Genomic DNA, 185000 nt, shown 5'->3' on the forward strand with positions numbered 1-185000 from the left:
CGGCAAACTGGCCGTGGTCGTCATCGGGTTTTTGAAGGCCGGAGAAGCACAAACGATCGTTCGTGCCAGCGGAGGGTCAATCTAGCGCTTACGGCAGAGAGCGTCAAGCCCTTTGTTTCGTATTCACCGAACCGCCTAGACCGCCTGGGGCGGAAAACGGATCGGCCAGCGCCCTGACCTCCACCCCTCCAGTCTTTCGGGGCGCCTCCTCCGGACCGCGTCCGGCGAGGGAGGCGCTGTATAGGGCAGCGTCCGCAGCCGATCCAGCGAAAAGACTCGTTCAACAACAGATTCGATTCTGAGCCGGGAGACAACAAAAGAGCGCGGCGGCTGGACAGGCCCCGGGCCGCGCCTTTATGGTTTTATCTCGAAACCGCAGGCACAGGGGAGCCGGCATGCGCCCAAGCGCGCGCGCGACCGCCGAGGTCATGGCGCAGGTTCTGCGGACGACCGCCAGCCTTGCCTTTGCCGATGGGCTGAACCCGGCCCAGTGGGCGGCGCTGCGTTACTTCGCCCAGGCGAACGCGAGCGCCCGGAACGTCGTGGCCTTCGCCCGCCATCACGGGACGACCAAGGGTACGGCCAGCCAGACCATCGCGGCCCTTCTGAAAAAGGATTTGCTGGAGCGCCACCCCAGCGAGACCGACCGCCGTTCCATCCGTTTGACCCTCACGACGCGGGGGCGGACCATGCTCGCCAACGATCCGCTGAACGAGCTGGTTGCGGCGATCGACGGTTTGGCGCCGGCCCAGCACGGCGCGCTGGCCGCGGGACTGGACGAGCTGTTGCGCACGCTGCTGTCCCGCCGCACCGAGAGCGGGGGGCGCGATAGCGGCGCGCTGGGGGCCTCTGGTCATGCCGACCGCAACGGCGCCGCGGCGGACTGAACCGTCCGCGCCATCCGCACTTCACGCCATCGCATTGGGAGCGACGGAGCCATGGCCCGAATTCTGGTGATCGACGACGTTCCGGCCTTCACGGCGCTGCTGCGCATGACGCTGGAGACGCAGGGCCACCATGTGGAGGAGGCCCATGATGGCCTGTCCGGCCTGTCCATGCTGGAGCGCGAGCCCTTCGATCTCGCCATCGTCGACATGATGATGCCCGGCCTGGACGGGATCGAGCTGATCCGCCGCCTGCGCGCCCGCGACGCCTCCCATGCCCCAAGCGTCATCGCCCCGGCCATCATCGCCATGTCCGGCAGCACGGACGACTTCCCGGCGGCCTTCTCGCTGACTCTGTCGGCCATGCACGGCGCCAACCGCGTGCTCTACAAACCCTTCGACAACAGCGAGTTGACCGCCGCCGTGGACGAGTTGCTGGCCGCCCGCGCCGCCTGACGCCGCGGCATCGCCGCCACAGCGCGATCATTTTTGGCCGGTACGGGACTTCTTTTGCGCGTTCCGATCTTTCGCACACCCGCTGCGCTTGCGGTGGCCCTGTTTGCGCCGCATACAGACGCCGTCCCGGACGGACGGCGTCCGGCCCGACCCAGCCAGCGCGCGGACCATGCACGACCCCAAACTGCTTTTCGACGTCCTGTTCCTGCTGCTGGCGGCGGTGGTGATCGTCCCCTTGTTCCAGGCGCTGCGCATCCCGGCGGTGCTCGGCTATCTGGTGGGCGGGGCGCTGCTGGGTCCGCACACACCGGGACCGGTGGTGGACATGGAGCTTCCCCAGGTCCTGTCCGAATTCGGGGTGGTCTTCCTCCTCTTCGCCATCGGGCTGGAGCTGCCTCTGTCGCGCCTGCGGGCGATGCGGCGCTACATCTTCGGGTTGGGGCTGATGCAGGTCGTCCTGACCAGCGCCGCCATCGCCGCCGTCGCCTACGCGCTGGGCGAGAACGTGGCGGCGGCGCTGGTGATCGGCGGCATGCTGGCCTTCTCCTCCACCGCCACGGTGCTGAAGCTGCTGGTCGAGCGCGGGGAGACGGTGGCGCGCTTCGGGCGCGTGTCGGTCGCCGTGCTGATCTTCCAGGATCTGGCCGTCGTGCCGCTGCTGACCCTGCTGCCGCTGCTGGCCGGCGGCGACACCAGCATCCCCTGGGCGCTCGCCCTCGCCGGGGTCAAGGCCGTTGCGGCGATCGGCGCCATCATGCTGCTGGGCCGCTTCGTGGTACGACCGGTCTATCACTTCGTGGCCTCGGCGAAGAGTCCGGAGGTCTTCACGGCGACCAACCTGCTGGTCGTCCTGGCGGTCGCCTGGCTGACGGCGGAGGCCGGCATGTCGATGGCGCTGGGCGCCTTCCTGGCCGGCATGCTGATGGCCGACACCGCCTACCGCCATCAGGTGGAGGCCGACATCGAGCCGTTCCGCGGCCTGCTGCTCGGCCTGTTCTTCATGACGGTGGGAATGACGCTGGACCTGCCGGCTATGCTCCGGCGCGCCGACGACATCCTGATGGTGACCGCGGCGCTGCTGGTCGGGAAGAGCATCCTGCTGTTCCTGCTCTGCCGCCTGTCGGGGCTCGGGCTGGCGACGTCGCTGCGCATCGGGCTGCTGCTGTCGCAGGGCGGCGAGTTCGCCTTCGTGCTGATCGGCAAGGCGACGCGGCTCGCGGTGCTGGAGGGCGAGACGGGGCTGCTGCTGTCCTCCTGCGTGGCGCTCAGCATGGCGGTGACGCCGCTGGTCGGCGCCATCGCCCAGCGGCTGGCTCAGAGGGTCGAGGCCCACTACGGCGCCGAGGCCTTCGGGGTGGAGACCAGCGACATCACCGGCCATGTGCTGATCGCCGGCTATGGCCGGGTCGGGCGCGCCGTCGCCCGGCTGCTGCGCACCCACGACATTCCCTATGTCGCGCTGGACCTCGACCCGCAGCGGGTGGCGGCGGCGCGGGCCGAGGGGCTGCCGGTCTATTACGGCGATTCCAGCCAGATCGGCGTGCTGCGCGCCGCCGGGATCGAGCGGGCGCGGGCCGCGGTCATCACCGTCAACCGCCCTGACATGGCGGAGCGCGCCGTGGAGGCCATCCGCCGGGCCGCCCCGCGCTTGGCCATCGCCGCCCGCGCCCATGATCTCGACCGCGGCGCGCGGCTGAAAATGGCCGGGGCCAGCTCCGTGGTGCCGGAGACGCTGGAAGCCAGCCTGCAACTGGCCAGCCTCGTGCTGCGCACCGCCGGGGTGGACGCCGAGACCATCGACCAGAGCCTGAAGAGCGTCCGCGACCGCGGCTACGACGCGCTCAGCGAACCCGCCGAGCAGAACGACTGAGCGGTTGCGTCAGCGCTCCACCCGCCACAGGTCGAACACGGTGCCGCGGTAAACCTCCTCCGCGCCCGGCGGCGGTTTCAGCCCGGCCGCGTGGAAGACGTTGGAGAACATCACCAGCACGTAATCGTACTTGTCCCGCCAGCCGATGTAGTGCGGGCAGGGCTCGACATGATCGCGCAGGGTCGCCTCTTCGGGACGGGAGAGCAGGCGGACATCCACCGGAACCCCCTCGTAGATCGCCATGCAGCGGTCGCGGTAGGGCTGGGTCACCGTCAGCGGCTGCTTGCCGGGGTGGCTGAACAGGGTCGGGACGAAGGCGCGCCGCTCCACGGTGATCAGCGACGGCAGATGGATGAGGCTGGGCAAAGCGACCAGCGCATGCCGCCAGGGCGGCTGGGTGAGCAGGAACTCCCGCGTGTTGCAGCAGCCGGCCTCCTGCCCCGCCCAGGCGATCAGGACGGACCGTCCGGGCTCGATCCGCTCCATGGCGCGGCGCAGGTCGGCCACATCGTCCTCATAGGCCAGCCAGTTGAGCGTCAGCACGCCGGTCCGCACCGTCAGCAGAGCGAGCAGCCCGGCGGCGAAGGCCGCCGCGGCGCGGGCGCTGGGAAAACGGATGTCGGTGCCGGCCACCAGCAGGAAGGCCGCCAGAATCCAGAAGCGGATCGACACGAAATAGGTGCCGAAGAAGGGGTCGGGCACGACGAAGAAGGCCAAAACGAACAGCCCCACCGCCAGCATCATCGCCGGCGCGGCGCGCAGCCAGCCCGCCAGACGCGCCGCCACCATGCCGCCGAGGATCAGCAGCAGGGTCGCCACATCAAGCAGCGTGTTGTAGTTCAGGACCGGAGCCAGCATGTCGTGCAGCCGATAACGCCACTGCTTCAGCTCGGTCAGCTTCTTCAGCCGCCAGTAGATTTCCTTCAGCAGCAGGACCGGCGTGCTGTCCCGCGCGCCCACCGCCGCCGCGTCGGACTGGAGGAGGTGCGTTCCCACCGTGCCGGCGAACAGCGCCACGGGAAGGGCGAGCAGCGCGGTGAAGCGCAGGGCGTCGCGCCCGAGATTGGCGAGCGTCAGCGGCTTTCGCCCCTGCCCCACGTATTTCACCGCCTCCACCGCGAACAGGCAGAGCAGGAAGGAGCCGAGCACGATGGCGTGGGCGAAATAGAGGAACAAGGCGCAGCCCATGCCCACAGGCACCTGCCAACGCCGCCCCGCCAGCGCGATCCACAGCGACAGCCCGACCAGCAGGAAGCCGAAGCCGAGCGAAAAGCTCATGAAGCCGCCGATCAGCGTGGCGTTGTGGATGAACAGCGCGCCGCACAGCGGCCACAGGCTCCACCGCCCGAACAGCGTGCGGTTCAGCAGCATCGCCCCGAACAGGGTGAGCAGCCCGGCCAGCGCCATGTAGACGCGCCCGGCGACATACAGAGGCAGCACGCTGGCGAGCGGCAGCATCACCGCCTCCATCAGCAGGTTCGGGACCGGCGTCAGGGAGGCCGTGTAATGGTCGGCCAGGAAGGGGTCTGACCGGACATGCAGCAGCACGTCCACCCGCGCCAGATGGTTCGGGTAGTCGAGCAGCGGCGGCATCTCCACCAGGATGAGCGGCAGCAGAAGCAGCGCCAGGATCACCGGCAGCGTGAGCGCCAGCGGCGGCGACCAGGCTCCAGCCCCGGCGTCCGTCCGCAGGGCGGCGGAGCCGGTGGCCTGCGACAGTCCTGAATGGTCCACCGGTGCCTCCTGCATTGGGTGCAATGCGGAAGGCTCAACACATCCACCGTCCGCATCGCCAGAAGGCAATGGCGTTACGATTCGGCGTTGGACTTAGTCCATGGCCCCGACGGGGCAGGCCCCATGGCCCGCCGGGACTCCATCGGCATGAGGGCGGGAGCCCTCCCCGCCCCTTTTCGAGGATAGGCCGGGCTTCGTCAGGCTGCCGTCACGGCTGCGGGAAGACACGGGCGCGGGCGATGTGGACGGCGCACTGGTCGCCGGGGCGCAGGCCCAGGGCGGACAGGCGCTCGCGGTCCATCTCGGCTTCCAGCGGCAGGCCGGCGAGGTCGATCTCGATCCGCGCGTCCGGTCCCACCACATGAATGCCCGACACCCGGCCCGGTCCCGCGGCGCTGGGGCTCAGCCCCAGATCGTGCGGGCGCACATAGGCGATGGCCGGGCCGCGGACCGTGCCGTCGGCGGGGATGGACAAAGCCCCGTTGGCCGTCCGCGCCACCCCGTCCGCCACCACGCAGTCGAAGCGGTTCACCTGCCCGAGGAACTCGTAGACGAAGGCGGAGGCCGGACGGTCGTAGACCTCCGCCGGGCTGCCCACCTGCTCGATCCGTCCCTGGCTCATCACCACCACGCGGTCTGCCAACTCCAGCGCCTCCTCCTGGTCGTGGGTGACGAAGACGGAGGTGATGTGGATGTCCTCGTGCAGCTTGCGCAGCCAGCGCCGCAACTCCTTGCGCACCTTGGCGTCGAGCGCACCGAACGGTTCGTCGAGCAGCAGCACCTTCGGCTCAATGGCCAGCGCGCGGGCCAGCGCCACGCGCTGCCGCTGCCCGCCGGAGAGCTGAGCCGGGTAGCGGTCGGCGAAATGGGCGAGCTGGACCAGCTCCAGCAGCTCCATGACCCGCCGCTTGATCTCGGTCGAGGCCGGGCGCTGGCCGCGCGGCCGCACCTTCATCCCGAAGGCCACATTCTCGAAGACGGTCATGTGGCGGAACAGCGCATAGTGCTGGAAGACGAAGCCGACCTGCCGCTCGCGCGGGGTGAGGCTCAGCGCCTCTTCCCCGTTGAGCAGGAGGCTGCCGGAATCGGCGAACTCCAGCCCCGCCATGATGCGCAGCAGGGTCGTCTTGCCCGAGCCCGACGGGCCGAGCAGGGCCAGAAGCTCGCCGGAACGGACTTCGAGGTCCACCGCATCGAGCGCGCGGAAACTGCCGAATTGCTTGGTGATGCCGGAAACCTGGATCGCCATGACGTGCGTCGCCTCAATGCCGGGTGGCCGCCAGCTCAGCCCCGAAGCGCCATTCCAGCACCGTCTTCACGACCAGCGTGACGAGGGCGAGCATGGCCAGCACCGAGGCCACCGCGAAGGCAGCGACCAAATTGTATTCGTTGTAGAGAATCTCGACATGCAGGGGCATCGTGTTGGTCTCGCCCCGGATGTGGCCGGACACCACCGACACCGCGCCGAACTCGCCCATCGCGCGGGCGTTGCACAGCAGGACGCCGTACAGCAGACCCCATTTGATGTTGGGCAGGGTGACGCGCCAGAAGGTCTGCCAGCCGGACGCGCCCAGCACCAGCGCCGCCTCCTCCTCCTCGTTGCCCTGCTCCTGCATCAGCGGGATCAGCTCGCGGGCGACGAATGGGAAGGTGACGAAGACGGTGGCGAGCACCAGACCCGGCACGGCGAAGATGATCTGGATGCCCTGCGACTTCAGGAACGGCCCCATCAGCCCGTGCAGACCGAACAGCAGCACGTAGATCAGGCCGGAGATCACCGGCGACACCGAAAACGGCAGGTCGATCAGCGTGATCAGCACGTCCTTGCCGCGGAAGTCGAACTTGGCGATGCACCAGGACGCCGCCACCCCGAAGAGGAGGTTCATCGGCACGGCGATGGCCGCGACGATCAGCGTCAGCTTGATCGCCGCCACCGCGTCCGGCTCCACCAGCGCCGCCCAGTAGGCGTCCGTGCCGCGGCGCAGCGCCTCGACGAAGACCGCGACCAGCGGCAGGACCAGGAACAGCAGCAGGAAGGCCAGCGCCGTGGCGATCAGAAGCCCCTTCACCCAGCGGCTGTCGGCCAGCGCCGGGGTGAAGCCAACGGCTTTCTTAGCGAGCATGGCGGGACCTCATCCAGGCTTGCAGCAGGTTCAGGGCCAGCAGCAGCACGAAGGACGCCATCAGCATCAGCACGCCGACCGCGGCGGCGCCGGCATAGTCGTACTGCTCCAGCTTGATGACGATCAGCAGCGGAATGATTTCCGACAGGCCGGGGATGTTGCCAGCGATGAAGATCACCGAGCCGTATTCCCCCACCCCGCGGGCGAAGGCCAGCGCGAAGCCGGTCAGCAGAGCCGGCAGAAGCGCCGGGAACACCACCCGCCGGAAGGACTGCCAGCGCGTGGCGCCCAGCGCTGCGGCGGCCTCCTCCTCCTCCGGCGGCAGATCCTGGAGGATCGGCTGGTGCGCACCACGAAGGGCAGGCCGATGAAGGTCAGGGCGATGGCGATGCCCAGCGGCGTGAAGGCCACCCTCAGCCCGAACCACTCCATCAGCAGGGAGCCGATCCAGCCGTTGGGCGCGTAGAGCGCGCTGAGCGCGATGCCGGCCACCGCGGTGGGCAGAGCGAAGGGCAGGTCCACCAGCGCGTCGACGATCCGGTCGCCGGGGAAGCGGTAGCGCACCAGCACCCAGGCGACGATGAAGCCGAAGACGGCGTTGATCGCGGCGGCGGCCAGCGACAGCCCGAAGCTGACCTTGAAGGCGGCCAGGACGCGCGGCGTCAGCACCGCGTCCCAGAAGCCGGACCAGCCCAGCCCCGCCGCCTTCAGCGCCAGCGCGGCCAGCGGCAGCAGGACGATCAGGGACAGATAGGTCAGCGTGAATCCCAGCGTCAGCCCGAAGCCGGGCAGGACACTGGGTTTTCGAAGAACGCTCAACACCGTGCCCCCCGTATTGGGAAGCACGGCGTCGCTGGTGGTTGCCGCGACCACGGGTCAGCGGCCCTTCTGATAGATCTGGTCGAAGACGCCGCCATCCGCGAAATGCTTCTCCTGCGCCGTACGCCAGCCCCCGAAGGAACCGTCGATGGTCACAAGCTTAACATTCGGGAAGCGATCCGCATACCGCGCAGCGACCTCCGGCAGGCGCGGGCGGTAGAAGTTCTTCGCCGCGATCTCCTGCGCTTCGGGGGTATAGAGGAAGTTCAGGTAGGCTTCCGCCGCCTTGCGGGTTCCCTTGCGGTCGACCACCGAATCGACGACCGTAACCGGCGGCTCCGCCAGGATCGACAGCGACGGCACGACGATGTCGAACTTGTCGGCGCCGAACTCCTGAAGCGACAGGAAGGCCTCGTTCTCCCAGGCCAGCAGGACGTCGCCGAGCTGCCGCTGGGTGAAGGTGACGGTGGAGCCGCGGGCGCCGCTGTCCAGCACCGGCACGTTCTTGAACAGGTCGGCGACGAACTGCTTGGCCTTGGCTTCGTCGTTGCCGTTCTTCTCCAGCGAATAGGCCCAGGCGGCCAAATAGTTCCAGCGCGCCCCGCCCGAGGTCTTCGGATTCGGCGTGATGACCTGGACGCCCGGCTTCAGCAGGTCGTCCCAGTCCTTGATCTGCTTCGGGTTGCCCTTGCGAACCAGGAAGACGATGGTCGAGGTGTAGGGAGAACTGTTGTTCGGCAGGCGCGTCTGCCACGTCTTCGGCAGGGCGCCGGAGTCGGCGATGGCGTCGATGTCGTAGGCCAGCGCCAGCGTCACCACGTCGGCGTCCAGCCCGTCGATGACCGAGCGCGCCTGCTTGCCCGACCCGCCGTGCGACTGCTTGACGGTCACCGTCTGGCCGTTTTCCGCCTGCCATTTCTTGGCGAACGCCTTGTTGAACTCCACATAGAACTCACGGGTGGGGTCGTAGGAGACGTTCAGCAGCGTGGTCTGCGCCTTGGCAGGCGCGATGGTCAGCATGGCGAGGGCGACACCCGCGGCCATTGCGGACAGCCGGCCTACGGAGAGCCGGTTCGCGCGGAGCGCGGAGAGCCGATCACGAAACGACATGGCACACTCCCTCGGTATGGTTCATTGAGGCACCGGCCCTGGAGGCCACGCACCGCACCGTTGTTTACAAAGCCGGCCATTGCACCGGATCGACTGGGCCGTATTCACATACTTTATAATGTATATGCAATATCCATTTGCCTCCTAGAGTTTGCATGATTCCGGGAAGGCTGCAAGGCTGTTTTTTGTCATTCTCCACATCACAGCGAGACAATTTCACATAATTTTGTGAAATGTGATGCGTTGGATCAGGCTGGAAGCGATGCGTCGGATCGCTATCATGCGCGCCCTCTCCGCCTCCTGTCCCGAACGGCCATGTCCGAACCACTCCAGCCCCCCTCCCCCGCACTGCTGACCGCCCTTCTGGAGGCCGAGCGCGCGCTCGGCCGGTTGGCGGAGGTGGTTCAGGACCCGGCGCGCCGACGGCGGCTGTGGGCCGACGCGGCGCGCCGGGAGTCCTGCGCGGCGGCGCGTCTCGACGGGGTGGCGGTGGACCCGGCGGAGTTCCTGGTGGCGACCATCGGCACCGACCTCGTCCCCACCGCCGGTCGGGGAGCGGCGCAATCGGTCCGCGCGCTGTGGCAAGGCGCCCTGTTCACGCAAGGCGTGATCGCCGCCCCCGCCCGCCATAGGGAAAACAACCGTGCACTGCCGCCGTCCAGCGGTGCCGCGGCCGATGCCTGGCGCGCGGTGGCGGAACTGGAGGCCGGGCCGGACGACCGTTTTTCCTTCCCGTCCGACGACGAGGATGGCGACACCGCGCCCGTCACGGACGACGCGCCCCCAGCCTGGTCTCTGGGTTGGTCGGAAGCGCTGTGGCGCTGCCTTCAGGCGGAAGTGTCGGGCCGCGATCCCGGGCGGCTGGCCTTCTCCGCGGACCGCGAGGCAGAGGCGGCGACGCTGCTCAAGCGGCTGGACCATGCCGGCGACTCGCCGGCCCTGCTCGGCGGCGTGGGGATACTGGCCGAACTGCTCCGCCCGGCGCCCGACTTGCGCATTCCCGGCTGGGCGGTGCCCTCGGCCCGGCTGATGGGGGCGCTGGCGGTGGCGCGCTGCTGCCGAGTGCCGAACGTCTGGCTGCCGATGTCCGTTTCGCTGCACGCCGACCGCACGACCGCCGGCCTCGCCGCCCGCGGGCGGGAGGAGGGATGGCGGCTGTGGCTGGCCGACACGGTGGCGGAGACGGCGCGGCGGGAGCGGGAGCGCGCCCTGTCGCTGGACCGCAAGGCGGAAGGCTGGCAACAGCGGGTGGGGGCCAAGCGCCGCAACTCCCGCATTCCGGACCTTTTGGAGCTTCTGTTCGAGGAACCCGCCCTGACCGTACGGCGGGTGCAGAAGCGGTTGGGCAGCACCTTCCGCGGCGCCCAGCTTCTGGTCGACGAGTTACTGGAGAACGGAATCCTGCGCGAGGCGACGAACCGCGCGCTGGACCGCGTGTTCATCGCCGTGGATCTGGTACCCTGACACCCGCCCGGACCGGTGCGATCCGGTTCAGGCGATTCCCGGCGCCCGCGGGAAGGCCACCACTTTTTCATAGTCCAGCGGGTTGAAAAGCCGTTCGGGAGTAAACGGACCCTCGAACCGCCCTTCGATCAGATCGTTGCGGACGTAGAAGCCATTGGCTCCATACAGCGCGCAACCCACCAGGGTGTATCCCTTTCTTGCCGCGAGTTGCACCATCGATGTCAGCGATGCGCCGAAATCCGTCCGTCCGGCGCCCCACCGGTAGTTCGGGTCATAGGACATGATGTACTCGGCGCCCGGCGCATGGCAGTGATTGTGCTCCAGGCACACGACCCTGGGATTGACGACGTTGATGGCCTCGAAAACGTGATAATCGTTTCCATCAATGTCGATCGACAGGAAATCGATCTCCCCCCGTATGCCGGCGCCGCCCCAGAATTTCGGTCGGCCGATCAGGCCGTTGATGTTTTCCCGCGTCACGTAGCGATCAACGAACCTCAGGGTGCCCTTCCTGATGCGATCCCGGAAATTCCATTTGATGCTGCCGACGTAATCGGGGTTGCCCTCAATCCACAGACCGGTCCAGCCGGCTTCGAGCAACGCGCGTGTGTTGTTCTCGGTGCCAATTTCCGCGCCGAATTCGACGAACACCCGGTTGGTCGTGCCAATCCTTCGAAAGATTTCGGCGATGATGCCGTCCTCATCGGATTGACTGAACAGCTTCGCCCCGTACCATTCCAGGCGCGCCCGGTCCCCGCCCGTACGCCGCATCCGGTCCTGCTCTAGCGACATCGTTTCCTTCCCAAAGCATCCCAGGGGCGCCAGACCGGACGCCGGATGCTCGGAAGCATAAAAGACCTTGCCCTTCGGCGACATTCCCGCTTTCGGATGATCGGCCGGCCGAATTATGGCGGCTCCGATGCAGCCAAGCGCAGGGTGCTCAGATGTCGAAGTTGACGGGCAGGCCGCCGGTCGCCTGACGGTGGCGCAGGGCGTCGGACAGGGTCTGGTTGTCGAGCACCTGCGCGGTGGCGTCGCGCACCTGCACCATCAGCCAGCGCACCGAACAGGTCGGCGGGTCGATGCAGTCCTCGCAGGGACGGAAGGAATTCTTGCTGGCGCAGGGGATCGGCGCCAGATGCCCGTCGATCAGCCGGATCACCTCGCCGAAGGAAATCTCCTCCGCCGGGCGCGCCAGACGGTAGCCGCCGCTCTTGCCGCGCTTGGCGAACAGCAGGCCGTGCTTGCGCAGTTCCACCAGAATGGCTTCCAGGAACTTGCGCGGAATGTTCTCCCGCTCGGCGATTTCGGCGATCAGGACGAGTTCGTCGTCCGTCCGTTCGGCCAGCATGATCAGCGCACGCAGGGCGTATTTGGCTTTTTGCGACAGCATTCGGTCCGGCACCGCCCCCCGCGGCGGAATGGGATAAAGATAAAGTGCACTCCATATAGCCGTGTTGCCCAGGAATTGGTACCGGTTCTTGCCCTGGAAAACGGTGGCGCGTAAGGTCGAACACGAATCGATCCCTGACCATTGATCATTGACCGGCGAAGGACGCGGCATGCAGACCATCATCGTTCCCGTCACTCCGTTCCAGCAGAACTGCACGGTGCTCTGGTGCCCGGAGACGATGAAGGGCGCCGCCGTCGATCCCGGCGGCGATCTGCCGCGCGTCCTGCGCGCCGCCCAGTCGAAGGGCGTGACGCTGGAGAAGATCCTGGTCACCCACGGCCACATCGACCACGCCGGCGCCGTCGCCGACCTCGCCGACGAGCTGAAACTGCCCATCGAGGGGCCGCACCGCGAGGACCAGTTCTGGATCGACGGCATGCCGATGCAGAGCCAGATGTTCGGCTTCCCGCCGGTCCGCTCCTTCACGCCGGACCGCTGGCTGGAGGAGGGCGACACGGTGACGGTCGGCAACCTGACGCTGGACGTCCACCACTGCCCGGGCCACACACCGGGCCATGTGGTCTTCGTTCACAAGCCGAGCAAGATCGCCATCGTCGGCGACGTGCTGTTCCAGGGCTCCATCGGCCGTACCGACTTCCCCAAGGGCAACCACGGCGACCTGATCGAGTCGATCCGCAGCAAGCTGTTCCCGCTGGGCGACGACGTGACCTTCATCCCCGGCCACGGCCCGACCTCGACCATCGGGGAGGAGAGGCTGTACAATCCTTTCCTCAACGACTGAGCATCGCCACTCCCATAAGAGACATCGGCGCATACGCTCTCCGCAAGCCTAGCGGGGGATGACGGGCGCCGATGTCCTTTCTAGCTGTGTCTGCGACAGTTCAGTTATGAACGGGGAAATCCGCTTCGGCTACCCCCGTTGTTTTCCTGGTAGCCCTTCATCTGTCACGAAGGCACATAGGATAACTATGTATACAAACTCACCTATAATTCAAATGATTTCCGTCGCAGCAATTCTCTCCATACTTTCAGCCCCTGCGATGATAATTTATTCATACAAATCAAGATTTCCTCGATGGCTGCAGGTTATCGCCAAAGTTCTGCTTGCGCCTTACCTGCTGATAGTCTCAACAGTCGGGGCGATTGGAACGCTTCCGGCGCTTCCGGCATTAGTCGACGTTCTTAGAGACGATGGCTGCTTGCAGCGATACTTTGACGATGAATTGGTCGTCACGTCACCCACCGGGCTGCGCAAAGCAGTAGTCAATACAGGCGTCTGCGTGAGCGGCCCACTCGCGATCAACTCTGATGACGGGACTGATATCGAGATCACTACGCCCGGAACCGGCAAGCGAGTGACGGTTTTCAAGGGTTACGCCCGCTCGGACAAGTCCGTTGACTTGGAGTGGAAGGAGGACGGACGACTGCTTGTCCGCTTGCACAAAGTGATCCCCGTCGGCAAGAGCCTGCACAATGTTGACGGAGTTATCATTGAATATCGCGTTTCTCAGAAAGCTATGGGGTCATTGCCGACCTCTTCGGAATCGGCGGCGCAGTTCAGGGCTTGGGCAACCGGCAACGCCGTGATCGATTGACCCACTGTCAAATCTTAACGCCCTAATCGCCCAAGGCCGGTAAGGGCGGCCCTTCGGAACCGCCCCATTCGGAGAACCGTCACCCCTGACCCGTCTCGATAGCCAGCGACATCGGCGGCGGGTTGGCCAGGGTCTGGTAGACGACGCAATAACGCTCGGTCAGCTTGGTCAGGGTGGCGATGCGCTCCGCCGGTTCGTCGGTGTCCAGATCGAAGCGCAGGCGGATGGCGCGGAAGCCGACCGGCGCGTCCTTCGCCACGCCCAGCGTGCCGCGGAAATCCAGGTCGCCTTCTGCCGACACGGTGCCGCCACGCAGCTTGAATTCCAGCGCCGTGGCGACCGCCTTCAGCGTCACGCCCGCGCAGGCCACCAGCGCCTCAAGCAGCATGTCGCCCGAACAGGCCTGCGTACCCGGCCCGCCGGTCGCCGGGTGGAGGCCGGCTTCCACCAGCGCCCGGCCCGTCTCGACCTTGCAGGCGATGCCGGAATCATCCAGCGCCCCACGGGCCTTCAGCGTCACCACCGCCGACTCCGGGGCGTCCTTGTACTTGTCCTTCAGCGGCGCCTGGAGCGCGCGCAGATCCTGTGCATCCATGCCCGTGCGTTTCCTCTTCGCGGTTCGGATTCTTTATTGTGCGGCCGGCGGATGATGGACTGCAAACACCATCCCGGCAATGCCCAAAGCGAAGCCCAGCTCCGCAGCCGGCCCCCCTGGCCCGCCTCGATGTTTTCCGCTAAGACCGGTGGTATAAGCATAATGAATGGGAAGGGAGATTCCCCCGCCATGAAACGTCGTTCCTTCCTCGCCAGCGCCGGTGTCGGTCTGGCCGCCAGCACCGTCGTCGCCGCACCGGCCATCGCGCAGAGCCAGCCCGAGATCAAGTGGCGCATGGCGTCGAGCTATCCCAAGAGCCTCGACACCATCTTCGGCGGGGCGGAGCTGATCGCGCGCCGGGTCGCCGCCGCCACCGACAACAAGTTCCAGATCCGCACCTTCGCGGCGGGCGAGATCGTGCCGGCGCTCCAGGTGCTGGACGCGGTGCAGAACGGCACGATCGAGTGCGGCCAGTCCGCCGCCTATTTCTACATCGGCAAGGACCCGACCTTCTGCTTCGACACGGCCATGCCCTTCGGCCTGAACACGCGCCAGCACATCTCCTGGATGATGCACGGCGGCGGGCTGGAGCTGATGCGGGAGCTGTTCCGGGAACACAACATCTACAACATCCCCGCCGGCAACACGACGGCCCAGATGGGCGGCTGGTTCCGCAAGGAAATCAAGACGGTGGAGGATCTCAGCGGCCTCAAGATGCGGGTCGGCGGGCTGGCCGGGCAGATTATGGGCAAGCTGGGCCTCGTCCCGCAGCAGATCGGCGGCGGCGACATCTACCCGGCGCTGGAGCGCGGCACCATCGACGCGGCGGAGTTCGTCGGCCCCTACGACGACGAGAAGCTGGGCTTCCACAAGGTCGCCAAATACTACTACTCGCCGGGCTGGTGGGAGGGCTCCGCCCAGATCCCGCTGATGATCAACATCTCCGCCTGGGAGCAGCTTCCCGAGTCCTACAAGACGATCCTGGAGCAGGCCTGCTGGGAGGCCAACACCTGGATGATCGCCAAGTACGACGCCGTCAACGCCGCGGCGCTGAAGCGTCTGGTCGCCGGCGGTGCCCAGCTCCGCGCCTTCCCGCGCGAGGTCATGATGGCCTGCGAGAAGATCGCCAACGAGCTGAACGACGAGCTGTCGGCCAAGAATCCGCGCTTCAAGAAGGTCTACGAGGCGTGGAAGCCCTTCCGCGACGAGGAGCGGCTGTGGTTCCGCGTCGCCGAGAACAGCTTCGACTCCTACGTCTATTCCCAGTCGGCGCAGCGCCGCTGAGGAAAGCACGGTCTTGAAAGAGGCACGGCCCCTCCCCTTCCTGGCGAAGGAGAGGGGCCGTTTTCTTCACGCCGTCAGTGCGAAACCGCGCCGGCCGCGCCCAGGCCGGTTTCCGAGCGGATGTACTGGTACTCGTAGGCCTTCGCCTCCGCTGCCGCCCGTGCGCTGCGGTCGGTGACCGAGAAGAGCCAGGTCGACGCGAAGGCGATGACCATCGAGAACAGCGCCGGATGCTCGTAGGGGAAGATCGGCGCCGGGAACTTGAAGACGCTGACCCACACGGTCGGCCCCAGCACCACGAAGGCGACGCAGCTCACCAGACCGGCGAAGCCGCCGATGAAGGCGCCGCGCGTGGTCAGGCCCTTCCAGAAGATCGACAGGATCAGCACCGGGAAGTTGACCGACGCCGCCAGACCGAAGGCCAGACCGACCATGAAGGCGATGTTCTGGTTCTCGAACAGCAGGCCCAGCGTGATGGCGATGACGCCCAGCGCCAGCGTGGCGAGGCGTGACACGCGCATCTCCGACGCCTCGGTGGCGTTGCCCTTCTTGATGACGCGGGCGTAGAGGTCGTGGCTGACCGCCGACGCGCCGGCCAGCGTCAGGCCGGCGACCACCGCCAGGATGGTGGCGAAGGCGACCGCCGAGATGAAGCCCAGGAAAATGTTGCCGCCGATGGCCTTGGACAGGTGGATGGCCGCCATGTTGCCGCCGCCCAGGATCTTGCCCGCCGCGTCCAGATAGGCCGGGTTGGTGCCGACGATCACGATGGCGAGGAAGCCGATGGTCACCGTCAGGATGAAGAAGTAGCCGATGAAGCCGGTGGCGTAGACGACCGACTTGCGCGCCTCCTTCGCGTCGGGAACGGTGAAGAAGCGCATCAGGATGTGCGGCAGCCCCGCCGGTCCGCACATCAGCGCGAGGCTGAGCGACACCGCGGCAATGGGGTCGGCCATGGCGGCGCTGGGCCGCAGGATGGCGGCGTTCGCGGCGTGGGCGGCGACGGCCTGCTGGAGCAGCCGCTCCGGGTTGAAGCCGAACTGCGCCAGCGCCAATCCGACCAGCACGGTGCAGCCGCCGAGCAGCATCACCGCCTTGATGATCTGCACCCAGGTGGTCGCCAGCATGCCGCCGAAGGTCACGTACAGGATCATCAGCACGCCGACCATGACCACGGCGTAGGTGTAGTCCAGGCCGAACAGCAACTGGATCAGCTTGCCCGCCCCGACCATCTGCGCGATCAGGTAGAAGCAGACCACCGTCAGCGACCCGACCGCCGCCAGCGAGCGGATCGGCGTCTGGCCCAGCCGGTAGGAGGCGACGTCGGCGAAGGTGAAGCGGCCGAGGTTGCGCAGCCGCTCGGCGATCAGGAACAGCATCAGCGGCCAGCCGACCAGGAAGCCGATGGTGTAGATGACCCCGTCGAAGCCCTTGGCGAAGACCATGCCCGACAGGCCGAGGAAGGCCGCCGCCGACATGTAGTCGCCCGCGATGGCCAGCCCGTTCTGGAAGCCGCTGATGCCGCCGCCCGCGGTGTAGAAGTCCGACGCCGAGCGGGTGCGCTTCGACGCCCAGTAGGTGATGCCCAACGTTCCGGCGACGAACAGCAGGAACATGGCGATGGCCGTCACATTGACCGGCTGGCGCTCCACCGCGCCGTCGATGGCGGCGGCGAAAGCGGACCCGGCCGCCAGCGCCGGCAGCAGCGCGGCGGAGGCGGAAGCAAGACGACGCGCGGCGCTCATCGGCCCACCTCATTCAGCAGATCGCGGTTCATCGCGTCGTAGCGGCTGTTGGCGCGCAGCACGTAGACGCCGGTCATCAGCGAGCAGAAGACGGTGATGACGATGCCGGCGGCCAGCCCGACCGGAAAGGTCATGCCCTCGGCCAGCGGACGCGCCATCAGTTCGGGCGCCAGCGCCGAGGCGAACACGAAGGCGTAGTAGACCGCCAGGACGATCAGCGCCAGCCGCCAGCTGAAGCGCGCGCGGCTCGCCGTCATCGCGGCGAACTTCGGGTTGGACAGCACCCGCTCGTAAATCTCGTCGGACATGGTTTTTATCGCTTTTTTCTTGGAACCCAGGCATTGCGCATCGCAGCAATACCTTGGGTGCATGGCAGCAAAAAGCGAAATTAAATTTCTTATAGCACAAAATGACGAAAGATTCGCTCGAATCCGTTCTCATTTAACCAGATAACAGTTAATCATTAGCCGGAAGACGGTTGATCCTGGCGTGCAGAATGCGACAACGGGTCGCGCTGCGATGCAACATGAGTCAACACTGTTATCCCGCCGTCCGCCCCTTCAGCCGGACATCCTTCAGCCGGACATGGATCAACCCGCTGCCGGTGGGATCGGAGCGATCGGGCTTGACCATAGCCTCCAGCAGCTTCTCGTCGCTCGACCAGTAGGGCACGTACCACAGCCGGTCCACATCCATGACCAGCACCCGGTGGGTTTCCGCATCGTAAGCGCCGAGCGGCGCGATGTGGCCCACCGTGGCGTCGCCGGTCAGCGTGCCCTGGTCGTAGGCCAGCAGGATGATGTCGCTGTCGTCGCGCTCGTTCTCATCGAGGATGCGCCGCAGCTCGCCCAGCGTTTCCGGCGAGGTGTCCTTCGGGCGGAAGACCTCCACCGTGGCATCCAACCCGAAGGCGTCCACCGACCTCTGGACCAGCCCGGCGAAGTCGGCGAAGGACACGCCGTCCCCGTTCTCCGCGGTGGCCGCCTTCCACACGTCATCGTCCACCTCGTTCAGCACCCGCGCCTGGGTGACCAGCCGGTTGGACGAGAGCGGCGGCAGGCCGCGCAGCGCGTTGATCATCATTGCCACGCTGGCGACCGAACAGGCGCTGCCCGTCTGCTGGGCAGTGTAGTAGGGCATCATCGCCCAGAAGTCCGGCGCCCCGGCCCGGCGCAGATAGTCGCGGTCCTGGGTCATCGGCACGGCGTCCGGTCCGAACTTCGGCTTCGTCTCGCTCTGCGCGTCCTGCGCCGCGGCGGGAGGACCGGCCAGACACGCGACGGCGCACAGGGCCAGCAGAACCGAGCGGAACGGTGCCTTCATCACCGGCGTTTTCCTCGATGGTGTCACGGTGGATGCCTCTGCCGGCTCTAGCCGGACGGGGTGGGCCTTGGCGGAAGGCTCTGCGGCACGAGCGCCATGCAGTTCTGCACGACCGCGGCGCAGGCGCCCAACGATGGCGCCCGGTAGACCAGCTGCTCGACGGCCCCGTTCCTCAAGGTGAAAGTCGCTTCGCACCGGTTGTCCACCACGTCGCCAGCCCGTGGAGGATAGTAGTCCCACGGGTCGTAGTCGAGCCCGCGATGACGCCAGCCGGGATAGCCCCATGGATATCCCCATCCATAGCCGATCGGCGGCGGTGGCGGGGCGTAGTAATCGATGGAGCCCGCGCGGTAGGTGAAGAATTCCAGGGCGCCGCTGGTCGCCTGCCGATGCGGCACGCCCGCGCAGGACAGCAGCGTTCCCTTGGGCATGCCGACCAGCGCGCTTTGGGCGGCCAGCGCGACGTCGGCTCGGGGATCGGCGCACCCCGCCAGTCCCCCGGCCACCGCGAGCAGAAGGACGGCGGTGAACCGCCGTAAGGCGTGTGGACGCGGGAGCACGGGCGGAGCCTCCTTCCCCGGGGACCTGTCCCGGAAGAACAAGCCTCCGCCCGCTTTTGATCCCGCTTTCGCCCCGTCCGGGCCGGGGATCAGGCGTCCCAGAAATGCGGCATGCCGTCCGACGCCGTGTAGCCGCTGTGGCCGACCATTGCCCAGTCCAGGTCATGGATGCCCATGGCCAGCGCCGGGGAGTTCGCCTGCAGCGAGTAGTCGCCCCAATAGGGGTTGTTGAACAGCGGCTTGCCCGTCACGTCGTTGTCGCCATAGCGCGGCACGTTGTGGACGAGGTTGCCGTCGATCACCGGGTTTCCGGCGGTCAACAGCTCCATGTAGTCGTCCAGCGGCAGCGTTCCGCTGATGACGTTGCCGGTGATGGTGTTGTTGCGCGGCAGGCCAGGATCGCCGTGCTTGGGCGCCCAGCCGACGCGGATGAATTCCTCCGCGTTGCTGGCGATGATCGAGAAGTTGTTGGTGACGAGGTTGTTGTCGCCGCCGTGGATGTGCACCCCGGCCAGCCCGGTGTCCTTCAGGAAGTTGCCGGTCACCGTGACGCCGCCGGCCATGTCGTCCAGATAGATGCCGAAGCCCTTGTGGTTGGTCAGCCACTGGTCGGTGTTGCTGGTCGCCAGCCCGCCCACGCTCTCCACCCAGTTGCCGCGGATGATCGTGCCGGTGTCGACGCTGGACCGGCCCAGCACCTCGATGCCGCCGCCGTCCGCCGTTTCCAGGTTGGAATTGGTGACGCGGTTGTATTCGATGACGTTGTTGCGGTTGATGTTGGTGGAGTCCCAGTTCTTCAGCGAGATGCCGTAGCGCGCGCTGGAGTCCACGTCGTTGTGGGCGATCAGGTTGTTGTCGACCCCGGTGCCGATAATGCCGGCGACGCCCTTGCGCACCTCGCCGACGTGGGAGATGTCGTTGGCGTAGACGGTGTTGCCGTTGCTGCGCCCGTCCAGCTCGATGCCGTTGACCGCCAGATGCTCCAGCGTGTTGCCGCCCACCAAGTTGTTGGAGGAGGCCGCGGTCAGCTTGATCGCCGTGCCGACGTTGAGGAAGCTGTTGTTGCCGATGCTGTTGCCCGACGCCCCCTTCAGCTCCACCGCGTAGCCCCAGGTGGTGGTGTTGGTGAAGCCAAGCCCCTCGATGGTCACGTCGCTGCTGCCGTTCAGGCGGATCAGCGTGCCCAGCCGCGCCACCTCGACGCCGTCCTGCGCCAGGGTGGCCGGGTTTTCCGGCTTGAACACCAGCGACTTGTCCGACGCGCGCCACGCGAACTCGCCCGCCTGATCGACGAAGGACGGGTTGTTCAGCAGCTTGTAGGTCGTCCCCTCGGCGAAGGGCAGCGAGGTGCCGTTCTTCAGCGTGATGGTGCGGGTGGCGTCGTTGACTCCGGCGATCTCGGTCAGCGTGTCGGACAGCCGCTCGGCGTCCATGAGCTGGATCTTCATGCCGGCGACGATGTCGCCCGACGACATGTCGCCGGTGTGGTAGCGAACCGACCAGCCGCTGGGGCCGCCGTTGGCCGCGTCGGCGAAGTACCAGCCGGTGGTGGTGGGGTTGTCGGCGTCGACGATGCCCTTGCTGGCCAGCGTCTGGCGCACCCCGCCGATGGTCAGGTCGAGATCGGTGGCCTGCGACAGCTTCGCGGAGTAGATCCCGTTGCCCTCGCTGACGACGTTCGTGACCTTCTCCGCCCCGTTCAGCACCGGCGTCTCGCCGGGATAGTTGCGGAAGCTGTGGCCGTTGTCGGCACCGGTCAGCTCCAGCGTCTTGGTCAGGCGGTAGGTGCCTTCGCGCACATAGGTCGTGTCGACGTCGCTGTCGCGCATGGCGTCGCGGGCGCGCTCCAGCGAGGCGAAGGGACCGTCGGTGCCATCGGCGTTCGGAGCGGACAGTTTGCCCGACCAGCTGTCCTTGCCGTTGGCCGCCACGTAGAAGGCCGGGCCGATCGGCGGCGGCGGGGGCGGCTCGGCCGCGGGCTGGAACAGCGAGGCCGGGGCGTCCACGTTCAGAGCGCCGCCCCAGAACAGCCCTTCCTGGCCCTTCACCACGTCCTTTCCGTCCACCACGCCCTTGTCATAGGTGACGATGGAGTCGGTCGCCGCGACGGTGTGGCCGTTGATGGAGACCGACTTGACGTACAGGTTGCGGTCCTGGCCGTTGACCATGGAATCGTTGTCGTAGTGGATCTGGATCTTGTGGGCTTCCTTGGCGTCCAGATCGACCGTGAAGCGGAAGGGTTGCGGGTCGCTGGAGGTGGCGCGGCCCTCGCCGACCACCTTGCCGTCCACCAGCAGCTTGAAGTGCGGCGCCACCCCGCCGGCCGACTGGCCCCAGGCGGTGACGACGATGTCGGTCGGCGTCAGCGTGACCGGCGGCGGCGGGGGCGGCGGCGGGACGTAGGGGCCGTCGAAATACTCCTCCGGCACGCCGAAGGTCAGGGCACCGCCCCAGAACAGCCCTTCCTGGCCCGCGACCACGAACTTGCCGTCCACCGGCCCCTTGTCGTAGGAGGCCAGCGGGTCGGTCGATTTGATCTCCTGCCCGTCGATGGTGATGCCCTGGACGAACAGGTTGCGGTCCTGGCCGTTGACGGTGGCGTCGTTGTCGTAATGGATCTGGATCTTATGGGCCTCGTTGGGGTCCACATCGACCTTGAAGGTGTAGCCGGTCGGGCTGGTCGCGCTGACCCAGGCGTCGCCGACCACCTTGTCGTCCACCAGCAGCTTGAAATGCGGCGGCGTGCCGTTGGCGGCGGCGCCCCAGGCCTTCACGACGATCTCGGTCGTCATGGTGGCGGGCGCTTCGGGCTCGGGCTCCTGCGCGCTGGCGAACATGGTCTTGGGCAGATCGACGTTCAGCGCGCCGCGCCAGTACATCTCGGTCTGCCCGGCGATGACGTTCTTTCCGTCGATGTCGCCGGTGTCGTAGGTCACCAGCGGGTCGATGCTGAGGATCGGTTTCCCGTTCACCTCGAACGATTTGACGAAGAGGTTGCGGTCCTCCCCATTCACGGAGCCGTCGTTGTCGTACTGAAGCTGAAGCTTGTGGGCCTTGTCGGCCGGAACGCGGGCGTTGAAGGTGTAGCGGCCCAGCGACGCCGACGCGACGGTCGCCTGCCCGATTTCAACCCCATCCAGCCGCAGCACGAAATGCGGCCACTTTCCGCCTGCGGGAGCGCCCCAGGCGTTCACCGTGAAGGTGACGTCCATCAGTTCGGTAGTTTCGGCAGCCATCTCGGACCTCATTGAACTCTAGACCAACGTCTTAGCCCAGAGGTTGAGGTGGCTCGCTTAACGGAAAAATAAGAATCTTGGTAAAGATTTCACTAACGACCGTGATTCCTGTGACATAAACAGGCCATTTTCAGTCGAGCAAAAATGCGTCCGCATTAAAAAGAAAGTCTTCGCATCGACAAAATATGCCCTCTTCTGGTTCAGCTTGAGCTTGGACTCATTCCTTCCGCACTCATTTCCTCCGTCGTCTGCTTCACCCTCCCAGCGATGAAAGCGCAAGACGCCCCCCGAACTGACACGGTTCACTCCAGGGCATGGTTCAGGTGCTGTGGAGAACCCGCCCGCCGGAGCGCCGTTGGAACTGTCGGTAAGCCGATGGTCATAGTAAGGTGGCTGCCATGCCGACCGTTCAGTAGGGCAGCCGCTGACCGTCCCATGCGAACAGTCCGCCGCTGTCCATCGGCGTCAACTCACCAAGGACGCCGAGCAAGTGCGCGGCGGCAATCGCAGGTGTGAACAGCCGGTCCCGGGCCATGGCGGCTTGGAACGGTTGCGATAGGGGGGTGTCGACGGTGCCCGGATGCAGCGCGACGCAGAGCGCGTCCGGTCGCGAACGCGCCAGTTCGATAGCTGTGGTACGAATGATCTGATTGAGCGCCGCCTTGGACGCCCGGTAGCCATACCAACCGCCAAGCCGGTTGTCGGTAATGCTGCCGACTTTTGCGGAGAGAACCGCGAAGACCGCCCGTCCGTGCCGCGGCATCCGTGGCAGGAAGTGCTTGGCGACCAGCGCCGGGCCGATGGCGTTGACCTGGAACAGCCGCGCCATGGCGATCGGATCCAGCGTGCGCCAACTCTTTTCCGGTTGCACCGCATCCTGGTGAAGCAGGCCGCTGGCGATGAAAACGAGATCGACCGCTTCGGCCAAAGCCGCCGCATCGATGATGGAGGACTCATCGGCAAGGTCGAGGAAGCCGGTGCGCAGCTTGCCCGCCGGCGCGACCGGGCGGCGGGACAAGGCCAACACCTCCGTCACCTCGGGATCGGCGAGCAACCGGCGCGTCACGGCGGCGCCAATGCCGCCGCTCGCCCCGATCACAACCGCCCGGACCGAGCCGGCGAAGCCTGCAATGCCACTCATGACCCACCCTTCCTGCGGAGAGTGACAACGAACCGGTCTGGAGACCGGTCTGGCGGTCGGTTCGCTCGTGTTGCCCGGGGAGGGGGCCGCAGTTCCACAACGGGAACCGCGGCCGCGTCCTACGCCGCCCGGAAGGCACGCATGTTGATGTCGCCCTCGGCGAGTTGGTTGAGTTTCTGATCGGTTGCCTTTTCCTCTTCGAGGGTCTGTTCGAGCAGACGGGCGATGTCGGTCATGCCGCAGGTCTCGGCCAATGTCCTCAGCGAGCCGTAGCTGGCGATCTCATAATGCTCGACCTTTTGCGCCGCCATGATGAGCGCGACATCGAGCACTTCCGCCGGTAGGCCCTCGCCGATGATCTCCTCGGCTTCCTCGATCAGGCCCTGTGTCGCCTCGCATGTGTTCCCGCCCGGTTCGGCCTGGAGGATCTGGAAGATCTGCTCCAGGCGTCTGACCTGACCGTCGGTCTCGCGCAGATGGGTTTCGAAAGCCTGCTTGAGCTGGGGGGACGAGGCGGCCTCGACCATGGCCGGCAGGGCTTCGATGATCTGCGTTTCCGAGCTGTAGGTGTCCTGCAACTCCTTGATGAAGAGTTCCTTCAGTGCTTGTTCCGACATGAACGCCTTCCCCGTGGGATGATGGTGCCGCCGATGGCTGGAATAGCTCGGCCACCATCCTGCAACAGGAGTCGGAGGCGGTTCTCGCGACGCAAAGAGTCACCCATCAAGGATTCTGTTGCCGCTGAAGCCAAAGGGAAACGAGGCGACACCTTCGCCCCGCAATTGGACGACGTCGGAGCGGAAGCGTATCCTGCCCTCGTCAGCCCGCCGAGGTTGATCCGCCGCCCTGGAGAGACGCTGTAATGGCTGACCACGACCAAGCCCGTGCTGCTTTCGCCGACCTTCACCAGGTCGGCTGCTTCGTCATTCCCAATCCGTGGGATGTCGGAAGCGCCGTGATGCTGAAGCATCTGGGATTCCGCGCCTTGGCCACCACCTCGGCGGGCTTCGCCTTCGCGCGGGGGCTTCCCGACACCGATTGGGCGGTGCCGCGCGGCGACATGCTGGCCCACATCGCCGACATGGTCCGGGCGACCGACCTGCCGGTGAACGCCGACTTCGAGTCCGGCTACGCCCATGACTGCGAGGGGCTGGCAACGCAACGTGCGCCTGTGTGCCGACACCGGCGTGGCGGGCCTGTCGGTCGAGGACGCCACGGGCGACCCGGCGAAGCCGCTGTACGAGCTTCATCACGCCGTCGAGCGGGTGGCCGCGGCGGCGGAGGCGTTGCGGGGAACCGGTGTCCTCCTGACCGCACGTTGCGAGTCCCTGCTGGTGGATCATCCGGCGGCCGTCGAGGAGGCGTTGCGTCGCTTGCCGGCTTACGCCGCGGCGGGAGCCGATGTCCTCTACGCGCCGGGCTTACGGACCCTGGACGTCATCAGGGCGGCGGTCGACGCCGTCCATCCGAAGCCGCTCAACCTGCTGGTCTCGTCCCCCATCGGCCTGTCGGTGGAGCAGATCGCCGCCCTGGGCGTCCGGCGCATCAGCCTGGGCAGCGGCCTCAACCGCGCCGCCTGGGGCGGCTTCCTGCGGGCGGCCCGCATGCTGGCCGACCACGGGCGCTTCGACGCCCTCGGCGAGGCCGAACCGTTCGATGCGCTCAACGGGTTCTTCCGGACGCACGGCCGGCGAACACCCTGAACGACCGAGCTATGGCGCGGATGACCGGCGTCGCGGGTTTTCGAGGAAGAATCGCAGCATCTCCCGCGAAGCGTCCGGCCCCCGCGGGTCGGTGTAGGAACCGGCTGGGCTGCCTCCCGCCCAGGCGTGTCCGGCGCCCCGGATCGTCCACTGCTCGCACAGCGCATGACCGGAGGCGTCCATGTGGAGGCGACGGGTGTAGCCGTGCCCGCCCGGCACCCGGCCGTGCTCCACCGTCGCCCGCGCCCCCGTAGCGCTCGCCCCGGATTGCGCGATCACGTCGTCGGCGTTGCGCGGATGAACCGTGCTGTCGCGGTCGCCGTGAAAGACTATGGTCGGCACCGGCCGGGCGAACGGCCGTCCCGCCGCTCCTCCGCCCTGACGCATGGCGGCAAAAGCGGAGGGAAGGTCATGAGCGGCGCCCTGGGGAAGGCCGGAATGCACCCCGATGGCGGCGTAGAGATCGGGATAGGCCGCTCCAAGGATGACCGCCGCCGCACCGCCGGCCGAGAGCCCGGCGACGAACACGCGGTCGGCGTCGACGGCATGGTCGCTCATGACCCGTCTGGTGATCCCCGCGATCAGCGAGGGCTCGCCGTCGCCGCGCCGCTGGTCGGCGGGGTTGAACCAGTTCCAGCACCGTTGGGCGTTGGCCGAGGACGGCTGCTCCGGGTAGACGACCAGACAGCCATGCTCTTCCGCCAGTTGGTTCATCCGGGTGCCCGCGGCGAAATCGTCCGGCGACTGGGTGCAGCCATGCAGCATCACCACCAGCGGAAGCGGCTGCCCGTCGCGGCGGTTGGCTGGAACGTATAGCTTGTAGGAGCGCGTCCCGGCCGCGTTGCCATGGGACGCCGCGGTGAAGGAGGCGCCGTCCGGCAACGGATCGGCGGCCGGACGGGCAACGCCGCCCATCCCAAGGTCGAGTCCCCCCGGCATGGCGCGGGCGGCGAGGCCGCGCAGCGTCTCGCCCAGGCCAACCCGCGGTCCGGGATGGAGCCGCCCGGTAAAGGCGTCGGCGGGCTTGAAGGCCGCGGCGTGGAGCGGCGGCTCGTCCGGATGGTCCGGCGAGGTGTCCACCCGCAGCGGCTCGACGTCGATGACGGTCGGGCCGGTACCGGGAGGCGCGTCGGACGTCCCGGACGTCCCACGCAGCAGGCGTTGAATGAGGGCGGTTGCGCCGGTGAGGTCGCCGGCCCGGGTGAGGCGCAACGCCTCGGCCATTCCGGCAGGGACGCGGTCGGTCATGTCGGGTGCTTTCTGTGCTCGGACGGGGGCGTGTGGGGCAGCCCCGCCCGTCGTCTTTCGGAAATCGTCTTTCGGAAATGCGGCCTTGCGCCTTCAGCGCATGCGGTCCGCAAGAGCCGCCTTAACGGCGCTGCTGGCGTGCAGCGCCCCCAGCACGGCGATCGAAGCGATGGTGGCGCGGGCGAGGTCCGGGGTGACGTCCTGGGCGATCGTGGCCAGCCCGAGGACACGGATGTCGAGCATCTCCCCGGCATCCCGTGCCGCCTCCAGATCGCCGCGGCTGTAATGGCGCAGGCCGAGATCGACGCGTTTGCGCGTCACCGCCTGCCGCAAGGCGTCGCCATGTCGGTCGATCTGGTTGCGGATGGCGGTGCGGATGAGGTCCGTGCGGTTCGCGTAGAATCCCTCCTGCACCAGCAGATCGATGTGGCCGAGGTCGACATAGCCGAGATTGATCGTGATCTTCTCGCTGTCCCCGGCCTTCGGCTTCTGATCGCGGGCGTTCTCAGACATCCCATCACCATCCTATGACCATCCACTGGGATGGTATATGGAGAGGACGACGCACCGAACAAGGGGAGAGCGTCGTCATGATGAAGAAGTGTCCACGGCACGTCGGCCGCGACGATCCCGGCCGCAGCTTTGATGCGCATTCATTCAGCGCACATATCTCGAACAATTGATCGCACGGGTTGTTGACAACTCCTCATTGTGAAATACTGCCATGCCCATCCGTTGAGGCGTGCCCTGCGGCGGACAGACCAGAACTGGCGGGCCATCGTCTTCAGGACCACGGAAAGGCAGGCAGGATGCGCTCTGGACGACCGAACGGCGGCGGGTCGGACGCCGCTCTCGATCTGAACACGGCGTTCGATCGGCGCGACACGCTGTTCACCCGGGCCGCGGAGCGGATGTCCGACATCGTCGCCAACCCGCCGAGCGGCCCCCACGCCTTCGACCTCCTGAACGGCGGCATCCGCGAATTGTCGAGCCTGATGATCCGGCAGCTCCCCTTGACGACGGCGCGCGAGGCGCGCCTTGCCCACGCCCTCTGCCAGGAGGGAATCGTCGAGGACACCAAGGCCCTGGCCCTCGGGGAGGGTGTGGCCTTGTTCCTCGACCGGCTTCAATCCGCCGCCGATCATGCGGGCATCGGCCCAGCCGCGCCCCCCGCGCCCGACCGCGATCACGCGTTGATCCGCCTGGAGCGGCATGTGCAAACGATGGCGCAGGACCGCGCCGCGCGGGACGCGGACCTCTATCAAGCCCTGGACGCCATGGCGGCGACCCCCGCGCAAGGCTTGGAGGGTGTTCTCGCCAAACTGCGGGCGTGCCGCACCGCGATGGCCGACCAGGGGAACCGCGCCGACAGGGTGGCCCCTCTGCTGAACGATGCCGTGGCGGTCCTGGAGCGTATGGCGCTGCGGGAAGCCGTCGCCCGCTTCGACAGCGCGGCCGACGCCTTCGAGGCGGCGATGCCGAAGGCCCTGCCGAGCAAGCCGACCGAGCGGATGCTCGCCGCCGGGGCCAAGGCGGGAAGCGTGGCCCTGGACGCGGCGCGGCGGATCTATCAGGCGATGGCGTCGGAATTTCTGTCGCCGAGGAAAGGGGTCGGGGAGTGACGGACGCCTTGCCCATCACGCCGTCACTGACCGCTTCCTTGAAGGATCGCACCGGCAGGGACCGCAGGTCCTGGCCGCTTGCCCGTGGCTTGGTGAACATCCTGCGCGGCGGCCACGGCGCCCCGCCGCCCCGGCAACCGGCGGAAACCCATGTCGACATCCACCGCCAGCCCTTGCGAACGGCGCTGGACTGGCACCAGGACATGGTCGCCTTGTGGAAGCGGCACCCAACCTTCGGCCCGGGCCTGCACGACGACCTGAAAAGCACGGGTCTGCTGCCGCGCTGCGTCATCCTGACGGCGCGGGACGGCGGACCGCTGTGCTTCCGCTACATCGGGGAGCCGACCCGCCGGGTCTTCGGCGACCGCTGGGCCGACCAGAACATCGGCAAGCCCCACCTCGAAGACGTGCACGGCGCCTACGCCCAGGCCATCGACGCGCAATACCGGGAGGCGGTGGAGGGCGGGGAGCCGGTGTACAACCATCTGGTGATCACCGGACTTCCCCGGCCGCCCGTCAATTACCGGCACCTCCTGTTCGGCTGGTCACTGGGCCATCGCCGTCAGGCCCTGCTGGCGCTGATCGATTCCTGAGCCGGATGAACCGGTCCTTCAGGCCGCCTGGGCGAGGTCCGCGGCGAGCTGCGCCAGATCGCCCAGGAACTGCGCGCGGCTGAAGCGCACGAGGTGCATCGGCAGCGTCTTCAGGCCGATCTGGTTGTAGGTGATGGCCGGCTCGTCGTCGATGTGGCGCGGCCCCATCTTCCGCTCCGCCCAGACCGGGACGATGTCCGGATCGACGACCGAGATGAACCAGGTCGGCGACCACAGCAGCCACGCCGCCAGCTTGTTCACCCGCTGGCAAATCGGGAACAGGCCACGGCCCTGGAAATCGGGTCGCGTCCATCCCGCGTTCGTCCACACCACCTGCCCCCGCGTACCATTGGCGGTGTCGGACGTGCAGGTGCACCATTCGCCCTCCGGAGCCTGCACGGCGGGCTCGTCGTAGAACACCGTCATGGCGTTGAAGCGGTCGCCGATGGACTGCGTCGTGCAATCGTAGAGCAGCCCGGCCTGGGCGGTAACCACGTCGCCGGAGGAGGCTCTCCCGCAGATCCAGAAGGCGTTGGCCGGCGTCAGGGAACGGCAGGCCGGATGGGCCGCCGGAAGCATCGGCTCCCAGGAGCCCGCGGCCACCGCCGCCTCGTTGACGCGCACCAGCGCCGGCATGTCGAATTCGACGGAGAGCGCCACCCCCCGGCCGGCCGCCAAGCCGACGAGTTCGTCGCGGGCGGCATGAAGCAGGCCGGACAAAGGTCCCGACGGGACGGGGAGAGCGGAAAGGGAGATGGAGGCCGGTTGCGTGCCGATAAACTGCGTGCTGGCAAACATGGATGTCTCTTCCGTAGGTTGGAAAGGATTGGCGTCAACCGCCAAGCGGGGCGCGATCCACCCCGCACATCCACATCATCGTCGTTGCCCAGCCGGTATTACTACTTTTGCGGATGCCCTCGCCCGGAAACGCACGGGGCGCCCGATCCGCCGGATCGGACGCCCCGCCTTTTTCGTCTGCCCGTGAAACGGGCGTCTTACTGGCCCTTGCCGTCCGAGGACACCGCGGCCGCCTCGCTGGAGGAGGCCGGAGTGGAGCCCCCGGCCCCCTTCGCCGGGCTGCCGGGCACCCACCAGCGGCGGGCCTCGCCGTCCGCGGCACCCAGCGCCGATTCGGCGCGGGTCTTCAGCATCGAGAAGACGATGGAGCCACCGACCAGGAAGGCCGTGATGCCCAGCGCCACCGCCGTCGGCATTTTGTAGATGTCCACCATCATCATCTTGGCGCCGACCACCACCAGAACCAGCGACAGGCCGTATTTCAGGTAATGGAAGCGGTGGATGATCGAGGCCAACGCGAAATAGAGGGCACGCAGGCCGAGGATGGCGAAGACGTTGGAGGTCCAGACGATGAACGGGTCGGTGGTCACCGAGAAGACCGCCGGGATGGAGTCCACGGCGAAGACCAGATCGGTGAACTCGATCAGAATCAGCACGAGGAACAGCGGCGTCATCATCCGCACGCCGTCGCGCATTACGAAGAACTTCTGCCCCTCGTAGCCGTCGGTCATGCGGAAGCGGGAGCGGACGAATTTGACGATCCGGTTGTTCTCCATGTCCGGCTCGTCGTCCACCGACATCAGCATCTTGATACCGCTGAAGATCAGGAAGGCGCCGAAGATGTAGATGATCCAGTGGAATTCCTGGATCAGCGCCGTGCCCGCCACGATCAGCACGCCGCGCATCACCAGCGCGCCCAGGATGCCCCAGAACAGCACCCGGTGCTGGTACTGCGGCGGCACCGCGAAATGGGTGAAGATCAGCGCGATGACGAAGATGTTGTCGACGCTCAGGCTGTATTCGATCAGGTAGCCGGTCAGGAACTCCAGCCCTTTCTCGGAGCCCTGGAAATGAAAGACGCCGGCCGCGAAAATCATTGCCAGCGTGGAATAGGCCGCGCAGCGCATCAGCGCCTCGCGGCCGGAGATCACATGGGATTTCTTGGAAAATACACCAAGATCAAAGGCCAAAAGCACGCCAACGAAGACGGCGAAGCCGGCCCACATTAAAACGATCTGGTCCATGGAACTGTCCCTTGCTTCATGCCCTCCGCTCCCGCAAGCGGAGACTTCGATCGTCACATGAGCAGTCCGACATCACCGATGCGCCACGGCGGGACGCATCGGCCAGAGGGGCCCGGACTGGAAACGCGGCCGCGGATCTGCGGCCAACGCAAAGACGCGCGCAACGGCTCGGCCGTGGCGCGTCGGAACACCCGCCTCCATCGTTTGCCGTGGAGACGTGGCGGTCGGTCAGGATGTTGGTTCGGTGCGGTCCATGTCGATGTCTCCCAAAGGCCCGTCGGGTGCCGTCGTCCGGCGGTGGACCTTGTGGGGGAGCGGGACCCAGGGGGAAGAACAGGGCCAGCTTCCGCAAGGCCGCGCCAAGGCAACGGCTCTATGGGAAGTCCGACATCACAGCGCCGGGCGACGCTGCCAGAGGGGCCCGGACCTCAACCGTCATGTAGTCAGGCCCCCGCCCGCCGACAAGAGGGGGAAGCGGCCTTTGCGGGCCGCGATCGATGCGAAGGCCGCAGGCGACGACACCGCCCGGTTGATCGTCCACGGGTTGTCGGCTTTCCGGCCGGGAGCCAGCTTTGCGAATTCCGTGTCGCCCATGGATGATTCCGCACCGGTGGGTTGTTCGTAGCGATTGACGGTAATTCACGGCAGGACACCCACAATGATGCGGCGTTCCATTTTGCTCGGCTGCCTGCTGGCGGCCGGATTGGCCGGTTGCGGCCCGCGTTTCGAGACGGTCGCAAGCTATTTTCCACCCGTCAGCGAGGCGGGAAAGCTCTGTGTCGCCCAGTGCAAGCAGGCACAGACGATCTGCCAATCCGCAAAGGAACTGGCCGTTCAGACCTGCCGGGCCGAGGCGACGGCCCGCGCCCAGGGCGAATATCAGTCCTATCTCCGTTCCTTGCCCAAGGATGCGGACAAGAAGAAGATCAAGACGTTCAGCGATTTCGACCGGGACCCCAGCTGCTACAGTAACCTCACCTGCTCCTCCGATTACAACGATTGCTACAAATCCTGCGGCGGCCGGATCGAGGCCCAGACCTATTGCGTCGGCAATTGCAAGGAAATGGTGCCGCCCATGCCGGATGGGGCGGCGGTCGGGCCGAGAACCACGCTCTGACGCCAGTCGGGCGAGGACGGGCGGAATGCGGCTTGACCGAAGCCGTTCCGCCCGCGTAGCTTCACACCCGACGGTTGCCCGAAAGGGCTGAAAATGGGAACACGGTGCGGACCCCACGGCGATTGGTCGTGCGAGGGTCCTACGCCGGGGCTGCCCCCGCAACTGTAAGCGGCGAGTCGTCCATCGGAATGCCACTGGGATCGCGATCCTGGGAAGGCGATGGGCCGACGATAACCCGCGAGCCAGGAGACCTGCCGTCAGTCGTGGTCACACGCGAACACGTTCGGGCGGGGTGCACCGAAGGTCGTCGAACCGGGAGTCCGTTCGCGGAGCTTCCGGTGGGACTTCGTTCGCGGTGACGTGCCACCGGCGTCCCGCCCGAGGTCTCAATGAGTGTCCGCGTTCCCCGTCTTCACCGGACGGCGTCCTTCGCCGCCCTTCTGGGAAGCCTTGCCCTTCCCGTGTCGGCTCTCCCCGGATCGGCCTTCGCCGACTCCACCACCGTCACGACGCTTCCGCCGGTCTCGGTGACCGCCAACCGCGTCCCCACCGCCGCCGAGGAAACCGGCAGCGCCCTGACCGTCATCACCCGCGAGGAATTGGAGCAGCGCCAGACCCAAGTGCTGTCCGACGCGCTGCGCGAGGTGCCCGGCGTCGCGGTCAACCGCACCGGCCCGATGGGCACCCTGACCCAGCTCCGCATCCGCGGGTCGGAGGGCAACCAGACGCTCGTCCTGATCGACGGGATCGAGGTGAACGACCCGGCGTCCGGCTCCGAATACGATTTCGCCAACCTGCTGGCCGGAGACGTGGAGCGCGTCGAGGTGCTGCGCGGCCCGCAGAGCGCGCTCTACGGCTCCGACGCGGTCGGCGGCATCATCAACATCGTGAGCCGCCGCGGCGCCGGCGCCCCCCGGTTCCGCGCCGCCGTCGAGGGTGGATCCTTCGGCACCGCCGCCGGGCGGGCCTCCTTCGGCACCGGGACCGACCGCTACGACCTGTTCCTCAGCGGCCAGGGCGTCACCAGCGACGGCGTGTCGGTTGCCGACAAGCGGCTCGGCAACCCGGAGAAGGACGGCTACCGCAACGGCACGCTGACCGGAAACGCCGCCGTCCGCCCGACCGAGCGCAGCGAGATCGCCGTGACCGGCCGCTACACCCGCTTCCGCACCGACACCGACGGCTTCATCGGCGGGCGCGGCGCCGTCGATGACGGGACCAGCACCGCCGGGGAGCAGTATTTCGGGCGCCTCCAGGGCAAGATCGCCCTTCTCGACGGAAAGTGGGAGCACATCGTCGGCCTGACCCATGGCCGCCAGCGGCGCGACTACCGCGACGACGCCCACACGGTGACCAGCCGCTACGACGGGCGCAAGACCAAGGCCGACTACCAGACCAACCTGACGCTGAAGAGCGGCTCCGCCGACCATGTGCTGACCGCCGCTGTGGAGCATGAGGAGGATAAGGCGATCAGCCGCAGCAGCTTCTCCAGCTTCGACCGTTCCATCGGCTCCACCGGGCTGGTGGGACAGTACAAACTGGGGCTGTTCGACCGGCTGACCCTGACCGGCAGCGTCCGCCACGACGGGAACGACCTGTTCCGCGACGCCACCACATGGCGCACCACGGCGGCCTATCTGATCGAAGAGAGCGGGACGAAGCTGCGCGCCTCCTACGGCACCGGCGTCAAGAATCCCACCCTGTTCGAGCTGTACGGCTACACCGCCACCTACGCCGGCAACCCGAACCTGAAGCCGGAACGGGCGCGCGGCTGGGACGCCGGCTTCGATCAGTCGCTGTGGGGCACGCGGGCCTCTGTGGACGGCACGTGGTTCGACCAGCGCATCCGCGACCTCATCACCGGCACCGGGCGGACCTCCGTCAACATGCCGGGCGAGTCCCACATCCGCGGCTTCGAGCTTGGTCTGTCGGTGGAGCCGGTGGACCGGCTGACCGTCCGCGGCTCCTACAGCTGGACCGACGGCGAAGACTCCACGGGGGCGGAGCTGGTGCGCCGGCCCAAGCAGCTCGCCAGCCTGACCGTCAATTACCGCTTCCTGGAGGACCGGGCGAACGCCAACCTCGGCGTCGTCTACAACGGGCGGTCCAGCGACTGGGCCTACGATCCCTTCTACAACCGGCAGGTCGTGAGCCTCGCCCCCTACACGCTGGTCAACATGGCCGGGTCCTACGCGCTGTCCGAGGGGGTCGAACTCTTCGGGCGCGTGGAGAACCTGTTCGACCGCCGGTATCAGGAGGTCTGGACCTACGGCGCGCCGGGCCGGGCCGGGTATCTCGGGTTGCGGCTGTCGCTGTGAAGCCCACCTTTCTCGGGCTGGCCGCCGCCCTCCTGCTGATCGCGGGAGGGCCGGCGGCGGCGTGGGAGGCGCCGCCCGCAAAGCCGCCCGGCAAACCGCAGCGCATCGTCTCCCTGAATCTCTGCGCCGACGAGCTGCTGTTGCGGCTCGTCGGGCCGGAGCGCCTCGCCGCGGTGACGTGGCTGGCGCGCGATCCCCGCGCCTCCACCGTCGCGGCGCTGGCGTCGCAGGTGCCGGTCAACCATGGGACGGCGGAGGAAATCCTGCCGCTCAACCCCGACCTGATCGTCGCCGGGCGCTACACCACGCGGGTCGCGGTCGGGCTGCTGACGCGGCTGGACGCCCCGCTGCTGGAGCTGGACGTCCCGCAGAGCGTGGCGGGGGTGGCGGATCAGATCCGCGGCCTCGCCCGCGCCGTCGGCGAGCCGGAACGGGGGGAGGCGCTGGTCGACGACCTGTTCTCCCGCCTCGACGCCCTGCCCCCCGCCGCGCCCGGACCGCGTCCGACCGCGGTGGTGCTGCGCCCCAACGGTTTCATCGCCGGGTCCGGGTCGCTGGTCGATGAACTCCTGAGCCGCGCCGGGCTGGAGAACATGGCCGACCGCCTGCCGCTGGGCAGCCAGGGCGCCCTGCCGCTGGAGGCCATCATTCTGGGCGGTGCGGATGTGCTGATCGTCGACGCCGCACCCGACGCGCCGCCGTCGCTGGCCGGCGCCCTGCTGCACCACCCCGCCTTGAAGACTTTGAAGCCTCAGGTCCGCACGCTGTCGCTGCCCACCCGCCTGTGGACCTGCCCCGGTCCGCAGATCGCTGAGGCCGCGGAACGGCTGACCGCCGCGCGGAAGGCCTTGCCATGAGTTGGGAGTCCCGCATCCCCTACCCCGCCCTGGTCGCCGGGCTGACGGGTCTGGCGCTGGCGCTCTGCGCGGTGTCGGCGGCGGTCGGCTATGTGCCGTTCGACCTGGGTGCCGCTTTGTCCGACTGGCTTGCCGGGCGCCCCACCCTGGGCGCGCTGGTGCTGGCCGAGCTGCGTCTGCCGCGCGCCCTGCTCGGCCTGCTGGTCGGCTTCAGCCTGGGGCTGACCGGGGCGGCGATGCAGGGCTGGCTGCGCAACCCGCTGGCCGAGCCGGGACTGGTCGGCGTGTCGAGCGCCGCGGCGCTGGGCGCGGTGATCGTCTTCTACAGCGGCCTGTCCGCCGCGCTGTCGCCGGCCCTGCCGCTCGGCGGCATGGCCGGAGCGGCCACCGCCGCGGTGCTGCTGAACCTGATGGCCGCGCGGGGGGCCGGAACGACGGCGCTGGTCATCGGCGGCATCGCCATCAACAGCCTCGCCGGGTCGCTGACCGCGCTGGCCCTCAACCTCGCCCCCAACCCCTACGCGGCGCTGGAGATCGTGTTCTGGCTGATGGGGTCGCTGGCCGACCGCGGCACTGACCAGCTCTGGCTCGTCCTGCCGCCAATGCTGGCGGGCTGGGCGCTCTGCCTGTCCGGCGCCCGCGCGCTCGACGCGCTGACCCTGGGGGAGGACGCGGCGCGCAGCCTGGGCTTCGACCTCACCGGGCTGCGCGTCCGGCTGATCGCCGGGGCGGCGCTGGCGGTGGGCAGCGCGGTGTCGGTCACCGGCGCCGTGGGCTTCGTCGGGCTGGTGGCGCCGCACCTGATGCGCCCGCTGGCCGGGGCGCGGCCCGGACGGCTGCTGCTGCTGGCGGGCCTCGCCGGGGCGTGCCTGACGCTCGCCGCGGACATTGCGGTCCGGCTGCTGCCGACGCGACCGGAACTGAAGCTGGGTGTGGTCACCGCCCTGATCGGGGCGCCCTTCCTGATCATCCTGATCGCCCGGCTGCGGCGGGAGGAGGCCTGATGCGGATCGAAACCCACGCCCTGTCCGCCAAAGCCGGCGGGCGCACCATCCTGACGGACGTCACGCTCACCATCGAGCCCGGCGCCTTCACCGGGCTGATCGGCCCGAACGGCGCCGGCAAGACCACCCTGCTGCGCCTCCTCGCCGGTCTCGCCGAGCCGGCGGCGGGCCGCGTCACCTTCGACGGGCGGACCGCCGCGCAGACCGGACGACGGGCGCTCGCCCGCGCCATCGCCTATCTGCCGCAGAGCGGCCCGGTGCACTGGCCGCTGCGCGCCGAGGCACTGGTCCTGCTGGGCCGCCTGCCCCACCGCGGGCCTTTGGGCGGAATCACCGCGGCGGACCGCGCGGCGGTGGAGCGGGCGCTGTCCACCGCCGACGCCGCCCACCTGCGCGGGCGGATCGTCGGCACCCTGTCAGGGGGCGAGCGGATGCGCGTCCTGCTCGCCCGCGCCCTGGCGACCGAGGCCCCCGTGCTACTCGCCGACGAGCCGGTCGCCGCCCTCGACCCCGGCCACCAGCTCGCCTGCATGGCGCTGCTGCGCGGCGCCGCCCGCCGGGGCAGCGGCGTGGTGGCCGTGCTGCACGACCTGACCTTGGCCGCCCGCTTTTGCGACCGGCTGATTTTGCTGTCGGGCGGCGGCGTGCTGGCCGACGGCCCGCCCGCGCGGGTGCTGACCGACGACACCCTGCGCGCCGCCTACGGCATCGCCGTCCACCGGGGCGAGGCCGGCGGCGAATCCTTCCTGCTTCCCTGGCACGCCCTGCCATCCCCAACTTGCCAACCGGAGACGCCTTGATGAGCAACCTGTCTTCCCTGCTGCGCGACGCGCTGAACGATCCGGCCACCGGCTGGAGCCTCGGCGCGTTCGGTGCCATCGCGGAGTTCATCCGCGACCCGGACGAACCCGCCACCCTGCGCGACGACGGCCCGGAGCTGGAGGCGCGGACCGCCCGCGGCGGGCTGCGCCTGCGCCCCACGCCGGCCATCCGCCCGGTGCCCTACCGGACGCGCAACGGCGGCCTCGCCGTGGCCCTCTGCCTGCCCCGGCACGTCGGCGCGATGAACCGGCGCCGCGTGGTGACCGAGCTGGGCCCCGACCACGAGGCCATCGCCGGGGCGGACCGCGGCGCCCTGTTGTTCGACCTCGGGCTCGGCGTCTTCCAGACCGACGTCTGCGTCCGCAGCGCCGATCCCGCCACCATCGCCCGCCTGCGCGCGGTCGCCGGGACGGAGCTTCTGGCTCCGGGCAACCCCTTGCCGCCCGACCTGCCGGCGCTCAGCCCCGATCGCGTCTTCATCGGCCCCTTCGGGCGGATCGAGGTCAGCCAGCCGATCCCGCCGCCCGACGGCCGCAGCCCGGAGGGTCCGCACACCCACGTCCTGCCGAAGCTGCTGGCCCACGGTCGGACCCACGCAGCGACCGTCCCGATCCCGGACGGCTGGGTGCCCAGCCTCTACCTGTCGCCGCCCGCGGAGTCCTTCGCCGCGTGGGAGGGACTGCGGCACTGAGGACCGTTTGCTTACAAATCCGGCGGGGTGCGGACGGGCAGGTGCAGGGTCGCCAGGGTGCCACCGCCGGTGCGCGAGGCGATGGTGAAGGACCCGCCCAGCCGGTCCGACGCCAGATTGTCCACGATGTTCAGGCCAAGCCCGACCGAGCCGGTGCCGCGGCGGGTGGTGAAGAAGGGCTCCAGGATGCGCCCGGCGGTCCCCTCCGCGATGCCGGCCCCATCGTCGGCGACGGACAGCAAAACCGTCTCCGGTCCCGACGCCGCGGCCCCAATCGTCACCAGCCCATGCCGCCCCGCCGGAAAGGCGTGTTCCAGGGCGTTGCGAACAAGCTGCTCCAGAACCGCGGACAGGATCGCCGGGTTGCTGACCATGCGCAGGTCGGCGGGGCAGTCCACGGCCATGCGGTGCCCCAGCGGCTCCCACTGCGGGCGCAGGCTTTCCGTCACCTGCTCCAGGAAGGACCGCAGCGCGACGGTCTGGCGCAGCCCGCCATGGTCCGCCGCCACCCCCTTGAAGCAGCGCACGATCTCCCCGGCGCGGGCGATGGTGCCGGACAGCAGGGCGGCCAGTTCCCCGGCGCTCGCCAGGAAGCGTTCCAGCTCGGCGCGGCGGAGCTGGTTGGCGGTCAGCCGTTCCGTCATCGCGGCAACCCGGTCGCCGAGGTGGGACGCGCTGCCCAGCGCCACGCCGATGGGCGTGTTGATCTCGTGGGCCACGCCGGCGACCATCTGGCGCAGCGCCGCCATCTTCTCGCGCTGGGCCTGGGCCAGCTTGCGCGTGCGCTCGCGGACCAGCGCCTCCAGATGCTCATTCTCGTCCTTCAGGCTGCGGTTGGCCCGGCGCAGCGACAGGTGGGTGGCGACGCGGGCGCGCACGATGGCCGGGCTGAAGGGCTTCGTCACGTAATCGACGGCCCCGGTTTCCAGTCCGAAGGCCTCCTCCTCCGGGCTGGACAGGGAGGTGATGAAGATCACCGGGACGTCGCCGGTGGCCGGGTCGGTCTTCAGCAGCCGGCACACCGCGTAGCCGTCCAGCCCCGGCATCATCACGTCGAGCAGCACCAGCTCCGGCGGGTCCGCGGAAGCCAGCTCCAGCGCGCGGCGGCCGGAGGTCGCGAAGCGCACCTCGTGCCGGTCCTCCAGCACGCTGGCGAGCGCGCGGATGTTGGCCGTGTCGTCATCGACGATCAGAATGTGACCACCGCTCACGGCGTCGTCTCCCGGTCCCGTTCCCTGTTGCATACGGCGGCAAGCCGTTCCAGCGCCGCGCGGGCGGCGGCGAAGTCCAACTCCTCCACAGCCCGCCCCACCTTGTCCATCGCCTCGTCGTGACCGCGCCCGGCCAGCAGGCCGCGCAGAGCGGCGAAGCGGGCCGCCGCCGACAGGCTGCCGCTGCGCAGCGCCTCTTCCAGCGCGCGCAATGCCTCTTCCAGCTTGCCCGGGTCGCCGAGAGGAACCACCGGGATTTCCGGCACGACCTCCAAGGGCACCTCCACGCTGCGCAGCGTTTCCGCCGAAGCCAGCGCGGGACCAAGGGCGGCGGACAGGTCGGCCACGAGCCCCGGCATCGCTTCCCACCGCTCCTCGCGCGCCGCCAGCTCCAGCGCCGCGGCGGCGGCGCTGGCGGCCATCGCGCCGACCGTCCCGGCGCTGCCGCGCAGCCCATGGGCGAAGCGTTCCAGCGCCGGCCCGTCTCCCGCGCTGCGCAGATGCTCCAGCCGGACCGGCGCGTCGCCGTAGCGGTCGAGAAAATCCAGGATCGCCCGGCGCAGCGTGCCCGCCCGCCCGTTCATCCGCGCCAGCGCCGGGGCGAGGTCGAACCCCTCCAAGCCGTCAGGAAGCACAGCATCCATCTCCGCGCCCTTGGCAACCGGCAGAGCCTCCCGCCGCCCGAATGGCTTCAGCCAGCGGTTCAGCACGGCGACGAGGCGGTGCGGCTCCACCGGCTTGGCGATGTGGTCGTCCATGCCCGCGTCCAGACAGCGCCGCCGCTCCTCCTCCAGGGCGTGGGCGGTCATGGCGATGATCGGCAGGCGGTCGGGACCGCACTGACGACGGATCGCCCGCGCCACCGCGAAGCCGTCCATGTCCGGCATCTGGACGTCCGTCAGCAGCGCGGCGTAGCCCGCACCCGGCTCCAGCGCCAGCCGCACCGCCTCCCCGCCGCTGCCGACCGCGGTGACGGCCAGCCCGGCGTCCTCCAGCAGTTCCCGCGCGACCAGACGGTTCACGGCGTTGTCATCGGCGACCAGCACGCGCAGGCCGCGCAGCGGCTCGTCCACCTGCAGGCCCACAGCAAGCCCTGGATCGGCCAAAGCGGCGGGCAGCGCCGTCACGGCGCCGTCCTGCACGCCGACCGTGACCGTGAAGCGGAAGGTGCTGCCCAGGCCGGGGGCGCTGTCCACGGCGATGCCGCCGCCCATCATGACGGCCAGCCGCCGGCTGATCGCCAGCCCCAGCCCGGTCCCGCCGTAGCGGCGGGTGGTCGAGCTGTCGGCTTGAGCGAAGGGCTGGAACAGGCGGGCCACCTGCTCCGCCGTCATGCCGATGCCGGTGTCGCGCACGGCGAAGCGCATTTCGGTCTCCGCATCCTCCGTCCCTCGCGGCGCGGCGGCCACGCTGAGAACCACGCTGCCGCTCCCAGTGAACTTCACCGCGTTGTTGACGAGGTTGAGGAGCACCTGCCCCAGCCGCAGCGGGTCGCCCAGCAGGGCGGTAGGCACGTCCGGGGCGACCTCCAGCCGCAAGGCCAGCCCCTTCTCCTCGGCGGACAGGGCGGCGGTGCCGGCCACCATGTCGAGCACGGCGGACAGGTCGAAGGGCACGCGCTCCAGCGTCAGCATACCCGCCTCGATCTTCGAGACGTCGAGGATGTCGTTGATGATCCCCAGCAGTGCCGTGGCCGAAGCGCGGATCCGCGTCAGGTAGCCGCGCTGGCGCGGCGGCGGCCCGGCGCGCAGGGCGAGGTGGCTGAGGCCGAGGATGGCGTTCATTGGCGTGCGGATCTCGTGGCTCATGTTCGCCAGGAAATCGCCCTTGGCGCGCGACGCCTCCTCGGCGCGGCGGCGGGCCTCCTCCACCTGCTGCTGGCGGCGCGCGATCTCGTCGAGGAAGTGGCGGATCGAGCGGGAGATGGTGGCGATCTCGTCGGTGCCGCCGTCGGGCAGCGGCGTCTCCCGCCCCTCGACCCGGTCGAGCACCGCGTCGTTCAGCCGGACCAGACGCAGGGTCAGGAAGCGGCGCAGGTACAGATACACACCCAGCGCCACCAGGAAGCCCAGCGCCCCCAGCCCGACCAGGATGCGGTTCTGCGTCGCGGCCAGTTCGGACAGGCCGTCCGCCTCGTCCGCCGCCGCCGCGTTGATCCGTTCGAACAGCGCGTGGGCGATCTTCACGACCTCCTCCACCATCACCAGCACCTGATTGGTCAGCGCCTTGCTGCGGGCGATGGCCGCCTGCCGCTCCATCAGGCTGGGCAGCAGGCCGGAGGGGCCGAGCAGCGCCACCTCCAGCCGCCGGTGCAGGGCGGCGAAGCGTTCCGCCTGCTCCGGCGGCAGCCCGGCGTGGAGCGCCGGCAGGGCCGACAGCGCCGCCGCCGCGTCCCGCTGGGCGCGCGCGATCTCGCGCTGGAAGCGGCTGTTGCCGGCGTGGGTGCTCTCGTTCAGCACGCGGTTGACCGTGTTGGTCCAGGCGGTCAGCGGCCCCAGCCGGTCCGCCGGCAGGGTCGGCAGCACGGCGGCGACCAGCGCGCCGGCCTCCGCCGACAGGCGACGGGTCTCGTCCAGCGCGTCGTCGGTGCGCGCCGCCGCGTCGATGCGCTCGGCGACCAGCCGGTCGAGGTCCGCCAGCGTCGGGACGAGGGTCCCCAGCACGCCGGCCAGCGTGGCGCCGCCCTCGATGTCGGACAGGGCCTGGGCCGACCGGGTGACCGCCGTCAGGTTGGCCGTCAGCTCGGCCAGGGTGACCCGCCGTTCGGGATGGCTCGTCGCCCCGCCCAGCCGGGTCGCCTGCGACAGCACCTGCTGCAGGCCGCCGTTCAGCACCGCCCCGGTGGTGATGCGCGGCAGCGCCCCGTTGGACAGGTCCGACAGGGCGTGGCGGAACTGCGCGAGGTCGTAGAGCGCCGCACCCGACACGCCGAGCAGCACGCCCACCATGACCAGCAACCCCAGCCCGACGCGCCGCCCGACGCCGCCCCGGAGGGGGGTGCGCGGGACCGGCATGGTCGAGGCTGGCTCCGTCGTCATCAACGCTCGGTGATGCGGCCGTCGATGCGGGGCGACACCGTCCCGCGGTCGGCCAGGTGCTGGGCCATGATCTCCCACAGCAGCTTGCCACCGGCCCCGGAGGAGGAGGCGCCCGGCGACTTGAGCATGCCGTAGCCGTCGCCGCCCTGGGCCAGATAGTTGGGCAGGGCCACCGAATAGGTCGCGTTCGGGTCGAGCGGCTTGCCGCCCACCGTGACGGAGACGACGCGGCCGCCCGCCGGCTGCTTCAGGTCGTAGACCACCGCCATGTTGGACGGGTGGAGGAAGCTGCCCTTCTGGTTGTCCACCCCGGCGGCGCTGACCTCCAGCGCGTCGCGCAGGGCTTTGCCGGGCAGGGTCACGGCGATGATGGTGTCGCGGAAGGGCAACTCGCGCTGGATGTCGCGGCGCGTCAGCACCGTCCCCGCCTCGTACTGGCGGTTGCCGCGGATGTTGCCGCCGTTGATGAAGGCCGCGTCGGTGTTGAAATGGCCGCGCATGGCGTCGGCGATCAGCGAGGCGAAGGCGTTCTCGCCGGTGCGCACGGCGGCGCGGCGGGTGTCGAGCGGGGTCGCCGTGGTCCCGACGGTGATGTCCAGCAGTTCCGACAGCCGGGCCAGATAGACGCCGACCCGCTTTTCCATCGCCGGGTCCGGCGGCAGCCCGGCGAGCGGCACGATGTCGGCGCCGGCCAGCGCGGGCGGTGCCTTGCCGTCGCCGTCCAGCCGCAGGACGAAGGCCGATCCCTTCACGTTGACATGGACGCCGAAGAGCTTGCCCTTGTCGGCCTCCAGCACGTCCTTGCCGGTGGCGGAGAGCTGGAGCAGCGCGTCGATGGCGGATTCGCCGCGCAGCGCCTCCACCGCCTCCGGGGAATTGTCCAGGATGGCGACCACATACTCCGCCCCCTGGGCGCGGAGCGCGCGGGCCTCCGCCGCGATCGTGGCGGGCGGGCGCACCTCGATGTCCGGCACGATGTACTGGACGGTCAGTTCCGGCGAGACCGCCGAGACCACGCCGATCTTCCCCACCGGCGTGTCGAGCAGCACCGACGGCTCCAGCCCCTCCATCACCTTGCCGGTGTTGCGGTCGATGGTGGTGGCGCTGACGAAGGGGAAGCGCGCCTCGTAGCTGCGCAGGGTCAGCTCGTCCTTGCCGAAGCCGAGGTCGCGCTTGGTCACCGCCATCATGTCGGGCTGAAGCTCGTTCAGCAGGTCGATCATGTGGGCGCCGCGGTCGAAGGTGGACAGGACGCCCGCGGTCAGCGACGCGCCGCCGTGCAGGAACAGCGTGTTGCCCTCCGCCCGCTTGGTGCGCAGCAGCGTGGCGAGGTTGGCGAGGCCGCCCTCGCCCTCCACCGGCTCGATGTCCGCCATCGTCGAGGTGAAGACGATCGACAGCTCCGCCGCCGACACGGCCGGCGCGAAGGCGCCGAGCGCCGCGACGGCGCAGGCGGCCGCAACGGCCCGCCAGCCGGAAAAACGTCCCGTCTCCCCATTGCCGCGCTTCGGCATGGTTACCCCCTCCTGCCATCCCTGTTCCTTCAGGATGGTTCTTCCCGTATTCGGGCGGGGGAGTTCAAGGCATATCCATACATGCCGGGGAACATTCCGGTGACAAAATCCCCTGCCGCAACAAGGACAAAGGAGAACGGCCGGATCAGACCGGCTCGTCCTGCCAGGGGTAGGCCAGCGGAACCTCGCGGAAGGCGAAGCGGTCGAGGTGGCGTTCCAGCGCCCCCTTGAGGGCGGCCAGATGCTCGGCGGAGCTGGCGTCCAGCCGGCAGTCCAGCGCGTCCGGCCGGGCCTGGAGCGTCAGGGTGGCGTCGCCCGGCCAATCGGCGCCGCGGGCGTTGTGCGGGAAGACGACGCTCCCCGCCTCCGGCGTGTACTCCACCGTCAGATTGTGCGCCCAGTGTTTGCAGAGCTGCTGGAGGTAGCGGCTGCCGTTCGGGGTCGGAACGCGGACGCTGCTGGTGTGTCTCATGATGATCCTTCTGTCTGGTACCGGTGATTCAGGCCGGTGATTCAGGCCGGTGATTCAGGGAAGACGTTCGATGCGCTGGGCCGCCTCGTCGAGGATGGAAACGGCGGCGTGCACCGTGTCCGCATCAACGCCCTCGCGCCCCAGCCGGTGCATCAGCACGGCCTTCAGATTCTCCATGGCGCGGCGGATCGGGGCGCCGTCGGTGTGGGCCCGCCGGGTCGCCAGGGCGGCGAGGCGGGCGAACAGGGCCTCGACGGTGGCCGCGTCCTGGGCGAGCTGGGCGGTGCCCTCCGGTGTCACGGCGAAGGGCTTGCGCGCGCCTTCGGCGTCCGCCTTGGCGATGTGGCCCATCTCCTCCAGCAGCGACAGGGTCGGGTAGATCACGCCGGGGCTGGGCACATAGCCGCCGCCGGTCAGCTCCTCGACGGCGCGGATCAGGTCGTAGCCGTGCCGCGGCTCGTCGGCGATCAGCCGCAGCAGGACCAGCCGCAGTTCCGACGCCTCGAAGACGCCGCGCCGGCCGCCCCGCCCACCGCGCCGCTCGTGATGCTCATGGCCCCAGCCGCCCTCCGCGGCGTGACGGCCACCGCCGTGACGGGGACCGCCGCCATGGGGTCCATCACCGTGCGGGCCGGGATGATGGCGGCGCATCCGGCCGCAGAAGGGATTCGGGAAAAACCTCATGACAGGGGCTCCACTGTGTTTCGATAGGTCTAAGATATATCGTGACATGTCGAGACACAAGTCCCCAAGACGCTTTTCCCCTCTCCCCGGATGGGAAAGGGAACGCACCAGTCCTCAGCCACGCCCAGCCAACATACTGCGAATGCGAGGAATTCGCATTGACGTTCCGCAGGAATCCGGACCACAGTGCGCCCGCCCTTCCGGCATAGGCCGTCCCCGCAAAGTTGAAGGAGAGTCAAGGATGAAGCTGACCCGACGCCACGCCCTCGCCATGACCGCCGCCGTGGTCGGCCTCGCCGCCCTGGCTCCCATCCGGGGTTACGCCCAGGACATGACGGTGCGGCACGCGCAGGGCGAGACCCGGCTTCCCTCCAAGCTCGTCCCCGTCCTGGTCTTCGACATGACCGCGCTGGACACGCTCGACGCGCTGGGCGTCGCGATCGCCGGGGTGCCCACGGGGCTGAAGCCGCCGCATCTCGCCAAGTATGACGGGCCGTCCTACGCGAAGATCGGCACGCTGTTCGAGCCGGATTACGAGGCGGTGAACGCCGCCAAGCCCGGCCTGATCATCGCCGGCGGCCGGTCGGCCCCGAAATACGCCGAGCTGTCGCGCATCGCGCCGACGCTCGACATGACGACCGACCAGACCGACTTCCTGGCCAGCTCCATCGCCAACATCGAGACGCTGGGCCGCATCTTCGGCAAGACCACCCTGGTCAAGCAGAAGGTGGACCGGCTGCGCGCCTCCATCGCCGAACTGAAGGCGGTGGCGGCCAAGTCCGGAAAGGGCCTGCTGGTCCTGACCACCGGCGGCAAGATGAGCGCCTACGGGCCGGGGTCGCGCTTCGGCATCCTGCACACGGAGTTCGGCATCCAGCCCGCCGCCCCCGACCTGAAGGTCGCCAACCACGGGCAGGCCATCTCCTTCGAATTCATCCTGGAGACCAACCCGGACTGGCTGTTCGTGATTGACCGCGACGTCGCCATCGGGCAGGACGGCAAGCCGGCCCGGCAATTCCTCGACAACGACATCGTCCGCCGCACCACCGCCTGGCAGAAGAATCAGGTCGTCTATCTGAACGGCGGCAACTGGTACATCGTCGGTGGCGGGCTGGCGGCGCTCCAGCAGGATGTGGACGATCTCCTGGCGGCGCTGTCCAAGAAGTCCTGATCCGTGAAGACCCTGCCAATCGCCACACTCCCGCTGGCGACCGTGGGCATCGGCCTGCTGGCCGTCTGGAGCCTGTTCGTCGGCGTCAGCGACGTGAGCCTCGCGACGCTGTTCGGTGGCACTCCGGGTGGCGCCCCGGACCAGGCCACCCAGGTCCTGCTGGTCAGCCGGCTGCCCCGGACGCTGGCCCTGATCCTGGCCGGCGCCGCCATGGCGGTGTCCGGCCTGCTCCTCCAGATGCTGGTGCGCAACCGCTTCGTGGAGCCGTCCACCGCCGGCACCGCGGAGTCGGCCATCTTCGGCATGATGATGGTCTCGCTGCTGGCGCCGGAGATGCCGGTGTTCGGGCGCATGGCCGTTGCCAGCCTGTGCGCGCTGGCCGGGACGGGGCTGTTCCTGGCGATCCTGCGGCAGGTGCCGCTGCGCTCGCCGCTGGTGGTGCCGCTGGTCGGCATCATGCTGGGCGGGGTCATCACGGCGATGACGGAGTTCATCGCCTACCGCCAGGACCTGATCCAGTCGGTGCGCGGCTGGGAGACCGGGGACTTCTCCGCCATCCTGCTCGGCCGCTACGAGTTGCTGTGGCTGAGCGCCGCCCTGACCGGCGTCGCGTATCTGGCAGCGGACCGCTTCACCGTCGCCGGGATGGGGCGGGACGTCGCCACCAATCTGGGCATCGACCACCGCAAGGTGATGGCGCTGGGGCTGGTCATCGTGTCGATGACCACCGCGGCGGTGATCGCCACCTGCGGCATGATCCCCTTCCTCGGGCTGATCGTTCCCAACATCGTCAGCCTCGTCCGCGGCGACAACATGCGCGGGTCCTTGCCCTGGGTCGCGCTGATGGGGGCCGGGCTGGTGCTGGCCTGCGACATCGCCGGGCGGTTGGTGATCCACCCCTACGAGATCCCGATCGGGACGATGATGGGGGTCATCGGCAGCGCCCTGTTCCTCTATCTCCTGCTGCGGAGGAACGGCCATGCCGGCTGACCGCCGCCTCCTCTCGCCGACGGTCGTCCTGGGCGGCCTGTCGGCGCTGACCCTGCTGTCGATCGCGCTGTTCATGACGCTGGGCGCGCGCGGCAAGTGGGACTTCATCCTGGCCTTCCGCGGCACCAAGATTGCCGCGATGGTGCTGGTCGGCTACGCCGTCGCCGTGTCGACCGTCCTGTTCCAGACGATCACCAACAACCGCATCCTCACCCCCTCGGTGATGGGCTTCGACCATCTCTACCGGATGATCCAGACGGTGCTGGTCTTCCAGTTCGGCAGCGGGCTGGTGGCGTCGCTCGACCCGCGGCTGCGCTTCGGGGTGGAGGTGGCGTCGATGGTTGTCTTCTCCGGCCTGCTCTACTGGTGGCTGTTCAACGGGGCGGGGCGCGGCGACAACCGGCGCAGCCTGCATCTGCTGCTTCTGGTCGGCATCGTGTTCGGCGTGCTCTTCCGCAGCGTGACCAACTTCCTTCAGCGCATCATCGACCCCAACGCCTTCCTGACCGTGCAGGACCGGCTGTTCGCCAACTTCAACCGGGTGGACGTCGAGCTGCTGACCGTGTCGGCGCTGGTCGTGCTGGCGGTGTCGCTGGCCGGCTGGCGGTGGCGGCGCACCTTCGACGTGCTGGCGCTGGGGCGGGACGCCGCGGTCAACCTCGGCGTGGAGCACCGGCGCGCGGTGATGGCGGTGCTGGTGATGGTCTCCATCCTGGTGTCGGTGTCCACGGCGCTGGTCGGGCCGGTCACCTTCTTCGGGCTGCTGGTCGCCAACCTCGCCTATCTGGTGATCCGCTCGCACCGGCACGCGCTGATCCTGCCCGCCGCGGTGCTGCTCGCCGTGCTGACGCTGGTCGCCGGCCAGCTCGTGCTGGAGCGGGTGTTCGGCTACAACGCAGCACTCAGCATCGTCATCGAGTTCGTGGGCGGTCTCGCCTTCCTGTTCATCCTGGTGCGGGGTTCGGCCCGATGATCGACGTCAAGAACATCACGAAACGCTACAACGGCACCGTCGTCGTCGACGGGGTGTCCCTGTCCCTGCCGGCGGGCGGGGTGATCTCGCTGATCGGGCCGAACGGGGCCGGAAAATCGACGCTGCTGTCGATCGTCAGCCGCCTGCTGCCGATGTCCTCGGGCACGGTGGCGATCGACGGACTGGACGTGACCACCACGCCGGGCGAGGTGTTGGCCCGCCGCCTGTCCATCCTGCGCCAGGACAACCAGATCATGTCCCGCCTGACGGTGGAGGACCTCGTCGCCTTCGGCCGCTACCCGCACAGCAAGGGCCGCCTGACCGACGTCGACCGCGGGCACATCCGCAACGCGCTGCGCTATCTGGACCTGGAGCCGCTGGCCGGCCGCTTCCTGGACGAGCTGTCGGGCGGCCAGCGCCAGCGCGCCTTCATCGCCATGGTGCTGTGCCAGGACACCGAATACATCCTGCTCGACGAGCCGCTGAACAACCTCGACGTCAAGCACGCCGTGGCGATGATGAAGCTGTTCCGCCGCACCGCCGACGAGTTCGGCAAGACCATCGTGCTGGTGCTGCACGACATCAACTTCGCCTCCTGCTACTCCGACCGCATCGTCGCGATGCGCGAGGGCCGGGTGGTGCACCAGGGGCCGCCGGAGGTCATCATCACGCCCGAGGTGATCCGCGACGTCTACGGCGTCGAGGCCCAGGTGATGGAGAACGCCGGCCAGCGCATCGCGCTGTATTACCAGTAAGTTCTTTTCAAATGCGCGGCGGGTCGAAGATCACCGAACGGTCGATGTCGGCCAGCCGCGCCCGCCCGCTCAGCGCCATGGCGACCTCCAGCTCGGTCTGAAGAATGGTCAGCATGTGGGCCACCCCCGCCATGCCGCCGACCGCCAGGGCGTGCAGCACCGGCTGGCCCACCAGCACCGCATCGGCGCCCAGCGCAACAGCCTTCAGGATGTCGGTGCCGCGCCGGATGCCGCCGTCCGCCAGGATGGGCAGGCGGCCCGCCGCGCGGGCGGAGACCAGCGGCAGCACCTCCGCCACGGCGGGCAGCGTGTCGAGCGTCCGCCCGCCATGGTTCGACACGATGATCCCCGCCACACCCGCCTCGATGGCGGGGTCGACGTCGTCGGGGTTCATGATCCCCTTCAGCAGCACGGGCAGGCGCGTCTCGGCGCACAGCCAGCGCACCGTGTCCCAGGTGGCCGCGGCGTGCAGCATGCCCTGAAAGACCGGGCTTCCGGGGCGCGACGGGGTGAAATCGTCCGGCGCCAGACCGGCCAGATTGACCGGGGCGATGCCGTCCGGCAGGCGGAAGCCGGCGCGCTGTTCGATGTTGCGCAGGCCGCTGACCGGCGCGTCCACCGTCAGCACCAGCGCGCGGTAGCCCGCGGCCTCCGCCCGCCGCACCAGGGCCAGCGTGTCCTCCGGCCGGGGCTGGGTGTAGATCTGGAACCACAGCGGCCCACCGGCCGCCGCCGCGACCTCCTCCAGCGTCACGCTGGACTGGGTGCTGACGGTCATCCAGGTGCCGGTGAGGCCCGCCGCCTGGGCGGTCGCCCGCTCCCCGTCGCGATGGACCAGCCGGTGGAAGGCCATCGGCGCGATCAGGATGGGATAGGGCATGGCCTGCCCGAACAGCGTCGTGGCGGCGCTGGCCTGCGACAGGTCGCGCAGCGCCCGCGGCATCAGGCGCATCCGGTCGTAGGCGTCGCGGTTGGCCTGCCGGGTGATGCCGTCCGCCCCGGTCCCCGCGATGTAGGCGCGGGTCGCCGCATCGACGCGGGCGGTGAAGTGGCGCTCGTAGTCGTAGAGAGAGACGGTGTCGGCGGGAACGCTCATCGCGGGTGTCCTTCAAACGCATGTGCTGCCAAAACCCTCTCCAGGGACGGGTGAGGGACAGCTGCCCTCCGCCAATGCCATCGCCCGCCACGCCAACGCGCGCAGGCGCGGGTCGGGCTGGTCGGCCAGGGCGGCGGCCATGCCGCGGTAAAAGTCGGGAAAGCCGGTTTCCAGCGCCCGCGCGAACCACGCCAGAGCCTCCTCCATCCGCCCGTCCTGGAGCAGCAGCCGGGCGTGGTTGAAGCGGCCCCAGCAGTCCCCGCCCTCGGCGGCGGCCTGGAAGAGCTGGCGGGCGCCCGCCCCGTCCTCGGCCACCGCGCGCCCGGCCTCGTGGAACAGGCCCAGCATGTTCAGCGCCTTCACGTTGCCCCGGCGGGCCGCGGCGGCGTAGAGCCGGTAGGCCTCGGCGTCGTCCGCCGGAACACCCAGGCCGCGGCAATGCAGGTCGGCCAGATTGAACAGCGCCCACGCGTCGCCCAGATCAGCGGCCCGGCGGTAATGGGCGGCGGCCAGGACGGGGTCGGCGGGCACGCCCCAGCCGTGCTCGTGGCAGCGGCCCAGCATGTTGACGGCGCGGGCGTCGCCGCTGCGGGCGGCGATGCGGAACCACTCCACCGCCTGCGCGCGCTCGGCCCCGCCGCGGTCGAGGCATTGCTGCCCGAGGGCGAGCTGCACGTCGATGATGTCCAGCCCGTCCGTCGAACAGGCGACGGCTGCGCCGTCCCCCATGGCTTGGGCCATCACACCTCCGCCCAGCGCCGCAACAGGTTGTGGTAGTGGTTCACCAGAGCCAGAACGGACGGGTGCTGGTCGCCCAGCTCCCGGCGCAGGTCGATGATCGCGACGTCGAGGTCGTAGAGCATCGCCCGCAGCCCGTCGTCCTTGACCAGCGACTGCGTGAAGAAGAAGGAGGCCCAGCGCGAGCCGCGCGTCACCGGGGTCACCCGGTGCAGGCTGCTGGATGGATAGACCACCGCGTGCCCCGCCGGCAGCTTCACGCCCTTGGTGCCGTAGGTGTCCTCGACCACCAGATCGCCGCCGTCATACTCGCCGGGGTCGCTGAGGAAGATCGTGGTGGAGACGTCGGCCCGCATGCGCATGCCGCCGGTGCCCGGAATGGCCCGGATGGCGTTGTCCACATGGTTGCCGTAGGTCATGTCCAGGTCGTAGCGGTTGAACATGGGCGGCAGGACGCGCAGCGGCAGGGCCGCGGAGTTGAAGGCCGGGTTGCGGCCCAGCGCCTTCAGGATGACCACGCCCAGTTCGCGGGCGGTGTCGCTCTCCTCCGGGATCTGCAGGTTGTTCTTGGCCATCAGCGCCTGGGAGCCCGCGGTGACGCGGCCATCGACCCAGGGCGACGCCTCCAGCACCGCGCGGCAATGGGCGACCTCGTCGGCGGTCAGAACGTCGGGGATTTGCAGAAGCACGGGGAGGAATCCTTTTGCAGAAGAAGAAGGCCGGGCCGGCCCCCGGCGGATGGTCCGGGAGCGCGGTCCGGCCTGGCCGGGATCAGAAGGTGACGCCGGCGGTCAGCATGAAGGTGCGGCCCGAGGCCGGCACCGCGCGCGAGGCGTTGAAGGCCGAGGCGTAGTTGCGGTGGTCGGTCAGGTTGTACGCGTTGAGCGCCAGGGACAGGTTGTTGATCTCGTAGGACACCACGCTGTCCAGCGAGACCGTCTCCGGCACGCGGCCCGTGTTGGCGCTGTCGGCCCAGTATTCCGAGGCGTACTGGATGCCGCCGCCGACCATGACCTTGCCGGGCACGACGCCGGGGGCGAACTCGTAGGTCGACCACAGGCTGGCGTTGTGCTTCGGCACGTTCGGGGCCTCGTTGCCGACGACCGCCGCGTTGGTCCGCGACTCCTTGATCTCGCCGTCGAGGTAGGCGTAGCTGGCGTAGACGCTCCAGCCCTCGACCACCTTGCCGCTCACCCCCGCCTCGAAGCCGCGGATGCGGGTGCCGAGACCGGCCTCGGAGAAGCCGTCGGTGACCGTGCCGGTGGCCGGATCGACCGAGTAGGTGTTGCTCTTCTCGATCTGGAACAGGGCGCCGTTCAGACCCAGCCGCCCGCCGAGGAAGTCGGCCTTGCCGCCGATCTCGTACAGGTCGGTCTTCTCCGGATCGAAGTCACGCCCGTTGCGCGGGGTCTCCGCCGTGCCGTTGGTGAGCTGCGCGGCGATGTCCACGCCGATCGGCTTGTTGGAACGCGCGTAGGAGAAGTAGAGCGACGCGTCCTTGGTCGGCTCGTAGATCAGGCTGGCCGACGGGCTGAGCGTACGGGTGCTCGCGCTGCCGCCCGCCACCGTGGGGTCGGAGGCGCGGAAGGTGCTGCGGAAGTAATCCCAGCGCAGGCCGCCCTGCACCGAAAGCTGGTCGAACAGCCACACGCGGTCGGTGATGAACAGGCCGGTGTTGGCGACGCTGGACTCGCGCACGCCGGTCGCCGGGTAGGTGAGGAAGGCGTTGGCCGGGTAGTTGTGGCTGGGGTTGCGGATGGTCTGGGTGTTGGTGCGGTTGACCCAGGTGCCGCCGCGCCGCTCGTCCTTCTGGTAGCTGAGGTCCAGGCCGCCGTTGACCTTGTGGTAGAGGCCGAGGAAGTTGCCCTCCGCCTTGGCGCCAGCGACGTTCTGGACGCCCCAGCCCTTCTGCTTGAAGGCCAGGCCGCCGCCGGCGCCGTAGCCGATCACTGGGTTGCCGCCGTTCAGGAAGAGCGTGTTGTTGGCCGCGGTCAGCGCCGCCGGGGCCGTGGAGACGAAGTCGCGCTCGTAATGGCTGTAGCGGCTGTCGTTGTAGAAGGACAGGGTCTTGCTGACCTCGTGCGCCAGGGTCGACGTCACGACGTGGTTCTCGGTGTCGTCGCGGTCCTGGTTGCGGACGTAGGACGTGGACCGGTCGAGCCCGAACTCGGGCGCCGGACGGAACGTGCCGTCGCGTCCGCGGATCATCGGCACGCCCATGTCCGGGATCTTATCGCCATCGAGGTAGGAGTAGTTCAGGTGCCAGGACGTCGGGGTGCCCAGCCCAACGCCGAGGTCTGCGGCGATGCCCTTGCGCTTGGCTTCGACCTTGTCGCGGTCGGCGACGTCCTGGTCGTGGTACAGGCCGTTGATGCGCAGCGCCGTCGTCTCGTTGATCGGCTGGTTCACGTCCACCGTGGTGCGGTAGGTGGGGCCGGAGCCGACCGACTGCTCGACCTTGTAGCGCTTGTCCAGCCCGGCCTTCTTGGTGCCCTGGTTGATGACCCCGCCGGAGTTGCCGACGCCGAAGCCGTTGCCCGACGGCCCCTTGAAGACCTGCACCGTCTCGGTGTTGAAGACGTCGTGGGTGTAGACGCCGAAGTCCTTCAGGCCGTCGGTGTAGATGTCGCCGCGGGCGGTCAGGCCGCGGATGCGGAACTGGTCGCCGTTCTGGCCGCCGTTGCCCTCGCCGGTGGAGATGGTGATGCCGGGGACGTTGCGCAGGACCTGTTCCAGCGTCGTGGCGCGCTGCTGCTCAATGATCTCTTCCGGAACGACATTGACGACGCGGGGCGTGTCCTTGACCGTGTCGGGCAGCCGGGAGATGCCGGTGGGCTTGGCGTTCACGTTCCCGCTGTCCGCCGGGCGGTCGGCGCCGACCCGCACCGGGTCGAGGACGGTGGCGTCACCGGCCGCGGTGCCCGGCGCGGTCCCGGTCCCCGATCCGGCCGTCTGAGCCTCGGCCACCGTCGCCAAGGTGGAGAAGGACATCGCCAACCCCGCCGTCGCGGCGGCGCCGGCGATGATGGGTCGGAGGCGGTCGGGGACATTCGATTGCAACATGAGGCTCTCCCGAGAAGTCGTCGTGGCGGATGCGCCGATCAGCGGCGGGTATCTACCAATCGGGGAGGCGCCCCCTTCAACGGCGATCATTCAGAATAATTCTAAATTGCAAAATCACCGTCATTCAGCCCCAGCGCATGCAGGGATATGCTGTTTGTCGGAGGCTCATGGCGGGCTCACCGGCGGTTTGCACAGGCGCGGCCAGACACCCGTTTTTCGCATGTATTCTAACGATTTAAAGTGTCTGTTCAGAGATTTTCAGGGGATCATGCGGGCTGGGCGAACCCCAACTGTTGCAAAGCAGCAACTCCGATAATAAGAATTATTCTCAATATGCTGAGCCGCCGCAGACCGAACGTCTTTTGTACGTCAGGACGGAATCCGGACCGTCACCGCGGCCTGCCCGAGACGGGCCTTCCAGAGCTGTTCGGCCAGCCGTAGGGCGTCGGCGAAGGCCGGTCCGGTGGCGCCGGGAAGGGCGAACAGGGCGAAGGCCGCGGTGCCGACGATGATGCGCTCGGCCCGCGCGTCGCGCACCGCGCCGGTCCACACCCCCTGCCAATATTCCAGGCTGGTACCGCGCGGGCGCGGCGTCGGCGGCGGCTCCTCCATGCAGGCGGGTAGGATGAGGTCCTCCGCCGCGCCGTTGACCAGCCGATGGATGGACGAGGGGCGGAAGGGAGTGAACTGGGCGACATCGCGCACGCTGCCCAGCACGGCCATGTGCTTCCAGCCGAGGATGCGGGCGGCATCGCGGTGCAACTCCCGGTAGGTCGGTTTGGCCGCGCCCAGCAGGGAGGTCTTTGCCTTGGACGGCTTCAGCAGATGCACGGCCTCGAACACGGCGGAGCGGGTCTGGGTCAGCCGGTGCAGCCCGATCAGCCGGTAGATCTGCGGGGACAGGGCAGCGAGCGGCGCGTAGGCGATCCGCTGCGCCGCCAGCGCCGCCGCGATCTCCCGCCCGTTGGTGCAGACCGGAATGCCCACGGTGGGCGCGATGAACTCGTACCGGCCGGAGGCCGCGCTGCAGCCCGTGCTGCCGTGCAGCAGCACCCGGTGGCCGGCCTGCGCGACCAGCCGTGCCGCGTGGAAGAACCAGGGCGGGTTATGGTAGTTGGGCGAGGTGAAGCAGGGCCAGTCGATGTCCGCCTGGATCGTCCGCCCCAGCCCTGCGGCGACGTGTGCCCGCATCGCCCGCACCATCCCGGCGAGTTCCGGCGCGGTCGAGCCGCGCATCCGCATCATGCCGAGAAGCGCGCCGACCTGCACCGGATCGGCCTCGCCCGCGAGGATGATGGTCATCGCTTCCTCCGCCTCCTCGGCGGTCAGCGGGCGACCGTGGCCGCCCCCGGCGACGCCCAGCACGCCGATATGGCGGGCCAGACGGTCCTGCGCGGGGGCGTCCGGCGCGATTCCGTCCAGCTTGGCATCGATCTGGGCCGGGGACGGCTGGCCCTCCAGCAGGCCGGCGGGTCTCACCCGGAGCGGTGGCGCCGCGATGCCGGTCGGCACGTTCCAGCGGGGATCGAAGGTTTCGTCGACCACCGGGCGTTCCGCCAGCGGCTCGAACAGGGCGTCGATCCCGCGCGCCAGCGCCTGGACACGCGGGCGCAGCGCTTCGGCGAAGGGCGTCGGCACCAGACCGCGGCCCGAGCGGATGAACAGGGGGTCGCCGAACTCCTCGCGCATCTGCGCCAGAAGCCGGCTGAGCGCCGAGGTTTGCAGACCGAGGTCGCGGGCGGCCAGCGTGACGTTCCGTTTCGACAGCAGCGCGTCCAGCGCAACGATCAGACGCCCACGCGACAGCGGGTTCTCCTGGTTGCCGGGAGCCGTCTGGCGCGGACCAGACGTCTCCGGCTCCGGGCGCGCCGCGGCGCCCTTCCTCTTGACCGTCATGTGATTTCAGCCCGAATGCGGTTGCTTGGCCGGTTCACGGCTGCATACCATGATAATGATACGCATTTGCATGCCAAAGCAACACGCACGCCCCTCCCCTTCTTCGCTCGGAGGAAGGGGTCGGGGGCTTGTGGTCCTTAGTCCTCGGACTCCACGGGCTTGGGGGCTGCGGCCTGCTCCGCCTGGATCCGCTCGACGATGCGGGTCAGCGCCGCCGCGTCCAGGGGGCTGTCCATGTTCAGGTCCTGGGCGAACTTGCGGATCACGCCAATGGCACGGCGCCGGGTCACGATGTCGACGTCACCGGGCCGCGTCCGCTCGACCACCGGCCCCTTGTAGTAGCCGCTGCCGACGCGCCACTGGCGTTGGCCGTCCGCCCGCCATTTGGTGCCGTCGGACAGCACCATGCAGCGGTTACCCTCGGTGAAGGCATCGACGGTGGCGATCCTCTCCGGGCCGGTCTGGCTGTTGTGGATCGTCACCTGATCCCCGACCCTGAACGCTGTCATTCTGTGATCATCCTCATCTCGGTCAGTCGCTGTCCGACACCGGACCTCCGGAACGGAATCCCGCGCCCTGGTCGCTCTCGCGCCGCTCCTCTACCGCCGCCATCAACCGCGACTTCGCGGTGGCACGGCTGTCGGGCGCCCCATCGTCCGTCCGCTTGCCCGGCGGCTGGCTCCGCGAGGCGGAGCGCACACCATTCAACGCCGCCAGGAAACCGGTGGCCGGACGCATCGTCCTGCCGCCGCGCAGGCCGGGCGGCGAACCCGCTGGCGGCGCCGAAGGCGACGATGCCGGGGGTTGCGGCTTCGCCGCGGGGACGGGGACGCGGGCAGGGACGACGTCGACCTCCACCTCCTCATGCGGCGCCCGCCGTTCGGCGGCCTCGGCATGGGCGAGGCTGGTGGCTCGTTCCACGACCAGCGTCCGGCATTCGCCGTCCAGCGTTTCGTAAACGCGCTTGGCCTCGTTCAGTTCATGCAGATCTTCCGTTTCCAGCGTGCGGTCCAGCGCGCTGGAGAGCAGCCGGAACTCCAGCACACCCGGCACCCGCGCCTCGTCCACGGCGCGCTTCAGCACGCCGACGGCTTGCAGGGTTTCACGGTCTAGTGCGCCTTCGGACATCGACATGCTGTGGGTTGAACGGCAGGATCACCCGAAATATCGGCTGAGCCTGGGCGGGGTCAAGTGCGATCCGGCACCGTTCCGGCTTCATCCTCCGGTTCGACGGCACCGCGTCTTTGCAGCCACAGGGCGACAAGCCAGCACAGCGCGGCCCAGCCCGCCCCGACGCACCAGCCCGCCAGGACGTCGGTCGGCCAATGGACGCCCAGATAGACGCGGCTGCACCCGACCAGCAGCGTCACCGCCATCGCCACGACGAGCACATAGGCCTTCTGCCGCTTCCCCTCGACGAAGCGCGCCAGCATCGCCCCCAGCGTCAGGAAGACGACCGCCGACAGCAGCGAATGGCCGCTGGGGAAGCTGGCGGTGAAGACGATGTCGCCGTGGGGGACGATGTCCGGGCGCTCCCGCCCGATCTGGTTCTTCAGCAGGCCGCTGATCGCCATGCCGCCGCCGACCGACAGCAGCACCAGGAGCGACGCCCCGCGCTTCCCCTGGAGCAGCAGGAAACCCACCGTCACCGCGGTGATCAGCGACAGCACGGTGATGCTGCCAAGCGCCGTGACGTCGCGCGCCGCGTTGTGAAGCCAGGGCGGCCCCAGCGGCATCGCCGGATCGCCGGCCACCCGCAGCGCCATCAGCACCGCGCGGTCGAAGGCCGCCGTCTCGCCCTCGATCACCTCGCCGGCCAGCAAGGCGAAGGCCAGGATCAGCCCGGCGCTGACCGCCATACCGACGAGAAGCCTCAACTCGTGCCGGCCGAGCCTCGTCCAGAAGCCGGGTGCCCTCAATCCTGCCAGCGCCATCGCCCGTCCCATGCCTTCCGTCCGTCACAGACCGGTTATGGGAACGCCGGCCCGCACGGAAAAGGTCCGCCGGGCCGGACAAGCCGCGGCCACGCGGTCGCCCACGATCGGTTGCCCCGCAAACATAAAGATATCTTTATGCTTGCGGGGGCCGGATGGCGCTGCTACACCAACGCCACAGCGGGCCGGTGCGCCCGCCCCTTTTCATTGCTGTCCTACGAACAGCCGCCCAGGAGACCCCCCGATGGCCGCGCCCGCCAACTTCACCGACTACAAGGTCAAGGACATCAGCCTCGCCGAGTGGGGCCGCAAGGAAATCACCATCGCCGAGACCGAGATGCCCGGCCTGATGGCGCTGCGCGCGGAGTTCGGCGAGACGAAGCCGCTGGCCGGCGCCCGCATCGTCGGCTGCCTGCACATGACCATCCAGACCGCCGTGCTGATCGAGACGCTGACCGCTCTCGGCGCGACCGTCCGCTGGTCGTCCTGCAACATCTTCTCGACCCAGGACCAGGCCGCCGCCGCCATCGCCGCCGCCGGCATCCCGGTCTTCGCCTGGAAGGGCGAGACGGAGGAAGAGTTCTGGTGGTGCATCGAGCAGACCCTGCGCGGTCCGGACGGCTGGACCCCGAACATGATCCTGGACGACGGCGGCGACGTCACCCAGATCATGCACGACAAGTATCCGGAGATGCTGGCCGAGGTCCGCGGCCTGTCGGAGGAGACCACCACCGGCGTCCACCGTCTCTATGAGATGATGAAGAAGGGCACGCTGAAGGTTCCGGCCATCAACGTGAACGACAGCGTCACCAAGTCGAAGTTCGACAACCTCTACGGCTGCCGCGAGTCGCTGGTCGACGGCATCAAGCGCGCCACCGACGTGATGGTGGCCGGCAAGGTCGCCGTGGTCGCCGGCTACGGCGACGTGGGCAAGGGCTCGGCCGCCTCGCTGCGCTCGCAGGGCGCGCGCGTCCTGGTGACGGAGATCGACCCGATCACCGCGCTCCAGGCCGCCATGGAAGGCTATCAGGTCGTCACGATGGACGAGGCCGCGCCGCAAGGCGACATCTTCGTCACCGCGACCGGCAACGTGGACGTCATCACGCTGGACCACATGCGCCAGATGAAGGACCGCGCCATCGTCTGCAACATCGGCCACTTCGACAGCGAGATCCAGATCGAGGCTCTTCGCAACTACAAGTGGGAAGAGGTCAAGCCGCAGGTTGACGAGGTTGTCTTCCCCGACGGCAAGCGCCTGATCGTCCTGGCCCAGGGCCGCCTGGTGAACCTCGGCTGCGCCACCGGCCACCCGAGCTTCGTGATGAGCGCCAGCTTCACCAACCAGGTGCTGGCCCAGATCGAGCTGTGGACCAACGCCGCCAGCTACGAGAACAAGGTCTACGTGCTGCCGAAGCACCTGGACGAGAAGGTCGCCCGCCTGCATCTGGACAAGATCGGCGCCAAGCTGACCACGCTGTCCGCCAAGCAGGCCGAGTACATCGGCGTGAAGGTCGAAGGCCCGTTCAAGCCGGACCACTACCGCTACTAAGCGGATCCGAACGGATCGGAACGGAAAGGGCCGCCCCACGGGGCGGCCCTTTTTGTGTTTAAGGTGCGCTGTTGCCCCACCCTTCCCACGGCTTCGCCGCGGGCCCCTTCCCTCCCCCGCTGACGCAGGAGAGGGAGTTCAATCCCCTCCCCTGCGAAGCGGGGGAGGGTCAGGGAGGGGGCAAGACTTCCCTGCTGCCGAACGTTACCGCCGCACCATCGGCGCCAGATCCTTGCGGATGCCGGCGTCCAGCCGTGCGTTCAAATCGTCCATCATACGGCGGACGAGGTCCTGCAGGGTCGCCTCGCGGTCGGCCACCGAGATGTTCTCCGGCACCGTTGTGGAGTGGGTCACCGTCGCCTTGGTCATGCCGCGGAAGGTCGTCTCGCCGGGCAGCTCGCCGCCGATCTCCACTTCGATCCGACCGTCGTAGCGCTGGGCCTGATCGTTGGTGAAGTAGCCCTTCACCCCGCCGGTCTTGGGAAGCTGCACCTCGACGATGCTGGCGTCGCGGATGGTGACGCGGACGCGGCCCGGCCCGCCCGCGGCCTGGAGCCGCTCGTTGGCCCAGCGGCGCACCGCCTCGGCGGGCGGCAGGGGGATGCGCTGGTCGACGGTGGTGCCGGCCGGACGGTGGGCGTCCACCACGTCGACGCCGCCCGCGCTCAGCATGATCGGGCCGAAGTTGGAATAGTCGATGGGCCGGGCCGCCGGACGCGGCGGCGTGCTCTGGCAGGCCGTCAGGGCCACGGTGGCGAGAGCGGCGGCGAGAACGAAACGGCGGGTGGGCATGATCGCTCCGGTGAGACGGAAAAACGGCGCGGCACTATAGCCGCGCCGTTTCCCAAGCGCATCCGGAACCTGGAGCCCCCTACTTCGCCGTCCCATAGACCCGGTCGAGGTCCGCGTCGTCGAAGTGGTAGGCGGTGGAGCAGAACTGGCAGACCACCTCGACCCGCCCGTCGTCGATCTTCAGGCTCTGCACCTCGTCCCGCGGCAGGCTGGACAGCATGTCCGACACCCGCTCGCGCGAGCAGCGGCAGCCGAAGCGCAGGGCCTTGGGCTGCCACACCCGCACGCCGTCCTCGTGGAACAGGCGGAACAGCAGGTCGCGGGCCGGCAGCTCCGGGTCGAGAAGCTCGTCGCCGGTGGTGCTGGACAGCAGGACCATGGCGCGGCGCCACGCGTCCTCGTCGCCGGAGCCGAGCACCTTTTCCGTGGCGTCCTGCGGCAGGCGCTGGATCATGATTCCGCCGGCCCGCCAGGCGCCCTTGCTGCCGTCCGGCAGGGTCTCCTGGTCCACCGACACGGTCAGGCCGGTGTCGATCTGCTCCGACTGGCGGAAGTAATGCTGCACGCAATCGGCCAGCGTCTTGCCGTACAGCTCGACGATGCCCTGGTAGCGCTCGGTGTTCGGCCCCTGGTCCACGGTGAAGGCGATGTGGCCCTTGCCGAGCAGGGCCGGCGCCGGGGCGATGGCCACGTCGTCGGCGGCCTTGGCCAGCGCTTCCTCGTCGAACTGGGCGTAGGCGCGGATGTCGCCGACCGAGGTGATGTCCGCCACCATCAGCCGGACCGGCCCGTCGCCCTTGGTCTGGAGCGTGAAGATGCCGTCGTATTTCAGCATGCTGGACAACAGCATGGCGAGCGTCATCGTCTCGGCCAGGAAGCGGGCGACCGGCTCCGGATAGGCGTGGCGGGTCAGGATTTCGTCCAGCGCGGGGCCCAACTTCACCATGCGGCCGCGCAGGCGCGACGCCTCGATCTGGAAGGGCAGAACGAGATCGTCGGTGATCGGTTGGACGGAAGGATCGTCCATGATGTCCTCGAAGTTACGACAGGCCATGGCCCGGCGCCGCCTTCCCGCTCATCGCGGGGGGCGGCGCCGGGCCATGACTCCAATTCCAAGGGCTCTTAGCCCCAAGTGCTCTTAAATAGTGGCGCCGAGGCACCATGCCAGTATGGCCTTCTGGGCGTGCAGGCGATTTTCCGCCTCGTCCCAGACGACCGAATGCCGGCCGTCGATCACCCCGTCGGTCACTTCCTCCCCGCGATGGGCGGGCAGGCAGTGCATGAAGAGGGCATCAGGGGCAGCCAGCGCCATCAGCGCCTCGTTCACCTGATAGGGCGTCAGGATCGCCGCCCGCTCGTCCACGTCGGTGTTGTGCATGGAGGCCCAGGCGTCGGTGACCACGCAGTCGGCGCCGCGCACGGCCTCCTCCGGCGAGGCGGTGACGGTGATCCGCCCGCCCTCGCGCTTCACCCAGTCGAGCAGCTCCGGCGCCGGGCCGTAGATCTCCGGGCAGCCGAGGCGGATCTCCACGCCGAGGCGCACCGCCACATGGACCCAGCTGACCGCCACGTTGTTCACGTCGCCGATCCAGGCCACCGTGCGCCCTTCGATGGGGCCGCGATGCTCCTCGAAGGTCATCACGTCGGCCATGATCTGGCAGGGGTGCGACTGGTCGGTCAGGCCGTTGATGATCGGCACCGAGGCGAACTCGGCCAGCTCCTGCACGCGCTCCTCGCCCATGGTGCGGACCATCACCGCGTCCACATAGCGGGACAGCACGCGGGCGGTGTCGCCGATGGTCTCGCCGCGGCCGAGCTGCATGTCGTCGGGCTTCAGCACCACCACGTCGCCGCCGAGCTGGCGCATGCCCACCTCGAAGGAGACGCGGGTGCGGGTCGACGGCTTCTCGAAGATCATCGCCAGCGTGCGGCCCGCGAACAGCGAGCGGTAGGCCGGGATGTCCCTCTTGATGGTCGCGGCCATGGCGAGGATCTGGCGCAGGGTGGCCTTGTCCAGCCGGTCGATGTCGAGGAAATGACGAACGGCGGGCATCACACCAGCTCCTTGGCGGTCTTGGCGAGGATGGCCACGGCCTCCTCGACCTCGGCCTCGCCGATGTTCAGCGGCGGCAGAAGCCGAACCACATTCTCGCCCGCCGGAACGGACAGCAGGCCGTTGGCGCGCAGTTTCGCCACCACGTCGCCGACCGCCGGGCCGCAGGCGAGGCCGAGCATCAGCCCCTGGCCGCGCACGCCCTTGAAGACCGACGGGTTCTCGGCCACCAGCCCGGCCAGCCGGTCCTGGAGCAGGCCGCCGATGCGCTGCACATGGTCGAGGAAGCCGGGCTCCAGCACCTTGTCCAGCACGGCGTTGCCGACCGCGGTGGCCAGCGGGTTGCCGCCGTAGGTCGAGCCGTGGGTGCCGGCGGTCATGCCCGACGCCGCCTTCTCGGTGGCGAGGCAGGCGCCCAGCGGGAAGCCGCCGCCGATGCCCTTGGCCACCGCCATGACGTCCGGCGTGATGCCGGCCCATTCATGGGCGAACAGCTTGCCGGTGCGGCCCATGCCGCACTGGATCTCGTCCAGGAACAGCATCATCCCGTGCTGGTCGCACAGCTCGCGCAGGCCGCGCAGGAACTCGACCGAGCCGGCGCGGATGCCGCCCTCGCCCTGGATCGGCTCCAGGCAGATGGCCGCGGTGCGGTCGGTGATGGCGGCGCGCACCGCCTCCAGGTCGCCGAAGGGCACGAGGTCGAAGCCGTCGAGCAGCGGGCCGAAGCCCTTGATCAGCTTCTCCTGCTGCGCCGCCGACACCGCGGCCAGCGTGCGGCCGTGAAAGGCCTGCTCGAAGGTGATGATGCGGGTGCGGGCCTTGTCGCCCTTCTCGTAATGGTATTTGCGGATCAGCTTGGCGCCGCACTCCCACGCCTCGGCGCCCGAGTTCGTGAAGAACACGGTGTCGGCGAAGGTCGCCTCGGTCAGCCGCTTGGCGAGGCTCTCCTGCCCGGCGACCCGGAACAGGTTGGAGGTGTGCCAGAGCTTGCGGGCCTGGGCCGTCAGCGCCTCGACCAGATAGGGGTTCGCGTGGCCGAGGACGTTCACCGCCACACCGGCGGCGAAGTCGAGGAATCGTCGCCCGTCGGTCGCGTACAGATACGGACCTTCGCCGCGCTCGAACACGATGTCGGCGCGGGCATATGTGGGCATGACGACCGGAATCACAGCGAAAACCTCCGAATGAGGAAAGCCCGGCGGACACCCTCGCCCGCCGGGAACCGTCGAATATCAAGATGTCACTTCAGCCTGTCAACGGATTGGCTACGCCGACCGGCTGAATTCGGCCGGATTCGGGCGGATTTACGCCTTCAGCTTGTAGCCCGTCTTCAGCATGCGCCAAGCCAGCCACCAGAGGCCGCCATTGACCGCCAGCATGACGAGAATCCCGATCCCCAGCGTGCCGTCCGACCGACCGATGAAGCCGTAGCGGAAGCCGTCGATCATGTAGAAGAACGGGTCGAAATGGGCGATCCACCAGAACACCGGCGGCAGCGTCTCCACCGAATAGAAGGTGCCGGACAGGAAGGACAGCGGCGTCACCACGAAGTTGGTCACCGCCGCGATGTTGTCGAACTTCTCCGACCAGATGCCACCGACCAGCCCGAGCAGCGACAGCAGCATGGAGGCCATCAGGGCGTGGAAGACGACGAATTCCGGATGGGCGATGCGGATCGGAACGAAGGCCCAGATCGCCAGCCCGGTCACCAGCCCGACCAGCAGGCCGCGCGTCACCCCGCCCATGACGAAGCCGAAGACCAGTTCCAGCGGGGCCATCGGCGGCATCAGGATGTCGACGATGTTGCCCTGGACCTTCGCGATCACCACGGAGGAGGAGGTGTTGGCGAAGGCGTTCTGGGCCATCGCCATCATGATCAGGCCGGGCGCCAGGAACTCCAGATAGGGCACCGTGCCGATCATCCGCACCGCACCGCCCAGCGCCAGCGCGAAGACGGCGTAGAACAGCAGGGTGGTGACCACGGGCGCCCAGACGGTCTGCTGGTGCACCTTCAGGAACCGGCGCACCTCGCGCGCGTAAAGGGTCCACAGGCCGACCCAGTTGACGGCGCCGACCTGGCGGGGCATGGGAGGGAGAGGATGAGTCATCGCACCACGATTCACAGGAATGGACCGGACTTTAGGGCGCGCCGCACGTTCCGGCAACCGCCCCCGGACGGGAGACAGCCATGACCCGCGACCAGCCGCCGGCCCGCAAGCCGCCGCGCCTCGTGACCGCCCAGTATCTGGAGAACGCGGCCCTGCACTATCTCCAGCGCTTCGCCAGTTCCTCGGCCAGCCTGCGCCGCGTGCTGATGCGCAAGGTCGACCGCTCCGCCCAGGCCCACGGCACCGACCCGGCGGAGGGAGCGCGCTGGGTCGAGGATCTGATCGCCCGCTACCTGCGCAGCGGCCTGCTCAACGACACGGCTTACGCCGAGATGCGGGCAGCCAGTCTGCACCGCCGCGGCACCTCGACCCGCGCCATCCGCGAGAAGCTGTCCGCCAAGGGCATCGGCCGCGACGAGGCCGACCGCGCGCTGGAGTCGCTGGACGAGGAGGTGGAGGGCGACCTGAACCTGACCGCCGCCCTGGCGCTGGCCCGCCGCCGCCGGCTCGGCCCCTACCGCCTGCCGGAAAAGCGCGCGGAGTTCCGCGACAAGGACTTGGCGGCACTCGGCCGTGCCGGCTTCGCCTACGACATCGCCCGGCGGGTGGTGGACGCCGAAGACCCCGACTCGGTGGAGTAACCCCGTCCCCTCCGCGGCCCGTTCGCCCCGTCCGGCTGTTGTTCGGCAAACGCCACCGGTTCGGGAAAGCAGACATGCGCCACGCCGCCTTCGCGGGCCTCACCCTCGCCGCCGGGCTGCTCGCCGCCGCCGGGACGGCCCGCGCGCAGGACGACAAGCGCATGGCGCTGTCGTCGGAGTTGCCCATCAGTCTGGAGGACGCCGCCGCCATCGAGAAAGGCAGCGTCGACGTGAAGGTTCGCGCCTTCTTCGACCGGCTGAAGGGGGATGGTGGGCGCAACCGCCTGTCCTTCGACCCGGAACTCCAGGTCGGCGTGGCCAACGGCTTGGCGTTGAAGGTCAATCCCGGCTACCGCGTGGGCAACGCCGACGACGCGCAGCAGGGCGACGTCAAGCTGTCCGCCGAATACAACATCCGCGAACCGTCGCAGGGACGGCTGGGCGTCTCGGTGGAGCCGCTGGTCAGCATCCCCTACGGATCGGGGAGCAAGACGACCGAGGCTGGGATCACCGGACGCCTGACCCAGCCGCTCGGGCCCGCCGCCGGCGCGCCGCGCTTGCACGCCAACCTGTCCTGGCGGCATCTGTTCGATCCGGCTTCGGACGAGCGCGAGAACCGCTTCATCATGGCCGCCGGGATGAACGCCCCGGTCGGCCCCGCCACCGCAGTGGCCTTCGACGTGGTGCGCGAGCAATCGCGGGAGCGCGGCAAGGCCGACAATTTCGTGGAGGCCGGCGTCCGGCATCTCATCGGCGAGAACCTTGCCGTGGGGGCCGGGGTCGGCGTCGGGTTCGGTCCCGATTCGCCGCGCTACCGCCTGCTGCTGGGCGTGCAGCGGTCGTTCTAAGGCAGACCCCGGATACGACAAAACGCGCGCAAAGCCTTTCGGCGATGCGCGCGACACTCTCAACCGGGATTCGGTGCAACCGAGAGTCGGAGTCGTCCTGGTGTGGGGCGTAGCGCCCGACCGCGGAGTTTGCCGCCCCGCGGTGACGTCACCAGAATCGCCGGAAGCGCTCAGGCGCCTCCGGCGGTCAGCCTCAGGCCGCGGCGGCCTGCTGCTTGTCCTGGGCCTTGGCGATGCGGCGCTTCAGGCGGCGCGCATCCAGGCTGAGGACATCGTCCTTCGCGTCGAGCAGGAAGGCGTCGAGGCCGCCCTTGTGCTCGATCGAACGGATCGCGTTGGTGGAGATACGCAGGCGCACCATCTGACCCAGAGCGTCGCTCAGCAGCGAGGTTTCCTGCAGGTTCGGCTGGAAACGGCGGCGGGTCTTGTTGTTGGCGTGGCTGACGTTGTTGCCAAACTGCGTGCCCTTACCGGTCACGGAGCACCGACGTGCCATCGGACTGATCCTTTATTTTTGCAAATGAAACCCGGTCCCGGGCAGCATTCCGCCCGAAGGAGGCGGCGTTATAGTCGAACAAGCGCGCGCCCGTCAAGGAAGGAAGAGACGGGCGCGCGCCGATCGACGGTCCCCGGGCCGGCGGGGACCGCGATCCGGTGAATCACTCGGCGGCGGGAGCGGCGGCCTTCGGGGCGGCCTTGGCAGCCTCCGGCTTCGGCGCTTCCGCCTTGGGGGCCTCGACCTTCGGAGACTCGACCTTGGGAGGCTCGGCCTTCATGTCGACCTTCACCTCGGCCTTCTTCTCTTCAGCCTTCGGCGCTTCGACCTTGGGGGCTTCAGCCTTCGGAGTCGGGGCGGGAGCCGCCTCGACCTTCGGCGTTTCAGCCTTTACCGGCTCCGCCTTCGGAGCGGGCGCCTCGGCCTTCGGCGCGGCCTTGGGAGCGGCAGCCTTGGCCGGAGCCTTGCGGGCCGCCGGAGCTTTTTTCGGCTCCGGAGCGGGAGCCGCCTCCGCCTTCACCTCGGCCTTCTTCTCTTCGACCTTGGGGGCTTCCAACTTCGGGGCGGGAGCGGGCGCGGCGACCGGAGCGGCCTTGGGCGCCGGGGCGGCCGGCGACAGGGCCACCGGGGCGACGCCCAGCTCGGCGGCGATCTTCGAGGAGACGTCGAGGACGGTCTGCACTTGGTTGACGACCCGGGCCTGGGCGACGGTCGCCCATTCGCGCTGCACGGCGACGAGGTCCGCCGGGCTGCGCACCTTGGCGAATTCGCTGGCGAGGTGGGTCGTCTCGCCGATGCCGGCGGTCACACCGTCGAGCAGGCGGCGGCAGCCGTCCTGCATCACGCCGGCGACGCGCGTGCCGCGGGCGGCGTAGGTCTCGGCGTTCGCCTTGCCCAGCGGCGACAGAGCCAGGGGCCCCATGGTCAGGGGATTGAAGCGCTCGAAAAGATCAAGAAAGTTGGCGGCCATGTCCTAAGGTCTCCCGTTGACGACTCGACGCGGAGGCGGTGTCGGACAAGTCAACTCCGGCTCGTACCCCAGGAGACTGCGGGCAAACCTCTCGCCCAAGCGCCGCGAAGACGCTCCTTTCCCGCCCACGCCACCTTATGCACGGGAGAATCGCGGCGCAACGGAAATGTTGCGGTGCAGCATACCCGAAAGGACCTACTCCACCGCGCGCCCGAGGAACTTTTCAAGCAAAACGCGTGCAGCGGCGGTGGGGGTGATGGCGCCGCCGGTCACGCGGGATTCCAGCGCGGACAGGTCGGCGCGCACGGCGGGGTGCGCCTTGAAGGCGTCCACCAGCGTCTCGCGGATCTCGCTCCACAGCCAGGCGCGGGCCTGCTCGGCACGGCGCGTGGCGCGGACTCCGGACGCCTCGGTGATCGCCTTGTGCTCCCCGATGGTGTCCCACACCGAATCGATGCCGGCCCTGGTGATGGCCGAGCAGCTCAGCACTGGAACGCGCCAGTCGCCATGGCGCAGCAGGGTCAGGGCGTGGCGGTAGTCCGCGACGGTATGCCGCGCCGTGTTGGCAAGGTCGCCGTCCGCCTTGTTGACGACCACGAGGTCGGCCAGCTCCACGATGCCTTTCTTGATGCCCTGAAGCTCGTCGCCCCCGGCGGGCAGCAGCAGCAGCATGAACAGGTCGACCATGTCGGCCACCGCCGTCTCCGACTGGCCGACGCCCACCGTCTCCACCACGATCACGTCGAAGCCCGCCGCCTCGCAGATCAGCATGGCCTCGCGCGTGCGGCGGGCCACGCCGCCCAGCGTGGCGCCGGCCGGCGACGGGCGGATGAAGGCGTTCGGTTCGCGCGACAGGTCCACCATGCGGGTCTTGTCGCCCAGGATGGAGCCGCCGGTGCGCTGCGACGACGGGTCGATGGCCAGCACCGCCACCTTGTGCCCCCGCGCGATGACGTACTGCCCGAACGCCTCGATGAAGGTCGACTTGCCCACCCCCGGCACGCCGGAAATGCCCACCCGCACGGAGTTGCCGGTGTGGGGGAGCAGCGTCTCCAGCAGGGTGTCGGCCTGGGCGCGGTGGTCGCGCCGGGTCGATTCGATCAGCGTGATGGCGCGGGCGAGCGCGCGGCGGTCACCCCGCAGCACCGCGTCGGCGAGCGCGGCGGGGGTGTTGAGGGCGGGAGCGGTGGTCATGCAGGGAACCTAGCGGGCGCGGCGGGCGCGGTGAAGCCCCCGCGTCGATCCGCTGCGTCGATCCGCCGGCTTCGATGGGCGTCACGCCGTCTTCGGCACCAGTCCGTCCAGCCAGACCTCCAGCGCGGCGAACAGGGCGACCGCCGCGGCGCAGGCCGTCTGCGTCGACTCGGGCGCGTCCAGCTCGCTTTCCAGCTGGGCGAGCAACGCCTTCCACCGGCCGGCCATGTCGATCCCGGCCGAGGCCAGGAAACGCGCCCCGCGCGTGGCGTCGAAGCCCAGCGCGCGGGTGACGTTGGGCAGCATCGCCCGCCCGCCATGGGCGGAGCCGTCCAGCACGTAGCGCGCCGCCAGCCGCGCCGGCAGGCCGTCCAGCGCCGGCAGCGCCCCAGCCACCGGCAGGGAATCCGCGTCCACCCCCAGATCGGCCAGATCGGCGCGCAGCAGGCCCAGCCGTTCGGCTCCCTCGCCCAGCGCCCGCTCGATGGGGGCGTTGAAGCCGTGCAGGGCGATCAGGGCGTCGCGGTACTCGTCCGCCGTGATCGACGGGCTGGTCAGCGGGCGCAGGACCGCCGCGCGGTCCAGCCGCTCATGAATGTCGCGGGTCGCCTCGCGCAGCGCCTGCCGTACCGGTCCCAAAGGGATGCTCCGTCGTGATGATGGGATGAAGTGGGAAAGGGCTCAGGTGGGAGCGAGGACTTCCGGAACCGGTTCCGGCCCCTGGGAGGATTCCTGTTGCCGCGCCCACAATGCGGCATAGGCGCCGCCGCGCGACAGCAGTTCCATGTGGCGTCCCCGTTCGATCACACGCCCGGCCTCCATCACCAGGATCTCGTCGGCGTCGATCACGGTGGACAGGCGATGGGCGATGACCAGTGTGGTCCGGCCACGGCTGACCTCGCGCAGGTTCGCCTGTATCTCCCGCTCGGTGTGGGTGTCGAGCGCCGAGGTCGCCTCGTCGAACAGCAGGATCGCCGGGTTCTTCAGGATGGTGCGGGCGATGGCGACGCGCTGCTTCTCGCCGCCGGACAGCTTCAGCCCGCGTTCCCCCACCGTGGTCTCGTAGCCGTCGGGCAGCGCCATGATGAAGTTGTGGATGTGGGCCAGCCGCGCCGCCTGCTCGACCTCCGCCGGGCTGGCGCCGGGGCGGCCGTAGGCGATGTTGTAATAGACCGTATCGTTGAACAGCACCGTGTCCTGCGGGACGATGCCGATGGCGCCGCGCAGCGATTGCTGGGTCACCTCCCGGATGTCCCGCCCGTCGATCAGGATGCCGCCGCCCGACACGTCGTAGAAGCGGAACAGCAGCCGGCCGATGGTCGATTTGCCCGCCCCGGACGGGCCGACGATGGCCACCGTCCGCCCGGCGGGCACGGTGAAGCTGACCCCCTTGAGGATCGGCCGCCGCGGGTCGTAGCCGAACTCCACCCCGTCGAAGCTCAGCTCGCCTCCCGTGATGGCCAGCGGGGGAGCGCCCGGCCGGTCGGCCACCTCGCGGTCCACCGACAGCAGAGTCACCATGGATTCCACATCGATCAGCGCCTGCTTGATCTCGCGGTACACCACCCCGAAGAAGTTCAGCGGCTGGTAGAGCTGGAGCAGGTAGGTGTTCACCAGCACGAAGTCGCCCAGCGTCATCGTGCCGTTGACGATGCCGCGCGCCGCCATGCCCATGACCACCGCCAGACCCAGCGAGATGATCGCCGACTGGCCGATGTTCAGCAGCGACAGGCTGCGCTGGCTCTTGACCGCTGCCTGCTCGTAGGAGGCCAGCGCCTGGTCGTAGCGCCGGGCCTCGTGCCCCTCGTTGCCGAAATACTTGACGGTCTCGTAGTTCAGCAGGCTGTCCACCGCCTTGGTGTTGGCCTTGTTGTCGGTCTCGTTCATGGCGCGGCGGAACTGGATGCGCCATTCCGACACGAAGAAGGTGTAGGCGATGTAGCTTCCCACCGTGGCGAAGGTCGCCAGCGCGAACCAGCCGTCGAACATCCGCCACAGGATCACGCAGACCAGCGTGATCTCGACCAGCGTCGGCACGATGGAGAACAGGGCGTAGCGCAGCAGCGTCTCGATGGCGCGGGTGCCGCGCTCCAGCGAGCGGGTCAGGCCGCCGGTCTGCCGCTCCAGATGGAAGCGCAGCGACAGGGCGTGCAGATGCTGGAAGACCGACAGGGCAACCTTGCGGATGGTGCGCTGGGCGACGTTGGCGAACACCGCGTCGCGCAGCTCCGCAAAGACCAGCGACATCACGCGCGCCAGGCCATAGGCGACGATCAGCCCCAGCGGGATGGTCACCAGCGCCCCAGCGTCCCCCGGCGACAGGGCGTCGACCGCCCGCTTGTAGAAGAGCGGCACCCAGACGTTCGCCACCTTGGCGCCGACCAGCAGGACCAGCGCGACCACGACGCGCAGCTTCGTCTCGAAGGAGTCCCGCGGCCACAGGTAGGGGACGAGCGAGCGCAGCGCCGCCATGTCGCCGGTGCTGGACGCGGCCTCCGCGTAGGAGGGGGCCGGGCTGGGGTTGCTGGTGCGGCGGCGCATGGAAAGGTCCGGGAGAAGGGTCGGTTGGGAAAAGCGGCTGCCCTAACCTAGGGCCACTTGCGGCGCCAACCAAGGAAGACGGGCCGTGCGCCGGCTGCATGGCGGTCCGCCGGAGGGTTTCCACACGGCTTACGGGAATCGATCTCCGAAAAATTGCACGCGGACGAATGGATAAAACCGTATTAGACTTATTGTCTATCTCCGTTGGCGAGGGCTGCGGAGCGATTGCCGCATAGGGCCGAACGTGCTGAAAAATCTCTCCCTGACCGCCAAACTGTCCCTGCTGAACGTGCTGGGGCTGTTCATCCTGGCCATCGTGCTGACGCTGGCATCCAGCCAGGTGCTGAGCGACCGCAGCGCCGCTTCCGCGCAGGAGCAGCGGGAGCGCAGCATGGCGCTGGCCCACATGCTGCTGAAGCAGAACGGCGCCGACTACAGCCTGCGCGACGGCGCGCTTTACGTCGGATCGGTGCGGATCGACGGCGACACCCGCATGGTCGACCAGATCCGCGAACTGACCGGCGGTGCGGCCACGGTGTTCCGCGGCGACACCCGCGTCGCCACCACCGTGCAGAACCCCGACGGCAGCCGGGCCAACGGCACGAAGCTGGGCGCCGGGCCGGTCTTCGACAGCGTCATCACGCAGCGCAAGCCCTACCGCGGCGAGGCCGACATCCTGGGCGAGCGCTACTTCACCTCATACGACCCGCTGCTCGACGCCTCCGGCTCGGTGGTCGGCGTGCTGTTCGTCGGGCTGAAGCGGGCCGACGTGATGAGGGTGGTGGACGAGGTGGAGCGCACCATCCTGGTGGTGGCGCCGCTGGTCACGCTGGCCTTCGGTCTGGTCAGCTTCTTCCTGGTCCGCCGCCAGATGGGCGCGGTGCGGGCGATGAGCGCGACCATGCACGACCTGGCCGCCGACAAGCTGGACGTCGCCGTTCCCGGCCTCGACCGCGGCGACGAGATCGGGCAGATGGCCCAGGCGGTGCAGGTGTTCAAGGACAACGCCATCCAGAAGAAGGCGATGGACGAGGCCGAGCGCGCCCGCCTGGAGGCCGAACGCCGCGCCGACGAGGCGCAGCGCGCCCGCGAGACGGCAATCGGCGAGGAGATCGCCGCGCTGATCGACGGCGTGTCGCAGGGCGACCTGTCGCGCCGCCTCGATCTGACCGGCAAGGACGGCTTCTACAAGACCATGTCGGCGGGCATCAACCGCCTGACCGACACGGTGGAGGCGGTCATCGCCGACCTCGGCGCGGTGCTCAGCGCGCTTGCCCAGGGCGACCTCAACAAGCGGGTGCAGCGCGATTACGAGGGGGCCTTCCAGACGCTGAAGACCGATGTCAACGCCACCTCCGCCAAGCTGTCGGAGATCGTCGGCCAGATCACCCAGGCGGCGGACACCATCGCCTCGGCGGCGGGCGAGGTCTCCATCGGCTCCTCCGACCTCGCGGAGCGGACGGAGCAGCAGGCCTCCTCGCTGGAGGAGACGGCGGCGAGCATGGAGGAGCTGGGCGCCACGGTGCGTTCCAACGCCGACAACGCCCAGCGCGCCAACGGCATGGCCGCCGACGCCCGCACCGCCGCGGAGTCGGGTGGGACGGTGGCGGACTCGGCCATCGACGCGATGAAGCGCATCGAGGCGTCGAGCCGCAAGATCACCGACATCATCGGGGTGATCGACGAGATCGCCTTCCAGACCAACCTGCTGGCGCTGAACGCGGCGGTGGAGGCGGCGCGGGCCGGCGACGCCGGGCGCGGCTTCGCCGTGGTGGCCCAGGAGGTGCGCAACCTCGCCCAGCGCTCCGCCCAGGCGTCCAAGGAGATCAAGGGGCTGATCCTCGACAGCGACGCCCAGGTGAAGGACGGGGTGGAGCTGGTCAAGAAGGCCGGCGACGCGCTGGAGGGCATCGTGTCGGGCGTCCAGCAGGTCGCCGGGCTGATCGCCGAGATGGCCTCCGCCTCCTCGGAGCAGGCGGCGGCGCTCGACGAGATCAACGCCACCGTCTCGCAGATGGACGAGATGACCCAGAAGAACGCTGCGCTCGTCGAGGAAACCACCGCCGCCGCGCAGGCCATGGCCGGTCAGGCCAACGACCTGAAGGGGCTGATCGGCTTCTTCAAGCTGGACCCGCGGGCCGTGCCGGTCGCCGCTCCGACCACCGTTGCGGCTCCGCGGCACGTCATCCCGGCGCCACGCCCGGCCCGCGCTGCGACCAAACCGGCGGCCCGCGCGGTGGCCCATTCGGGCGCCGCGCTCAAGCGCAACGTCAGCGAGGACGACGACTGGAAGGAGTTCTGAGGGGAGGGGCGGCCTTACCCCCACCCCGGCCCTCCCCCGCTAACGCAGGGGAGGGAGATGATTGCGCAGCGGCGGCAGTCCCCTCCCCTGCGCAGCGGGGGAGGGTTAGGGTGGGGGCAAGCCCTACCCCCCCGCCTCAATTCGCGATCGGCGTTGCCTCGATCTTGCGGCGCGGCGCGGCCTTGATCGAGGGGCCGGCGTTGTCCTCCGGCTTGGCGACGGTGGTGCTGGTCCCACGAGCGGTCTGGACGGGCGCGCTGCCGCGCAGGCGCAGCAGATGCATTCGCACATAGGCGGTCGAGCCAACCGCCTGCACCGCCACCCAGTCGGTGCCGCGGGCGCGGCCCAGAACCTTCAAAGGCTGGCCGGGCGGGAAGGTGGCGATGATGGGCGCGCCGTTGCTCGGCTGCGACCGCAGCGCGGTGGTCTTGTCGGTTTCCCACTCGCCGGAGACGGCATCGAGCCCAGCCGGGGAGGCGCTGGCGGTCCCCTGCACCACGGGCGCGCGGTTGGTCCGCTCGCCCGTCTGGCAGGCGGTCAGCATCACCGCGCAGGTCACGGCGAGGGAGACGGGAACGAGGCGCAGGCGTCTGGTCATCACGGACTCTGTCGGGTAGCCCTTTCGATCGGGCGACCATACAGGATGCGCCCCCACCCGCGCCACCGCGCCGCGGCAGAACGGCTATGCACTGTTTGTGGCAGGAAAGTGGCGCCAGCCTTTACGCCCACCCCCTAGGCGAGGACGCCCAGCTGCCAGGCGAAGAAGACGCCCAGCGCCACGGCGATCGTGAGAAGCTGCTTGCCCGTCACCACGCAGGCGAGCACGGCGGCCAGCGCGCCGACCAGCTGCGGGTTCCTCCAGGTCAGCTCCAGCCCCTCCCCGTTGGGAGACAGGATCATCGGCACGATGATGGCGGTCAGCACCGTCACCGGGACGAAGCCCAGCGCCTGCTTCAGCAGCGGCGGGAAGACCACCCGGTCGCCCAGCACGAACAGCGCCGCCTTCACGAAGACGGTGACCGCCGCCATACCCAGGATCATGACGGTGTTGGTCAGGACGGTCCCGGTCATGCCGCCTCCTCCTCCCGCCGCCCGGCCTCCAGCCCGCCGGAGCGCCAGCGCTGCAAGGCCATCCCCACCGCCACCCCGGCCACCACGGCTGCCATCAGCCCCAGCTTGTAGGGCACGTCCTGTCCCAGATAGGCCACGGCGCCCGCCGCCACCGCCGCCGCGAAGTTGGACAGGCTGGCGAGCTGGGGGACGACGATGGCGATGAAGGTGGCGACCATCGCGAAGTCCAGGCCCAGCGACTGGAGCTGCGGGAAGGCCGCGCCGAACAGCAGGCCGACCAGGGTCCAGAACTGCCAGTTCGCGTACATCGAAAGGCAGGAGCCCAGGAAGTACCAATGCCCGAGCGGCGCCCGCGGATGCCGGGCGTAATAGCCGGCCATCACCGCGAAGGTCTCGTCCGTCAGGAAGAAACCCAGCGTCCAGCGCCAGCGCGCCGGCAGATGGGCGACGTGCGGCAGCAGCGTGGCGGCGTAGAGGGCGTGCCGCAGGTTCACGATCAGGGTGGTCAGCCAGATCACCGCCAGCCCGGCGTGCCCAGCCACCAGACCCAGCGCGATGAACTGGCTGGACCCCGCATAGACCGACAGGGACATGAGCTGCCCCTGCCACGCCGCCAGCGGCCCGGCGGCCACCAGCGTGCCGAAGATCACCCCGAAGGGCGCCGCGCCGATGACCATCGGCAGGGTGTCGCGGGCGCCGGCGGCAAAGCTGGATCGTCTGGTCATGATCGCTCTGATGCGTCTTCTTGAACCGTTCCTTGGAACAGCGTCGGGTCGCGGACCATAGCGCTGCGACCGGCGCCCCGCCCGCCTTTTATTGTCCGGGAGACAAGTCCATCCACCCCACCCCGCGCAAAATGCCGCATGCGAACGAGCGATGAAAATTTCCCGTAATTAGGGTACTTATTCGTGATTTTCGCACCTGCCGCATCTGCCGGGGAGCCCGTTCGCGTGAAGGTACCGTTCAACAACAAGGCACGTTGGATCGACGACGTTGTCTGGCATCAGATCCCGCGTCTGAAGATCGAGCCGCGGCGCAAGCTCGCCGCGTCGCTGGTCGCGCCCTTCCGGCCCCGCACCCCCGGCTTCGCGCCGTCCGAACAGGCGTTGAGCCTCAAAACCCAGTTGGAGACGCGCGGCTACACCGACGCCTTCCGCCTGATGACCGACGAGCAGGTCGCGGCGATGCGGCGCTATTTCGAGGAGCAGCCCTGCTTCGATGGCGGCCACCGGCAATATGGCTCCTTCACCATCGACAAGGTGCCGTCACCGGATATCCAGATGGCCCGCTATGTGGAGGAGCAGTTCCTGGCCGCGCCCCACCTGCTGGACACCATCAACCACCCGCTCGTCCTGGAGGTCGCGGAGGCGTTCCACGGCTGCAAGCCGACCATCGACGGCATGTCGGTGTGGTGGTCGCTGGCCCGGCCCAACCCGCGGATCAGCACCCAGAACTACCACCGGGACTACAACCAGGTCCGTCATTTCAAGATGTTCCTGTACCTGACGGACACCGACATGGGCGGCGGGCCGCACATCTACGTCCCGGCCTCCCAGCACGGGCAGGAACTTCTGGAGCGGCGCAATCATTCCGATGCCGAGGTCGAGGCGGTCTACGGCGCGTCGGCGCCCGTCGCGCTGACCGGACGGGCGGGCGACTGCTTCCTGGCCGACAACATCGGGATGCACAAGGCTCTCCAGCCGACGCACAGCGACCGGCTGATCGTCGTCACCGAATACACGCTGCTGCGCAACCGCTTCGGCCCGCTCCAGCCGGTGCTGCCGAATCCGGACCACCGTTACGACCCCTACGTCAACCGGGTCTATCTGCGGAGTTAACGATTCCGATGGGGCTGGTGTGCCGGGGGAGGGCTTTCCATCCGCCCGGCTTTCCGGCACGCTGGTCCCATGAAACCCGATTCCTGCTTCGAGTTTCCCGTCCACACGGCGGGGGAACGTGCGGCGGACGCGGTCATCCACGCCATCGGCGTGATCGCCGGCCTGATCGGCGCGTCCTGGCTGCTGGTCGTGACGGCGGGCCATGCCTCCGCGACCGAGATGATGTCGCTGGTCGCCTACGGCGCCGGTCTGGTCGGCATGCTGAGCGCGTCGGCCGCCTACAACATGTCCCCGCCGGGCCGGCGCAAGGCGGTGCTGCGGCGGGTCGACCACGCGATGATCTATGTGATGATCGCCGGCAGCTACACCCCCTTCACCCTGAACCGTCTGGACGGCGCCGCGGGAATCCCGCTGGGCGTCGCGGTGTGGGTGGTGGCGCTGGGCGGGGTGGCGCTGAAGCTGTTCGCCTCCTGGCGGTACGAACGGCTGGGCTTCGTGCTCTATCTCGGGCTCGGCTGGGCCATCCTGTCGGTGGCCGAACCGCTGTGGCGGTCGCTGTCGCCGACCACGCTGCTTCTGCTGGCGGTCGGCGGGGTGGTCTACACGGTAGGGGCCTTCATCCACACGCTGGACCGCCTGCCCTACAACATCCCGGTCTGGCACGCGCTGGTCGTGGTGGCGGCCTCCTGCCACTTCGCCGCGGTGGCGCGGGAATTCGCGGTAACGTGACGAACGAGGGGCCTCGCGAAAGGCCCCCCCGCCTGCATCATCAATGCACCATCGTCACCGGCTGGGTCGCCGCGCTGCGCACCTGGGCGGAGACGGGCAGGCCGTTGATGGTCAACTCGCCGCCTTCCGCCCCCACCTTGACCGTCTGGCCGTCGGCGACGCGGCCCTCCAGGATCATGGTGGCCAGCGGGTTCTGAAGCTCCCGCTGGATCACCCGCTTCAGCGGGCGCGCGCCGTAGACCGGGTCGTAGCCGGCCTCGGCCAGCCACTGCGTCGCCGCCTCGTCCACCTCCAGCGTGATGTCGCGGTCGGCCAGCATGCGGACCAGCCGGCCGAGCTGGATCGTCACGATCCCGCCCATATGGCTGCGGTCCAGGCGGTGGAACAGCAGGATCTCGTCCAGCCGGTTCAGGAACTCCGGCCGGAAGTGGGCGCGCACCACCTCCATCACCTCGTCGCGCACGGCGCCGCTGTCCTGGCCTTCCGGCTGGGCCGCCAGCACCTCGGAGCCGAGGTTCGAGGTCATGATGATGACCACGTTGCGAAAATCCACCGTCCGCCCCTGCCCGTCGGTCAGGCGCCCGTCGTCGAGCACCTGGAGCAGCACGTTGAAGACGTCCGGGTGGGCCTTCTCGACCTCGTCGAACAGGACGACCTGATAGGGCCGGCGGCGCACCGCCTCGGTCAGCGCCCCGCCCTCCTCATAGCCGACATAGCCCGGAGGCGCGCCGATCATGCGGGCGACCGAGTGCTTCTCCATGTATTCCGACATGTCGAGCCGGACCATCGCCGTCTCGTCGTCGAACAGGAACTCGGCCAGCGCCTTGGTCAGCTCGGTCTTGCCGACGCCGGTGGGCCCAAGGAACAGGAAGGAGCCGATCGGCCGGTTGGGGTCCTGCAGGCCGGCGCGGGCGCGGCGGACGGCGTTGGAGACCGCCACGATGGCCTCGTCCTGCCCGATCACGCGGGTCTTCAGGCGGGTCTCCATCGCCAGCAGCTTCTCCCGCTCGCCGGCCAGCATCTTGTCCACCGGCACGCCGGTCCAGCGGCTGACCACGGCGGCGATGTCGCTGTCGCGCACCTCCTCGTTCAGCATGCGGTTGGCGGCGTGGGCCTCCGCCTCCTTCAGACGCTTCTCCAGGTCGGGGATGACGCCGTAGGCCAGCTCGCCGGCCCGGCCCCAGTTGCCGTCGCGCTGGGCCTGCTCCAGCTCGGTGCGGGCCTTCTCCAGGTCCTCCTTAATCTTCTGGGCGCCCTGGAGCTGGTCCTTCTCGGCCTGCCACTTGGCGGTCAGCTCGGCGGATTCCTGCTCCAGGTCGGCCAACTCGCCTTCCAGGTTGGCGAGCCGGGCGCGCGAGGCCTCGTCGGATTCACGCTTCAGCGCCTCCCGCTCGATCTTGAGCTGGATGATGCGGCGGTCCAGCTCGTCGATGGTCTCCGGTTTGCTGTCCACGGCCATGCGCAGGCGGCTGGCCGCCTCGTCGATCAAATCGATGGCCTTGTCGGGCAGGAAGCGGTCGGTGATGTAGCGGTTCGACAGGGTCGCCGCCGACACGATGGCGCCGTCGGTGATGCGCACGCCGTGGTGCACCTCGTAGCGCTCCTTCAGGCCGCGCAGGATGGAGATGGTGTCCTCCACCGTCGGCTCCGGCACGAAGACCGGCTGGAAGCGCCGGGCCAGTGCCGCGTCCTTCTCGATGTGCTTGCGGTACTCGTCCAGCGTGGTGGCGCCGACGCAGTGCAGCTCGCCGCGCGCCAGCGCCGGCTTCAGCATGTTGGAGGCGTCCATGGCGCCATCCGCCTTGCCGGCGCCGACCAGCGTGTGCAACTCGTCGATGAAGACGATGATCTCGCCCGCCGCCGCCTGGATCTCCTGGAGCACGGCCTTCAGCCGCTCCTCGAACTCGCCGCGGTATTTGGCGCCGGCCACCATGCCGGCGAGGTCGAGCGACAGCAGCTTCTTGTTCTTCAGCCCTTCCGGCACGTCGCCCTTGACGATGCGCTGGGCGAGGCCCTCGACGATGGCGGTCTTGCCAACGCCCGGCTCGCCGATCAGGACGGGGTTGTTCTTGGTGCGGCGGGCCAGCACCTGGATGGTGCGGCGGATTTCCTCGTCGCGCCCGATGACGGGGTCGAGCTTGCCCTCGCGCGCCGACTCGGTCAGGTCGCGGGCGTATTTCTTCAGCGCGTCATAGCCCTGCTCGGCGCTGGCGGTGTCGGCGGTGCGGCCCTTGCGCACCTCGTTGATCGCGGTGTTCAGCGCCTGCGGGGTGACACCCGCACGCTTCAGCACCGCGGCGGACGGCGTGCCGTCGGCCATGGCGAGCGCCAGCAGGATGCGCTCCGCCGTGACGTAGCTGTCGCCGGCCTTCTTGGCGACCGTCTCGGCCTGCTCGAACACGCGGGACAGTTCCGGCGTCAGGTACACCTGCCCGGCCCCGGCGCCCTCCACCTTGGGCTGCTTGTCCAACTCGGCGTCCACGCCCGACAGCGCCAGGGCGGGGTCGCCGCCGGCTGCACGGATCAGGTTGGCGGCCAAGCCTTCCTTGTCGTCCAGAAGGGTCTTCAGCAGATGTTCCGGCGTCAGCCGCTGGTGGCCGCGCCGCAGGGCCAGGGTCTGCGCCGCCTGCACGAAGCCACGGCTGCGCTCGGTGTATTTCTCGAAGTCCATGTTGTGCTCCCTTCATCGCCGACCGTCCGCGAGGCAGCCCGGTCAGTCCGATCCACGTTACCAGTGCGATCCGCAAGGATGCATGCGTCGCCGTAGATGTGGGAGAGGCCCATCCGTATGCAAGACCCCCCGGTACGCGTGGTTATTGCTTTTGTCGGACCCGCGCCGAAAGGGTGGCTTTCCGCGGCCCGCCGGAAAGGGCTAGGGTTTGGCGCCAATGCCACGGACTCCCGCCTTCATGACGGCCACGCCCACCAGCACTCCGCGCGACCCTTCGCCCAAGGCCCTGCGGCCCGCCCTGACCACCCCCCTGATGCGGCTGGCTTGGCACGGCCGCAACATGTGGCATTGGGTGGCGCGACCGCTGACCATGGGGGTGCGGGGGATCATCCTGGACGACTCGGACCCTGGGGGCGGCACGGCCTCGGTCCTGCTGATCCGCCACAGCTATGTCGGCGGCTGGCATTTTCCGGGCGGCGGAGTCGGAAAAGGGGAGTCCCTGGTGGAGGCCATGCGCCGCGAGGTGCGGGAGGAGGTCGGGTTGACCGTCGAGAGCGGCCCGCAGCCCTTCGGCGTCTACGCCCGCTTCCGGCACGGGGCGAGCGACCATGTGGCGGTCTTCGTCGCGCGCGGATGGTCGGGAACGCTCCAGGCCGACGGGGTGGAGATCCTGGAGGCGCGCTTCTTCCCGCTGGACCGGTTGCCGGAGGACACCTCCCCCGCGACGCGGCGGCGAATTGCCGAGTTCCAGGGTCGGGAGCCTTTGGCCGAGCGCTGGTGACGGTTTTCGATTGCGACGGTTGACAGAAGCGAACCGGTCCCACCATTGTGCGATGCAATGCTCGCGACCGTCGCCGCCATACGCCGCTACCCCGTGAAGGGGCTGAGCGGCCAGGATCTTCCCGCCGTTGACCTCGTCACCGGCCAACCCATCCCCTTTGACCGGCGCTTCGGCCTGCTGCACGGCCCGGCCGCCCTGAGCCCGGACGTCGAGGGCTGGCGCCCCAACGAGGATTTCTTCACGCTCGACCGGAACGAGAAGCTGGCGCTGCTCGATTCCGAGTTCGACGAGGCCACCCAGTCGCTGATCATCCGGCGCGGCGGCAAGCAGGTGTCGCGCGGGCGTCTGGACCAGCCGATGGGCCGGATGCTGGTGGAGCAGTTCTTCGCCGCCTATCTGGCCGGCGCGGCCCCCGGCCTGCCCAAGCTGGCCGAGGCCAGGAATCCGGCGCAGGGTGGCGGTTTTTCCTTCACCGACCGGGAAGAGGCCGCGGTCTCCATCCTCAATCTCGCCAGTGTGCGCGATCTGGAGGAGCGGGTGGCCAAGCAGCCGGTCGATCCGCGGCGCTTTCGCGCCAACCTGATGATCGACGGGCTGGAGCCCTGGGTGGAACGCCAGTGGATCGGCGCGCTGCTGACCGTCGGCGACGTCACCCTGCGCATCTGCGACCACAAGGATTGCCGGCCTTCCAGCGAGGTCAACCCGGCGACCGGCGCGCGCGACCTCAACACGCTCCCCATTCTGGAGCGCGGTTACGACCACACGCAGTGCGGCGTCTATGCCCGGGTGGTGCATGGGGGCCGGATCGCGGTGGGCGACCCAGTGGCGCTGGCCGAAGACCTGCCGGCCTGAAAACGCGTCGGACCTGAAACTCACCAGATCGGAAACCAGCCAGTCCTGAAACCGGAACTCTCCGGCCTCAGGACTGACGGTTATCAGACGGACTGTCAGGCGCTCAGCGGGGTGCGCTCGTCGGCGACGCTGTCGGACTCGTCGCCCATCTCGCCGCCATCCTCGTCCTCTGCCGAACCGCCCATGCTGGGCTGCGGGCCGAGGCCCGCGGCGCCGACGTTGCCGCGCTGGCGGTTCTCGGATTCCTGGATCTGGTTGATGATGCGGAAATAGTGCTCCGCATGCTGAAGGTAGTTTTCCGCCTGGACGCGGTCGCCGGACGAGGAGGCGTCACGGGCCAGCGCCAGATACTTTTCATGGACCTGCCACGCGTTGCCGCGGATGCGCACGTCCGGACCATTGCTGTCGAAGGTCTGGTGACGCAGCGGAACGTTCTGCCGGCGGTTACCACCGCCACCACCGCCGCCGCCGCCACCTCCGCCACCACCGCCGCCGTTGCCACGACCGCGCGAGCGCCTGGAGTTCGGTCCTTGTCTCATTTGGCTCTTATGGCCCCATGTAAGAGAAGTGCAATCCCGCGAACGCCCTGGCTGACCATCCGGTCGCCGGGCCCGCCGCGGAACCAACCGCGGATGGGTCGCAGGGATCAAATCGACGCGCCCAACCGATCAACCGGTCTGCCTTCTCGGACGTCCGCCCAACCGCGCGGGGTTTCCGGAGGCCATGGGTACGCCCTGGGATGATCGTCCCCGGGCCATCGTCGTCCTTGCACCCTACTGGGGACCGCGCGTCAATCCAACCTTTTTTTTGGGGGGATGGGGCGAAATCACGACCGCTTCCACCCCAGGACACAGCGTTCCACGCCGCCCAGGTCGCGGAAGACGCCCGCCGGCTCCAGCCCGGCGGCGGCCAGCAGCCCCGTCACGTCCGCCGCCTGGCCTTGCCCGACCTCCAGCCCGGCCAAGCCGCCCGGCTTGAGCAGGTCCGGCGTCTGCGCCGCGATGATCCGGTAGGCGTCCAGCCCGTCCGCCCCGCCGTCCAGCGCGCGCAGCGGGTCGTGCTCCCGCACCTCCGGGTCCAGACCGGCGATGTCGGCGCTGGGGATGTAGGGCGGGTTGGAGACGACGACGTCGAACCGCTCGTCCAGCCCGGCGCCCCAATTGCCGGTCTGGAAGCACGCCCGCTCCGCCAGCCCGTTGCGCGCCGCGTTCTCCGTGGCGGCGGCCACCGCGCCGGGGCTGAGATCGATACCGAGGCCAGTGGCGTTGGGCAGTTCCGCCAGCAGGGCCAGCAGGATGCAGCCGGTCCCGGTGCCGAGGTCGAGCAGCCGCAGCGGAGCGGTCCGGTCCGGCAGGGCCTTCAGCACCGCCTCGACCAGCGTCTCGGTGTCGGGCCGGGGTTCGAGGGTGTCGGGGTTGAGGGCGAGGTCGATCGTCCAGAACTCGCGATGGCCGAGGATGCGCCCCACCGGTTCCCGCGCCGCCCTCCGCTCGACCAGGGCGAGGAGGCGCGCGGCGTCGGGCTCTGGGACGGGGTCGTTGGCCCGGGTGAACAGGTCGTGGCGGGTGAGGCCCAGCGCGTGCTCGACGAGCAGGCGCGCGTCGAGGTCGGGCGTGTCCACCCCGGCCTCGCGCAGGCGGGCCTCGGCGGTGCGGCGGAGTTGGTGAAGCGTGATGGTCATGGCTTGCCCCCACCCTCCCCATGCGCTGCATGGGTCCCCTCCCTCCCCCGCTGCGCAGGGGAGGGCGATCGATGCGACGTCCTGTTCCCTCCCCTGCGCAGCGGGGGAGGGTTAGGGTGGGGGCCTGTGTTGCCACACGAGCGCCTATGCGAAACTCCAAGCTGAAATACCGCGCTCGTGACCTGCGCACTCAGCCCACCGACGCCGAACGGACGCTCTGGCGCCAATTGCGCAGCGAACAGCTCAGCGGATGGAAATTTCGCCGTCAACACCCCATTCCCCCCTACATCGCCGATTTCGCCTGCATCCAAGCCAAGCTGGTTGTCGAAGTCGACGGCGGCCAGCACGCTGATTCCGCCTACGACTCCGCCCGAGACGAGCATCTGCGGCATCATGGCTGGCGGGTCCTGCGCTTCTGGAACAACGACGTGCTGACCAACCCGGAGGGGGTGGCGGCGACGATCCTCGCCGCCATCGGCGGGCCGAAACTCCCGGAGGGGAATTGACCAACCCGCCCTATTGCAGTTCCGACAGCCGCGCCGCCTCGTCCTCGGCCGTCAGCGCGTCGATCAGCTCGTCAAGCGCCTCGCCGGCCATCACCTTCTCGATCTTGTAGAGCGTCAGGTTGATGCGGTGGTCGGTCACCCGGCCCTGCGGGAAGTTGTAGGTGCGGATGCGCTCCGAGCGGTCGCCGGAGCCCACCTGGCTCTTGCGGTCGGCGGCGCGGGCCTTGTCCTTCTCGGCGCGCTCCCGCTCGTAGAGGCGGGCGCGCAGCACCTTCAGGGCCTTGGCCTTGTTCTTGTGCTGGCTCTTCTCGTCCTGCTGGCTGACCACGAGGCCGGTCGGCAGGTGGGTGATGCGCACCGCGCTGTCCGTCGTGTTCACCGACTGGCCGCCGGGACCGCTGGAGCGGAACACGTCGATGCGCAGGTCCTTCTCGTCGATGTGGATGTCCACCTCCTCCGCCTCGGGCAGCACCGCGACGGTGGCGGCGGAGGTGTGGATGCGTCCCTGCGTCTCGGTCGCCGGAACGCGCTGCACGCGGTGGACGCCCGATTCGAACTTCAGCCGGGCGAAGACGTTGCGGCCGGTGATGTTGGCGATGGCCTCCTTGTAGCCGCCGATGCCGGTCTCGCTGACCTCCATCGTCTCGAACCGCCAGCCCTGGAGCCCGGCGTAGCGGCGGTACATCTCGAACAGCTCCGCGGCGAACAGGGCCGCCTCGTCGCCGCCTGTGCCGGCGCGCACCTCCAGGATGGCGTTCTTCTCGTCCGCCTCGTCCTTGGGCAGCAGGGAAATCTGCACCCGGCGCTCCAGGGCGGGGATGCGGCGGGTGAGGTCGGCGAACTCCTCCTCGGCCAGCGCCTTCATGTCGGCGTCCCCCGCCGGGTCGGCGATCATGCCGGCGAGGTCGGCGGCCTCCGCCTTCGCCTTCTTCAGCTCTCCGATGGCCTCGGCGACCGGGGTCAGGTCGGCGTATTCCTTCGACAGCCGGGCGAAGTCCGCCGGGTCCACCGTCCCCGCCGCCATCGCGTCCCGCAGCTCGTCATGGCGGGCCACGACCCTATTGAACTTCTCGTCCAGGCTCACGTCGCTCGTCCTTATCCAAATCGCTCCCGGCGCCCATACCGGCTCCGGCGGGCTCGTCCAGCCGGAACAGCCGGAACAGCAGCCGTTCCGCCGCCGCCCGCTCCGCCAGCCCGGCCCCGTCGGGGTCCGCCGCCATGGCGCGCAGCGCCTCCGACGGGCCGTGCAGCAGCCGGTTGACCAGAAGCCGCGTCGCCGACGCCGCGTCCAGCCCCCGCTGCTCGTCCAGCAGGCGCCGCCGCTCCGTCTCGAAATGCGTCCGCAACGCCGCCACGGCGGGCACCGCGGCGCGCTCGGCCCGGTGGCGGGCGAAGGCCGCCAGGGCGTCGTCCACGATGGTCCAGGCCGCCTGGGTCGCCGCCTCGCGCCCCACCCGCCCCTGCAGCGCCACGCGCTCCAGATCGGCAAGGTCGTAGACGAAGGCCTCGTCCAGCCCGGCGACGTCCGGATCGACGTCGGCGGGGATCGCCGCGTCCACCACGAACACCGGGCGCCGGCGGCGGCGCTTCAACGCCGCCCCCAACTGCTGTGCGGAGAGGATATAGCGCCCCAGACCCGCCGCGGTCACCACGATATCCGCGCTGGTCAGCGCCGCATCGAGATCGGCCCAGGGCGCGAAGTGGCTGTCCATCCGCCGCGCCGCCGCTTCGGCCCGGCGATCCACCGGAGCGGCGACGATCAGCCGGCCCAGCCCAGCCTCGCGCAGCCCCTCCAGCACCAGGGCGCCCATGTCGCCCAGCCCCATCAGCAGACCGGTGCAGCGCCTCAGGTCGCCGTGCAGGTCGCGCGCCACCTGGACCGCCGCGGCGACCAGCGAGGTGGCGCCCTCGGCGATGGGCGTCTCACGGCGCACCCGCTTGGCAGCACCATAGGCGGCCTGGAGAAGCCCCTCCAGCTCCGGCCCGGACAGGCCCGCGGCGGCGGCGTGGCGGTGGGCGGCCTTGACCTGCCCCAGGATGTGCGGCTCGCCGATGATCTGGCTGTCGAGCGAGCAGGCGACGGCGAAGACGTGGCGCACCGCCGCCGGCCCGGTCAGGGTGTAGAGCTGCCCGGCGAGGTCGGGCTCGCCCAGCCCCACCCGCTCCGCCATGATCCCGGCGATGGTGAGAGCGGCCTCGTTCGGGCGCTCGTGCACCGCCTGGACCTCGACCCGGTCGCAGGTGCTGAGCCACATGGCCTGGGTGATGCCGGCGGCGCTCAGCCGCTCAAGCATCGCCGGGACCTCCGCCTCCTCCGTCGTCAGACGGTCGCGGATCGCGCCGGAGCAGGACCGATGGCTGGCGCCGATGACGAAGTAGGAAGCGGTCACTCTGACTCTGGCCCAGGCCGCGGCACGGCCCACAAGAATGTTAGGATTGCCGCGGATTTAAGCACGGATGGCACGGGGCGTCCTCAGTTCAATTGTCCGCCCGCGCCGGTTCCGTCACTCGGCGGCCGGTTCCGCCGCCTTGGCCGCCTCGATCTCGGCGGCCTTCTTCTCGACCAGCCCGACGAGGTGGTCGACGATGTTCTGGTCCTTCAGCCGGTGATCGGTGACGCCGGACAGATAGACCTGATGGGTGTTGTTGCCGCCGCCGGTCAGGCCGATGTCGGTCTCGCGCGCCTCGCCGGGGCCATTGACCACGCAGCCGATGACCGACAGGGTCAGCGGCGTGGTGATGTGGGCCAGCCGCGCCTCCAGCGTCTCCACCGTCTTGATGACGTTGAAGTTCTGCCGCGCGCAGCTCGGGCAGGAGATGACCGTGACGCCGCGCCGCCGCAGGCCCAGCGACTTCAGCATCTCGTAGCCGACCTGGACCTCCTCCGCCGGCTCGGCCGACAGGGAGACGCGGATGGTGTCGCCGATGCCCGACCACAGCAGCATGCCCAGCCCGATGGACGACTTGACCGTCCCGGCGCGCAGGCCGCCGGCCTCGGTGATGCCGATGTGCAGGGGATAGTCGCAGGCCTCTGCCAAGCCCTGGTAGGCGGCGACGGCCAGGAACACGTCGGACGCCTTCACCGAGATCTTGAACTCGGTGAAATCATGGTCCTCCAGGATCTTGGCGTGGTTCAGGGCGCTCTCGACCAGCGCCTCCGGACAGGGTTCGCCGTACTTCTCCAGCAGGTCCTGCTCCAGCGAGCCGGCGTTGACGCCGATGCGCATGGAGCAGCCGTAGTCCTTGGCCGCCTTCACCACCTCGCGCACCCGCTCGGCCGAGCCGATGTTGCCGGGGTTGATGCGCAGGCAGGCCGCCCCGCTCTGCGCCGCCTCGATGGCGCGCTTGTAGTGGAAATGGATGTCCGCGACGATCGGCACCGAGACCTGCGGCACGATCTGCTTCAGCGCCAGCGCCGATTCCTGGTCGGGGCAGGAGACTCGCACGATGTCGGCGCCCACCCGTTCCGCCGCCTGGATCTGCGCGACCGTCGCCGCAATGTCGGCGGTCGGCGTGTTGGTCATCGTCTGCACCGAGATCGGCGCATCGCCGCCGACGAGCACGTTGCCCACCCGGATCTGGCGGGACTTGCGGCGAAGGATCTGGCGGTAGGCGCGCACGCTGCTCATGGGCTGTGGCCTCGGGGCATGGATCGGGTCCGGCGCGGTCTTATAGCGCAGCCGGCGTTACGCCTGAAGTGCGGTCCGCCGCGCCGGATTCAAGAGAAAAAGCCATGGGTAGCCCGTCCCTAATGGGCGGGGGCGGCGCCGCGCAGGGTCGGGGCGTGCTGGTCAAGCGACACGTCGCGCAGCACCTGCCCGACCGCGCCCATCGGCGCGCCGTCCACCCCGTCGGTGACCACGACCAGCCCGCCGGCGTTGCCGGTGCGGACACGGATGCCCGAGCGGTCGGGCACGCGGTAGACGTCGCCCGGCTTCAGCACGCGGGTGAAGATGATCTCGCCACTGTTGTCGCGCACCTGGATCCAGCTGTCCTGCGTGGCGCGGAGCTGGATGCGCGAGGCCGCGTTCTGCGTGCCGTAGACCTTCGACGGCAGCGCCCCGTCCGCCGGAGGCGCCGCGGGGGCCGCGGGCGGCAGGCTGGCGATGGCCGGGGCGGCGGGGGTGAGCGGGGTCGGCTCCTGCGTGGCGCCCTCGGACTCGTCGTCCTCGGCCGGGGGCGGCGGGACGTTCACCATGGCCGAGGGCCCAGCGGTCGAAGGGGCGGCCGGAGCGGGAGCCGGGGCCGCCGTGGGAGCGCTCGGCTTGGCGGGAGCGGCCGGCGCCGGCTGGGCGACCACCGCCGCAGGGGCCGGGGCGGGCTTCGCCGGAGCCGAAGAGGCTGGAGCCGGGGCGGTCGGGGCCGGAGCGGCGGGAGCCGGAACCACCGGAGCGGAAGCCGCCGGAGCAGGCACCGCCGTGGACGCTCCACCAGCCGCCGGCGGGGCGGACACCGCCGGAACCGCCGGGGCGGGCGGAGCCTCCGCCATCACGGTCGGGACGGACGCCGGGGCGGCGGGCGTTTCGGCGGGAGCCGGCACCGACGCGGTTTGGCCGCCGCCATTCTGGCTGGCGTTGAAGGGCAGCGTGTCGAGCAGCGAGACCAGCCGGTCAGGCAGGGTCGGGACCAGATCGACCATCGAGCGGTCGGTCGCCGACAGATAGTACCAGCCGCCGTAGACGATGCCCGCCAGCACCATCGTGCCGAGCAGGACGGTGCCGCCGGGGATGCGGCCTTCCGGCACCGGGGTCGGGAAATAGAGCTGCTGGCTGCGCGTGCGGCCCGCCGCCTCGTCCTTGTAGCGGGTGAGGATGGTGTCCGGGTCGAGCCCCAGGCATTCCGCGTAGGAGCGCAGGAAGCCGGCGGCGTAGGTGGTGCCCGGCAGATCCTCGAACCGGCCCGCCTCGATGGCCTGCAGGTAGGGGTAGCGGATGCGCAGCATCGTCGCGACCTCGCGCAGGTCGTAGCCGAGGCTCTCGCGCGTTTCGCGCAGGGTATCGGACACGCTGGGGCCGGTCTGCGCCGCGCCGTCCTGCGCGGAGTCGTAGGAGCCGAAAACCTTGCGCTTGGCCATCATCTCAACCGTACCGTCGCCTCGGATGACTTATGGTCGCAGTCCCGGCATGGGTACGCCAGCCGCGGGGTCGGCGCAACCGGGAAAGACCTTGATCCTGCCCTCTTGTATACGCCCTTCGTCCAAACCGCTGTAACAAAACGCCGTCACGGCACAGCACAGCGCCGGATATGGCTCCAGGGTGGAGGAAGCGACCTTGGGCGCAAGCTTGGGCGGGGCCTCAGATGATGACGCCGTGGTCCTTGGCGAAGCTGCGCAGCTTGTCGCGCAGGCTGTGGTCACCGCGCAGATAGAGCCCGTTCATGTACTGGCGCAGCGCCGCCACGTCGAGCGAGCGCAACATCGTCTTCACCGGCCCGACCGAGGGCGGCGACATCGACAGGGTGCGGAAGCCGATGCCGATCAGCGCCATGGCATCCAGCGGCCGGCCGGCCATCTCGCCGCAGATGCTGACCGGGACACCGGCGTCGCCGCAGGCCTCGACCAGCCGCCGCAGCAGGCTCATCATGGCCGGCGACAGCGGGTCGTAGCGGCCGGAGGTGCGCGGGTTGCCGCGGTCGCTGGCGAAGATGTACTGGGTCAGGTCGTTGGAGCCGACCGACAGGAAATCCACCCGCGGCAGCAGGGCCGGCAGTTGCCAGAGCAGCGCCGGCACCTCGATCATCGTGCCGACGCGCACACGGCTGGGCGGTTCGCCGCCCTGACCCTCCAGACGGGCGATCTCCAGGTCGAGCAGGCGGCGGGCGGCGTCGAACTCCGCCACCTCGGCGATCATCGGGAACATCACCGACAGCGGACGCCCGGCGGACGCCCGCAGCAGGGCGCGCAGCTGCTGACGCAGCAGCGACGGGTGGTCCAGTCCGATGCGGATGGCCCGCCAGCCGAGCGCCGGATTCTCCTCGCCCTCGCTGGCCGCGATGTAGGGCAGCATCTTGTCGCCGCCGACGTCGAGCGTGCGGAAGACCACCGGCTTGTCGTCGGTCTGGTCGAGGATGCGCGCATAGAGGTCGGTCTGCGCGTGGACGTCCGGGTAGGTGGAGCGCACCATGAAGGGGATTTCGGTGCGGTAGAGGCCGATCCCCTCCGCCCCGCTGGCCTTCAGGTGCGGCAGGTCGATCAGCAGGCCACAGTTGAGCTGGATGGAGATCGGCACGCCGTCCCGGGTGACCGAGGGCAGCGCGCGGATCGCCTCGTACATCTGCTCCTTGCGGGCGCGCAGGGCGACGGCCTCGGCGAAGGCCATCTGGATGTCCTCCGCCGGGCGGACGAAGGCCTGCCCATGGTCGCCGTCGACGATCACCGGATCCAGCGGCTCGATCCGGTTCAGCGCGTCGGGCGCCTGCACCACCGGGATGTTCAGCGCGCGGGCCACGATGCAGACGTGGCTGGACGGCGACCCCTCCTCCAGGATCACCCCGCGCAGGCGGCGCTGGTCGTAGTCGAGAAGCTCCGCCGGCCCCATGGACCGCGCGACCAGGACGATGTCCTCCGGCAGCGTGCCGCCGTCCGCCTCCGACTTGCGCCCGGCGAGGTGCTGGAGCAGCCGGTTGGTCAGGTCCTCCAGGTCGAGGAGCCGTTCGCGGATGTACGGGTCGGTCAGGTGGCTCATGCGGGCGCGGGTGTCGTTCTGCACCTGCTGCACGGCGCCTTCCGCCGTCAGGCCCATGCGGATCGCCTCGCGGATGCGCGACAGCCACCCGCGGTCCTCCGCGAACATGCGGTAGGTTTCCAGAATGTCCTTGGGCTCGCTCAAGCCGGCCAGCGCCGCCGCGTTCAGCAGGTCGTCGATGGCGCTGTGCATGGTGGCGATGGCGGCGTTCAGCCGCGCCAGCTCGCTCTCCGCGTCCTCGGACACCATCTGGCGGATGGTCAGCTGCGGGCGGTGGATCACCGCCAGCCCCATCGCCAGACCACTGGCCAGCGACGTGCCCGACAGGCGGGCCGGCAGCAGCGCCGGATCACCGGTGGAGGCGACCTCCTGCGGGTTGACCAGCTCGCCCTGGGCGACCAGCTCGGCCACCACCATGGCGATGGTCTGGAGCGTCTCGACCTCGACCTCGGTGTAGCGGCGGCGGTCCTTGTGCTGGATGACCAGGACGCCGCGGACCTTGCCGCCGCGCAGGATCGGCACGCCGGCCAGCGACAGGAACGGGTCCTCCCCCGTTTCCGGGCGGTAGGCGAAGCTGGGGTGCGACGGCGCGTTGTCCAGCGCGATGGGCCGCGCGTGGCCGGCGATGTCGCCGACGATGCCCTCGCCCACGCGCAGGCGGGTGTTGTGCACGGCGTCCTGGTTCAGGCCGAGCGTGGAGAACAGCTCCAGCACCTCGCCCGCCCGCATGACGTAGCAGGAGCAGACGTCCGCCCCCATCTCCATGCCGATCAGGGTGACGATCTTGTCCAGCCGCTCCTGGCCGGAGCCGGAGCCCGCCATGACGTCGCGCAGCCGCGCCAGCAGGCGGCGCGAGGCGGCGCCGTCGAAGCCCGGCGAGGCGGAGGGGATGTCGCCCACGACGCCATTCATCTCATGCCGCCCCCAGGATGGCCGATTGACCGGTGGCCGACCGGCCGATGTCCGGCTGCTCATCGGCGTCAATGTGCGGGGAGCGGGCGGCCAGCGCCGCTTCGGCTTGGACAATCAGGTCGCCGATGATCTCGGCCACCGGCTGCTCGCGCGTGACTAGCCCGACGCTCTGGCCGGCCATCAGCGAGCCGCTCTCCACGTCGCCGTCGATCACCGCGCGGCGCAGCGCGCCGGCCCAGAAATGCTCGATCTCCAGAATGCCTTCGTCGCGCGTCTTCTCGCCGCGGTCCACGCGGGCGATGACTTCGCGCTGAAGCTCCATGAAGCGCTTCGACCCGGCGTTGGTCAGCGCCCGCACCGGGATCACCGGAAAGCGCGGGTCGATCTGCACGGACGCCTGGGCGTCGCGCGCCGAGGCCTTGATGAAGACCTGCTTGAAGCGCTGGTGCGCGATGGATTCGGTGGCGCAGACGAAGCGGGTGCCGATCTGCACGCCCGCCGCCCCCTGCTCCAGGTAGGACAGGATGGCCTCGCCGCGCCCGATGCCGCCGGCCACGAAGACCGGGACCTCGCGCAGGTCGGGCAGGATCTCCTGCGCCAGGACGGTGGTGGAGACGGGGCCTATATGGCCGCCGGCCTCCGTGCCCTCGATCACCAGGGCGTCGATGCCGAGCTTGACCATCCGCCTGCCGCTGACCAGCGTCGGGGCGAAGGTCATGGCGCGGGCGCCGCCGTCCTTGATGCGCTTGATGGTGGCGCCGCTGGGGAAGCCCCCGGCGATCACCACGTGGCTCACCGCCAGCTCCCGGCAGACGTCGATCAGACGATCGAGTTCCGGGTGCATGTTGATGAGGTTGACGCCGAAGGGCTTCGCGGTCAGCGTCCGCGTGGCGGCGATCTCCGCCGCCAGCAGGTCCGGCGGCATCGAGCCGCAGGCCAGCACGCCGAAGCCCCCGGCGTTGGAGATGGCGGAGACGAGGTGGCGCTCCGACACCCAGCTCATCGCACCGCCCATGATGGCGGTGCGCGTGCCGAGGAAGGCGCAGCCACGCTCCCACAGCCGGTCGAGTCGGGCGCCTGCGACCGCGTCGGACCTGGCGTCGGTCATCGCCGCCCCTCCCCCTTCACCGCGACTCAGGCCGCGTCCAGCCCGTAGGCGGTGTGCAGCGCGCGCAGCGCCAGCTCCGCATACTCCTCGGCGATCAGGACGGAAATCTTGATCTCGGAGGTGGAGATGACCTGGATGTTGATGCCCTTGTCGGCCAGCGCCTTGAACATGCGCTGCGCGACGCCGGCGTGGCTGCGCATGCCGACGCCGATCACCGACACCTTCACCACGTTGGCGTCGGAGACGATGCGCTTGTAGTTCAGCTCGGCCTTCGCGTCCTCCAGCACCTTGACGGCGCGGGCGATATCGGCCTTGCCGACGGTGAAGGTCATGTCGGTGGACTTGCCGTCTTCCGACACGTTCTGGACGATCATGTCGACATTGACGGCGGCGTCGGTCAGCGGACCGAAGATGCTGGCCGCCACGCCCGGACGGTCGGCGACGCCGATGAGGGTGATCTTCGCCTCGTCGCGGCTGTAGGCGATGCCGCTCACAACTTCCTTTTCCACGATCTCGTCCTCGTCAACAACAAGGGTACCGGGAAGCGCGCTGCCGGCGGCCTCCTCGAAGCTCGACAGAACCTGCACGCGCACGCGGTGGTTCATCGCCATCTCGACCGAGCGGGTCTGCAGGACCTTCGCCCCCTGCGACGCCAGCTCCAGCATCTCCTCGTAGGTGATCTTGGAGAGCTTGCGCGCCTTGGTGACGATGCGCGGGTCGGTGGTGTAGACGCCGTCCACATCGGTGTAGATGTCGCAGCGGTCGGCCTTCAGCGCCGCCGCCAGGGCGACCGCCGAGGTGTCGGAGCCGCCGCGGCCCAGCGTGGTGATGCGGCCGGTTTCGGTCACGCCCTGGAAGCCGGCGACCACAGCGACCTCGCCGGTGTTCATCCGCTTGTCCAGCTCCGCCGTGTCGATGGACACGATGCGCGCCTTGCCGTGCGTCTCGTCGCTGTAGATCGGAATCTGCCAGCCGAGCCAGGACCGCGCCTGGATGCCGAGCGACTGCAGCGCGATGGCGAGGAGACCGGAGGTCACCTGCTCGCCCGAAGCGACGATGGCGTCGTACTCGCGCGCGTCGTGCAGCTTGTCGATGTCGTTGCAGTATTTCACGAGCTGGTTGGTCACGCCGGACATCGCCGACACGACGACGGCGACCTGATGCCCCGCCTTGACTTCCTGCTCGACCTTTCGGGCCACGTTCTTGATGCGGTCGATGTCGCCGACCGACGTGCCGCCGAACTTGAGGACGATCCGCGCCATACCTCACACCATGTCTGGGCCGGCACATAAGCCGGCAGTCCGCGCCCCCGCTCTACCGTTGCCGGCGCGGGGCGGCGTATCCATACTCTGTCGCTCACAGCGAGGCAAGTTCGCCCCGCAATTGTTCTCGCAATCCAAGCATACGGGATTTCTTTCATGACCGCGACCGCCGGAACCGCAGGCACCGCAGGCACTGTCGACCCCCAGGACATCGCCCGCTTTTCGGCCATCGCCGCGGAATGGTGGGACCCCGCCGGCAAGTTCCGGCCCCTGCACCGGCTGAACCCGCTGCGGCTGGCCTACATCCGCGACACGCTGTGCCGCCGCTTCGGCCGCGACCCGCTGGCGGCGGAGCCGCTGAAGGGCCTGCGCATCGTAGACATCGGCTGCGGCGGCGGCCTGCTGTCGGAGCCTATGGCCCGCATGGGCGCCACTGTGGTCGGCGTGGACGCGGCCGAGCGCAACGTCCGCACCGCCGCCGCCCACGCCGCGGAGACCGGCACCCCCGTCGACTACCGCGCCACCACCGCCGAGGCCCTGGCCGCCAGCGGCGAGCGCTTCGACGCCGTGCTGGCGATGGAGGTGATCGAGCATGTCGCCGATGTGCCGCTGTTCGTGAAGTCCTGCGCGGAGCTGACGGCGCCGGGGGGGGCGCTGTTCCTGGCGACGCTGAACCGCACGCCGAAGTCCTTCGCGCTGGCCATCGTCGGGGCGGAGTACATCCTGCGCTGGCTGCCCCGCGGCACCCACAACTGGCGCCAATTCCTGCGCCCTGGCGAACTGGCCGCCGCCGTGCGCGCCGAAGGGATGGCGATCCGCGACCTGACCGGCATCACCTACAACCCGCTGTCCGACGAGTTTCGGCTGAACCCGCGCGATCTCGACGTGAACTACATGGGCTGGGCGGAGCGGGCCTGAACGTACAGAGCATCGGCGACGCGTACGGACGTACATACGTACGCGTTGCCGATGCTGGCGCTGATGTTGGCTGCAGAAGCGGTGGCATCGGGAGCCGCACAACGAAAAAACGGGAGGGCCGGCGGCTCTCCCGTTTTTTTCATGTTCACAGGAAACGCGCCTTACGCCGCGTGGCTGGCTTCGTGCTGGGTCAGCAACGCATAGATCGCGTCCGCCGAGTCCGAACCGCGCAGCTTCTCGCACATGGACTGGTCGCGCAGCAGGCGCGACACACGGGCCAGCGCCTTCAGATGGTCGGCGCCGGCATGATCCGGAGCCAACAGCAGGAAAATCAGATCGACCGGTTGCTCATCGATCGCATCGAAGTCGATGGGCCGCTCCAGCCGGGCGAAGACGCCGTGGACACGGTCGAGGTTGGGCAGCTTGCCGTGCGGGATGGCGATGCCATGCCCTACGCCGGTGGTGCCCAACCGCTCGCGCTCCAGAAGGACGTCGAAGATCGCCCGTTCGTGCTGGCCGGTCAGCTCGGACGCCTTGCGCGCCAAGTCCTGCAGGGCCTGCTTTTTGCTGCCGGCCTTCAGGTTCGGGAGAATGGCGTGCGGCGTGATGAGATCGAGCATGACGCTTTGGGTGTGGTTGGAACAGAGACCGGACTCAGGCGCCGGCCTTCTCCGCCGGGTCGACCCAACCGATGTTGCCATCGGCGCGGCGATAGACCAGGTTCAGGCGGCCATGGGCGCCGTTGCGGAACATCAGGGCCGGAGCGTCGGCGAGCTCCATGCGCATCACCGCCTCGCTGACCGCCAGGGTCGCGATGTTGGTTTCCATCTCGGCGATCACGATGGGCTGCGCCTCCTCGGCAGCGGCCTCTTCGCTCTCCACATGGGCCTCGTCCTTCTCCGCTTCCAGGATCTGGTAGCGGGCCGGGAAGGCTTCCTGCGCGGGGGCTTCGACGCTGTGGTGGTCGCGCAGACGGCGCTTGTAGCGGCGCAGGCGCTTGGCCAGCTTCTCGCACGCGGTGTCGAAGGCGGGGTACGGCTCGGTGGCGTCGGACGCGCTCTGAAGGACGATCCCACGACCGACATGGACCTGAATGTCGGCCTTGAACAGATGCGCTTCGCGCGTCAGGACGACGTTGGCCTCGATCGGCTTGTTGAAATACTTGCCGACGATGGTGTTCAGGCTGTCCGCGACGTGGGTGCGCAGAGCGTCGCCAACGTCAAGCTGCTTGCCTTTGACGGTCAGTTGCATTTTGGGATGTTTCCAATCTGGTCCGCGATAGACATAGGACGACGGAAGGCCGCCACGTGCGGACGGGGACCATAGTGACGGCGGTATGGGCTGTCAATCAAGGACGGCCCCCTCCCGGCCCGGTTACATGCGTGACATCTTGGCACGGCGTCGCTGCACCGATGACGGAATGCGCATCGCTTCACGATACTTCGCGACCGTCCGGCGCGCAATGTCGATCCCTTCACCACGAAGGATTTCGACGATTTTATCGTCCGACAGCACGTCCTCGGGCTTCTCGGCGTCGATCATCGCCTTGATGCGGTAGCGCACGGCCTCCGCCGAGTGGGCCGCCTGCCCGTCGGCCCCCTGGATGGCGGAGGTGAAGAAATACTTCAACTCAAACACGCCGCGCGGCGTCGCCATGAACTTGTTGGTTGTGACGCGACTGACCGTGCTCTCGTGCATGCCGATTGCTTCGGCGATGTCGCGCAGGATCAGCGGCTTCAAATGCGAGACGCCGTGGATGAAAAAGGCGTCCTGCTGCCGGATGATCTCGCTGGCCACCTTCAAAATCGTGGTGGCGCGCTGGTGCAGCGACTTGACCAGCCAGTTGGCCGACTGGAAGCGCTCGGTGATGTATTCCTTGTCCGCCTTGTTGCGGGCGGTGCCGGAGATGCGCGCGAAATAGCGGTGGTTGACCAGCACCCGCGGCAAAGTGTCCGGGTTCAGGTCGATCAGCCAGCCGCCGCCGGGGTTGGCGCGCATCAGGATGTCGGGGGTGACGAGCTGGGCGGGCGTGTGGTCGAAGCTGAGCGCCGGCTTGGGGTTCAGCTTGCGGATCTCCGCCACCATGTCGGCGACGTCCTCGGCGTCCACGCCGCAGACCTTCATCAGCGCCGGCAGGTTGCGCGCCGCCAGCAGCTCCAGATGGTCGAGCAGGGCCTCCATCGCCGGGTCGAAGCGGTTCTTCTCGCGCAGCTGAATCGCCAGGCACTCTTTGAGCGAGCGCGCGAAGATGCCCGGCGGGTCGAAGCGCTGGCAGGCGGCGAGCACCCGCTCCACCCGCTCCGGCGCGCAGCCGAGCTGCCCCGCGAGGCTCTCGACCTCCAGCCCGGTGATCCAGCCGGCCTCATCCAGCATGTCGATCAGCGCCAGACCGATGAGCTGGTCGCCAAGGTCCGGCAGGTCGATCTTCAGCTGCTCGGTCAGATGGTCGCGCAGGCTCTTCTGGCCGGTCAGCGTGGCTTCCAGGTTGGACTCGTCGTCCTCGAAACCGCCGCGGCCGCCACGTTCCTGCCAGGAGCCGTAGACGTCGCTGGAACCGTCCGTCCCGTCGGAAAAACGGTCGTCGGAATAGACATTCTCGAAATCGGTGTCGAGAGGCGCGTCGGAGGCCGACCCCATCGTCTCCGACGACGTCATCTCCACCGTGTCGCGGGTGCGCCCGTCGGTCATCGGCGGCTGGCGCTCCTCCGGCGCGGCGAGGTCCACTGCCCCCCGCTCGCCCCCACCGTCACCGGCACCGTCGCCCCCGGACTCGCCGCCGCCCTCACCGGGGCCGCCGTCGCGCTCCAGCAGGGGATTCTGCTCGATCTCGCGGTCCACGAAGTCCGACAGTTCGATGTTCGACAGCTGCAGCAGCTTGATGGCCTGCTGCAGCTGCGGAGTCATCACCAGGGACTGGGTCTGACGAAGATCGAGGCGTTGGCTGAGCGCCATGGGCAGGGAAACCGCACTAGAGGCTGAACCGGTCCCCGAGGTAGACCCGGCGCACGTCCTCGTGCGCCACGATCTCGGCCGGCTCTCCCTCCATTAGTACCACACCATCGTGCAAGATGTATGCCCGATCGACGAGGTCGAGGGTTTCACGCACGTTGTGGTCGGTGATGAGCACGCCGATGCCGCGGTCGCGCAGGTGGCTGACCAGTTCGCGGATGTCGTTCACCGCGATCGGGTCGATGCCGGCCAGCGGCTCGTCGAGCAGGATGAAATGCGGCTGGGAGGCCAGCGCGCGGGCGATCTCGACGCGCCGCCGCTCGCCGCCCGACAGCGCCAGCGCCGGGGCGCGGCGCAGGTGGGTGATTGAGAACTCCGCCAGCAGCTCGTCCAGCATCTGCTCGCGCGTGTCGCGGTTGGGCTCCACCACCTCCAGAACGGAGCGGATGTTGTTCTCCACCGACATGCCGCGGAAGATCGACGCCTCCTGCGGCAGATAGCCGATGCCCAGCCGCGCCCGGCGGTACATGGGCAGCGCCGTGATGTCCTGCCCGTCGAGCAGGATAGTGCCGGAGTCGGCGGCGATCAGCCCGGTGATCATGTAGAAGCAGGTCGTCTTGCCCGCCCCGTTGGGGCCGAGCAGGCCGACCGCCTCGCCGCGCTGGACCGTCACGGTCACGTCGCGGACGACCGGGCGCTTCTTGTAAGCCTTGCCCAGATGCAGGGCCACCAGCCCTTCGGCCGGGCGCACGTCGGTGGCGGGTTGCCCCGCCGGGTGACCCGACGCATTCGGGGCGGAAAGGGTCGGACCGCCGAGGTCCCGGTCTTCGATGTCCATGGCCATTGATTCGCTGCCGGGTCGGTCAGGGCTTCGCGGCGGGCGTACCGCCCGATTGCGCGGCGGGCGTACCGCCCGATTGCGCGGCGGGCGTACCGCCCGATTGCGCGGTGGGCTTGCCGCCCGCCTGGGCGGTGGGCCGGCCAGCCGGCGCCCCCGGCTCCTGGCCGGGGATCAGAAGGCCCATCACCCGCCCGCCGGTGGCGGGGCCGGCGATCACCCGGTTGACCCTGGTCTTCATGTTCATCTCGGCGGCGTCGCCATTGAGCTGGTTGTCGTTGCGGGTGATCTTGACGTTGCCCAGCAGCACCGCCGTCTCGTCGGCCACCGAATAGACCAGCTTGTCGGACAGCGCCACGTCGGTCGCGGTGGTCACCACCACGCTGCCCGCGCCGTCGATGCGCTCCATCTGGGTCGAACCGTCCGGCATCTTCTTGAGCTGGCCGATCAGGATGTCGGCGCGCAGCCGGTCGCCGTTGGCGATGCGCACGGCCACGGCGTCGCCGCGGGCCACCGTCAGGTTCTTGGCCTCGTAATATTCCAGCGTGTCGCGCGCCGTCACGATGTCGGTGCGGGTGACCAGCTTCAGGTTGCGCCCGGTGACCACCGCCACCTGCTTGTCCACGTCGTAGACGCCCCGTTCGCCGAAGACCTCCTGGGTCGGGCTGACGATGCGCACGTTGCCTTCGGCGAGAAGCTGGAACACCTCGTTCCCCTTGCCGGGCACCTCCCGGTAGTAGGCGGTCAGCACGTCGGCGTAGACGGTGCTGTCGCTGCGCTTGGCCGAGGCGTTGCCACGCGCCACATAGGCGCGCACGTCCTGATGCCATTCGATGGCCTGATCGGCGTTGACCTCGACCGGGTTGGGTCCACCGCCGAGGCCGGGCAGCCCCTGGGCCACCGCCGGGACGGCGGCCCCCGACAGCAGAAGGAACGCGGCCATCAGCGGGGCCGCAAGGGTGGCTGCACTCAACGCGTCTTTCCTCCCGGGCTTTCGGCGGCCTGGACGTCGGCCTTGGACTGGTTCAGGAACACCATCGTCTTGCCACGGTCGGACAGGCGGAAGCCTTCGGCGTTGATCACGCCCTGCGGCCCCTGGCCCACGACATGGACATCGCCCCAGGCGGTACCCTTGCGGATGTCGGAGTCCGCTTCCTCGGTGGTGAATTCGTTGCCGTCGTCGCGCATGACGCGGACATGACCCCGCATCTTCAGGATGCCGGTGACCTGATTGTACCAGCCCTTGTCGGAGCGGATGGTCACCCATGTGCCGTCGGTCTGGGTCATCTCCGCTTCCGGCTGGTCGAGCAGGACGATGTCCGGCTGGTCGGCGATGCGGTCGGCCTTGGCCGCCACCAGCGAGAAGGGCTGGTTGTCCTCGTCCACCGCGATGTAGCGCGGCTTGATCATCTCAAGCTGGCCCTTGTCGGCGGAAATGCGCAGGGTCGGCAGTTCGGTCAGCGACGGCCACACGGCGATCAGCGCCATCACCGCCAGCGCCAGCGCCGGAAGCGCGAACTTCATCCCGGTGACGAAGCGGCTGTAGACCCGGCTGACCGGGCGGATTTCCCGGCGCCGGTGGATGCGCTTGGCCGCCTCGCTGTCGGGCATCGACTCCGGCATAGCCATGAGCCGTGCGGCGAGGGAAGGCGCATCGGCGCGCCGATCCTCCGTGTTCACCGTCCGATCCTTCAGGTCGCTGTCCATGGCGTCAACCGTCCTCCGGCTGCCCGTCACGCCGCCCCGGCGCGCAGGCAATCGTGAATGTGCACAACACCGAGCGGCCGGTCCGCCTCCACCACGAACAGGCTGGTGATCTGCTTCGCGTTCATTTCCCGCAACGCCTCCTCGACCAGCGCCTTGGGGCGGATCGTCTTGGGCCGCGGCGACATGATGCTGTCGGCGCGCTCCGCCCACAGCTCCGGGGTCAGGTGGCGGCGGAGGTCGCCGTCCGTGATGACCCCGGCCAGCGCGCCCGTGGCGTCCACCACGCCGACGCAGCCCAACCGCTTGGCCGTCATCTCGAATATGACGGTGGAAAGCGGCGTATCCAAGGCGCACAGGGGCATATCCTCGCCCTTGTGCATCACGTCGGTCACCTTCAGCAGCGCCCGGCCGAGTTGGCCGCCGGGGTGGAACTGCTTGAAATCCGCCGCCGTGAAGCCGCGCCGCTCCAGCAGCGCCACCGCCAGGGCGTCGCCCAGCGCCAGCATCATCGTGCTCGACGTGGTCGGGGCCAGCCCCAGCGGGCAGGCCTCCGGGGCCGGCGGCAGCACCAGCGCCACGTCCGACTGCTCGGCCAGGGAGGAGCCGGCGCGCCGGGTGATGCCGATCAGCGGGATGTCGAAGCGGCGGGTGTAGGCGACGATGTCCGACAGCTCGTGCGTCTCGCCGGAGTTGGACAGGGCGATAACCGCGTCCTGCCGGGCGATCATGCCGAGGTCGCCGTGGCTCGCCTCGCCCGGATGGACGAAGAAGGCCGGCGTCCCGGTCGAGGCCAGCGTCGCGGCGATCTTGCGCGCCACATGGCCGGACTTGCCCATGCCCGAGACGACGACGCGCCCCGCGATTCCGGCCAGCCGGTCCAGAGCGCGCACGAAGGCGCCGTCCAGCCCGTCCGCCAGCGCGGCCAGGGCGTCGGCCTCCATCCGCAGGACGCGCCGGGCGCTCGCGATGTCGCGGTCGGCCGCGGCGTCGGCTGGGCGATCGATCAGGCTGGGTGCCAGGCTGGATGCGGTCAGGCTCGTCAAGGCGGTGCTTGCCTCTTCTGGTTGGCCCATGGGGCCGAAAATGAGTACTCCGACTGGCGACACGCGTATCCGCGACAACGGGCCAGCCGCCGCGCGGGCAGTATGCCCACCCGCGCGCGTCCGGTCAAATCAACGTCCGGAGGGCTTGACCTATTCCACCGAGGCTCCTGTCCCGGCGCCGGCCGTCAATGCGACCACCCTCAATGCGCCAGAATATCCGGCTGCTCCCAGCCGCCGAGGTCCAGTTCCCCGCGGGCCGGCAGGAAGTCGAAACAGGCTTTGGCGAGATGCGTCCGCCCCTCGCGCGCCAGCATCACGTCCAGCTTCTCCTTCAGGTCGTGCAGGTGCAGCACGTCGGAGGCGGCGTATTTCATCTGCTCCGGTGTCAGCTCCGCCGCACCCCAGTCGGAGGACTGCTGCTGCTTGGACAGTTCCACCCCCAGCAGATCCTTCACCAGATCCTTCAGCCCGTGCTTGTCGGTGAAGGTGCGGACCAGCTTGGACGCGACCTTGGTGCAGTAGACCGGCTGGCAGACGATGCCCAGATAGGCCTGCATCACCGCCACGTCGAAGCGGGCGAAGTGAAACAGCTTGATGACCTCGGGGTCGGTGAGCAGGCGCTTCAGATTGGGCGCATCGTACTGGCCCTTGCGGAACTGAACCAGATGCACCGTGCCGTCGCCGGGGGAAAGCTGGACCAGGCACAGCCGGTCGCGGTGGGGGTTCAGCCCCATGGTCTCGGTGTCGATGGCGACGGCGCCGCCGCGGGCGAAGGACTTCAGGTCGAGACCGTCCGGCAGGTCGCCGTCATGGAGGTCGATGGGCATTGGGTGGCTTCCCGCTCAATAGGACGGCCCCCGGCCACGGACCCCAGAAACGACGAACGCCGCTCTGCCACTTTTCCGTCCCACTGGGGGAGGTCCGTAGCATGCGGCGCAGCCGGGTAGATATGGTGCCCAGGAGAAGACTCGAACTTCCACGACATTTCTGCCACAGGTACCTGAAACCTGCGCGTCTACCAATTCCGCCACCTGGGCTCGGTGTGGGCCGCTTATGTAGCCGGCTGGCGGAGACCCGTCAACAGCTTTTTTCACTTTCGCGCCGAAAGCCCCGCGGGGTGCGAAATGGGCCGCGGGCGGCGCGTCAGGCCCTAGCCTCTTCCAGGAGGTTTCTATATAAGCAACCCCCGATCCGGTCGCCCTGCCCCGCTGGCGGGCGGCCCGGTCGGGAAGAATTTGCGGGCCCAACGGCACGGGAGAAGGTCGATGTCCTATCGCTCTGAAGTGGTCACGGTGTTCGGCGGTTCGGGATTCGTCGGCCGCCATCTCATTCGCCGCCTCGCCAAGACCGGCGCCATCGTGCGCGTGGTGTCGCGCCACCCGAACAAGGCCAACTTCCTGAAGACCGCCGGTTCGGTCGGGCAGATCGTGCCGATGGCCGCCGACGTGAAGGACGACCAGTCCGTCGCGCGGGCCATCCAGGGTGCGGACACCGTCATCAACCTGATCGGCACGCTCTACGAGCGCGGGGCCTGGAACTTCCAGACCGTGCATGTCGACGCCCCGGCGCGCATCGCCCGCATCGCCAAGGCCAGCGGCGTGCGCCGTCTGGTCCATGTCTCGGCCATCGGCGCCGACGCCAAGTCGGCCTCGGCCTACGCCAAGTCCAAGGCGGCGGGCGAGCAGGCGGTGGCGCAGGCCTTCCCCGGCGCCACCATCGTCCGCCCAAGCATTGTCTTCGGGCCGGAGGACGGCTTCTTCAACAAGTTCGCCGCCATGGCGCAGGTCTCCCCGGCGCTGCCGCTGATCGGCGGGTCGACGAGGTTCCAGCCGGTCTATGTCGGCGATCTGGCCGACGCCATCGCCGCCGCCGCGACGCTGGACTCGGCGGTCGGCCGGACCTTCGAGCTGGGCGGCCCGCGCGTCTACAGCTTCAAGGAGCTGATGCAGCTCATGCTGCGGGAGATCCGCCGCAAGCGCTTCCTCGTCCCGGTTCCCTGGAACATCGCGGAGACGCTGGGCGGCCTGCTGGAGAAGGTGCCGCCGATCGTCGCCCCGCCGCTGACCCGCGATCAGGTGGAGATGCTGCGGACCGACAACGTCGCCGCCGCCGGCGCGCCGGGTTTCAAGGACCTGGGCATCACCAATCTGTCGAGCTGCGAGGTGATCCTGCCGACCTACCTGTCGCGCTTCATCGTCGGCGGCCGCTCCAACACGATGCCGCGCGACGCCGGCAACCATTCCGGCGCGCACTGAGTCCTCGGTTCCGCCCCAGCGAAACGAAAGCCCCGGCCCGCCGCCGGGGCTTTCGCCGTTTCGGGGGCCTGCCATCCCGTACGAAAGAGCCGTGCAAGGGTGCCCTGCGGCGCGCGGCCTTGATTCCCGCGCCGTCCTGCCGCATCTGGCCCCTTCATCGGGGGCGACGGAAGGAGCGTGGGGAGTCATGCAGGCGGCAACGCAGGATTTCACCATACGGGAATTCGCCGACCGCGCCCCGGGCGCCCGGCTTGCCTCCCTGGCGGCCTTCTTTGTCAACGGGTCGGTGTTCGGCGTCTGGGCCACCCAGATCCCGGCGATCAAGGATCACCTGGACCTCAGCCCCGGCGTGCTCGGCGTCGCCCTGCTCTGCCTCGCCGCCGGGGCGCTGACGGCCATGGTCGGCACGGGCCCACTGCTCGGCCGCGTGGGCAGCGCGCCGGTGATCCGGCTCACCGCCGTGGCCTTCGCCCTGATCCTGCCGCTGCCGGCGCTGATGCCGGATCTGTTGTCGCTGTGCGCGGTGCTGTTCCTGTTCGGGGCGGCGGGCGGAACCATGGACGTGGCGATGAACGCCCATGGCGCTTTAGTGGAACGCCATCTCGGACGGCCCATCATGTCGTCTCTACACGGCATGTGGAGCCTGGGCGGCCTGTTCGGCGCCGGGATGGGCGGCCTGTTGCTGCAAGTCCTGCCGCCGCCGGTCCAGGCGTCCATCCTCGCGGCGGCCCTGCTCGCCCTGTTCTTCGCGCTGCACCGCCGCTTCCTGCCCGGAAGCGCCGATCAGCAGGCGGAGCCGACGGGCCTCGCCCTGCCCGACCGCGGCACGCTGCTGCTGGGCGCCCTGACCTTCCTGGCCTTCATGAGCGAGGGCGCGATCCTGGACTGGAGCGCCGTCTATCTGCGCGAGGATCTGGGGGGTGCGGCGTCGATCGCGGCGCTGGGCTTCGCCGTCTTTTCCGGCGCCATGGCGGTGGGCCGCTTCTGCGGCGACCGGCTTCGCCAGCGTTTCGGCGGGCCGGTGCTGGTCCGGGCGGGCGCGGTGCTGGCCTTCGCCGGGCTGGCGGTCGCGCTGACCGGGGGCGGCCCGGTGGTGGCGGTCGCCGGGTTCGGGCTGACCGGGCTCGGCCTGTCGAACGTAGTGCCGGTGCTGTTCAGTGCCGCCGGGGCCAAGGCGGAGGGGGAAGCCGGCCAAGCCATCGCCGCGGTGGCGACCCTCGGCTACGCCGGCGTGCTGACCGGCCCGGCCCTGCTCGGCTTCGTGGCGGAAGCCAGCACGGTGGGCTTTTCCTTCGCCCTGGTCGCCGCGCTGGCGCTGGTCATCGCCGCGGCCTCCTCGCGCGCCGTCGCCCAACAGGGCTGAGGCGCGCGGGAAACCGGCTTTTTACAGCCCGGCGTCTTACAGATAGAGGAACGCCAGCATCCCCGACCCGATGGCGATGCGGTACCAGGCGAAGGGCGCGAAGCCGTAGCGCCCGACGAAGTCCACCAGCACCTTGACCACCAGCGCCGCCGCGATGAAGGCGGTGACAAAGCCGACCCCGATCAGCAGCGCGGAGTCGACGGTCATCAGACTCCAGTTCTTGTAGAGGTCGTAGACCGTGGCGCCGGCCATGGTCGGGATCGCCAGGAAGAAGGAGAATTCCGCGGCGGTCCGCCGGTCCACCCCCATCAGCAGCGAGCCGAGGATCGTCGCGCCCGAGCGCGACACGCCCGGCACCAGCGCCAGGCACTGGCACAGTCCGATCTTCAGGGCGAGCGGCGCCGGGAAGCGTTCGATCTGGTGGTAGCGCGGGACCGGCACCAGCCGCTCCGCCATCAGGATCGCCACGCCGCCCAGGATCAGCGCGATGCTGACCACCGTCGGGTTGAACAGCACCGCCTTGATGACGCCGTGCAGCGCCGCCCCCAGCACCATCGCCGGCAGGAAGGCCAGGATCACCGCCACGGCGAAGTGGCGGGCGCCCGGGTCGTCCTTCAATCCGGTGACCACCTTCCACAGCCGGGCGAAATAGACCGTGCAGATCGCCAGGATCGCACCGAGCTGGATCACCACCTCGAACACCTTGCCCGGCGGGCCTTCGAAGCCCAACAGGGTGTCGAAAATGATCAGGTGGCCGGTGGACGAGACCGGCAGAAATTCGGTCAGCCCTTCGATCAGGCCGAGCAGAGCGGCGTCCAGATATTGGTCGATCAACATGCGGCGCGGGGCCTCTGACAAGATGGCGGGGGCAATGTCCGGCTTATAGCAGTGCAACATGGCGAAGGCGACGACCCATGGGGCGATACCCCGAATTGGGCGATAGTCCCGAATCGGACCTAATTTTCTTGCTTGTTTTTCAGGCACTCCGGCCGTTCCCGGAGGCGTCCGCGACATCGAGTCACGGTTTGGTCAGTCATGCTGTCCTAACGACGAAAATATGCTCGCGCGGCGCCTTCTCTTGCGGTATATGACGTTCAGACCGCGTGACCGCGGGCTTTCGTTTTCACTGCGGCCACGCCCCTCGCCATGCCCCACCGGCACGAAAAATGGGTCGCCCGGCCGCCGGCGCCGTCCCCATGCACGGGACACGGGAAGAAGGAGCAGGCGTTATGGCGAACCAGAGGATGTTGGGCTTCGTGCACACCGCGCAGCGGATGCCCGACAAACGCCCGGCCACGGAGCGCCGCCAGGATTTCGCCGAGATCTACGCCCGCTTCTCCGACGAGCGCGCCAACGAGCAGGCCAACCGCTGCTCGCAGTGCGGCGTTCCCTTCTGCCAGGTGCACTGCCCGGTCTCCAACAACATCCCCGACTGGCTGAAGCTGACCTCCGAAGGCCGGCTGGAGGAGGCTTACGAGGTCTCCCAGGCCACCAACAACTTCCCGGAGATCTGCGGCCGCATCTGCCCGCAGGACCGCCTGTGCGAAGGCAACTGCGTCATCGAGCAGTCCACCCACGGCGCCGTCACCATCGGGTCGGTCGAGAAGTACATCAACGACACCGCCTGGGATCAGGGCTGGGTGAAGCCGCGCAAGCCGTCGCGTGAGCTGGGCGTCTCGGTCGGCGTCATCGGCGCCGGTCCCGCCGGCCTCGCCGCCGCCGAGGAGCTGCGCGCCAAGGGCTACGAGGTGCACGTCTACGACCGCTACGACCGCATGGGCGGCCTGCTGGTCTACGGCATCCCCGGCTTCAAGCTGGAGAAGTCGGTGGTCGAGCGCCGCGTTCAGCTGCTGGCCGACGCCGGGGTGGTCTACCACCCGAACTTCGAGGTGGGCCGCGACGCCTCCCTGCCGGAGCTGCGCCGCAGGCACGTCGCCGTCCTGGTCGCCACCGGTGTCTACAAGGCGCGCGACATCAAGGCGCCGGGCTCGGGCCTTGGCAACATCGTGGCGGCGCTGGACTATCTGACCACCTCCAACAAGGTCGGCCTGGGCGACACGGTGGAGGCGTACGAGAACGGCTCCCTGAACGCCGCGGGCAAGCATGTGGTGGTTCTGGGCGGCGGCGACACCGCCATGGACTGCGTGCGCACGGCCATCCGCCAGGGCGCCAAGTCGGTCAAGTGTCTGTACCGCCGCGACCGCAAGAACATGCCGGGTTCGCAGCGCGAGGTCGCCCATGCCGAGGAAGAGGGCGTGGAGTTCATCTGGCAGGCCGCCCCGGAAGGCTTCACCGGCGACACGGTGGTGACCGGCGTGCGCGCCGTGCGCATCCATCTGGGCGTGGCCGACGCCACCGGCCGCCAGACCCCGCAGGTGATCGAGGGGTCGGAGTTCACCGTCCAGGCCGATCTGGTCATCAAGGCGCTCGGCTTCGAGCCGGAGGATCTGCCCGCCCTGTTCGGCGAGACGGAACTGAAGGTCACCCGCTGGGGCACGCTGCTGGTCGACCACCGCAGCAAGATGACCAACCTGGAAGGCGTCTTCGCCGCCGGCGACATCGTGCGCGGCGCCTCGTTGGTGGTGTGGGCCATCCGCGACGGCCGCGACGCGGCGGAGGGCATCCACGCCTACGCCAAGGCGAAGGCCGAGGCGCCGGTCGCCGTCGCGGCTGAATAAGCTAAGCAATCCATAATTCCGCGGGTTCCAGGGGTCCATTTCGGCCCCTGGCGGGGGTGAAGGGGCGAAGTCCCCCTTCCGAACAGACTGATTGAAAGGGTCCACCGATGACCACCGAGTTGAACCAGGGTGAGCAGTTCGTCGCCGACTTCCGCGCCAACGCCGCGGCGCTGACCACTGCCAACGCCTACAACCCGGAGGATGAGCACGACGCCTGCGGCGTCGGCTTCATCGCCGCGATCGACGGCAAGCCCCGCCGCTCGGTGGTCGAGAAAGGCATCGAGGCGCTGAAAGCCGTCTGGCACCGCGGCGCCGTGGACGCCGACGGCAAGACGGGCGACGGTGCCGGCATCCACGTCGCCGTGCCGCAGAAGTTCTTCAAGGACCATGTGAAGGTCATCGGCCACCGCGCGCCGGACAACAAGCTGGCCGTCGGCCAGGTCTTCCTGCCGCGCATCAGCCTGGACGCGCAGGAAGCCTGCCGCTGCATCGTCGAGACCGAGATCCTGGCCTTCGGCTACTACATCTACGGCTGGCGCCAAGTGCCGATCAACGTCGACATCATCGGCGAGAAGGCCAACGCGACCCGTCCGGAGATCGAGCAGATCATCGTCGGCAACAACAAGGGCGTGTCCGACGAGCAGTTCGAGCTGGACCTCTACATCATCCGCCGCCGCATCGAGAAGGCGGTGAAGGGTGAGCAGATCAACGACTTCTACATCTGCTCGCTGTCCGCCCGCTCGATCATCTACAAGGGCATGTTCCTGGCGGAGCAGCTGACCACCTTCTATCCGGACCTGCTGGACGAGCGGTTCGAGTCCGACTTCGCCATCTACCACCAGCGCTATTCGACCAACACCTTCCCGACGTGGCCGCTGGCCCAGCCCTTCCGGATGCTCGCCCACAACGGCGAGATCAACACGGTCAAGGGCAACGTCAACTGGATGAAGGCGCACGAGACCCGGATGGAGCATCCGGCCTTCGGCACCCACATGCAGGACCTGAAGCCGGTGATCGGCGTCGGCCTGTCGGACTCCGGCTCGCTCGACACCGTGTTCGAGGTGATGGTCCGCGCCGGCCGCACGGCCCCGATGGTCAAGATGATGCTGGTGCCGCAGGCGCTGACCAGCTCGCAGACCACGCCGGACAACCACAAGGCGCTGATCCAGTACTGCAACTCCGTCATGGAGCCGTGGGACGGCCCGGCCGCGCTGGCCATGACCGACGGCCGCTGGGTCGTCGGCGGCATGGACCGCAACGGCCTGCGCCCAATGCGCTACACGATCACCACCGACGGCCTGATCATCGGCGGGTCCGAGACGGGCATGGTGAAGATCGACGAGGCCCAGGTCATCGAGAAGGGCCGCCTCGGCCCGGGCGAGATGATCGCCGTTGACCTCCAGTCCGGCAAGCTCTACCGCGACCGCGAACTGAAGGACCATCTCGCCACGCTGAAGCCGTGGGACAAGTGGGTGCAGAACACCACCCACCTGGACGAGCTGGTCAAGACCGCCTCGCTGAAGGGCGAGCCGTCGGACATGGACAAGGCCGAGCTGCGCCGCCGCCAGCAGGCCTTCGGCCTGACCATGGAAGACATGGAGCTGATCCTGCACCCGATGGTGGAGGACGGCAAGGAGGCCATCGGCTCGATGGGCGACGACAGCCCCATCGCCGTGCTGTCCGACAAGTACCGCGGCCTGCACCACTTCTTCCGCCAGAACTTCTCCCAGGTCACCAACCCGCCCATCGACTCGCTCCGTGAGCGCCGGGTGATGAGCCTGAAGACGCGGCTCGGCAACCTCGGCAACATCCTGGACGAGGACGAGACGCAGACCCGCCTGCTGCAGCTCGAATCGCCGGTCCTGACGACCGCCGAGTTCCGCGCCATGCGCGACTACATGGGCGACACGGCCGCCGAGATCGACGCGACCTTCCCGGTCGACGGCGGTCCCGACGCGCTGCGCGACGCGCTGCGCCGCATCCGCCAGGAGGCGGAGGACGCGGTGCGCGGCGGCGCCACCCACGTCATCCTGACCGACGAGGCGATGGGCCCGGCGCGCGCCGCCATCCCGGCGATCCTCGCCACCGGTGCCGTGCACACGCACCTGATCCGCTCCAACCTGCGCACCTTCACCTCGCTGAACGTGCGCACGGCGGAGGGCCTGGACACCCACTACTTCGCCGTGCTGATCGGCGTCGGCGCCACCACGGTCAACGCCTACCTCGCCCAGGAGGCCATCGCCGAGCGTCACCGCCGCGGCCTGTTCGGCGCCATGCCGCTGGAAAAGGGCATGGCCAACTACAAGAAGGCCATCGACGACGGCCTCCTGAAGATCATGTCCAAGATGGGCATCTCGGTCATCAGCAGCTACCGCGGCGGCGGCAACTTCGAGGCCATCGGCCTGTCGCGCGCGCTGGTTGCCGAGCATTTCCCGGCGATGGTCAGCCGCATCTCCGGCATCGGCCTGAACGGCATCCAGAAGAAGGTGCTGGAGCAGCACGCCACCGCCTACAACGAGGAGGTCGTGGCCCTGCCGGTCGGCGGCTTCTACCGCTTCCGCAAGTCGGGCGACCGCCACGGCTGGGAAGGCGGCGTGATCCACACGCTGCAGCAGGCGGTGACCAACGACAGCTACACCACCTTCAAGAAGTACAGCGAGCAGGTGAACAAGCGCCCGCCGATGCAGCTCCGCGACCTGCTGGAGCTGCGCTCCACCAAGGCCCCGGTGCCGGTGGACGAGGTGGAGAGCATCACCGCGATCCGCAAGCGCTTCATCACGCCGGGCATGTCCATGGGCGCCCTGTCGCCCGAGGCGCACGGCACGCTGAACGTCGCCATGAACCGCATCGGCGCCAAGTCCGACAGCGGTGAGGGCGGCGAGGATCCGGCGCGCTTCCGCCCGGACAAGAACGGCGACAACTGGAACAGCGCCATCAAGCAGGTGGCCTCGGGCCGCTTCGGCGTCACCGCCGAGTACCTGAACCAGTGCCGCGAACTGGAGATCAAGGTCGCCCAGGGCGCCAAGCCCGGCGAGGGCGGCCAGCTCCCCGGCTTCAAGGTGACCGAGATGATCGCGCGGCTGCGTCACTCGACACCGGGCGTGATGCTCATCAGCCCGCCGCCGCACCACGACATCTACTCGATCGAGGATCTCGCCCAGCTCATCTATGACCTGAAGCAGATCAATCCGGATGCGAAAGTGACGGTGAAGCTGGTCAGCCGTTCCGGCATTGGAACAATTGCCGCGGGCGTGGCGAAGGCCAACGCCGACATCATCCTGATCTCCGGCAACAGCGGCGGTACGGGCGCTTCCCCGCAGACCTCGATCAAGTTCGCCGGCCTGCCCTGGGAGATGGGCCTGTCGGAGGTCCATCAGGTCCTGACGCTGAACCGCCTGCGCCACCGCGTGCGGCTGCGCACCGACGGCGGCCTGAAGACCGGCCGCGACATCGTGATCGCCGCCATGCTGGGCGCGGAGGAATTCGGCATCGGCACGGCCAGCCTGATCGCCATGGGCTGCATCATGGTCCGCCAGTGCCACAGCAACACCTGCCCGGTCGGCGTCTGCGTGCAGGACGACAAGCTGCGCCAGAAGTTCGTCGGCACGCCGGAGAAGGTCGTCAACCTCTTCACCTTCCTGGCGGAAGAGGTGCGCGAGATCCTGGCCGGCCTGGGCTTCCGCTCGCTGAACGAGGTGATCGGCCGCACCGACCTGCTCCATCAGGTCAGCCGCGGCGCCGAGCATCTCGACGACCTCGACCTGAACCCGCTGCTGGCCCAGGTCGATCCCGGCGAGAACGCCCGTTACTGCACGCTGCAGGGCCGCAACGAGGTGCCGGACACGCTGGACGCCCGCATCGTCGCCGACGCCCGCCCGCTGTTCGAGGAGGGCGAGAAGATGCAGCTCGCCTACAACGCCCGCAACACGCAGCGCGCCATCGGCACGCGGCTGTCCTCGATGGTGACGCGCAAGTTCGGCATGTTCGGGCTGCAGCCCGGCCACATCACCATCCGCCTGCGCGGCACCGCCGGCCAGTCGCTCGGCGCCTTCGCGGTGCAGGGCATCAAGCTGGAGGTGATGGGCGACGCCAACGACTATGTCGGCAAGGGCCTGTCGGGCGGCACCATCGTCGTCCGTCCGACGACCTCCAGCCCGCTGGAGACCAACAAGAACACGATCATCGGCAACACGGTCCTCTACGGCGCGACGGCGGGCAAGCTGTTCGCCGCGGGCCAGGCCGGCGAGCGGTTCGCCGTCCGCAACTCCGGCGCCACCGTGGTGGTCGAGGGCTGCGGCTCCAACGGCTGCGAGTACATGACGGGCGGCACGGCGGTCATCCTCGGCCGCGTCGGCGACAACTTCGCCGCCGGCATGACGGGCGGCATGGCCTATGTCTACGACCTGGACGACAGCCTGCCGCTCTACATCAACGATGAGAGCGTGATCTTCCAGCGCATCGAGGTCGGCCATTACGAAAGCCAGCTCAAGCACCTGATCGAGGAGCATGTGACGGAGACGCAGAGCCGCTTCGCCGCCGAGATCCTCAACGATTGGGCGCGTGAGGTGACCAAGTTCTGGCAGGTGGTTCCGAAGGAAATGCTCAACCGCCTGGAAGTGCCGGTCCATCTGCCGAAGGCCATTTCCGCGGAGTAAAACCCACGGAGTAAATCTCAGGTCGATTGCGCATATGCGAAACGGCGGTCCGGGGCAACCGGGCCGCCGTTTTTCACGTCGGCGTCGGCATGGCCGTCCTTTTCAGGGTGCCGGTTCTTGGAATAATCTGGTGCGGAATGGGTTGTTAGGACCGCCTGGGGGCATCCGCAACCACATGGGAGGGCGTCATGCCGGCAGAGGACGGCTTGCGCATCGACATTCGCTTCGCCACGGCGGCCGACGGGCCGCGCTGCGCCGACATCTTCTTGCGCGGGCGCCGCGCCGCCTTTTCCTGGCAGCCCGAGGACCGCTTCGGCCTGGACGACTATTACGACTGCGTGGACGGGGAAGAGGTGCTGGTGGCGGAAGCCGGCGGCTGCGTGGTCGGCTTCGTCTCCGTCGATGCCGGCGAGCGCTTCATCCACACCCTGTTCATCGACCCGCTGTGGCGCGGGCGGGGCATCGGCAGCGCGCTGCTGCGCGAGGCGCTGACCCTGCTGAGCGGCTCCGCGGAACTGGCCTGCGCCTCGCGCAACGCGGCGGCCCGCGCCTTCTACGAGCACAATGGCTGGACCCCGGTCCCCGGCGCCGATCCGGAGGGCGACGCCGCCCCCCTGGTGGTCTACCGCAAATCCGCCCTTTGACACCCTCTCGGCACGGTTAATCCATAAGCCGAAGGAGCGGCGTCACAGGCCAAAGCGCAGACTGTTTTCCACGCTCCCCATACGCTACAGTCCGGCCCGGCATGCGGACACTCCATCACCACCCCCTCCATCCCTTGTCCCGCGTCGCGCGGGTGATGCTGGCCGAGAAGGGTCTTCCCTTCGACACGGTCATCGAGAAGCCGTGGGAACGGCGCGAGGATTTCCTGATGCTGAACCCCGCCGGCGAGCCGCCGGTGCTGGTGGAGGAGGACGGAACCGTCGTGGCCGGCGGGCTCCCCGTGCTGGAGTATCTGGAGGAGGCCTATCCCGACGTGGCCCTGATGCCGCGGGAGGTGGCGGCCCGCGCCGAGGTGCGCCGGATCGTCGACTGGTTCACCCGCACCTTCGACCGCGAGGTGACCGAGAATCTGGTCGGCGAGAAGCTGATCAAGCGGCTGTCCGGCCAGGGCCACCCCTACGCCCCGGCGATCCGCGCCGGTCTGGCAAACATCCAGTACCATATGGAATACATCGCCTTCCTGTCGGAACGGCGCCCCTGGCTGGCTGGCTCCAGCTTCACGGTGGCCGACATCGCGGCGGCGGCGGCGCTGTCCTGCGTCGATTACGTGGACAACGTGCCGTGGGACAAGGTGCCGGAGGCCAAGGACTGGTACGCCCGCATCAAGTCGCGCCCCAGCTTCCGCGGTCTGCTCACCGACAGCATCCCCGGTTGCCCGCCGCCCCGTCATTACGCCGACCTGGATTTCTGAATTCCCCACGATCTTTGCGGGAAAAATCCAAACCCAGCTCCCCCAGCCCGATCTGTCCGACCGGGATAGGCCCCGCCAAAGGAGGGAACCCCGCCCGTACCGGTCTGTTTCGCTTTGGTTGCAGAACGGTTGAGGAGGATGGGGGCATGGCCCAACACGACTACGTGCGTCACACGCTCGATTGCCTGGAGGAGGCGCAAGCGGCCCTGCGGCTTGCCCAACGCAAGGGTCAGATCGCGCCGGAGGACGAGGACCAGCTGTCCCGCCGCCTCGATACGATCACCGAACGCATTGCCCAGGTTCAGGACATGAACTGACGCAGGCAGGGGCCGCGCCGGTCCGGGCGCGGCCTTTCGGTCTCCTACGCCGCCCCCGCCATGCGCAGCGCCACGCCGGCCAGCGCGCAAGCGCCCAGGGTGGGCAGCATCCCCACCTTGAAACGGAACACCGCCAGCACCGCCGCCACGGTCAGCGCCAGGGCCGGCAGGTTGACGCTGGCGAGAACGGGCAGGTCCAGCCTCATGCCGGCGAAGGACACCGGTTCCAGGCGGGCGAACAGCGTGTGCAGGGCGAACCACAGCGCCAGATTCAGGATCACCCCGACCACCGCCGCGGTGATCGCCGACAAGGCGGCGCCGAGCATCCGGTTGCCGCGCAGCGCCTCCACATAGGGCGCGCCGAGGAAGATCCACAGGAAGCAGGGCACGAAGGTGACCCAGGTGGTCAGCAGCCCGCCCAGCACCCCGGCCAGCAGCGGCGGCAGCGCCCCCGGATCGCGCAGCGCGCCGAGGAAGCCGACGAACTGCACCACCATGATCAGCGGCCCCGGCGTCGTCTCCGCCATGCCCAGCCCGTCGAGCATCTCGCCGGGATGGAGCCAGCCGTAGGTCTCCACCGCCTGCTGAGCCACATAGGCCAGTACGGCGTAGGCGCCGCCGAAGGTCACCACCGCCATCTTGGAGAAGAAGACGGCGATGCCGGTGAACGTGTTGTCCGGTCCCAGCGTCAGCAGCAGCGCCAGCACCGGCCCCAGCCACAGGGCGAGGCACACCGCCCCGACCCGCAGCGACCAAGCGGTGGAGGGGCGGGCGTGGTCCGGCGTCCCCTCGCCCAGCAGGCTATTTCCATGCGTGGACGAAGCCGGTCCGTGCGGCGCCGGCCGGAAGGCGGTGACACCCAGCCGCGCCCCGGCCAGACCGATCAGGGCGGCGGTCAGGATGATCAGGGGGAACGGGACGTTGAAGGCGAAGATCGCCAGGAAGGCCGCCGCCGACAGGGCGACCATCGCCCCGTTCTTAAGCGTGCGCCGCCCGACGCGGACCACCGCCTCCAGCACCACGGCGAGCACCGCCGCCTTCAACCCGAAAAACAGCCCCTGCACCGCCCCGGTGTGCCCCAGCGTCGCATAGATCAGGCTGAGCGCCATGATGGCCAGCGCGCCGGGCAGGACGAACAGGACGCCGGCGATCAGCCCGCCCACCGTCCGGTGCATCAGCCAGCCGATGTAGACGGCCAGCTGCTGCGCCTCCGGCCCCGGCAGCAGCATGCAGTAGTTCAAGGCGTGGAGGAACCGCTCCTCCCCGATCCATTTCTTCTCGTCCACCACGATGCGGTGCATCATAGCGATCTGGCCGGCCGGCCCGCCGAAGCTCAGCGCGGCGATCCGCGCCCACACCCGCGTGGCCTCTCCCAGGCTCACCCCGTGGCCGGCGGTGTCCACACCGGGTGCGTTGGCGCTGTCCGCCTGGGTCATGCGTCGTCTCCGGAGCACGCGAAGGGACGCCATTCAGACCACAAGGGACGGTCGGCCGCCAGCGCGGAGATGTGACGGTAATGTTGCGCCGGTCAGGACAGCGTCGCTGCTGGCAGCACCAGCTCCACCCGCAACCCGCCGAGCGGCGAATCGCCCAGCCTCAGGTCGCCGCCGTAGAGCCGCGCCACGTCGCGCACGACGGCAAGGCCGAGGCCGCTGCCCGGTGTGCTTTCGTCCAGCCGCACGCCGGGGGCCAGCACCGTGTCGCGCCGGTCGGCGGGCAGGCCCGGCCCGTCGTCCTCGACCACCACCGCCAGCATCCCGCCGGCCTCCAGCCGCGACGCGACCTCCACCCGCGACCCCGCCCACTTCATGGCGTTGTCCAGCAGGTTGCCCAGCATCTCGTCGAGATCCTCGCGCTCTCCGGCGAAAACATGCTCGCGCGGGACACGGACGGTGACGATCACCCGTCCATTGCCGCCCTGGAGCTTCTTCATCACTCGCGCCAGCGCCCCGGCGCTGTCGGCCACCGGGGTAGCGACGCCGGGCAGGCCGCGGGCGGCGGCGGCGCGGGCGCGGGCCATGTGATGGTCGATGTGGCGGCGCATCTCCGCCACCCGCCGGGCGGCCGCCTCCCCCTCCGCCTCGTTCGCCAGCACGGCGAGGTTCGTCTTCAGCGCGTGGGCGAGGTTCCCGGCCTGGAGCCGCGCCCGGACCACCACCTCCTCCGAATGGTCCAGCAGGGCGTTCAGGTCGTCGAGCAGCGGCTGCACCTCGCGCGGGGAATCGCCGCCGAAGCGCTTCCTGCGTCCGGCCCGCACCGCGGCCAGCTCGGCACGCAGCCGCACCAGCGGGCGCAGCCCCACCGACACCTGGACCACCGCAGCGGCGATCAGCGCCAGCGCCAGCGCCCCCAGCGACAGCCAGAGCACCCGGTTGAAATCCGCCACCACCGCCCGCAGCTCCGCCTCGTCCTGCGCCACCGCCATGCGCAGGGGTGCCGTCCCGTTGGGGAAGGTCACGGCGCGCTCCAGCACCGACAGCTGGCGCCCTGCGGGGCCGACGACGCTGTGGCGGTGGATGTCGCCGTCGGCGACCTCGTCCGGCGGCAAGGGCAGCGCCTCGTCCCACAGGGAGCGGGAGCGCAGGACCGGCGCCTCCCCCGGCCCGACCTGCCAGTACAGCCCCGACAGGGGGCGGCGGAAACGCGGGTCGCTGAGCGGCTGGCGCAGCACCGGCGCGCCGTCCGCCCCCAGCTCGGTCAGCGCGGCGAGCTGATCGAGATGGTTGGTCAGCTCCGCCTCGAAGCGGCGGGCCACATGGTCGCGGAACAGGCCGGACAGCACCAGCCCGGCCAGCGCCAGCGCCAGCGCGATCCACACCGCCGCCCCGGCCAGCAGGCGGAAGCGCAGCGACCCGGTCAACCCTCCCCCGCGGCGGGCGGGGCCGCTCACGGCGCCTCCAGCTTGTAGCCGAGCCCGCGCACCGTCTTGATCAGGTCGGCGCCCAGCTTGCGGCGCAGGCGACCGACGAAGACCTCGATGGTGTTGGAATCGCGGTCGAAATCCTGGGCGTAGATGTGCTCGGTCAGCTCCGTACGGGAGACCAGCTGCCCCTTGCGGTGCATCAGGTAATCGAGCACGCGGAACTCGTGCCCGGTCAGGTCCACCGGCCGCCCATCCAGCGTGACCCGGCCCGAGCGGGTGTCCAGCACCACCCCGCCGCAGGCGATCTCCGCCGAGGCGTGGCCCTTGGAGCGGCGGATCAGCGCGCGGATGCGGGCGAGAAGCTCCTCCATGCTGAAGGGCTTCGCCAGATAGTCGTCGGCCCCGGCGTCGATGCCCTGGACCTTCTCTGTCCAGGCGCCGCGGGCGGTCAGGATGATGACCGGTGCCGTCATCCCCTGCGCGCGCCAGGAGCGCAGCACCGTCAGCCCGTCCACCCGCGGCAGGCCGAGATCCAGCACGATGGCGTCGTAGGGTTCGGTCTCGCCGAGGAACTGCCCTTCCTCGCCATCGGCGGCGTGGTCCACGGCGTAGCCCTCGCCCTCCAGCCGCTCGGCGAGCTGCTGGGCGAGCGCCGGATCATCCTCGACGACGAGCAGGCGCATGGTGCTCACCTCTTCCCATGATGGCCGCCCTCGCCCTTCCCGTTGCGCCCGCGCACCCGCAGCAGGTCGCCGGTGGCGGCGTCGTATTTCAGCTTCAGGACGCGCCCTTCGGCGGTGATGGTCTTGATCTCGTAGACGATCTGCCCGTCCTCATCCTCGAACTCGACGTCCAGGATGTCACCGGGGGAATCGGCCTGCGCGCGGGCCAGGATGGCCTCCAGCGGCAGCGCCCGGCCCGAGCGGAACGCCTCCCGCGCCCGCTCATGGTCGCGGTCGTCATCCGCCGCCGCCGGCAGGGCCGCGGTGAGGAGGACCAGAGGCAGCAGGACGGCGCGGGCAGCGTTCATGATCGGAACCGGCAGACGGGCAGACGAATCCAGTTAGCACAAAGCCGCCTGAACGGCACCTGAATGGACCGCTCAGGCCCCGTTCAGCGTGGGCGGCGCAGTCTCCACCGCAACGAACGCGACGCCCTGGAGACTACGCCGATGATCCGCAGGATGCTGACCCACACCGCCGCCACAACGCTCGTCGTCGCCGTGGCGGCCTTCGCCTTCCAGGCCTTTGCCGGCGGGGAGGGCGTCGCCCGCACCGCCGGGTCGCTGGCCGCCGCCGTCGCGGGGGACGATCATGACGCCGACTGACCTCCGTCCCCCCATGGCGCGCCGCACGCCGGGTCGGCTGCTGTTCCTGTTCGCCTTTCACGCCGCGCTGTCGGGCGCCTTCATCGTCGCCTACCTAACGGGGGACGAGGACACCTACGCCATGCACCAGTTCGCCGGCTACACGGCGCTGGCCGCGCTGGCGGTGCGGCTCCTGGCCGGTGTGCTGATGCCGGTGGGGCCGCTGCGCCTGCCCCGCCCCTCCCTGACCGCGACATTGGACTGGCTGCGGCGCGTGGCGCTGGGTGACGGCCGGGCCTGGGGGCAGCGCAGCCCACTGCTCGCCTGGATGGCGCTGGCGCTGCTGGCCGTGGTGGGGGCCGCCGCCCTCAGCGGAGCGGTCGCCGACGTCGTCGCCCCGATGGAAAAGCTGCACGAGGCGCTGGGCGAGTTTTCCCTGCCCGTCGTCCTGGCCCATGTCGCCCTGGTCGTCGCGCTGCTCGGCCTGAAGAAAGTCGCCGGCTGGCGCGCCCGCTCCAACACCCGACACGAGGTCATCGCCCCATGATCCGCTTCGTCCTGCCCACGCTGGCCGTCTTCGCCGTGGGCGCGGCCATCGCCGCCGCCCCGAACCCGGCGCGCACCGCCCTCCTCGACGGCTATGCCGCCCAGGCGAAAGCGCAATCGCCGGCCTTCGCCGGCTTCTCCGCCGAGCGGGGACGCGCGCTCTATCTCGGCCCGCACGGCGGCGGCAAGCCGGAGAGCAACGCCTGCGCCGCCTGCCACACCCCCGACCCGACCGCCCAGGGCCGTCACCAGCGGACCGGGCGCGGGATCGAGCCGATGGCCGTCTCCGCCAACCCAAAGCGCTTCACCGACCCCGCGGAGGTGGAGAAGCGCTTCGACCGCGATTGCCCCAACGTCCTCGGCCGCGTCTGCACGGCGCAGGAGAAGGGCGACTTCATCACCTATCTCGCCGGTCAATAAGGCCGGCCAATGAGGAGCCCCGCCATGCCCCGCCGCCTCATCGCCGCAACCGTTCTTCTGCTGCTGTCCGGCGCCGCCGCTTCGGCCAACGAGTTCGAGCGCGTCCGGCCGGTGACCAACGACGCCACCCGCAAGGAATGCGGGGAATGCCACATGGCCTTCCAGCCCGGCCTGCTGCCGGCGGGAAGCTGGACCCGGATCATGGACGGGCTGGACAACCATTTCGGCGAGAAGGCCAGCCTGCCGCCCGGCCCGGCGGCGGAGATCCGCGCCTATCTGACCGGCAACGCCGCCGGGCGCGGCGACCCCGCGCTGCTGCGCATCACCGAGCAGCGCTGGTGGCTGCGCGAGCACCGCTTCCGCCCGGAGGTCTGGCTGCGCAAGGACGTAATGTCCAAGACCAACTGCGAAGCCTGCCACCGCGACGCCGCCCGCGGCCTCTATGACGACTGAGGGGGCGGGACAAAGCGTTGCCGCGACGGTTGTCTTCGGGAGCGATCAGAGAGGGAGGAGCATCATGGACCACGACACCTTCAACATGGGCATCCGGAAGTACCTGAAGGTCGTCGGCGTCACCTCGCAGCGCGAGATCGAACGCGCTGTGAGCGAAGCGATGGAGGCCGGAAAGCTGAAGGGCAACGAGACGCTCCAGGCCCGCGTCGTGCTGACCGTCGAGGGCATCGGGCTGGAGCATGAGATCAAGGGGGAGATCGCGTTGGAGTAGGCGTCGGCACCGGTTGCCCCCACCCTCCCGCTTCGCGGGTCCCTCCCTCCCCCGCTGCGCAGGGGAGGGCTTTTCTCCTCCCCCTGCGAAGCGGGGGGAGGCCGGGAGGGGGGCAACGGCGCCCGCACCTCACCCCATCACCAGCCCGCCATCCACATACAGCACCTGCCCGGTCATGAAGCGGCTCCAGCCCGACGCCAGGAACAGCACCGGACCGGTCACGTCCTCCGGTGTGGCGATGCGGCGCAGGGGGGTCTGGGCGACGATGGCGTCCTTCACGTCCTCCTTCGTCGCCCGGCTGGCGTCGGTGGGGTAGACCAGCCCCGGCGCCACGCAGTTGACGCGGATGCCCAGCGGCCCCAGCTCCGCCGCCAGATTGCGGCTGAAGCCGACCAGCGCCGCCTTGGCCGTCGTGTAGTCGTGATAGGGCACGGTGGGCCGGGCCACGAGGTCGGTCGCCATGTTCACGATGCTGCCGCCGGGCCGCCGCCGCATCACCGGCAACACCGCCCGGCAAACGTTGTAGGTGCCGAGCAGCACGCCATCCACCTGCCCCCGGTAATCCGCCCAGTCGGTGTCCCAGAACAGCTTGCGCTTCTCCGGGTCGAAGGCGTAGGGGCGGAAGGCGTTGTTGACCACCACGTCGATCTTGCCGAACTCCTCCGCCGTGCGCTCCACCATGCGGTTCACCGCCTCGGCGTCGGTCACGTCGGCCTGGACCGCCCAGGCATCGCCGCCGGCGTCCCGGCAGGCCGCCGCCACCGCCTCGGCGGCGTCCGCGTTGCTCAGGTAGTTGACGGCGACCGCCGCCCCCTCCGCCGCGAAGGCCTTGGCGATGGCGGCGCCGATGCCGCGGCTGGCGCCGGTGACAAGGACGGTCTTGTCGCGGAAATCCATGGTGGGCCAAGCCTTCCTTACTCGGGGATCAGGTCGGACTGGACCAGCGTGCCCATGTCGAGGTCCGCCGCGATCAGGCCGAGCTGCCTGAAGGTGTCCGCCCCCTTCTGCATCAGCGCCGGGTCGAAGTGGCCGAGCCCCTTGGCCTTGGTCGTCTCCGACACGCTGGAGGCGTTGCGCAGCTTGATGATGGCGAGGTTGGTGGCCTCGTCGCGGCCGTTGATGGCGCGGGTCACGGCGAGGCGGGCGGCCTCCTCCGGCTCGGCGATCATCCAGGCGGCGCTGTCGCGGTAGGCGGCGAGGAAGCGCTTCAGAACGTCCTTCTTCGTGCGGTAGGTCTCCTCCGTCACCACGAAGATGTCGCTGGGCAGGTTCAGCGTGTCCTTGACCTCGATGACGTTGACGTCCTTCAGCCCCTTCTGCATCCCGACATGCAGGCCGGTGTCGGTCGCCGCGGTGGCGTCCACCTGACCCTGGATGACGGGGGCGAAGTTCAGCAGGCCGGTCACCTCGATGGTCACGTCCTTCTCACTCAGCCCCACCTGATGCAGCAGCACCTGGAGGTTCTGGCGCGTGCCGCTGGACAGGCTGTAGACGCCGATGCGCTTGCCCTTGAGGTCTTCGGGCTTGGTGATGTTGCGCTCCTTCGGCGACACCACGTTGAAGACGTTCTGCGGGTAGATGTTGTAGATGGCGATCAGCTTCTCGCCCTTGTCGAGCGCGAGGTAGAAGGAGGCCGGGTCGGTGAAGGCCACGTCGGCCTGACCGGTCAGCATGTTCTGGATGGCCGAGCCGCCGCCGGTCCCCGGCACATAGCCGAGATCGATCCCCTTGGCCTTGAAGAAGCCCTTGTCCGGCTCGGCCAGCAGGTTGGTGATCTCGCTGATCAGCTGGCTCCAGCCCGCCACGGTCACCTTGTCGAGCGCCAGCGCGGGGGAGGACAGAAGCAGGGCGGAAACGGCGACGGCACCCAGGGTGCGCAGGAACCCGAACATCGTGTGATTATCCTTTCCACGGACGGCGCAGCAGCCACCGCTCAAGCCCGGCGGCGGCCTGATAAACGATCATGCCCAGCACCGTGATGACGATGAACAGGGCGAACATCATGGTCGAATCCATCATCCCCTGCGCCGCGATGATCGAGGCGCCCAGCCCCTGCCGCCCCCCGATGAACTCGCCGACGACGGCGCCGACCAGCGCCAGCACCACGGCGACGCGCAAACCCGCCAGGATCACCGGCAGGCCGGAGGGGATCTTCAGCCGCAAGAGGGTCTGCAGGCGGGTCGCCCGCAGCATCCGGAACAGCTCCCGCTTGTTGGGATCGACCTGCTGGAGGCCGGTCATGGTGTTTTCCAAAAGCGGGAAGAAGCAGATCAGCGCCGTGATGACGACGGTGGAGGTCATGCCGAAGCCGAACCAGACGATGAACAGCGGCCCCAGCGCCAGCTTCGGCACCACCTGGCTGGCGAGGATGTAGGGGTAGAACAGGCGGCGCAGCACCGGCACCTCGGCCAGCAGCACCCCGGCGAGGAAGCCGACGGTGCAGCCGGCGGCGAGGCCCATCGCCATCTCCGCCGTGGTGACCCAGAGATGCGGCAGCAGGTATCCCCCCGCCAGCCCGTCCCACAGCGTGCGCAGCACCGCCGACGGCAGCGGCACGACCAGCGCGGACACCCCCGCCACCCGGCAATAGACCTCCCACCCCGCCAGCAGCAGCACGAGCAGCAGGACGGAGGCGGCACGGACCATCACGACGCGCGCTCCAGCGCCATGCCGCTGTCGGTCTTGCCATCCATGGCGTGGCGCAGCTCCAGGCACAGGGCGTTGAAACGGGGGCTGTAGAGGACGTCGCGCCCGCGCGGGCGGGCCAGCGGCACCGGCAGGGCGTGGCGCAGGTGCCCGCCCTCCATCACCGCCACCCGGTCGGCCAAATAGACCGCCTCCGCGATGTCATGGGTGACGAACAGCACGGTGGTGCGGTGCCGGGCGCAGAGCTTCAGCAGGTCGTCCTGCAACTCCTCCCGCGTGATGGCGTCGAGCGCGGCGAAGGGCTCGTCGAGCAGGAGCAGCGGCGGCTCGGTGACCAGCGCACGGGCCAGCGCGACGCGGCTCTGCTGCCCGCCCGACAATTGGCTGGGGTAGCGCCCTTCCAGTCCGGACAGGCCGACGAGGTGCAGCAGTTCCTCTGCCTTGCGGCGGTCCGCCGGCTGCGGGCGGCGTGTCAGCGACACCGGAAGCAGCAGGTTGTCGAGCACCGTCCGCCAGTCCAGCAGCGTCGGCGCCTGGAAGACGAAGCCGACCTGGGCGCCCGGCCCCCGCACCGGCTCCCCCTGGATGCGGACGGTTCCGGTGGAGGGGGCGAGCAGCCCGGCGACCAGCTTCAGCAGGGTCGTCTTGCCGCAGCCGCTGCGCCCGACCAGCGCGTGGAACTCGCCCTCCCCGATGGTCCAGTCGATGCGGTCCAGGATGGTGCCGCCGCTCGGGACGCCGTAACCGGCCTGTTCGATGCTGACGAAGCTCATGGCCGGCGCCTCAATCCGTGTAGGGGGCGAAAATGTCCGCCGCCCGTTCCGCCGAGCCTTCGATCTCGGTCATGGTGACGAGGTCCAGCAGGTTGAACCGCCCGTCATGGTGCCAGCCCGCCTCCGGCGCGGTCATGCGGCCGAGCGCGCAGAGGCGCGTCACCCCGACCGCCCCCAGCGCCCCGGCGAGCGCGAACAGCTCTTCCGGTGCGGCGGCGATGCCCACGGTCTGGAGGAAGGCGCGGTAGGGCGCCAGCCCCGGCACCGCGTCGGCCAGCCGGCCCACCGCCCCCACCGTCACCGTGCGGTTCAGCCCACAGGGCGAGAGGCCGTCCGCCGCGTCCGTATAGGCGACCGCCCAGCTTCCCGCCGGATCGCCGAGCAGGGCGCGGCTGGGGTCGGCAAAGCCCTTCGTCTCCTCCGCGTTGCGCCAGGACGCGACGCTGCCCGCCTCGCCCATCGACAGGGGGCGGCGCGGGAACTTGCCGCCGAGGGCGTCCAGCTCATGCGCCAGATAGCCGGCGAACGCGCGCGGCGACACCCGCCCGCCGCGCTCCACGAAAAAGGTCTGGGGCGAGTAGCAGCCCTGCTGGTCGTAGCGCGCCACGTCGTAGGCCGCCTGCCGGGCCACCGCCCCCGCCTTCCCGGCGTCGAGCGCGGACCGGGAGACCATGCCGAAGCTGATCTTGTGGCCGTAGGGCAGAAAGCGCGTGGTGATCGGCACCCGCGCCCGGATGGCCTCCAGCGCGTCGTTGCCGCCATAGGCGACCACCGTATCGGCGCGACCCAGCCACGCCCGCTCCGCCACCTCGTCGCCGCCCTTCCACCAGACGATGGCGATGCAGTCGGCCAGCTCCGGGTCGATCTCCGCCAGGATTTGCGCGAACCAGCCGGCGAACAGCGGCTCGGCGCTCGGCAGCTTGCCGACCGTGCCGGCCTTGACCAGCAGGCCGGAAATCAGGCTCCACAGCGGCAGACCCGGCACGTTGCCTGCCCAGACATGCAGCAGCAGTTCGGGCCCGAAAGCGCGGGCGAAGCCGCCCTTGGGCATGGGCTGAAAATCGTCGAGCACCGCCGGGTTGGCAAAATCCTCGGCGATGAACTTCCGCAGCTCCGGCCCGCGGAAGGTCTTCAGATAGCCGGTCAGCCCCAGCCGGACCATCTCGGCGTCGTAGCCGGTGACCAGCGGCAGCAGCCGTTCCGCCTTTTGCCGCCACGGGTCGTCGCGGTCGAGCAGCCGGGCGACGGCGCGGTCGATGGTGGCGGCGATCTCCGCAACGGTGCGGCTTCGCAAATAGGTCCGCGCGTTCGTCCGCACCCGCGTTGCCAATTCAGCGATCTGCGCCTCGGCCAGCACCGGCACCGCCACGTCGAGCGTTTCGGCGCCGCGCCGGAAGGTCAGCGTCCGCCAACCCACCGCGTCGGCGGACAGCCCCGGCAGATGCCCGGCGCGCTCCATCAGGGCGCCCGCGCCGCTTTGAGGAAGTCCTCGACCGCCATGGAGCAGCCCTTGGCGTCCGCCCCGTCGGCCCGGCCGAGAAGCTGGAAGCCGCCCTCCACCTCCACCCCCGCATCCTCGGTCAGGATGGCCGAGGCGCAGTTGAAATGGGCCAGATCGTGATGGACGAGCACGCCGACGCTGCCGCGCGGCACCTCCTGCCCGGTCAGCGGGTTGATGACCCGGCTGCGTATCCAGTGCGGTCCGGACTTCACCGACGGGCAGGTCTCGTTGCCGTCGTCGTAGAACTGGGTGCTCAGCTCGGTCATGCCGTACATGTTGATGCACAAGCGGCGCGGCACGCCGAAGGTCGCGGACAGGCGGCTGTAGAACTCCTCCGCCGCCATCTCCCGCGACTGGCCCTTGAAGCCGCCGGTGTCAAGGATGCGGCTGCCCGCCGGCAGGACGAAGCTCCGCCCCCGCTCGGCCAGCGCGTCCATCAGATGCACGACGCTGAAGCTCGCCCCCAGCAGGGCATAGGGTTCGCCGGTCGTCTCGGCGCGGGACAGCGCCTCGATCGCCCCGTCCACGTCCAGCCCGGCGTCGGTGATGAGGTAGCGGCTGTCCGCCGTCCCGAACTCGCTCTTCGCCAGCGCCAGATAATGGGCGAGCGAGGAGTTGGGCATCGCCTGCTCGGTCGGGAACAGGATGCCCATGCGCAGCCGCTCGAAGTTACCCCCGTAAGGATTGGCCATGAAGCGGCGGCGGAAATTGACGGTCATCGAGCGGTCGTAGACCGCCAGCGTCGGGTGGTGGCTCTTGCCGCGCACGCCTTTGGTGGTGCCGCTGGTCATGAAGACGTGCGGGCATTCCTCCGGCGGGCGTCCGCTCAGCGTCAGGTCCTTGAAGGCGCTGATCGGGACGGCGGGCACGTCGCGCCAGCTCTTCACCGTGCGCAGGGTGCGCGCCCGCTGGGTGGCGAAGCGGCGGTAGGGGGCGTTGGTCTCGAACTGGTGGGCGAAGACGGCCAGCGCCATGCGGTTGAACGCCTCCTCGTCCGCCTCTCCGGCGGCGATGAAGGCCAGCAGGTCTTCGACAAGTTGGGCTTCGGTCACGTCCGCACACACCTTTTGCAGCACCAACAAACTGTTGCCGGGACAAGCGGTGTCTGGATGGAATGGGGGTACGCCGTGCCGCCCTTCAGTCCCGTCCCTACGCCGGTATGACCCGGATCAGGTTCGATGGGTCACCGCGTTGTCCGGACGAAAGCGCCGGACCGGCGGAGTCTCAGCCTCCTAGCGAGGCCCCCCAGGGAACACTTCGCAAGCTAAGGGACCGGCCTCCGCCCGTCAAGGATGACCGGCGCTCCGCCCGTGGCACCCCCACAACCGCCGTGATAGGATCCGCGCCCGCGGGCGGCTGACGCCGGCGGCAGAACGGGGAACGGCATGGTGAGGATCGAGGACTGCACGCTGGTGTTCGCCGACACGGCGAACCACGCCCTGGTCGAGATGGCCATCCGGGACAGCATCGCCGCCTGCCGCTTCTCCAGCGTCCTGCTGCTCTCCGACCGCGACCCGAAGATCCCCGGCGTCGATTTCCACCGCATCGCCCCGATTAACGACATCGACGACTATTCGGACACCATCAACGTCCGCCTGCGCCGGCTGGTGACGACGGGCCATGTCCTGATCGCCCAGTGGGACGGCTTCGTCGCCGAACCGCAGGCCTGGACGGAGGAGTTCCGCGCCTTCGACTACATCGGCGCCCGCTGGGGCTGGTACGAGGACGGCATGACGGTGGGGAACGGCGGCTTCTCCCTGCGCTCCGCCGCTCTGCTCGACCGGCTGCGCGACCTGCCCTTCGAGGCCGGCATCCCCGAGGACCACGTTATTTGCCGGACCGAGCGCCCGACGCTGGAAAAGACCGGCATCCGCTTCGCCCCGGAGGCCGTGGCCGACCGTTTCGCCTTCGAGCGGACGCCGGTACCGGGGCCGGCCTTCGGCTTCCACGGCCTGTTCAACTTCGGCAAGGTGCTGGGCGACCGCGCGCTGGAGGAGCGGATCGAGGTCATGGACGGTCCGCTCCTCGACAAGCGCGAATACACCGACCTGATGACTAGCCTCGCGCTGTCCGGACGCAAGGCCCCCTTCGCCTCCATGGTCCGCAAGCTGGTGGCGCGGCGGGACGAGACGTTCCTGCGCTCCCAGATCACCGAATGGACGACCGGTGTGCAGCGGGATTATGTGCTGGCCCTGGCCGATGCCGTGCAGACGACGGCGGCGCCGGGATCGCGCTGGCCGGCGGTGGCCTCGCCGCAGCGCCGCCAGCCGAAGATCTACGACTGCTTCACCTTCCACAACGAACTCGACCTTCTGGAGCTGCGCTTCCGCGAGTTGTACGACACGGTCGACCAGTTCGTGATCGTCGAGGCCAAGCAGACCTTCGCCGGTGCGCCGAAGCCGCTGCATTTCATGGAGGAACGCGACCGCTTCCTGCCCTTCCTGGACAAGGTGAAGCTGGTCGTCGCCCCCGATTTCCCGGAAACCGACAATCCCTGGGTGCGCGAGCGGGCGCAGCGGAACGCCATCGCGCTCGGTCTGGACAAGGTGGAGCCGGACGACATCATCGTCATTTCGGACGTGGACGAGATCCTGCGCGCGCGGTCGGTCGCGTCGCTGCGCGACAGTCCGGCGATGATCGCGGGGTTCCGCGTGCCGTGCTTCTACTTCAAGTTCAACTTCATGAACGTCGAGGGCGAGAATTTCGACATCGTGCCCATCGCCGTCCGCGGCCTGATGGCCAAAACGACCACACCCCAGCAGATCCGCGAGTGCCGCGGCGCACTGGACCGCTACACGCCCGAGACGCGTCCGCCCTATGTGGACATCCTGCCCCACGCGGGCTGGCACTTCTCCTACATCGGCGACGACGCCTTCATCCGGCACAAGATCCAGAGCTTCGCGCACCAGGAACTGAACCGCGACGACATCCTCGACGGCATCGACGTGCCCCGCTTCCTGGCGGAGGGACGCGACATCTTCAACCGTCCCGGCTATCGCTGGCAGTCCGTGGAGCTGAACGACTATTTCCCAGCGACCCTCCTGGGGGACCGCGGACGCTGGGCGGACTTCATCGCCGAGGAGGTCGGCGGCCGGGTCACCTGGAAGTAGGGGTCCCCTACAAGACGGCCCCTACACCTCCCGCCGCAGCAGCGACAGGGCGGCCATCGCCATAACCTGTGCGGCATGGACCATGTCGTCGATGTCCACATACTCGTCCGGCTGGTGGGCGAGATCGAGGATGCCGGGGCCGTAGGCGATGCAGTCCTTGAGATGCCCGACCCGCGCAATGTGCTTCTGGTCGTAGGTGCCGGGGGACACCACCTGCGCCGCCGGGCGGCCCAGCACCGTCTCGATGGCCGCCCCCACCGCCCGCACCACCGGCGCGTCGGCGTCGGTCAGGGTGGGCAGGAAGGCCAGCACCTCGCGCAGCTCATAGTCGAAGCCGGTGCGCTCGCGGCGCAGACCCTCCAGGATGCCAACGATCTCCGCCCTCACCTCCTCCGGGTCCTCCTCGATCAGATAGCGGCGGTCGATGACCATGCGGCAGCGGTCGGGCACCATCGGGCTGGGCAGGCCGCCATGGTCCTCGGGCTGTCCGCCATGGATGGCGTTGATGTTCAGGGTGGACTGCCGCGCCCCTTCCGGGACCACCGGCATGGCGGTGCGCTTGGCGGCCAGCCGGGGGATCAGCTCCGTCTCGATCCGGTGCAGCACGGCCCCCATGTGGCGCACCGCGCAGTTGCCGAGAAAGGGCATGGACCCGTGGGCGACGCGGCCCTTCGTCTCGATCTCCGCCCACCAGACGCCGCGGTGGCCGATGCACACCCGGTCCACGTTCAGCGGTTCCGGAATGATGACGTGGTCGACCCGCGGGCGGGAGAAATAGCCGAGCTTGGCGAGATGCCCGACCCCGCCGTAACCGCCGGACTCCTCGTCCACCGTGCCGGAGATTTCCAGCGCGCCGGGGAAGGGAATGCCCTCCTCCAGGATCGCCTCCACGGCAATGATCGACGCGGCGATCCCGCCCTTCATGTCGCAGGCGCCGCGGCCGTAGACGCGCCCGTCCTTCACCACCCCTTCGAAGGGATCGACCGTCCAGCCCTGGCCGGCGGGCACCACGTCGATGTGGCCGTTGAAATGCACGCAGGGGCCGGGCTCGCGCCCTTCGATCCGGGCGATGACATTGGTGCGCGGGTAGCGGTCGCTGTCGCCCGGTGCGCCTTCCGCCCGCACATACTCCACGGCGAAGCCGCGCCCGGCCAGCCGCCGCCCGAGGAATTCCGCGCAGTCGGTGTAGACGTCGCCGGGCGGGTTCACGGTGGGGATGCGGATCAGGTCGCGGGTCAGCGCGACAAGGTCGTCGCGCCGTTCCGCGATCCGGCGGAACAGCGACTCCCGGTGGTCGAGCGGCATGCTTCCCCCCTGCGCACAATTCGTTGCGCGGAAGGATCGGTCATGCCGGCCCGCCTGTCGAGAGGTGTTCCGCGCCTCACTCCGCCGCGCGATGCCGCAGCCGTTCGTCCTCGTTGGCCCGGCCGTTGCGGAGCTGCTCCTCGTACCAGCGGCGGTGATGGTCCTTGGCCCAATTCTCGTCCACCACGCCGCTGCCCATGGCGTCGAAGGCGCCCTCCATGCCGATGGTGCCGATGTAGATGTGCCCGATGATCAGCGCGATCATCAGCGCGGCCACCACCCCGTGCGCCACATGCAGGATCTGCATGCCGCCGATCCCGGTGACGGCGAAGGGCATCATCAGCAGGAAGCCGGTGAGCGACAGCGCGAAACCGCCGAACACCACCGCCCAGAAGACGCCCTTCTGACCGGCGTTGAAGCGCCCGGCCTCCGGATGCTCGCCGGACTTGCTCAGCACGCCGCCGAGCGTCTTCAGCCAGACGAGATCGGCCTTCTCCGGGATGTTGTCGCGCACCCACAGCACGAAGATCAGCACCAGCCCGAGGACGAACGGCACGCTGAAGAAATTGTGCATGTACTTGCTGGCCTCGGCCAGCATCGTGAAGTTCGGGTGGCCGATCAGCGGAATCAGCAGCATGCGCCCGAAGGTCAGGATCAGCCCAGTCAGCGCCATCAGCAGGAAGCTGACCGCCGTCGTCCAGTGGGCGAAGCGGTCCATGCCGCTGAAGCGCGGCACCGGGCGCCCCGACCGGCCGCCCTGGATGCGGATGGTGCCGCGGATCAGGTAGAAGATCGCCAGCACCGCGATCGGCCCCAGAATCAGGGCGCCGGCGATGATCTTCAGCCAGACCATGCGGAACTCGCGCCACTCCCGCCCTTCCGGCTGGACCAGGACGCCCAGCTTCCCGTCGGGAATGCTGACCCGCCCGGTGAGCTTGCCGTCCGGCGTCTGGTAGAGCTGCACCTCGTCCTTCGAGGTCGGCGAGGTCGGCCCCGGCGTCTGGTAGAACTGCGCCTGCACCGCCGGGGCGGCGAGCAGCAGAACGAACAGGACCAACAGGGGGCGCAGGAGCTTCGTCATGTCGCGTCCTTCCCTAGAATGTGCGCTTTGCGGGGTGCGTGATCGGGGGACGCTTGCCCCCACCCCGGCCCTCCCCCGCTGCGCAGGGGAGGGAGAATGGTCCCCTCCCCCGCCCAGCGGGGGAGGGTTAGGGTGGGGGCAAAACCCCAGACAGCCCCCCACCCCCTCAGCTCCCGCCGGTGCCCTCGCGGCCCGGGCTGAAGGCGTCGCCGCGGTCGTTTTGCCCATAAGCGGTGGACCAGCCCCAGGCGCCGGAACCGTAGCCGCGGCGCACCGTCCGCTCCTTGTAGATGTCGGCCAGGACGTCGCCGTCACCGGCCATCAGCGCGCGGGTGGAACACATCTCCGCGCAGAGCGGCAGCTTGCCCTCGGCCAGCCGGTTGGTGCCGTATTTCTGGTACTCCTCCATCGTGTTGTCCGCTTCCGGACCGCCGGTGCAGAAGGTGCATTTGTCCATCTTGCCGCGCCCGCCGAAGTTGGTCGCCTGCGGGTACTGCGGCGCGCCGAAGGGGCAGGCGTAGAAGCAGTAGCCGCAGCCGATGCACAGGTCCTTCGAGTGCAGCACCACCCCGTCCGCCGTCTGGTAGAAGCAGTCCACCGGGCAGACCGCGGCGCAGGGCGGGTCGTTGCAGTGCATGCAGGCCATGGAGATCGACCGTTCGCCCGGCACGCCGTCCTTCAGCGTGATGACGCGGCGGCGGTTGATGCCCCAGGGGATGTCGTGCTCGTTCTTGCAGGCGGTGACGCAGGCGTTGCACTCGATGCAGCGTTCCGCGTCGCACAGGAATTTCATGCGGGCCATGAATGTCTATCCTCCCTGGGGCGCGTCAGGCCGGTTCGACGCGGCACAGCGTCACCTTGGTTTCCTGCATGAAGGTCATGGGGTCGTAGCCGTAGGTCGTCACCCCGTTGGCCGGCTCGCCCAGGACAATGGGGTCGGTGCCCGGCGGGTAGTTCTCCCGCAGGCTGTTGCCCTGCCAGTAGCCGGAGAAGTGGAAGGGCATGAAGACCGTGCCGGCGCCGATGCGTTCGGTCACCAGAGCGCGCATCCGCGCCTTCGAGTTGTCCTCCGGCCCGTAGACCCAGACCATGCCGCCGTCGCGGATGCCCAGGCGCTCGGCGTCCTTGGGGTTGATCTCCACGAACATCGACTGCTGCAGCTCGGCCAGCCAGGGGTTGGAGCGGGTCTCCTCGCCGCCGCCCTCATACTCGACCAGCCGTCCGGAGGTCAGGATGAAGGGGAAGCGCTGGCGGATGTCGCTGTCCGCGATCTTGAACTGGAGCGAGCGGGCGAGCTGCGGCAGGCGGAAATCGCGCCGGTCCTCGATTGCCGGGTACTCCTTCACCAGCTCCGGCCGCGGGGAGTAGATCGGCTCGCGGTGCAGCGGCACCGGGTCGGGCAGGTTCCAGGCGACGGCACGGGCCTTGGCGTTGCCGTGCGGTGAGCATCCATGCTTCAGCGCGACGCGGATGATGCCCATGGACAGGTCGGTCTGCCAGCTCACCTCGTCGGTCTTGTCGCCGCCGATGGCCTGGATAACGCGCATCTCCTCCGCCGTCAGGTCCTTGTCCCAACCCAGCTTGCGCAGCATCGCCATGGTGAATTCGGGATAGCCGTCCTCGATCTCCGAGCCCTTGGAATAGGAGCCGTCGGCGAGCAGGCTGACGCCGTTGCGCTCCACCCCGAATCGGGCGCGGAAGACGCCGCCGCCCTCCATCACATGCTTGGAGGTGTCGTAGAGAACGGCGCAGCCGGGGTGGCGAAGCTCCGGATGGCCCCAGCAGGGCCAGGGCAGGCCGTAATACTCGCCCTTCAGCGGACCGCTGGTCGCCTGCATGGTGATCTTGTCGAAGTCGGCCTGATGCTTCATGTGCATCTTCAACCGCTCCGGCGACTGGCCGGTGTAGCCGGTGGACAGGCAACCGCGGTTGATCTCCCGCAGGATGTCCTCGGGCACCGGGCGGGTCTCCTCCACCGTGATGTGCTTGAACATCTCGTCAGCGAAGCCGAACTTGCGGGCCAGCAGATAGATGATGGTGTAGTCGTCCTTGGACTCGAAGATCGGCTCCACGACCTTCTCGCCCCACTGCATCGACCGGTTGGAGCAGGTGCGCGAACCGTCCGTCTCGAACTGGGTGCAGGCCGGCAGGATGTAGGTGCCGTTCTTGCGTTCCTTGAAGGCGGCGAAGGTGGTCGGGTGCGGATCGGCGATGACGAGCAGGGACAGCTGCTCCAGCCCCTTCAGCATCTCCGGCATGCGGGTAACGGTGTTGCCGCCGTGGCCGAAGACGACCATCGCCTTCAGCGGCGACGGTTGCTGGATCTCCTCCGGCTTGTAGGTGACGCCGTCGAACCAGCGGGTGGTCGGGATGCCCTTGGCCTCCATCAGCTCCTTGGAGGAGAAGCGGGCCTTCATCCAGTCGTAGTCGACGTCCCAGACGCGGCAGAAATGCTTCCACGCCCCCTCGGCCAGCCCGTAGTAGGAGGGCAGCGTGGAGACGTCGAGCCCGAAGTCGGTGGCGCCCTGCACGTTGCAATGGCCGCGGTAGATGTTGGCGCCGCCGCCGGCCACCCCGATGTTGCCGAGCGCCAGCTGCAGGATCGACAGGGCGCGGACGTTGGCGGTGCCGGTGGTCTTCTGGGTGATGCCCATGCACCAGATGACGGTGGACGGCCGGTTCTTCGCCAGCGCCTCCGCCACGCGGTAGAGCTGCTCGCCGGGCACGCCGCTGACCCGCTCCACCGTCGCGGGGTCCCACTTCTTCACCTCGGCGCGGATCTCGTCCATGCCGTAGACGCGCTGGCGGATGTACTCCTTGTCCTCCCAGCCGTTCTCGAAGATGTGCCAGAGGATGCCCCAGGTGACCGGGATGTCGGTGCCCGGCCGGATGCGCACATAGTCGGTGGCGTGGGCGGCGGTGCGGGTGAAGCGCGGGTCGATGACGATGAAGGGCGTGCGGTTGTGCTCCTTGCCGCGCAGCATGTGCGGCAACGAGACGGGGTGCGCCTCCGCCGGGTTACCGCCGATGATCAGCAGCGCCTTGGAATTCTGGATGTCGTTGTAGCTGTTGGTCATGGCGCCGTAGCCCCAGGTGTTCGCCACCCCGGCGACCGTGGTGCTGTGGCAGATGCGCGCCTGATGATCGACGTTGTTGGTTCCCCAGAAGGCCGCCAGCTTGCGGAAGAGATAGGCGCCCTCGTTGGAGAATTTGGCGGAGCCAAGCCAGAAGGTGGCGTCCGGCCCGGACTGCTCGCGGATCTCCAGCAGCTTGGTCCCGATCTCCTCGATGGCCTGATCCCAGGAGATGCGCTGCCACTGGCCGTCGACCAGCTTCATCGGGTATTTCACCCGCCGCTCGCCCTTGGTCAGCTCGCGCACCGAGGCGCCCTTGGCGCAGTGCGCGCCCTGGCTGATCGGGCTTTCCCAGCCCGGCTCCTGCCCGGTCCAGACGCCGTTCTGCACCTCCGCGATCACCGTGCAGCCGACCGAGCAGTGGGTGCAGACGTTCTTGCGGGTGACGATCTCGACGTTGGGCAGGGTCGGCCCGGCCTCGGCCTTTTGGATCATCGCGGCGGGCAGCGCGCCCAGCGCCGCCATGCCCCCGGCGGCGAGGCCGGAGGTCTTCAGGAAGCCGCGGCGGTCGACGGTTTCTCCCAGCCCGGCGGTGCCCGCGGACAGTCCGTTCAGGCGGCGGGCGAGGGAGGCGCGGGTGGCGGCGGTTCCGGCGTTGCGCTTGACGAGCATGGGGCGGCCCTCTGGATCAAAGTCGCGGTCAGAGTCGGTTCAGCGCGTAGAAACGCTTCACGTGTTCGGTTTCGCGGTAGCGGGACTTCACCTGCTCCTGCCGCGATTCCATCGCCTCCGCCGGGGCGGCGCGCAGGGTGGCGGCCGCCGCGGCGGCTCCCGCCGCACCCAGCCCGAGGCCCTTCAGCAGGCTGCGGCGTTCCAGTCCGGTTTTCTTCTGGCTGTCGTCACGGTGCATGGATCGTGCCCTCCCGCTGGTCGGCCCCGCGCGGCGCGCCCGGAGGGGCGGGCGCGATCATCGCAAAGGCGTTGGTCTCGATGTCCAGGAACAGCCGCCCGAAGGTGCCCAGGGGCCGGTAGAGATGCGCCGCCGACGCCTCCTCCAGGTCCTGGAAGAAGCGGCCCGCCCAGGGGGCGAGGTGGCGCTCGAAGAAGCGTTTCTGGCGTGGCAGGTCCGGCTCGCCGTCCGCCGCGCCGACGGTGCCGGCGGCCAGCGCGCCCATGATCTCGGCGATGGCGGCGATGTGGTCCTCGGGCTCGCTGACGCCGGGCGCGCACTCGATGCCCAGCGCCTGCATGTCCTCGCGCAGGCGGGCGAGTGGCCGGTCGATCAGGAAGCCGGTGCGGTAGTAGGAGGCGAAGGGAACCAGCTCGCCCCGTGTCACCCCGAGGAACAGCTCATGATACTCGCGCTCGACCCGGTGTTCACCGTCCGGGTCGTCGGCGAGCGTCCGGGCGCGTACGGCCAGATCGCTGATGGCCCGGCCCAGCGGCGAACCATCCCCGGACAGAGCCCCGACCGTGGCCAGCAAGTCGTGCGACGGCGGACGCGCCAAAAGATGGGCCAGCAGGCCGTACGCCTGCGCCCGCAGCCGATCCGCGTCGTCGATGAAGGCCGTTTCCGCCATGCCCTTGCCCCGCTTCGCCTTTTCCCTGGCCGGTTAAGGTCCGGCTCATCAGCGACAACAGCGGGATTGCCCAAAGGTTGCGCAGTCCAGGCGGGGTGGCGGGGATGCCTGATTGCTTCAGCGCTTGCCCCCTCCCTAACCCTCCCCCGCTTTCGCAGGGGAGGGGACGGACGCCGCTTCGCCTAAGGCACCCTCTCCCGCGCAGCGGGGGAGGGCCGGGGTGGGGGCAAGACCCTCACCTTCCTCAGACTCCTCCACCCCAGCGACCACCACCTCCTCCGGCTTCTCCTCCTCCAGCGGCTTCTCGTCGGTGGCGATGCGGTCCAGCAGGTCGGCGATGCGGTCGGTGTCGAGCAGCTTGCCATAGCCGGGGGCATTGCAGTCCCAGTCATACTCGGCGAAGCCGCGGAAGCCCGCGATCACCGGGTCGCTGGTCCAGGCCTTGCGCAGGGCCAGCCGCTTCAGCTCCTGCGGGACGTTGCTGGCGAGGAAACCGGTGTAGTCGCTGTCCGCGCCCAGGCTCTCCACCGGCGGCAGGCTCTCCGGGTCGAAGGGTTCCGGCGGCGGAACGGCGACGGCCTGCGGCTCCACCGCCGCATCCCGCTCCGCCTGCGGCTCGGGGTTTTCGATGGGAAGCGCGCGCGCCTCCTGCTTGCGGCGGGACCAGCGAGACAGGAAGCCTTGGGACCCGTGATCCATGGCACGGTCATCCATGGCGCTGATCCTTTCCGGGTTGAGAGACTGGGGCGCGGCGGGCCAGCGCCTCCGGGTCGGCGCGGTCGCGCTGACGCTTGTAGAAGGGTCGTTCGGTATGGTGGCGGGCCACGAAATCGCGCATCCATTCCGCGAGATCGGGCGGCAGGGGGATGGCCTCGATCAGATCGTCGCCCGCGTCGGAATGGGCGTCCACCTCGCCGGGATCGACGGTGACGGCGAGCAGCCGCAGCCCCGGCTCCTCCGCACAGCGGCGCAGGATGACGTAGAGCATCGGGTGGCCGCCCTTCAGATTCTCGACGTAGTTCTCCGTCTCGCCGGGATGGAGCACGATCTCGGTGGCGCCCGCGTAATAGCCGGTGCGCTCGCCGTCCTGCGACAGCACGGTCCAGGGCGCGCGGTCGGGCAGCGCCGGCAGAGCGCCGGTCACCCGCCAGCGGGCGTCCACCCAGGGGTTGTCGATGCGCTGGCGCTCCACCGTGATCCCGACGCCGCGCCGTTCGGCTTGTCCGATCATGACCGTGTCCCCTCTGCCTTGCGGACCAGTCGCTGTTCCCAGACCCGCCGCACCGGCTCGAAGCCCGCTTCCATCCAACGGTCGATCCAGGTCAGGAGATGCCGGGTGAAGCTCTCCAGCACCGCCACGGCGTCGGTGTCGCCGAAGCCCTCCTCGCGCAGAGCCGTGCGGTCGGGGCGGCGTCCGGGGTCGGGATCGTCGGGGTCGCCCAGAACCTCCAACTCCGCGCCGACCACGGCCCAAGCGGGAAGCCCGTCCTCGGCGCCGGGACCCAGCGCGACGGTCACCCGGCCGGCCACGGCGCCGTTCAGCAGCAGGCGGCCCGCGCCGTCGAAGCGGATGCTCTGGTTCGGCGGCCCCAGCGCCTCCAGCGCGTCGGCCAGCGCGACCAGGGTAACGGCGGCGAGGCCGTCACCCGCGTCCGGACGGTCGGGAACCAGCACCACCGCCACGTCCAGCCGGTCGCGCCGGCCATTGTGGACGAGCGTGCCGGGCGCCGCCTCCTCCGCGGCGAAGCGGCAGGCGGTAGCGAAGGGGCCGTCCGCCTCGGCGGGCCAGGGGCGGAAGATGGGCGGCAGTGTCGGGGCGTCGGTCGGGTCCATGCCCCTGATAACGCACGAACGCGAGGGTTGGTGCCCGCGCCTGTTGGTGGGGGACGGCCTTGTCGCCCCCCTTGCCCAAAGGAGTCCGCCGCCTTGCTCGCCGCTCTCATTTCCTCCAGCCTTGTCGCCGGGCTGCTGATGACCGGCAACGTCATCGCCCAGGAAGCCACCAAGGAGTCGCTGTCCAACGACATCAAGGTGCAGCAAAGCCAGGAGCCGCCCCCCAACCAGCAGGGCGTCCGCGCGCCCAAGGCCACCACCAGCGGCGAAACCCAGGGGGCGGAGCTTCAGCAGGCGCTGGCCGACGTCCGCCGGGCACCGCCCGACTTGCAGGGCAACCCGGTGCCCCGGCCGAACCAATGGGCCAGCGAGCCCGACATGGGGCACGAGCCGACCCGCTCCGAAAACCCCTCCGATCTGAGCAGCCAGGAAGCCAAGTAAGGGAGCACACGAACGATTCGCGAGACGCATCCTTTTCCGCTTGATATGCTCGTATCGAGCATTTATGGTTTTGCTCACGACGAGCATTAAAGGAATGCGCCATGCGCGACACCACCGGCCTTGCCTACACGCCCGACATCGCCGCGGCGACGCAGCCGATCTACGAGCGCATGAAGCGCGTGGTCCCCGCCGTCGAATGGCCGTTCCACGCCCCGCTGGTCCACGAGATCAACCGCCTGAAGCGGGAGCGCAACGCGGTGATCCTCGCCCACAACTACCAGACGCCGGAGATCTTCCACGGCGTGGCCGACATCGTGGGCGACAGCCTCGCGCTCGCCGCACGGGCGACCCAGACCGATGCCGACGTCATCGTGCTCGCCGGCGTGCATTTCATGGCGGAGACGGCGAAGCTGCTGAACCCGTCGAAGACGGTGCTGATCCCCGACACCGGGGCGGGCTGCTCGCTGGCCGAATCGATCACCGCCGCCGACGTGCGGCTGCTGCGCGAGCGCTATCCGGGCGTGCCGGTGGTCGCCTACGTCAACACCTCGGCCGACGTGAAGGCGGAGGTGGACATCTGCTGCACCTCCGGCAACGCGGTGGAGGTGGTGGAGTCGCTGGGCGCACCGCGCGTCATCATGCTGCCCGACGAGTATCTGGCGAAATACGTCGCCACCCAGACCAACGTTGAGATCATCGCCTGGAAGGGCCATTGCGAGGTGCACGAGCGCTTCACCGGCGACGAGATCCGCGAGTTCCGCGGGCGCTTCGACGAGTTGATCGTCATCGCCCACCCGGAATGCCCGCCCGACGTCCTGGAGGCCGCGGACTTCGTCGGCTCCACCGCCCGCATGGTCGATTTCGTGGCGGACCGCCGCCCGCCGCGGGTGCTGATGGTCACCGAATGCTCGATGAGCGACAACGTCGCCGCCGCCTCGCCGGAGACGGAGTTCGTGCGGCCCTGCAACCTGTGTCCGCACATGAAGAAGATCACCCTGGCGAACATCCTGGACAGCCTGCGCACGCTGGAACCGCAGGTGACCATCGCGCCGGAGGTGGCCGACCGCGCCCGCCGCTCGGTGGAACGGATGCTGGCCGTCAAGCCGCGCTGATCCTCCATTCCCTCTCCCCTCTGGGGAGAGGGTTAGGGTGAGGGGGTTGCGCGTTGCGGTACGTCCGGCGAAAGCGCATCCCCCTCACCGGCCCTTCGGGCCACCCTCTTCCCGGAGGGGAGAGGGCTAGATTCTCCATCGAGAGAACCCGCCCATGCCCACCCCTTACATGGTCCGCGATTCGGAGGTGGTCGTCATCGGCTCCGGCATGGCCGGGCTGACCGCCGCCCTGCATCTGGCGCCGCGCGCCGTCACGCTGCTGACCAAGACGCCGGACCTGCCGGGCGGCTCAAGCAACCACGCCCAGGGCGGCATCGCCGCCGCCATCGGTCCCGGCGACGGGGCGGAGGCGCACGCCGCCGACACGGTGGCCGCCGGCGCCGGCTTCGTGGACCCGGGCCGCGCCCTCCTGCTGACCAGCGAGGGGGCGGAGCGGGTGCGGGCGCTGCTCCTCGCCGGGCTGCCCTTCGACCGCAGCGCCGACGGCGCGCCCCTGCTCGGGCGGGAGGCGGCGCACGGGGCGGCGCGCATCGTCCATGCCGGGGGCGACGCCACCGGGGCGACGCTGGTCGCGGCGCTGGCCGAGCGGGTGCGCGCCACCCCGTCGATCCGGGTGGAGAGCGACGCCTTCGCCGTCGATCTGGCGGTGCGCCACGGGCGGGTCTGCGGCGTGCTGGCCTGCCATCCCGAAGGCTGGGTGTTCCACCGCGCGCCGCGCGTGGTGCTGGCGACCGGCGGGGTCGGCGGGGCCTACGCCCGCACCACCAACCCGCCGGAGGCGACCGGCGACGGGCTGGCGCTGGCCGCGCGGGCCGGGGCGCTGCTCGCCGACGTGGAGTTTGTGCAGTTCCACCCGACGGCGCTCGCCGTGGACGCCGACCCCGCCCCCCTGCTGACCGAGGCGCTGCGCGGCGCCGGGGCGGTGCTGCTCGACCGGCGCGGGGTCCGTTTCATGGCGGCGGAACACCCGTTGGCCGAGCTGGCGCCGCGCGATGTGGTGGCCCGCGCCATCGGCGCCCGCGTCGCGGCGGGGGAGCCGGTGCGGCTGGACATGCGCCCGGCGCTGGCCGCCAAGCCGGACGGCTTTCCCACCGTGCTGGCGCTCTGCGCCGCCCACGGGTTGGACCCGTGGCGGGAGCCGGTGCCGGTCGCCCCGGCGGCGCACTACCACATGGGCGGGGTGGTCACGGATCCCGCCGGGCGGACCAGCCTGGACGGGCTGTGGGCCTGCGGCGAGGTCGCCTGCACCGGCGTCCACGGCGCCAACCGGCTGGCCAGCAACTCGCTGCTGGAGGCGCTGGTGTTCGGCGCGCGGGTGGCCCGCGACGTGGCCGGGCGGGACCTCCCTCCCCTGCCGCCCTTCGCCTTGCCCGAAGCGCCGGCCGTCGCCGGGGAGGTCGGGGCCGGCCTGCTCGACGCCATCACCGACGAATCCCGCCGCACGCTCTACCAGGGCGCCGGGCTGGTGCGCGACGGGGTGGGGCTGCTGGCCGCCCGGCGCAAGCTGGACCGGCTCGCCGTGGCGCTCGACGCGCTGTGCGGCGTCGGCCCGGCGGAGCTTGCCGCCGTCCGCTGCTGGGGCGAGGCGCGCAACCGCCTGCTGGCCGGACGGCTGATCGTCCACGCAGCGCTTGCCCGCAGCGAAAGCCGCGGGGCGCATTTCCGCACCGACTTCCCGCAGGAAGACCCGGCGGCGCAGCGCCACCGCTTCACCCTCACCGACCTGACCGGGGCCGCCGGCCCCCTGACCGGAGACGCCGCATGCTCCATCCTCTGACCTATGAACCGATCGTCCGCGCCGCCCTGGCGGAGGATCTCGGGCGGGCCGGCGACATCACCACCGACAGCATCGTCCCGGCGGAGGCCGTGGCGACGGCGCGGGTGGCCGCGCGCAAGGACGGGCGCGTCGCCGGGCTGGAGGTCGCCCTGTCCGCCTTCCGCATCCTCGACCCGGCGGCGGAGCTGCGGGTGGAGCAGGGCGACGGCGACGACGTGCCCCCCGGCGCCACCATCGCCACCGTGACGGCCCGCGCGCGCGCCCTTCTGACGGCGGAGCGCACGGCGCTGAACCTGCTGGGCCGCCTGTCCGGCATCGCCACCGCCACCCGCGCGCTGGTGCGCGAGGTCGAGGGAACACGCGCCCGCATCGTCTGCACCCGCAAGACCACCCCCGGCCTGCGCGTCCTGGAAAAGCAGGCGGTGCGGCTGGGCGGCGGCTTCAACCACCGCTTCGGGCTCGACGACGCGGTTCTGGTCAAGGACAACCACATCGCCGTGGCCGGCGGCATCCGCCCGGCGGTCGAGCGCGTCCGCGCAGCCATCGGCCACATGGTGAAGGTGGAGGTCGAGGTCGACACGCTGGCCCAGCTGGAGGAACTGCTGACCCTGCCGGTCGACGTCGTCCTGCTCGACAACATGGACCCGCCGACGCTGCGCCACGCCGTCGCCATGGTGGACGGCCGCATGGTGACGGAGGCGTCGGGCAACGTCACCCTGTCCACCGTGCGGGCCATCGCGGAGGCCGGCGTGGACATGATCTCGGTCGGCTGGCTGACCCACAGCGCGCCGAACCTCGACGTCGGGCTGGACATGTAGCGACCCGGATGGGGAGGGGGCGCGCTGTCCCCTCCTCCCGAAACGCGGTCCTCAGTGCCCCGTGAAGTTCCGGTGCTGCACGGTGTTCTCCTCGCTCAGCCGGACCGAGGGGGCGGCGAAGGTCTCGTCGGCGGTGCGGCCCAGCGTGCCTTCCAGGATCACGCTGGCGCCGATGGCGAGGACGACCGCGGTGGCCAAAGCCATTCCGAACGCTTTCATGACGCTTCCCTCCTGCTGCGGACCGGAGCGGACGATGGAGCGGGCTGCGGGGCGGCGCCGATCCCGGAAATGCCGCGCGCGCCCTCCGCCACGGCGCCTTCGGCCTTGGCGATGCGGGTGTAGAGCGCCAGCGCCTGCGCCACCACCTGATCCATGTTGTAGTAGCGGTAGGTCGCCAGCCGCCCGACGAAATGGACGTTCGGCGTGGCGTCGGCCAGCTCTTGGTACTTGCGGTAGAGGGCGGCGTTCTCCGCGCGGGGGATCGGGTAGTAGGGGTCGCCCTCCGCCGACGGGTATTCGTAGGTCAGGCTGGTTTGCGGGTTCGTCTGGCCGGTCAGGTGCTTGTATTCGGTGATGCGGGTGTGCGGCACCTCCTCGCCGGGATAGTTCACCACGGCGACGGGCTGGAACCATTCCTGATCGACCGTCTCGTGCCGGAAGGTCAGGGAGCGGTAGGGCAGCTTGCCGAAGCGGTGGCCGAAATACTCGTCTACCGGGCCGGTGAAGATCAGGTTGCGGTAGCGCACGTCGCGCACCACGTCGCGGAAATCGACGCCCAGGCGGATGGTGATGTTCGGGTGGTCGAGCATGTTCTCGAACATCCGCGTGTAGCCGTGCAGCGGCATGTTCTGGAAGCTGTCGCCGAAATAGCGGTCGTCGTCGTTGGTCCGCGTCGGCACCCGCGCCGTCACCGCCTTGTCGAGGTCCGACGGGTCGAGGCCCCATTGCTTGCGGGTGTAGCCGCGGAAGAACTTCTCGTACAGCTCCCGCCCGACCGCGCCGACCACCACGTCCTCCGAGGTGCGGACGTCGGCCACCGGTTCCGCCCGGCTTTTCAGGAACTCCGCCACGCCGGCCTCGTCGAGGTCCAACCCGTAGAGCCGGTTGACCGTCGTCCGGTTGATGGGGATGGGAACCAGCTGCCCGTCGACATGGGCGAGCACCCGGTGCTCGTAGGGGCGCCACTGGGTGAAGCGAGACAGATAGTCCGCCACCGGCTGCGAATTGGTGTGGAAGATGTGCGGGCCGTAGCGATGGATCAGCACGCCCGCGTCGTCGTGATGGTCGTAGGCGTTGCCGCCGATGTGCGGACGCCGGTCGATCAGCAGCACCCGCTTGTCCAGGCCCGCCGCCAGCCGTTCCGCCAGCACGCTGCCGGCGAAACCCGCCCCGACGATCAGGTAATCGAAGACCGCCGGCCCGTCCGTCCGCCCCACATAGGCTGGAGCGGCACCATCGAAATCACGCATAAGCTCTGCCTTCCTCGTCCTGCCAAAAGGCGGACAAGGGGGGCACGCCGTCCGCGCCCCACCCGTCCGCACATCCTGCGAACGGTGGAACCCGCCGGTGGTTCCGGGCGAAGGCGGTCGAGAAGGAGGTACCGAACCAGGGTACCTCCCGCGGCATCACCCGCCGAAGACGGTGTTCAGCTGCGCGCCGACGCGGACGAAGGTGGTCCGCTTCGACACCTCCTTCAGCTTGGTGGCGCCAATGTAGGTCATCATGCTGCGCACGCCGCCCATGATCTCCTGCATCGTGCCGTCGATCGGTCCACGGTAGGGGACCTCCACGGTCTTGCCCTCCGACGCCCGGTAGGAAGCTACGCCGCCCGCGTACTTGTGCATCGCCGTGTCGGACGACATGCCGTAGAAGGTCATCGCCACCGGCACCTTCTGCCCGCCGCGCTCCTCGTAGCGGATATCTCCCTCGCACTCATCGTGGCCGGCCAGCATGCCGCCGAGCATCACGAAGTCCGACCCGGCGCCATAGGCCTTGGAGATGTCGCCCGGCACCGTGCAGCCGCCGTCGCCGCAGACCTGCCCCTTCAGCCCGTGCGCGGCATCGGCGCATTCGATGATGGCGGAGAGCTGCGGGTAGCCGACGCCGGTCATCTTGCGCGTGGTGCAGACCGACCCCGGCCCGATGCCGACCTTGATGATGTCGGCCCCGGCGAGCACCAGCGCCTCGGTCATGTCGCCGGTCACCACGTTGCCGGCCATGATGACCATGTCCGGATTCTCCTTCCGCAACCGGCTGATGACGCGCACGAAGCGTTCCGTGTAGCCGTTGGCGACGTCCAGGCAGAGCTTGGCCACCGGGGCCTTGGCCTTCACCGCCTGGAACTTGTCGTAGTCGGCCTCCGTCGTGCCCAGCGAGTAGAAGACGTTGGCCGTGTCCTCGTCGCGGAAGAAGGGGATCAGGGCTTCGGCCGGGTAGTGCTTGTGCAGCGCGGTCATCGCGCCGAAGCGCGACAGGGCGCGGGCGACGGCCATAGTGCCGACCACGTCCATGTTGGCCGCGATCAGCGGGAAGCCCGTCCATTCCAGCCCGCTGTGGACGAAGCGGAAGGTCCGCTCGATGTCCACGTCGTTGCGGCTTTCCAGGGTGCTGCGCTTCGGGCGGATCAGCACGTCCTTGAAGTCCAGCTTCAGATCGTTCTCGATGATCACCGGCGGGTCGTCCTTGTCGTTTTGGGGGAGGGCCGTTTCCCCCTCCCCGGCCCTCCCCCGCTGTCGCAGGGGAGGGAGAATGAAGTCCCCTCCCCTGCGACAGCGGGGGAGGGTTAGGGTGGGGGCAAGGTCAGCACCAGTGCAGCCTCAACCCTCGCCCAGCACCTCCAACAGCGCCAGCGCGACAACCTCCGTCGCCTTGAACAGGTCGGACAGCGGCAGGCGCTCGTCGGCGCGGTGGGCGTTGGCCTCCTCGATGGTGTGGGGACCGGCGCCGAACAGGGCGATGGGCACGCCCGCGTCGGAGTAATGGCGCGCGTCGGTGTAAAGCGGCACGCCCTTGGTCTCCACGGGCTCGCCCATGACGCGGCTGGCGTGGGCGCAGAGGACGGCGGCCAGCCGGTCGGTGCCGGGCAGCGGGGTCAGCGGGCGGGCCAGCAGGATGCGGCGAATGTCCACGCGGGCCTTCGGGAATGCCGTGGCCGCCTCCGCGATGACCGCGCGCAACGTCTCCTCCACCGTCTCCGGCGCCTCCTCCGGGATCATGCGGCGGTCGAGGCGCAGGGTCACGCGGTCGGGAACGACGTTGGTGTTGATGCCGCCCTTGATCAGCCCGACCGTCAACTGCGGCGAGCCGATGCCGCCCACCGCCGACACGGTGCCGGCGTAGCCCTTGCGGTGCTCATAGAGCGCGCCGAGGATCGCCGTCGTCGCCTCCAGCGCGTCGATGCCGGTCATCGGCAGGGCGGCGTGGGCAGACTTGCCGGTGACCTCGACCTCCAGATGCAGGCAGCCGTTGTGCGCGGTGACGACGCCGTAGCTGAAGCCCGCGGCAATGGCGAAGTCCGGCTTGGTCAGCCCCTCGTCGAGCAGCCATTTCGGCCCGATCTCGCCGCCCGCCTCCTCGTCGTAGGTCAGGTGCAGTTCCACCGTGCCGCGGTCAAGACCGGCCTTCTCCAGAGCCAGCAGCGCGTAGGTGTAGGTGACGAAGTCGGACTTCGAGACGGCGACGCCGCGCCCGTACATCCAGCCGTCCACCACCTCCGCCCCGTAGGGGTCGCGGGTCCAGCCCTCGCCCGGCGGCACCACGTCGCCGTGGGCGTTCAGCGCCACGGTCGGCCCGTCACCGAAGCGGCGGCGCACGATCAGGTTGGTGGCGGAGATCATGCCGTTGGCCCGCACCAGCTCCGCCGGGACCGGGTGGCGCTCCACCGTCAGGCCCATGGCCTCCAGCAGTTCGGCGGCACGCTCCGCGTGGGGGGCGCAGTCGCCGGCCGGATTGTCGGAGGGCACCTTGACCAGTTCGGCCAGGAAGCGGACCTGCTCGTCGCGGGTCTGCTCCAGGAAAGCGCGGATGGCCTTTTGGGCGGTGTCGGTCATGGTGTCGGGGTCTCGTGCTCGAAGTGGCGGATGATGTCCAGGAGGATCTGCACCGACAGGTCGGCGTCCTCCGCGGTGATGGATTCGGCGGGGTTGTGGCTGATGCCACCCGCACAGCGGACGAACAGCATGCCCATCGGCAGCACGCCGGCGAAGGCCATGGCATCATGCCCGGCGCCGCTGGGCAGCGACAAGGGACGGACGCCGGCGCGGATCACGGCGGCTTCGATCTGCCGCCGGATGCCGGGGGAACAGGGGGCGGCCGCCGCGTCGTGGGTGGTCTCCACCGCCAGCTCCACGCTGCGGCGGGTGGCGATCGCCTCGAAGTCGGCGAGGATGGCGGCGCAGGCGTCCCGCCGCACGGTGTCCTCCGGCGCGCGGACGTCGAGGGTGAAGGCGGCCTCGCCGGGGATGACGTTGACGGCGCCCGGCTTCGCCTCGATCCGGCCCACCGTCGCCACCAGCCCGGCGTCGGAGGCCGCGGCCACCCGCTCCGCCGCCAGAGTCATCTCGGCGGCGGCGGCCAGCGCGTCGCGGCGCAGCGCCATGGGCACCGTGCCGGCGTGGCCGGCCATGCCGCGCAGCCGGACGGCGAAGCGCGTGGCGCCGTTGATGGCCGTGACGATGCCGACCGGCAACCCTTCCGCCTCCAGCACCGGCCCCTGTTCGATGTGGACCTCCAGGAAGGCCAGCGCCTCCCCCGGCTTGCGGGCCGCCGTGGTGATGGCCTCGGGGTCGCCGCCGAAGGCGCGCAGCGCGTCGGCCATGCGCACGCCGTCGCGGTCGCGCGTCTCCAGCGCCACCCGGTCGAAGCGGCCGGCCACGGCGCGGCTGCCGGTCAGGGTCACGGGGAAGCGCACCCCCTCCTCGTCGCCGAAGCCCAGCACCTCGATGGCGAAGGGCAGGCGCTCACCGCGCCGGTCCAGCTCCGCCACCGCGGCGACGGCGGCCAGCACGCCCAGATTCCCATCATACCGTCCGGCGTTGCGCACCGTGTCGATGTGGGAACCGATCAGCAGGGCCGGCGCGCCCGGCACGGTTCCCTCGTAACGGCCGACCACCGTTCCCGCCGGGTCGAGCCGGGCGCTCATCCCGGCCTTGCCCATCAACTCCATCAGCCAGTCCGCGGCGGCGCGGTGCTGCGGGGTCAGGAACAGGCGGGTCAGCAGCCCCGGCTCCTCCGTGAAGCCGGCGAAGGCGTCCAGCCGCGCCATCAGGTCCGCGCCGAACGCCGTCATGGCTCGATGTCCTTCGGCAGCAGGTCCTTCAGGCGCAGCCAGGTGATGCGCTCGACCTGGGCCAGCGCCGTGGCGAACTCCTCCTCCGGGCCGTTGGACAGGCGGGTCTCGAACGCCTCCAGAATGTCGGCGCGGCTGCGGCCCTTGACCGCCAGGATGAAGGGGAAGCCGAAGCGCGCCTTGTAGGCGTCGTTCAGTTCGGTGAAGCGGGCGAACTCCTCCGGCGTGCAGCGGTCCAGCCCGGCGCTGGCCTGCTCCGCCGTGCTGTCGGCGGTCAGCTCGCCGCGCAGCGCCAGCCGCCCCGCCAGATCGGGGTGGGCGTTCAGCAGCGCCAGCTTCCGGTCATGGCCGGCGGCGCGCAGGACGGCGACCATGGCGGCGTGCAGCCCGTCCGCGTTGTCGGGCAGGTTGCCCCCCTGATCGGCGGCATCCCAGGCGCCTTCGGCGACCCAGGGCGAATGTTCGAACACGCCGCCAAATCGGGCGACGAAACTTGCACGGTCCATCTCGCTCGGTCGCATCCCGGCCTTCCCTGATCGGTCCCCTGCCCCGCAGCATACCCGCAATCGCCGAGGTCCGCTTTTTCGATCCGTTTGAAAGTCTTTTTGCGCAGGCCCCGTTCGGACCGCGCGGCGGTGCGGCATGGGGTGCGGTATAAGGTCTCTTCGCGGCATTCCACGGCGAGGAGAGAGACCCATGTCCGGAAGCGGGCGCTTGACCACCCATGTTCTCGACACGACGCACGGCCGGCCCGGCGCCGGGATCGCCGTCACCCTCTACCGCATCGACGGGGAGCGGCGGGAGCGGCTGATGCAGACCCGCACCAACGCCGACGGGCGCTGCGACGCGCCGCTCCTCGCCGGGGCCGACCTGACGCCGGGCGTCTACGAGCTGGTGTTCGAGGCCGGCGACTATTTCCGCGCCTCCGGCTTGGAGATCGTCGAACCCGCCTTCCTCGACGTGGTGCCGATCCGCTTCGGCGTCGCCAACGCGGACCAGCACTATCACGTGCCGCTGCTCGTCTCCCCCTACAGCTACTCGACCTACCGGGGAAGCTGATCGGTCCAGGCGGCGAGCAGGCGGCGCTCTTCCGGCGTGATCCCGGTGACGTTGCCGGGGGGCATCGCGTCGGACAGCGCCGCCCAGGTCCGGATCTGCGGCGCGTGGCGGCTGATCGCCTCCGCGCTGTCCAGCATCACGCCGCGCGGCGGCACGCCGATCCCCTCCCACACCGGCTGCGCCGCGTGGCACATGGAGCAGCGCGACAGCACCACCTCCTCCACCTGCGCGAACTCCACCCTGGCCGGCGCCGCGGCGCTGTCGGTCCGCGTGCCGGCGGCGCTCAAGCCCACGATGACGGCGACGCCCGCGGCGGCCACCGCCCAAGTCCACCAGGGCGTCGGCTTGCCGGCGTGACGGCTGTTGAAGAAGTGGCGGATCACCGCCCCCACCACCAGCACCACCGCCACGATCACCCAGCTGTAGCGCGTGCCGAAGGCCAGCGGGTAGTGGTTGGAGATCATCAGGAAGACGACCGGCAGCGTCAGGTAGTTGTTGTGCAGCGACCGCTGCTTGGCCTGCTTGCCCAGCGCCGGGTCGGGCACCTGCCCGGCCTTCATGGCGGCCACCGCCTTGGTCTGGTTGGGGATGATGATGCGGAAGACGTTGGCCGACATCATCGTGCCGATCAGCGCCCCGACATGCAGCATCGCCGCCCGCCCGCTGAAGAGGTGGCTGAGGCCCCAGGCGACCAGCACCAGGAAGACGAAGCCCGCCGCCGCCAGCTTCACGTCGTCCTTGCCCAGCGGCGACTTGCACAGCCGGTCATAGACGTGCCAGCCCAGCCCCAGGGCGCCCAGGCTGAGCAGCACCGCGCCCCACCAGGGAATGTCCAGCACCGCCGGGTCGATCATGTAGAGTGCGGCGCCGTGGTAGTAGAGCACCGACAGCAGCGCGAAGCCGCTGAGCCAGGTGGCGTAGGCTTCCCATTTGAACCAGGTCAGCTTCTCCGGCAGCTCCGGCGGGGCGACCGTGTATTTCATCATGTTGTAGAAGCCGCCGCCGTGGACCTGCCACGCCTCCCCCGCCACCCCATCGGGCAGGCCGTCGCGCCGCCGCAGGGACAGGTCCAGGTGGATGAAATAGAAGCTCGACCCGATCCAGGCGATGGCCGTGATGACGTGCAGCCAGCGCACCAGAACGTTGACCCACTCCCAGACGATCGGCTCCATGCGTCGCGGCCTCTTCCGTTTGGTGATCCTCACCCTGAACTCTACGGTTGCCGCAGCGCAGCGGGGAAGCGGATGCGTGCGCCAGCACTTTCAAAAAAAACGGAAAGGTGGGAGGATTCCCCATGGCGTGTGGGGAAAGGGCCAAGCGTGGCGCTTCTGGAGAACATGCGGGTGTTCGTGCGGGTGGTGGAACTGGGCAGCCTGTCCGCCGCCGGGCGCAGCCTGCGCCTGTCGCCCGCCGTGGTCAGCCACCGGCTGCAAAGCCTGGAGGAGCATCTGAACGCCCGCCTGCTCAACCGCACCACCCGCCAGGTTCAGTTCACCGAGGCCGGCAAGGTCTTCTTCGAACACTGCCTGGAGGTTCTGGAGGCGGCCGAGCGGGCGGAGAGCAGCGTCGGCGCCATCGGCGGGGCGCCGGTGGGCAGCCTGCGGGTGACGGCGCCGCTGGGCTTCGGTCGACGCATCCTGGCCCCGATGGTGCCGCGTTTCCACGCCGCCTTCCCCCAGGTCGACCTGCGGCTGCGCCTGTCCGACCATCTGCTGGACCTGCTGCGCGAGGCGACCGACGTCGCCATCCGCATGGCGCCGCTGAAGGATTCCAGCTTCGTCGCACGCAAGATCGCCGACCTGCCGCGGGTGCTCTGCGCCGCACCGTCCTACCTGGAGCGGCGGGGTGTGCCGGCCCGGCCCGAGGAACTGCTGTCCCACCACTGCCTGCTGCTGCGCTTTCCCGGATCGCAGCAGTTCCAATGGACGTTGAACACCCCGCAAGGCCCGATGACCCTGCCGGTGTCCGGCCAGTTCGACGCCGACGACGGCGACGTGCTGACCGGCTGGGCGCTGGCCGGGGAAGGGATCGTGCTGAAGCCGCTGTGGGAGGTCGCCGATCATCTGCGCCGCGGGGAGCTGCGGGTCGTCCTGCCGCACTGCCCTCCGGATCCGGTGACGCTCGCCGTGCTCTACCCCCACCGCAACCTGCTGCCCGCGAAGATCCGAGTCTTCATCGACTTCTTCGCGGAGCAGGCGCGCGCCGCCCTGGCGGATACGGAAATGACTGGAGCGGAACCGAATGCCGCGCCCTGACCGTTCCTGCATTTCCCCCGCTTTTCCAACGGCGTGCTATGATGCCGCCTCGCCGCGCGGCGAGGTTCGCCGCAGGGAAGGACGAGAATGACCGCACAGCCGCCCGCCAAGCCGTTTCCGCCGAAACCCGCCAAACCCATCCGCAAGAAGACCCGCCGCGCCACGGAGCGGCTGACCATGACGGACGTGGCCAACGCCGCCGGCGTGTCGCCCAGCACCGTCTCGCTCTATCTGCGCAAGCCGGAGGCGGTGTCGGAGGAGCTGGCGACCCGTGTGCGGACGGTGATCGACCAGCTCGGCTACGTGCCGAACCTCGTGGCGGGCAGCCTCGCCGCGGCGAAGAGCCGGACGGTGGGGGTGATCCTGCCCTCCATCACCAACTCCTTCTTCGCGGAAACCTACAACACGCTGCAAAGCGCCTTCCAGACCGCCCATTACCAGACCCTGCTCGGCGTCAGTGAGTTCGATCCCGAGCGGGAGGAGGAGTTGATCCGCGCCTTCCTCGCCTGGTCGCCCGCGGCGGTGGTGGTCACCGGCCTGCACCACACCGAGCGGACGCGCGCCATGCTGCGCTCATCCGGCGTGCCGGTGGTGGAGATGTGGGACATCCCCTCCGCCCAGACCCCGGCGGTGGACATGACGGTCGGCTTCTCCCACTTCGAGGTCGGGCGCCGGCAGACCGCCCACCTCTACGACCAGGGCAGCCGCAAGGTCGCCTACATCGGCGCCGCCGTTCATCAGGACATGCGCGTGCGCAGCCGCACCGACGGCTATGAGGACGAGGTGCGCCGCCGCGGCCTGCACGAGCCGATCGCCTTCACCGCTCCTGACACCGCTTCCACCCCCGTCGGCATCTGGCTGATCGACGAGGTGTTCGCGCTTCACCCGGACATCGACGGGGTGGTCTGCTCCAACGACGCCATGGCGCTGGGCGTGCTGTTCGAAGCGAACCGGCGCGGGCTGAGCGTGCCCGACGATCTGGCGGTGATCGGCTTCGGCGACCTGACCTTCAGCGCCGCCTGCCTGCCGCCGCTGTCCACCGTGCGCCCGCCGCAGCGCGAGATCGGGGAGCTGGCCGCCGGCCAGATCCTGGCCCGGCTGAACGGCACGACGGTGGCCCAGCCGCACCACGGGCTGGATTGCGAGCTGGTCGTCCGCGACAGCACCCGCCCCGACGCCGATGCGGACGTGGAGCGGCAAAAGGCGGGGTGACTTTATCTCGGAAGGACAGGGCCGACGATTGTCCCTTGTCCACGGTTCGTTCCCTTGCTTCCTTCCGCGCCATCGTGATCAACACACCGGGTTCGTGTGATGGATGGAGTTGCGGTGATCCGCGCCACCCTGCCGACGCTGCCGGACACGCCCGGCGTCTACCGGATGATCGGGGCGGACGGGCGCATCCTGTATGTCGGCAAGGCGAAGAACTTGAAACGCCGGGTGGCCAGCTACACCCGGACGGACGGGCTGCCCAACCGCACCCGCCGCATGGTGGCGCTGACCCGCTCCATGGAGTTCGTCACCACCCACACCGAGGCGGAGGCCCTCCTGCTGGAGGCGAACCTGATCCGCCGCCTGCTGCCGCCCTTCAACGTGCTGGTGAAGGACGACCGCTCCTTCTCCTACATCGCGCTCGGCGAGGGTCATGAGTTTCCGCGCCTGATGCACCACCGCGGCAGCGCCGACCGGCACGGCAGGAAGCGCGACCTGTTCGGCCCCTACGCCTCCCCCGCCCTGGTCGGCATGACCATCGGCGCGTTGCAGCGCGCCTTCCTGCTGCGCAACTGCGACGACGCCACCTTCACCGCGCGCACGCGGCCCTGCCTCCAGCACCAGATCAAGCGCTGCTCCGCCCCCTGCGTCGGCCGCGTCTCGGCGGAGGAGTACGCCGCGCAGATGCAGGGCGTGCGCGACGTGCTGACCGGGCGCAGCGCCGCCGTCCAGGCGGAGTTCGCCCGCCACATGATGGACTGCTCCGACCGGCTGGCCTACGAGGACGCCGCCCGCTGGCGCGACCGCATCCGTGCTCTGACCGCCCTGCAAAGCCGCCAGGACATCAATCTGGAAGGCGTGCTGGAGGACGCCGACGTGTTGGCCGTCCATGCCGAGGGCGGGACCGCCTGCGTCCAGGCCTTCTTCTTCCGCGGCGGTCGCAATCAGGGCACCCGCGCCTTCTTCCCCCGGCACGACGGTGAGGAGGAGCCCGCCGCAATCCTCGCCGCCTTCGCCGCGCAACTCTACGAAGGGACGCCGCCGCCCCGCCACCTGCTGCTCAGCCACGCCATCCCCGAGCGCGCCCTGCTGGCCGAGGCACTGACGCTCGCGGCCGGGCGGCGGGTCGAGGTGGAGGTGCCCCAGCGCGGCCCCAAGCGCCGCGTCGTCGAACACGCACTGACCAACGCGCGTGAGGCCCACGGGCGCCGCATGGCCGAACGCTCCGCCCAGGGCAAGCTGTTGGCCGGGGTGGCGCGCGTCTTCGGCCTTCCGAAAACACCGACGCGTATCGAAATCTACGACAACTCGCACATCCAGGGGGCCTTCCCGGTCGGTGCCATGGTGGTCGCCGGACCGGAGGGCATCCAGCGCAACGCGGGACGCCGCTTCCACATCAAGGACCCCGCCGCGGCCGGCGACGACTACGCGATGCTGCGCGAGGTGCTGACCCGCCGCTTCGGGCGCGCGCTGCGCGAGGACCCGCAGCGCAGCGGCGGCCAGTGGCCCGATCTGGTGTTGATCGACGGCGGGCTTGGCCAGTTGAACACCGCCAGCGCGGTGCTGGACGGGCTGGGCATCGCCGGCGTGCCGCTGGCCGCCATAGCCAAGGGTCCGGACCGCGACGCCGGCCGCGAGCGCTTCTTCGTGCCGGACCGCGAGCCCTTCCGGCTGGAGCCCAACGACCCGGTGCTGTACTTCCTGCAACGGCTGCGCGACGAGGCGCACCGGACGGCCATCGACGCCCACCGCACCCGCCGCCTGAAGGCGATGGACCACACCCGCATCGACGGCATCCCCGGCGTCGGCCCGTCGCGCAAGAAGGCCCTGCTGCACCATTTCGGCAGTTCCACCGCGGTGGCCTCGGCCGGGCTGAAGGATCTGGAGGCCACCCCCGGCATCAGCGCGGCGCTGGCCCGGCGAGTGTTCGAGCATTTTCATGGGTAGGGGATGAGTGGCCGCGGTTGCCCCCACCCCGGCCCTCCCCCGCTGGGCGGGGGAGGGAGATTTAGTCCCCTCCCTTGCGAGAGCGGGGGAGGGTTAGGGTGGGGGCAACCGCGGCCGAATTATTCCAAAGGCACCGATGCAGCCACCGCTCATCAGTCCTGCGTTTGCGCGGTTTTTGGTTAGTGCTTCCTTAACCCGACGGGATCATGGTCCGCCCACCGCAAACAGAGCATGCACGCAGGGCGCCTGACCATGGGCCAGAAGACCATCAAGTTCTCCGACAAGAACGGCTATCGCGACGTCGAACTCGACAGCCTGCCGCGCAACGTGCGCGCCGCCGTCACCGACATGGCCGCGAAGAACCCCGTCGCCGGCATCATCATCGACCAGACGGGCATGCTGTACCGGATCCACCTGACCGAACCGGCGAACGTCTATCTGGACGTGCTTTCGGTCGCCTGAACCGGGGCACTCCGCAAGGATCCGCAAGGATTGGTGACACGGCGGCGCATCCGATGCGCCGCCGTTTCCATTTCAGCGTGCCGTCACTCCGGCAGGATCGTGACGGTGCGGTCCAGGGCATCGCGCGGAACCGTCGAGCCGAAACCGGACAGGATCGCGCGGGCGTGCCCCGGCGCCAGACCGGTCATCCGTGCCAGATCGCCGGCGTCCAGCCCCTGCTGTTCGGCGGCGTGGCGGATGCGGGTGATGGCGTCGCGTTTCTCCGTACGGTCCATGGCGCTGCTCCGTTTGCGGACGTGGTGAGTCATGCGGTCCTCCTGTGCCGGTGGACGGAGGGAGAGGCGGGTTTGCGGCTTCTCAGTGCGGGCGGCCTTCCAGGCGGCGCAGCGCGCGGTCGAGTGTGCTCACGGGCATCATGAACACGGTGCCGCCCAGCACCGCCCGGACGTCCTCAATGTCCAGGCCGGTGGCCGCAGCGACGCTACGCTCGTCCAGGCCGCGGTCTTCGGCGATCACGGCGATCCAGCCCGCCAGCGTGCGGGCCTGGGCCATCCGGGCCGGGTCCGTCAAGGGGTGACGGCGCGCCGATAAGCTGCGGCCTCGGGGGTCCGCAAGGTCGGTGGGGGTTAGCATGGGCTCCTCCCAAAGAGCTTCGGCCAGATCATTTGGCCTTCTTTTTCGGCTATGGTGCGCTTCCTCCGTCCTGCGCACAATCCACCCATCGGCTTAATGCCCTTCGCCCGATGCCCCCTGGCAAAAGGTTCTGCGACGAAAAGTCCCGATTCTGCGCCGCCACGCTCAGGCTCCCATCCAGCGCCGCGTCGGCCCGGTGTCCACATGGACGAAGTTCCGCTTGGCGTAGCAGCCCGCCCCGCCGTCGCCGAAGGACAGGGCGCAACGGTAAAGGTCCACCGCGCGCCGCCCCTGCAGGCGCAGGTCGACCGCCCGACCCTGCAGGTGCAGGCTCCCCGTCGCCGCACCCTTGACGCGGCGGTTGGTCTCCTGGGACCGGAAGGCCGACAGCACCTCGAACGGATGCTGGCTGTCCAGCTTCTCCTGCATCTCCGACAGACGGTTCAACAGAGCGAGATCGATGCGGTGGCAATCGTCGCTGCGATGGTCCCGCAGCACCCAGTCGATGCGGGCCATCGCCTCCGCGACCGGACGCCCCTCCGCCCAGTAGACGCCATCGAAGCTCTCTCTCGTCAGGCAATTGTAGATCCGCAGCGTACGCTCCGGCGCCGGTTCCCATGCCGCGGCGCTGCGGCTGTTGCAGACGCCGACCGCCACGGCGGCCCCCAGCCCGAAGATACCGCGGCGGGTCAGCGCGGACGCGACAGGCTGGTCCATCCGCGATTCTTGGGGAGACGTTTGAAAGGAGAGAACGGGACAGCGGCGGGACGGAACGTTCAGAGACGACAAAAAAGACGGCGACAAAAAAGACATGAAACCACCGATGCGTTGCGTTACCGAAGCCGAGAACAGGGGAAACCGGAAAATGTCGGCACGCCTTGTCGATGGCGGGGTCGACGGCGGGGGATGCGCGTCGGTGAGCCGGGCGTGCCGCGGGGATGGGAAAAACCTTCAGCCAGCGTTCGGGTCGTCCCGTGTCGAGTCCCCTGTCCGGCGGCGGATAACCCGGACAATGGCCCAACGGTTCCGCCGCGGCGGGTAGCATACGGTAGTTTACGCCCCGTTCGGCGGGGGTGCCCCTCGTCGCGTTCGGTCCGGTGACCCCGGCCTTTGGATGACTGCCTTATCCCAACGATCAGAGAAGCGGGCGGACTTCGGGAACATGGTCCGACCTAAAAGCACAGGGCCGATGGACATCGGTTTTTCTCGATGAAAGAATGCCGCCAGCACATCGACCCACCCCTTTTGAGAAAGATCGCTTGTCGTCTTTCTCAACGTTCGGGAGACGTCACGAATGACCGAGGAAACTCCGCCCGCGCAGGGGTGGGCATTGGATGATCGTGCCGTCAGGACTCAGCTTGAGCGGATTCTGGCGAGCGACCATTTCGACGCATCGGACCGCAACCGCCGCTTCCTGCGCTATGTGGTCGAGGAGTGCCTGGAGGGGCGGGCGCAGCAGATCAAGGCCTACTGCATCGCCGTCAGCGTCTTCAACCGTGAGCCGAGCTTCGACCCGCAATCCGATCCCATCGTGCGGTTGGAGGCCGGGCGGCTGCGCCGCAGCCTGGAACATTACTATCTCACCGCGGGCCGCAACGACCCGATCCGCATCGTCATCCCGAAGGGCGGCTATGCACCCCGCTTCGAACGGCTGAACGACGATCTGCCCCCTGCTCTGCCCGCCCCTCACGCCGTTCCGGAGGCGGAAACAGTGCGCAGGCCCGTTTCCCTGCGCATTGCCGGGTTGGCCGCCGTGGTGCTGATCGCCGTCGGGCTGGCCGGCTTGCTGGTCGGACGAAACCTCGCCACCTCCATCGACATGGAAGAGGCCCTGGCGCTCGGTCCGCATCCGATCACGGCCAGCGCGGAGCCGAGGGGGAACGAGCCGGCGCCGCCCCAGTCGACGATACTGTCGGCGGCCCCACCCGTGGCGGTCGATCCATCGATGCCCCTCGTGGTCGGCCCCTTCCGCACCACCGGCCAGTCGGCGGAGGACGGCGCGCTCGCTGCCATGCTGACCGACGAGATTGCCAGCAGCCTCGCCAATCGCACCGATCTTCCGGTGCGGATTGCCCCGCCGCCGACCGCCACCCTGCCCCGTCAAGGATTTCGCCTGTCCGGAAGCCTTCAGGGGCACGACGCCGCGGTGCGTCTGGTCGTGCACTTGACCGACCTCGCCACCGGGACGGTGCTGTGGTCCAGCAGCCTGGACCGACCGGCCGGGCCCGAGGGAGCGCCCACCCCACAAGCCTTGGCGGCCGACATCGTCGAGCCGCTGACCGCTGCGCAGGGTCCGCTGCTACCGGTTGCCACCGCGCGTCTGCGCACCAAACCGACCACCAGCCTGTCGCCGCGCGAGTGCGCCTTCCTCGCCACCGGTCGCCATGAAGTTCCGCCTGCCGAGCGAACCGCCCTGAGCGGTTGCCTGACCTCGGCTGCCAGCGCTCTGACGACCAACGCCAGCGAGTCCGCCCGGCTGTGGTCGGCGCTATCCCTTCTGCAGTCCGACGCGTATCGGACGGAACGGAACGACGACACCCTCAACGATGCCCTGGCGGCAGCCCTGCGCGCCACCGAACTGGAGCCGACCTCGCTGCGCCCGTTGACGGCGCTCTACACCGCCTATTGCCTGCGCGGGCAGTACGCTTCCTGCTTCGCCGCCGGCCAGCGCGCCTTGCGGGCGTCGCCCGGAAACGCCCATGTGCTCGGCGACCTCGGCCTCTGGCATGTCGAAGCCGGCCAACCCGCGAAGGGCCTGCCCTTGCTGGAGCAGGCGATGGAGCGCGACCCGGCGCAGCGGGAACGGCTCCTTCCCGCCTACAGCCTCGCCCTCCAGCGGCATGGGCACCCGGACAGCACGAAGCTGGAGTTCGAGGTGACCACCGCCGCCCCGGCCCAGGCCGCCCTGGCCGTCGCCTTCGTGCAGATGGGCCGGATGGACGAGGCCAAGGCCGCGGCGACGCGGGCTCTGGCGGCGGACCCCGATTTCGCCCGCCGCGCCGCGCGGGAGCAGCGCATCCAGCCCCTGCCCCCGACACTGGACGCGGCCATCCGCAGCAGCTATGCCATGGTCGGATTGGCCGCGCCCGCGGGCGAGAGCGTCACCCGGTAGCTCTCACACCCGGTAGCTCTCATACGACGTCGTATGATGAAACCGACGACGCTTCCGGCACGTCAGCCGGTCCCCGGCTGGACGGACCCGTCATCCTCTTCCGCCCGCCGCCGCAGCTCATCGGACGTGGTTCCGGCGGGAACGGCGTCCTGGAGCGTCCCGTCGCCGGGGGTCTTGGTCTTGTCCTCCAACGGGGAGTCCCTCCCCGCCTCGGCCCCCGCCTGGGAAGGGCTGTCGGGTGTCTTCTCTTCAGCCATGACGAACCTCCGCTTTGTTGTGGTTCCAGCGAACAACGTCCGTGGTGCCTGCGGGGGTCCCCGTCACGGCCGGGGTGCGCTGTCCGGAGAGTCGTCCGTGCCCGGCGCCTTATCCTTTCTGGTCTCGGCGCCCGGCCCTTCGATGTTCTGGAAGCCCATCTTCTCCTCGTCGATGGCGGGGTCGGCGCGGGTGTTCTTGATGTCGAGCGGCTCGTCGCGCTGGTCGCCGTAACGCTTGTCGGTGCTCATGATCCACTCCTGTCCATGGGGAAGGGCTTGCGTCTCAGCCCTTCCCAACAGGGTGCCGGGACACCTGTTGCGACAGGCCCCTTGCCGACGGCGGCCCGGCTGCACACATCACGGCGTCATAAACGCGTATAAAGTTGACCCCGACGGTCAGGCAATCCTTGACCGCGCCGCGGCACTTCCGTAGGGACTCGCGCGGTGGACCATGCCGGACATTGCCGGTATGAAACCGGCACCCGACCATCAAGCACCCCGCCCCGGCAGCGCACCGCGCACCGGCGGCCCGAACGGAGAGCGTCATGCTCAACGAAGCCACGCCCACCGTCGCCGTTCCGGCGGCGCGGGACATCTTCTCCCTCCCCCGGCACCGGACGGAGGCCCGGCGGCCGGCACCCTTCCTGCCGATGACGCGGGCGGAGATGGACCGGCTGGGCTGGGATTCCTGCGACATCGTGGTGGTGACGGGCGACGCCTATGTGGACCATCCCAGCTTCGGCATGGCGATCATCGGGCGGCTGCTGGAGGCGCAGGGCTTCCGCGTCGGCATCATCGCCCAGCCGGACTGGAGCAGCGCCGAGCCGTTCAAGGCGCTGGGCAAGCCGAACCTGTTCTTCGGAGTGACCGGCGGCAACATGGACTCGATGGTGAACCACTACACCTCCGACCGCCGCCTGCGCCACAACGACAGCTACACCCCCAACGACGAGGGCGGGAAGCGGCCCGACCGCGCGGTGATCGTCTACAGCCAGCGCTGCCGCGAGGCCTACAAGGACGTGCCCATCGTGCTCGGTGGCATCGAGGCGAGCCTCCGCCGCATCGCCCAGTACGACCATTGGAGCGAGAAGGTCCGCCGCTCCGTCCTCGTGGACTCCAAGGCGGACATCCTGTGCTACGGCAACGCGGAGCGCGCGATCATCGACGTCGCCCACCGCATCGCCGCCGGGGAAAAGGCGCGGGAGATCGACGACGTCCGCGGAACCTCCATCGTCCGCAGCCGCGTGCCGGATGGTTGGACCGTCATCGACAGCAGCAGCATCGACGAACTGACCCCCGCCGCCCCGCGCGCCGCCGGGGCCGACCGCACGGTGGTCCGCCTGCCCTCCTTCGAGCAGGTCAGCGCCGACAAGGTGCTCTACGCCCACGCCTCGCGCGTCCTGCACCAGGAGAGCAACCCCGGCAACGCCCGCGCGCTGGTGCAGCGGCACGGCGACCGCGAGGTCTGGCTGACCACGCCGCCGATCCCGCTGACCACGGCGGAGATGGACGGGGTCTACGGCCTGCCCTACGCCCGCGCCCCGCACCCGGCCTACGGCGACGCGCGCATCCCGGCCTGGGAGATGATCCGCTTCTCGGTGAACATCATGCGCGGCTGCTTCGGCGGCTGTTCCTTCTGCTCGATCACCGAGCATGAGGGGCGCATCATCCAGAGCCGGTCGGAGGAGTCGATCCTCAAGGAGGTCGAGGAGATCCGCGACAAGGTGAAGGGCTTCACCGGCGTCATCTCCGACATGGGCGGGCCGACCGCCAACATGTACCGCATGGCCTGCAAGGACCCGGAGATCGAGAAGGTCTGCCCGCCGCCCGTCCTGCGTCTTCCCGGACATCTGCAAGAACCTGAAACACCGACCACAGCGACCTGATCCAGCTCTACCGCAAGGCGCGCGCCATCCCCGGCGTGAAGAAGATCAACATCGCCTCGGGCCTGCGCTACGACCTCGCCGTCCGCAGCCCGGAGTATGTGAAGGAGCTGGTGACCCACCATGTCGGCGGTTACCTGAAGATCGCGCCGGAGCACACGGAGCCCGGCCCGCTGTCCAAGATGATGAAGCCGGGCATCGGCACCTACGACCGCTTCAAGGAGATGTTCGAGAAGGCGGCCAAGGCGGCGGGCAAGAAGCTCTACCTGATCCCCTACTTCATCGCCGCCCACCCCGGCACCAGCGACGAGGACATGATGAATCTCGCTTTGTGGCTGAAGCGGAACGGCTTCAAGGCCGATCAGGTGCAGACCTACCTGCCCTCCCCCATGGCGCTCGCCACGGCGATGTACCACAGCGACCGCAACCCGCTGCGCCCGATCCGCCGCGAGGGCTCGGAGACGGTGTTCTCGGCCAAGGGGCTGAAGCAGCGCCGCCTGCACAAAGCCTTCCTGCGCTACCACGACCCGGAGAACTGGCCGGTGCTGCGCGACGCGCTGAAGGCGATGGGCCGCAGCGACCTGATCGGGCCGGGCGAACACCAGCTCGTTCCGGCTTGGCAGACGACGGGTGGCGTTGGCAAGGCGGAGAAATCCGGAGCGGACAGGCCGAAGCCGGGCAAGACCTTCTACACCCAGCAGGCCGGCAAGGGCCGCCGGACGCCGGTCAAGGCCGGCAAGCCGACGGGAAGGGCAAGGTAGCCCTCGCCCCTCCGGGGAGAGGGAGGGGACCCGCGCCGTAGGCGTGGGGAGGGTGAGGGGGATGCGCGTGTCGGTGTGTTCGGCAAATGCACAACCCCCTCACCTTAACCCTCTCCCCAGGGGGGAGAGGGGATGGAGGCTCAGCAGCCGTTGAGCGCCTTGATCCGTTCGATCAGGGCCAGCCCGTCGCGCTCGGCCAGCGCGACTTCGGCGGCGCCGTCGCAGGCGCGGCCGCTCACATGGACGTAATGGTAGCGCACGCGCACGGCGTCCCGGCCGATGGGCTCCGCGGCCAGCAAGCGGACGGGAACGCTCATGTTGCCGTAGAAGCGGTTCATCGACGCGATGTCGTAGGCCCCGCTGCCCCGCTTTTCGGGAATGACGTAGGTGTTGGCCCGCGCGGCGTCGGCCTGACCCAAGGCGTCATAGAAGGCGCGCACCGCCGCGACCCCGTCGGTCGGTCGGGGGCGCGGCGTGGGCGGATGGATTTGGGCCGGGTCAGCGCTCGCGGCGGGCTGCGGGATGGGCGCAGGGTTGGCTGCGGGCTGACCCGGCCGGACCACCGTGGCCGCCGGGGACGGCTGCGGTGGAACGGGGACCGGCGAGGCAGGGGGCTGCTCTACCGCCGGAGAAGGAGCCGGAGAGGGAACGGGAGTCGGCACGAGCCGCAGGGGACCTTGTGTGGCCATTTGGGGGGCCGTCTGCGCGGCGGCCGCACCGGCCAGCAGACATGCCCCTGTCGCCGCCGCGAGCCCCAGACGCCTCACCCGGTTGCCCATCGCACTCTCCTGTCGAAAAGCGTCAAATCCATAGCAAATCCCCGTTTGCCGGAGGATTGTCCGGAACGGTCCTCTGGCTTGCATTCCGGCGGGGCGGGCTCTAGCGTGACCGGCATGACCGATGCACAGACCACCCCGATCCGCCGGCTCGCCGCCCCGCAGGCCGTTCTTCTGGAACAGCCGAGGCACGGCGTCCCGCAAACCAGCGAGATGCTGTTCGGTGAAACATGTACGCCGCTCGACCGCGACGGCGACTGGGTGAAGGTGGAAAACCGCACCGACGGGCATGTCGGCTGGCTGCCCCTCGGAACGGACCTGAGGGAACCGGTCTCCCCGACCCACCGCGTGTCCGGACGCGTGGCGAACCTGCACCCGGCGCCCACCCACAAGGCGGTGCCCGTGGCGGCGCTGAGCTTCGGCAGCCTCGTCACGGTGGCGGAGCAAGCCGACGCCCAGTGTCCAGGGGGCTGGGTCCGGCTGGACAACGGGCTGTGGACCTTCGGCAAGCTGCTGGAACCGGTGGCCGTGCCGCTGGACCACGTTCCGGTGGAGACGGCGCTGCGCTTCCTGGAGACGCCCTATGTCTGGGGCGGGCGGAGCGCCTTCGGCATCGACTGCTCCGGCCTCGTTCAGGTGGCGCTTGGGGCGGCGGGAATCACCACCCACCACAGCAGCGGGATGCAGCGCAACGACGACCGGCTGGGGCCGATGCTGTCCACAGACGGTCAGGGGATGGACTATCGCCGCGGCGACATCGTGTTCTTCCCCGGCCATGTCGGCATCATGCTGGACGGCGCCACGCTGCTGCACGCCACCGTCTTCACCATGTCAGTCGTGACCGAGCCCCTGGCCGACGTGGCTGCCCGTGCCGAGGGCATCACCGGTGTGCGCCGCCCCAACTTCTAGCACCCGGTCCTCTAGCGCCCAGCCGATCAGAAGCAGCGTCGGCCCGTCGCCCGCCGCCACGCCCCGCTCGGCCATGGCGCCCAGCGTCGTGCGGTGGTGGCGCTCGTCGGGGCGGCAGCCGTTCTCCACCGCCAGCACCGGCGTGTCGGAGGACAGCCCGCCCGCAGTCAGGCCGCGCCCGACGCGGCGGGCGGCCTCGCGGCCCATGTAGATCGCCAGCGTGCCCTTGGGGTCGGCCAGCCGCGCCCAGTCCGGCTCGGTCGCGTCCCCCTCGCGCGCGTGGGCGGTGACGAAGGTGACGGCGCGCGACACGCCGCGCTTGGTCAGCGACAGCCCGGCGCTGGACGCGCAGCCGAGTGCCGCGGTGATGCCGGGAATCACCGACACGCTGATTCCGACACGCTCCAGATGCTCGATCTCCTCGCCGGCCCGGCCGAAAATCATCGGGTCGCCGCCCTTCAGCCGGACGGTGCGCCGCCCGCTGCGGGCCTGCGCCGCAATCAGATCGTTGATGGCCTCCTGCGAGTGGGAATGCTTGCCCGACCGCTTGCCGACGCAGATCAGTTCCGCACCCGGCTGCGCCAGGGCGAGAATGCCCGGCCCGACGAGGTGATCGTAGAGGATCACCTCGGCCTGCGCGATGGCCCGCGCCGCCGCGACGGTCAGCAGGTCGGGGTCCCCCGGCCCGGCGCCGACCAGAGTGACGTGCGGGGTCCGCGTGCCCGCCTGCGGAATGGCGCGGGCGACGCGGCGGGCCGTGCGCGGGCGCAGCGCCGAGCCCAGCGCGGCGCGCAGGGCGACGATGAAGTTGAAACGCTTGCCCCCGGACTGGGAGACAAGCCCCTCACACCAATCTTCAAGCCACATGGCAGCGCTGGGCATCGGCAAGGATCTCCTTGAGTTCGGGAATGCAGGAGCCGCAGTTGGTCCCGGCCCGCAGGGCCGTTCCGACCTCCTGGACCGTGGTCAGGCCTTGGCTTTGGATGGCGGCGATCAGGCGGTTGACACCGACGCCGAAGCAGGAACAGACCGTCCGCCCCTCGTCCGCGACCGGGACCGGCGACCGTCCGGAGAGCAGAGCGCGGCGGGCGGCACCGTCCAACGCCTCCGCCGACAGCCGATCGACCAGCCAGCCGCGGCTGGGCAGAGCGCCAGAGGTGGAGAGGAACAGGCAGGCTTCCAACCGGTCGTGGGTCACCCAGGCGCGGCGCAGCACGCCGCGGGCCGTGTCGCTGTAATCGACGGTCGCCCCGGCGAAGCCGAACTCCAGCGCTTCCGGAGCGGGCAGGGCGCCCTCGCCGGCCAGCTCGATCAGGTGGCCGCCGGGGACGGCGCGGCGGGACCAGTAGCCGCCATGGGCGGGCTCCACAGGCTCGCGGGCGATCAGGAAGCCGGTCCAGGCGGCGGGGTAGGGGGTGACCGTCACCGGCATCCGCTTCAGGTCTGGCTGGCCCGACACCGGGTCCACGGCCCTGTCGTCCACCAGCCGCCCGACGACGCAGGAGGCGGTGAAGCGGTCGGTCCAGTGCATGGGCAGGAAGGCTTCCCCCGCCCGCTGCGCCTCGGTCACGCGCAGCCGGGCCAACGCCGTGCCGATGGGGGTCGAGAGGCTGACCAGGGCGCCATCCGCCAAGCCGCGCGCCGCCGCATCCTGCGGGTGGAGATCCAGACAGGGTTCTGGCGCGTGGGCGGAGAGGCGCGGTGACAGGCCGGTGCGCGTCATGGTGTGCCACTGGTCGCGCAGGCGCCCGGTGTTCAACATCAGCGAACCCGGCTCGGCGAAACGGGGCAGGGGGCGGGAGGTGACGGGGACGAAGCGCGCCCGCCCATCCTCGGTGAAGAAGCGCCCGTCGGTGCAGAGACGGCGCGTCGGATCCTCGCCGACCCGCCGCGGCCAGGGGGCGGGAGCCAGCGTTTCAAATTCAGCGTCGGACAGCCCGGCAAGACCGCCGATGTCGAAAGCGCGGGTGCCACCGTTCTCGAAGGCGGAGAGGGCGGCGTGCTCGCGGAAGACGTCGGCGGGCGTCTCGTAGGGGAAGGCGGCGGCATGGCCCAGGACGCGGGCGACCTGGGTGACGATCCACCAGTCGGGCCGCGCCTCGCCCGCCGGGGCACGGAAAGCCCGCTGGCGGGAGATCGTCCGGTCGGAGTTGGTGACGGTGCCGTCCTTCTCGCTCCAGCCCGCGGCGGGCAGGCGGATGTGGGCCAGCCGTGCCGTGTCGGTGTCGGCAATGCAGTCGGAGACGATGACCGTCTCGCAGTTTGCCAGCGCGCGGCGGACGCGGGCGGCGTCGGGCATGCTGACCGCCGGGTTGGTCGCCATGACCCAGACGGCGCGCACCGTGCCCTCCTCCACCGCGCGGAACAGGTCCACCGCCTTCAGGCCGGGCTTGTCCGCCACGCGCGGCGCGTTCCAGAAGCGGCGCAGCCGGTCCACCGACTCCGGCTCGAACCCCATATGGGCGGCGAGCTGGTTGGCGAGCCCGCCGACCTCGCGCCCGCCCATGGCGTTGGGCTGGCCGGTGACCGAGAAGGGCCCCATGCCCGGCGCGCCGATCCGCCCGGTCAGGAAATGGACGTTCAGGATGGCGTTCACCGTGTCCGTCCCCTGCGAGGACTGGTTCACCCCTTGGGAGTAAACGGTGACGGTGCGACGGACCGTTGCGACTTCAGCGTAGAAGGCCTCGATTTCGGCCAGCGGCAGACCGCAGCGGGCGGCGACATGGGCGGGGGAGGGCGCGTCGGCGCGCGCCGCCTCCAGCGCCTTGGCCAGACCGGCGGTGTGCTCCGCAACGAAACGGGCGTCGATCAGGCCGCGGTCGGCGAGGTGGACGAGCAGCCCGTTGAACAGCAGGGCGTCGGTGCCGGGCCGGATGGGCAGGTGGCGGTCGGCCCCGTCCACCGTGGCGGTGCGGCGCGGGTCAATGGCTATAATGCGGGTGCCGCGCGCCCGCTTGGCCGCCAGAAGCCGCTGATTGAGGATCGGGTGGCACCAGGCGAGGTTGGAGCCGACCAGCAGGACCAGATCGGCTTCGTCCAGGTCCTCGTAGGTCACCGGCACCGCGTCGGCCCCAAAGCCGCGCTTGTGGCCGGCCACGCTGGAGGCCATGCAGAGGCGCGAGTTGGTGTCGATGTTGGCGGTGCCGAGGAAGCCCTTCGCCAGCTTGTTGACGGCGTAATAGTCCTCGGTCAGCAATTGGCCGGAGACGTAGAAGGCCACCGAGTCCGGCCCGTGTTTGGCGATGGTGTCGGACAGGCGCGCTGCGACGGCGGCGATGGCCTCGTCCCAGGCGACGCGCCGCCCGTCCACCTGCGGGTGGAGCAGTCGTTCGCCGAGACCCAGCGTGTCGGGCAGATTGGTGCCCTTGGAGCAGAGCTTGCCGCGGTTGGCGGGATGGTCGGGGTCGCCGGAGACGGTGACGGTGCCGTCGGCGGAGACGGAGGCCAGCACGCCGCAGCCGACGCCGCAATAGGGGCAGGTGGTGCGGATGGGCTTCCCCGCCGCGATTTTCCTCTCCCCTCTGGGGAGAGTGAAGGGTGAGAGGGTTGCGCGTGGCGGTGCGTCCGGCACAAGCGCACCCCCCTCACCCCAACCCTCTCCCCAGAGGGGAGAGGGGGAAGAAGGAGGGGGAAAGGGGCTGTCAGCGTCACCCATGGCCACACCCTCCGCGGCCCGGACGGAAGGCGGCCAGCCCGAGTTGCACCGCGCCGTCCACCACCCGCACTGGGCAGTGCCCGGCGCAGCCCTCGTCCGGGCCGACCGCTTCGCCGCTGGCGAGGTCGATCACCCAGCTGTGCAGCGGGCAGGTCACCCGCGCTCCATGGACGATGCCCTGCGACAGCGGCCCGCCGGCGTGCGGGCAGCGGTCCTCCAGCGCGTAGACCTCGTCCGCCACGGTGCGGAACAGGGCGATGTCGCCGTAGGCGGTCCGCACCACGCGGGACCCCTGGCGGGGAATGTCCTCGACCGAGCCGACGGTGATCCAGGAAATACTCTGATCCATGTGTCGTTACCCCACCTGAGCGAGCGGCGCGAATTCGTGACGGTCCACCGACCCGCTGGCCCGCTCGGCCCAGGGATCGTCCTGCGAAAAGCTCTGGGAGAAGAGGAAGCGGGCGTTGAGGGCCGCCCGGCCTTCCGCGTCGTCGACCAGCCGGCGCTTCACGTACTCCAGCCCGACGCGCTCCAGCCACGGGGCGGTGCGCTCCAGGTAACGGGCCTCCTCGCGGTAGAGCTGCATGTAGGCGCCGGTGTATTCCAGCACCTCCGCCTCGGTCTCCACCTTCACCAGCAGGTCGCAGGCCCGGACATGCATGCCGCCGTTGCCGCCGACATGCAGCTCGTAGCCGCTGTCCACGCAGACGACGCCCAGGTCCTTGATGGTGGCCTCCGCGCAATTGCGCGGGCAGCCGGAGACGGCCAGCTTCACCTTGTGCGGGGTCCAGGTGCCCCAGGTCATCCGTTCCAGCTTGACGCCGAGGCCGGTGCTGTCCTGCGTGCCGAAGCGGCACCATTCCGACCCGACGCAGGTCTTCACGGTGCGCAACCCCTTGGCGTAGGCGTGGCCCGACACCATGCCGGCGGCGTTGAGGTCCGCCCACACCGCGGGCAGGTCCTCCTTCTTGACGCCGAACAGGTCGATGCGCTGGCCGCCGGTCACCTTCACCGTGGGGATGGCGAACTTGTCCACCACGTCGGCGATGGCGCGCAGTTCCTTGGCGCTGGTCAGCCCGCCCCACATGCGCGGGACGACGGAGTAGGTGCCGTCCTTCTGGATGTTGGCGTGGACGCGCTCGTTGATGTAGCGGGACCGGCTGTCGTCCTTGTACTCACCCGGCCATTCGCAGAGCAGGTAGTAATTCAGCGCCGGGCGGCAATGGTGGCAGCCGTCGGGCGTGCGCCATTCCAGCCGCTGCATCACGTCGGGGATGGATTTCAAGTTCAGCGCGGTGATGGCCCGGCGCACCTCGTCGTGGGTGCGGTCGGTGCATTTGCACATCGGCTTGGCCTTCGCCTCGCCCGCGTAGCCGTCACCCAGCGTCAGGGCCAGAAGCTGCTCCACCTGCCCGGTGCAGCTTCCGCAGGAGGCTGAGGCTTTGGTATGAGCCCGCACCTCGTCCAGGCTGGACAGGCCCTTCTCGGTGATCGCCGTGACGATGGTGCCCTTGCACACGCCGTTGCAGCCGCAGATCTCCGCACTGTCGGGGAGCGCCGCAACGGCGGCCTTAGGGTTTGCCGTCCCCTCGCCTCCAAAGCTCTGGCCGAAGATCAGGGTGTCGCGGACCGGCGCGACTTCCGTGCCATCCTTCAGCATCTGGAAGTACCAGCCGCCGTCCTTGGTGTCGCCGTAGAGCACGGCGCCGAGGATGCGGTTTTCCTTGACCACGACGCGCTTGTAGACGCCGCGGGCGGCGTCGCGGAACACGATGTCCTCGCAGTCCTTGCCGCCGGTGAAGTCGCCCGCCGAGAAGACGTCCACCCCCGTCACCTTCAGCTTGGTCGAGGTGACGGAGCCGGTGTAGGCGGCCTCCGTACCGCCGGCCAGCCGGGCGGCGGCGACCTTGGCCATCTCGAACAGCGGGGCGACGAGGCCGTAGGTCTGGCCGCGATGCTCCACGCACTCTCCGACCGACAGGATCGCCGGGTCGGAGGTGGTCATGGCGTCGTCCACCTGGATGCCGCGCCCGCAGGCCAGCCCCGCCGCCTTGCCCAGCGTCGTGTTCGGGCGGATGCCCACGGCCATGACCACCAGATCGGCGGGAAGCTCCTGCCCATTTTTCAGGCGAACCGCAGAAACCCGCTCATTGCCCACAATTTCAGCAGTGTCGGCGCCGGTCAACACGGTGATGCCGCGGCGTTCCAGCTCGTGCCGCAGCAGCGCCCCGGCGGAGCGGTCGAGCTGCCGTTCCATCAGCGTGTCCATCAGGTGCAGGACCGTGACGTCCATGCCTTTGACCTTCAAGCCGTTGGCCGCCTCCAGCCCGAGCAGGCCGCCGCCGATGACCACGGCGCGCCCGCCCCTGGCCGCCGCCTCCAGCATCGTGTCGACGTCGGCGAGGTCGCGGAAGCCGACGACGCCGGGCAGGGTAGCGCCGGGAACCGGGATGATGAAGGGAGTGGAGCCGGTGGCGATCAGCAGCCTGTCGTAGGGAACGGTCAGGCCGGACATCGCCGTGACAGTGCGGTTCGCGCGGTCGATCACCTCCACCCGGTCGCCGGTCAACAGCTTGATTCCGTTGGCCTCGTACCAATCGCGCCCGTTCAGCACGATCTGCTCGAAGGTCTTCTCCCCGGCCAGCACGGGGGAGAGCATGATGCGGTTGTAGTTGGGGTGCGGCTCGGCGCCGAAGACGGTGATGTCGTAACGGTCCGGCGCCTTGGCCAGCAGCTCCTCCAGCGTGCGGATGCCGGCCATGCCGTTGCCGACGACGACCAGCCGTTCGCGCGGGGTGGATGGATTGGTGTGCGTGCTCATGCTGTGTGCCCTCTTGCGAGGCCGCGAGGCCGAAAAGAAAAAGGCGCCCGAAGCCCTGGGGACTCCCGCGGGATTCCCAGGGTTTCGGACGCCGTTGTCCGGGTGGTTCGCCGTCGAACCGGCCATGGCGCCGTTGCCCTGGCCCTGATCTGCCCGTCCTTCTGGCAAGCCGCGTGCCAACACCGGCACCAAGGTATGAGAAAGGGACCGGAATGGCGGATTTCCGCCATTTTCAGGGTTTCGCCGCGGCTGGTCGATGACGGGAGTGTCGGGACCAAAACACGCGCTTTTGTCCTGCATCGAACAAAAAGCGGTCCGAAAGCCGACAAATTGTGCAATGCGGCACCACCAAGGTACTAGCACAAGGAATAGGCAATTCGCGTCAAAGCCGCAGAAACAAAGACCTTTGGCTCTGTTTTGACACCTACTCAACCTTTGGCATGGTCCTTGCGAGAGGAACGGCGGGACGCGCCAACGGCGGTGCGTCCATCCCATACGCCCAAGGTTGGGCCCCTCGGCACCGTCGCTGACCCGGTTCGACAGCCCTTCGTGGCTGGAGAGCCCTCAACGGCGCGTCGCCGGTGGGGCGTTGGATCGAGGTCGGGCGTGCCGCGGGGTTCCGGAACGAGAGATGGAGCGACCGACGTGACCCGAGACGTGATCCGACTTCCCGCCTCCCCCCGCACCGCCCTGCTGTCCGCCGCCGCCACGCTGGCGCTGACGCTCGGGTCCGCCCAGGCCGCTCCGCTCGACGTGGAGAAGGACCAGCTCAAGCTGGGCTTCATCAAGCTGACCGACATGGCCCCGCTCGCCATCGCCGCGGAGAAGGGCTTCTTCGAGGACGAGGGCCTGTCGGTGACGCTGGAGCCGCAGGCCAACTGGAAGGTGCTGCTCGACCGCGTCATCTCCGGGGAGCTGGACGGCGCCCACATGCTGGCCGGTCAGCCTCTGGGCGCGACCATCGGCTTCGGCACCCAGGCCAACGTGGTGACCGCCTTCTCGATGGACCTGAACGGCAACGGCATCACCCTGTCGAACGAGGTGTGGGAGCGGATGAAGCCCAACCTGCCCAAGGGACCGGACGGCAAGCCGCTGCACCCGATCAAAGCCGACGCGCTGAAGCCGGTCATCGCCCAGTACCGGGCGGAGGGCAAGCCCTTCACCATGGGCATGGTCTTCCCCGTCTCCACCCACAATTACGAGCTTCGCTACTGGCTGGCCGCCGGCGGCATCAACCCCGGCTATTACGCCCCCAACGACGTGTCGGGGCAGATCCAGGCTGATGCCCTGCTGTCGGTCACCCCGCCGCCGCAGATGCCGGCGACTCTGGAGGCCGGGACCATCTTCGGCTACAGCGTCGGCGAGCCGTGGAACCAGCAGGCGGTGATGAAGGGCATCGGCGTGCCGGTCATCACCGACACCGAGATCTGGAAGAACAACCCGGAGAAGGTCTTCGGCGTCACCGAGGGCTGGGCCGCCAAGAATCCCAAGACCCATCTGGCGCTGGTCAAGGCGCTGATCCGCGCCGCCATGTGGCTGGACGAGAACGACAACGCCAACCGCGCCGAGGCGGTGAAGATCCTGGCGAAGTCGGAGTATGTGGGGGCCGACGCCAAGGTCATCGCCAACTCGATGACCGGCACCTTCGAGTATGAGAAGGGCGACAAGCGGGCGGTTCCCGACTTCAACGTCTTCTTCCGCTACAACGCCACCTATCCCTTCTATTCCGACGCCGTCTGGTACCTGACGCAGATGCGCCGCTGGGGCCAGATCGCCGAGGCCAAGCCGGACTCCTGGTACGACGAGACCGCCCGCAAGGTCTACAAGCCGGAGATCTACCTGAAGGCCGCGCGGCTGCTGGTGGAGGAGGGCAAGGCCAAGGAGGCCGATTTCCCCTGGGCCAGCGACGGCTACAAGCCGCTGGACGAGGGCTTCATCGACGGCATCGCCTACGACGGCCGCAAGCCCAACGAATACCTGACCAAGCTGCCCATCGGCCTGAAGGGCGGGCAGGCGCTGCAGGGCGGCCAACTGGTCGGCGGTTGAGACTGCGGACTTCCGAATTCCGCGCAGAGGCTGCGACGGGCCCCCACCCTAACCCTCCCCCGCTTCGCAGGGGAGGGCCGGGGTGGGGGCCGCGGCGCCCCGCGCCAAACAGAAAGATCACCCCATGACCAGCGTGACCGAAGCCTCCACCCTCTCCACCGCCGAGGCGATGCGCGCCCGGCGCAAGGCCCGCCTCGCCCACAGCCTGAACCGTGCCGCCGCCACCCTGCAGATCGTCGGGCTCGGCTGGCTCGGCCCGCTGCTGCGCATGGCCGCCGGGGACAGCCCGCGCCAGCAGGGGCGGGAGCTGTGGCAGCAGATGGGCGTGCCGCTGACCGCCCTGATGCTGTTCCTCGCCGCCTGGGCGTGGCTGGCGCCGCAGGTGAACACCAGCCTGGGCGCCATCCCCGGCCCGGCCCAGGTGTGGGAGCAGGTGGGCGTCCTCCACGCCGACCATAAGGCCGAACGCGCCAAGGAGGCCGCCTTCTACGACCGGCAGGCCAAGCGCAACGCCGAGCTGCTGGCCAAGGACCCGGCCGCGGAGGTGAAGACCCGCCCCTACGCCGGCAAGCCGACCTATCTGGACCAGATCGTCACCAGCCTGAAGACGGTGTTCACCGGCTTCCTGCTCGGCGCGCTTGTGGCGGTGCCGCTGGGGGTGGCCTGCGGCCTGTCGCGCACGGTCAACGCGGCGATGAATCCGCTAATCCAGATCTTCAAGCCGGTGTCGCCGCTGGCTTGGCTGCCGCTGGTCACCATGGTGGTCAGCGCCACCGTGTCGAGCGACAACCCGACCTTCGAGAAGTCCTTCCTGACCTCCGCCATCACGGTCACGCTCTGCTCGCTGTGGCCGACGCTGATCAACACGGCGGTCGGCGTTTCCTCCATCGACAAGGACCTGATGAATGTCGGCAAGGTGCTGCAGCTCTCCGGCCCGACGATGGTGCGCCGGCTCGTGCTGCCCTCGGCGCTGCCCTACATCTTCACGGGTCTGCGGCTGTCGCTGGGTGTGGGCTGGATGGTGCTGATCGCGGCGGAGATGCTGGCCCAGAACCCCGGCCTCGGCAAGTTCGTGTGGGACGAGTTCCAGAACGGCTCCTCCTCCTCGCTCGCCCGCATCATGGTGGCGGTCTTCACCATCGGCCTGATCGGCTTCCTGCTCGACCGCGTCATGCTGGCCTTCCAGGCCGCCGTCTCCCACACCGGCACCCGCTGAGGAGTCCCCGAGCATGGCCATCCTTGAGCTGAAAAACGTCGCGAAGTCCTATGGCGGGACCGAGGTGCTGCGCGGCATCGACCTGTCCATCGCGGAGGGGGAGTTCGTCGCCATCGTCGGCTTCTCCGGCGCCGGCAAGACCACGCTGGTCAACCTGATGGGCGGGCTGGCCGCCCCCGACGCGGGCGAGGTGCTGTTCCGCGGCGCGCCGGTGCGCGGGCCGGGGGCGGAGCGCGGCGTCGTGTTCCAGAACTACTCGCTGATGCCCTGGCTGAGCGTGAAGGACAATGTGGCGCTGGCCGTGGACGCCGTGCACAAGGGCAAGCCGTCGCCGGAGCGCGGCGTGCTCGCCCGCCGGGCGGTGGAAACGGTCGGCTTGGGCCACGCCACCGACCGCCGCCCCAAGGAGCTGTCGGGCGGCATGCGCCAGCGCGTCGGCTTCGCCCGCGCGCTGGCCATGAGCCCGGAAATGCTGCTGCTCGACGAGCCGCTGTCGGCGCTGGACGCGTTGACCCGCGCCAAGCTCCAGGACGAGATCGAGGCGATCTGGCGCAAGGACCGCAAGACCGTCGTGCTGATCACCAACGACGTGGACGAGGCGATCCTGCTGGCCGACCGCATCATCCCGCTGACGCCGGGTCCGGGGGCGACGCTCGGCCCCGCCTTCGCGGTGGATCTGCCACGCCCGCGCGACCGCACCGCCGTGAACCACGATCCCGACTTCAAGCGCCTGCGCGCCGAGGTCACGGCGTGGCTGATGGAGGCCGGGGCCAGCCGCGCCGCCGCCGCGGTGGACGAGACCCTGACCCTGCCGGCGGCGACGCCGATCACCGCCGCGCCGCCGCCCAAGGCCTATCTGGCCGGGCAAGCCGGCGGCCTGTCCGACGACCGCTACGTCGAGTTCAGCCGGGTCACCAAGACCTTCGCCACGCCGAAGGGGCCATTGACCGTGGTGGACGGCTTCGACCTGAAGATGCGCAAGGGGGAGTTCATCTCCCTGATCGGCCATTCGGGCTGCGGCAAGTCCACCGTCCTGTCGATGGTCGCCGGGCTGGCCGACGTTTCCAGCGGCGGCATCGTGCTGGACGGCAAGGAGGTCGTCGGCGCCGGCCCCGACCGCGCGGTGGTCTTCCAGGCGCCCAGCCTGTTCCCCTGGCTGACCGCGCTGGAGAACGTCATGCTGGGAGTGGACCGCGTCTACCCGCTGGCCGGCCGGGGGGAGCGCAACGACATCGCCCGCTACTACCTGTCGCGCGTCGGGCTGGGCGATGCCATGCACAAGAAAGCGGCGGAGCTGTCCAACGGCATGAAGCAGCGCGTCGGCATCGCACGGGCCTTCGCCCTGTCGCCGAAGCTGCTGCTGCTGGACGAGCCCTTCGGCATGCTGGACAGCCTGACCCGTTGGGAGCTTCAGGAGGTGCTGATGGAGGTGTGGGCGCGCACCCAGGTCACCGCCATCTGCGTCACCCACGACGTTGACGAGGCGATCCTGCTGGCCGACCGTGTGGTGATGATGTCCAACGGGCCGAACGCCCGCATCGGCCACATCTTTGAGGTGGACATCCCCCACCCCCGGACCCGGCAGGCCCTGCTGGAGCATCCCCGTTACTACGCCTACCGGGAGGAGCTGCTGAACTTCCTGGAAGGCGGGCATCACGGGACGGTGAAGGCGGCGTGAAGTGGGCGGCGTGAAGTGGGCGGCGTGACGGGGAGGGCGGAGCGGCCATGGCAAACAAACCCCTGACCATTCTGGTGGCCGGCCCCGACGCCGACGCCACGCGGCCGGTGGAGGACGGCTTGGCCGGGGCGGGGGGCCGCGACCGGGTCGCCGACCGGATCGTCGTGGTCCATGGCCTCGCCGACCTGCCAGCCCGCCTCGCCGCGCTGGCGCCGGACGCGGTCGTCGCTGTTTTGGAAACATCGGCCCCAGCGGCGTTGGACGGTGTCTTCCGGCTGGCCCGGTCGGGAGCCTGCGCCGTCGTCCTCTTCGCCGACAAAGCCCCGCCAGGGGCGGCGGCGCAGGCGGCGGAGGCCGGGGTCGCCGCCTTCGTGCTGGACGGGTTGCATCCCGCCCGCGTGCGGCCGATCCTGGAAACCGCGCTGGCCAGATTCGCTGCTTTTGAAACGCTGAAACGCGAACGCGACGAGGCGCGCACACAGCTCGCCGACCGCAAGCTGATCGAGCGGGCGAAGGGCATCCTGATGCAGCAGAAGTCCCTAACGGAGGAGGCGGCCTACAACGCCCTGCGCAAGGCGGCCATGAAGCAGGGCCGCCGCATCGCCGACATCGCGCAAAGCGTCATCACCGCCGCCCAGATCGAGCTTTGACGCGTTTCAAAACAAGGACTTCAGGCGGAAATGATACTGAACAGATATTTCACTTCCTAGACTGGAAGGCCGATGTTCGAGCGGCCTTGTGACGGTGTGTCCCAACAACAATGCCAAAGCTTGCGAGTCGCGACAAGCCGTCCAATGAGCACGATGGATGACCTGATGAGAAGGACGTCGTCGCCAATGCCGGCTCAGACGGTTTGTGGAACCCGAGCGATCACCTTGATCTCGAAGTCGAAACCGGCGAGCCACGTCACGCCGACGGCAGTCCAGTTGGGATAGGGCTTCTCCGGAAACATCCGGTCTTTGACCGACAGAACGGTCTCGAACTGGGCCTCCGGATCGGTGTGGAACGTCGTTACGTCCACGATATCGTCAAACGTGCCGCCGGCAGCTTTCAGAACCTCGCGAAGGTTGTCGAAAGCCAGTTGAACCTGCTTCGCGAAGTCAGGCTCGGGCGAACCGTCCTCGCGTCCGCCGACCTGCCCCGAGATGAAGATCAGATCGCCGGATCGGATGGCCGCGGAGTAGCGATGGATTTCGTAGAGCGCCTGCCGGCCGGCAGGAAAGATGGCGTCGCGCTTGGACATCGGTGTCTCCCGTTCGGATTGGACTTGGAGCAGGAGATAGCAGCCGAACAGGTGCGCGATTAGACGTTGAAATCGGCACAGGTTGATGCAAAATCGCCATCAATGACGCGCCCCTCCCTGAACGACCTCAGCGCCTTCGTGGCCGTCGCCACCCACCGCAGCTTTCGTCGCGCGGCGGACGAGCTGGGAACGGCGCCATCCACGCTGAGCCACGCGATGCGGGGTCTTGAGGATCGGCTGGGCGTGCGCCTCCTCAACCGCACGACCCGCAGCGTTTCGCCGACCGAAGCGGGGCTTGAACTGCTCGGCCGCCTGCAGATTGCCCTGGCATCGTTGGACGAAGCGCTGGACGTCGCCTCTGCTTTTCGGGGCAACGTGGCCGGCCGGGTCCGGATCAACGCGCCGCGCGTGGCCGCCGCGGCCCTCGTCCGCAACGTCCTCCCGCGCATGGTCGAACGATATCCCGACGTGACGGTGGATCTGGTCGTCGAAGGGCGGCTGATCGACATCGTGTCCGGCGGCTTCGACGCCGGCGTCCGCCTGATCGACTCCATCCCGAAGGACATGATCGCGGTGCCCTTCCCGGACCCGATCGGCTTCGTCTGCGTCGCCTCTCCCGCCTATCTCGACCGCGCCGGGGAGCCGATGACGCCGGACGAACTCCAGCACCATCGCTGCATCGGCCACCGCCTGCCGGGCGGGCGGCTGTACCGGTGGGAGTTCGAGCGGGCCGGGCAGGAATTGACGGTCGACACAAACGGACCGGTGGTTCTCGACGACGAGGAGTTGATGGCGGACGCCGCCGCGCATGGATTGGGAATCGCCTATGTGGTGAGTTGGGCCGCCGAAGCCGCTCTTGCGGACGGGCGGTTGCGAACCGTCCTGCCCGGCTGGATGCACAAGCCGGAGCGGGCGGCGGTTTATTATCCCGGGCACCGCGCCGTGCCTCCGGCCCTGCGGGCGTTCCTCGATGTCGTCAAGACCATGCCGGTCGGTGCGGGAACGCATTGATGACCCCACAAACCAGCGGGTCCCCGACGCATGCGGTCGCCACTATGATGGCGCCCCGTTTGGTTCAGGGGGTAGGGCATGCTGGTCCGGCAGGGTGAACATCGTGGCGTGTCGGCGGACCGCAGTCTGGCCTGGTCGCTGGCGGGCATCGCCGGCGCCGTCAATGCCGCGGGCTTCTACGCCGCCGGCCTCTATTCCTCGCACATGACCGGCACCGTCTCGACCATGGCCGATCATCTGGCGCTGGGCGAGATGGGCGCCTTCGGCATGGCGCTGGCGATCGTGGCGACCTTCATCGCCGGGGCGATGGTGTCGGCGATGCTCATCAACGCCGGGCAGCGCCGCGGACTGTCGGCGATCTACGCCTACAGCGTCTGCCTCGAAGCCCTGCTGCTCGCCGGGCTCGGCGCCGCCGACGTCTGGCTGCACGAGCTTCGCGGCGCCGCGCTGGTCATGGGGTTGAGCTTCCTGATGGGGTTGCAGAACGCCATCGTCACGCGCATCTCCAACGCCCGCGTCCGCACCACCCACGTCACCGGCATGATCACCGACATCGGGATCGAGCTGGGCAACTTGATCGACGATCTCTATCACCGCAACGGCCGGGATCGCGTTCGGGTGACGCTCGACAAGCTGAAGACGCATCTGCCGACCGTCGGCTCCTTCTTCCTGGGCGGCGTGCTGGGGGTGCTGGGCTACAGCGCCTGGGGCGCCATGCTGTTCGTGACGCTGGCGGCCATCCTCGCCGGCTTCGCCGCCCCGGTGATTCTCGCCGAATGGCGGACGGCGGAGTAGGGGCGTTTCAAATTCAGCGTTGCTGGACGCCGTTATACACTGTTGACGCAATATGACCGATTCCGAAGGCCCGATCCCCGACATCATCGCCCCCGGCCTGAACGCTTTGTTCGTCGGCTTCAACCCCGGAACGCGCTCCGGCCAGCTCGGCCACAACTACGCGGGGCGGGGCAACCAGTTCTGGAAACTGCTGGCGGAGGCCGGCCTGACGCCGCGCCTGCTGCGCCCGGAGGAGGACCGGCTGTTGCCGGAGTTCGGGCTGGGCTCCACCAACCTCGTGGCGCGGGCGACGCCGGGCGCCGCCGATCTCAGCCGGGCGGAGCTGCGCGGCGGCGTGCCGCGGCTGCGCGCGCTGATCGCGGAAATCCGGCCGCGGGTGATCGCCTACACGGGGAAGGGTGTCTATCTCGCCGCCGCGGATCGCGACCGGGCCGACTGGGGCGTGCAGCCGGACAGCCTGTTCAATGGTCCGGTGGATGTCGTACTGCCGTCGCCCAGCGGCCTCGCCCGCCTGCCCTTCGCGGAAAAGCTGCGCTGGTTCTGCGAGGTCAGACGGGTCATCGACGCTGAAGTTGACACCCGCCGCTGACGTCAGCGGGTGCCCGTTACAAATTCAGCGTTGCTGACGGTCAGGCCAGCAGCTCATCAAGAAGGGCGTGGAGGCGGCGCAACTCCTGCCATTGCGCCTCGCTGAGCTGCTTGCGGTGCGCCCGCAGCTCCCCGGCGTCGACGGCGGAGAAGTCCTTGGCGATCCGCTGGACGGCGGAGACGAAGCGCACCGCCGGGGCGGGCTGAACCTTCGCCGCCGCCACGGAATCCGGCTCGCCGCCGCCCATCTGGGCGCGCTTCGCCTCGCGCAACGCCTTGACGGTGCCACCGTCCTTGATGGTGTCCCACAGCTTTCTCTGCAGGATCGGATCGTCCACCGCGGCGATCTCCGTCAGGATGCTTTTCGGGACGGAGCGGTGGCGCGTTTCAAATTCAGCGACGATATCGGCCGGCAGACGCAGCAGCGACAGGGTGCGCGTCACCTCCGCCTGGCTGCGCCCGATGACCTGCCCCAGCGCCTCGTGCGTGTAGTCGTGCCGCTCGATCAGCCGGGCGAAGGCTCGGGCCAGTTCCATGGCGTCGAGGTCGACGCGCTGGATGTTTTCGATCAGCGCCAGCTCGTCCGGATCGCCGTCGGTGACGATGGCGAAGATGGTCTGGCGGCCGGCCAGCCCGCAGGCGCGCAGGCGCCGCTCACCGGCGATCAGCCGGTAGTCGCCGTCGCCGAGATCCTGCACGAGAACCGGCTGCTTCAGCCCATGGCGGGCGATGGAGTTGGCCAGTTCCTGCAGCGACTGGTCGTCGAAATGGCGGCGTGGCTGGTCGGGATTGGGGTGCACCCGGTCGAGATCGACCTCGATCAGCCGCGGGAAGTCGGCGGAGAGCCCGAACAGCGCGTCCCCGCCGCGCTGCGCCGCCTTGTCGAAAATGCGGGTGCTGGTCCGTTCGAGTTTACGAGACATGGGCGTCTTCCGCAGTCTGGAGGTGGGCGGCCAGTTCACGCGCCAGTTCGCCGTAGGCCTGGACGCTGTTGGAATTCGGATCGGCCTCGATGGCCGGGCGGCCGGCGCCCGACGCCTGGGCGAACAGGGTGGCGCGCGGCACCGCGTTCAGGACGCGGGTGCGCCCCTCGTAATGCTCCTGGATCTCGCGCAGGCTGGCCTGATCTTGCGTCAAGCGCGACGAGAACATGGTCGGCAGGATGCCGAAGATGTTCAGCGACGGGTTCGAGCGGCGGCGGATCTTGGCGATGGTTTCCAGCAACAGCGGCACGCCGAGCCCGGCGAACACCTCCGTCTGCACGGGAATCAGCACCAGATCGCTGGCCGCCAGCGCGTTGATGGTGAGAAGACCGAGGTTGGGCGGGCAGTCGATCACGATGACGTCGTAACGGTTCCGCACCTCAGCCAGCTTCTCCTTGAGGACCAGGGAGTTGTCCGGCTCCGCCACCAGCTCCGTCTCCGCCGCGGCCAGCCCGATGCTGGAGGGGGCGAGCATGACGGCGCCGCCGCACACCGGCTGGAGGATGCTGTCGAAGGACGCGCCGCCGCGCACCACATTATAGATGCCCTTGCGCTGGGTTTCGATCTCGCCGGGGTCGAGCCCCATATGGACGGTGGCGTTGCCCTGGGGATCGCTGTCGAGAAGCATCACCTTCAGGCCCAGCGTGGACAGCGCGTAGGAGAGGTTGACCGCTGTCGTCGTCTTGCCGACGCCGCCCTTCTGATTGGCCACGGCCACCACGGCGCGCTGCATCTTGGGCACCCCGGCGTTTTGCGGCACGGCGGCCATCCCGCCCTGGCCAGCGAGGAATCCGGCGACCTGCTGGGGGATGCGCTCCGCACCGCTTTCCCACCGGCTGATCCGCGAGCGGTCGTAGCGGCGGTTCAGTGCACCGTTGAGCCATGTCGCGAAGCTCAACTGATCCTCGGCACGCCGTTCGCGGATGGCGCGCAGTTCTTCCCCGTTCATCGGGCCTCCGGCTTTCCCTGTGTGAGGTCCTTTCTTGCAAAATGTGACGCAACTGGTCAAGCCGGAGCGCATCGAATTGCGTCAAATGGCGACGGGAGCGGGGGTCATGCGACGTCGTATGGGACTATGGTCATAGAATTCGACGACTTTTGCCGGTCGCTGCGAACGGCGGAAAACCATTCCGGAGGCGAATCGATCCGGACCCCGTCAAGCCCATTTTCCGAAGCGTTACCAATTCAGCGTTGGTGGCGGGGTGTGGCTTCGATTCGGCCCTTGAATCGCTTGGAGTCTGTCGTTTCAAATTCAGCGTCGTATGCCGATTCGTGGGTTTGCGTCGGCGTTGCAAGATCTGCGCGAGACTCGCCGAGTCGGCTAAGCCCCGGAAAGCCTTGGGTTTCCGAGTCGAATGTTACCAATTCAGCGTTGGAGCCGAGTCGCCTTTGTATCAAATTCAGCGTCGGGTCCGGTTGACAGTTGACGGTCCTGGCCTGGAATCCCTGACCAAGTGGAATGCTCGTTCTGGTGGAGGATAGGGGTCCTGATCACCCTCGAATGCCCGGTTGGCGATTCTCCGACCCCTCCGGCGTTGCGTTTTCAGCGAAGGGGGTCGCGCCAGCACCCGCGCAACCGGTCTAACCGGAGAATCCTATAGGGACTCATATAGGACATGGTTGCGAGTTCAGCGTGGATAACCGCCTTTCGTGACTCGTCTTCAGCGTGGATGAGCGAGTCCCCGTTGCGACTTCGGCGTGCCCGCCGTTGCGGAGTCAGCGAGCCGATCCGGCCGGTTTTGCCCGCTGCGATTCCAACTCAGCGTGGACAAGCCTGTCCGGCTGTGGACAAGCGGCTTTCCGGCCCCGGACGCTCCGTTGGCGACGCTGATTTTGAAACGTTGGCTCGGCGGTTGCCGGCAGGGGAGGGGACGGCCGGGTTCGCAAACGGCCGCTTCGCTGAAGTTGAGTCGGAATCTGCAGCTTCCGTTGCAACTTCAGCGATTCGTGGGATGGACGCGCTTCACAGCCACCACATTTTGTGTTTTCTGAAATGACAGGAACGTGACCGAACGAGGCCGGAGGGGTCCCATGGCGAAAATCCACGAGCAGCTTACCCTGGAGGGATTCGAGGCGGTTCTTGCCCGCACCGAAGACCCCAAGGAGCGCCGCCGTGTGATGATGGCCCATGAAGCGCTGTCCAACGAGATGGACGCGATCGGCTATCTCCACGCCGGCTTCTGCCAAGCCTCGCTGCCGCACCGCAAACCCAAGGACGAGACCGCCCCCTGGGTGCGCAACAACGGCAAGTACCAGCTCGTCGTCCGTCCCGGCATCCTGCCGCTGCGCGACGGCACGGTCCTGGACGTCGGCGTTCCCTACGGCGCCAAGGCGCGCCTGATCATGATCTACCTGCAGACCGAGGCCCGCAAGACGCGCAGCGCCCACGTCGATCTGGGGCCGAGCATGAGCGCCTGGCTGCGCCGTCTTGGGCTGGCCCCGACGGGCGGCGAGCGCGGCAACTACAAGCCGGTGCGCGAGCAGGTGCTGCGGATCGCCCGTAGCGAGTTCACCCTGCGCACCACCACCGGCCCCTCGACGGCGGAGATCTCCGACCAGCGCCTGATCGACGGCATCAAGCTGTGGCGGGACGAGGAGGACACGCCCGACCTGTTCCGCACCGGCGGCGAGTGGGTGCGCTTCGTCCGCCTGACCCAGAGCTTCTTCGAGCATCTGATGGAACACGCGGTCCCGCTCGACGAGCACGCCATCGCCAAGCTGAAGAACTCCGCCCTGGCGCTCGACGCCTATGTCTGGCTGGTTCACCGCCTGCACCGGCTGGACAAGCAGACGGTGGTCCCCTGGCACGCCCTGTCGCAGCATTTCGGCTCGGTCAGCGAGCACCGCGTCCTGGCCTTCCGCCTGAAGGAAGCGCTGAAGGACGTCATGGCCGTCTATCCCGATGCGAACATCGAGCCGACCTCCAAGGGGCTCGTCCTGCGACCCTCGGCACCGGCCGTGCCGTCGAACAAGCATCTCGTCCTGCGGCCCGTCCGCGGCTGACGGGCGGGCGGTTGAGCGCTGTGGGTGAAACAGCTCAGAGCGTGCGGCGCGTTGTTGAAAAGCGCCTTTAAGGCGTGACATTGTGGGTCGGTCGCAACCATCCGGCGCGGTTCTGGATGCAGCAGAAGGACCGCTTCCAATGTCCTACAGGGTCGACGACGATCAGTATCCGGCGCGCGCCGTGGTCTCCATCGAGGCCAGCTGGGGAAACCGGACCTACGTCGGCTCGGGCTTTCTGGTTGGTCGCAACGACGTCGTCACCGCGTCCCACGTCGTTTACAACGCCGCGCTCGGTGGCAAGCCGAGCAGCCTGAAGATCTACCCGTCCTACAATCCCGGCAAAACGGACAACGTCGCCTACGGCGTTGCCAAATCACAGTTCTTCACCAATTTCGACCCGGATTCGGACGGCCGGCTCATCGCCGGCGATTTCTACCGGACCACCCAGAGCGGGTCGGAGATCGACGTCGCCCTGCTGACCCTGTCCCAACCGATCGGCGATACTTACGGCTATTTCGGAATCGATTGGAACTACAGCGGCGGGTCGGCCAATGTCCTGGGCTATCCCACCAAATACGGACGGTACGAAGTCTTCGACAGCGGCACCATCCGCCGGTCAGGCGTCGATACGGTCTATTATTTGAATGCGGATCTGGAGATCAATCCCGGAAACTCCGGCGGTCCGATCTACTACAGCGCCGGAAGCGGTGTCTTCGCCGTCGGCGTCGTGTCGACCGCCATCGGCGCCACGGCGCTTGGCGGTCACGCCTATTGGCTGAGGGACGCCCTGTCCGCCAACGACTCGTACATCTCCTCCGCCAGCCAGCCGGCCGCCGACTCGCTGCGGCGGGCCTTCGTGAGCGACGGCGTGTCCGGCTGGGAAGTCCAGATGGACATTTATGTCGGTCCGCTGACCACGCTGAAGAACGTGTATCTGGGCACCAAATCCATCGAGGCGGTGATCGGCAGCGAGCTTGGCGATTTCATGAACCTGGGTGCCGGCGACGATGCGGCGGATGGGAAGGGCGGTGATGACGTTCTGGACGGCGGCACCGGCTCCAACTTCCTGACCGGTGGGGCGGGCAACGACACCTTCTTCCTGGACGGGCGGGGCACCGGGGTGACTTGGTCCACCATCACCGACTTCGAGGCGGGCGAATGGACGACCGCCTGGGGTTGGAAGGAGGGCGTGTCGAAACTCACCTGGGAGGCGATGAAGGGCGCCAAGGGGTCCGAGGGCGCCACGGTGCGCATCGACTTCGACGGCAACGGCACCATCGACGGCAGCATCACCTTCACCGGAAAATCGGTCGGCGCGGTCATCACCATGCCGGGGCAGGTCGGCGCCGACAGCTATCTGGCCTTCCGTCTGGCCTGACGGCTCTTTTATCACGCAGGCACGGAGAGACACGAAGGAGGGCGCGCCCCCGTGTCTCCTTGACGGTCCCGCGATGACCCCACGCGGCCTGGAGCACCCTACAACGGCAGCAGCAGTTCCCGCTCCGCCGCGGTGTCCGGCGATGGCACGGCCAGCGTCCCGCGGGTCACTGTCACGGCGCTGCGCCCTCCCCCCTGCGGGGTGACGCGCACCTGCACGCCGATCCGCTCCACCAGCGCCGGGACGTGGCTGATGACGCCCACCTGCCGGCCGGTGGCCTGAAGCGCCTCCAGGCAGGACAGCGCCAGATCCAGGCTGCCGGGGTCCAGCGTGCCGAACCCCTCGTCGATGAACAGCGTGCCGATTCCGCCACCGCCGCTGCCCCCCGCCATGGCCGACAGGCCGAGCGCCAGGGCCAGCGACACCAGGAACATTTCGCCGCCGGACAGGCTGTGCACGCCGCGCCGCTCGTCGCCCATTTCGCCGTCCACCACCTGGATCTCCAGGTCGGCCCCGCCAACCCGTTCCAGCCGGTAGCGGCGGGCGAGATCCGCCAGATAGCGGTTCGCCTGGACCAGAAGCAGATCGAGGCTGAGGCTCTGGGCGAAGTTGCGCAGCTTCCGCCCATCGGCGGAGCCGATGAGCTGCGCCATGGTCGCCCACAGCTCCTGCGCCTTGCGCTGCGCCTTCACCCGGTCGAGCACGGCGGCGAGGCGGCTGCGGTTCTCCGTGTCGGCGCGCAGCCGGGCCTGGGCCTCGCCCAGCCGGCCGCGGGCCTCCTGAAGGCGCCGGCCCGTCTCGGCCACGGCCTCGCCGGCCTCCTCGGCGCCGAGGGCGGGACGTCCGGCGTCGTGGTGCTCCTGCCGCAGCCGCGTCCGTTCGGCCGCCACAAGCGCGTCCTCGCGCCGCGCCGACTCGAGAGCGGCCAGCGCCCGCTCCTCCCCGGCCAGCCAGTCCTCGTCCCGGACCAGATGGGCGCGTGCCGCCTCCACGGTCACGCCGCAGCGTTCCGCCACGGCGGCCAGGGCGTCGACCGCGGCCTCCGCCTCGGCGGCGTGGCGACGGTCTGCTCCGCCCCCGACAGGCGGGCCGCCGCGTCCTGCCGGGCGACGGTGGCCTGTTCGACCAGGGCCTCGGTTCGCCGGCAGGCCTCGGTCAGCTCCTTCTTCACCGCGGTCACCGCCCGTCCGTCCAACAGGGACGTCCGTGCCGCGCGCCGATCCTCCAGCGCGGCGGCCAACCCCTCGCACCTCCGCCGCGCCGCCTGTTCGGCCTGCCGCGCCCCCTCCAGCTCCGCCGCCTTGGCGCCGGCCTGCCGTTCCAGGGCCTCGACGTTGCGCAGTGCCTGGGCCAATCCCTCGCGCTGGCGCAGAACCTCGGCGACCCGCCCGCCGACGCTCTTGCGGAATCCGTCGGGGTCGCTGTCCAGTGCCTTGTCCCAGCCGGTCAGCCCGGCGAAGGGCTGGGCCAGTTCCGTCCGTGCCGCGGCCCGCGTGTCCACCGTCTGATCGCGCCGCGCCACGGCCAGGGATTCGGCGTGGCGGGCGGCGTCGCGCTGACGGGTCCGCGCCTCGATCGCCCGCTCCACCTCGGTCAGCGCCGCGTCCCGCTCCCGGCAGGTCTGCACCGCGGCGTCGATCCTCGCCTTGTGGTCCAGCGCCCTGGCCTCGGCCCGTCCGGCCTCCGCCAATTCCGCGTCCACGTCGACCAGCCGCCGGGTGACGGTCTCCGCATCCGGTTCGGTGGGCAGTCCGAAGGTCGGTGCCCGCTGCGCCCAGCGTTCCACCGCGGTCGCCCGCTCTACCGCCAGGGCGGCCAGCCGTCCATCCAGGGCCGCGGCCCGCTCGCGCGCCGCCTTCGCCGCGGCGGTGTGGGCGCCTTGTTCCGTGGCCAGCCCAGTCACCTCGGCGCGCAGGGTGGCGACGTGGCGTTCCTGATCCTCCGCCAGCCGGTCGAGCGGGGTGTGCCCGGCTCCCCAGGGATGCTCCGTGGCGCCGCAGACCGGGCAGGCCTCGCCCTCCGTCAATTGAGCGCGCAGCGATGCCACATCCTCGCTGCGGGCGAGGCGCAAGCGGTGCAGGGTGGCGTCCGCTTCCTCCAACGCCGCCCGGCGCTGGTCCAGCCGCGCTTTCGCCGCTGCCGCATGGGCCTCCCCGTCCGCTGCGGCCGTGTGCCGCTGCTCCCGTTCCGCTTCGGCCTCCGCGACGTCCGCCGCCAGCCGTGCGGCCCGCTCCGCCAGCTGGGCCAAGGCCGCCAGCCCATCGCGCCGTTCCGCCAGCGCCGTGCGGCGCCCGCGCAGGGCGTCCAGCGACTCCACCGCCTCGGCCTTCAGCGCGGACAGCGTCCGCTCGGCCGCGTCCCGCTGTGCTTCGGCGTCCCGCCGGACGGCGGACAGGTGGGCCAGCTCCGCCTCGTGAGCCATGGCCTCCGTGGCGGCACGGCCGGCCTCCGCCTCCGCCTCCCGCACCACCCTTGCCGAGTCGCGGAGGCGCAGCAGCAGCGCGTCCCAGCGCGCCCACTGGTCGGCCACCGGCAGCAGCGCCGTCTGTCCGGCCAGCCAGCCCTCCCGCTCCGCCGCATCGGTGCGGGCCTGTTCCAGTGCCGTCCGGGTGGCGCTCCAGCTCTCCCCAATTCTCTTGGAGTCCGCGTCCGCCGTTGCGGCGTCGGCGAGCGCACCGGTCTGTTGACCGGCCAGCGCGGCGATTTCGGCGTCCAGCGCGGCGGCCCGCTCCAGCTCCGGCTCGGCGTCGTCTATGGCGCCGCGGGCCGTCTCGTAGGCGGCGCGCACCTCGCGATGACGGGCCTCGGCCTGGACCAGCCGGTCCTGCGCCTCCGTCACCGCGGCGTGGGCGCGGGCCAGCGCCTCCCCGGCCTCCGCCGCTGCCGTGGCGCAGCGGTCCGCCTCGCTCAACCGCACCCGCAAGGGCTGGAGACGGCGCAGCAGCGCAGCCTCCTCCCGCCGCGCCCCGGCCTCCTGCCAAACCGCTTCGGCCCGTGCGCTCGCCGCGGCGGCGTCGGCTTCCGCCTTGGCCAGCCGGGCGTCCTGCTCATGCCAGGCGACGGCGGCGCGGGCCTGCTCGAACGCCGTTTCCTCCCGCTGGACCGCCTCGGCCGCCGCTCCGGCCTCGGTGTCCAGGACGGCGCGCTCATCGTCGGTCAGCACGCCGATGCCCGCGCATTGCGCCTCCAGCGCCTCCAGGGCCCGCTGCTCCTCCCGGGAGCGCTCGTGCGCTGCGACGGAGATGCGGGAATAGATCTCGGTGCCGGTCAGCAGCTCCAGCAGGGCGGAGCGCTCCATCGCCGGAGCCTTTAGGAAATTGGCGAAATCACCCTGGGCCAGCAGGACGGCACGGCGGAACTGCTCGAAGCTCAGCCCCAGCCGGGTGGAAATTTCGTCCAGCACGCTGGTCTTGCCGTCGCCCAGCCGCTTGCCGTCCGCAAGCGCGGTCAGGCTCATCGTCTGCTTCTGCAACTGGCCGCGCGCGTTCTGCCGCGCCCGCCGCAGCTCCCAGCGCGCCCGGTAGGCGGCGCCGTCGATCCCCGCGAAATCCACCTCGGCCCAGCCGGACCCGGCGCCGCGACGCAGGACGCTGCGCACGTCGGTGGTGCTGATGGCGTCAGTGTCGCCGCTGGCGCCCAGTGCCACGCCGCGCCCGTCCGGCAGCCGGGGCATACGGTCGAACAGGGCGAGGCACAGCGCGTCCAGGATGGTGCTCTTACCCGCCCCGGTCGGGCCGGTAATGGCGAACAGGCCGGCGTGGCGCAGCGGCCCGCCGGCCAGCTCCACCGCGAAGGTCCCGTCCAGGCTGGCCAGATTGCCGCCGCGAACCGCCAGAATCCGCATCACGCACCCTCCTGGACGGTCGCGACCAACTCGTGAAAGGCGGCGAGCAACGCCGGTTCCGGTTCGCCCTCGTGATGGCGGCGGTAGAGCCGCAGGAACACGTCCTCCGGCGCGAGATCCGCCAGATCGGCCAGAGGCACCGATTCGGCCAGCGCCTCGCCGCTGCCGGTCAGCCGGAGGGCCAGCTTGACCAGTCGCGCCGGGCGTCCGGCCAGCGCCGCGACCACCTCCTCGCGCAGGGCGGGGCGGGGCGTCGGCAATTCCACGGAGACCTCGACATAGGGCCAGCACTCGCGTGGCAGAGCCTCGTCCAGCTCCAGCTCCAGCTCCAGCGCGGCCAGCGCCGCCAAGGCGTCCTCCGGCGCCGCAAACCGCCCGCCGCCGGGGATGCGCCGGATGGCGACGAAGCGAGGCACCCGCAGCGATTCGACATTGGCCAGCCGTCCCTCCGCGAAGTCGGCCAGCAGCACCTGATGCGGGTAGGGCTCCTCGTCCACCGCCAGCGGAAGGGGGGAGCCGCTGTAGCGCACCGATTCGCGCGTCCCCACCGCCTGCGCCCGGTGCAGGTGCCCCAGCGCCACATAAACCGCGTCCTCCGGGAAGACGTCCACCGGCAGCGCGTGCTGGTTGCCGCCAAGGATCTTGCGCT

At 69.2% G+C, this 185000-nt stretch carries 168 protein-coding genes, 1 tRNA gene, 3 pseudogenes and 2 riboswitches (1 of these 174 only partly in view); of the genes and pseudogenes, 64 read left to right on the forward strand and 108 right to left on the reverse strand.

What is annotated here, in order from left to right; translation table 11 throughout:
* Nucleotides 1–395: 395 nt before the first annotated feature.
* The 3 genes from H1Q64_RS20135 (at nt 396) to H1Q64_RS20145 (ending at nt 3210) form a co-directional block, all read left to right on the forward strand.
* Nucleotides 396–887: a MarR family transcriptional regulator gene (locus H1Q64_RS20135; RefSeq protein WP_237905326.1), complete on the forward strand. Its 492-nt coding sequence runs from the start codon at nt 396–398 to the stop codon at nt 885–887.
* Nucleotides 888–938: 51 nt separating this feature from the next.
* The gene (locus tag H1Q64_RS20140) at nt 939–1340 is read left to right on the forward strand and encodes a response regulator transcription factor (RefSeq protein WP_237905327.1); all 402 of its coding nucleotides are present in this window, start codon (nt 939–941) and stop codon (nt 1338–1340) included.
* A gap of 169 nt (nt 1341–1509) precedes the next feature.
* On the forward strand, nt 1510–3210 hold the full coding sequence (locus tag H1Q64_RS20145; RefSeq protein ID WP_269145379.1) for a monovalent cation:proton antiporter-2 (CPA2) family protein: 1701 nt from the start codon (nt 1510–1512) through the stop codon (nt 3208–3210).
* 9 nt (nt 3211–3219) lie between these two features.
* On the opposite strand, the gene H1Q64_RS20150 is transcribed toward H1Q64_RS20145, so the two are convergent.
* From H1Q64_RS20150 to H1Q64_RS20170, 5 genes and pseudogenes are all read right to left on the reverse strand, one after another.
* Entirely contained in the window at nt 3220–4944 is a 1725-nt protein-coding gene (locus H1Q64_RS20150) for a hypothetical protein (protein ID WP_237905328.1), read from the reverse strand.
* 208 nt (nt 4945–5152) lie between these two features.
* Entirely contained in the window at nt 5153–6193 is a 1041-nt protein-coding gene (locus tag H1Q64_RS20155; protein WP_237905329.1) for a sulfate/molybdate ABC transporter ATP-binding protein, read from the reverse strand.
* Between the two features lie 13 nt (nt 6194–6206).
* Complete coding sequence (gene cysW, locus H1Q64_RS20160) at nt 6207–7067, reverse strand: sulfate ABC transporter permease subunit CysW (protein ID WP_237905330.1); 861 nt, start codon at nt 7065–7067, stop codon at nt 6207–6209.
* Nucleotides 7057–7886, reverse strand: a pseudogene (gene cysT / locus H1Q64_RS20165) (sulfate ABC transporter permease subunit CysT). The gene cysW and the pseudogene cysT overlap by 11 nt, the downstream one beginning before the upstream one ends.
* A gap of 57 nt (nt 7887–7943) precedes the next feature.
* Complete coding sequence (locus H1Q64_RS20170; RefSeq protein WP_419468835.1) at nt 7944–8996, reverse strand: sulfate ABC transporter substrate-binding protein; 1053 nt, start codon at nt 8994–8996, stop codon at nt 7944–7946.
* Nucleotides 8997–9311: 315 nt separating this feature from the next.
* Between H1Q64_RS20170 and H1Q64_RS20175 the strand changes: the two genes are divergently transcribed.
* Complete coding sequence (locus tag H1Q64_RS20175; protein ID WP_237905331.1) at nt 9312–10460, forward strand: hypothetical protein; 1149 nt, start codon at nt 9312–9314, stop codon at nt 10458–10460.
* A 27-nt stretch (nt 10461–10487) separates the two neighbouring features.
* Here H1Q64_RS20175 and H1Q64_RS20180 read toward each other — a convergent pair whose 3' ends face one another.
* Together H1Q64_RS20180 and H1Q64_RS20185 are read right to left on the reverse strand one after the other, a co-directional pair.
* Nucleotides 10488–11336, reverse strand: coding sequence for a hypothetical protein (locus tag H1Q64_RS20180; protein WP_237905332.1), 849 nt, complete (start codon nt 11334–11336; stop codon nt 10488–10490).
* Nucleotides 11337–11400: 64 nt separating this feature from the next.
* Nucleotides 11401–11853 (reverse strand): RrF2 family transcriptional regulator, encoded by a 453-nt coding sequence (locus tag H1Q64_RS20185; protein ID WP_014198135.1) that lies wholly within the window; start codon nt 11851–11853, stop codon nt 11401–11403.
* Nucleotides 11854–12022: 169 nt separating this feature from the next.
* Between H1Q64_RS20185 and H1Q64_RS20190 the strand changes: the two genes are divergently transcribed.
* The gene (locus tag H1Q64_RS20190) at nt 12023–12655 is read left to right on the forward strand and encodes an MBL fold metallo-hydrolase (RefSeq protein ID WP_014198134.1); all 633 of its coding nucleotides are present in this window, start codon (nt 12023–12025) and stop codon (nt 12653–12655) included.
* Between the two features lie 214 nt (nt 12656–12869).
* The gene (locus H1Q64_RS20195) at nt 12870–13469 is read left to right on the forward strand and encodes a hypothetical protein (RefSeq protein WP_237905333.1); all 600 of its coding nucleotides are present in this window, start codon (nt 12870–12872) and stop codon (nt 13467–13469) included.
* A 79-nt stretch (nt 13470–13548) separates the two neighbouring features.
* Here the strand turns inward: H1Q64_RS20195 and H1Q64_RS20200 are convergent, their stop codons facing one another.
* The gene (locus H1Q64_RS20200) at nt 13549–14064 is read right to left on the reverse strand and encodes an OsmC family protein (RefSeq protein ID WP_237905334.1); all 516 of its coding nucleotides are present in this window, start codon (nt 14062–14064) and stop codon (nt 13549–13551) included.
* Between the two features lie 189 nt (nt 14065–14253).
* Between H1Q64_RS20200 and H1Q64_RS20205 the strand changes: the two genes are divergently transcribed.
* Complete coding sequence (locus H1Q64_RS20205; protein WP_237905335.1) at nt 14254–15348, forward strand: TRAP transporter substrate-binding protein; 1095 nt, start codon at nt 14254–14256, stop codon at nt 15346–15348.
* A gap of 74 nt (nt 15349–15422) precedes the next feature.
* Here H1Q64_RS20205 and H1Q64_RS20210 read toward each other — a convergent pair whose 3' ends face one another.
* The 7 genes from H1Q64_RS20210 to H1Q64_RS20240 all read right to left on the reverse strand — a co-directional run bounded on the left by H1Q64_RS20210 (nt 15423) and on the right by H1Q64_RS20240 (nt 23970).
* A complete protein-coding gene (locus tag H1Q64_RS20210) occupies nt 15423–17093 on the reverse strand; it encodes a cation acetate symporter (protein WP_237905336.1) in 1671 nt (556 codons plus the stop codon).
* Nucleotides 17090–17401: a DUF485 domain-containing protein gene (locus H1Q64_RS20215; protein WP_109071062.1), complete on the reverse strand. Its 312-nt coding sequence runs from the start codon at nt 17399–17401 to the stop codon at nt 17090–17092. The genes H1Q64_RS20210 and H1Q64_RS20215 overlap by 4 nt, the downstream gene beginning before the upstream one ends.
* A 232-nt stretch (nt 17402–17633) precedes the next feature.
* Nucleotides 17634–18416 (reverse strand): phytochelatin synthase family protein, encoded by a 783-nt coding sequence (locus tag H1Q64_RS20220; RefSeq protein ID WP_237905337.1) that lies wholly within the window; start codon nt 18414–18416, stop codon nt 17634–17636.
* A 47-nt stretch (nt 18417–18463) separates the two neighbouring features.
* The gene (locus tag H1Q64_RS20225) at nt 18464–18976 is read right to left on the reverse strand and encodes a hypothetical protein (protein ID WP_237905338.1); all 513 of its coding nucleotides are present in this window, start codon (nt 18974–18976) and stop codon (nt 18464–18466) included.
* Between the two features lie 89 nt (nt 18977–19065).
* The gene (locus H1Q64_RS20230; protein ID WP_237905339.1) at nt 19066–22212 is read right to left on the reverse strand and encodes a carbohydrate-binding domain-containing protein; all 3147 of its coding nucleotides are present in this window, start codon (nt 22210–22212) and stop codon (nt 19066–19068) included.
* Nucleotides 22213–22621: 409 nt separating this feature from the next.
* The gene (locus tag H1Q64_RS20235) at nt 22622–23353 is read right to left on the reverse strand and encodes an SDR family NAD(P)-dependent oxidoreductase (protein WP_237905340.1); all 732 of its coding nucleotides are present in this window, start codon (nt 23351–23353) and stop codon (nt 22622–22624) included.
* 119 nt (nt 23354–23472) lie between these two features.
* Nucleotides 23473–23970 (reverse strand): ferritin-like domain-containing protein, encoded by a 498-nt coding sequence (locus H1Q64_RS20240; RefSeq protein WP_014198124.1) that lies wholly within the window; start codon nt 23968–23970, stop codon nt 23473–23475.
* A 245-nt stretch (nt 23971–24215) separates the two neighbouring features.
* Between H1Q64_RS20240 and H1Q64_RS20245 the strand changes: the two are divergent.
* Nucleotides 24216–25056: pseudogene (locus H1Q64_RS20245) on the forward strand (isocitrate lyase/PEP mutase family protein).
* A gap of 9 nt (nt 25057–25065) precedes the next feature.
* Here the strand turns inward: H1Q64_RS20245 and H1Q64_RS20250 are convergent.
* Together H1Q64_RS20250 and H1Q64_RS20255 are read right to left on the reverse strand one after the other, a co-directional pair.
* Nucleotides 25066–26304: a PHB depolymerase family esterase gene (locus H1Q64_RS20250; protein WP_237905341.1), complete on the reverse strand. Its 1239-nt coding sequence runs from the start codon at nt 26302–26304 to the stop codon at nt 25066–25068.
* A 93-nt stretch (nt 26305–26397) separates the two neighbouring features.
* The gene (locus H1Q64_RS20255; protein ID WP_014198121.1) at nt 26398–26817 is read right to left on the reverse strand and encodes a CopG family transcriptional regulator; all 420 of its coding nucleotides are present in this window, start codon (nt 26815–26817) and stop codon (nt 26398–26400) included.
* Nucleotides 26818–27113: 296 nt separating this feature from the next.
* Here H1Q64_RS20255 and H1Q64_RS20260 point away from each other — a divergent pair, with 296 nt between their 5' ends.
* Both H1Q64_RS20260 and H1Q64_RS20265 read left to right on the forward strand, forming a co-directional pair.
* Nucleotides 27114–27926, forward strand: coding sequence for a hypothetical protein (locus tag H1Q64_RS20260; protein ID WP_237905342.1), 813 nt, complete (start codon nt 27114–27116; stop codon nt 27924–27926).
* Nucleotides 27923–28519: a hypothetical protein gene (locus H1Q64_RS20265; RefSeq protein WP_237905343.1), complete on the forward strand. Its 597-nt coding sequence runs from the start codon at nt 27923–27925 to the stop codon at nt 28517–28519. The genes H1Q64_RS20260 and H1Q64_RS20265 overlap by 4 nt, the downstream gene beginning before the upstream one ends.
* A gap of 18 nt (nt 28520–28537) precedes the next feature.
* Here the strand turns inward: H1Q64_RS20265 and H1Q64_RS20270 are convergent, their stop codons facing one another.
* The 3 genes from H1Q64_RS20270 to H1Q64_RS20280 form a co-directional block, all read right to left on the reverse strand.
* Nucleotides 28538–29317, reverse strand: coding sequence for a hypothetical protein (locus H1Q64_RS20270; RefSeq protein WP_237905344.1), 780 nt, complete (start codon nt 29315–29317; stop codon nt 28538–28540).
* 197 nt (nt 29318–29514) lie between these two features.
* A complete protein-coding gene (locus tag H1Q64_RS20275) occupies nt 29515–30561 on the reverse strand; it encodes a TerC family protein (protein WP_237905345.1) in 1047 nt (348 codons plus the stop codon).
* A 435-nt stretch (nt 30562–30996) separates the two neighbouring features.
* Nucleotides 30997–31155 (reverse strand): hypothetical protein, encoded by a 159-nt coding sequence (locus H1Q64_RS20280; RefSeq protein WP_237905346.1) that lies wholly within the window; start codon nt 31153–31155, stop codon nt 30997–30999.
* 64 nt (nt 31156–31219) lie between these two features.
* Here H1Q64_RS20280 and H1Q64_RS20285 point away from each other — a divergent pair, with 64 nt between their 5' ends.
* From H1Q64_RS20285 to H1Q64_RS20310, 6 genes are all read left to right on the forward strand, one after another.
* Complete coding sequence (locus tag H1Q64_RS20285; RefSeq protein ID WP_237905347.1) at nt 31220–31678, forward strand: hypothetical protein; 459 nt, start codon at nt 31220–31222, stop codon at nt 31676–31678.
* Between the two features lie 54 nt (nt 31679–31732).
* Nucleotides 31733–31952, forward strand: a riboswitch (cobalamin riboswitch).
* A gap of 115 nt (nt 31953–32067) precedes the next feature.
* Nucleotides 32068–33996 carry a TonB-dependent receptor plug domain-containing protein gene (locus H1Q64_RS20290; RefSeq protein ID WP_237905348.1) on the forward strand — a complete coding sequence of 643 codons (1929 nt, stop codon included), beginning with the start codon at nt 32068–32070 and terminating at the stop codon, nt 33994–33996.
* Nucleotides 33993–34853 carry an ABC transporter substrate-binding protein gene (locus H1Q64_RS20295; protein WP_237905349.1) on the forward strand — a complete coding sequence of 287 codons (861 nt, stop codon included), beginning with the start codon at nt 33993–33995 and terminating at the stop codon, nt 34851–34853. The genes H1Q64_RS20290 and H1Q64_RS20295 overlap by 4 nt, the downstream gene beginning before the upstream one ends.
* Nucleotides 34850–35857, forward strand: coding sequence for a FecCD family ABC transporter permease (locus H1Q64_RS20300; protein WP_237905350.1), 1008 nt, complete (start codon nt 34850–34852; stop codon nt 35855–35857). The genes H1Q64_RS20295 and H1Q64_RS20300 overlap by 4 nt, the downstream gene beginning before the upstream one ends.
* Entirely contained in the window at nt 35854–36657 is an 804-nt protein-coding gene (locus H1Q64_RS20305) for an ABC transporter ATP-binding protein (RefSeq protein ID WP_419468850.1), read from the forward strand. The genes H1Q64_RS20300 and H1Q64_RS20305 overlap by 4 nt, the downstream gene beginning before the upstream one ends.
* On the forward strand, nt 36657–37370 hold the full coding sequence (locus H1Q64_RS20310; RefSeq protein ID WP_237905352.1) for a DUF6925 family protein: 714 nt from the start codon (nt 36657–36659) through the stop codon (nt 37368–37370). The genes H1Q64_RS20305 and H1Q64_RS20310 overlap by 1 nt, the downstream gene beginning before the upstream one ends.
* Before the next feature lie 11 nt (nt 37371–37381).
* On the opposite strand, the gene H1Q64_RS20315 is transcribed toward H1Q64_RS20310, so the two are convergent.
* The 5 genes from H1Q64_RS20315 to H1Q64_RS20335 all read right to left on the reverse strand — a co-directional run bounded on the left by H1Q64_RS20315 (nt 37382) and on the right by H1Q64_RS20335 (nt 44289).
* Entirely contained in the window at nt 37382–38581 is a 1200-nt protein-coding gene (locus H1Q64_RS20315) for a sensor histidine kinase (protein ID WP_237905353.1), read from the reverse strand.
* Entirely contained in the window at nt 38578–41619 is a 3042-nt protein-coding gene (locus H1Q64_RS20320; protein ID WP_237905354.1) for an ATP-binding protein, read from the reverse strand. The genes H1Q64_RS20315 and H1Q64_RS20320 overlap by 4 nt, the downstream gene beginning before the upstream one ends.
* A complete protein-coding gene (locus H1Q64_RS20325) occupies nt 41619–43133 on the reverse strand; it encodes a bifunctional metallophosphatase/5'-nucleotidase (RefSeq protein WP_237905355.1) in 1515 nt (504 codons plus the stop codon). The genes H1Q64_RS20320 and H1Q64_RS20325 overlap by 1 nt, the downstream gene beginning before the upstream one ends.
* Before the next feature lie 145 nt (nt 43134–43278).
* Nucleotides 43279–43605 carry a DUF2218 domain-containing protein gene (locus H1Q64_RS20330; protein WP_237905356.1) on the reverse strand — a complete coding sequence of 109 codons (327 nt, stop codon included), beginning with the start codon at nt 43603–43605 and terminating at the stop codon, nt 43279–43281.
* 54 nt (nt 43606–43659) lie between these two features.
* Nucleotides 43660–44289: a PadR family transcriptional regulator gene (locus H1Q64_RS20335; RefSeq protein ID WP_237905357.1), complete on the reverse strand. Its 630-nt coding sequence runs from the start codon at nt 44287–44289 to the stop codon at nt 43660–43662.
* 241 nt (nt 44290–44530) lie between these two features.
* Here H1Q64_RS20335 and H1Q64_RS20340 point away from each other — a divergent pair, with 241 nt between their 5' ends.
* The 4 genes from H1Q64_RS20340 to H1Q64_RS20355 are packed head-to-tail and all read left to right on the forward strand — an operon-like array spanning nt 44531 to nt 48178.
* Entirely contained in the window at nt 44531–45460 is a 930-nt protein-coding gene (locus H1Q64_RS20340) for a siderophore ABC transporter substrate-binding protein (protein ID WP_419468836.1), read from the forward strand.
* 12 nt (nt 45461–45472) lie between these two features.
* Nucleotides 45473–46450: an ABC transporter permease gene (locus H1Q64_RS20345; protein WP_419468851.1), complete on the forward strand. Its 978-nt coding sequence runs from the start codon at nt 45473–45475 to the stop codon at nt 46448–46450.
* Nucleotides 46440–47423, forward strand: a complete 984-nt coding sequence (locus tag H1Q64_RS20350; RefSeq protein ID WP_237905358.1) for an iron chelate uptake ABC transporter family permease subunit — start codon at nt 46440–46442, stop codon at nt 47421–47423. The genes H1Q64_RS20345 and H1Q64_RS20350 overlap by 11 nt, the downstream gene beginning before the upstream one ends.
* The gene (locus H1Q64_RS20355) at nt 47420–48178 is read left to right on the forward strand and encodes an ABC transporter ATP-binding protein (RefSeq protein ID WP_237905359.1); all 759 of its coding nucleotides are present in this window, start codon (nt 47420–47422) and stop codon (nt 48176–48178) included. Before H1Q64_RS20350 ends, H1Q64_RS20355 begins: the two co-directional genes overlap by 4 nt.
* Nucleotides 48179–48185: 7 nt before the next feature.
* Here H1Q64_RS20355 and H1Q64_RS20360 read toward each other — a convergent pair whose 3' ends face one another.
* The 8 genes from H1Q64_RS20360 to H1Q64_RS20395 form a co-directional block, all read right to left on the reverse strand.
* Nucleotides 48186–49274 (reverse strand): alpha-hydroxy acid oxidase, encoded by a 1089-nt coding sequence (locus H1Q64_RS20360; protein ID WP_237905360.1) that lies wholly within the window; start codon nt 49272–49274, stop codon nt 48186–48188.
* A 12-nt stretch (nt 49275–49286) separates the two neighbouring features.
* Complete coding sequence (locus tag H1Q64_RS20365; protein ID WP_237905361.1) at nt 49287–50015, reverse strand: tetratricopeptide repeat protein; 729 nt, start codon at nt 50013–50015, stop codon at nt 49287–49289.
* A complete protein-coding gene (locus H1Q64_RS20370; protein ID WP_237905362.1) occupies nt 50015–50701 on the reverse strand; it encodes a Fe2+-dependent dioxygenase in 687 nt (228 codons plus the stop codon). Before H1Q64_RS20370 ends, H1Q64_RS20365 begins: the two co-directional genes overlap by 1 nt.
* 82 nt (nt 50702–50783) lie before the next feature.
* Complete coding sequence (locus H1Q64_RS20375) at nt 50784–53075, reverse strand: TonB-dependent receptor (RefSeq protein ID WP_237905363.1); 2292 nt, start codon at nt 53073–53075, stop codon at nt 50784–50786.
* A 369-nt stretch (nt 53076–53444) separates the two neighbouring features.
* Nucleotides 53445–54971: a glycosyl transferase family protein gene (locus H1Q64_RS20380; protein WP_237905364.1), complete on the reverse strand. Its 1527-nt coding sequence runs from the start codon at nt 54969–54971 to the stop codon at nt 53445–53447.
* Nucleotides 54972–55108: 137 nt separating this feature from the next.
* Nucleotides 55109–55480: a hypothetical protein gene (locus H1Q64_RS20385; RefSeq protein WP_237905365.1), complete on the reverse strand. Its 372-nt coding sequence runs from the start codon at nt 55478–55480 to the stop codon at nt 55109–55111.
* Between the two features lie 22 nt (nt 55481–55502).
* Entirely contained in the window at nt 55503–56105 is a 603-nt protein-coding gene (locus H1Q64_RS20390) for a hypothetical protein (protein WP_237905366.1), read from the reverse strand.
* 53 nt (nt 56106–56158) lie between these two features.
* Entirely contained in the window at nt 56159–56917 is a 759-nt protein-coding gene (locus H1Q64_RS20395) for a phosphatase PAP2 family protein (RefSeq protein WP_237905367.1), read from the reverse strand.
* Nucleotides 56918–57149: 232 nt separating this feature from the next.
* Here H1Q64_RS20395 and ahcY point away from each other — a divergent pair, with 232 nt between their 5' ends.
* Entirely contained in the window at nt 57150–58454 is a 1305-nt protein-coding gene (gene ahcY, locus H1Q64_RS20400; RefSeq protein WP_137104541.1) for an adenosylhomocysteinase, read from the forward strand.
* A gap of 204 nt (nt 58455–58658) precedes the next feature.
* Here ahcY and H1Q64_RS20405 read toward each other — a convergent pair whose 3' ends face one another.
* The 5 genes from H1Q64_RS20405 to H1Q64_RS20425 form a co-directional block, all read right to left on the reverse strand.
* Nucleotides 58659–59246 carry a hypothetical protein gene (locus H1Q64_RS20405; RefSeq protein WP_237905368.1) on the reverse strand — a complete coding sequence of 196 codons (588 nt, stop codon included), beginning with the start codon at nt 59244–59246 and terminating at the stop codon, nt 58659–58661.
* Between the two features lie 79 nt (nt 59247–59325).
* On the reverse strand, nt 59326–60300 hold the full coding sequence (locus tag H1Q64_RS20410; RefSeq protein ID WP_145628969.1) for an Hsp33 family molecular chaperone: 975 nt from the start codon (nt 60298–60300) through the stop codon (nt 59326–59328).
* Nucleotides 60301–60384: 84 nt separating this feature from the next.
* Nucleotides 60385–61299, reverse strand: coding sequence for an ornithine carbamoyltransferase (argF, locus tag H1Q64_RS20415; RefSeq protein ID WP_237905369.1), 915 nt, complete (start codon nt 61297–61299; stop codon nt 60385–60387).
* Nucleotides 61299–62453, reverse strand: a complete 1155-nt coding sequence (locus H1Q64_RS20420; RefSeq protein WP_237905370.1) for an aspartate aminotransferase family protein — start codon at nt 62451–62453, stop codon at nt 61299–61301. Before H1Q64_RS20420 ends, argF begins: the two co-directional genes overlap by 1 nt.
* 150 nt (nt 62454–62603) lie before the next feature.
* Nucleotides 62604–63407, reverse strand: coding sequence for an ABC transporter permease (locus H1Q64_RS20425; protein ID WP_237905371.1), 804 nt, complete (start codon nt 63405–63407; stop codon nt 62604–62606).
* 80 nt (nt 63408–63487) lie between these two features.
* On the opposite strand from H1Q64_RS20425, the gene H1Q64_RS20430 reads away from it, so the two are divergent.
* Both H1Q64_RS20430 and H1Q64_RS20435 read left to right on the forward strand, forming a co-directional pair.
* Complete coding sequence (locus H1Q64_RS20430; protein ID WP_145689231.1) at nt 63488–64048, forward strand: regulatory protein RecX; 561 nt, start codon at nt 63488–63490, stop codon at nt 64046–64048.
* Between the two features lie 74 nt (nt 64049–64122).
* Nucleotides 64123–64896: a hypothetical protein gene (locus tag H1Q64_RS20435; protein WP_237905372.1), complete on the forward strand. Its 774-nt coding sequence runs from the start codon at nt 64123–64125 to the stop codon at nt 64894–64896.
* Between the two features lie 193 nt (nt 64897–65089).
* Here the strand turns inward: H1Q64_RS20435 and rpmB are convergent, their stop codons facing one another.
* From rpmB to H1Q64_RS20460, 5 genes are all read right to left on the reverse strand, one after another.
* Complete coding sequence (gene rpmB / locus H1Q64_RS20440) at nt 65090–65392, reverse strand: 50S ribosomal protein L28 (protein ID WP_145628978.1); 303 nt, start codon at nt 65390–65392, stop codon at nt 65090–65092.
* A 163-nt stretch (nt 65393–65555) separates the two neighbouring features.
* Nucleotides 65556–66362, reverse strand: coding sequence for a phasin family protein (locus H1Q64_RS20445; RefSeq protein ID WP_237905373.1), 807 nt, complete (start codon nt 66360–66362; stop codon nt 65556–65558).
* Between the two features lie 195 nt (nt 66363–66557).
* On the reverse strand, nt 66558–67556 hold the full coding sequence (meaB, locus tag H1Q64_RS20450) for a methylmalonyl Co-A mutase-associated GTPase MeaB (protein ID WP_237905374.1): 999 nt from the start codon (nt 67554–67556) through the stop codon (nt 66558–66560).
* Between the two features lie 81 nt (nt 67557–67637).
* Nucleotides 67638–68195 carry a biliverdin-producing heme oxygenase gene (locus H1Q64_RS20455; RefSeq protein WP_237905375.1) on the reverse strand — a complete coding sequence of 186 codons (558 nt, stop codon included), beginning with the start codon at nt 68193–68195 and terminating at the stop codon, nt 67638–67640.
* A 42-nt stretch (nt 68196–68237) separates the two neighbouring features.
* Entirely contained in the window at nt 68238–70097 is a 1860-nt protein-coding gene (locus H1Q64_RS20460; RefSeq protein WP_419468837.1) for an ABCB family ABC transporter ATP-binding protein/permease, read from the reverse strand.
* 244 nt (nt 70098–70341) lie between these two features.
* Between H1Q64_RS20460 and H1Q64_RS20465 the strand changes: the two genes are divergently transcribed.
* Complete coding sequence (locus tag H1Q64_RS20465) at nt 70342–72399, forward strand: methyl-accepting chemotaxis protein (protein WP_237905376.1); 2058 nt, start codon at nt 70342–70344, stop codon at nt 72397–72399.
* Between the two features lie 136 nt (nt 72400–72535).
* Here the strand turns inward: H1Q64_RS20465 and H1Q64_RS20470 are convergent, their stop codons facing one another.
* From H1Q64_RS20470 to H1Q64_RS20480, 3 genes are all read right to left on the reverse strand, one after another.
* Nucleotides 72536–72997 carry an SH3 domain-containing protein gene (locus tag H1Q64_RS20470; RefSeq protein WP_237905377.1) on the reverse strand — a complete coding sequence of 154 codons (462 nt, stop codon included), beginning with the start codon at nt 72995–72997 and terminating at the stop codon, nt 72536–72538.
* A gap of 134 nt (nt 72998–73131) precedes the next feature.
* Nucleotides 73132–73455 (reverse strand): AzlD domain-containing protein, encoded by a 324-nt coding sequence (locus tag H1Q64_RS20475; protein ID WP_109069212.1) that lies wholly within the window; start codon nt 73453–73455, stop codon nt 73132–73134.
* Nucleotides 73456–73466: 11 nt separating this feature from the next.
* Nucleotides 73467–74195, reverse strand: coding sequence for an AzlC family ABC transporter permease (locus tag H1Q64_RS20480; RefSeq protein ID WP_237905378.1), 729 nt, complete (start codon nt 74193–74195; stop codon nt 73467–73469).
* Between the two features lie 225 nt (nt 74196–74420).
* On the opposite strand from H1Q64_RS20480, the gene H1Q64_RS20485 reads away from it, so the two are divergent.
* A complete protein-coding gene (locus H1Q64_RS20485; protein WP_237905379.1) occupies nt 74421–75308 on the forward strand; it encodes a phytanoyl-CoA dioxygenase family protein in 888 nt (295 codons plus the stop codon).
* A 69-nt stretch (nt 75309–75377) separates the two neighbouring features.
* On the forward strand, nt 75378–76037 hold the full coding sequence (trhA, locus tag H1Q64_RS20490; RefSeq protein WP_237905380.1) for a PAQR family membrane homeostasis protein TrhA: 660 nt from the start codon (nt 75378–75380) through the stop codon (nt 76035–76037).
* Nucleotides 76038–76077: 40 nt separating this feature from the next.
* On the opposite strand, the gene clpB is transcribed toward trhA, so the two are convergent.
* Entirely contained in the window at nt 76078–78708 is a 2631-nt protein-coding gene (gene clpB, locus H1Q64_RS20495; RefSeq protein WP_237905381.1) for an ATP-dependent chaperone ClpB, read from the reverse strand.
* Between the two features lie 238 nt (nt 78709–78946).
* Between clpB and H1Q64_RS20500 the strand changes: the two genes are divergently transcribed.
* Together H1Q64_RS20500 and H1Q64_RS20505 are read left to right on the forward strand one after the other, a co-directional pair.
* On the forward strand, nt 78947–79489 hold the full coding sequence (locus tag H1Q64_RS20500; RefSeq protein ID WP_237905382.1) for an NUDIX domain-containing protein: 543 nt from the start codon (nt 78947–78949) through the stop codon (nt 79487–79489).
* A 57-nt stretch (nt 79490–79546) separates the two neighbouring features.
* Nucleotides 79547–80341: an MOSC domain-containing protein gene (locus tag H1Q64_RS20505; RefSeq protein WP_237905383.1), complete on the forward strand. Its 795-nt coding sequence runs from the start codon at nt 79547–79549 to the stop codon at nt 80339–80341.
* Nucleotides 80342–80436: 95 nt separating this feature from the next.
* On the opposite strand, the gene H1Q64_RS20510 is transcribed toward H1Q64_RS20505, so the two are convergent.
* Together H1Q64_RS20510 and prmC are read right to left on the reverse strand one after the other, a co-directional pair.
* Nucleotides 80437–80880, reverse strand: a complete 444-nt coding sequence (locus H1Q64_RS20510; RefSeq protein ID WP_237905384.1) for a DUF4167 domain-containing protein — start codon at nt 80878–80880, stop codon at nt 80437–80439.
* A gap of 287 nt (nt 80881–81167) precedes the next feature.
* A complete protein-coding gene (gene prmC / locus H1Q64_RS20515) occupies nt 81168–82022 on the reverse strand; it encodes a peptide chain release factor N(5)-glutamine methyltransferase (RefSeq protein ID WP_237905385.1) in 855 nt (284 codons plus the stop codon).
* 146 nt (nt 82023–82168) lie between these two features.
* Here prmC and H1Q64_RS20520 point away from each other — a divergent pair, with 146 nt between their 5' ends.
* Nucleotides 82169–82528, forward strand: a complete 360-nt coding sequence (locus tag H1Q64_RS20520) for an endonuclease domain-containing protein (protein ID WP_237905386.1) — start codon at nt 82169–82171, stop codon at nt 82526–82528.
* A 10-nt stretch (nt 82529–82538) separates the two neighbouring features.
* On the opposite strand, the gene prfA is transcribed toward H1Q64_RS20520, so the two are convergent.
* From prfA to H1Q64_RS20555, 7 genes are all read right to left on the reverse strand, one after another.
* Complete coding sequence (gene prfA / locus H1Q64_RS20525; RefSeq protein WP_149166559.1) at nt 82539–83612, reverse strand: peptide chain release factor 1; 1074 nt, start codon at nt 83610–83612, stop codon at nt 82539–82541.
* Nucleotides 83587–84918, reverse strand: a complete 1332-nt coding sequence (gene hemA / locus H1Q64_RS20530; protein WP_237905387.1) for a glutamyl-tRNA reductase — start codon at nt 84916–84918, stop codon at nt 83587–83589. Before hemA ends, prfA begins: the two co-directional genes overlap by 26 nt.
* A gap of 114 nt (nt 84919–85032) precedes the next feature.
* Complete coding sequence (ispG, locus tag H1Q64_RS20535; protein ID WP_237905388.1) at nt 85033–86157, reverse strand: flavodoxin-dependent (E)-4-hydroxy-3-methylbut-2-enyl-diphosphate synthase; 1125 nt, start codon at nt 86155–86157, stop codon at nt 85033–85035.
* A gap of 119 nt (nt 86158–86276) precedes the next feature.
* Nucleotides 86277–87605: a helix-turn-helix domain-containing protein gene (locus H1Q64_RS20540; protein ID WP_237905389.1), complete on the reverse strand. Its 1329-nt coding sequence runs from the start codon at nt 87603–87605 to the stop codon at nt 86277–86279.
* A 217-nt stretch (nt 87606–87822) separates the two neighbouring features.
* Complete coding sequence (ptsP, locus tag H1Q64_RS20545) at nt 87823–90123, reverse strand: phosphoenolpyruvate--protein phosphotransferase (protein WP_237905390.1); 2301 nt, start codon at nt 90121–90123, stop codon at nt 87823–87825.
* A gap of 1 nt (nt 90124) precedes the next feature.
* Nucleotides 90125–91231 (reverse strand): NAD(P)H-dependent flavin oxidoreductase, encoded by a 1107-nt coding sequence (locus H1Q64_RS20550; RefSeq protein ID WP_237905391.1) that lies wholly within the window; start codon nt 91229–91231, stop codon nt 90125–90127.
* 26 nt (nt 91232–91257) lie between these two features.
* The gene (locus tag H1Q64_RS20555) at nt 91258–92493 is read right to left on the reverse strand and encodes an aspartate kinase (RefSeq protein WP_237905392.1); all 1236 of its coding nucleotides are present in this window, start codon (nt 92491–92493) and stop codon (nt 91258–91260) included.
* A 156-nt stretch (nt 92494–92649) separates the two neighbouring features.
* Between H1Q64_RS20555 and ubiG the strand changes: the two genes are divergently transcribed.
* Entirely contained in the window at nt 92650–93411 is a 762-nt protein-coding gene (gene ubiG, locus H1Q64_RS20560; RefSeq protein ID WP_237905393.1) for a bifunctional 2-polyprenyl-6-hydroxyphenol methylase/3-demethylubiquinol 3-O-methyltransferase UbiG, read from the forward strand.
* Between the two features lie 161 nt (nt 93412–93572).
* Here ubiG and ptsN read toward each other — a convergent pair whose 3' ends face one another.
* From ptsN to H1Q64_RS20605, 9 genes are all read right to left on the reverse strand, one after another.
* A complete protein-coding gene (gene ptsN, locus H1Q64_RS20565) occupies nt 93573–94031 on the reverse strand; it encodes a PTS IIA-like nitrogen regulatory protein PtsN (RefSeq protein WP_014198055.1) in 459 nt (152 codons plus the stop codon).
* A gap of 34 nt (nt 94032–94065) precedes the next feature.
* Entirely contained in the window at nt 94066–94662 is a 597-nt protein-coding gene (hpf, locus tag H1Q64_RS20570; protein ID WP_014198054.1) for a ribosome hibernation-promoting factor, HPF/YfiA family, read from the reverse strand.
* A 123-nt stretch (nt 94663–94785) separates the two neighbouring features.
* Nucleotides 94786–96363: an RNA polymerase factor sigma-54 gene (gene rpoN / locus H1Q64_RS20575; RefSeq protein WP_237905394.1), complete on the reverse strand. Its 1578-nt coding sequence runs from the start codon at nt 96361–96363 to the stop codon at nt 94786–94788.
* 16 nt (nt 96364–96379) lie between these two features.
* On the reverse strand, nt 96380–97204 hold the full coding sequence (gene lptB / locus H1Q64_RS20580; RefSeq protein WP_237905395.1) for an LPS export ABC transporter ATP-binding protein: 825 nt from the start codon (nt 97202–97204) through the stop codon (nt 96380–96382).
* A 19-nt stretch (nt 97205–97223) separates the two neighbouring features.
* Nucleotides 97224–98171, reverse strand: coding sequence for an LptA/OstA family protein (locus H1Q64_RS20585; RefSeq protein ID WP_237905396.1), 948 nt, complete (start codon nt 98169–98171; stop codon nt 97224–97226).
* Nucleotides 98168–98905, reverse strand: coding sequence for an LPS export ABC transporter periplasmic protein LptC (lptC, locus tag H1Q64_RS20590; RefSeq protein WP_237905397.1), 738 nt, complete (start codon nt 98903–98905; stop codon nt 98168–98170). The genes H1Q64_RS20585 and lptC overlap by 4 nt, the downstream gene beginning before the upstream one ends.
* Nucleotides 98906–98931: 26 nt before the next feature.
* On the reverse strand, nt 98932–99948 hold the full coding sequence (locus tag H1Q64_RS20595) for a KpsF/GutQ family sugar-phosphate isomerase (protein ID WP_419468838.1): 1017 nt from the start codon (nt 99946–99948) through the stop codon (nt 98932–98934).
* Nucleotides 99949–100148: 200 nt separating this feature from the next.
* Nucleotides 100149–100775: a ribonuclease D gene (locus tag H1Q64_RS20600; protein ID WP_237905398.1), complete on the reverse strand. Its 627-nt coding sequence runs from the start codon at nt 100773–100775 to the stop codon at nt 100149–100151.
* Nucleotides 100776–100898: 123 nt separating this feature from the next.
* Nucleotides 100899–100985 (reverse strand) — tRNA-Leu (locus H1Q64_RS20605).
* A 228-nt stretch (nt 100986–101213) separates the two neighbouring features.
* Between H1Q64_RS20605 and H1Q64_RS20610 the strand changes: the two genes are divergently transcribed.
* Entirely contained in the window at nt 101214–102203 is a 990-nt protein-coding gene (locus H1Q64_RS20610) for a complex I NDUFA9 subunit family protein (RefSeq protein ID WP_237905399.1), read from the forward strand.
* Between the two features lie 187 nt (nt 102204–102390).
* Nucleotides 102391–103566: an MFS transporter gene (locus H1Q64_RS20615; RefSeq protein ID WP_237905400.1), complete on the forward strand. Its 1176-nt coding sequence runs from the start codon at nt 102391–102393 to the stop codon at nt 103564–103566.
* Nucleotides 103567–103602: 36 nt separating this feature from the next.
* Here H1Q64_RS20615 and H1Q64_RS20620 read toward each other — a convergent pair whose 3' ends face one another.
* The gene (locus H1Q64_RS20620) at nt 103603–104403 is read right to left on the reverse strand and encodes an undecaprenyl-diphosphate phosphatase (RefSeq protein WP_149166573.1); all 801 of its coding nucleotides are present in this window, start codon (nt 104401–104403) and stop codon (nt 103603–103605) included.
* Nucleotides 104404–104795: 392 nt separating this feature from the next.
* Here H1Q64_RS20620 and H1Q64_RS20625 point away from each other — a divergent pair, with 392 nt between their 5' ends.
* From H1Q64_RS20625 to H1Q64_RS20645, 5 genes are all read left to right on the forward strand, one after another.
* Nucleotides 104796–106244 (forward strand): NAD(P)-dependent oxidoreductase, encoded by a 1449-nt coding sequence (locus H1Q64_RS20625; protein WP_237905401.1) that lies wholly within the window; start codon nt 104796–104798, stop codon nt 106242–106244.
* 107 nt (nt 106245–106351) lie between these two features.
* Complete coding sequence (gltB, locus tag H1Q64_RS20630) at nt 106352–110899, forward strand: glutamate synthase large subunit (RefSeq protein WP_237905402.1); 4548 nt, start codon at nt 106352–106354, stop codon at nt 110897–110899.
* A 188-nt stretch (nt 110900–111087) separates the two neighbouring features.
* Nucleotides 111088–111543 (forward strand): GNAT family N-acetyltransferase, encoded by a 456-nt coding sequence (locus tag H1Q64_RS20635; RefSeq protein ID WP_237905403.1) that lies wholly within the window; start codon nt 111088–111090, stop codon nt 111541–111543.
* A 101-nt stretch (nt 111544–111644) separates the two neighbouring features.
* Nucleotides 111645–112313 (forward strand): glutathione S-transferase family protein, encoded by a 669-nt coding sequence (locus tag H1Q64_RS20640; protein ID WP_014198042.1) that lies wholly within the window; start codon nt 111645–111647, stop codon nt 112311–112313.
* Nucleotides 112314–112459: 146 nt separating this feature from the next.
* Nucleotides 112460–112630 (forward strand): hypothetical protein, encoded by a 171-nt coding sequence (locus H1Q64_RS20645; RefSeq protein WP_237905404.1) that lies wholly within the window; start codon nt 112460–112462, stop codon nt 112628–112630.
* A gap of 44 nt (nt 112631–112674) precedes the next feature.
* Here the strand turns inward: H1Q64_RS20645 and chrA are convergent, their stop codons facing one another.
* From chrA to H1Q64_RS20665, 4 genes are all read right to left on the reverse strand, one after another.
* Entirely contained in the window at nt 112675–114066 is a 1392-nt protein-coding gene (gene chrA / locus H1Q64_RS20650; RefSeq protein WP_237905405.1) for a chromate efflux transporter, read from the reverse strand.
* A gap of 92 nt (nt 114067–114158) precedes the next feature.
* A complete protein-coding gene (locus tag H1Q64_RS20655; protein WP_237905406.1) occupies nt 114159–115520 on the reverse strand; it encodes a sensor histidine kinase in 1362 nt (453 codons plus the stop codon).
* Complete coding sequence (locus H1Q64_RS20660; protein ID WP_237905407.1) at nt 115517–116176, reverse strand: response regulator transcription factor; 660 nt, start codon at nt 116174–116176, stop codon at nt 115517–115519. Before H1Q64_RS20660 ends, H1Q64_RS20655 begins: the two co-directional genes overlap by 4 nt.
* A gap of 5 nt (nt 116177–116181) precedes the next feature.
* A complete protein-coding gene (locus tag H1Q64_RS20665) occupies nt 116182–116523 on the reverse strand; it encodes a PepSY domain-containing protein (protein ID WP_237905408.1) in 342 nt (113 codons plus the stop codon).
* Nucleotides 116524–116664: 141 nt separating this feature from the next.
* Between H1Q64_RS20665 and H1Q64_RS20670 the strand changes: the two genes are divergently transcribed.
* From H1Q64_RS20670 to H1Q64_RS20690, 5 genes are all read left to right on the forward strand, one after another.
* Nucleotides 116665–116820, forward strand: coding sequence for a hypothetical protein (locus tag H1Q64_RS20670; RefSeq protein WP_237905409.1), 156 nt, complete (start codon nt 116665–116667; stop codon nt 116818–116820).
* The gene (locus H1Q64_RS20675) at nt 116807–117346 is read left to right on the forward strand and encodes a hypothetical protein (RefSeq protein WP_237905410.1); all 540 of its coding nucleotides are present in this window, start codon (nt 116807–116809) and stop codon (nt 117344–117346) included. The genes H1Q64_RS20670 and H1Q64_RS20675 overlap by 14 nt, the downstream gene beginning before the upstream one ends.
* Nucleotides 117343–117765, forward strand: a complete 423-nt coding sequence (locus tag H1Q64_RS20680) for a DUF1924 domain-containing protein (RefSeq protein ID WP_237905411.1) — start codon at nt 117343–117345, stop codon at nt 117763–117765. Before H1Q64_RS20675 ends, H1Q64_RS20680 begins: the two co-directional genes overlap by 4 nt.
* Nucleotides 117766–117789: 24 nt before the next feature.
* Nucleotides 117790–118218, forward strand: a complete 429-nt coding sequence (locus H1Q64_RS20685; RefSeq protein ID WP_237905412.1) for a diheme cytochrome c — start codon at nt 117790–117792, stop codon at nt 118216–118218.
* Nucleotides 118219–118282: 64 nt separating this feature from the next.
* The gene (locus tag H1Q64_RS20690; RefSeq protein WP_149166585.1) at nt 118283–118489 is read left to right on the forward strand and encodes a DUF6494 family protein; all 207 of its coding nucleotides are present in this window, start codon (nt 118283–118285) and stop codon (nt 118487–118489) included.
* A gap of 129 nt (nt 118490–118618) precedes the next feature.
* Here the strand turns inward: H1Q64_RS20690 and H1Q64_RS20695 are convergent, their stop codons facing one another.
* Genes H1Q64_RS20695 through H1Q64_RS20720 form a run of 6 tightly spaced genes read right to left on the reverse strand, consistent with a single transcriptional unit; the run spans nt 118619 to nt 124461 of the window.
* On the reverse strand, nt 118619–119386 hold the full coding sequence (locus H1Q64_RS20695) for a 3-oxoacyl-ACP reductase (RefSeq protein ID WP_237905413.1): 768 nt from the start codon (nt 119384–119386) through the stop codon (nt 118619–118621).
* A 17-nt stretch (nt 119387–119403) separates the two neighbouring features.
* A complete protein-coding gene (locus H1Q64_RS20700; protein ID WP_237905414.1) occupies nt 119404–120381 on the reverse strand; it encodes an ABC transporter substrate-binding protein in 978 nt (325 codons plus the stop codon).
* A 7-nt stretch (nt 120382–120388) separates the two neighbouring features.
* On the reverse strand, nt 120389–121135 hold the full coding sequence (locus H1Q64_RS20705) for an ABC transporter permease (protein WP_237906479.1): 747 nt from the start codon (nt 121133–121135) through the stop codon (nt 120389–120391).
* Nucleotides 121135–121908: an ABC transporter ATP-binding protein gene (locus H1Q64_RS20710; RefSeq protein WP_237905415.1), complete on the reverse strand. Its 774-nt coding sequence runs from the start codon at nt 121906–121908 to the stop codon at nt 121135–121137. Before H1Q64_RS20710 ends, H1Q64_RS20705 begins: the two co-directional genes overlap by 1 nt.
* A gap of 10 nt (nt 121909–121918) precedes the next feature.
* Nucleotides 121919–123367 carry an acyl-CoA reductase gene (locus H1Q64_RS20715; protein WP_237905416.1) on the reverse strand — a complete coding sequence of 483 codons (1449 nt, stop codon included), beginning with the start codon at nt 123365–123367 and terminating at the stop codon, nt 121919–121921.
* Nucleotides 123367–124461 (reverse strand): long-chain fatty acid--CoA ligase, encoded by a 1095-nt coding sequence (locus H1Q64_RS20720; RefSeq protein WP_237905417.1) that lies wholly within the window; start codon nt 124459–124461, stop codon nt 123367–123369. The genes H1Q64_RS20715 and H1Q64_RS20720 overlap by 1 nt, the downstream gene beginning before the upstream one ends.
* Nucleotides 124462–124537: 76 nt before the next feature.
* Nucleotides 124538–124667: riboswitch (TPP riboswitch) on the reverse strand.
* Between the two features lie 127 nt (nt 124668–124794).
* On the opposite strand from H1Q64_RS20720, the gene H1Q64_RS20725 reads away from it, so the two are divergent.
* Nucleotides 124795–126519 (forward strand): DUF5672 family protein, encoded by a 1725-nt coding sequence (locus H1Q64_RS20725; RefSeq protein ID WP_237905418.1) that lies wholly within the window; start codon nt 124795–124797, stop codon nt 126517–126519.
* Between the two features lie 21 nt (nt 126520–126540).
* Here H1Q64_RS20725 and H1Q64_RS20730 read toward each other — a convergent pair whose 3' ends face one another.
* The 9 genes from H1Q64_RS20730 to H1Q64_RS20770 all read right to left on the reverse strand — a co-directional run bounded on the left by H1Q64_RS20730 (nt 126541) and on the right by H1Q64_RS20770 (nt 135392).
* Nucleotides 126541–127824: an acetylornithine deacetylase/succinyl-diaminopimelate desuccinylase family protein gene (locus H1Q64_RS20730; protein ID WP_237905419.1), complete on the reverse strand. Its 1284-nt coding sequence runs from the start codon at nt 127822–127824 to the stop codon at nt 126541–126543.
* A 76-nt stretch (nt 127825–127900) separates the two neighbouring features.
* Entirely contained in the window at nt 127901–128905 is a 1005-nt protein-coding gene (locus tag H1Q64_RS20735) for a formate dehydrogenase subunit gamma (RefSeq protein ID WP_237905420.1), read from the reverse strand.
* Nucleotides 128906–129071: 166 nt separating this feature from the next.
* Entirely contained in the window at nt 129072–129707 is a 636-nt protein-coding gene (fdh3B, locus tag H1Q64_RS20740; RefSeq protein ID WP_014198023.1) for a formate dehydrogenase FDH3 subunit beta, read from the reverse strand.
* Nucleotides 129708–129732: 25 nt separating this feature from the next.
* Nucleotides 129733–132651, reverse strand: a complete 2919-nt coding sequence (locus H1Q64_RS20745; protein WP_237905421.1) for a formate dehydrogenase subunit alpha — start codon at nt 132649–132651, stop codon at nt 129733–129735.
* Nucleotides 132652–132679: 28 nt separating this feature from the next.
* Entirely contained in the window at nt 132680–132889 is a 210-nt protein-coding gene (locus H1Q64_RS20750; RefSeq protein ID WP_183181144.1) for a twin-arginine translocation signal domain-containing protein, read from the reverse strand.
* On the reverse strand, nt 132879–133559 hold the full coding sequence (locus H1Q64_RS20755) for a TorD/DmsD family molecular chaperone (protein ID WP_237905422.1): 681 nt from the start codon (nt 133557–133559) through the stop codon (nt 132879–132881). Before H1Q64_RS20755 ends, H1Q64_RS20750 begins: the two co-directional genes overlap by 11 nt.
* Nucleotides 133560–133694: 135 nt before the next feature.
* A complete protein-coding gene (locus H1Q64_RS20760; protein ID WP_237905423.1) occupies nt 133695–134273 on the reverse strand; it encodes a DUF3306 domain-containing protein in 579 nt (192 codons plus the stop codon).
* Nucleotides 134266–134790: a DUF3305 domain-containing protein gene (locus H1Q64_RS20765; protein ID WP_237905424.1), complete on the reverse strand. Its 525-nt coding sequence runs from the start codon at nt 134788–134790 to the stop codon at nt 134266–134268. The genes H1Q64_RS20760 and H1Q64_RS20765 overlap by 8 nt, the downstream gene beginning before the upstream one ends.
* A complete protein-coding gene (locus H1Q64_RS20770; RefSeq protein ID WP_237905425.1) occupies nt 134787–135392 on the reverse strand; it encodes a biotin/lipoate--protein ligase family protein in 606 nt (201 codons plus the stop codon). The genes H1Q64_RS20765 and H1Q64_RS20770 overlap by 4 nt, the downstream gene beginning before the upstream one ends.
* 93 nt (nt 135393–135485) lie before the next feature.
* Here H1Q64_RS20770 and H1Q64_RS20775 point away from each other — a divergent pair, with 93 nt between their 5' ends.
* From H1Q64_RS20775 to nadC, 4 genes are all read left to right on the forward strand, one after another.
* Nucleotides 135486–135833: a hypothetical protein gene (locus H1Q64_RS20775; RefSeq protein ID WP_237905426.1), complete on the forward strand. Its 348-nt coding sequence runs from the start codon at nt 135486–135488 to the stop codon at nt 135831–135833.
* A gap of 101 nt (nt 135834–135934) precedes the next feature.
* Nucleotides 135935–136945: a quinolinate synthase NadA gene (gene nadA, locus H1Q64_RS20780; RefSeq protein ID WP_237905427.1), complete on the forward strand. Its 1011-nt coding sequence runs from the start codon at nt 135935–135937 to the stop codon at nt 136943–136945.
* A 154-nt stretch (nt 136946–137099) separates the two neighbouring features.
* Nucleotides 137100–138722, forward strand: coding sequence for an L-aspartate oxidase (locus H1Q64_RS20785; RefSeq protein WP_237905428.1), 1623 nt, complete (start codon nt 137100–137102; stop codon nt 138720–138722).
* The gene (gene nadC, locus H1Q64_RS20790; protein WP_237905429.1) at nt 138707–139540 is read left to right on the forward strand and encodes a carboxylating nicotinate-nucleotide diphosphorylase; all 834 of its coding nucleotides are present in this window, start codon (nt 138707–138709) and stop codon (nt 139538–139540) included. Before H1Q64_RS20785 ends, nadC begins: the two co-directional genes overlap by 16 nt.
* A 51-nt stretch (nt 139541–139591) precedes the next feature.
* Here nadC and H1Q64_RS20795 read toward each other — a convergent pair whose 3' ends face one another.
* From H1Q64_RS20795 to uraD, 6 genes are all read right to left on the reverse strand, one after another.
* Entirely contained in the window at nt 139592–139759 is a 168-nt protein-coding gene (locus H1Q64_RS20795) for a hypothetical protein (RefSeq protein ID WP_170295939.1), read from the reverse strand.
* Nucleotides 139756–141009: a UDP-galactopyranose mutase gene (gene glf / locus H1Q64_RS20800; RefSeq protein WP_237905430.1), complete on the reverse strand. Its 1254-nt coding sequence runs from the start codon at nt 141007–141009 to the stop codon at nt 139756–139758. Before glf ends, H1Q64_RS20795 begins: the two co-directional genes overlap by 4 nt.
* A 156-nt stretch (nt 141010–141165) precedes the next feature.
* Nucleotides 141166–142209 carry a GMP reductase gene (locus tag H1Q64_RS20805; RefSeq protein ID WP_237905431.1) on the reverse strand — a complete coding sequence of 348 codons (1044 nt, stop codon included), beginning with the start codon at nt 142207–142209 and terminating at the stop codon, nt 141166–141168.
* Nucleotides 142210–142356: 147 nt separating this feature from the next.
* Entirely contained in the window at nt 142357–143589 is a 1233-nt protein-coding gene (locus H1Q64_RS20810) for a M20/M25/M40 family metallo-hydrolase (protein ID WP_237905432.1), read from the reverse strand.
* Nucleotides 143586–144827: an allantoate amidohydrolase gene (locus H1Q64_RS20815; protein WP_237905433.1), complete on the reverse strand. Its 1242-nt coding sequence runs from the start codon at nt 144825–144827 to the stop codon at nt 143586–143588. The genes H1Q64_RS20810 and H1Q64_RS20815 overlap by 4 nt, the downstream gene beginning before the upstream one ends.
* Nucleotides 144824–145333, reverse strand: coding sequence for a 2-oxo-4-hydroxy-4-carboxy-5-ureidoimidazoline decarboxylase (gene uraD, locus H1Q64_RS20820; protein WP_237905434.1), 510 nt, complete (start codon nt 145331–145333; stop codon nt 144824–144826). The genes H1Q64_RS20815 and uraD overlap by 4 nt, the downstream gene beginning before the upstream one ends.
* Before the next feature lie 190 nt (nt 145334–145523).
* Here uraD and uraH point away from each other — a divergent pair, with 190 nt between their 5' ends.
* Nucleotides 145524–145886, forward strand: a complete 363-nt coding sequence (uraH, locus tag H1Q64_RS20825) for a hydroxyisourate hydrolase (RefSeq protein ID WP_237905435.1) — start codon at nt 145524–145526, stop codon at nt 145884–145886.
* On the opposite strand, the gene H1Q64_RS20830 is transcribed toward uraH, so the two are convergent.
* Nucleotides 145871–147058 (reverse strand): urate hydroxylase PuuD, encoded by a 1188-nt coding sequence (locus tag H1Q64_RS20830; protein WP_237905436.1) that lies wholly within the window; start codon nt 147056–147058, stop codon nt 145871–145873. The genes uraH and H1Q64_RS20830 overlap by 16 nt on opposite strands.
* Before the next feature lie 147 nt (nt 147059–147205).
* Here H1Q64_RS20830 and H1Q64_RS20835 point away from each other — a divergent pair, with 147 nt between their 5' ends.
* The 4 genes from H1Q64_RS20835 (at nt 147206) to H1Q64_RS20850 (ending at nt 151759) form a co-directional block, all read left to right on the forward strand.
* Nucleotides 147206–148141: a LysR family transcriptional regulator gene (locus tag H1Q64_RS20835; protein WP_237905437.1), complete on the forward strand. Its 936-nt coding sequence runs from the start codon at nt 147206–147208 to the stop codon at nt 148139–148141.
* A gap of 87 nt (nt 148142–148228) precedes the next feature.
* Nucleotides 148229–149353 carry a LacI family DNA-binding transcriptional regulator gene (locus tag H1Q64_RS20840; RefSeq protein WP_237905438.1) on the forward strand — a complete coding sequence of 375 codons (1125 nt, stop codon included), beginning with the start codon at nt 148229–148231 and terminating at the stop codon, nt 149351–149353.
* 99 nt (nt 149354–149452) lie between these two features.
* On the forward strand, nt 149453–151297 hold the full coding sequence (gene uvrC / locus H1Q64_RS20845) for an excinuclease ABC subunit UvrC (RefSeq protein WP_237905439.1): 1845 nt from the start codon (nt 149453–149455) through the stop codon (nt 151295–151297).
* Between the two features lie 252 nt (nt 151298–151549).
* Nucleotides 151550–151759, forward strand: coding sequence for a hypothetical protein (locus H1Q64_RS20850; RefSeq protein WP_149166612.1), 210 nt, complete (start codon nt 151550–151552; stop codon nt 151757–151759).
* Between the two features lie 83 nt (nt 151760–151842).
* Here H1Q64_RS20850 and H1Q64_RS20855 read toward each other — a convergent pair whose 3' ends face one another.
* The 3 genes from H1Q64_RS20855 to H1Q64_RS20865 all read right to left on the reverse strand — a co-directional run bounded on the left by H1Q64_RS20855 (nt 151843) and on the right by H1Q64_RS20865 (nt 153109).
* Nucleotides 151843–152067, reverse strand: coding sequence for a hypothetical protein (locus tag H1Q64_RS20855; RefSeq protein WP_237905440.1), 225 nt, complete (start codon nt 152065–152067; stop codon nt 151843–151845).
* A 49-nt stretch (nt 152068–152116) separates the two neighbouring features.
* Nucleotides 152117–152311: a hypothetical protein gene (locus H1Q64_RS20860; RefSeq protein ID WP_237905441.1), complete on the reverse strand. Its 195-nt coding sequence runs from the start codon at nt 152309–152311 to the stop codon at nt 152117–152119.
* 246 nt (nt 152312–152557) lie between these two features.
* Nucleotides 152558–153109 (reverse strand): YcbK family protein, encoded by a 552-nt coding sequence (locus H1Q64_RS20865; protein WP_237905442.1) that lies wholly within the window; start codon nt 153107–153109, stop codon nt 152558–152560.
* A 577-nt stretch (nt 153110–153686) separates the two neighbouring features.
* Between H1Q64_RS20865 and H1Q64_RS20870 the strand changes: the two genes are divergently transcribed.
* Nucleotides 153687–155504, forward strand: coding sequence for a hypothetical protein (locus H1Q64_RS20870; RefSeq protein WP_237905443.1), 1818 nt, complete (start codon nt 153687–153689; stop codon nt 155502–155504).
* 62 nt (nt 155505–155566) lie between these two features.
* On the opposite strand, the gene H1Q64_RS20875 is transcribed toward H1Q64_RS20870, so the two are convergent.
* Complete coding sequence (locus H1Q64_RS20875) at nt 155567–155761, reverse strand: hypothetical protein (RefSeq protein ID WP_237905444.1); 195 nt, start codon at nt 155759–155761, stop codon at nt 155567–155569.
* 63 nt (nt 155762–155824) lie between these two features.
* Nucleotides 155825–156010: a hypothetical protein gene (locus H1Q64_RS20880; RefSeq protein ID WP_014197993.1), complete on the reverse strand. Its 186-nt coding sequence runs from the start codon at nt 156008–156010 to the stop codon at nt 155825–155827.
* Nucleotides 156011–156306: 296 nt separating this feature from the next.
* Between H1Q64_RS20880 and H1Q64_RS20885 the strand changes: the two are divergent.
* A pseudogene (locus tag H1Q64_RS20885) lies at nt 156307–158399 on the forward strand (YgiQ family radical SAM protein); the annotation flags it as partial.
* A gap of 146 nt (nt 158400–158545) precedes the next feature.
* Here the strand turns inward: H1Q64_RS20885 and H1Q64_RS20890 are convergent.
* Nucleotides 158546–158845 (reverse strand): hypothetical protein, encoded by a 300-nt coding sequence (locus H1Q64_RS20890; RefSeq protein ID WP_237906525.1) that lies wholly within the window; start codon nt 158843–158845, stop codon nt 158546–158548.
* A gap of 453 nt (nt 158846–159298) precedes the next feature.
* Here H1Q64_RS20890 and H1Q64_RS20895 point away from each other — a divergent pair, with 453 nt between their 5' ends.
* Entirely contained in the window at nt 159299–160090 is a 792-nt protein-coding gene (locus tag H1Q64_RS20895) for an NlpC/P60 family protein (protein ID WP_237905445.1), read from the forward strand.
* On the opposite strand, the gene cobA is transcribed toward H1Q64_RS20895, so the two are convergent.
* The 4 genes from cobA to nirB all read right to left on the reverse strand — a co-directional run bounded on the left by cobA (nt 160013) and on the right by nirB (nt 166566).
* Nucleotides 160013–160972: a uroporphyrinogen-III C-methyltransferase gene (gene cobA, locus H1Q64_RS20900; protein ID WP_237905446.1), complete on the reverse strand. Its 960-nt coding sequence runs from the start codon at nt 160970–160972 to the stop codon at nt 160013–160015. The two genes, H1Q64_RS20895 and cobA, sit on opposite strands and share 78 nt — an antisense overlap.
* Nucleotides 160947–163541 carry a nitrate reductase gene (locus H1Q64_RS20905; RefSeq protein WP_237905447.1) on the reverse strand — a complete coding sequence of 865 codons (2595 nt, stop codon included), beginning with the start codon at nt 163539–163541 and terminating at the stop codon, nt 160947–160949. The genes cobA and H1Q64_RS20905 overlap by 26 nt, the downstream gene beginning before the upstream one ends.
* Before the next feature lie 196 nt (nt 163542–163737).
* Nucleotides 163738–164094 (reverse strand): nitrite reductase small subunit NirD, encoded by a 357-nt coding sequence (gene nirD, locus H1Q64_RS20910; RefSeq protein ID WP_200479402.1) that lies wholly within the window; start codon nt 164092–164094, stop codon nt 163738–163740.
* 6 nt (nt 164095–164100) lie between these two features.
* Complete coding sequence (nirB, locus tag H1Q64_RS20915; RefSeq protein WP_237905448.1) at nt 164101–166566, reverse strand: nitrite reductase large subunit NirB; 2466 nt, start codon at nt 166564–166566, stop codon at nt 164101–164103.
* A gap of 690 nt (nt 166567–167256) precedes the next feature.
* Between nirB and H1Q64_RS20920 the strand changes: the two genes are divergently transcribed.
* The 4 genes from H1Q64_RS20920 (at nt 167257) to H1Q64_RS20935 (ending at nt 172156) form a co-directional block, all read left to right on the forward strand.
* A complete protein-coding gene (locus H1Q64_RS20920) occupies nt 167257–168612 on the forward strand; it encodes a CmpA/NrtA family ABC transporter substrate-binding protein (protein ID WP_211111042.1) in 1356 nt (451 codons plus the stop codon).
* 124 nt (nt 168613–168736) lie between these two features.
* Nucleotides 168737–169828 (forward strand): ABC transporter permease, encoded by a 1092-nt coding sequence (locus tag H1Q64_RS20925; RefSeq protein ID WP_237905449.1) that lies wholly within the window; start codon nt 168737–168739, stop codon nt 169826–169828.
* A 13-nt stretch (nt 169829–169841) separates the two neighbouring features.
* Complete coding sequence (locus tag H1Q64_RS20930; RefSeq protein ID WP_237905450.1) at nt 169842–171506, forward strand: ABC transporter ATP-binding protein; 1665 nt, start codon at nt 169842–169844, stop codon at nt 171504–171506.
* Nucleotides 171507–171553: 47 nt separating this feature from the next.
* A complete protein-coding gene (locus H1Q64_RS20935; RefSeq protein ID WP_237905451.1) occupies nt 171554–172156 on the forward strand; it encodes an ANTAR domain-containing response regulator in 603 nt (200 codons plus the stop codon).
* A gap of 194 nt (nt 172157–172350) precedes the next feature.
* Here H1Q64_RS20935 and H1Q64_RS20940 read toward each other — a convergent pair whose 3' ends face one another.
* Complete coding sequence (locus tag H1Q64_RS20940; RefSeq protein ID WP_237905452.1) at nt 172351–172749, reverse strand: RidA family protein; 399 nt, start codon at nt 172747–172749, stop codon at nt 172351–172353.
* 102 nt (nt 172750–172851) lie between these two features.
* Between H1Q64_RS20940 and H1Q64_RS20945 the strand changes: the two genes are divergently transcribed.
* The 3 genes from H1Q64_RS20945 (at nt 172852) to H1Q64_RS20955 (ending at nt 175144) form a co-directional block, all read left to right on the forward strand.
* Nucleotides 172852–173760: a LysR family transcriptional regulator gene (locus H1Q64_RS20945; RefSeq protein ID WP_237905453.1), complete on the forward strand. Its 909-nt coding sequence runs from the start codon at nt 172852–172854 to the stop codon at nt 173758–173760.
* A gap of 78 nt (nt 173761–173838) precedes the next feature.
* Nucleotides 173839–174555, forward strand: a complete 717-nt coding sequence (locus H1Q64_RS20950; protein WP_014197976.1) for a YoaK family protein — start codon at nt 173839–173841, stop codon at nt 174553–174555.
* A gap of 52 nt (nt 174556–174607) precedes the next feature.
* Nucleotides 174608–175144, forward strand: a complete 537-nt coding sequence (locus H1Q64_RS20955; protein ID WP_237905454.1) for a mismatch-specific DNA-glycosylase — start codon at nt 174608–174610, stop codon at nt 175142–175144.
* Between the two features lie 40 nt (nt 175145–175184).
* On the opposite strand, the gene H1Q64_RS20960 is transcribed toward H1Q64_RS20955, so the two are convergent.
* Together H1Q64_RS20960 and H1Q64_RS20965 are read right to left on the reverse strand one after the other, a co-directional pair.
* Nucleotides 175185–176066, reverse strand: a complete 882-nt coding sequence (locus H1Q64_RS20960) for a ParB/RepB/Spo0J family partition protein (protein ID WP_237905455.1) — start codon at nt 176064–176066, stop codon at nt 175185–175187.
* A complete protein-coding gene (locus H1Q64_RS20965; protein WP_014197973.1) occupies nt 176056–177075 on the reverse strand; it encodes a ParA family protein in 1020 nt (339 codons plus the stop codon). The genes H1Q64_RS20960 and H1Q64_RS20965 overlap by 11 nt, the downstream gene beginning before the upstream one ends.
* A 1082-nt stretch (nt 177076–178157) precedes the next feature.
* Between H1Q64_RS20965 and H1Q64_RS20970 the strand changes: the two genes are divergently transcribed.
* Nucleotides 178158–179129 (forward strand): replication protein RepA, encoded by a 972-nt coding sequence (locus H1Q64_RS20970; RefSeq protein ID WP_014197970.1) that lies wholly within the window; start codon nt 178158–178160, stop codon nt 179127–179129.
* A gap of 139 nt (nt 179130–179268) precedes the next feature.
* The gene (locus tag H1Q64_RS20975; RefSeq protein WP_237905456.1) at nt 179269–180507 is read left to right on the forward strand and encodes a trypsin-like peptidase domain-containing protein; all 1239 of its coding nucleotides are present in this window, start codon (nt 179269–179271) and stop codon (nt 180505–180507) included.
* 98 nt (nt 180508–180605) lie between these two features.
* Here H1Q64_RS20975 and H1Q64_RS33865 read toward each other — a convergent pair whose 3' ends face one another.
* The 3 genes in view from H1Q64_RS33865 to H1Q64_RS20990 are tightly spaced (each overlapping or abutting the next) and all read right to left on the reverse strand, a layout consistent with a single transcriptional unit that may run on beyond the window.
* Nucleotides 180606–181505 (reverse strand): SbcC/MukB-like Walker B domain-containing protein, encoded by a 900-nt coding sequence (locus H1Q64_RS33865; RefSeq protein WP_269145381.1) that lies wholly within the window; start codon nt 181503–181505, stop codon nt 180606–180608.
* Nucleotides 181502–184351, reverse strand: coding sequence for an AAA family ATPase (locus tag H1Q64_RS20985; RefSeq protein ID WP_237905457.1), 2850 nt, complete (start codon nt 184349–184351; stop codon nt 181502–181504). The genes H1Q64_RS33865 and H1Q64_RS20985 overlap by 4 nt, the downstream gene beginning before the upstream one ends.
* A protein-coding gene (locus H1Q64_RS20990; protein ID WP_237905458.1) for an exonuclease SbcCD subunit D crosses the window boundary here: on the reverse strand, nt 184351–185000 show its 3' portion. The gene runs 619 nt beyond the window's last position; only the last 650 of its 1269 coding nucleotides appear in the window; its start codon lies off the right edge, out of view; the stop codon is at nt 184351–184353. Before H1Q64_RS20990 ends, H1Q64_RS20985 begins: the two co-directional genes overlap by 1 nt.

This window comes from Azospirillum brasilense (genome assembly GCF_022023855.1).
In the GTDB taxonomy this organism is placed as follows: Bacteria; Pseudomonadota; Alphaproteobacteria; order Azospirillales; family Azospirillaceae; genus Azospirillum; species Azospirillum brasilense_F.

What these genes read in the sequence shown, in the direction of transcription:
- H1Q64_RS20870 (WP_237905443.1), top strand. Translation starts at nt 153,687, where the DNA reads ATGACCGAGGAAACTCCGCCCGCGCAGGGGTGGGCATTGGATGATCGT.
- H1Q64_RS20310 (WP_237905352.1), top strand. Translation starts at nt 36,657, where the DNA reads ATGAGCAACCTGTCTTCCCTGCTGCGCGACGCGCTGAACGATCCGGCC.
- H1Q64_RS20690 (WP_149166585.1), top strand. Translation starts at nt 118,283, where the DNA reads ATGGACCACGACACCTTCAACATGGGCATCCGGAAGTACCTGAAGGTC.
- H1Q64_RS20850 (WP_149166612.1), top strand. Translation starts at nt 151,550, where the DNA reads ATGGGCCAGAAGACCATCAAGTTCTCCGACAAGAACGGCTATCGCGAC.
- H1Q64_RS20540 (WP_237905389.1), bottom strand. Translation starts at nt 87,605, where the DNA reads ATGATGGCCAAGCGCAAGGTTTTCGGCTCCTACGACTCCGCGCAGGAC.
- fdh3B (WP_014198023.1), bottom strand. Translation starts at nt 129,707, where the DNA reads ATGGCCCGCATGAAATTCCTGTGCGACGCGGAACGCTGCATCGAGTGC.
- H1Q64_RS20975 (WP_237905456.1), top strand. Translation starts at nt 179,269, where the DNA reads ATGTCCTACAGGGTCGACGACGATCAGTATCCGGCGCGCGCCGTGGTC.
- H1Q64_RS20700 (WP_237905414.1), bottom strand. Translation starts at nt 120,381, where the DNA reads ATGTTCGGGTTCCTGCGCACCCTGGGTGCCGTCGCCGTTTCCGCCCTG.
- ptsN (WP_014198055.1), bottom strand. Translation starts at nt 94,031, where the DNA reads ATGCTCGATCTCATCACGCCGCACGCCATTCTCCCGAACCTGAAGGCC.
- cobA (WP_237905446.1), bottom strand. Translation starts at nt 160,972, where the DNA reads ATGCCCAGCGCTGCCATGTGGCTTGAAGATTGGTGTGAGGGGCTTGTC.
- H1Q64_RS20680 (WP_237905411.1), top strand. Translation starts at nt 117,343, where the DNA reads ATGATCCGCTTCGTCCTGCCCACGCTGGCCGTCTTCGCCGTGGGCGCG.
- H1Q64_RS20210 (WP_237905336.1), bottom strand. Translation starts at nt 17,093, where the DNA reads ATGAGCGCCGCGCGTCGTCTTGCTTCCGCCTCCGCCGCGCTGCTGCCG.
- H1Q64_RS20715 (WP_237905416.1), bottom strand. Translation starts at nt 123,367, where the DNA reads ATGGAGCGCGCCGGGCATCTGCCGGGGCTGTCCGCCGACGCGGTGGGT.
- H1Q64_RS20330 (WP_237905356.1), bottom strand. Translation starts at nt 43,605, where the DNA reads ATGAGACACACCAGCAGCGTCCGCGTTCCGACCCCGAACGGCAGCCGC.
- H1Q64_RS20665 (WP_237905408.1), bottom strand. Translation starts at nt 116,523, where the DNA reads ATGAACGCTGCCCGCGCCGTCCTGCTGCCTCTGGTCCTCCTCACCGCG.
- prmC (WP_237905385.1), bottom strand. Translation starts at nt 82,022, where the DNA reads ATGACCATCACGCTTCACCAACTCCGCCGCACCGCCGAGGCCCGCCTG.
- H1Q64_RS20430 (WP_145689231.1), top strand. Translation starts at nt 63,488, where the DNA reads ATGACCCGCGACCAGCCGCCGGCCCGCAAGCCGCCGCGCCTCGTGACC.
- H1Q64_RS20795 (WP_170295939.1), bottom strand. Translation starts at nt 139,759, where the DNA reads ATGAAAGCGTTCGGAATGGCTTTGGCCACCGCGGTCGTCCTCGCCATC.
- nirB (WP_237905448.1), bottom strand. Translation starts at nt 166,566, where the DNA reads ATGAGCACGCACACCAATCCATCCACCCCGCGCGAACGGCTGGTCGTC.
- ubiG (WP_237905393.1), top strand. Translation starts at nt 92,650, where the DNA reads ATGACCGCGACCGCCGGAACCGCAGGCACCGCAGGCACTGTCGACCCC.
- H1Q64_RS20620 (WP_149166573.1), bottom strand. Translation starts at nt 104,403, where the DNA reads ATGTTGATCGACCAATATCTGGACGCCGCTCTGCTCGGCCTGATCGAA.
- H1Q64_RS20445 (WP_237905373.1), bottom strand. Translation starts at nt 66,362, where the DNA reads ATGGCCGCCAACTTTCTTGATCTTTTCGAGCGCTTCAATCCCCTGACC.
- H1Q64_RS20770 (WP_237905425.1), bottom strand. Translation starts at nt 135,392, where the DNA reads ATGGACCCGACCGACGCCCCGACACTGCCGCCCATCTTCCGCCCCTGG.
- H1Q64_RS20960 (WP_237905455.1), bottom strand. Translation starts at nt 176,066, where the DNA reads ATGTCTCGTAAACTCGAACGGACCAGCACCCGCATTTTCGACAAGGCG.
- H1Q64_RS20250 (WP_237905341.1), bottom strand. Translation starts at nt 26,304, where the DNA reads ATGACCGACCGCGTCCCTGCCGGAATGGCCGAGGCGTTGCGCCTCACC.
- ptsP (WP_237905390.1), bottom strand. Translation starts at nt 90,123, where the DNA reads ATGAATGGCGTCGTGGGCGACATCCCCTCCGCCTCGCCGGGCTTCGAC.
- H1Q64_RS20405 (WP_237905368.1), bottom strand. Translation starts at nt 59,246, where the DNA reads ATGCCCACCCGCCGTTTCGTTCTCGCCGCCGCTCTCGCCACCGTGGCC.
- lptC (WP_237905397.1), bottom strand. Translation starts at nt 98,905, where the DNA reads ATGGACAGCGACCTGAAGGATCGGACGGTGAACACGGAGGATCGGCGC.
- gltB (WP_237905402.1), top strand. Translation starts at nt 106,352, where the DNA reads ATGACCACCGAGTTGAACCAGGGTGAGCAGTTCGTCGCCGACTTCCGC.
- H1Q64_RS20325 (WP_237905355.1), bottom strand. Translation starts at nt 43,133, where the DNA reads ATGCCGAAGCGCGGCAATGGGGAGACGGGACGTTTTTCCGGCTGGCGG.
- H1Q64_RS20365 (WP_237905361.1), bottom strand. Translation starts at nt 50,015, where the DNA reads ATGGCCCAAGCCATGGGGGACGGCGCAGCCGTCGCCTGTTCGACGGAC.
- H1Q64_RS20185 (WP_014198135.1), bottom strand. Translation starts at nt 11,853, where the DNA reads ATGCTGTCGCAAAAAGCCAAATACGCCCTGCGTGCGCTGATCATGCTG.
- H1Q64_RS20285 (WP_237905347.1), top strand. Translation starts at nt 31,220, where the DNA reads ATGATGCGGCGTTCCATTTTGCTCGGCTGCCTGCTGGCGGCCGGATTG.
- H1Q64_RS20645 (WP_237905404.1), top strand. Translation starts at nt 112,460, where the DNA reads ATGGCCCAACACGACTACGTGCGTCACACGCTCGATTGCCTGGAGGAG.
- rpmB (WP_145628978.1), bottom strand. Translation starts at nt 65,392, where the DNA reads ATGGCACGTCGGTGCTCCGTGACCGGTAAGGGCACGCAGTTTGGCAAC.
- H1Q64_RS20460 (WP_419468837.1), bottom strand. Translation starts at nt 70,097, where the DNA reads ATGCGCCGCCGCACCAGCAACCCCAGCCCGGCCCCCTCCTACGCGGAG.
- H1Q64_RS20635 (WP_237905403.1), top strand. Translation starts at nt 111,088, where the DNA reads ATGCCGGCAGAGGACGGCTTGCGCATCGACATTCGCTTCGCCACGGCG.
- uraD (WP_237905434.1), bottom strand. Translation starts at nt 145,333, where the DNA reads ATGGACCGTGCAAGTTTCGTCGCCCGATTTGGCGGCGTGTTCGAACAT.
- H1Q64_RS20695 (WP_237905413.1), bottom strand. Translation starts at nt 119,386, where the DNA reads ATGGATTTCCGCGACAAGACCGTCCTTGTCACCGGCGCCAGCCGCGGC.
- H1Q64_RS20875 (WP_237905444.1), bottom strand. Translation starts at nt 155,761, where the DNA reads ATGGCTGAAGAGAAGACACCCGACAGCCCTTCCCAGGCGGGGGCCGAG.
- H1Q64_RS20685 (WP_237905412.1), top strand. Translation starts at nt 117,790, where the DNA reads ATGCCCCGCCGCCTCATCGCCGCAACCGTTCTTCTGCTGCTGTCCGGC.
- H1Q64_RS20320 (WP_237905354.1), bottom strand. Translation starts at nt 41,619, where the DNA reads ATGACGACGGAGCCAGCCTCGACCATGCCGGTCCCGCGCACCCCCCTC.
- H1Q64_RS20985 (WP_237905457.1), bottom strand. Translation starts at nt 184,351, where the DNA reads ATGCGGATTCTGGCGGTTCGCGGCGGCAATCTGGCCAGCCTGGACGGG.
- H1Q64_RS20215 (WP_109071062.1), bottom strand. Translation starts at nt 17,401, where the DNA reads ATGTCCGACGAGATTTACGAGCGGGTGCTGTCCAACCCGAAGTTCGCC.
- argF (WP_237905369.1), bottom strand. Translation starts at nt 61,299, where the DNA reads ATGCCCGCCGTTCGTCATTTCCTCGACATCGACCGGCTGGACAAGGCC.
- H1Q64_RS20290 (WP_237905348.1), top strand. Translation starts at nt 32,068, where the DNA reads ATGAGTGTCCGCGTTCCCCGTCTTCACCGGACGGCGTCCTTCGCCGCC.
- H1Q64_RS20425 (WP_237905371.1), bottom strand. Translation starts at nt 63,407, where the DNA reads ATGACTCATCCTCTCCCTCCCATGCCCCGCCAGGTCGGCGCCGTCAAC.
- H1Q64_RS20255 (WP_014198121.1), bottom strand. Translation starts at nt 26,817, where the DNA reads ATGTCTGAGAACGCCCGCGATCAGAAGCCGAAGGCCGGGGACAGCGAG.
- H1Q64_RS20195 (WP_237905333.1), top strand. Translation starts at nt 12,870, where the DNA reads ATGATTTCCGTCGCAGCAATTCTCTCCATACTTTCAGCCCCTGCGATG.
- H1Q64_RS20955 (WP_237905454.1), top strand. Translation starts at nt 174,608, where the DNA reads ATGACCGATTCCGAAGGCCCGATCCCCGACATCATCGCCCCCGGCCTG.
- H1Q64_RS20390 (WP_237905366.1), bottom strand. Translation starts at nt 56,105, where the DNA reads ATGTCGATGTCCGAAGGCGCACTAGACCGTGAAACCCTGCAAGCCGTC.
- H1Q64_RS20860 (WP_237905441.1), bottom strand. Translation starts at nt 152,311, where the DNA reads ATGGCCCAGGCCCGCACGCTGGCGGGCTGGATCGCCGTGATCGCCGAA.
- H1Q64_RS20555 (WP_237905392.1), bottom strand. Translation starts at nt 92,493, where the DNA reads ATGGCGCGGATCGTCCTCAAGTTCGGCGGCACGTCGGTCGGCGACATC.
- H1Q64_RS20810 (WP_237905432.1), bottom strand. Translation starts at nt 143,589, where the DNA reads ATGACCGACACCGCCCAAAAGGCCATCCGCGCTTTCCTGGAGCAGACC.
- H1Q64_RS20140 (WP_237905327.1), top strand. Translation starts at nt 939, where the DNA reads ATGGCCCGAATTCTGGTGATCGACGACGTTCCGGCCTTCACGGCGCTG.
- meaB (WP_237905374.1), bottom strand. Translation starts at nt 67,556, where the DNA reads ATGACCACCGCTCCCGCCCTCAACACCCCCGCCGCGCTCGCCGACGCG.
- H1Q64_RS20205 (WP_237905335.1), top strand. Translation starts at nt 14,254, where the DNA reads ATGAAACGTCGTTCCTTCCTCGCCAGCGCCGGTGTCGGTCTGGCCGCC.
- H1Q64_RS20930 (WP_237905450.1), top strand. Translation starts at nt 169,842, where the DNA reads ATGGCCATCCTTGAGCTGAAAAACGTCGCGAAGTCCTATGGCGGGACC.
- H1Q64_RS20660 (WP_237905407.1), bottom strand. Translation starts at nt 116,176, where the DNA reads ATGCGCCTGCTCGTCGTCGAGGATGATCCGGCGCTCGCCCAGCAGCTC.
- H1Q64_RS20180 (WP_237905332.1), bottom strand. Translation starts at nt 11,336, where the DNA reads ATGTCGCCGAAGGGCAAGGTCTTTTATGCTTCCGAGCATCCGGCGTCC.
- H1Q64_RS20840 (WP_237905438.1), top strand. Translation starts at nt 148,229, where the DNA reads ATGACCGCACAGCCGCCCGCCAAGCCGTTTCCGCCGAAACCCGCCAAA.
- H1Q64_RS20480 (WP_237905378.1), bottom strand. Translation starts at nt 74,195, where the DNA reads ATGACCAGACGATCCAGCTTTGCCGCCGGCGCCCGCGACACCCTGCCG.
- H1Q64_RS20945 (WP_237905453.1), top strand. Translation starts at nt 172,852, where the DNA reads ATGACGCGCCCCTCCCTGAACGACCTCAGCGCCTTCGTGGCCGTCGCC.
- H1Q64_RS20670 (WP_237905409.1), top strand. Translation starts at nt 116,665, where the DNA reads ATGATCCGCAGGATGCTGACCCACACCGCCGCCACAACGCTCGTCGTC.
- H1Q64_RS20925 (WP_237905449.1), top strand. Translation starts at nt 168,737, where the DNA reads ATGACCAGCGTGACCGAAGCCTCCACCCTCTCCACCGCCGAGGCGATG.
- trhA (WP_237905380.1), top strand. Translation starts at nt 75,378, where the DNA reads ATGAAACCCGATTCCTGCTTCGAGTTTCCCGTCCACACGGCGGGGGAA.
- H1Q64_RS20505 (WP_237905383.1), top strand. Translation starts at nt 79,547, where the DNA reads ATGCTCGCGACCGTCGCCGCCATACGCCGCTACCCCGTGAAGGGGCTG.
- uraH (WP_237905435.1), top strand. Translation starts at nt 145,524, where the DNA reads ATGTCCGGAAGCGGGCGCTTGACCACCCATGTTCTCGACACGACGCAC.
- H1Q64_RS20375 (WP_237905363.1), bottom strand. Translation starts at nt 53,075, where the DNA reads ATGTTGCAATCGAATGTCCCCGACCGCCTCCGACCCATCATCGCCGGC.
- H1Q64_RS20600 (WP_237905398.1), bottom strand. Translation starts at nt 100,775, where the DNA reads ATGCCCATCGACCTCCATGACGGCGACCTGCCGGACGGTCTCGACCTG.
- H1Q64_RS20435 (WP_237905372.1), top strand. Translation starts at nt 64,123, where the DNA reads ATGCGCCACGCCGCCTTCGCGGGCCTCACCCTCGCCGCCGGGCTGCTC.
- H1Q64_RS20385 (WP_237905365.1), bottom strand. Translation starts at nt 55,480, where the DNA reads ATGACAGCGTTCAGGGTCGGGGATCAGGTGACGATCCACAACAGCCAG.
- H1Q64_RS20755 (WP_237905422.1), bottom strand. Translation starts at nt 133,559, where the DNA reads ATGGCGGAAACGGCCTTCATCGACGACGCGGATCGGCTGCGGGCGCAG.
- H1Q64_RS20750 (WP_183181144.1), bottom strand. Translation starts at nt 132,889, where the DNA reads ATGCACCGTGACGACAGCCAGAAGAAAACCGGACTGGAACGCCGCAGC.
- H1Q64_RS20970 (WP_014197970.1), top strand. Translation starts at nt 178,158, where the DNA reads ATGGCGAAAATCCACGAGCAGCTTACCCTGGAGGGATTCGAGGCGGTT.
- H1Q64_RS20625 (WP_237905401.1), top strand. Translation starts at nt 104,796, where the DNA reads ATGGCGAACCAGAGGATGTTGGGCTTCGTGCACACCGCGCAGCGGATG.
- H1Q64_RS20235 (WP_237905340.1), bottom strand. Translation starts at nt 23,353, where the DNA reads ATGAGTGGCATTGCAGGCTTCGCCGGCTCGGTCCGGGCGGTTGTGATC.
- H1Q64_RS20550 (WP_237905391.1), bottom strand. Translation starts at nt 91,231, where the DNA reads ATGACCGACGCCAGGTCCGACGCGGTCGCAGGCGCCCGACTCGACCGG.
- H1Q64_RS20765 (WP_237905424.1), bottom strand. Translation starts at nt 134,790, where the DNA reads ATGATCGGACAAGCCGAACGGCGCGGCGTCGGGATCACGGTGGAGCGC.
- H1Q64_RS20640 (WP_014198042.1), top strand. Translation starts at nt 111,645, where the DNA reads ATGCGGACACTCCATCACCACCCCCTCCATCCCTTGTCCCGCGTCGCG.
- H1Q64_RS20410 (WP_145628969.1), bottom strand. Translation starts at nt 60,300, where the DNA reads ATGGCCTGTCGTAACTTCGAGGACATCATGGACGATCCTTCCGTCCAA.
- H1Q64_RS20730 (WP_237905419.1), bottom strand. Translation starts at nt 127,824, where the DNA reads ATGCCGCTCGACCACCGGGAGTCGCTGTTCCGCCGGATCGCGGAACGG.
- H1Q64_RS20275 (WP_237905345.1), bottom strand. Translation starts at nt 30,561, where the DNA reads ATGGACCAGATCGTTTTAATGTGGGCCGGCTTCGCCGTCTTCGTTGGC.
- H1Q64_RS20880 (WP_014197993.1), bottom strand. Translation starts at nt 156,010, where the DNA reads ATGAGCACCGACAAGCGTTACGGCGACCAGCGCGACGAGCCGCTCGAC.
- H1Q64_RS20340 (WP_419468836.1), top strand. Translation starts at nt 44,531, where the DNA reads ATGAAGCTGACCCGACGCCACGCCCTCGCCATGACCGCCGCCGTGGTC.
- H1Q64_RS20895 (WP_237905445.1), top strand. Translation starts at nt 159,299, where the DNA reads ATGACCGATGCACAGACCACCCCGATCCGCCGGCTCGCCGCCCCGCAG.
- H1Q64_RS20950 (WP_014197976.1), top strand. Translation starts at nt 173,839, where the DNA reads ATGCTGGTCCGGCAGGGTGAACATCGTGGCGTGTCGGCGGACCGCAGT.
- nadC (WP_237905429.1), top strand. Translation starts at nt 138,707, where the DNA reads ATGCTCCATCCTCTGACCTATGAACCGATCGTCCGCGCCGCCCTGGCG.
- H1Q64_RS20725 (WP_237905418.1), top strand. Translation starts at nt 124,795, where the DNA reads ATGGTGAGGATCGAGGACTGCACGCTGGTGTTCGCCGACACGGCGAAC.
- H1Q64_RS20335 (WP_237905357.1), bottom strand. Translation starts at nt 44,289, where the DNA reads ATGAGGTTTTTCCCGAATCCCTTCTGCGGCCGGATGCGCCGCCATCAT.
- H1Q64_RS20735 (WP_237905420.1), bottom strand. Translation starts at nt 128,905, where the DNA reads ATGACGAAGCTCCTGCGCCCCCTGTTGGTCCTGTTCGTTCTGCTGCTC.
- clpB (WP_237905381.1), bottom strand. Translation starts at nt 78,708, where the DNA reads ATGGACTTCGAGAAATACACCGAGCGCAGCCGTGGCTTCGTGCAGGCG.
- H1Q64_RS20190 (WP_014198134.1), top strand. Translation starts at nt 12,023, where the DNA reads ATGCAGACCATCATCGTTCCCGTCACTCCGTTCCAGCAGAACTGCACG.
- H1Q64_RS20145 (WP_269145379.1), top strand. Translation starts at nt 1,510, where the DNA reads ATGCACGACCCCAAACTGCTTTTCGACGTCCTGTTCCTGCTGCTGGCG.
- H1Q64_RS20510 (WP_237905384.1), bottom strand. Translation starts at nt 80,880, where the DNA reads ATGAGACAAGGACCGAACTCCAGGCGCTCGCGCGGTCGTGGCAACGGC.
- H1Q64_RS20220 (WP_237905337.1), bottom strand. Translation starts at nt 18,416, where the DNA reads ATGAAGGCACCGTTCCGCTCGGTTCTGCTGGCCCTGTGCGCCGTCGCG.
- H1Q64_RS20760 (WP_237905423.1), bottom strand. Translation starts at nt 134,273, where the DNA reads ATGGATGACCGTGCCATGGATCACGGGTCCCAAGGCTTCCTGTCTCGC.
- H1Q64_RS20520 (WP_237905386.1), top strand. Translation starts at nt 82,169, where the DNA reads ATGCGAAACTCCAAGCTGAAATACCGCGCTCGTGACCTGCGCACTCAG.
- hpf (WP_014198054.1), bottom strand. Translation starts at nt 94,662, where the DNA reads ATGCAACTGACCGTCAAAGGCAAGCAGCTTGACGTTGGCGACGCTCTG.
- H1Q64_RS20675 (WP_237905410.1), top strand. Translation starts at nt 116,807, where the DNA reads ATGACGCCGACTGACCTCCGTCCCCCCATGGCGCGCCGCACGCCGGGT.
- H1Q64_RS20175 (WP_237905331.1), top strand. Translation starts at nt 9,312, where the DNA reads ATGTCCGAACCACTCCAGCCCCCCTCCCCCGCACTGCTGACCGCCCTT.
- H1Q64_RS20965 (WP_014197973.1), bottom strand. Translation starts at nt 177,075, where the DNA reads ATGAACGGGGAAGAACTGCGCGCCATCCGCGAACGGCGTGCCGAGGAT.
- nirD (WP_200479402.1), bottom strand. Translation starts at nt 164,094, where the DNA reads ATGGATCAGAGTATTTCCTGGATCACCGTCGGCTCGGTCGAGGACATT.
- ahcY (WP_137104541.1), top strand. Translation starts at nt 57,150, where the DNA reads ATGGCCGCGCCCGCCAACTTCACCGACTACAAGGTCAAGGACATCAGC.
- H1Q64_RS20355 (WP_237905359.1), top strand. Translation starts at nt 47,420, where the DNA reads ATGATCGACGTCAAGAACATCACGAAACGCTACAACGGCACCGTCGTC.
- H1Q64_RS20710 (WP_237905415.1), bottom strand. Translation starts at nt 121,908, where the DNA reads ATGAGCTTCGTCAGCATCGAACAGGCCGGTTACGGCGTCCCGAGCGGC.
- H1Q64_RS20865 (WP_237905442.1), bottom strand. Translation starts at nt 153,109, where the DNA reads ATGGACCAGCCTGTCGCGTCCGCGCTGACCCGCCGCGGTATCTTCGGG.
- H1Q64_RS20350 (WP_237905358.1), top strand. Translation starts at nt 46,440, where the DNA reads ATGCCGGCTGACCGCCGCCTCCTCTCGCCGACGGTCGTCCTGGGCGGC.
- H1Q64_RS20260 (WP_237905342.1), top strand. Translation starts at nt 27,114, where the DNA reads ATGCGCTCTGGACGACCGAACGGCGGCGGGTCGGACGCCGCTCTCGAT.
- nadA (WP_237905427.1), top strand. Translation starts at nt 135,935, where the DNA reads ATGCGCGACACCACCGGCCTTGCCTACACGCCCGACATCGCCGCGGCG.
- H1Q64_RS20200 (WP_237905334.1), bottom strand. Translation starts at nt 14,064, where the DNA reads ATGGATGCACAGGATCTGCGCGCGCTCCAGGCGCCGCTGAAGGACAAG.
- H1Q64_RS20380 (WP_237905364.1), bottom strand. Translation starts at nt 54,971, where the DNA reads ATGACGGTCAAGAGGAAGGGCGCCGCGGCGCGCCCGGAGCCGGAGACG.
- H1Q64_RS20935 (WP_237905451.1), top strand. Translation starts at nt 171,554, where the DNA reads ATGGCAAACAAACCCCTGACCATTCTGGTGGCCGGCCCCGACGCCGAC.
- H1Q64_RS20155 (WP_237905329.1), bottom strand. Translation starts at nt 6,193, where the DNA reads ATGGCGATCCAGGTTTCCGGCATCACCAAGCAATTCGGCAGTTTCCGC.
- H1Q64_RS20830 (WP_237905436.1), bottom strand. Translation starts at nt 147,058, where the DNA reads ATGGAGCCGATCGTCTGGGAGTGGGTCAACGTTCTGGTGCGCTGGCTG.
- ispG (WP_237905388.1), bottom strand. Translation starts at nt 86,157, where the DNA reads ATGAGCAGCGTGCGCGCCTACCGCCAGATCCTTCGCCGCAAGTCCCGC.
- H1Q64_RS20610 (WP_237905399.1), top strand. Translation starts at nt 101,214, where the DNA reads ATGTCCTATCGCTCTGAAGTGGTCACGGTGTTCGGCGGTTCGGGATTC.
- H1Q64_RS20470 (WP_237905377.1), bottom strand. Translation starts at nt 72,997, where the DNA reads ATGACCAGACGCCTGCGCCTCGTTCCCGTCTCCCTCGCCGTGACCTGC.
- H1Q64_RS20785 (WP_237905428.1), top strand. Translation starts at nt 137,100, where the DNA reads ATGCCCACCCCTTACATGGTCCGCGATTCGGAGGTGGTCGTCATCGGC.
- H1Q64_RS20745 (WP_237905421.1), bottom strand. Translation starts at nt 132,651, where the DNA reads ATGCTCGTCAAGCGCAACGCCGGAACCGCCGCCACCCGCGCCTCCCTC.
- H1Q64_RS20170 (WP_419468835.1), bottom strand. Translation starts at nt 8,996, where the DNA reads ATGTCGTTTCGTGATCGGCTCTCCGCGCTCCGCGCGAACCGGCTCTCC.
- uvrC (WP_237905439.1), top strand. Translation starts at nt 149,453, where the DNA reads ATGGATGGAGTTGCGGTGATCCGCGCCACCCTGCCGACGCTGCCGGAC.
- H1Q64_RS20855 (WP_237905440.1), bottom strand. Translation starts at nt 152,067, where the DNA reads ATGACTCACCACGTCCGCAAACGGAGCAGCGCCATGGACCGTACGGAG.
- rpoN (WP_237905394.1), bottom strand. Translation starts at nt 96,363, where the DNA reads ATGGCGCTCAGCCAACGCCTCGATCTTCGTCAGACCCAGTCCCTGGTG.
- lptB (WP_237905395.1), bottom strand. Translation starts at nt 97,204, where the DNA reads ATGGCCATGGACATCGAAGACCGGGACCTCGGCGGTCCGACCCTTTCC.
- cysW (WP_237905330.1), bottom strand. Translation starts at nt 7,067, where the DNA reads ATGCTCGCTAAGAAAGCCGTTGGCTTCACCCCGGCGCTGGCCGACAGC.
- H1Q64_RS20280 (WP_237905346.1), bottom strand. Translation starts at nt 31,155, where the DNA reads ATGGGCGACACGGAATTCGCAAAGCTGGCTCCCGGCCGGAAAGCCGAC.
- H1Q64_RS20815 (WP_237905433.1), bottom strand. Translation starts at nt 144,827, where the DNA reads ATGACGGCGTTCGGCGCGGACCTGATGGCGCGGCTGGACGCCTTCGCC.
- H1Q64_RS20135 (WP_237905326.1), top strand. Translation starts at nt 396, where the DNA reads ATGCGCCCAAGCGCGCGCGCGACCGCCGAGGTCATGGCGCAGGTTCTG.
- H1Q64_RS20940 (WP_237905452.1), bottom strand. Translation starts at nt 172,749, where the DNA reads ATGTCCAAGCGCGACGCCATCTTTCCTGCCGGCCGGCAGGCGCTCTAC.
- H1Q64_RS20270 (WP_237905344.1), bottom strand. Translation starts at nt 29,317, where the DNA reads ATGTTTGCCAGCACGCAGTTTATCGGCACGCAACCGGCCTCCATCTCC.
- H1Q64_RS20230 (WP_237905339.1), bottom strand. Translation starts at nt 22,212, where the DNA reads ATGGCTGCCGAAACTACCGAACTGATGGACGTCACCTTCACGGTGAAC.
- glf (WP_237905430.1), bottom strand. Translation starts at nt 141,009, where the DNA reads ATGCGTGATTTCGATGGTGCCGCTCCAGCCTATGTGGGGCGGACGGAC.
- H1Q64_RS20395 (WP_237905367.1), bottom strand. Translation starts at nt 56,917, where the DNA reads ATGGGACGGGCGATGGCGCTGGCAGGATTGAGGGCACCCGGCTTCTGG.
- H1Q64_RS20500 (WP_237905382.1), top strand. Translation starts at nt 78,947, where the DNA reads ATGACGGCCACGCCCACCAGCACTCCGCGCGACCCTTCGCCCAAGGCC.
- H1Q64_RS20615 (WP_237905400.1), top strand. Translation starts at nt 102,391, where the DNA reads ATGCAGGCGGCAACGCAGGATTTCACCATACGGGAATTCGCCGACCGC.
- H1Q64_RS20360 (WP_237905360.1), bottom strand. Translation starts at nt 49,274, where the DNA reads ATGAGCGTTCCCGCCGACACCGTCTCTCTCTACGACTACGAGCGCCAC.
- H1Q64_RS20705 (WP_237906479.1), bottom strand. Translation starts at nt 121,135, where the DNA reads ATGGTCCGTGCCGCCTCCGTCCTGCTGCTCGTGCTGCTGCTGGCGGGG.
- H1Q64_RS20300 (WP_237905350.1), top strand. Translation starts at nt 34,850, where the DNA reads ATGAGTTGGGAGTCCCGCATCCCCTACCCCGCCCTGGTCGCCGGGCTG.
- chrA (WP_237905405.1), bottom strand. Translation starts at nt 114,066, where the DNA reads ATGACCCAGGCGGACAGCGCCAACGCACCCGGTGTGGACACCGCCGGC.
- H1Q64_RS20240 (WP_014198124.1), bottom strand. Translation starts at nt 23,970, where the DNA reads ATGTCGGAACAAGCACTGAAGGAACTCTTCATCAAGGAGTTGCAGGAC.
- H1Q64_RS20420 (WP_237905370.1), bottom strand. Translation starts at nt 62,453, where the DNA reads ATGCCCACATATGCCCGCGCCGACATCGTGTTCGAGCGCGGCGAAGGT.